Origin of the sequence: Cryobacterium suzukii (genome assembly GCF_004403185.1) — a bacterium.
GTDB lineage: Bacteria > Actinomycetota > Actinomycetes > Actinomycetales > Microbacteriaceae > Cryobacterium > Cryobacterium suzukii.
On the sequence record NZ_SOHJ01000014.1, the window covers coordinates 1 to 230,686 of the forward strand.

General features: G+C 64.9%; 208 protein-coding genes and 2 tRNA genes. 115 read left to right on the plus strand and 95 right to left on the minus strand.

Annotated elements, in window-relative coordinates; translation table 11 throughout:
• Positions 1-419: 419 nt before the first annotated feature.
• Both E3T39_RS13840 and E3T39_RS13845 read right to left on the minus strand, forming a co-directional pair.
• Positions 420-665 (minus strand): hypothetical protein, encoded by a 246-nt coding sequence (locus E3T39_RS13840; protein ID WP_134516314.1) that lies wholly within the window; start codon positions 663-665, stop codon positions 420-422.
• Between the two features lie 680 nt (positions 666-1,345).
• On the minus strand, positions 1,346-3,640 hold the full coding sequence (locus E3T39_RS13845; protein ID WP_134516316.1) for an FdhF/YdeP family oxidoreductase: 2,295 nt from the start codon (positions 3,638-3,640) through the stop codon (positions 1,346-1,348).
• Positions 3,641-4,338: 698 nt separating this feature from the next.
• On the opposite strand from E3T39_RS13845, the gene E3T39_RS13850 reads away from it, so the two are divergent.
• Positions 4,339-5,664 carry an L-lactate MFS transporter gene (locus E3T39_RS13850; protein WP_134516318.1) on the plus strand — a complete coding sequence of 442 codons (1,326 nt, stop codon included), beginning with the start codon at positions 4,339-4,341 and terminating at the stop codon, positions 5,662-5,664.
• A 163-nt stretch (positions 5,665-5,827) separates the two neighbouring features.
• On the opposite strand, the gene E3T39_RS13855 is transcribed toward E3T39_RS13850, so the two are convergent.
• Together E3T39_RS13855 and E3T39_RS13860 are read right to left on the minus strand one after the other, a co-directional pair.
• Entirely contained in the window at positions 5,828-6,829 is a 1,002-nt protein-coding gene (locus E3T39_RS13855; RefSeq protein WP_134516320.1) for an isopenicillin N synthase family dioxygenase, read from the minus strand.
• A 191-nt stretch (positions 6,830-7,020) separates the two neighbouring features.
• A complete protein-coding gene (locus tag E3T39_RS13860; RefSeq protein WP_134516322.1) occupies positions 7,021-7,872 on the minus strand; it encodes an RDD family protein in 852 nt (283 codons plus the stop codon).
• A gap of 17 nt (positions 7,873-7,889) precedes the next feature.
• On the opposite strand from E3T39_RS13860, the gene E3T39_RS13865 reads away from it, so the two are divergent.
• Positions 7,890-8,885, plus strand: coding sequence for a stage II sporulation protein M (locus tag E3T39_RS13865; protein WP_134516324.1), 996 nt, complete (start codon positions 7,890-7,892; stop codon positions 8,883-8,885).
• 102 nt (positions 8,886-8,987) lie between these two features.
• Here E3T39_RS13865 and E3T39_RS13870 read toward each other — a convergent pair whose 3' ends face one another.
• Genes E3T39_RS13870 through E3T39_RS13890 form a run of 5 tightly spaced genes read right to left on the minus strand, consistent with a single transcriptional unit; the run spans position 8,988 to position 14,521 of the window.
• Positions 8,988-10,295 (minus strand): DUF58 domain-containing protein, encoded by a 1,308-nt coding sequence (locus E3T39_RS13870; RefSeq protein ID WP_134516326.1) that lies wholly within the window; start codon positions 10,293-10,295, stop codon positions 8,988-8,990.
• A gap of 2 nt (positions 10,296-10,297) precedes the next feature.
• On the minus strand, positions 10,298-11,320 hold the full coding sequence (locus E3T39_RS13875; RefSeq protein ID WP_134516328.1) for an AAA family ATPase: 1,023 nt from the start codon (positions 11,318-11,320) through the stop codon (positions 10,298-10,300).
• A complete protein-coding gene (locus tag E3T39_RS13880) occupies positions 11,317-12,645 on the minus strand; it encodes a DUF4350 domain-containing protein (protein ID WP_134516330.1) in 1,329 nt (442 codons plus the stop codon). Before E3T39_RS13880 ends, E3T39_RS13875 begins: the two co-directional genes overlap by 4 nt.
• On the minus strand, positions 12,642-13,361 hold the full coding sequence (locus E3T39_RS13885; RefSeq protein WP_134516332.1) for a DUF4129 domain-containing protein: 720 nt from the start codon (positions 13,359-13,361) through the stop codon (positions 12,642-12,644). Before E3T39_RS13885 ends, E3T39_RS13880 begins: the two co-directional genes overlap by 4 nt.
• On the minus strand, positions 13,358-14,521 hold the full coding sequence (locus E3T39_RS13890; RefSeq protein ID WP_166784140.1) for a hypothetical protein: 1,164 nt from the start codon (positions 14,519-14,521) through the stop codon (positions 13,358-13,360). Before E3T39_RS13890 ends, E3T39_RS13885 begins: the two co-directional genes overlap by 4 nt.
• Positions 14,522-14,677: 156 nt before the next feature.
• On the opposite strand from E3T39_RS13890, the gene mtrA reads away from it, so the two are divergent.
• The 6 genes from mtrA to secA all read left to right on the plus strand — a co-directional run bounded on the left by mtrA (position 14,678) and on the right by secA (position 23,344).
• Positions 14,678-15,358 carry an MtrAB system response regulator MtrA gene (gene mtrA / locus E3T39_RS13895; protein WP_134516336.1) on the plus strand — a complete coding sequence of 227 codons (681 nt, stop codon included), beginning with the start codon at positions 14,678-14,680 and terminating at the stop codon, positions 15,356-15,358.
• 65 nt (positions 15,359-15,423) lie between these two features.
• Positions 15,424-17,055, plus strand: a complete 1,632-nt coding sequence (gene mtrB, locus E3T39_RS13900) for an MtrAB system histidine kinase MtrB (protein WP_420898166.1) — start codon at positions 15,424-15,426, stop codon at positions 17,053-17,055.
• The gene (locus E3T39_RS13905; RefSeq protein ID WP_166784141.1) at positions 17,048-18,754 is read left to right on the plus strand and encodes an LpqB family beta-propeller domain-containing protein; all 1,707 of its coding nucleotides are present in this window, start codon (positions 17,048-17,050) and stop codon (positions 18,752-18,754) included. The genes mtrB and E3T39_RS13905 overlap by 8 nt, the downstream gene beginning before the upstream one ends.
• A gap of 98 nt (positions 18,755-18,852) precedes the next feature.
• Positions 18,853-19,551 (plus strand): ComF family protein, encoded by a 699-nt coding sequence (locus E3T39_RS13910; protein ID WP_134516340.1) that lies wholly within the window; start codon positions 18,853-18,855, stop codon positions 19,549-19,551.
• A gap of 143 nt (positions 19,552-19,694) precedes the next feature.
• Complete coding sequence (gene hpf / locus E3T39_RS13915) at positions 19,695-20,399, plus strand: ribosome hibernation-promoting factor, HPF/YfiA family (RefSeq protein WP_134516342.1); 705 nt, start codon at positions 19,695-19,697, stop codon at positions 20,397-20,399.
• 137 nt (positions 20,400-20,536) lie between these two features.
• The gene (gene secA / locus E3T39_RS13920; protein WP_134516344.1) at positions 20,537-23,344 is read left to right on the plus strand and encodes a preprotein translocase subunit SecA; all 2,808 of its coding nucleotides are present in this window, start codon (positions 20,537-20,539) and stop codon (positions 23,342-23,344) included.
• 93 nt (positions 23,345-23,437) lie between these two features.
• Here secA and E3T39_RS13925 read toward each other — a convergent pair whose 3' ends face one another.
• Entirely contained in the window at positions 23,438-23,878 is a 441-nt protein-coding gene (locus E3T39_RS13925; protein ID WP_134516346.1) for an Rv3235 family protein, read from the minus strand.
• 132 nt (positions 23,879-24,010) lie between these two features.
• Here E3T39_RS13925 and E3T39_RS13930 point away from each other — a divergent pair, with 132 nt between their 5' ends.
• The 4 genes from E3T39_RS13930 (at position 24,011) to E3T39_RS13945 (ending at position 28,134) form a co-directional block, all read left to right on the plus strand.
• Positions 24,011-24,610, plus strand: a complete 600-nt coding sequence (locus tag E3T39_RS13930; protein WP_134516348.1) for a hypothetical protein — start codon at positions 24,011-24,013, stop codon at positions 24,608-24,610.
• Between the two features lie 88 nt (positions 24,611-24,698).
• Positions 24,699-25,334 carry a hypothetical protein gene (locus tag E3T39_RS13935; protein WP_134516350.1) on the plus strand — a complete coding sequence of 212 codons (636 nt, stop codon included), beginning with the start codon at positions 24,699-24,701 and terminating at the stop codon, positions 25,332-25,334.
• Complete coding sequence (locus E3T39_RS13940) at positions 25,334-26,596, plus strand: CpaE/TadZ family protein (protein ID WP_134516352.1); 1,263 nt, start codon at positions 25,334-25,336, stop codon at positions 26,594-26,596. Before E3T39_RS13935 ends, E3T39_RS13940 begins: the two co-directional genes overlap by 1 nt.
• Positions 26,597-26,640: 44 nt before the next feature.
• Entirely contained in the window at positions 26,641-28,134 is a 1,494-nt protein-coding gene (locus E3T39_RS13945) for a sensor histidine kinase (protein WP_134516354.1), read from the plus strand.
• 210 nt (positions 28,135-28,344) lie between these two features.
• Here E3T39_RS13945 and E3T39_RS13950 read toward each other — a convergent pair whose 3' ends face one another.
• Positions 28,345-28,593, minus strand: a complete 249-nt coding sequence (locus E3T39_RS13950; RefSeq protein WP_035837005.1) for a WhiB family transcriptional regulator — start codon at positions 28,591-28,593, stop codon at positions 28,345-28,347.
• Between the two features lie 192 nt (positions 28,594-28,785).
• Between E3T39_RS13950 and E3T39_RS13955 the strand changes: the two genes are divergently transcribed.
• On the plus strand, positions 28,786-29,235 hold the full coding sequence (locus E3T39_RS13955; protein WP_241979720.1) for a hypothetical protein: 450 nt from the start codon (positions 28,786-28,788) through the stop codon (positions 29,233-29,235).
• Positions 29,236-29,275: 40 nt separating this feature from the next.
• Here E3T39_RS13955 and bcp read toward each other — a convergent pair whose 3' ends face one another.
• The 3 genes from bcp to aroA are packed head-to-tail and all read right to left on the minus strand — an operon-like array spanning position 29,276 to position 32,314.
• On the minus strand, positions 29,276-29,755 hold the full coding sequence (bcp, locus tag E3T39_RS13960; protein ID WP_134516356.1) for a thioredoxin-dependent thiol peroxidase: 480 nt from the start codon (positions 29,753-29,755) through the stop codon (positions 29,276-29,278).
• 33 nt (positions 29,756-29,788) lie between these two features.
• On the minus strand, positions 29,789-30,946 hold the full coding sequence (gene rsgA, locus E3T39_RS13965) for a ribosome small subunit-dependent GTPase A (protein ID WP_134516358.1): 1,158 nt from the start codon (positions 30,944-30,946) through the stop codon (positions 29,789-29,791).
• 6 nt (positions 30,947-30,952) lie between these two features.
• Positions 30,953-32,314, minus strand: a complete 1,362-nt coding sequence (gene aroA / locus E3T39_RS13970) for a 3-phosphoshikimate 1-carboxyvinyltransferase (RefSeq protein WP_134516360.1) — start codon at positions 32,312-32,314, stop codon at positions 30,953-30,955.
• Between the two features lie 105 nt (positions 32,315-32,419).
• Here aroA and E3T39_RS13975 point away from each other — a divergent pair, with 105 nt between their 5' ends.
• On the plus strand, positions 32,420-33,100 hold the full coding sequence (locus tag E3T39_RS13975; RefSeq protein ID WP_134516736.1) for a sigma-70 family RNA polymerase sigma factor: 681 nt from the start codon (positions 32,420-32,422) through the stop codon (positions 33,098-33,100).
• A complete protein-coding gene (locus tag E3T39_RS13980; RefSeq protein WP_104193145.1) occupies positions 33,097-33,339 on the plus strand; it encodes a zf-HC2 domain-containing protein in 243 nt (80 codons plus the stop codon). The genes E3T39_RS13975 and E3T39_RS13980 overlap by 4 nt, the downstream gene beginning before the upstream one ends.
• Here E3T39_RS13980 and E3T39_RS13985 read toward each other — a convergent pair.
• Together E3T39_RS13985 and E3T39_RS13990 are read right to left on the minus strand one after the other, a co-directional pair.
• The gene (locus E3T39_RS13985) at positions 33,336-34,121 is read right to left on the minus strand and encodes a VOC family protein (RefSeq protein WP_134516362.1); all 786 of its coding nucleotides are present in this window, start codon (positions 34,119-34,121) and stop codon (positions 33,336-33,338) included. The two genes, E3T39_RS13980 and E3T39_RS13985, sit on opposite strands and share 4 nt — an antisense overlap.
• Positions 34,122-34,328: 207 nt before the next feature.
• Positions 34,329-38,069 (minus strand): multifunctional oxoglutarate decarboxylase/oxoglutarate dehydrogenase thiamine pyrophosphate-binding subunit/dihydrolipoyllysine-residue succinyltransferase subunit, encoded by a 3,741-nt coding sequence (locus E3T39_RS13990; RefSeq protein ID WP_134516737.1) that lies wholly within the window; start codon positions 38,067-38,069, stop codon positions 34,329-34,331.
• Positions 38,070-38,250: 181 nt separating this feature from the next.
• Between E3T39_RS13990 and guaB1 the strand changes: the two genes are divergently transcribed.
• The 9 genes from guaB1 to E3T39_RS14035 all read left to right on the plus strand — a co-directional run bounded on the left by guaB1 (position 38,251) and on the right by E3T39_RS14035 (position 49,926).
• Positions 38,251-39,690, plus strand: coding sequence for a GMP reductase (gene guaB1 / locus E3T39_RS13995; RefSeq protein ID WP_134516364.1), 1,440 nt, complete (start codon positions 38,251-38,253; stop codon positions 39,688-39,690).
• Between the two features lie 376 nt (positions 39,691-40,066).
• The gene (locus E3T39_RS14000) at positions 40,067-41,404 is read left to right on the plus strand and encodes a hemolysin family protein (RefSeq protein WP_134516738.1); all 1,338 of its coding nucleotides are present in this window, start codon (positions 40,067-40,069) and stop codon (positions 41,402-41,404) included.
• Positions 41,401-42,477, plus strand: coding sequence for a hemolysin family protein (locus tag E3T39_RS14005; RefSeq protein ID WP_134516366.1), 1,077 nt, complete (start codon positions 41,401-41,403; stop codon positions 42,475-42,477). The genes E3T39_RS14000 and E3T39_RS14005 overlap by 4 nt, the downstream gene beginning before the upstream one ends.
• A 201-nt stretch (positions 42,478-42,678) precedes the next feature.
• The gene (locus E3T39_RS14010; protein ID WP_134516368.1) at positions 42,679-43,116 is read left to right on the plus strand and encodes a VOC family protein; all 438 of its coding nucleotides are present in this window, start codon (positions 42,679-42,681) and stop codon (positions 43,114-43,116) included.
• 223 nt (positions 43,117-43,339) lie between these two features.
• Positions 43,340-44,215, plus strand: a complete 876-nt coding sequence (locus E3T39_RS14015; RefSeq protein ID WP_134516370.1) for an ADP-dependent NAD(P)H-hydrate dehydratase — start codon at positions 43,340-43,342, stop codon at positions 44,213-44,215.
• Positions 44,216-44,254: 39 nt separating this feature from the next.
• Positions 44,255-45,493, plus strand: a complete 1,239-nt coding sequence (locus E3T39_RS14020) for a glycosyltransferase 87 family protein (RefSeq protein ID WP_241979721.1) — start codon at positions 44,255-44,257, stop codon at positions 45,491-45,493.
• Positions 45,490-48,276 (plus strand): cation-translocating P-type ATPase, encoded by a 2,787-nt coding sequence (locus E3T39_RS14025; RefSeq protein ID WP_198416139.1) that lies wholly within the window; start codon positions 45,490-45,492, stop codon positions 48,274-48,276. The genes E3T39_RS14020 and E3T39_RS14025 overlap by 4 nt, the downstream gene beginning before the upstream one ends.
• A gap of 47 nt (positions 48,277-48,323) precedes the next feature.
• Positions 48,324-48,626: a thiamine-binding protein gene (locus E3T39_RS14030; RefSeq protein WP_134516372.1), complete on the plus strand. Its 303-nt coding sequence runs from the start codon at positions 48,324-48,326 to the stop codon at positions 48,624-48,626.
• Between the two features lie 25 nt (positions 48,627-48,651).
• Positions 48,652-49,926 carry an MFS transporter gene (locus tag E3T39_RS14035; protein ID WP_134516374.1) on the plus strand — a complete coding sequence of 425 codons (1,275 nt, stop codon included), beginning with the start codon at positions 48,652-48,654 and terminating at the stop codon, positions 49,924-49,926.
• A 54-nt stretch (positions 49,927-49,980) separates the two neighbouring features.
• Here the strand turns inward: E3T39_RS14035 and E3T39_RS14040 are convergent, their stop codons facing one another.
• From E3T39_RS14040 to E3T39_RS14065, 6 genes are all read right to left on the minus strand, one after another.
• Complete coding sequence (locus E3T39_RS14040) at positions 49,981-50,637, minus strand: response regulator transcription factor (protein WP_092111590.1); 657 nt, start codon at positions 50,635-50,637, stop codon at positions 49,981-49,983.
• Between the two features lie 45 nt (positions 50,638-50,682).
• Positions 50,683-52,020: a hypothetical protein gene (locus E3T39_RS14045; RefSeq protein ID WP_134516376.1), complete on the minus strand. Its 1,338-nt coding sequence runs from the start codon at positions 52,018-52,020 to the stop codon at positions 50,683-50,685.
• Complete coding sequence (locus E3T39_RS14050) at positions 52,017-53,186, minus strand: sensor histidine kinase (protein ID WP_134516378.1); 1,170 nt, start codon at positions 53,184-53,186, stop codon at positions 52,017-52,019. The genes E3T39_RS14045 and E3T39_RS14050 overlap by 4 nt, the downstream gene beginning before the upstream one ends.
• Positions 53,187-53,257: 71 nt before the next feature.
• Positions 53,258-54,460: a homoserine O-acetyltransferase MetX gene (gene metX / locus E3T39_RS14055; protein ID WP_134516380.1), complete on the minus strand. Its 1,203-nt coding sequence runs from the start codon at positions 54,458-54,460 to the stop codon at positions 53,258-53,260.
• Positions 54,461-54,533: 73 nt separating this feature from the next.
• Positions 54,534-55,865 (minus strand): bifunctional o-acetylhomoserine/o-acetylserine sulfhydrylase, encoded by a 1,332-nt coding sequence (locus tag E3T39_RS14060; RefSeq protein WP_241979722.1) that lies wholly within the window; start codon positions 55,863-55,865, stop codon positions 54,534-54,536.
• A gap of 112 nt (positions 55,866-55,977) precedes the next feature.
• Positions 55,978-57,075 carry an acyltransferase family protein gene (locus tag E3T39_RS14065; protein WP_198416140.1) on the minus strand — a complete coding sequence of 366 codons (1,098 nt, stop codon included), beginning with the start codon at positions 57,073-57,075 and terminating at the stop codon, positions 55,978-55,980.
• A 29-nt stretch (positions 57,076-57,104) separates the two neighbouring features.
• Between E3T39_RS14065 and E3T39_RS14070 the strand changes: the two genes are divergently transcribed.
• A complete protein-coding gene (locus tag E3T39_RS14070; RefSeq protein ID WP_174845140.1) occupies positions 57,105-57,887 on the plus strand; it encodes an SDR family NAD(P)-dependent oxidoreductase in 783 nt (260 codons plus the stop codon).
• Positions 57,888-58,603: 716 nt separating this feature from the next.
• On the opposite strand, the gene E3T39_RS14075 is transcribed toward E3T39_RS14070, so the two are convergent.
• The 3 genes from E3T39_RS14075 to E3T39_RS14085 form a co-directional block, all read right to left on the minus strand.
• Complete coding sequence (locus E3T39_RS14075; RefSeq protein WP_134516386.1) at positions 58,604-60,220, minus strand: solute symporter family protein; 1,617 nt, start codon at positions 60,218-60,220, stop codon at positions 58,604-58,606.
• The gene (locus E3T39_RS14080) at positions 60,217-60,564 is read right to left on the minus strand and encodes a DUF485 domain-containing protein (protein WP_134516388.1); all 348 of its coding nucleotides are present in this window, start codon (positions 60,562-60,564) and stop codon (positions 60,217-60,219) included. The genes E3T39_RS14075 and E3T39_RS14080 overlap by 4 nt, the downstream gene beginning before the upstream one ends.
• Positions 60,565-60,654: 90 nt before the next feature.
• Positions 60,655-62,586 (minus strand): AMP-binding protein, encoded by a 1,932-nt coding sequence (locus E3T39_RS14085; protein ID WP_134516390.1) that lies wholly within the window; start codon positions 62,584-62,586, stop codon positions 60,655-60,657.
• A gap of 106 nt (positions 62,587-62,692) precedes the next feature.
• Between E3T39_RS14085 and E3T39_RS14090 the strand changes: the two genes are divergently transcribed.
• The 8 genes from E3T39_RS14090 to E3T39_RS14125 all read left to right on the plus strand — a co-directional run bounded on the left by E3T39_RS14090 (position 62,693) and on the right by E3T39_RS14125 (position 69,673).
• Positions 62,693-63,364, plus strand: coding sequence for a GntR family transcriptional regulator (locus E3T39_RS14090; RefSeq protein ID WP_134516392.1), 672 nt, complete (start codon positions 62,693-62,695; stop codon positions 63,362-63,364).
• A 39-nt stretch (positions 63,365-63,403) separates the two neighbouring features.
• Entirely contained in the window at positions 63,404-64,939 is a 1,536-nt protein-coding gene (locus tag E3T39_RS14095; RefSeq protein ID WP_134516394.1) for an MmgE/PrpD family protein, read from the plus strand.
• Positions 64,939-65,886 (plus strand): methylisocitrate lyase, encoded by a 948-nt coding sequence (gene prpB / locus E3T39_RS14100; protein WP_134516396.1) that lies wholly within the window; start codon positions 64,939-64,941, stop codon positions 65,884-65,886. Before E3T39_RS14095 ends, prpB begins: the two co-directional genes overlap by 1 nt.
• Complete coding sequence (locus E3T39_RS14105; RefSeq protein WP_134516398.1) at positions 65,879-67,018, plus strand: bifunctional 2-methylcitrate synthase/citrate synthase; 1,140 nt, start codon at positions 65,879-65,881, stop codon at positions 67,016-67,018. Before prpB ends, E3T39_RS14105 begins: the two co-directional genes overlap by 8 nt.
• An 86-nt stretch (positions 67,019-67,104) precedes the next feature.
• Complete coding sequence (locus E3T39_RS14110; protein ID WP_134516400.1) at positions 67,105-67,668, plus strand: phosphoribosyltransferase; 564 nt, start codon at positions 67,105-67,107, stop codon at positions 67,666-67,668.
• Entirely contained in the window at positions 67,665-68,372 is a 708-nt protein-coding gene (locus E3T39_RS14115; RefSeq protein WP_134516402.1) for a Type 1 glutamine amidotransferase-like domain-containing protein, read from the plus strand. Before E3T39_RS14110 ends, E3T39_RS14115 begins: the two co-directional genes overlap by 4 nt.
• A 7-nt stretch (positions 68,373-68,379) precedes the next feature.
• Entirely contained in the window at positions 68,380-69,102 is a 723-nt protein-coding gene (locus tag E3T39_RS14120; RefSeq protein WP_134516404.1) for a uracil-DNA glycosylase, read from the plus strand.
• The gene (locus E3T39_RS14125) at positions 69,095-69,673 is read left to right on the plus strand and encodes a GNAT family N-acetyltransferase (protein WP_174845141.1); all 579 of its coding nucleotides are present in this window, start codon (positions 69,095-69,097) and stop codon (positions 69,671-69,673) included. Before E3T39_RS14120 ends, E3T39_RS14125 begins: the two co-directional genes overlap by 8 nt.
• A gap of 77 nt (positions 69,674-69,750) precedes the next feature.
• On the opposite strand, the gene E3T39_RS14130 is transcribed toward E3T39_RS14125, so the two are convergent.
• Together E3T39_RS14130 and E3T39_RS14135 are read right to left on the minus strand one after the other, a co-directional pair.
• Positions 69,751-70,404: an IMPACT family protein gene (locus E3T39_RS14130; protein ID WP_134516406.1), complete on the minus strand. Its 654-nt coding sequence runs from the start codon at positions 70,402-70,404 to the stop codon at positions 69,751-69,753.
• 69 nt (positions 70,405-70,473) lie between these two features.
• Complete coding sequence (locus E3T39_RS14135; protein WP_134516408.1) at positions 70,474-71,298, minus strand: SDR family NAD(P)-dependent oxidoreductase; 825 nt, start codon at positions 71,296-71,298, stop codon at positions 70,474-70,476.
• 77 nt (positions 71,299-71,375) lie between these two features.
• Between E3T39_RS14135 and E3T39_RS14140 the strand changes: the two genes are divergently transcribed.
• Positions 71,376-72,806 carry an amidase gene (locus E3T39_RS14140; RefSeq protein WP_134516410.1) on the plus strand — a complete coding sequence of 477 codons (1,431 nt, stop codon included), beginning with the start codon at positions 71,376-71,378 and terminating at the stop codon, positions 72,804-72,806.
• Between the two features lie 18 nt (positions 72,807-72,824).
• Here the strand turns inward: E3T39_RS14140 and E3T39_RS14145 are convergent, their stop codons facing one another.
• On the minus strand, positions 72,825-74,882 hold the full coding sequence (locus E3T39_RS14145) for an MMPL family transporter (protein WP_134516412.1): 2,058 nt from the start codon (positions 74,880-74,882) through the stop codon (positions 72,825-72,827).
• A gap of 95 nt (positions 74,883-74,977) precedes the next feature.
• Between E3T39_RS14145 and E3T39_RS14150 the strand changes: the two genes are divergently transcribed.
• Positions 74,978-75,457 carry a Fur family transcriptional regulator gene (locus E3T39_RS14150; RefSeq protein WP_134516414.1) on the plus strand — a complete coding sequence of 160 codons (480 nt, stop codon included), beginning with the start codon at positions 74,978-74,980 and terminating at the stop codon, positions 75,455-75,457.
• Between the two features lie 46 nt (positions 75,458-75,503).
• Entirely contained in the window at positions 75,504-76,994 is a 1,491-nt protein-coding gene (locus tag E3T39_RS14155) for a catalase (protein ID WP_134516416.1), read from the plus strand.
• A gap of 184 nt (positions 76,995-77,178) precedes the next feature.
• Here the strand turns inward: E3T39_RS14155 and E3T39_RS14160 are convergent, their stop codons facing one another.
• Positions 77,179-77,538 carry a Fe-S oxidoreductase gene (locus tag E3T39_RS14160; RefSeq protein ID WP_134516418.1) on the minus strand — a complete coding sequence of 120 codons (360 nt, stop codon included), beginning with the start codon at positions 77,536-77,538 and terminating at the stop codon, positions 77,179-77,181.
• Positions 77,539-77,541: 3 nt separating this feature from the next.
• Positions 77,542-79,005, minus strand: a complete 1,464-nt coding sequence (locus tag E3T39_RS14165; RefSeq protein WP_134516420.1) for a dihydrolipoyl dehydrogenase family protein — start codon at positions 79,003-79,005, stop codon at positions 77,542-77,544.
• A 206-nt stretch (positions 79,006-79,211) separates the two neighbouring features.
• On the opposite strand from E3T39_RS14165, the gene E3T39_RS14170 reads away from it, so the two are divergent.
• From E3T39_RS14170 to E3T39_RS14180, 3 genes are read left to right on the plus strand one after another with little or no spacing between them, the layout of a single operon-like run.
• Complete coding sequence (locus E3T39_RS14170) at positions 79,212-80,201, plus strand: diacylglycerol/lipid kinase family protein (protein WP_134516422.1); 990 nt, start codon at positions 79,212-79,214, stop codon at positions 80,199-80,201.
• Entirely contained in the window at positions 80,198-81,016 is an 819-nt protein-coding gene (locus tag E3T39_RS14175) for an alpha/beta fold hydrolase (RefSeq protein ID WP_134516424.1), read from the plus strand. The genes E3T39_RS14170 and E3T39_RS14175 overlap by 4 nt, the downstream gene beginning before the upstream one ends.
• Complete coding sequence (locus E3T39_RS14180) at positions 80,997-81,722, plus strand: esterase/lipase family protein (protein WP_241979723.1); 726 nt, start codon at positions 80,997-80,999, stop codon at positions 81,720-81,722. Before E3T39_RS14175 ends, E3T39_RS14180 begins: the two co-directional genes overlap by 20 nt.
• A gap of 93 nt (positions 81,723-81,815) precedes the next feature.
• Here E3T39_RS14180 and E3T39_RS14185 read toward each other — a convergent pair whose 3' ends face one another.
• The 3 genes from E3T39_RS14185 to E3T39_RS14195 form a co-directional block, all read right to left on the minus strand.
• Complete coding sequence (locus E3T39_RS14185; RefSeq protein WP_134516426.1) at positions 81,816-82,604, minus strand: crotonase/enoyl-CoA hydratase family protein; 789 nt, start codon at positions 82,602-82,604, stop codon at positions 81,816-81,818.
• A gap of 223 nt (positions 82,605-82,827) precedes the next feature.
• A complete protein-coding gene (locus E3T39_RS14190; RefSeq protein ID WP_134516428.1) occupies positions 82,828-83,661 on the minus strand; it encodes an arginase family protein in 834 nt (277 codons plus the stop codon).
• A 154-nt stretch (positions 83,662-83,815) separates the two neighbouring features.
• Positions 83,816-84,547 (minus strand): PspA/IM30 family protein, encoded by a 732-nt coding sequence (locus tag E3T39_RS14195; RefSeq protein WP_134516430.1) that lies wholly within the window; start codon positions 84,545-84,547, stop codon positions 83,816-83,818.
• A 235-nt stretch (positions 84,548-84,782) separates the two neighbouring features.
• On the opposite strand from E3T39_RS14195, the gene E3T39_RS14200 reads away from it, so the two are divergent.
• Complete coding sequence (locus E3T39_RS14200; RefSeq protein ID WP_134516432.1) at positions 84,783-85,538, plus strand: gamma-glutamyl-gamma-aminobutyrate hydrolase family protein; 756 nt, start codon at positions 84,783-84,785, stop codon at positions 85,536-85,538.
• A 36-nt stretch (positions 85,539-85,574) separates the two neighbouring features.
• Here the strand turns inward: E3T39_RS14200 and E3T39_RS14205 are convergent, their stop codons facing one another.
• The 3 genes from E3T39_RS14205 to E3T39_RS14215 all read right to left on the minus strand — a co-directional run bounded on the left by E3T39_RS14205 (position 85,575) and on the right by E3T39_RS14215 (position 89,509).
• Positions 85,575-86,825: a trans-sulfuration enzyme family protein gene (locus E3T39_RS14205; RefSeq protein WP_134516434.1), complete on the minus strand. Its 1,251-nt coding sequence runs from the start codon at positions 86,823-86,825 to the stop codon at positions 85,575-85,577.
• A gap of 442 nt (positions 86,826-87,267) precedes the next feature.
• Positions 87,268-87,468 (minus strand): hypothetical protein, encoded by a 201-nt coding sequence (locus E3T39_RS14210; protein ID WP_134516436.1) that lies wholly within the window; start codon positions 87,466-87,468, stop codon positions 87,268-87,270.
• Positions 87,469-87,637: 169 nt separating this feature from the next.
• Entirely contained in the window at positions 87,638-89,509 is a 1,872-nt protein-coding gene (locus tag E3T39_RS14215) for a gamma-glutamyltransferase family protein (protein ID WP_134516438.1), read from the minus strand.
• Between the two features lie 204 nt (positions 89,510-89,713).
• Between E3T39_RS14215 and E3T39_RS14220 the strand changes: the two genes are divergently transcribed.
• On the plus strand, positions 89,714-90,220 hold the full coding sequence (locus E3T39_RS14220) for a hypothetical protein (protein ID WP_134516440.1): 507 nt from the start codon (positions 89,714-89,716) through the stop codon (positions 90,218-90,220).
• Positions 90,221-90,261: 41 nt separating this feature from the next.
• Here E3T39_RS14220 and E3T39_RS14225 read toward each other — a convergent pair whose 3' ends face one another.
• The 7 genes from E3T39_RS14225 to E3T39_RS14255 all read right to left on the minus strand — a co-directional run bounded on the left by E3T39_RS14225 (position 90,262) and on the right by E3T39_RS14255 (position 97,637).
• Positions 90,262-91,224, minus strand: coding sequence for an FHA domain-containing protein (locus E3T39_RS14225; RefSeq protein ID WP_134516442.1), 963 nt, complete (start codon positions 91,222-91,224; stop codon positions 90,262-90,264).
• A gap of 40 nt (positions 91,225-91,264) precedes the next feature.
• On the minus strand, positions 91,265-91,537 hold the full coding sequence (locus E3T39_RS14230; protein WP_241979724.1) for a hypothetical protein: 273 nt from the start codon (positions 91,535-91,537) through the stop codon (positions 91,265-91,267).
• Between the two features lie 140 nt (positions 91,538-91,677).
• The gene (locus tag E3T39_RS14235) at positions 91,678-91,956 is read right to left on the minus strand and encodes an HPr family phosphocarrier protein (RefSeq protein WP_134516444.1); all 279 of its coding nucleotides are present in this window, start codon (positions 91,954-91,956) and stop codon (positions 91,678-91,680) included.
• Between the two features lie 58 nt (positions 91,957-92,014).
• A complete protein-coding gene (gene ptsP / locus E3T39_RS14240) occupies positions 92,015-93,781 on the minus strand; it encodes a phosphoenolpyruvate--protein phosphotransferase (protein ID WP_134516446.1) in 1,767 nt (588 codons plus the stop codon).
• A gap of 66 nt (positions 93,782-93,847) precedes the next feature.
• Positions 93,848-95,854, minus strand: a complete 2,007-nt coding sequence (locus E3T39_RS14245) for a PTS fructose transporter subunit IIABC (protein ID WP_134516448.1) — start codon at positions 95,852-95,854, stop codon at positions 93,848-93,850.
• Entirely contained in the window at positions 95,851-96,852 is a 1,002-nt protein-coding gene (locus tag E3T39_RS14250; protein WP_134516450.1) for a 1-phosphofructokinase family hexose kinase, read from the minus strand. The genes E3T39_RS14245 and E3T39_RS14250 overlap by 4 nt, the downstream gene beginning before the upstream one ends.
• The gene (locus E3T39_RS14255; protein ID WP_134516744.1) at positions 96,849-97,637 is read right to left on the minus strand and encodes a DeoR/GlpR family DNA-binding transcription regulator; all 789 of its coding nucleotides are present in this window, start codon (positions 97,635-97,637) and stop codon (positions 96,849-96,851) included. Before E3T39_RS14255 ends, E3T39_RS14250 begins: the two co-directional genes overlap by 4 nt.
• 151 nt (positions 97,638-97,788) lie before the next feature.
• Here E3T39_RS14255 and E3T39_RS14260 point away from each other — a divergent pair, with 151 nt between their 5' ends.
• The 5 genes from E3T39_RS14260 to E3T39_RS14280 all read left to right on the plus strand — a co-directional run bounded on the left by E3T39_RS14260 (position 97,789) and on the right by E3T39_RS14280 (position 103,655).
• Positions 97,789-98,970, plus strand: coding sequence for an exonuclease SbcCD subunit D (locus E3T39_RS14260; protein WP_134516452.1), 1,182 nt, complete (start codon positions 97,789-97,791; stop codon positions 98,968-98,970).
• Positions 98,967-101,996, plus strand: coding sequence for an AAA family ATPase (locus E3T39_RS14265; protein WP_134516454.1), 3,030 nt, complete (start codon positions 98,967-98,969; stop codon positions 101,994-101,996). The genes E3T39_RS14260 and E3T39_RS14265 overlap by 4 nt, the downstream gene beginning before the upstream one ends.
• 146 nt (positions 101,997-102,142) lie before the next feature.
• Entirely contained in the window at positions 102,143-102,685 is a 543-nt protein-coding gene (locus E3T39_RS14270) for a 5' nucleotidase, NT5C type (RefSeq protein ID WP_134516456.1), read from the plus strand.
• Between the two features lie 326 nt (positions 102,686-103,011).
• Complete coding sequence (locus tag E3T39_RS14275) at positions 103,012-103,362, plus strand: hypothetical protein (protein WP_241979725.1); 351 nt, start codon at positions 103,012-103,014, stop codon at positions 103,360-103,362.
• The gene (locus E3T39_RS14280) at positions 103,359-103,655 is read left to right on the plus strand and encodes a hypothetical protein (RefSeq protein WP_134516458.1); all 297 of its coding nucleotides are present in this window, start codon (positions 103,359-103,361) and stop codon (positions 103,653-103,655) included. Before E3T39_RS14275 ends, E3T39_RS14280 begins: the two co-directional genes overlap by 4 nt.
• A gap of 25 nt (positions 103,656-103,680) precedes the next feature.
• On the opposite strand, the gene E3T39_RS14285 is transcribed toward E3T39_RS14280, so the two are convergent.
• The 4 genes from E3T39_RS14285 to E3T39_RS14300 all read right to left on the minus strand — a co-directional run bounded on the left by E3T39_RS14285 (position 103,681) and on the right by E3T39_RS14300 (position 108,285).
• Positions 103,681-104,541 carry an amino acid ABC transporter ATP-binding protein gene (locus tag E3T39_RS14285; RefSeq protein ID WP_134516460.1) on the minus strand — a complete coding sequence of 287 codons (861 nt, stop codon included), beginning with the start codon at positions 104,539-104,541 and terminating at the stop codon, positions 103,681-103,683.
• Positions 104,528-105,196, minus strand: coding sequence for an amino acid ABC transporter permease (locus E3T39_RS14290; protein WP_134516462.1), 669 nt, complete (start codon positions 105,194-105,196; stop codon positions 104,528-104,530). The genes E3T39_RS14285 and E3T39_RS14290 overlap by 14 nt, the downstream gene beginning before the upstream one ends.
• Before the next feature lie 12 nt (positions 105,197-105,208).
• Positions 105,209-106,012, minus strand: a complete 804-nt coding sequence (locus E3T39_RS14295) for an amino acid ABC transporter substrate-binding protein (RefSeq protein WP_134516464.1) — start codon at positions 106,010-106,012, stop codon at positions 105,209-105,211.
• A 131-nt stretch (positions 106,013-106,143) separates the two neighbouring features.
• Complete coding sequence (locus E3T39_RS14300; RefSeq protein ID WP_134516466.1) at positions 106,144-108,285, minus strand: DEAD/DEAH box helicase; 2,142 nt, start codon at positions 108,283-108,285, stop codon at positions 106,144-106,146.
• Positions 108,286-108,474: 189 nt separating this feature from the next.
• Between E3T39_RS14300 and E3T39_RS14305 the strand changes: the two genes are divergently transcribed.
• From E3T39_RS14305 to E3T39_RS14325, 5 genes are all read left to right on the plus strand, one after another.
• Positions 108,475-109,224, plus strand: coding sequence for a hypothetical protein (locus E3T39_RS14305; protein ID WP_134516468.1), 750 nt, complete (start codon positions 108,475-108,477; stop codon positions 109,222-109,224).
• A 171-nt stretch (positions 109,225-109,395) separates the two neighbouring features.
• Positions 109,396-110,130 carry a hypothetical protein gene (locus E3T39_RS14310; protein WP_134516470.1) on the plus strand — a complete coding sequence of 245 codons (735 nt, stop codon included), beginning with the start codon at positions 109,396-109,398 and terminating at the stop codon, positions 110,128-110,130.
• Positions 110,131-110,181: 51 nt separating this feature from the next.
• Entirely contained in the window at positions 110,182-111,465 is a 1,284-nt protein-coding gene (locus tag E3T39_RS14315; protein WP_134516472.1) for a M18 family aminopeptidase, read from the plus strand.
• 47 nt (positions 111,466-111,512) lie between these two features.
• Positions 111,513-112,151: a MerR family transcriptional regulator gene (locus tag E3T39_RS14320; RefSeq protein WP_134516474.1), complete on the plus strand. Its 639-nt coding sequence runs from the start codon at positions 111,513-111,515 to the stop codon at positions 112,149-112,151.
• A gap of 78 nt (positions 112,152-112,229) precedes the next feature.
• Positions 112,230-113,279, plus strand: coding sequence for a hypothetical protein (locus E3T39_RS14325; RefSeq protein WP_174845142.1), 1,050 nt, complete (start codon positions 112,230-112,232; stop codon positions 113,277-113,279).
• Here the strand turns inward: E3T39_RS14325 and E3T39_RS14330 are convergent.
• Entirely contained in the window at positions 113,256-114,176 is a 921-nt protein-coding gene (locus E3T39_RS14330; protein ID WP_134516476.1) for an oxygenase MpaB family protein, read from the minus strand. The genes E3T39_RS14325 and E3T39_RS14330 overlap by 24 nt on opposite strands.
• A gap of 142 nt (positions 114,177-114,318) precedes the next feature.
• Here E3T39_RS14330 and E3T39_RS14335 point away from each other — a divergent pair, with 142 nt between their 5' ends.
• Positions 114,319-115,779: a sugar porter family MFS transporter gene (locus E3T39_RS14335; RefSeq protein WP_134516478.1), complete on the plus strand. Its 1,461-nt coding sequence runs from the start codon at positions 114,319-114,321 to the stop codon at positions 115,777-115,779.
• A gap of 117 nt (positions 115,780-115,896) precedes the next feature.
• A complete protein-coding gene (locus E3T39_RS14340) occupies positions 115,897-117,135 on the plus strand; it encodes an exonuclease domain-containing protein (RefSeq protein WP_134516480.1) in 1,239 nt (412 codons plus the stop codon).
• Between the two features lie 135 nt (positions 117,136-117,270).
• Here E3T39_RS14340 and E3T39_RS14345 read toward each other — a convergent pair whose 3' ends face one another.
• Both E3T39_RS14345 and E3T39_RS14350 read right to left on the minus strand, forming a co-directional pair.
• Positions 117,271-117,657, minus strand: a complete 387-nt coding sequence (locus E3T39_RS14345; RefSeq protein ID WP_134516482.1) for a TraR/DksA family transcriptional regulator — start codon at positions 117,655-117,657, stop codon at positions 117,271-117,273.
• A gap of 18 nt (positions 117,658-117,675) precedes the next feature.
• Positions 117,676-118,482 (minus strand): RNase H family protein, encoded by an 807-nt coding sequence (locus tag E3T39_RS14350; protein WP_134516746.1) that lies wholly within the window; start codon positions 118,480-118,482, stop codon positions 117,676-117,678.
• A gap of 499 nt (positions 118,483-118,981) precedes the next feature.
• On the opposite strand from E3T39_RS14350, the gene tatA reads away from it, so the two are divergent.
• The 3 genes from tatA to E3T39_RS14370 all read left to right on the plus strand — a co-directional run bounded on the left by tatA (position 118,982) and on the right by E3T39_RS14370 (position 121,237).
• Positions 118,982-119,263, plus strand: a complete 282-nt coding sequence (tatA, locus tag E3T39_RS14360; protein WP_134516484.1) for a twin-arginine translocase TatA/TatE family subunit — start codon at positions 118,982-118,984, stop codon at positions 119,261-119,263.
• A gap of 48 nt (positions 119,264-119,311) precedes the next feature.
• On the plus strand, positions 119,312-120,067 hold the full coding sequence (tatC, locus tag E3T39_RS14365; RefSeq protein ID WP_134516747.1) for a twin-arginine translocase subunit TatC: 756 nt from the start codon (positions 119,312-119,314) through the stop codon (positions 120,065-120,067).
• Positions 120,068-120,283: 216 nt separating this feature from the next.
• Positions 120,284-121,237 carry a ferritin-like domain-containing protein gene (locus E3T39_RS14370; protein ID WP_134516486.1) on the plus strand — a complete coding sequence of 318 codons (954 nt, stop codon included), beginning with the start codon at positions 120,284-120,286 and terminating at the stop codon, positions 121,235-121,237.
• Between the two features lie 470 nt (positions 121,238-121,707).
• On the opposite strand, the gene E3T39_RS14375 is transcribed toward E3T39_RS14370, so the two are convergent.
• Complete coding sequence (locus E3T39_RS14375) at positions 121,708-123,327, minus strand: molybdopterin-dependent oxidoreductase (protein WP_134516488.1); 1,620 nt, start codon at positions 123,325-123,327, stop codon at positions 121,708-121,710.
• Between the two features lie 226 nt (positions 123,328-123,553).
• On the opposite strand from E3T39_RS14375, the gene E3T39_RS14380 reads away from it, so the two are divergent.
• Positions 123,554-126,052, plus strand: coding sequence for a DEAD/DEAH box helicase (locus E3T39_RS14380; protein ID WP_134516490.1), 2,499 nt, complete (start codon positions 123,554-123,556; stop codon positions 126,050-126,052).
• Positions 126,053-126,078: 26 nt separating this feature from the next.
• Here E3T39_RS14380 and E3T39_RS14385 read toward each other — a convergent pair whose 3' ends face one another.
• The 9 genes from E3T39_RS14385 to E3T39_RS14425 form a co-directional block, all read right to left on the minus strand.
• Positions 126,079-126,975: a sulfurtransferase gene (locus E3T39_RS14385; RefSeq protein WP_134516492.1), complete on the minus strand. Its 897-nt coding sequence runs from the start codon at positions 126,973-126,975 to the stop codon at positions 126,079-126,081.
• 72 nt (positions 126,976-127,047) lie between these two features.
• Positions 127,048-127,410, minus strand: a complete 363-nt coding sequence (locus tag E3T39_RS16265; RefSeq protein ID WP_194085994.1) for a LysM peptidoglycan-binding domain-containing protein — start codon at positions 127,408-127,410, stop codon at positions 127,048-127,050.
• A gap of 237 nt (positions 127,411-127,647) precedes the next feature.
• On the minus strand, positions 127,648-129,033 hold the full coding sequence (locus E3T39_RS14395) for an L-serine ammonia-lyase (protein ID WP_134516496.1): 1,386 nt from the start codon (positions 129,031-129,033) through the stop codon (positions 127,648-127,650).
• A gap of 145 nt (positions 129,034-129,178) precedes the next feature.
• Positions 129,179-129,766 carry a WxL domain-containing protein gene (locus E3T39_RS14400; RefSeq protein ID WP_134516498.1) on the minus strand — a complete coding sequence of 196 codons (588 nt, stop codon included), beginning with the start codon at positions 129,764-129,766 and terminating at the stop codon, positions 129,179-129,181.
• Between the two features lie 248 nt (positions 129,767-130,014).
• Complete coding sequence (locus E3T39_RS14405) at positions 130,015-132,378, minus strand: ice-binding family protein (protein WP_166784142.1); 2,364 nt, start codon at positions 132,376-132,378, stop codon at positions 130,015-130,017.
• 65 nt (positions 132,379-132,443) lie between these two features.
• The gene (locus E3T39_RS14410; protein WP_134516502.1) at positions 132,444-133,580 is read right to left on the minus strand and encodes a WxL protein peptidoglycan domain-containing protein; all 1,137 of its coding nucleotides are present in this window, start codon (positions 133,578-133,580) and stop codon (positions 132,444-132,446) included.
• Positions 133,581-133,707: 127 nt separating this feature from the next.
• Positions 133,708-134,313 carry a hypothetical protein gene (locus E3T39_RS14415; protein ID WP_241979726.1) on the minus strand — a complete coding sequence of 202 codons (606 nt, stop codon included), beginning with the start codon at positions 134,311-134,313 and terminating at the stop codon, positions 133,708-133,710.
• 187 nt (positions 134,314-134,500) lie between these two features.
• A complete protein-coding gene (locus tag E3T39_RS14420) occupies positions 134,501-135,601 on the minus strand; it encodes a fatty acid desaturase family protein (RefSeq protein WP_134516504.1) in 1,101 nt (366 codons plus the stop codon).
• 171 nt (positions 135,602-135,772) lie between these two features.
• Positions 135,773-137,392 (minus strand): dolichyl-phosphate-mannose--protein mannosyltransferase, encoded by a 1,620-nt coding sequence (locus E3T39_RS14425; protein WP_241979727.1) that lies wholly within the window; start codon positions 137,390-137,392, stop codon positions 135,773-135,775.
• On the opposite strand from E3T39_RS14425, the gene rsmI reads away from it, so the two are divergent.
• The 11 genes from rsmI (at position 137,391) to E3T39_RS14475 (ending at position 149,027) form a co-directional block, all read left to right on the plus strand.
• Positions 137,391-138,254: a 16S rRNA (cytidine(1402)-2'-O)-methyltransferase gene (rsmI, locus tag E3T39_RS14430; RefSeq protein WP_134516508.1), complete on the plus strand. Its 864-nt coding sequence runs from the start codon at positions 137,391-137,393 to the stop codon at positions 138,252-138,254. The genes E3T39_RS14425 and rsmI overlap by 2 nt on opposite strands.
• Positions 138,255-138,315: 61 nt before the next feature.
• Positions 138,316-139,887, plus strand: a complete 1,572-nt coding sequence (gene metG, locus E3T39_RS14435) for a methionine--tRNA ligase (protein ID WP_134516510.1) — start codon at positions 138,316-138,318, stop codon at positions 139,885-139,887.
• Positions 139,880-140,845, plus strand: coding sequence for a TatD family hydrolase (locus tag E3T39_RS14440; RefSeq protein ID WP_134516512.1), 966 nt, complete (start codon positions 139,880-139,882; stop codon positions 140,843-140,845). Before metG ends, E3T39_RS14440 begins: the two co-directional genes overlap by 8 nt.
• 74 nt (positions 140,846-140,919) lie before the next feature.
• Complete coding sequence (gene rsmA, locus E3T39_RS14445; RefSeq protein WP_241979755.1) at positions 140,920-141,717, plus strand: 16S rRNA (adenine(1518)-N(6)/adenine(1519)-N(6))-dimethyltransferase RsmA; 798 nt, start codon at positions 140,920-140,922, stop codon at positions 141,715-141,717.
• 9 nt (positions 141,718-141,726) lie between these two features.
• Positions 141,727-141,885, plus strand: coding sequence for a hypothetical protein (locus tag E3T39_RS16205; protein ID WP_166784143.1), 159 nt, complete (start codon positions 141,727-141,729; stop codon positions 141,883-141,885).
• Positions 141,886-142,017: 132 nt separating this feature from the next.
• The gene (locus E3T39_RS14450) at positions 142,018-142,944 is read left to right on the plus strand and encodes a 4-(cytidine 5'-diphospho)-2-C-methyl-D-erythritol kinase (protein ID WP_134516749.1); all 927 of its coding nucleotides are present in this window, start codon (positions 142,018-142,020) and stop codon (positions 142,942-142,944) included.
• Between the two features lie 41 nt (positions 142,945-142,985).
• Positions 142,986-144,779 (plus strand): ABC-F family ATP-binding cassette domain-containing protein, encoded by a 1,794-nt coding sequence (locus E3T39_RS14455; RefSeq protein WP_134516516.1) that lies wholly within the window; start codon positions 142,986-142,988, stop codon positions 144,777-144,779.
• 243 nt (positions 144,780-145,022) lie between these two features.
• A complete protein-coding gene (locus tag E3T39_RS14460; protein WP_241979728.1) occupies positions 145,023-145,928 on the plus strand; it encodes a MetQ/NlpA family ABC transporter substrate-binding protein in 906 nt (301 codons plus the stop codon).
• 378 nt (positions 145,929-146,306) lie between these two features.
• Positions 146,307-147,197 (plus strand): MetQ/NlpA family ABC transporter substrate-binding protein, encoded by an 891-nt coding sequence (locus E3T39_RS14465; protein ID WP_134516518.1) that lies wholly within the window; start codon positions 146,307-146,309, stop codon positions 147,195-147,197.
• A 140-nt stretch (positions 147,198-147,337) separates the two neighbouring features.
• Positions 147,338-148,366, plus strand: coding sequence for a methionine ABC transporter ATP-binding protein (locus tag E3T39_RS14470; RefSeq protein ID WP_134516520.1), 1,029 nt, complete (start codon positions 147,338-147,340; stop codon positions 148,364-148,366).
• Position 148,367: 1 nt separating this feature from the next.
• On the plus strand, positions 148,368-149,027 hold the full coding sequence (locus tag E3T39_RS14475) for a methionine ABC transporter permease (protein ID WP_104199384.1): 660 nt from the start codon (positions 148,368-148,370) through the stop codon (positions 149,025-149,027).
• A gap of 9 nt (positions 149,028-149,036) precedes the next feature.
• Here E3T39_RS14475 and E3T39_RS14480 read toward each other — a convergent pair whose 3' ends face one another.
• The gene (locus E3T39_RS14480; RefSeq protein WP_134516522.1) at positions 149,037-149,528 is read right to left on the minus strand and encodes a MarR family winged helix-turn-helix transcriptional regulator; all 492 of its coding nucleotides are present in this window, start codon (positions 149,526-149,528) and stop codon (positions 149,037-149,039) included.
• A 121-nt stretch (positions 149,529-149,649) separates the two neighbouring features.
• Between E3T39_RS14480 and E3T39_RS14485 the strand changes: the two genes are divergently transcribed.
• From E3T39_RS14485 to E3T39_RS14495, 3 genes are all read left to right on the plus strand, one after another.
• Positions 149,650-149,721: transfer RNA gene (locus E3T39_RS14485), tRNA-Gln, on the plus strand.
• Between the two features lie 30 nt (positions 149,722-149,751).
• Entirely contained in the window at positions 149,752-151,185 is a 1,434-nt protein-coding gene (gene glmU, locus E3T39_RS14490; RefSeq protein ID WP_134516524.1) for a bifunctional UDP-N-acetylglucosamine diphosphorylase/glucosamine-1-phosphate N-acetyltransferase GlmU, read from the plus strand.
• Entirely contained in the window at positions 151,186-152,163 is a 978-nt protein-coding gene (locus E3T39_RS14495; RefSeq protein WP_104178544.1) for a ribose-phosphate diphosphokinase, read from the plus strand.
• A 387-nt stretch (positions 152,164-152,550) separates the two neighbouring features.
• Here the strand turns inward: E3T39_RS14495 and E3T39_RS14500 are convergent, their stop codons facing one another.
• From E3T39_RS14500 to E3T39_RS14510, 3 genes are all read right to left on the minus strand, one after another.
• Entirely contained in the window at positions 152,551-152,916 is a 366-nt protein-coding gene (locus E3T39_RS14500) for a hypothetical protein (protein WP_134516526.1), read from the minus strand.
• Between the two features lie 115 nt (positions 152,917-153,031).
• On the minus strand, positions 153,032-154,489 hold the full coding sequence (gene gndA / locus E3T39_RS14505) for an NADP-dependent phosphogluconate dehydrogenase (protein WP_134516528.1): 1,458 nt from the start codon (positions 154,487-154,489) through the stop codon (positions 153,032-153,034).
• 99 nt (positions 154,490-154,588) lie between these two features.
• Complete coding sequence (locus E3T39_RS14510; protein WP_134516530.1) at positions 154,589-155,371, minus strand: FadR/GntR family transcriptional regulator; 783 nt, start codon at positions 155,369-155,371, stop codon at positions 154,589-154,591.
• A 138-nt stretch (positions 155,372-155,509) separates the two neighbouring features.
• On the opposite strand from E3T39_RS14510, the gene E3T39_RS14515 reads away from it, so the two are divergent.
• From E3T39_RS14515 to mfd, 11 genes are all read left to right on the plus strand, one after another.
• Positions 155,510-156,802, plus strand: coding sequence for an ABC transporter substrate-binding protein (locus tag E3T39_RS14515; protein WP_241979729.1), 1,293 nt, complete (start codon positions 155,510-155,512; stop codon positions 156,800-156,802).
• 93 nt (positions 156,803-156,895) lie between these two features.
• Entirely contained in the window at positions 156,896-157,822 is a 927-nt protein-coding gene (locus E3T39_RS14520) for a carbohydrate ABC transporter permease (RefSeq protein ID WP_241979730.1), read from the plus strand.
• Positions 157,819-158,700, plus strand: a complete 882-nt coding sequence (locus tag E3T39_RS14525) for a carbohydrate ABC transporter permease (RefSeq protein ID WP_134516534.1) — start codon at positions 157,819-157,821, stop codon at positions 158,698-158,700. Before E3T39_RS14520 ends, E3T39_RS14525 begins: the two co-directional genes overlap by 4 nt.
• 2 nt (positions 158,701-158,702) lie before the next feature.
• Positions 158,703-159,245, plus strand: coding sequence for a gluconokinase (locus E3T39_RS14530; protein ID WP_241979731.1), 543 nt, complete (start codon positions 158,703-158,705; stop codon positions 159,243-159,245).
• The gene (dgoD, locus tag E3T39_RS14535; RefSeq protein WP_134516535.1) at positions 159,223-160,371 is read left to right on the plus strand and encodes a galactonate dehydratase; all 1,149 of its coding nucleotides are present in this window, start codon (positions 159,223-159,225) and stop codon (positions 160,369-160,371) included. The genes E3T39_RS14530 and dgoD overlap by 23 nt, the downstream gene beginning before the upstream one ends.
• Positions 160,372-160,376: 5 nt before the next feature.
• Positions 160,377-161,045, plus strand: coding sequence for a bifunctional 4-hydroxy-2-oxoglutarate aldolase/2-dehydro-3-deoxy-phosphogluconate aldolase (locus E3T39_RS14540; protein WP_134516537.1), 669 nt, complete (start codon positions 160,377-160,379; stop codon positions 161,043-161,045).
• On the plus strand, positions 161,042-162,001 hold the full coding sequence (locus E3T39_RS14545) for a sugar kinase (protein WP_134516539.1): 960 nt from the start codon (positions 161,042-161,044) through the stop codon (positions 161,999-162,001). The genes E3T39_RS14540 and E3T39_RS14545 overlap by 4 nt, the downstream gene beginning before the upstream one ends.
• Before the next feature lie 55 nt (positions 162,002-162,056).
• Entirely contained in the window at positions 162,057-163,286 is a 1,230-nt protein-coding gene (manD, locus tag E3T39_RS14550) for a D-mannonate dehydratase ManD (protein ID WP_134516541.1), read from the plus strand.
• A 244-nt stretch (positions 163,287-163,530) separates the two neighbouring features.
• Entirely contained in the window at positions 163,531-164,145 is a 615-nt protein-coding gene (locus tag E3T39_RS14555) for a 50S ribosomal protein L25/general stress protein Ctc (RefSeq protein ID WP_134516543.1), read from the plus strand.
• A 56-nt stretch (positions 164,146-164,201) separates the two neighbouring features.
• Positions 164,202-164,786 carry an aminoacyl-tRNA hydrolase gene (pth, locus tag E3T39_RS14560; protein ID WP_134516545.1) on the plus strand — a complete coding sequence of 195 codons (585 nt, stop codon included), beginning with the start codon at positions 164,202-164,204 and terminating at the stop codon, positions 164,784-164,786.
• 37 nt (positions 164,787-164,823) lie between these two features.
• Positions 164,824-168,447, plus strand: a complete 3,624-nt coding sequence (gene mfd / locus E3T39_RS14565) for a transcription-repair coupling factor (protein WP_134516547.1) — start codon at positions 164,824-164,826, stop codon at positions 168,445-168,447.
• 169 nt (positions 168,448-168,616) lie between these two features.
• On the opposite strand, the gene nhaA is transcribed toward mfd, so the two are convergent.
• On the minus strand, positions 168,617-169,987 hold the full coding sequence (gene nhaA, locus E3T39_RS14570; RefSeq protein WP_134516549.1) for a Na+/H+ antiporter NhaA: 1,371 nt from the start codon (positions 169,985-169,987) through the stop codon (positions 168,617-168,619).
• 138 nt (positions 169,988-170,125) lie between these two features.
• On the opposite strand from nhaA, the gene E3T39_RS14575 reads away from it, so the two are divergent.
• Positions 170,126-170,941, plus strand: coding sequence for a nucleoside triphosphate pyrophosphohydrolase (locus E3T39_RS14575; protein ID WP_134516551.1), 816 nt, complete (start codon positions 170,126-170,128; stop codon positions 170,939-170,941).
• A gap of 12 nt (positions 170,942-170,953) precedes the next feature.
• On the opposite strand, the gene E3T39_RS14580 is transcribed toward E3T39_RS14575, so the two are convergent.
• Entirely contained in the window at positions 170,954-172,045 is a 1,092-nt protein-coding gene (locus E3T39_RS14580) for an ABC transporter permease (RefSeq protein ID WP_134516553.1), read from the minus strand.
• On the minus strand, positions 172,042-173,049 hold the full coding sequence (locus tag E3T39_RS14585) for an ABC transporter ATP-binding protein (RefSeq protein ID WP_174845144.1): 1,008 nt from the start codon (positions 173,047-173,049) through the stop codon (positions 172,042-172,044). Before E3T39_RS14585 ends, E3T39_RS14580 begins: the two co-directional genes overlap by 4 nt.
• Before the next feature lie 94 nt (positions 173,050-173,143).
• On the opposite strand from E3T39_RS14585, the gene hisS reads away from it, so the two are divergent.
• From hisS to E3T39_RS14620, 7 genes are all read left to right on the plus strand, one after another.
• Complete coding sequence (hisS, locus tag E3T39_RS14590) at positions 173,144-174,397, plus strand: histidine--tRNA ligase (RefSeq protein ID WP_134516555.1); 1,254 nt, start codon at positions 173,144-173,146, stop codon at positions 174,395-174,397.
• Between the two features lie 136 nt (positions 174,398-174,533).
• Positions 174,534-175,814, plus strand: coding sequence for a phosphopyruvate hydratase (gene eno / locus E3T39_RS14595; protein ID WP_134516557.1), 1,281 nt, complete (start codon positions 174,534-174,536; stop codon positions 175,812-175,814).
• A gap of 117 nt (positions 175,815-175,931) precedes the next feature.
• A complete protein-coding gene (locus E3T39_RS14600; protein WP_134516559.1) occupies positions 175,932-176,456 on the plus strand; it encodes an FtsB family cell division protein in 525 nt (174 codons plus the stop codon).
• A complete protein-coding gene (locus tag E3T39_RS14605) occupies positions 176,453-176,995 on the plus strand; it encodes a DUF501 domain-containing protein (RefSeq protein WP_134516561.1) in 543 nt (180 codons plus the stop codon). The genes E3T39_RS14600 and E3T39_RS14605 overlap by 4 nt, the downstream gene beginning before the upstream one ends.
• The gene (locus E3T39_RS14610) at positions 176,992-178,320 is read left to right on the plus strand and encodes a S8 family serine peptidase (protein WP_134516563.1); all 1,329 of its coding nucleotides are present in this window, start codon (positions 176,992-176,994) and stop codon (positions 178,318-178,320) included. Before E3T39_RS14605 ends, E3T39_RS14610 begins: the two co-directional genes overlap by 4 nt.
• Positions 178,321-178,345: 25 nt before the next feature.
• Positions 178,346-179,821 carry an NAD(P)/FAD-dependent oxidoreductase gene (locus tag E3T39_RS14615; RefSeq protein ID WP_134516564.1) on the plus strand — a complete coding sequence of 492 codons (1,476 nt, stop codon included), beginning with the start codon at positions 178,346-178,348 and terminating at the stop codon, positions 179,819-179,821.
• 74 nt (positions 179,822-179,895) lie between these two features.
• A tRNA-Leu gene (locus tag E3T39_RS14620) sits at positions 179,896-179,972 on the plus strand.
• A 173-nt stretch (positions 179,973-180,145) separates the two neighbouring features.
• On the opposite strand, the gene E3T39_RS14625 is transcribed toward E3T39_RS14620, so the two are convergent.
• Positions 180,146-181,027, minus strand: coding sequence for a S41 family peptidase (locus E3T39_RS14625; RefSeq protein ID WP_166784144.1), 882 nt, complete (start codon positions 181,025-181,027; stop codon positions 180,146-180,148).
• Between the two features lie 302 nt (positions 181,028-181,329).
• On the opposite strand from E3T39_RS14625, the gene E3T39_RS14630 reads away from it, so the two are divergent.
• Complete coding sequence (locus E3T39_RS14630; protein ID WP_134516568.1) at positions 181,330-182,175, plus strand: alpha/beta hydrolase family protein; 846 nt, start codon at positions 181,330-181,332, stop codon at positions 182,173-182,175.
• A 109-nt stretch (positions 182,176-182,284) separates the two neighbouring features.
• Here the strand turns inward: E3T39_RS14630 and E3T39_RS14635 are convergent, their stop codons facing one another.
• Both E3T39_RS14635 and E3T39_RS14640 read right to left on the minus strand, forming a co-directional pair.
• Positions 182,285-182,752: a GNAT family N-acetyltransferase gene (locus E3T39_RS14635; protein ID WP_134516570.1), complete on the minus strand. Its 468-nt coding sequence runs from the start codon at positions 182,750-182,752 to the stop codon at positions 182,285-182,287.
• A gap of 35 nt (positions 182,753-182,787) precedes the next feature.
• Positions 182,788-183,288, minus strand: a complete 501-nt coding sequence (locus E3T39_RS14640; RefSeq protein WP_338145285.1) for an RES domain-containing protein — start codon at positions 183,286-183,288, stop codon at positions 182,788-182,790.
• Positions 183,289-183,519: 231 nt separating this feature from the next.
• Here E3T39_RS14640 and E3T39_RS14645 point away from each other — a divergent pair, with 231 nt between their 5' ends.
• The gene (locus tag E3T39_RS14645) at positions 183,520-184,245 is read left to right on the plus strand and encodes an alpha/beta fold hydrolase (RefSeq protein ID WP_241979732.1); all 726 of its coding nucleotides are present in this window, start codon (positions 183,520-183,522) and stop codon (positions 184,243-184,245) included.
• Complete coding sequence (locus tag E3T39_RS14650; RefSeq protein WP_134516574.1) at positions 184,242-184,706, plus strand: MarR family winged helix-turn-helix transcriptional regulator; 465 nt, start codon at positions 184,242-184,244, stop codon at positions 184,704-184,706. The genes E3T39_RS14645 and E3T39_RS14650 overlap by 4 nt, the downstream gene beginning before the upstream one ends.
• 725 nt (positions 184,707-185,431) lie before the next feature.
• Here the strand turns inward: E3T39_RS14650 and E3T39_RS14655 are convergent.
• Together E3T39_RS14655 and map are read right to left on the minus strand one after the other, a co-directional pair.
• Positions 185,432-185,653: an AAA family ATPase gene (locus E3T39_RS14655; RefSeq protein ID WP_338145286.1), complete on the minus strand. Its 222-nt coding sequence runs from the start codon at positions 185,651-185,653 to the stop codon at positions 185,432-185,434.
• 363 nt (positions 185,654-186,016) lie between these two features.
• Positions 186,017-186,787 (minus strand): type I methionyl aminopeptidase, encoded by a 771-nt coding sequence (gene map / locus E3T39_RS14660; RefSeq protein WP_134516578.1) that lies wholly within the window; start codon positions 186,785-186,787, stop codon positions 186,017-186,019.
• Positions 186,788-186,872: 85 nt separating this feature from the next.
• Here map and E3T39_RS14665 point away from each other — a divergent pair, with 85 nt between their 5' ends.
• Positions 186,873-187,187: a helix-turn-helix domain-containing protein gene (locus tag E3T39_RS14665; RefSeq protein ID WP_134516755.1), complete on the plus strand. Its 315-nt coding sequence runs from the start codon at positions 186,873-186,875 to the stop codon at positions 187,185-187,187.
• On the opposite strand, the gene E3T39_RS14670 is transcribed toward E3T39_RS14665, so the two are convergent.
• The 3 genes from E3T39_RS14670 to E3T39_RS14680 are packed head-to-tail and all read right to left on the minus strand — an operon-like array spanning position 187,128 to position 190,916.
• Positions 187,128-187,679, minus strand: a complete 552-nt coding sequence (locus E3T39_RS14670) for a dihydrofolate reductase family protein (protein ID WP_134516580.1) — start codon at positions 187,677-187,679, stop codon at positions 187,128-187,130. The genes E3T39_RS14665 and E3T39_RS14670 overlap by 60 nt on opposite strands.
• A 37-nt stretch (positions 187,680-187,716) precedes the next feature.
• Positions 187,717-188,643, minus strand: a complete 927-nt coding sequence (locus tag E3T39_RS14675) for a Ppx/GppA phosphatase family protein (protein ID WP_134516582.1) — start codon at positions 188,641-188,643, stop codon at positions 187,717-187,719.
• A gap of 26 nt (positions 188,644-188,669) precedes the next feature.
• A complete protein-coding gene (locus E3T39_RS14680) occupies positions 188,670-190,916 on the minus strand; it encodes a hypothetical protein (RefSeq protein WP_134516584.1) in 2,247 nt (748 codons plus the stop codon).
• Between the two features lie 173 nt (positions 190,917-191,089).
• Here E3T39_RS14680 and E3T39_RS14685 point away from each other — a divergent pair, with 173 nt between their 5' ends.
• Entirely contained in the window at positions 191,090-192,556 is a 1,467-nt protein-coding gene (locus tag E3T39_RS14685) for a glycoside hydrolase family 1 protein (RefSeq protein WP_134516586.1), read from the plus strand.
• A gap of 107 nt (positions 192,557-192,663) precedes the next feature.
• On the opposite strand, the gene E3T39_RS14690 is transcribed toward E3T39_RS14685, so the two are convergent.
• Both E3T39_RS14690 and E3T39_RS14695 read right to left on the minus strand, forming a co-directional pair.
• A complete protein-coding gene (locus E3T39_RS14690) occupies positions 192,664-193,398 on the minus strand; it encodes an ABC transporter permease (RefSeq protein WP_134516588.1) in 735 nt (244 codons plus the stop codon).
• The gene (locus E3T39_RS14695) at positions 193,395-194,147 is read right to left on the minus strand and encodes an ABC transporter ATP-binding protein (protein WP_134516590.1); all 753 of its coding nucleotides are present in this window, start codon (positions 194,145-194,147) and stop codon (positions 193,395-193,397) included. Before E3T39_RS14695 ends, E3T39_RS14690 begins: the two co-directional genes overlap by 4 nt.
• A gap of 99 nt (positions 194,148-194,246) precedes the next feature.
• Here E3T39_RS14695 and E3T39_RS14700 point away from each other — a divergent pair, with 99 nt between their 5' ends.
• Complete coding sequence (locus E3T39_RS14700) at positions 194,247-194,633, plus strand: tautomerase family protein (RefSeq protein ID WP_134516756.1); 387 nt, start codon at positions 194,247-194,249, stop codon at positions 194,631-194,633.
• Between the two features lie 261 nt (positions 194,634-194,894).
• On the opposite strand, the gene E3T39_RS14705 is transcribed toward E3T39_RS14700, so the two are convergent.
• On the minus strand, positions 194,895-196,448 hold the full coding sequence (locus E3T39_RS14705) for a DUF222 domain-containing protein (protein ID WP_134516592.1): 1,554 nt from the start codon (positions 196,446-196,448) through the stop codon (positions 194,895-194,897).
• A 282-nt stretch (positions 196,449-196,730) separates the two neighbouring features.
• On the opposite strand from E3T39_RS14705, the gene E3T39_RS14710 reads away from it, so the two are divergent.
• From E3T39_RS14710 to E3T39_RS14730, 4 genes are all read left to right on the plus strand, one after another.
• Positions 196,731-197,222, plus strand: a complete 492-nt coding sequence (locus E3T39_RS14710) for a GNAT family N-acetyltransferase (RefSeq protein WP_134516594.1) — start codon at positions 196,731-196,733, stop codon at positions 197,220-197,222.
• 40 nt (positions 197,223-197,262) lie between these two features.
• Positions 197,263-197,658 carry a bleomycin resistance protein gene (locus tag E3T39_RS14715; protein WP_198416141.1) on the plus strand — a complete coding sequence of 132 codons (396 nt, stop codon included), beginning with the start codon at positions 197,263-197,265 and terminating at the stop codon, positions 197,656-197,658.
• A 357-nt stretch (positions 197,659-198,015) separates the two neighbouring features.
• Positions 198,016-198,582 (plus strand): LemA family protein, encoded by a 567-nt coding sequence (locus tag E3T39_RS14725; RefSeq protein ID WP_092108227.1) that lies wholly within the window; start codon positions 198,016-198,018, stop codon positions 198,580-198,582.
• Between the two features lie 12 nt (positions 198,583-198,594).
• Entirely contained in the window at positions 198,595-199,479 is an 885-nt protein-coding gene (locus tag E3T39_RS14730) for a M48 family metalloprotease (RefSeq protein ID WP_104193038.1), read from the plus strand.
• A 55-nt stretch (positions 199,480-199,534) separates the two neighbouring features.
• On the opposite strand, the gene E3T39_RS14735 is transcribed toward E3T39_RS14730, so the two are convergent.
• The 4 genes from E3T39_RS14735 to E3T39_RS14750 all read right to left on the minus strand — a co-directional run bounded on the left by E3T39_RS14735 (position 199,535) and on the right by E3T39_RS14750 (position 202,465).
• Positions 199,535-199,792 (minus strand): DUF6510 family protein, encoded by a 258-nt coding sequence (locus tag E3T39_RS14735; RefSeq protein WP_134516599.1) that lies wholly within the window; start codon positions 199,790-199,792, stop codon positions 199,535-199,537.
• Positions 199,792-200,538, minus strand: a complete 747-nt coding sequence (locus E3T39_RS14740) for a ferredoxin reductase (protein ID WP_241979734.1) — start codon at positions 200,536-200,538, stop codon at positions 199,792-199,794. Before E3T39_RS14740 ends, E3T39_RS14735 begins: the two co-directional genes overlap by 1 nt.
• Positions 200,535-201,128 (minus strand): molybdopterin-dependent oxidoreductase, encoded by a 594-nt coding sequence (locus E3T39_RS14745; protein WP_166784145.1) that lies wholly within the window; start codon positions 201,126-201,128, stop codon positions 200,535-200,537. Before E3T39_RS14745 ends, E3T39_RS14740 begins: the two co-directional genes overlap by 4 nt.
• 131 nt (positions 201,129-201,259) lie before the next feature.
• A complete protein-coding gene (locus E3T39_RS14750; RefSeq protein ID WP_134516601.1) occupies positions 201,260-202,465 on the minus strand; it encodes a winged helix-turn-helix domain-containing protein in 1,206 nt (401 codons plus the stop codon).
• Positions 202,466-202,677: 212 nt separating this feature from the next.
• On the opposite strand from E3T39_RS14750, the gene E3T39_RS14755 reads away from it, so the two are divergent.
• Together E3T39_RS14755 and ilvA are read left to right on the plus strand one after the other, a co-directional pair.
• Complete coding sequence (locus E3T39_RS14755) at positions 202,678-204,105, plus strand: AI-2E family transporter (protein WP_241979735.1); 1,428 nt, start codon at positions 202,678-202,680, stop codon at positions 204,103-204,105.
• A 3-nt stretch (positions 204,106-204,108) separates the two neighbouring features.
• On the plus strand, positions 204,109-205,344 hold the full coding sequence (gene ilvA, locus E3T39_RS14760) for a threonine ammonia-lyase (protein WP_134516603.1): 1,236 nt from the start codon (positions 204,109-204,111) through the stop codon (positions 205,342-205,344).
• A 140-nt stretch (positions 205,345-205,484) separates the two neighbouring features.
• On the opposite strand, the gene greA is transcribed toward ilvA, so the two are convergent.
• Together greA and E3T39_RS14770 are read right to left on the minus strand one after the other, a co-directional pair.
• Entirely contained in the window at positions 205,485-205,976 is a 492-nt protein-coding gene (gene greA / locus E3T39_RS14765) for a transcription elongation factor GreA (RefSeq protein ID WP_134516605.1), read from the minus strand.
• Positions 205,977-206,072: 96 nt separating this feature from the next.
• Positions 206,073-206,561: a DUF4307 domain-containing protein gene (locus tag E3T39_RS14770; RefSeq protein ID WP_166784146.1), complete on the minus strand. Its 489-nt coding sequence runs from the start codon at positions 206,559-206,561 to the stop codon at positions 206,073-206,075.
• Positions 206,562-206,661: 100 nt separating this feature from the next.
• Between E3T39_RS14770 and mca the strand changes: the two genes are divergently transcribed.
• Entirely contained in the window at positions 206,662-207,510 is an 849-nt protein-coding gene (gene mca, locus E3T39_RS14775) for a mycothiol conjugate amidase Mca (RefSeq protein ID WP_134516609.1), read from the plus strand.
• Positions 207,507-207,785: a hypothetical protein gene (locus E3T39_RS14780; protein ID WP_241979736.1), complete on the plus strand. Its 279-nt coding sequence runs from the start codon at positions 207,507-207,509 to the stop codon at positions 207,783-207,785. The genes mca and E3T39_RS14780 overlap by 4 nt, the downstream gene beginning before the upstream one ends.
• Positions 207,786-207,792: 7 nt before the next feature.
• On the opposite strand, the gene trhA is transcribed toward E3T39_RS14780, so the two are convergent.
• Positions 207,793-208,494: a PAQR family membrane homeostasis protein TrhA gene (trhA, locus tag E3T39_RS14785; RefSeq protein ID WP_134516611.1), complete on the minus strand. Its 702-nt coding sequence runs from the start codon at positions 208,492-208,494 to the stop codon at positions 207,793-207,795.
• A 69-nt stretch (positions 208,495-208,563) separates the two neighbouring features.
• On the opposite strand from trhA, the gene E3T39_RS14790 reads away from it, so the two are divergent.
• From E3T39_RS14790 to E3T39_RS14800, 3 genes are all read left to right on the plus strand, one after another.
• Entirely contained in the window at positions 208,564-209,349 is a 786-nt protein-coding gene (locus E3T39_RS14790) for an isoprenyl transferase (protein ID WP_134516612.1), read from the plus strand.
• A 60-nt stretch (positions 209,350-209,409) separates the two neighbouring features.
• A complete protein-coding gene (locus E3T39_RS14795; protein WP_134516614.1) occupies positions 209,410-210,531 on the plus strand; it encodes an aminotransferase class V-fold PLP-dependent enzyme in 1,122 nt (373 codons plus the stop codon).
• 217 nt (positions 210,532-210,748) lie between these two features.
• The gene (locus tag E3T39_RS14800; RefSeq protein WP_420898163.1) at positions 210,749-212,098 is read left to right on the plus strand and encodes a PhoH family protein; all 1,350 of its coding nucleotides are present in this window, start codon (positions 210,749-210,751) and stop codon (positions 212,096-212,098) included.
• A 135-nt stretch (positions 212,099-212,233) separates the two neighbouring features.
• On the opposite strand, the gene E3T39_RS14805 is transcribed toward E3T39_RS14800, so the two are convergent.
• The gene (locus tag E3T39_RS14805) at positions 212,234-212,734 is read right to left on the minus strand and encodes a cupin domain-containing protein (protein ID WP_134516615.1); all 501 of its coding nucleotides are present in this window, start codon (positions 212,732-212,734) and stop codon (positions 212,234-212,236) included.
• A 104-nt stretch (positions 212,735-212,838) separates the two neighbouring features.
• Here E3T39_RS14805 and E3T39_RS14810 point away from each other — a divergent pair, with 104 nt between their 5' ends.
• Positions 212,839-213,972: a helix-turn-helix transcriptional regulator gene (locus E3T39_RS14810; RefSeq protein WP_134516617.1), complete on the plus strand. Its 1,134-nt coding sequence runs from the start codon at positions 212,839-212,841 to the stop codon at positions 213,970-213,972.
• A gap of 128 nt (positions 213,973-214,100) precedes the next feature.
• On the opposite strand, the gene E3T39_RS14815 is transcribed toward E3T39_RS14810, so the two are convergent.
• Genes E3T39_RS14815 through xseA form a run of 5 tightly spaced genes read right to left on the minus strand, consistent with a single transcriptional unit; the run spans position 214,101 to position 218,365 of the window.
• Positions 214,101-215,525, minus strand: a complete 1,425-nt coding sequence (locus tag E3T39_RS14815) for a class II fumarate hydratase (protein ID WP_134516619.1) — start codon at positions 215,523-215,525, stop codon at positions 214,101-214,103.
• A gap of 59 nt (positions 215,526-215,584) precedes the next feature.
• Entirely contained in the window at positions 215,585-216,235 is a 651-nt protein-coding gene (locus tag E3T39_RS14820; RefSeq protein WP_198416143.1) for a carbonic anhydrase, read from the minus strand.
• Positions 216,232-216,885 (minus strand): DUF4245 domain-containing protein, encoded by a 654-nt coding sequence (locus tag E3T39_RS14825; protein WP_166784147.1) that lies wholly within the window; start codon positions 216,883-216,885, stop codon positions 216,232-216,234. The genes E3T39_RS14820 and E3T39_RS14825 overlap by 4 nt, the downstream gene beginning before the upstream one ends.
• Positions 216,882-217,136, minus strand: coding sequence for an exodeoxyribonuclease VII small subunit (locus E3T39_RS14830; RefSeq protein WP_134516623.1), 255 nt, complete (start codon positions 217,134-217,136; stop codon positions 216,882-216,884). The genes E3T39_RS14825 and E3T39_RS14830 overlap by 4 nt, the downstream gene beginning before the upstream one ends.
• A 5-nt stretch (positions 217,137-217,141) precedes the next feature.
• Positions 217,142-218,365 carry an exodeoxyribonuclease VII large subunit gene (gene xseA, locus E3T39_RS14835; protein ID WP_134516625.1) on the minus strand — a complete coding sequence of 408 codons (1,224 nt, stop codon included), beginning with the start codon at positions 218,363-218,365 and terminating at the stop codon, positions 217,142-217,144.
• Between the two features lie 135 nt (positions 218,366-218,500).
• On the opposite strand from xseA, the gene E3T39_RS14840 reads away from it, so the two are divergent.
• Entirely contained in the window at positions 218,501-219,541 is a 1,041-nt protein-coding gene (locus E3T39_RS14840; protein ID WP_134516768.1) for a 4-hydroxy-3-methylbut-2-enyl diphosphate reductase, read from the plus strand.
• An 18-nt stretch (positions 219,542-219,559) separates the two neighbouring features.
• Here the strand turns inward: E3T39_RS14840 and E3T39_RS14845 are convergent, their stop codons facing one another.
• The gene (locus E3T39_RS14845; RefSeq protein ID WP_134516627.1) at positions 219,560-220,135 is read right to left on the minus strand and encodes a DUF6264 family protein; all 576 of its coding nucleotides are present in this window, start codon (positions 220,133-220,135) and stop codon (positions 219,560-219,562) included.
• 17 nt (positions 220,136-220,152) lie between these two features.
• Positions 220,153-221,178: a class II fructose-bisphosphate aldolase gene (fbaA, locus tag E3T39_RS14850; RefSeq protein WP_134516628.1), complete on the minus strand. Its 1,026-nt coding sequence runs from the start codon at positions 221,176-221,178 to the stop codon at positions 220,153-220,155.
• A gap of 172 nt (positions 221,179-221,350) precedes the next feature.
• On the opposite strand from fbaA, the gene E3T39_RS14855 reads away from it, so the two are divergent.
• The 5 genes from E3T39_RS14855 to glpX all read left to right on the plus strand — a co-directional run bounded on the left by E3T39_RS14855 (position 221,351) and on the right by glpX (position 227,274).
• Complete coding sequence (locus E3T39_RS14855) at positions 221,351-222,061, plus strand: FadR/GntR family transcriptional regulator (RefSeq protein ID WP_134516629.1); 711 nt, start codon at positions 221,351-221,353, stop codon at positions 222,059-222,061.
• Positions 222,062-222,156: 95 nt separating this feature from the next.
• Positions 222,157-223,638: a four-carbon acid sugar kinase family protein gene (locus tag E3T39_RS14860; RefSeq protein WP_134516630.1), complete on the plus strand. Its 1,482-nt coding sequence runs from the start codon at positions 222,157-222,159 to the stop codon at positions 223,636-223,638.
• A complete protein-coding gene (locus E3T39_RS14865) occupies positions 223,635-224,555 on the plus strand; it encodes an NAD(P)-dependent oxidoreductase (protein WP_134516631.1) in 921 nt (306 codons plus the stop codon). Before E3T39_RS14860 ends, E3T39_RS14865 begins: the two co-directional genes overlap by 4 nt.
• 121 nt (positions 224,556-224,676) lie before the next feature.
• Positions 224,677-226,146 (plus strand): GntP family transporter, encoded by a 1,470-nt coding sequence (locus tag E3T39_RS14870; protein ID WP_134516632.1) that lies wholly within the window; start codon positions 224,677-224,679, stop codon positions 226,144-226,146.
• Between the two features lie 195 nt (positions 226,147-226,341).
• On the plus strand, positions 226,342-227,274 hold the full coding sequence (gene glpX, locus E3T39_RS14875) for a class II fructose-bisphosphatase (protein ID WP_134516770.1): 933 nt from the start codon (positions 226,342-226,344) through the stop codon (positions 227,272-227,274).
• Positions 227,275-227,393: 119 nt separating this feature from the next.
• Here glpX and E3T39_RS14880 read toward each other — a convergent pair whose 3' ends face one another.
• A complete protein-coding gene (locus tag E3T39_RS14880) occupies positions 227,394-228,827 on the minus strand; it encodes a DNA recombination protein RmuC (RefSeq protein WP_134516633.1) in 1,434 nt (477 codons plus the stop codon).
• Positions 228,828-228,901: 74 nt separating this feature from the next.
• Positions 228,902-229,516, minus strand: coding sequence for an exonuclease domain-containing protein (locus tag E3T39_RS14885; RefSeq protein WP_134516634.1), 615 nt, complete (start codon positions 229,514-229,516; stop codon positions 228,902-228,904).
• A gap of 64 nt (positions 229,517-229,580) precedes the next feature.
• Between E3T39_RS14885 and ychF the strand changes: the two genes are divergently transcribed.
• Positions 229,581-230,654 (plus strand): redox-regulated ATPase YchF, encoded by a 1,074-nt coding sequence (gene ychF, locus E3T39_RS14890; protein ID WP_134516635.1) that lies wholly within the window; start codon positions 229,581-229,583, stop codon positions 230,652-230,654.
• Positions 230,655-230,686: the final 32 nt, after the last annotated feature.

Below are 230,686 nucleotides of genomic sequence, written 5' to 3' on the forward strand. Positions count from 1 at the left end.
GGGGGACCCTGTGGGAGAGTAGGACACCGCCGGACTTAACTTAGAAACAAACGGAAAGGCCACCCTCGGGTGGCCTTTCTGCGTTAACGGCCACCTGCGGGTGGCCGTTCCGCGTTAACTCGCGAGTCAGGATGGCTGAGATCGGGGCTGGACCAGAGACTGGACCCCGGCGGGGCGGCGGGACACTCGCTCCTCAGCTCAAACATTCGGGGTGTTCCGGCAGACTCCGCGAAGAGCGTGCGGAGCCCGCCGGAACACCCCGAAAACTCGACACCCCGCGAATATCCCACCACCCCACCCACCACACGAACAGCAAAGGCCACGCACTGCGCGTGCGTGGCCCTGTGTCGCTAAGACACTAGCGGCGGCGGAGGCCAAGGACAGCCTCACGGAACGTCACCACTTCTTTAGGTATACGTTTACTTTTTTGAAAAATCATTCGGTTTGAGGCCGGCGATGCGATGCGCATGAGCGTGGAGCGTGTCCTCGTTGATGTGTAGTCCGCTGTCCTCAAAGCGTTGACGTAGGGCGTTTAGAATTTGCGCCTCGTCATGACCGGCCAGATCAGCTTCTTGTTGCATCAGGATCCCTGCCGCTTTGGCGTCATCCGGTTGGGAATGTTGGTCTTGAATCGGTTCTTTGTGAGTGCCTCTGTCGTCGGTCATTCACTCATCCTCCTCTTTATCGGCTTCGAGCATCGGGTTTAGGCGCGTCACGGACCAGGCGGTCTCGCCACGGACGTTCGTCAGCGTGTAGAACAGCCACGGTAGTCCTCGAAGGTGCAACTGACCAGTGAGATGAGCTGGCGGGAGCTTTGTTGGTAATCTCATCGTGACAACGACGCACGTATTATTGCTGATAAGGCCAGCGTTTTCGCTGGCGTTATCTCATCCATAGGGGGCATCGTGGCAGATAGAGTTTTCTGGTGGGTCGCAGCAGTGCTCACGGCGGTCCTGGGGATTGTCCTTTTCGCGACTCCTTGGGCCATGTGGATCAACGGGGTCATCTTTGTCGCATATGGTCTGGCCATAGGTGTTTTGTTCAAATTCCTGCACTCCAGGGGGAGTGTTCGAAAGGACTAGGCGGAGCAGCTCGCGATAAAGAACCACGGTCTTTGGTCTTTGGCGAGTTGAGATGACGTCGCGGCCCATCGGGCAGGCAACTGCCCGCACGTGAGACAGCTATGGGCGCTGACTCGGGGCAGTTGTGAACTGGCGCGGAAGACCATGATGGGTGCAAGTCGGGTGCTGGCAACCGTGCCGGCGACCTCGTGCTGAAACGAACCCGGCCGCCCACCCTTGCGGTTGGAACGGCCGGGTTCAGTCGGTTAGCTCAGCGAGGTCGATTACTCGGCACGAGCCACAAACCGCACCGCCATGGCCTTGTAGCCGGGGGTGTTCGACTCCCGGGCCACGAGCTCGCGGTGCATCAACGCGTTGGCCTCGGGGAAGTACGCCGCTGCACAACCGCGCGGAGTCGGGTAGAACACTAGACGAAAGTCATCCGCGCGGCGTTCGGCACCTTGGAAGGTACTGATCACGTCGACCGGGGCACGATCGGAAAAACCCATTTCCGCTGCGTCCTCGGCGTTGATGAGAATCACCCGACGACCGTTGGAGATACCGCGGTAGCGGTCGTCGAGGCCGTAGAACGTCGTGTTGTACTGGTCGTGGCTGCGCATGGTCTGCAAGATGAGGTGGCCGACCGGCGGGGTGAGATATTCCAGCGGGCTCACCGTGAAGCGGGCAAGCCCAATGTCGGTCTTGAAGCTACGGGTATCGCGCGGTGGGTTCGGCAATACGAAGCCGTTTTTTGTCTTGAGTCGAGCGTTGAAGTCGACGAAACCTGGCAGCACCCGGGAGATGTGGTCACGAATGACGTCGTAGTCCTCGGCCATGGCTTTCCAGTCGATGACGTGGTCGGCGCCGAGGGTGGCGTTAGCCATGCGGGCGATGATCACAGGCTCGGCCAGCATGTGCTCGGAGATCGGCTTCAGGCGCCCCTGGGTAGTGCGCACAACGGACATGGAATCTTCGACGCTGAGCACCTGACGGCCACCGGGATGTTTGTCGTCCGTGTCTGTCCGACCAAGGGTGGGCAGAATCAACGAGGTCAGGCCGTGGCGGACGTGCGAGCGGTTGGGCTTGGTCGACACGCTCACTGTCAGGCCTACCCGCTGCATCGCTGCCTCGAGTAGATCGGTGTCCGAGCACGCCAACGCGAAGTTACCGCCCATGGAGATGAAGACGTCAACATTGTTCTTCTCAAACGCGTCCACGGTGTCGACCGAATCGAGGCCGTGTTCGCGTGGAGACTCAATCGAGAATTCTTTGTCCAGGGCCGCGAGCATTGGCTCCTGCGGCTTCTCCCAGACGCCCATAGTGCGGTCGCCCTGCACGTTGGAGTGTCCCCGCACCGGGCACGCGCCAGCGCCGGGCTTGCCGAAATTCCCCTGCAGCAGGAGCAGATTGATGATCTCCTTGAGCGTGTTCACCGAGTGCGGCTGCTGCGTGAGGCCGAGAGCCCAGCAGATGATGGTGGCTTTGGAGGCGACCATCATCTGGGCGACGGTCGCGATTTGCAGACGGGATAGGCCAGTGGCAGCTTCAGTCTGCTCCCAATCGATAGTCTTGCGGGCGGCCCGGTAGGCGTCGATCCCGTCGGTGTTCTCGGCGATGAAAGCGTGATCCACGACCGACCCCGGAACGCGCTCTTCCTCCTCAAGCAGGAGATGCCCGAGCGCCTGGAACAGGGCCAGGTCAGCCCCGACCTTGATCTGCAGAAATTCGTCGGCGAGGTTGGTTCCGCTTCCGATCAGCCCGGAGGGGGTCTGCGGGTCCTTGAAGTTGAACAACCCCGCCTCGGGCAGCGGGTTCACCGCGACGATCTTTCCACCGTTGTCTTTGCATGCTGCCAAGGCGGACAGCATTCGGGGGTGGTTTGTTCCGGGGTTCTGCCCGACGACGAAGATGAGCTCGGCCTGGTGGATGTCGTCGAGCGACACCGTTCCCTTGCCGATACCGATCGTGGGGTTCAGCGCCGACCCAGAGGATTCGTGGCACATGTTTGAACAGTCCGGCAGGTTGTTGGTGCCGATCGATCGGGCAAAGAGCTGGTACATGAACGCTGACTCGTTCGCCGTGCGACCCGAGGTGTAGAACACCGTGCGCTGCGGAGTACTCTCGCGAATTTTCTGCCCGACGAGCTCGAAGGCGTCGTCCCAGCTGATTTGGGAATAGTGCGTGTCACCGGGACGGATGACCACGGGGTGCGTGATGCGGCCCTGGTTACCCAGCCAGTACTCGGTCTTGGTCGCCAGTTCTTCGACGGAATGCTCCGCCCAGAAATCGGGACCCACCGTGCGCGTGGTGCTCTCCTCTGCCACGGCCTTGGCGCCGTTCTCGCAGAATTCCGCTGTCTTGCGGTGCCCCTGGGATTCCGGCCACGCACATCCAGGGCAGTCGGTGCCGTCACGTTGATTCAGTCGAAGCAAGGAGCGGGCTGTGCGGGACAGTCCGGCCTGAGCAATGCCGCGGTCCAGGGCCACGACGACGGCTTCAAGGCCCGCTGCGTGAGTTCTGGGCTTCTTAACGACGAGATTAGCTTCGTTGATGTCTTTTACCGGTGCTGCACGTTTCATACTTCAATCCTGCCCCTAAAAAATAGTCGTCGAGACAATGAAACCCCGTGAGAAAAGATTTTCGACAATATGGACGTACTTTGTTTTCGAGTTTTTTGTTTCAAAACAGCTGTCTGTATCACAGAGTCCGCACATTAGGGCGCGTACCCCGTGGGCCTGGGTTCTGGCTCGGAGCGGAGCGGATCGGGATCGACACCGGCGGCCGCGACTGGGAACCGATCGCGGCAGCCGGGATTCGGCGCGGTATCACATGTAGACGTAGTGAAAGTCGTTCTTGCGGGACCGAATATTTGCAAAGCTCTCACCTAGGTGATAGGACTAAAAAGGTGAGTAGGTAACGACTCGACGAAAAGTCGCCTACTTAGCGTAATGATTCGTTACTCGTGAAGGAAGCCGTTTGAGAGCGGCTGAATACGAATAACGTCCTGAAAGTCACGCTGGCCACTGGCGTCCCGCAGCAAAATCCGCGTTTGGAGTTCAACTCTCGCGTCACGAATTCCTGTGGTGCCTGCAGCCAGACCAGTGCCGGCCTCTTGGCTCGAGTTTCCCTCGCCGCCGAACTGGATAATCCAGAAGAAACGTTGGCGGGAAGTAGCTATAGCTTCGGCTGTGGTCGCGCAGAGCCGGACTAGCGATGGGCCGAGCGCCATAAGTGTTCTCGTGGGGGACTTATGCAAAATCATTAGAAGGGTAGAACTATGTATTCATCAGCCACTGTGATCGGTGGAACGACCAAAAAACCGACGGCCGGGCGATGGGGGATTGTGGTTGCAGCGCTGTTGCTGCAGTTCTCGATTGGCGCCGTCTACGCGTGGAGTGTGTTCAGTTCAGCGTTGAAGAGCCCGGATGCCATGGGGCTCACCAATCCGGAAGCATCTCTACCGTTCACCGTGACAATTGGCATGATTTTCATCGGCAGCTACATCGGTGGGAGGATCCAGGATAGGAAAGGGCCGCGGCCGGTGGCACTCACCGGAGGCATCATTTATGCCTTTGGATGCATCCTCGCCTCGTTCGCTCTCTCGCACGACAATAGCCAGCTGTGGCTCCTGATCCTCGGCTACGGAGTCATCAGCGGGTTCGGCCTCGGCTTGGCGTACATCGTACCGATTGCAATGTTGCAGAAGTGGTTCCCAGACAAGCGCGGTCTCATCACCGGACTCGCGGTAGCCGGCTTCGGATTTGGCGCGGTCCTGACCGCGCCCATCGCCCAGTGGCTGATCGCAATGACTCCGACGGAACCGAACCGGGCCTTTCTGCCCCTCGGGATCAGTTACCTCGTGCTCGCGCTGATAGGCGCGTCGTTTTTCCGTAACCCTCCCGCCGGATACGCGGTGCCGGGGTGGGCGCCGGCCTCAACAGGCAGGGCGCAAGACAGCTACAAACAGTTCACCGAGAAAGAGGCGCTACGGACACCGCAGTGGTACTTTCTGGCGGCAATTCTTACCCTTAACGTCACCGTCGGCATTGCGTTGGTCGCCCAGGCCAACTCGAGTGCGATCGACATCGCCGGTTACAGCGTCGGCGGTGCTGCAGCGCTCGTTGGAGTGCTGGCGCTGTTCAATGGAGGTGGCCGTATCTTTTGGGCGTGGGTTTCTGGGAAGACCGGTCGAATGACGACATTCGGTCTGATGCTCGGGCTGCAGGGTATTTGTTTGCTGGTCATCCCCCACGCCAGCAACGCTGTGCTGTTCTTCGTCCTCGCTGCCATCGTCTACCTCTGCTTCGGAGGCGGGTTCGGCACGATGCCTGCAACGGCGGGCGACTTCTTCGGAGTCAAACACGCTGGTGCGATCTACGGCCTCATGATCATCGGGTGGAGCCTTGGCGGAATCATCGGCTCGCCAATTATCGCCGCTCTTATCGGCGCGGACAAGGACTACACGCTGGGGTACACCGTCATGGGCATTATTGCCCTGATGTCGGTGATCGTCCCCATCATCACTAAAATCCCGCGACCGAAAGTTGACGCATCACCGGCGTCGACCAGAGCAGACGCCGTATCGGAGGTTGTGAACTCATAAGAATCGAAGAGAAGGGGCGGTGTCGGCCTAGCTCAGAGCCCCCAACACCACCTCTTCCCTTGCGCGCTCCAGTGCTATTCAGGCCCAGGAATAGTCTCGAGTAGGCGGTTCAGGGAAACCGTATGACGGATGCCTCGGCCTGGGCCTCATCCGTCCTATGGGGTTAGATCAGGTCGGCGTGGTGGGCGGCGGCGACGTTGGGGTGGGCGCGTAGGCGGTAGCGCAGTGCGTTGTCGCCGTAGGTGGTTTCGAGAATGGGACTGTCGGTCGGGTCGGCGGAGAGCCCGCGGGCCTCGCGAGACAGTCGCTCGTCGAGCTGCAGCCGCGGCATTACGGTGTCGAGGGCGGGGTTGAAGAAGAACGGCACGGAGATGCGGTCGGATCCGTCTTTAGGGGAGAAGACGCGGTGCAGGGTGGCTTTGAGGTAGCCATCCGTTGCCAGTTCGAGCATTTCGCCGATGTTCACGACGAAGGCGCCGTCGAGCGGGGGAGCATCGATCCACTCGCCGTCGTGCTCGACTTGCAGACCGTCCTTGTTCGGTTCGACGAGCAGCAGCGTGAGAACTCCACCGTCGCGATGCTCACCTACACCCTGGGCACGTTCAGGCTGGCCGGGATAGCGCACGATCTTGGTCAAGGGAAAAGGGTTCTCGGCGAAAGCGGCGTCGAAGACGTTCTCGGGGCTACCGAGGGCGAGTGCCCAGGCGCGCAGCAGGCGAAGCGCGATGCGGCTGAGCTCTTCATTCCAGCGCAGGGCGACGGCCTTGAGTTCGGGCAAGGACTCCGGCCAGAGGTTCGGGCCCTCGAGGCGCCAATAATCGGGAGTTCCGACGGCGCGGGGTACGGGCTTACGGTCCACCCCGATGTCGATCTGCTCGCGCCAATCGACGGCGTTGGCGGTCAGCTCCCCGCCGACGCGGGTATAACCGCGAAACTGTGGACTGTGGATGTTTTCCAACTTGAGTTTCTGCTCGACCGGCAGGTCAAAGAACTCGCGCGAAACGGCGAGGAGCTCCTGTGTGAGCTGCGGGTCGACGCCGTGGCCGGTCAGATAGAAGAACCCGACTTCGTGGGTGACACGCAGGAGTTCAGTGCGGAATGCCGCAGCTTCGGCCTCGCCAGCGTCGAGTTGAGAGAAATCGAGGATCGGGAGTGAAAGCACCATGGTTCAAGTTTGACACCGGGCAGACCACGCCGCGAATTGTGACCACTCCGACCCAATGCCACCGGCGAATTTTACGGCCGCCCCACGAGGCGAGGCGAGAGGTGGGGAGAATCTGTTTCATGTCGAATCGTCGTAAGAACTGCCGATGGTCCTGGCCGGACCATGCACTCCGTGCGGCCCGTACTCTCGAATCAGCGATTCGGGAAGCCGTGGGGGAGGCCGGTCAGGACCGGGGCGAGGCGAGCCAGGCGCTCGCGCTCGAGGAGGAGAGCGGTGTATTCGCGTTCTCGGCGCACGGAAGCGACTCCAATGAGGAAGGACTCGGCCGGAGCATCGGGCAATGGGGAGACGAACGGAGTAACCTCCGCAGCCAGGGTCTGGGCCAGGCGTTCGCGGGTCAGCGGGGTCAGGTGAGGTGACTGCCGCAGGAACTGGGCCACGCGCCGCGCCAGCTGGTCGGGCAGCCTGGCGATATCGACGGTCTGCGACCATGGCAGCAATGCTTCGGGCAGCGGGCGTGGGACCTCTTTGTTGCGCTGGACGCGCTCGTGCTGGCTGTACGTGCCGGCCAGCAGGTCGCCGAGGCGCTTCGATCGGCCGTTGAGTAGGGCCGTGATGGCGGCGAGCCCACCGAACGTCATGATGATTTCGAGCACGCCGGTCAAGGCTCGAATGAACGCGTGGCGCAGGGAGATCGCTCCGCCGTCGTCGCGCACGATGCGAGCGCCGATGGCGAGCTTGCCGAGCGATCGACCGTGCGTCAGGGTTTCGACCAGCACCGGCACGATCAGCACGGAGAAGACGAGGGCCGCAACCGAGATAGCCTGGGTGAGCGCCGAGTCGGTATAGACCGCGACGGTCGTAAAGAAGGCCAGGAGAATGAGCAGGTACAGGGCGAGGTAAGCGATCGTATCGATGATCGAGCCGGCGGCGCGCAGAATGACGCTGGCAGGGCGCACGTCGAGCGCGACTGCCTCGCCGGTAACGAGCTCGTCGTCGCGAGTCAGATCACTGTGACGGTCCGCACGATCGGTCTCGTTCATGTCTACTATTGAACCAGATGGATCTAGACGCTTACACGGCCGCGCATCGCGCCGACTGGGACCGCCTGACCGAGCTCGGGGCCCGGCGGGCACTGAACGGTGCCGAATCCGACGAACTCATCGAGCGCTATCAGGCCGGTGCCACCCAGCTCTCAGCGATCAAGTCGACTGCCGGGTCGACTCTCGAAGGTGACCGGCTGTCGGTCGGCCTCTCTCGCGCCAGGCTGCGTTTCACCGGGGTGAGTGCCAATGTGTTGGCGCAAATTCCGCGTTTTTTCGTTGCCCAGCTGCCGGCGGCTCTCTATCGGCTGCGCTGGCTCACCCTCGCGGTCGCCGTGGTCACTTTTGTGGTCGCGGGACTGTACGCGGTGTGGGCCTACAACGATAAAGAAGTGCTCGCGAATCTGGGAACGGAGGCCCAACTCGCTCAGCTGGCCAACGAGGACTTCGTCGGCTATTACTCGGCGAACCCTGCGGCGTCATTTACCGGATTTGTCTGGACGAACAATGCCTGGATCGCCGCACAGTGCATCGCCTTCGGCATCACCGGGGTCTATGTGCCGTTCATTATTCTTCAAAACGCCATGAGCATCGGCACCACAGCGGCCATTATGTTCGCCTACGACAAGGGCGACGTATTCTTTCTCTACATCGCTCCGCACGGGCTGCTCGAACTCACCGCCATCTTCGTGGCAGCGGCCGGTGGGCTGCTCATATTTTGGGCTTGGATCGCCCCCGGCGCCCGCACCCGCGGGCAGGCACTCGCTGAAGACGGTCGCGCGCTGTTCACGGTGGCAATCGGTCTTGTCTTCGTACTGCTGGTCTCGGGCATCATCGAGGGATTCGTCACCTCGCAGCCATGGCCATGGCCGATCAAGATCGGTATCGGAGCCATCGCGCTCGGCGCATTTTTGACGTACATGATCGTGCTCGGCGGCCGCGCCACTCGCGCCGGTGAAACGGGCGACCTGAGCGAGTTTGAGGCCGGAAGCACCCGAATCTACGCTGCCTGATGCCCCGACTGCCGTGACCTGACACGGTCGTTTCTGGCGGTCTCCACGGTCTCGACCAGTGCAGCGGTTCTCACGCAGGCGGTTCGAGCAGCAGTCGGAACGTTAGAGCCGGCCGGCAGCCTTCAGGGCGATGTAGCGGTCGGCCAGAGCCGGCGGGAGCTGCGCGGGCGAGGCGGTGACAACATCCGCTCCCAGCCGGCGGATAGCGGCCGATACGCGTGCCACGTCGAGCAGGGCCCGTTCCGCCGCCGCCGCCCGGTAAATCTCGTCGCGACCGCCGCGGGCGGCTGCGGCGAGCACGGTGGCAGGGTCGAGTACGGAAGCCACGACGACCGTGTGCCGTTTGGTGAGTTGGGGCAGCACCGACAGCAGCCCGGTCGACGCACCCGCGGCGTCGACCGAGGTGAGCACCACGACCAGGGCATGCTGGCTCGTGATGGACCGCACCTGCCCGGGAACGGCGGCCCAGTCCATCTCGATAAGTTCCGGCTCGATCAGGGCCATCGAATCGACCATCTGCGAGAGCAGAGCGGCTCCGCTTGCCCCCTGCACACGCCCGCGTACCCGGCGATCGAACGCGAGAAAGTCCACTCGGTCGCCGGCAACCGAGGTGAGCGCGGCGAGCAGCAGAGAAGCCTCGAAGGCGGTGTCGAGGCGTGGCTCGTTATCGACCCGCGCCGCCGAGGTGCGACCGGTATCGAGCAGAATGACGACGCGGCGATCGCGCTCCGGGCGCCAGGTGCGCACCATCACATCATTGCGCCTGGCAGTGGCGCGCCAGTCGATCGAGCGCACGTCGTCGCCGCGCACGTATTCGCGCAACGAATCGAACTCGGTGCCCGGCCCGCGCACCATCACGCTCGTGCGTCCGTCGAGCTCCTTGAGTCGCGTAATTCTCGAGGGCAGGTGTTTACGGGCGTGAAAGGGCGGCAGTACCCGGATGCGCCCCGGCGCGTTCAGCGTGGCCTGGCGGTTCCACAGGCCAAGCGGTCCGCGCGAGCGCACCGTCACCTGTTCAACCCGTCGTTCGCCGCGTCGAAACGGTGTGAGCGTGAGCGAGACGAGCCGCCGTTCGCCGGACGGGATCACAACCCGGCTGCGATTGCGTCCGGCTCCCGCCGACGGCTGCCAGGCATCCCTCACCACGCCGACCAGGCGGCGGCGTCCGGTGTTGGTGAGGTATAGCTCGCTTGTGACGGATTCTCCGAGTCGAACCCGGGCGGGCAGCATCCGTTCGACCGTCACTGCACGCGGAGACGCCGCCAACGCGAGGTCAAGGCCGCCAAGCACGAACACCAGCAGCAGCCAGAGAACGAGAACGCCGGTGGCGGTAACGGGATCGAGCCCGAACAGCACGATAGGCACCACCCCGAGGGCGAGGAGAAGAACGAACCGTCCGCTGAGCGTCATCGTTAGATCGGAACCTGAACCTGCTGCAGCACACCGCGCAGAATGGCATCCACCGAGACACCTTCGAGTTCTGCCTCCGGGCGCAGCTGCACGCGGTGTCGCCAGACCGGCAACGCCATCGCCTGCACGTGATCGGGCGTGATCGAGGCGTAGCCACTCAGCCAGGCCCAGGCTTTGGTGGCGGCGAGCAGCGCGGTCGTTCCGCGGGGACTGACACCGAGCTTGACCGAGGGACTCGTGCGCGTGGCGCGGGCCAGGTCGACGATGTAGGCGAGCACATCCGCACTCGAACCGACCCTCGACACGGCGGCCTGCGCCGCGGCGAGTTCGGCCGCGCCGAGCACCGCGCTCACACCGGCCCCGGCCAGGTCGCGCGGGTTGAAGCCGGCGGCGTGGCGGCGCAGCACCTCTATCTCATCGACCCGCTGGGGGACTTCGAGCACGAGCTTGAGCAGAAACCGGTCCAGCTGCGCCTCCGGCAGCGTGTAGGTGCCCTCGTACTCGATCGGGTTCATGGTCGCCGCCACGATGAACGGCTCCGGCAGCGTTAGCGATTCGCCGTCAACGCTGACCTGGCGTTCTTCCATGGCCTCCAGCAGTGCGGACTGCGTCTTCGGCGGCGTGCGGTTGATCTCGTCGGCAAGCATGATGTTGGTGAACACCGGGCCCTGCCGAAACTCAAACTCGCCCGCACGGGCATCGTAGATGAGCGACCCGGTCACGTCCCCTGGCATCAGGTCGGGCGTGAACTGGATGCGCTTAGTGTCGAGGCTCAGCGCGTGGCTGAGCGTGCGCACGAGCAGCGTTTTGGCCACTCCTGGCACACCCTCGAGCAGCACGTGGCCGCGCGCGAGCAGCGCGATGATCAGCCCGGTCACCGCGCCGTCCTGCCCGACGACCGCCTTACCGACCTCGGAGCGCACCCGGTTGAGTGCGGCCCGAAGCGCGGCGGCATCCTCTGCGGTCGAGGGCGCCGCGGCAGCGACTGAGTCGGCGGGCGTGAGTGGGGTGGCAGGAGTCGTCATGGGTCCATTCTTTCGGCTGGAGGGGGTGGTAATTCACCAGAAACGGATGTTGACGCCCGAGCAGCCGGCGCGGACCCGGGGCGCACAGCCTGACCGGTCGCGTGTTCGAGAGCCTGTAAAGCGTCGGAGAGTGCCATCAGCTGCGCGTCGGATTCGGGGATCGCGCCCACCAACACTCGCCGCACCTCGTCGGGAGCGCGACCGGTGAAATGGGCGACCGAGCCGATGACCTCCTCCAAGTGTGCGAGGCGGCCCAGACCGACAGCCAGGGCGAGTCGCTGCACAGCGCCGACCCGCAGGGCGTCCAGCGCCCTCAGCCTGGCATTGCTGCGCGCGTACAACCGGGCGCGACCCTCCATTGTCTCGCTCGCTTTCACCGTGACCGGCAGGTTCTCGGCCACGAGCGGTCCGAACCGCGCGGCCCGCCAGATCGCGGCGGCGACAGCGACGAGCATGAGCAGAACGAGCACGGGGGTGACCCAGCCGGGCGTCAACTCGGCCAGTGACGGGGGCCCGGTGCGGGGCAGATCGGCCAGAGTCGGCAGGTACCAGACCAGCGAGTCGCTCGGCCCCAGCAGCCCCAGTGCGAGCGCAGCATTACCGTAGTCAGCGATGTTCTCATTATTGAACAGGCGTGCGTCAGGAACGAGGGAGATGATCCCGCCGGTCGTGTCGTTCTGCACCTGAACCAGCGAGAAGGTCGTGGTGCCGCTGGCAAAACAGCCGGTGAGGAGCGGATGCGCGCTCCCGGACGGAATGGACAGGGTGTCCCCGCCCGGCGACAGCGCCTCGGCTCGATTCGCGGCCGGCACCGAGCAGTCAGCCGCGAGAATGTCGGATTCGGACACGCCGCCGAAGCCTACAGTCGGGGCCAGCGCCTGAAGGGTCAGAAAATCGGGTGCCACGACAACGGTGTGCGCGGCGAGGTCGCCCAGTTCGCTCAGCTGGGTCTGGTCGAGGTAGCTGTTCTCGTCATACAGGAACACGGTTGAATCCGTTCCGACCGCGGCCCGCACCTCGGCCAGGGAACTGGCGAGCGTCACGGTGACGCCCTGCTGGCGAAGCACCTCGACGAGCGCCATCGAGCCGGTCGGAGCAACGTTGTCCCCGGCGAGCGCCCGGCCAGCAGCCTGGCTGCCGCCGGACACGAGCACGGCGACAATCGCGACGGCCAGAATGCAGGCGGCGGCGATCACCCAGAACGAGGATCGGGCCAGCAAAGCGCGGAGGGTCGGGGTAGCCACGGTCGTGCCGCCCACAGCACCGGCGGCCGCACCGCCCACGTGAGCAGGAGCATCCGTTTGGGAACCGAGCGTTGCGCTCATGACCGACCCGCCTCGGTCAGGGGGGCGAGCGTGGCGGGCGCCGCAGCCCGCAATTCGGCCTCGAGGGCGGCGAGGCCACGGTAGTCGGGCTCGAGACCGGCCTGTTCGAGGTAGCGCACCCGGTCAAAGATGTCTGCAGCGAGGGCCAGGGCCGGGCCGTGGGTCGGAAAGGCGAGCTGAGCGCGGGCAGCGAAATCATGCGCGGTCGTGCCGGGCGTGACCGAGACCACCGTGCGTTCAGCCAGGCCGCGGGCCAGGGCGCGAAAAATCTCCTCGCAGGCCAGGCTCCAGTCGCCGCGACTGGCCGCCGCGTCGGCCGCCGTGCGCATCTCGGAGCTGCTGCGCTGGTCGATCGTGCCGAACAGGTCCAGGGCCGCCCGGCGGCGCCTGGCGAGTTTGGGCGCGCCAAAGAGCAACCAGCCCGCCACGAGCGCCGCGAGCACCAGCACGGCCGCGACGATCGGCACCCAGCCCGCCAGACTGTCATCGCCGCTGCCAACGAGTGAGGTGAGCCAGTCGAGAAAAGCCTGGGACGCCCGGTCGAACCAGGTCGGCCGGGCCGCTGCGTACGGGGCCTTCGCGAGTTCTTCGCGCAGCCATTGGCGGGCCTCTGGCGCGTCAGGAACCACCGGAACATCACGCGACACGCCGAACGTGAAGCGGTCACGCAGCGATCCGCCCGCGGATCCGAGCTGTGCCAGGCCCACTTCGGTCATGCTGCCGAGTATCCGCCGAAAGCGATCGGCGCCAGATACGGGTCGGGCACCTCGCCGCCCTGGGCGACCGATTCGACGTAGCGGGCCAGCTCAAGATCGAGGCCTTCCTTGCGCATGCGCAGGTCGAGGTAGACCAGCGCTACCGCCGCCGACTGCACGACGGCCGCCACGGCCGCGACGGGAATGGCGATAATCAGGCTGACGACGGTGATGATGATGGACGATTGCTCCATGAACGCCCCTGCCGGGTCGACGAGCGCAGTACCGATTCCCATGAGCAGCGACACGGGAATGCTGATGATCTGGCTGATCACCTGCACGATCACGGTGACCAGCAGCAGAACGCCCAGGGTACGCCAGAAATAGCCGCGCGTTAGCGACCACGACCGAATAACGGATGCCCGCAGGCCCAGCTTCTCCAGCACGATCAGGCTAGGGACAACACTGGTTTTGGTGTACAGGAATGCGCTCGTGGCAGCGAACAGCAGACCGCCGAAGACGCCGATGAGAACGCCGGCGACGAGGCCGGCGGCACCGCCGACACTGATCAGCAGCACGACGATCCCGGCGAGCACGGCCACTCCGACGAGCAGCGCACCGCTCAGCATCAGGGTCCACAGGGTCAGGGGCCAGAGACGAGTCGCCGCCCGGCGCCACAGAGCGCCGAGCCGTAGTTTCTCTCCGAGGGTGGCGCGGGCCACCTCGACCACGATGACGGCCTGCAACAGCGCAGAAGCGATGAGCGACAGGGCGATCGGAATGATGGCGGACAGCAAGCCGGCCAGCACCGAGCCGGCCGTGACGGCATCCTTTTGGTCGAGTGGTGCGCTGTCAATGCGGTCAAGAGCCCAGAATGTGACGAGCCCGACGATCATCACGGTGACGAACATAATCACCGCCTGCACGATCAGGCCGCTGCCGAAGGTCGCCTTCGGATTGCGGCGCAAGACTTGGAAAGACGCGCCGAGCAGCGTACCGAACCCGATCGGCCGCAATGGAATGAGTCCCGGCTTGGGCGGAGGCGCCCAGCCCTGCCCTGGATTGCCGCCCGCGAACGGTCCGTTCGGGTGCGACGCGCCCGGATAGGGCGAGGACGGCGCCGCGAAGTCCCCGTAGCGCGGTGGAACGGGGGCGTCGGGGGCTTGCCAGGGGTCTGTCACCATTCAATGCTGGCACAGGTCGATCGAGAAATGCGCTCGCAGGCACTCTGTCAGCACGCTCGGCTACTCTTATGCCAGACTTTGCCGTACTCATCGGGCAATCTGCTGAGCGAACGACATCAGAACACTCGTGACTTACGTTCTGGAAAGAGACCCATGACTGCACGCATTTTGGTTATCGACGACGATACCGCCCTGTCCGAGATGATCGGCATCGTTTTGCAAGGCGAGGGATTCACTCCGGGTTTTTGTGCCGATGGATCGCTCGCCCTCGAGACGTTTCGTATCGAGAAGCCCGACCTGGTCTTGCTTGACCTCATGCTGCCCGGCCTCGACGGCATCGAAGTGTGCCGGCTGATCCGCGCAGAATCGGGGGTGCCGATCATCATGCTCACCGCCCGGTCTGACACCACAGACGTGGTCAAGGGGCTCGAGTCCGGTGCCGACGACTACATGGTGAAGCCGTTCAACCCCAAGGAACTCGTCGCCCGCATTCGCACCCGCTTGCGCCCGCCGGCCGCCGACGGCGCACTTGCCCTGCACATCGGTGACCTCGTGGTGAACGCAGTGGGCCACGAAGTCACCAGAGGAACGGCCGCGATCAACCTCACGCCGCTCGAATTCGACCTGCTGCTGGCCCTCGCCTCCAAACCCCAGCAGGTCTTCACCCGCGAAATGTTGCTGGAGCAGGTCTGGGGTTACCACTACAAGGCGGACACCCGGCTCGTGAACGTGCACGTGCAGCGGCTGAGAGCCAAGGTCGAGCACGATCCCGACAATCCCAAGATCGTCATGACGGTGCGCGGCGTCGGCTATCGCGCCGGTGCGGTCAGCTAGAGACCCCCGACCCCGATGTCCAACCGGCGACACCCGCTGAAACGGTCTCCCAAACCGTGCCACAGCTGACCTATCGGAGCAGGCCACGCAACTGGCCGAGGCTCGTGCGCGCGTCGTGGCGTTCGTCCCTGCAATTTCGGACGGTGACGGTTTCGGTCGCGCTTTCCGGGCTGGCCATTCTGATCGTGGGGGTGTACATGTCGGTCAGCATCGGTAATGACCTGTTTCAGTCGCGGCTCAGCCAGGTCCTGCTCGAATCAGACCGTGCAACCAGTGCCGCGCAAAGCCTCTTCGATTCCTCCGATGCCACCGACCGGGTAGCGGTGCAGAATTTGCTCAGTTCGGCCCGCACCTCGATCTCCGCTGCCTCGTCGAGCCGACTGGTCGCCGTGCTGCGGGTACCTGGCCAGGATCCGTCGACCGTTGCACCGCTCGATTCGTCGACGTTTGGGCAATCGACCGGTGTGATCGGCGCCGACCTGCGCACCGAGGTGCAGGCGAACGACGGTGATCAGTTTTGGCAGTCCGTCACCCTGATCGGTGACGAGGCCACGACCATTCCCGGCATCGTAGTCGGGTCGCAGATCACGGTTCCCGTGGCCGGCCGTTACGAGCTGTACATTGCCTACAGTCTGCAGGATTCCGAAGCGACGCTGCTCTTCGTGCAGCAGACGCTCGGGGTGGCCGGCGTCGCCCTCGTGCTGCTGATCGGGGCCGTATCGTGGATCGTCGTGCGCTTCGTCGTCACTCCGTTGCGGGTGGCCGCCGAGACGAGCCAGAAACTTGCCTCCGGCGACCTGGAAGTGCGCATTCCCGAGAAAGGCGAAGACGTCATCGCCACGCTTGCCCGCTCGTTCAACGGCATGGCCGACAGCTTGCAGAGCCAGATTCGTGAGCTCGCCGACCTATCCGAGGTACAACAACGTTTTGTGTCGGATGTCTCGCACGAATTGCGAACGCCGCTCACGACCATCCGCTTGGCCGGCGATGTGCTGTACGACCAGCGGGCGACATTTCCGCCAGCCACCGGTCGCACCGCTGAGCTGCTGCACACCCAGGTGGAACGCTTTGAGTTGCTGTTGAGTGACCTGCTTGAAATCAGCCGGTACGACGCCGGCTCGGTGGACCTCGAGAGTGAACCGACGAACCTGGTCTATCTCGCCGAAGACGCCATCGACAGCCTGAGGTCACTGGCCGAGTCCAAGGGGAGTGACCTGCGGCTGGTAGCGCCGGGCGGGTACCTCAACGCCGACGTCGATCCGCGACGCATCCGGCGGGTTCTGCACAACCTCATAGGCAACGCCATCGAACACGGTGAAGGTAAACCCGTCGTGGTGTCAGTCGACAGCGACGCGAATGCGGTCGCACTCGCCGTGCGTGACTACGGGCTCGGCATGACCCAGGCCGAGGTCGCGCACGTGTTCGACCGGTTTTGGCGTGCTGATCCGTCTCGCCAACGCACCATCGGGGGCACTGGACTCGGACTGGCCATCTCGCGCGAAGACGCGAGCGTGCACAACGGCTGGCTACAGGTCTGGTCGAGTCCGGGCGAGGGATCGTGTTTTCGGCTGACCCTGCCACGCACAGCCGGAGCCACGCTGGAATCGTCCCCGATCCCATTGCCACCCGACGACGCCACGGCAGCGCTGGGCGAGGTCGGGCATGTGCCAGGAATGGGCGGAGGTCAGCATGACTGATCGCAGAGCGCGCCGTTCAGCCTGGCGGGTCGTTTCGGCGTTGTTCGTGGCAGCCAGTCTCGCCGTCGGACTCGGTGGCTGCACCGGCATCCCTCGCGACGGAGTGGTGCACGCCGGCAATGACATCGCGCCGGACGATAATCCAGCCCCGGTTTTTCTGCCGGCGCTACCGCAGAAGGACGCCTCGACGGAGTCTATTCTGCGCGGCTTCATCGACGCATCGTCAAGTCCGGAGAACAACTACGACATCGCCCGCCAGTTTCTGGCTCCGCCGTTTCAATCCAGTTGGGATCCGACCTCTGGCGTCACCGTCGATAACGGTTCAGGGCGTACCCTGACCGTCCTCGACGACGCCACCACCCTCGTGGCGGTCACACCGATCGCGGAAGTGGACCAGTCCGGGGAATACCGCGAGGTTGACGCAAGCCCGGTACCGTTGCGCTACGAATTTGCGCAGATCGGCGGCCAGTGGCGTATCAGTGCGGCCCCGGATGGCACGGTGATTGACGAAAACACCTTCAATGACGTTTTCAGTGCCCAGCCGGTCTACTTTTATGACCCCAGTTTTCGGTTTTTGGTGCCGGACCTGCGCTGGTTTCCGCGCGGCGCATCCGCTCCAACGAAACTGGTCAACGCGGTCTTGAACGGACCGAGCGCCTGGTTGGCCGGCGCCGTGGCCACGGCCTTTCCCGAAGGCTCCGAGCTCACCGCCGACGCCGTGCAGGTCGTCGGGCGTCAGGCCATGGTCGATCTGAACAGCGAAGCCCTCAATGCCGATCGGCAGACCCTCCAACGCATGAAAGCACAGCTGGCGGCAAGTCTGCCGACGGGGCTGACAGTTGAAATCACCATCGACCAGAACTCCCAGGCCATCACTGCTCTGGAATCGGGGGCTCCGCTCGTGGATCCGCGGGTGGATGCCCGGGCGCTCGTGCTGCGTGGTGATGAGTTCGGTTTTCTCGCCGCTACCGGGCAGAGCATCACTGCGCTGGATGGGCTCTCTGACACTATCGCCCAGCTTGCTCCGACGGCTGTGACGCTCGCATCGGGCCAGGGATCGGCGGCCGTACTCGCCAGCGACGGCGTCTACGTCGTCCGGGCCGGCGACGACCCCGAGCTGCTCGACGCGCGCGCGGGGCTGCTCGCGCCCTCAATCGACAATGACCGCTTCGTCTGGTCGGTGCCGGCAAACGATCCGAGTGCACTCGTCGTCTACAGCCCCACCGGGGACGCAACCTTGCTGCCGACTCCGTGGCCAGAGGCCACGTCGATCGCGGCACTGAAAGTGTCCCGAGACGGCTCTCGGCTGATCGCGCTCCTCGGCACCGGTTCCGAGACCCGATTCGTCATCGCCTCCATCATTCGCACCGGCGCGGCGCCGATCGGAATCGGTGCGCCCGTACTGCTGGCGTCTGGCGGCGGAATCGGCCGCGACGCGACCTGGATCAATGAATTGACCGTCGCCTCGCTCAGCACGTTGCCCAGCGGCGAAGCCCGCATCGTCGCACAACAGATTGGTGGTGTCAGCACCATTCTCGAATCCCCCCTGAGTAGCCGGTTCATTGTCGGCAGTAACTCGGTGCGCGATCTGCGAGCCCTCACCGACACGGGCAGCCTCGAGGTGCAACGCGGAGCGGGCTGGCAGGCCCGCATCGATGAAGTGACCCTGCTCGCCACCCAGCAAGGCCTCGGCGGCTAAGCAACCGGCCGCTCCTCCCCAGAAAGCGCCGAGACGCGCTTGTCCACCGCTGGCGAGTTCGGGCCGGCCCCGCCGGTATCCCGCGGCACACTGAGGCCATGAACCGACAACTGCGCGATCGCCTGGCCGCCGCGAGCCGGGATGCCTGGGCAACCGTGCTGCCGACCGAGTGCTGTGGCTGTGGTGTCGTCGACCGTGCTCTGTGCGCCGACTGCAGGCGGGCGCTGGCGCCTTCCGTGCACCCGGTCGTCCGCGACGACGCCCTCATCTGGGCGGCACTCACCTACGAGGGTGCTGCCCGCCACGCGATCGCCGCTTACAAAGACGGCGGCCGAACGGATGCCGCCGCCGCCCTCGCCGCGCCGCTGCGAGCGGCCATTGTGGCCGCGCTGGCCGCCGTGCCCGCTAACCGTGAGGATCGTGATGCTGGGCGCTCTGACGCCGGCCCCGGAATCCAGCTCGTGACCATCCCGTCGTCTCGTCTGGCCTGGCGTGTTCGGGGCTACCACCCGGTCGATGCCCTCCTGCACCGCGTCGGCCTGCACCCGTTTGCGGCGCTCGCGCAGCGCATCGAGGCTCTCGACCAAGTGGGCCTCGGTCGGGCGGCGCGGGCCGCGAACAAGAGCAACAGCCTCGTCGCCAGGCGTCCGCTCGACGGGGTGCTGGTGATCCTGGTCGACGACATCGTCACCACGGGAGCGACCCTGCTCGAGGCGCGGCGCGCCGTGTTCGCTGCCGGCGGTGCCGTCGTCGGTCTGGCCACACTTGCGGAAACTCGGCGTCTGCTGCCCCCGTAATGGCCCTCAGTGCAGCTCCAAGTGCCCCAACAGCAAACTCGTCGACAAATGCTGTGACTTATTGCACTCCCACGGCTACGGTGGAGACAAAGGCGCGAAATGACCGCCCGGTTTTGGGGCGGTCCGCCAAACTGGAGGTCGTCATGGAAACTAACATTGTCGGACGCAACCTTGGGATCACGGATCGTTTCCGGGATTACGCAACGGAGAAGGCTGAGAAAATCGCCCTCCTCGCCGAGAAGGCCCTCGCGCTCGAGATCAAGGTCAGCCGCCACCACGAGAAGAACGGCGCTGCCGTCGGCAACGACCGGGTCGAACTCACCCTGATCGGCAAGGGGCCGTTGGTTCGGGCCGAAGCAGATGGATCCGACAAGTACGCCGCTTTTGACGTGGCGCTGGGTCGTCTGCTTGAGCGGGTTCGCCGGGCCAAGGACCGCAAAAAAGTACACCGCGGCGGCGCCCACCGGCCCACTTCGCTGCACGAGGCGTCCGCGGTCGGCTTCAGCGTCATCGACATCACGCCGGCCAACCCCGAGACGCTCGAGCGGGTACGCACCGGCGCGATTCCCATCGTGCAGGCGGATGCCCCCGAGGCCTCCGCCGAAGAGGAGTACTGCCCCGTCGTCATCCGTCGCAAGGTGTTCGCCGCGGCCCCCATGTCCGTCGATGATGCCCTGTATTTCATGGAACTCGTCGGCCACGATTTCTACCTGTTCCAGGACATCGAAACCAAGCGCCCCAGTGTGGTCTACCGCCGCAAGGGCTGGGACTACGGAGTCATCGAACTCGACGGTTCGGTCGGTGAGCTGCAGGAGGCTGTGCCCGTTGCCAGCGGGCGTGCCAACTGACCAACTAACATTGCCTTAGCCGCCGACCAGGTCGGTGCTCTGGCATCTGCCAGACGAGAGGCGCAGGCGTGTGCTGCGGCAGTCCGATTGGGCTGCCGCAGAGCGTGCCTGCACCGTTTGACTAGTGGAGTACATTCGTGGCGTCAATTCTTGAAAAGGTTCTTCGTGTTGGTGAAGGCCGCGTTCTGCGCCGCCTGGAAAACTACGCGAAAGCCATCAACGCGCTGGAAGAAGACTTCCACGAGCTCACCGACGAGGAGCTCAAAAACGAGACCGTCACCCTGCGGGAACGGTACTCCAACGGGGAATCGCTCGATGATCTACTGCCAGAGGCCTTCGCCGCCGTGCGTGAGGCGAGCACCCGCACCCTGGGACTGCGCCACTTCGACGTGCAGCTGATGGGTGGCGCCGCCCTGCATCTCGGCAACATTGCCGAGATGAAAACCGGTGAGGGCAAGACCCTTGTCGCCACCACTGCTGCCTACCTCAACGCCATCAGCAGCCGCGGTGTGCACGTCATCACGGTCAACGACTACCTCGCGAGCTACCAGAGCGAGCTCATGGGCCGCGTCTTCCGTGCCCTCGGTATGACGACCGGATGCATCGTCTCCGGTCAGACTCCGGCGCAGCGGCGCGAGATGTATGCCGCCGACATCACCTACGGCACCAACAACGAGTTCGGTTTTGACTACCTGCGCGACAACATGGCGTGGCAGGCCAGCGATATGGTGCAGCGCGGGCACTACTTCGCCATCGTCGACGAAGTCGACTCGATCCTCATCGACGAGGCTCGTACCCCGCTGATCATCTCCGGGCCGGCATCGGGCGAAGCGAACCGCTGGTTCAACGAGTTCGCGAGTCTGGCCAAGCGTCTCATCGCCGACGAAGACTTCGAGGTCGACGAGAAGAAGCGCACCATCGGCGTACTCGAACCCGGCATCGAAAAGGTCGAAGACTATCTCGGCATCGACAACCTCTACGAATCGGCCAACACGCCGCTGATCTCTTTTTTGAACAACGCCATCAAGGCTAATTCTTTGTTCAAGAAGGACAAAGACTACGTCGTCATGAACGGAGAGGTGCTCATCGTCGACGAGCACACCGGCCGTATTCTCATGGGACGACGCTACAACGAGGGCATCCACCAGGCCATCGAGGCCAAAGAGGGCGTCGCCGTCAAAGCCGAGAACCAGACTTTGGCCACCGTCACCCTGCAGAACTACTTCCGCCTGTACTCGAAGATCTCCGGTATGACCGGCACGGCCGAGACCGAAGCCGCTGAGTTCATGAGCACCTACAAGCTCGGCGTCGTGGCCATTCCCACCAACAAGCCGATGCAGCGCATCGATCAGTCTGACCTGATCTATAAGAACGAAGAGTCCAAGTTTCGTCAGGTCGTTGAAGACATCGCCCAGCGCCACGAAGCCGGACAGCCGGTTCTGGTCGGCACGACCAGCGTCGAGAAGAGCGAGTACCTGTCCCGCCTGCTCGCCAAGATGGGCGTGCGCCACGAGGTCCTCAACGCCAAGAACCATGCCCGTGAAGCCGCGATCGTCGCGCAAGCCGGTCGACTCGGTTCGGTGACCGTCGCCACCAACATGGCTGGCCGTGGCACCGACGTGATGCTCGGCGGTAACGCTGAGTTCCTCGCCGTCGCCGAGATGAACGCGAAGGGCCTCAGCCCGATAGAAACCCCTGACGAGTATGAACTCGCCTGGGACGACGTGTTCAACGCCGTCAAGGCCGACGTCAGCGAAGAGGCCGAGAAGGTCATCGCCGCTGGCGGTCTGTATGTGCTCGGTACCGAACGGCATGAATCACGCCGCATCGACAATCAGCTGCGCGGACGTAGCGGACGTCAGGGGGACCCGGGTGAGAGCCGGTTCTACCTCTCGCTCACCGACGACCTCATGCGCCTGTTCAACGCTGGTGCAGCCGAAGCACTGATGGGCCGCCAGGGCGTGCCAGACGACATGGCGATCGAATCCAAGGTGGTCAGCCGCGCCATCCGCAGCGCGCAGTCACAGGTCGAGGGTCGTAACGCCGAGATTCGCAAGAACGTGCTCAAGTACGACGACGTTCTCAACCGTCAACGTGAGGCCATCTACGGCGACCGTCGCCACATCCTCGAAGGTGACGACCTGCACGAACGTACCCAGACTTTCCTCACCAACGTCATAGACGAGGTGCTCGACGTGCACGCGAGCGATGGCAACGGTGACGACTGGGACTTCGACGCGATGTGGACCGAACTGGGGACCCTCTACCCGGTGGGACTGACCATCGACGAGGTCGTTTCAGAGGCGGGAGACAAGGGCAAAATCAATCGCGATTTCATGCGCCGTGAGATTCTTTCCGACGCCAAGCTCGCCTACTCACGTCGTGAAGACTCCCTCGGTGCCCCGGCGATGCGTGAACTGGAACGCCGCGTGGTGCTCTCGGTGATCGACCGTCGCTGGCGCGACCACCTCTACGAAATGGACTACCTGAAAGACGGCATCGGGCTGCGTGCGATGGCACAGCGCGACCCGCTGGTCGAATACCAGCGCGAGGGTTTCGCCATGTTCCAGCAGATGATGGGCCAGATTCGCGAGGAGACCGTTGGATTCCTGTTCAACCTCGACGTCGAGGTGACGGCCGGTACCGGTGCCGTCGCCGGGCCGATCGTCGCGGCCAAGGGGCTCGCCCCGGCCGATGCCCCCGAGGAGAAGCTGAGCTACACCGCCCCGAGCGATTCCGGCGGAGTCGAGGTGCGCAATCAACGCGGCCAGATTCAGCAGGCCGCCACTGATCGCGCACGGCGCACGGCCACGGTTGCGGCGAGCGATGACGAGCCGGCAGAAGCGGCCGGCCCGCCCCAACGCGGAGCGTTTGGGCAGAAAACCGAGGGTGCCGCCCCGGTAAACCGGGCAGAGCGCCGCGCCCAGGGCAAGAAGACAATCTAGCCCCGACGTACGCCGACAACGCACGCCCATTCGTGGGCGTGCGTTGTCATGGGGCCGGTTGGGCATTCGGCTGCTGGCGGTGCCGCCCGCGCATTACATGACTACGAGCACCGTGGCACGCCAGCGCTGATCCAAGCCCTCCAACTGCACCGAGACGACGTGCGCTCGGCGTTTGTCGTACACCAGGATCACTGCGTTGAAACCGCCGGTGTCGGTCGGCCAGGTCTTCACATGGTCGATCCACAGCCTGGGTCGTTCAGTGACGACTCCCGTGATGGCTCTAGCCCGAGCAGCGATCGACACGCGCACGCGCAGATGGGCGTAGACGTCGTCGGTGACCCAGCGCGCGAGCTGCTCGAGGTCTCTGGCTCCGGCGATAACTTCGACAGCCCGCAAGGCTAGGGCGCGCAGCACCTGCTCCGCCTCGGGCCGGTGCGCCTGCCCAATCGGCTTTGGGCTGACTCCGCGCGCATCGATACGGGCCTCCAACGGGGGAACCTGCGCGCTGGAAGCTCCGGAACCAGATGACGTCATTGTTCCTCCTGATATCGAACGTGCAACTCATGTGGCGCAAAACCTAATCAGCTTGATCACCGCGCTGTCTAGCGCTTAAAGAGCCTGTGCATAACGCGAGCGAGATCGTCCGGCGTCGGCTACTTTCGACGTGTGCGCTGGGACGATTTGTTTGATGACCTCGAAGGGCAACTCGAACGTGAGCTGCACTCCGAAGCTACTGACCTGCGCCTGCAGGAAGAACGTGCACGGTTGGACAAGCTCTCCCTGCGCACCCGATTGAGTAACGTGGTGCGGTCGGTCGGCCTCGGTGGCGCGCTGCAGCTGCGCATCGTGCTGGTCTCTGGTGAAACCATCGCGGTTCGCCCGACGACACTCGGTCGCGACTGGCTCGCGGCCGACTTGCCGGGCTCCGGGAACGGTCGGGTTCAGTGCGTGATCCCGCTCTCGGCCATCGCCGGTGTGGTGCTCAGCGACGAGCAGAATCTCGCCTCGCTCGCGGTCGAGTCAGAATCCACCGGAAAGTTGATCGAACGCGTCGGTTTTCCCTTTGTGCTTCGAGACCTGTGCCGTCGACGCCGCAGCGTGGAGCTCGAGACCCGCGGTGGTGTCCTGGCTGGCACCATCGACCGGGTCGCGCGTGACCACCTCGATCTGGCGGTGCATCCGCTCGGAACGCTGCGCCGCGCGCCGGAAGTCCTGCACTACCGTCTCGTGCCGTTCTGGCAAATTCACGTCATCCGGCTCGGCTAGTTGTGGATAACTTTTCCACGATTTTCCGCAGTCGGGCACGATGGGCCCAACGCATCAGCAGAAGCGCTACACACCAGGGAGGTAACGGATGAAAACAACCGGTCCCACACGCACGCGTCGTCGGTTCTGGGTCGATCCCCGATTTGTCATCGGTGTGGTGCTGGTCGCTGCGTCGATCGCGGGAGTCGGCGCGATCGTCGCCGGCAATGATCGCACCATGGCGGTCTACACCGCACGGCACACCCTGACCATCGGCGACCAGCTCAGGTCGGCCGACCTCGTGGAAAGCCGGGTGCAGCTCGGCGGTACGGCCGACCTGTATCTTGTGCCGGCGGCCGACCTGAAGCGCGGTCTGCTCGTCACCCAGACCATTCTGGCCGGCGAACTCGTGGCACGGTCCGCGGTCGGGCAAGCGTCGGGGAGCGACGTGACCAGTGTCGTCGTCGATGTGCCCGGAAGACTGGCCGCGTCCATCGTGGCGGGCTCCGTCGTGGATACCTGGTCGGCGCGGGCGACCGGGCCCAGCGAATATGCTCCGCCAACGATTCTCGTGGGGCAGGCCGTCGTGGTACGAATCGTCGAACCGACCGGCATCATCGCGGCCGACAATGGTCAATCCGTCGAGATGCTCGTGCCCAAGGCCAACGTGGGCGCGGTGCTGGAAGCGATCATGAACGGTGATGCCCTCGCGATCGTGCCCGTGAACACCCCGGTGGTGCCCTGATGGCCAGGCTCGCGCTCGTGCTGGACCGAGCGACCGAGCAGCGGATGCTCGCCGAGATCGTGGATTGTGGGCACAGTGTCGTCACGCGCGTTGATACTGCCCGGGAATTTCTCGAGACGCTATCGCATGGGCAGCCGCACGTCGTCGTCGTCAGCGGTCGCCGGGAGTCTCTGACCGGCCAGCTGATCGCCGCGTGCGACGAGCGCGGCATCCGGGTCGTCGCCCTGACCGCGACCGAACAGGAGCGACGGCACGCGGGCACGCTCGGCCTCTACGAAACGGTCGCGATACCCTGCGACTGGTCGGAGATCGAAGACCTGCTCGTGTCGGGCGTTGTCGTTCCGTTGCGGGTGGGGGAACGACATTTCACCGGCGGCGCGCTCAACACGGGCTCGGTGATCGCGGTGTGGGGCCCGTGCGGCGCCCCGGGGCGCACCACGCTCGCCATCAACATCGCGGCGGAAATCGCAGCAGCTGGTCACACCGTCGTGTTGGCCGACGTTGATACATACAGCGCCTCGATCGCCCCGAGCCTTGGCATGCTCGACGAAGCACCTGGCTTCGCTGCCGCCTGCAGGCTGGCCGGCAGCGACAGTCTCAACCAATCGGAGCTTGAACGTATCGCGCAACGCTACAACTCGCCCAAGGGCGCTTTCTGGGTGCTTACCGGCCTCGGCAGGCCGTCGCGCTGGCCGGAGCTGTCGACCGAACGGGTCACCCGCACCATCGACGCGCTACGCCACTGGGTGGACTACGTGGTGGTCGATACCGGGTTCAGCCTGGAGAGCGACGAAGAACTGACCAGTGACGTGTTGGCGCCCCGGCGCAACGCCGCCACCGTCACTGCCCTGCGCGCGGCCGACCACGTCGTCGCCTGCGGGCTGGCGGACCCGGTTGGGATGGCCCGGTTTCTTCGCGCCTGGAGCGATCTCACCGAGGTGATCGGCGGCAGTACGGTCAGCGTCGTGATGAATCAGGTGCGGGCGAGTGCTGTCGGGCTGAATCCGCGAGCGCAGGTCACTGCAATGCTGTTGCGTTTCGGCGGCATCGAATCATCGATTCTGGTGCCGCACGACCAAGGCGCCCTGGACGCGGCGGTATTGACCGGTCGCACGCTGCGGGACGCGAGCCCGAAGTCTCCGGCGCGCGTGAGCATCCGTCGTTTTGTCCTGGAGGACCTGATCGTCCTTCCTGCCACGGAATCCAAGCGGATGCCGCGGCGCGTCAAGTGGCGCGCACGAAAGGCAGCCCCGGTTATGTGAGGTCACGGCGATGTGAACCCACAGATACACCTAGGCTATGGAGAGTGTCGACGCTCAGTGATCTCGTACTTGCCCAGGGCCGCAGCAGCGCGGAAGACGTGGACTGGCTGCATATGCTGGTCGCGGACGGCCAACTGCTCGCCGACCTCGCGTTCGCGGATATCGTCGTGTGGGTTCCGACGACCTCCGACAGTTTCGTCGCGGTAGCTCACGCGCGCCCATCAAGCGCGGCGACCCTGTTTTATCGGGACTTCGTCGGCCAGCACATCAAGGCGGAGTGGCGCAACCAGGTCACTGAAGCCTTCGAGACCGCGAAGATCGTCGACCGTAATGCCCCGGCCTGGTACGAGGAGACTCCCACCCGAGTGCGGGCCATTCCGGTGCTGCGCCGACTGAGCACGAGCGGATCCGAGGTGACGGATGCCCCGGTGGCGGTGCTCACCCGCCACACCAACCTGAGTGAGGCGCGCACGCCGAGCCGTCAGGAATTGACTTTCAATGACTGCGCGAACGACCTTTTCACCATGATCGCGTCCGGCGACTTTCCCGATCTCGGGGCCCCGACCGGACCGCGCCGCGGCGCACCGCGAGCTTCGGACGGCCTGCTGCGGCTTGACGTCGACGGCCTGACGACCTTTGCCAGCCCGAACGCGCTTTCCGCGTTCAACCGCATGGGTTTCGCCGAAGAGCTCGAGGGGGAGTCCCTCGCCGAGGTCACTACGAGCCTGCTCACCGGTACCGCCGTCGTCGACGAGTCCCTCCCCCTGGTCGTCACCGGGCGGGCACCGTGGCGCACCGATATCGAGGCGCGCGGGGTGACGGTGTCGCTCCGTGCGATTCCCATTCGCAATCGTGGAGAACGGGTTGGTGCGATCATCTTGTCCCGTGACGTCAGCGAGCTGCGCCACCAGGAACGTGAGCTGATCACCAAGGATGCGACCATCCGGGAGATCCACCATCGGGTCAAGAACAACCTGCAGACCGTGGCCTCCCTGCTGCGCATCCAGGCGAGGCGCACCCAGTCCGACCGGGCGCGTGAGGCACTGACCCAGGCGATGCGGCGGGTTGCCGCAATCGCCGTTGTGCACGACACCCTGTCGGAGGGGCTCAGCCAGATCGTCGACTTCGACGCCGTCTTCGAACGCGTGTTGCTATTGACGGTGGAGGTGGCATCCGCTCACAACACGACCGTGCACCCGAAGTCCTTCGGCAGCTTTGGCACCCTGCCAAGCGCCTATGCGACGCCGCTCGCACTCGTGCTGACGGAGCTCGTCACCAACGCGGTTGAGCACGGCCTCGCCGGGCGTGAGGGCGAAGTGTCGATCGAGGCGCAGCGCAGCGACGAGACACTCACCGTCATGGTGCGCGATACCGGTGCCGGCCTGCCGGAGGGCAAGGTGGGCTCCGGCCTCGGCACGCAGATTGTACGCACACTCATTCAGGGTGAACTCGGCGGCACCATCGACTGGCACACCATGATGGGCAGCGGTACCGAGGTAACGATCGAGATCCCCCTGCGCTTCATGCAGGAAGGCTAGTCCCCGTTCCATCCGGACGGGGCCCGGGCCCCGTCCGTGGGCCCAGTTTATAAACTGGGCCCACGTCCATAAGGTGGGCCCGGCGAGCGGATGCCCGCCGCGAGACCTGAGGGCTGTGAGTGCCGGACCGCGTGCGCACAAAAAAGCGAGCCCCCGGCCTCCGGGAGTACCGGACGGCCGTAGGCTCGCGTTCTAGGTTCTGCTGACTCGCTAGGAAGCGCGGCGGGCGCGTGCGGCGCGACGCTTGAGCGCGCGGCGCTCGTCTTCGCTCAGACCGCCCCAGACTCCCGAGTCCTGGCCGGTTTCGAGTGCGTACTGGAGGCACACCTCGGTGACGTTGCATCGAGCACACACCGACTTTGCCTTCTCGATCTGGTCCACTGCGGGTCCAGTGTTGCCGACCGGAAAGAAAAGTTCCGGGTCAGCGGTGAGGCAGGCAGCTTTATCGCGCCAGTCCATAGGGATGCTCCTTTTATTACATGGGTGCACGGCCGAGTGGCCAGAGTTGCAGGGTGATGGCCGGTTGCAGGAAAGTGGGATCTGCGCGATAACCGCGTTGAAACAGCTCACGTCCCTGTGAGCGTCAACCGGGCCTCAAATATCGTCCCATAATAGAGGTATCAAATCAATAGTTCTGTATGGCTTTTCGCTGTGAACAGCGACTCTGGTGCGCGGCGCCCAGCCTGGATTGACCTCCGGGCTCTTCGGCGTACCCCTCTTTTGGGGGTGTTGATCGCGCTCCTCGCCTTAGAAGCGCTCGCCCTGTGGGCTTTAAGCGCCTGGTGGGTGCTCGAACTGCTCATTGCCACCCCGAACTCGGTGGGAGCCTCGCTCGCCCTGTTAGCCCTCACCGCGGTCGCTGCCCTGTGGGTCAGTGCGATCACGGTCGGCGCTCTCCGCCGCCGTCCGTGGATTCGCGGCGCTGCCGTCACCTGGCAGCTCGTATTGATCATGATCGCGATCGGTTGCTTTCAAGGGATCTACGCTCGGCCAGACGTCGGCTGGGCGCTGCTGTTGCCGTCCATCATCGTGCTCGTACTGGTGTTCAACCCGCGCGTCGTCGCCGCGACCAGCCACGAACCCGAGCCCGAAGCCGACTGAGCGGCGCTGTGCGGGCCGTGAAGACCCGATCATGCCGAACCTAGCTGTCGATACCGAGCTTCTTGCGCAGACCCGCCACGTGGCCGGTGGCCTTGACGTTGTAGAGGGCGTGGGTGATGATTCCGGCCTCATCGAGCACGAGCGTCGACCGCAGCACACCGGTCACGATCTTGCCGTACAGGTTCTTCTCGCCGTAGGCGCCGTAGGCGCGGTGCACAGCGAGGTCGGTGTCGCTGAGCAGTGGAAAGTTCACCGCGTCGTGCTCCTGAAACTTCTTGAGCTTGGCCGGCGCGTCTTTCGAGAGTCCGAGAACCTGGTAGCCGGCTGATTTGAGAGAACCGAGGTTGTCGCGAAAGTCGCAGGCCTGGGTCGTGCAGCCGGGAGTCATCGCTGCCGGGTAAAAATACACGACGACCTTGCTGCCTGCGAAGTCGGCCAGCGAAACGGATGCCCCGTCCTGGTCGGTCAGGGTGAACTGGGGGGCCGTATCGCCGACTACAAGGCGCGCTGAATCCGTCATCCTTCCATCGTAACTGCGTCATGCGACACGGGCTCAGCGAGCGGGCGCGAAGGTGGCGAGAAGGCGCTGCAGGGAGTCCAGGCGCACCCGGCCGGTCTCACCGAGTTCATTAGCCTCTACGGCCTCGATGATGGCGCAGTCCGGCGAATCCGGCAGGTGCGTGCAGCCGCGCGGGCAGCGCTCGGCGATCGTTGCGAGATCCGTGAAGGCCTTGAGGATGTTGTCGGTGTTGATGTGTCCGAGGCCAAAGGACCGCACGCCGGGGGTGTCGATGACCCACCCGCGGCCGGCATCCGTTTGAAGGCGCAGCGACACGGTCGACGACGAGGTATGGCGGCCACGGCCGGTGACGGTGTTGACGACGCCGATAGCCCGGTTAGTGCCCGGCACGAGCGCGTTCACCAGCGTGGACTTGCCGACGCCGGAGTGCCCGACGAAGACGGTGTCGTGACCGACCAGTGCCGCCGAGATCGCTTCGATCGGCATGCCGCCCTCGCCGCTTTGAAACACGGGCAGGTCGAGGCCGGCGAAATTGGCCAGGAATACGGCAGGGTCGGCGAGGTCGGTCTTGGTGATGCACAGGATGGGCTTCACGCCGGCGTCGTAGGCCGCGACCAGATACCGATCCACCAAGCGGATGCGCGGTTCCGGGTTGGCCGCAGCGACCACGATCAGCATCTGGTCGGCATTGGCCACGATCACGCGCTCGACGGCGTCGGTGTCGTCGGCGCTGCGCCGCAGCAACGTGTCGCGCGGCACGATGCGCACGATGCGGGCCAGGCTGCCCTCGGCCCCGGTAGTGTCGCCGACGATGTCGACCCGGTCGCCGTTGACGACGGCTTTCTTGCGCAGTTCGCTCGCTCGGGCGGTCGTGATGCGCCGTTCGGTGGGCAGGTTCTCGTCGAGCATGACTGTGTAACGGCCGCGGTCGACCGAGAGAATGCGCCCCGTCAGGGCGTCCTCATGGCTCGGCCGGGTCTTGGAGCGGGGTTTGCTGCCCTTGCGGCCGGGACGCACGTGCACGCTCGACTCGTCAAACTCCGGCTCGTCGTCGTCGGCAGAGGCCCACCAAGTGTCGCCGGGATCTCCGGCGAGGTCGGCGTAGTCCGTGGACGCTGCGTCGGCAACCACCTGATCGCTGATCCGATCCCGATCGTCGCCATCGCCCAAGGAAGTCTGGTCGCCCGTCATGGGCACCTACAGCGCCGCTTCGGTGATCATCGCATGCCACAGCTGGGGAAACTGGGGGAGGGTTTTTGCGGTGGTGCCGATGTTCTCCACGTCGACGCCGGGTACGGCGAGGCCGATCAGCGCTCCGGCCGTGGCCATGCGGTGGTCGTCGTAACTGAGCCACTGACCGCCGTGCAGGGGAGCCGGCTCGATCTGCAGGCCGTCCGGTAGTTCGGTGACCTTCCCGCCGAGCCGATTGATCTCGGTGGCCAGCGCGGCGAGACGGTCGGTCTCGTGGTTGCGAATGTGCCCGATTCCGGTGATCGTGCTCGGCGTCTCGGCCAGGGCAGCGAGGGCGACGAGGGTGCAGGCAAGTTCGCCGCCGCTCGAAAGGTCCAGGTCGACGCCGAGAATGCGCTCGCCTCCGGTTACGGTGAGGCGGTCACCCACGCGGGTGACGGTCGCGCCGAACAGCGGCAGCAGTTGTTCGAGGTCGGCGCCTACCTGAGTGGTCGCCTGCGGCCAGCCGGTGATGCTGACGCTGCCGCCGGCCACGAGCGCGGCGCAGAGGAACGGTGCGGCGTTGGAAAGATCGGGTTCGATGTCGACCGTACGACCCGCGAGAAGACCGGGTTCGATGATCCATTCGCCGACGTTCGGCGTGGCCACGATGACTCCGCGAGCGCGCAATACTTCGATGGTCATCTCAATGTGCGGCAGGCTGGGCAGCCGTTCGCCGGAGTGGGTGAGGTGCAGCCCGTGTTCGAACCGTGCGCCGGCCAGCAGCAGGCCGGAGACGAACTGGCTGGACGTGCCCGCGTCGATGGTGGTGGCGCCACCAGTCACCGCTCCGCGGCCGTGAACGGTGAAAGGCAATGCGCGCTTGCCATCGTCGTTGATATCGCCGCCGAGGTCGCGCAGCGCGCCGATGATGGGCCCCATGGGGCGACGGCGGGCACCGATATCGCCGTCGAACGTCGTCGGGCCGAGGGCGAGGGCGGCCAGCGGCGGCAGAAAACGCATGACGGTCCCGGCCAGGCCGCAGTCGATCGTGGTGGAACCGAGCAGTTCCTCTGGCGGTGTCACCAACAGGTCGGAGCCGAACGCGCTCGCGCCAGCCACAGCCTCGATCGTGGCGCCCAGCTGGCGTAGCGCATCGACCATGAGGTCGCTGTCGCGAGAGTGCAGCGGCGACCGCAACAGGGATGGTTCGCTGGCTAAAGCGGATGCGACGAGCTCTCGGTTGGTCAACGATTTCGAGCCCGGCAGGGCCAGCACAGCCTGCAGGGGCACGTCCGTGCTCGGCGCCGGCCACCAGGCATTTTCCTCGTTCGGTGAATTGTCGCCGTACGGATCGAACTCCGGCTTGGAATATCTCGAGATCAGCATCGGTTATCAGAATAGTCGGTGATAACAATCTGAGGGAGATCTGTAACGGTGTCAATGCTTCTGGAGCGACCCCTGGCCGTGGGTAACGGCTTAGAATCATTGGTGATGACTTCAGACACGCCCGCGAACTCGGAAGACCTTTCGAGCCGCGACCCAGAACTCACGACGCTTTCCCCGACCAAGGCCGAACTGCGCGAGCAGAACCGCGGATTGTTTGAGGAACAGGCGTTGCCTTTTCTCGATCAGCTGTACGCGGCGGCCATGCGCATGACGCGCAACCCGTCGGATGCGCAGGACCTCGTGCAGGAAACCTTCGTGAAGGCCTTTGCTGCGTTCGCGCAGTACGAGCAGGGAACCAACCTCAAGGCGTGGCTGTACCGCATTCTTACCAACACCTTTATCAATGCGTACCGCAAGAAGCAACGTGAGCCTTACCAGGGCACGATTGATGAGCTGGAAGACTGGCAGCTCGGCGGGGCCGAATCGACCACCGCGACGTCGGGGCGTTCGGCCGAGGCCGAGGCCATCGACCATCTGCCAGACAGCGCCGTCAAAGACGCCCTGCAGTCCATTCCCGAAGACTTCAGACTCGCCGTCTACTTCGCCGACGTCGAAGGGTTCTCCTACCAGGAGATCGCCGAAATCATGAAAACCCCCATCGGTACCGTAATGAGTCGCCTGCACCGTGGCCGGCGACTGCTGCGCGAGCTGTTGGCCGGCTACGCGGCCGAACGCGGGCTGGGCATGGGCCAAGACCAGAAAACATCCAGGAGCACAGAAAAATGACCGATTGTGGTTGCGAGAAGGCCAAGGCCGAACTCGAGGAATACCTGCACAACGAACTTCGCAAGAATGATGCGGCCGATATTCGGGAGCACCTGGCTAGTTGCCCCGACTGCAGCAGCGAACACCTGGTTGGACGCACCATGACCGAGGTCATGCAGCGCGCCTGCAAGGAGACCGCGCCCGAAGACCTGCGCGATCAGGTTTTGTTGAAGCTGCGCTCCCTGCAAGCCTCGCACTAGTCGGAGGATCGCGGCGAGGGTTCGACCTGCCCGAGCAGGAAGGCGGCACCCGTCGCATCCGCTACCTGAGCGAAGGTTCCGAAGTCGGAATCCCACGGTTCCCGTAGCACTGTGCCACCGAGTTCACTTACTTTTTTCGCGGAAGCCCGCACGTCGGCGACGCCAAGATACACCTGCCAGTGTGACGGTACCCCGACTGGCAGGATGGCATCGGCGTCGTACACCCCTCCGGTCATCGATTCGTCGTGGCCGAACGTGCTGTACCGAAAATCGGTGGTGTCGCTTAGCGGAATCGGCGTCCAGCCGAATACCTCTCCGTAAAAGGCGATCGTTGCATTAAAGTCGCGGGTGATCAGCTCGTGCCAGACCGGCGTCCCGATCTCGTTGTCGGCTTCGAACCCTCGGTGGCCGGCGGCCTGCCACAGGCCGACGGCTGCTCCGGCCGGGTCGGTCAGCACGGCCAGCCGCCCCTGTTCGCCGATGGTCTGCGGGCGCGCGAGCACCGTGGCTCCCGCAGCCCTCGCGGCACGCACTGTCTCGTCGACGCTATCGATCGCGAGATAGGTGGTCCAGAAGTCACGGTTTCCGCGCTCCTGGGCCGTGAGACCGGCGACGGCGGCATCGCCGTGAAAGAACATTGTGTAGCGGCCGCTTCCCGCCCCGGTGTCGACGGCCTGCCAGCCGAACAGCTCGGCGTAGAACTCAATCGACCGGGCCGGGTCGCTCGTCATCAGATCGATCCAGCACGGCTCCCCGAGCTGGTTTTCAGTACGAACGGGCATAGTCTCTCCTCGGGTTGCCCTGAGCCTAAAGCCGTCAGCGCCCTCTGGCAACACGACGGTACCGGCGCGACGGCGAGGACGAACGGATGCCGCCGCGCCAGCTTCCCCAACCGCGCGGGTCCGCAAGTCCAGTCGTCGCGCATACAGCAATGGAGGGCGACTCTCGTCACCCTCCATTGCTACAGCGTTGCTGTGACCGTTACAGCGTTACAGAGTCAGAGCGTCGCGCTGCAGCTTGGCCTGCTCGATTGCGTGGCGCTTAGCCGATCCAGCGGCCGGTGACGCCGACGCCGGACGGGAGAACAAGCGCATGGCGCGCGGGCCAAGCTTGTTGGTCTCCAGGTAGAAGAACGGCCAGGCTCCCTGGTTCTCCGGTTCGTCCTGCACCCAGGCCAGTTCGGCGTTCGGGTACTGGGCGGCTACGTCCTTGAGTTCCACGGCGGGCAGCGGGTAGTACTGCTCAACGCGCACGAGGGCGATCTCCGGGTTCGGGTTCTTCTCGAGCTCATTCAGCAGGTCGTAGTAGATCTTGCCGGCCATGAACAAGACGCGCTTGACGGCGCTCTTGTCGCTCACGCGTGCATCGTCGATGACCGTCTCGAACTTGCCGCTGGTCAGCTCGGCCACGGCGCTCGTCGCGCCGCGCAGGCGCAGCATCGACTTGGGCGTGAACACGATCAACGGGCGACGCGGACGCATGTACGCCTGACGACGCAGCAGGTGGAAGTACGACGCAGGCGTCGACGGGCGCGCCACGGTCATGTTTTCTTCGGCACACAGCTGTAGGAACCGTTCGATGCGGGCCGACGAGTGGTCGGGGCCCTGGCCCTCGTAGCCGTGCGGCAGCAGCAGCACAACGGATGACCGCTGCCCCCACTTCTGCTCGGCGGACGAGACGAACTGGTCGATGATGGTCTGCGCCCCATTGGCGAAGTCACCGAACTGGGCTTCCCAGAGAACCAGGGCGTCGGCCCGTTCCACCGAATAGCCGTACTCGAAGCCCATGGCGGCGTATTCGCTCAGCAGGGAGTCGTAGATCCAGAACCGGGCCTGGTTGTCCTTGAGGTTGGCCAGTGGCAGCCATTCCTGGCCGTTCACCCGGTCGTGCAGCACGGCGTGACGCTGCACGAACGTGCCGCGGCGGGCATCCTGCCCGGCGAAACGCACCGGGGTGCCCTCGACCAGCAGCGAGCCGAGCGCGAGCAACTCGCCGAAGCTCCAGTCGATGTTGCCGTTACGGCTCATGTCGAGACGTTTCTGCAGCAGCTGCTGCAGTTTGTTGTGCACCGTGAAACCGACCGGCTTGTTGTTGAACGCGTCACCGATGAGCTGGATGACACTTTCCGGAACACCGGTCGTCTCTGGCTCGCCAGCGGCGTCCTCGCGGTCCTGTGCCTCAGCTTCAGCCTTCGCGGTAGCGGCCATCTCCGGGGTGATGATGGGAATCGACGCGGTCTGTGCGGCGTGCGTTTCCAGGAAAGCACGTTCGAGGCGGTCCTGGAAGTCGCGGTGGGCGGCTTCGTACTCTTCGACGGTGATGTCACCACGGCCGACGAGCGCCTCGGTGTAGAGCTTGCGTACGCTGCGCTTGGCCTCGACCAGGTTGTACATCAGCGGCTGGGTCATCGAGGGGTCGTCGCCCTCGTTGTGCCCGCGACGGCGATAGCAGATGAGGTCGACGACGACATCCTTCTTGAACTCCTGGCGGTAGGCGAACGCGAGTTCTCCCGCGCGGACCACAGCCTCTGGGTCATCCCCGTTGACGTGGAAGATCGGCGCCTGGATGGTCTTGGCGACGTCGGTGGCATAGACGCTGGTGCGGGCATCCTGCGGCAGGGTCGTGAAACCGAGCTGGTTGTTGACGACGATGTGCACGGTACCGCCGGTGCGGTAGCCGCGCAGCTGCGACATCTGCAGGGTTTCGAGTACGACGCCCTGGCCGGCCATCGCGGCGTCACCGTGAATGAGGATGGGCAGGGTGGAGAAGGTGCCGATCGGCTTGCGGTCCTGCTTGGCGCGCACGATGCCCTCGAGCACGCCGTCACCGGCCTCGAGGTGCGACGGGTTTGCGGCCAGTGAGACCGGAATTTCGGCGCCGTCTTCACCGCGGAACATGCCCGTGGTGCCGAGGTGGTACTTCACATCACCGGAACCGTGCACGGTGCGCGGGTCCTGCGTTCCCTCGAACTCGCGGAAGATTTCGCCGTAGGTCTTGCCGGCGATGTTGGTGAGCACGTTCAGACGGCCACGGTGGGCCATGCCGATGGCGACCTCGTCGAGGCCCTGCTCGGCAGCGCCCTGCAGAATGGTGTCGAGCAGCGGAATGGTGCACTCGCCGCCCTCAAGGCTAAAGCGTTTCTGGCCGACGTACTTGGTCTGCAGGAACGTTTCGAAGGCCTCTGCCTCGTTGAGCTTGGCGAGAATTCGCATCTGCTCGTGGTGCGTGGGCTTGACGTACGACTTCTCGATTTTTTCCTGCACCCACTTGCGCTGGGCCGGGTCTTGAATGTGCATGTACTCGATGCCCGTGGTGCGGCAGTACGAGTCGCGCAAGACTCCGAGAATGTCGCGCAGCAGCATCTGGCGCTGCGAACCGAAACCACCGGTTACGAAGGACCGGTCCAGGTCCCAGAAGGTAAGGCCGTGGGTTGCAATATCAAGGTCGGGATGACTGCGCTGCGAATACTCGAGCGGGTCGATGTCGGCCATCAGGTGGCCGCGCACGCGGAACGAGTTGATCAGTTCCTGCACGCGTGCGGTCTTATCGACGGCGCTCGTGAGATCGACACTGATGTCCGGTGCCCAGTGGATGGGGTCGTACGGAATGCGCAGGGCCGAGAAGATCTCCTCGTAGAAGTTGTGCTGGCCGATCAAAAGCTCGTGCACGATCTTGAGGAACTCGCCCGAACCGGCGCCCTGGATAACCCGGTGGTCGTAGGTGCTGGTGAGGGTGATGGTCTTGGAGATGGCCAGGCCGGTGAGGGTCTTGACGCTCGAACCCTGGAATTCGGCCGGGTAGTCCAGGGCGCCGGCGCCGATGATGCAGCCCTGGCCCTTCATGAGGCGGGGCACCGAATGCACGGTGCCGATGCCTCCCGGGTTGGTCAGCGACAGGGTCGCTCCGGCGAAGTCATCGGCGGTGAGCTTGTTCTTCCGTGCGCGGGTGACCAGGTCTTCGTAGGCGACGAGGTACTCGCCGAAGGTCATCGTGTCGGCACGTTTGATCGCCGGAACGAGGAGCGCGCGGGTGCCGTCGGGCTTGGGCATATCGATGGCCAGTCCCATGCCGACATGGGCGGGGGCAACGACCGAAGGCTTGCCGTCGACCTCGTCGTAGTAGACGTTCTGGCTGGGAAACATCTTGAGCGCGCGAATGAGCGCCCAACCGATCAGGTGGGTGAAGGACACCTTGCCACCACGAGCGCGCTTCATGTGGTTATTCATGACGATGCGGTTGTCGATGAGCAGCTTGGCCGGAATGGTGCGCACGCTGGTGGCCGTCGGCACGGTCAGGCTGGTGACCATGTTGGTCGCGAGAGACTTCGCCATGCCACGTAACGGCGAGACCGTGTCTTGTTTGACCGGCTCGGAGGCATCGACGACGACGGCCTGCGGGCTCGTCACTGGAGCGTCGGCGGGAACCGGGGCCGGCTTGGGCGCACTCGAAGTGGTGCGGGCCGTCGGCTGGTTCTCGGTCACCGGGGCCGGCGCTGCGGCTCCGGGAACGGTCTGCGCTACCGGTGCCGCGGCGGGCGCTGGCGCTGCCGGCGCGGCGGCTGGGGTGTTCGCGGTCTGGTGGTAGCTCTCGAGCACCGGCCACCACGATTCATCCACCGACTGCTTGTCGATCAAGTATCGTTCGTACAATTCGTCAACGAGCCACTCATTTGCTCCGAATTCGCCTGACGTTGTCTCGTCAGAAGCTCCACCGGTTACCTGGCTTGACACCGTGGGATCGCCCACTCTCTGCTTTGAATTTGGATGCCCTCGGCGGGTCAGCCGCCGGGTCAATCTGCGCTTTCATTGAGCCTGTCGCTGACGATGTCGACCGCCAGGTCAGTCTGCCCATCTAGCCTAATCCCATCCCGCGCCGCCATAAAACACCCGCTGAGCGGCTAGCGTTCTTGGTATGCAGTTCTATGGAACGACACCCAGCCACGATCTGACCTACTCCGACGTATTCCTGGTGCCCGGCCAATCGGCCGTCACCAGCCGTTTAGATGTCTCGCTGGCTCCGGGTGACGGCACCGGCGCGACGATACCCATCGTGTCGGCGAATATGAACTCGGTCACCGGGCCACGTCTGGCGGCCTCACTCGCCCGCCGTGGCGGGCTCGGGGTGCTGCCACAGGACATGCACCTGCAAGACCTGGATGCGGCCATCCGCTGGGTTAAAGACCAGTCGGTTCGTTTCGACACGCCGTTCGTGTTCGCCCCCGACGACACCGTCGAGCTCGCGCGCCGGCAGGTTCCGGCCGTTCCCGGGCAGGGAATAGTGATCCACTCCGGTGCTGGTGATTACCTCGGCTGCATCGTCGCCAGCCGGCTGGCGACAGCCTTGCCCGACGCTCGCCTGGGTGATCTGCTGCACGGGGAACTGACCGCGCTCGACGCTGATGACGTGGACGGGCCGCGCCGCGCTTTCGACCTGATGACCGCGGCCGATATTGACTTCGCTCCGGTACTGCACCACGGCGTCGTGGTCGGAACCCTCAGTCGCAAGAGCGCCCTGCGCTCCACGCTCTACCAGCCCACGCTCGACGTACACGGACGGCTCAAGGTCGCCGCGGCGATCGGCATCAACGGGGACGTCGCGGCGAAGGCTCGCGCGCTCGCCGCCGCTGGCGTCGATATTCTGGTGATCGATACCGCGCACGGCCACCAGGACGGCATGCTGCGCGCAATCGGAATCGTCGCCGACCTGAACCTCGGGCTGCCGATTGTGGCCGGCAACGTCGTGACCAAGGATGCGGTGCGTGACCTGGTCGGCGCAGGCGCGACCATCGTCAAGGTCGGAGTCGGCCCCGGGGCAATGTGCACCACCCGCATGATGACCGCCGTCGGCCGGCCCCAGTTTTCGGCAGTGCTCGAAACGGCCGGCGCCGCACGCGAGCTCGGCGCCCACGTCTGGGCAGACGGCGGGGTGCGCTATCCGCGCGACGTGGCCCTGGCGTTGGCCGCTGGCGCAGCATCCGTCATGATCGGCTCCTGGTTCGCCGGAACCACCGAAGCGCCAGGCACGCTGAATGTGGATGCCCGCGGCGCGGTCTACAAGGAAAGCTGGGGAATGGCGTCGACCAAGGCCGTTCAGGCGCGGTTCGAGCGCCTCGACGCCTACGACCTCGCCCGCAAGACCCTGTTCGCCGAGGGGATCTCGAGCTCGAAGATCTACCTCGATCCGCTGCGACCGTCGATCGAGGACCTGCTCGACATGATCACCTCGGGCGTGCGCTCCTCATTCACCTACGCCGGAGCCACCAATGTCGCCGACTTTCATGAGAAAGCGCTCGTGGGTATTCAGTCGGCCGCCGGCTATGAGGAGGGTAAGGCGCTGCCGGTGTCTTGGTAGGGCCGGTATAGCGCTGCCGGACGTGCTGCCGGACGTGCTCGTACCGCGCTGGTAGGGCCGGTATGGCGCTGGCGGACGCGCTGGTACGGCGCTGGCGGACGCGCTGGTACGGCGCTGGTACGGCGCTGGTACGGCGCTGGTACGGCGCTGGTACGGCGCTGGTAGGGCCGGTATGGCGCTGGTGGGCAGGCGCTGCCGGACGTGCTGGTGTCGCGGTGGCAGTGCTGGCGGTATTTCGCGGGGGCGGTATCCGCTTGGCTGCCGGGTGCGCCCGGTATACTCGGCTGAATAATGGATGACCCTCCCACCGCTGAACCCTCGTCCCACAAACCCTCGCCCGTAGTCGCTGTCGGTGAATTCCTTGTCTGAGCTGATCATGCTCGGGATCGGCCTCATCCTCACCGTCGGAACGGGCCTTTTCGTCGCCAGTGAGTTCGCCCTGGTGAATCTCGACCGCGCCGACCTCGAAGCGCGTCGCGACCGCGGGGAGACCCGCCTCGCCCTGACCATCTCCGCTCTGAAAATCACCTCGACGCACCTGTCGAGCGCACAGCTCGGTATCACCCTGACCACCCTGCTCACCGGTTACACGATCGAACCGGCCCTGTCGTCGCTGCTGCGCGGACCGCTCACCTCGGTGGGCCTGCCCGTCGACCTCGTGCCGCTGTTCGGCACCACGATCGCCATAGTGACGGCGACCCTCGTGTCGATGGTCGTCGGTGAGTTGGTTCCGAAGAACTTCGCGCTGGCCCTGCCCATTCAGACCGCACGCCTGGTGATTCCGTTTCAGACCGTGTTCACGGCCGTTTTCAAACCGGCGGTGCTGGTGCTCAATAACAGCGCCAACGCTCTGCTGCGCTTTGTCGGCATCGAACCGAAGGAGGAACTCTCCGGCGCCCGCACAGCCGAGGAACTCTCCTCACTCGTGCGCCGTTCGGCCAGCGCCGGACTGCTGGAAAAAGATACCGCCACGTTGCTGCACCGCACGCTGCTGTTCTCCGGGCATACGGCATCCGACGTGATGACGCCGCGTCCGCGCGTGGCGAGCATCCACCGCACCGATTCGGCGCAGGCGGTCATCGACCTCACGCGTTCCACCGGTTATTCGCGCTTTCCGGTCGTCGACGAGAGCGTCGACGACGTCGTGGGCATCGTGCACGTCAAGCAGGCGGTGGCTGTGCCGCGCAAGCGGCGAGCGGATGTTCCGGTTTCGGCCCTGCAGACCGACCCGGTGCGAGTACCCGAAACCATGAAGCTCGACGACCTGCTCGGTGAGCTGCGCGGCCGCGGCTACCAGATGGCCATTGTCGTCGACGAGTACGGCGGAACCGCCGGCGTCGTCACCCTCGAGGACCTGGTCGAGGAATTGGTCGGTGAGGTGGCCGACGAGCACGACAGGGCCCGCGCGGGCGTCGTGCGCTCGCCCGACTCACTGACCTTCCCCGGCATGCTGCGGCCCGATGAACTGCTGGAACGCACGAGCGTCGTCGTACCGGATCAAGGCCCCTATGAGACCGTGGCCGGTTTTGTCATGAGTGAGCTGGGCCGACTGCCGGTGATCGGCGATCGGGTACCGGTGCGCGGCGGCTTCCTGACCGTTGAGCGGTTGGAGGGGCGCCGGATCGACCGGCTGCGCTTCACTCCAGAGGCCGTGCCCGAAGCCGTAGCGGCTGTTGAAACCAAGTCCGATCGAAAGAAGGTGAGCGACAAATGAGCGACTGGGCCGGACTTGCCTGGTTGGTCGTGCTTCTCGCCGCCAACGCCTTCTTCGTCGGGGCGGAATTCGCCGTGATCTCGGCCCGCCGCTCGCAGATCGAACCGCTCGCCGAGGCCGGAAAGCGCAGCGCCAAAACTGCGCTGTGGGCGATGGAACACGCGACGCTGATGCTCGCGACCTCCCAGCTGGGGATCACAGTGTGCTCGCTGCTCATTCTGAACGTCTCGGAGCCGGCGATCCACCATCTGCTCGAAGTGCCGCTCGGTCTGACCGGCCTGCCGGACGCCTACATTGGCACGATCGCGTTCATCGTGGCGCTGCTGGTGGTCTCCTACCTGCACGTCGTGTTTGGCGAGATGGTGCCGAAGAACCTGTCGTTTTCGGTGCCGGACCGCGCTGTGCTGCTACTCGCGCCGCCGCTGGTGTTCGTCGCCCGCGTTTTCAAGCCGCTGATCGTCACCCTCAACGCCTGCGCCAACGGGGTATTGCGCCTGTTCGGCGTGCAACCGAAGAACGAGGCGACGAGCGCGTACACCCTGGACGAAGTGGCGACGATCGTTACCCAGTCCACCCGCGAGGGGGTGCTCAGCGACGGAACCGGTGCGCTCAGCGCGGCGTTCGAGTTCACCAACCTCAAGGTTCGCGACGTGGCCGTCGGTCTCGGCAAGCTGGTCAGCCTGCCGGAGTCGGCCACGCCGGCCGACGTGGAGAAAGCTGTCCGGCGCCACGGCTTCTCCCGTTACGTGCTCGCCGATGCCGAGGGCTACCTCACCGGCTACGTGCACCTGAAAGACGTGCTTGACCTCGATGTGCCGTCGGCCTCGGCCGGTGCCGCAACGCAGGCCGCGCCCGACAGTTACGCGGGGCGGATCCCGGCCAAGCGCATCCGTGCCTTAATTTCGATCTTCGAAGACACCGACCTCGAGGACGCCCTCGCCACCATGCGTCGCTCTGGTGCACACCTCGCGCGGTCGTTCACTGCCGAGGGCGAGACCACCGGGGTGCTCTTTCTCGAGGACATCATCGAGGAGCTCGTCGGCGAAGTGCAGGACGCCACCCGGCGCGACTAGCCCCTCTGCTACTGGACGGGGCCCGGGCCCCGTCCCCGGGCCCAGTTTATAAACTGGGCCCACGGACGGGGCCCGGGCCCCGTCCGCATGCACGCGCTCGCGCCGGCGACAAGCGGATGCCGCGCGCACCTCGCCAAGACGCCGACACGAGCGTAAAATTCTCCCTGAAAAATGCACATTCGGTGCAGAAAGGGAATACTCATGTTAAGTCAATTGGAAACCTACTCCGTGCTTCCCGCGCAGGATCTGGCGCGCGCCCGGCGCTTCTACAAGGACGTGCTCGGCATGGAACCCGTCGAGGAACGCATGGAGGGGCTGCTCTACCGCACCCCGAAGGGCGCCGCCATCATGGTCTACGAAACTGATAATGCCGGCAGCGCCGCGAACACGGCGATCGGTTTCGACACGGACGATATCGAGGCCGAGGTCGCCGTACTGCGCGGCCTGGGCGTCACGTTCGAGGAATACGATTTTCCGGGATTGAAGACCGAGAACGGCATCGCCACGACCAACGAGGATCGTGCGGCGTGGTTCAAGGACACCGAGGGCAACATCATTTGTGTATCGCAGACCGTTGCCTTTGGCCAGAGTGAGGCGCGAGAGCGCTCGCAGTCCACGAACTCGACGGTCAGCGACTGACTCGAGCCGCCGCCGCCGAACGGGTCGGCGCAGGCGGATGCGCGCGCGCCCGTTTTCGGTAGGCGCTACGCCGGTTGCCGTAGCGCCTACCCAAATCGGGCGCACTCGCGAAGGCCGCGCACTCGCGAAGGCGGCGCACTCGCGAGGGTCACCGCGGCCGCGGGCACGCACCGACGAGCAAGCCGCCGACGCGAGCAGATCGAAAACGACCTATCGTGGAGGCATGGTGAAACCGCGCGGCTGGCTGGAATGGGAGGCCGAACAGGCCCGCGACTGGATATCCCGGCCCCAGGCCGGCGACGACAAATATTCCCGCGGCGTGCTCGGGGTGCGTACCGGCTCCAAGGACTACCCGGGGGCCGCGGTGCTCGGCGTCGACGCGGCCGTGCGCACCGGCCTCGGAATGGTGCGCTACCTCGGCCCGCGCCGCGCCGCGAACCTCGTACTCCAGCGCCGTCCCGAAATAGTCACAGTACCCGGCCGGGTGCAGGCCTGGCTCCTCGGCTCCGGCATCAACTCCGACACGAGAACGGATGCCGTCAGCACGGCCCTGACGGAAGCCCTCGCCGAGGGCCTGCCCGCCGTTATCGACGCCGGCGCCCTCGACCTGGCAGCGCGGGCGATCGGCCCGACGGTGATCACCCCCCACGCCGGAGAACTGGCCACGATGCTCGCGAATGAGGCCAAGCCCGGCTCGGCCTCGCAGATTGCCGCCAACCCGGCGGAGTGGGCCATTCGTGCTGCCCGCCTGTTCGACGTGACGGTGCTGCTGAAGGGCGCCGTCACCCACATCGCGTCGCCGTCTGGCGCCCGCCTGACCGTGTCGATTGGGCCGGCCTGGCTGGCGACGGCCGGGTCTGGCGACGTGCTCGGCGGCATCCTCGGCGCGCTCCTGGCGACCCATGCCGACCAGCTCGAAACGGATTCCGCCTCCCTCGCCCCGCTGGCCGCCACCGCAGCCCTGCTGCACGCCGAAGCCGCGATTCTCGCTTCAGCCGGCGGTCCGATCGCGGCTCTCGACATAGCGGATGCCGTGCCGCGGGTGGTCGCCGCTCTGCTCGCCCACGGCAGTGATCAGGGGCCCCGCCCGATCCGCTAGAACAAGCACACGACACGGCCGGTTGTGCCAAGGTAAAGCGTGCGAATTCACGATGAGAGGGCGACCGTATCCCGGCCTGCGCGGCCGGTTCTGCGGCATCCGCTCGCCGCGCTGTGGTCGGCTTTCGCGCTCGTGCACCTGCTGCTGATCCTGCTGGCCCTGTTCAGTCCCGGGTATCCGCTCGGGGACGTCGAGATCGTCTACCGCCGCTGGGCCGCGAACGCGGCCACGGGCAGCATCGTGGGAATCACCGACAATTTCGTCTACCCGATTCTCGCCCTCGTGCCGATTCTGGGTGCGTTCGCCTTCGGCGGGCCGGCCTACCTCGCAACCTGGCTCGCGCTCGTGAGCGGGCTGAACGCCGGGGCGTTCTGGGTACTCGTGCGCTCGCACCGGACCGCGGCCTGGTGGTGGCTGGCCTTCCTGGCGATGCTCGGCCCCATCGCGCTTTTGCGAATCGACGCGGTCACGGTGCCGCTGTGCATCGTCGCCCTGCTCTGGCTGCGTCGCCGCCCATTCTGGGGCACGGCACTGCTCACGATCGCGACCTGGATCAAGATCTGGCCGGTCGCCGCGCTCGCCGCCCTGTTCGTGGCGTCGAAACGACGGTGGCGGATGCTCATGCTCGCCGCCGCGGTCACCGCGACAGTTATCGGGGTTGCCGGGGCGTTCAGCCTGAGCCGGGGCAGCGGCATTCACGTGCTGAGTTTCGTGGCCGAACAGGCGGCACGGGGGATCCAGATTGAATCGCCCGTCGCCGTGCCCTGGCTCTGGCAGACCGCACTGGGCGTGCCGGGCAGTTTCATCTACTACGACCACGAGATTCTCACGTTTCAGGTCTACGGCGCTGGCACTACCGCAATGAGCGCCCTGATGACCCCGCTGCTGGCCCTGGCCGCCGTCGCAGTGCTGCTGCTCGGCCTACGCGCCCAACGCCGGGGAGCGAGCACTTTCGCGGTACTTCCGCCGCTGACGCTCGCGTTGACGGTGACCCTGATCGCCTTCAACAAAGTGGGTTCGCCGCAATTCATCAGCTGGCTGGCCGCACCGATCATTCTCGGGCTCGTTCTGAACGGCCGCAACTGGCGCACCCCCGCGCTGCTCGGCCTCGCGCTCGCCGCGCTCACCCAACTGGTCTACCCGTACCTGTATGACTGGGTGCTGGCGGCCCATCCGCTCATGGTGCTCGTGCTGACCGTGCGCAACCTGCTCGAATTCGTGCTGCTCGGCTGGGCGCTCGCGGCACTGTACCGACCGACGGCAGGAGCGTTCTTGTGAGTGCCAGACTGCGCCCGACGCCAGCCTCCGGTGCCAGCTCCGAGCCAACGGCCGCACTCGAGGTATGGCACACCCTCCCCGCCACGCTCGTCGCCACCCGGCTGAACGTCGATCCCGCCACAGGTCTGACCAACGCGTTGGTCGAGGACCGGCAGCAGGAATATGGGCCGAATCTCCTCGCCGAGCCAAAAAGGGTACCGGCCTGGCGCAAGGTCATCCGTTTGCTGGCAGAGAAGATGACGCTGGTGCTGGTGATCGCCGCGGTGGTCAGCGCCGTCGTTTCGCGGGAATGGGAGACGCCCGTTGTTATCCTGGCCGTGATCATCCTGAACACGGTCTTAAATTACCTGCAGGAACGACGGGCCGAAAACAGCCTTCAGGCGCTGCGAACCATGTCGGTCGGGACGGCCGTGGTTCGACGAAACGGCACCGAGCTGGAAGTTCCCCGGAGCGCGCTGGTGCCAGGGGACATCGTTCTGCTCGATGCCGGGGACTCCATTCCGGCCGACGGTCGCATCGTGGAAGAATCGCGGTTGCAGGTGGCCGAGGCCACGCTGACCGGGGAATCAGAGCCCGTCGCCAAGTCGACCGCGCCACTTGCGGCCGCGAACCTGCCGCTTGGTGACCGCGACAATATGCTCTTCATGAATACCGACGTCACCCGTGGCCGGGCGACCATGATCGTCACCGCTACCGGTATGCGCACGGAAGTTGGTGCCATCGCGGCGTTGATCAGTGAGGTCAAGCGCGAACGCACCCCGCTCCAACGACGGATCGACCAGCTGGCCAAACTACTGACCCTGGTGGCGCTGATCGTGGTCTCGGTTGTCTTCGTACTGGGCCTGGTGCGCGGGCAGTCGTGGTCCGACCTGCTGATCACCTCGGTGTCCCTGGCGGTAGCAACCATTCCCGAGGGCCTGACGGCGGTCGTCGCCTTCACCCTGGCGATGGGTGCCGCGCGACTGGCCGGCCAGGGGGCCATTCTCAAGCAGCTCTCGGCGGTGGAAACCCTCGGCAGCGTAACCCATATCGCCACGGACAAGACCGGCACGCTGACCATGAACGAGATGACGGCACACCGCCTGCATATCCATGGACACGACTTTCAGGTCACCGGAACGGGCTACTCGACGTACGGGAAAATCCTGATCCCAAAGACCGTGCCGGTACCGGACCTGACCGAGGCGCTATTGGCGATGGCGTTGTGTAACGATGCCATCATCGATGACGGTCGCCTCGTGGGAGATCCGACGGAGGGCGCGCTGGCCGTGCTGGCCGCGAAGGGCGGTCTCGATGTTGGCGGAGCCCGGCGAGATCACCCGCGCCTGGCCGAGATACCGTTTGACTCGGAGTACAAATACATGGCCACTTTCCACCCGCTGGCGGCGGATTCGAACCTGTCAGCGCCGGTGACGGTCTACCGATGTCTGGCCAAGGGGGCACCGGTCGCGCTGATGCAACTGGCCGACTCGGTACTCACCGCTGACGGTATCCAGCCGCTAACCGAGGAACATCGCCGGCGTATCCACGATGCCATCCAGGATCTGGCCGGAGACGGCCTGCGCACGCTCATGATCGCTGGGCGTCGCCTGCATGCGGCGCTCCCGGACGACGAGAAATCCCTGCAGGCGCTGGTCACGGGTTTGACGATCTACGCAATCGTGGGAATTGTCGATCCGGCGCGTGCCGAAGCTGCCCAGGCCATCGCGGAGGCGCGCGGAGCCGGCATCAAGGTGCACATGATCACGGGGGACCACCTGGTCACCGCTTCGGCCATCGCAAAGGATTTAGGCATCCCGGGCGACGCCGCGTCCGGCCCCGACCTGGACGAACTGGACGACGGCGAGCTCAGCCGACGGGCTGCCGGGTATGGCGTGCTGGCCCGGGTCACTCCCGCGCACAAGATCCGAATGGTCAAGGCCCTGCAAAAAGGGGGCAATGTCGTGGCCATGACCGGGGACGGTGTCAACGATGCCCCAGCCCTGAAACAGGCCGACATCGGAATCGCCATGGGCATAACCGGTACAGATGTGTCCAAGGGCGCAGCGAATATGATCCTCACCGACGACAACTTCGCCACCATCGTGGCCGCGGTCAGGGAAGGCCGCGGCATCTATGCCAACATCCTGAAGTTCGTGAGATTCCAGCTCACCACGGCCTGGGGCTTCGTGCTCATCTTCCTGGTTGCCGGTGTCACCGGGCTGGCCGGCGGCGCGCCGTTCACCGCCCTGCAGATCCTCTGGGTCAACATCATCATGGACGGCCCGCCCGCCCTCGCCCTCGGCGTGGACCCGGCCGAACCCGGCACGATGAAGCAACAACCTCGCCCGGCCGATGAACGGCTACTGACCAGGGCCCGGCTCCTACGAATCCTCGGGCTGGGTATCGTCATGGCCGCCGGAACCCTCGCCGTCCTGACTCTGGCTCCGGTTTTGTTTCCGGACAGTGCCAGCGATGCAGCCTTTGCCAGCACCCTGGCATTCACCACGTTCGTTTTCTACCAGGTGTTCAATCTGCTCAACGTGCGGTCCGACACCCTCTCCGTCTTCTCGATCCATACCTTGACGAACCGGAGCATCTGGGTAGCACTGGTCGCTGTCATCCTCCTGCAGGTCTGCGTAGTGCAGGTCGAGGTTCTGCAGGGGCTCTTCGACACCACCGGGCTCACCGCGCCTCAGTGGGGGTTGGCCGTCCTCGTCGGGTCGTCCGCACTCTGGGTCGAGGAGAGCGGAAAGGCCATCGTGCGGTCGACCGACCTTCGCCGGCCGGCCCCGGCCGAGTAGAACCCGTCACCGTTTTCGATTCAAACCACCAACCAAGGGAACCCACCATGCTCGTAGCATTTTCTGTCGCACCGTCCGTCGCCGCCGACTCGCAGGGATCGGTGCACGACGCGGTCGCCGCTGCCGTCCGCATCGTGCGCGACTCCGGCCTGCCCAACCACACCGACTCCATGTTCACCACGATCGAGGGCGACTGGGACGAAGTCTTCGCCGTGATCAAAGCGGCGACCGAAGCGGTGGGCGCCTTCGGGCCGCGCGTATCCCTCGTACTGAAGGCCGACATCCGCCCGGGGCACACCGGCGAACTCACCGGCAAGCTTGAGCGCCTGGAGACCGCCCTCGACGCCTAGAGAGCTGGGGGCTTAGGCTTATTGCATGCCCCTCACTCCTGACGGGTCGACGCAGCTGTCGTCGACCCGTATTCGTCTTGCCCTGCTCGCCCTCGCCCTGGGCGGTTTCGGCATCGGCGCGACCGAATTCGTGGCCATGGGCCTGCTGCCGAACCTCGCCGCCGACCTGCTGCCGGAACTCTATGCGAGCGCACCGGATGCCGCCAACGCACAGGCCGGCTGGCTCATCTCGGCCTATGCCCTCGGCGTGGTGGTCGGTGCGCCGACGATCGCGGCCGCTGCGGCCCGCTGGCCGCGCAAACAATTGTTGCTCGGTCTGTTGACGGCGTTCACCCTGGGCACCATCGCGTCGGCCCTGCTGCCCACCTTTGAGACGGTGCTGGCCGCTCGTTTCGTGGCCGGACTGCCGCACGGCGCGTACTTCGGCATCGCGTCGCTGGTTGCCGCTCACCTGATGGGCCCGGGCAAGCGGGCCCGTGGCATCGCGATCGTGCTCAGCGGCCTGACCATCTCCAACGTCATCGGGGTGCCCACGATCACCTGGATCGGCCAGATGAGCGGATGGCGCGTCGCCTACCTCGTCGTCGCCGCTATTTTCGCACTTACCTTCGTGGCCGTCGCCGTTTTCGTGCCGTTCCAAGCCGGCAACCCGAAAGCCACCATGCGCGCCGAGCTGCGGGCGTTTGGCAAATTGCAGGTCTGGATCACCCTGTCGATCGGTGCGATCGGTTTCGGCGGGCTGTTCGCCGTCTACACCTACGTAGCCCCCCTCGTTATCGAGATCACCGGATTATCCGCCGCAGCGGTGCCGCTCATTCTGGTGGTCGTCGGCCTCGGCATGACGGCCGGCAACTTCGGCGGGGGAGCCATGGCCGACTGGAGCGTGCGCCGCACAATGTACATCTCGTTCGGCGTGCTCATCCTCGCGCTCGTCATCCTGGGCCTCTCGGCGCAGTTTTTGACCGGGCTGCTGGTGGGAATGTTTCTAATCGGCGCTGCGGCATCCGCTTTATCGCCGACCATTCAGGCCCGGCTGATGGATGTGGCGCACGAAAGCCAGTCGCTCGCGGCGGCGCTCAACCACTCCTCGCTCAACGTGGGCAACGCCCTCGGCGCGGCCCTCGGCGGCGTGGCCATCGCTGCGGGGCTGGGATACCTGGCCCCGGTGTGGATCGGTGTCGGGCTCAGCGCCGTCGGCGTGCTGCTGACCCTGCTCACCTTCAGCATCGACCGCCGGCGGCGCCACCGTGGCCACCACGTGCCTTACGGCACCCAGCTGATTCCGGTCGTGCGGCGTTAACGCACCTGACCGGCCAGCATCGAGATGCCGGCCGGTCAGGTGCCAGGCAGTGGGTTAGTCCGTCTGCAGCAGGATGCCGTCGTGGATGGCGCGCTTACGCAGCGCAACCTTCGTGCCCACGTCGTAACCGGCGAGGCGGTACTTCTCGCGAATGCGCTTGAGGTAGCTCTTGGCGGTCTCCTCGGAAATGCCGAGCTGGTAAGCGACGGCTTTCACCGGCTCGCCGGCACCGTAGAGCGCCATGACGCGGCGTTCCTGGGCACTGAGACGGGGACCTTCGACGTTCTCGGTTGAATTGAGCGCATAGTCGAGCTCGGCCGAGATGTAGGACTTTCCGTTGTAGGCCGCGCGAATGGCGTCGACGATCATGCTCGCTTCCTCGCTCTTGACGAGGTAGCCGAGAGCGCCAGCGGCCAGGGCTTCGCGCACGAGGGCCGGCTCGGAATAGGTGCTCATGAGCACCGTCTTCACCCCGGTCGTCTTGAGCGTGGAAATCTTAAGGGACACCGGAATGTTGTCCTTGAGGTCGAGGTCGAGCAGTACGACATCCACCGGAAACTCGGGGTGAGTCAGCAACTCGGGCCAGGTGGTTACCGCCGCCACCATCTCGATGTCGTCAGCTGCGCTTCGGATCCACTCGGTGAGTGCCCCCAAGAGCATCCTGTGGTCATCGACCAGGGCCAAACGGATGGGACGGTCTGTTGTCGTCATTTTCTGTCTCCTCCTACCTGCACCATAGCGGCAAACTGCCCCGTACTAGGCATCTGCCGGATTGTCTACGCTGCACTCGATGTCTACCCTCAGACTACCGGCGCGATTTGAATCCACATGAGGTCCAACGGCCCTAATTGCCTGCCAGGTTTCTGGATCGACACGCCGCCTGGACACCCCCGTTGTGGTCAGTTCGATCGCAAAATGCACCTTGCGGTGCACGCCCGCCCCATGTGTGGGGGCAATTGGTCCAAGGCGGAGCGAAATGGATGCCCCTGACCGCGCCGTATCCCCGATGAGGAGCCAAATCGTCAGCAACAGCCCATCGCGTTGCGGCGGGGAGAGCAGTCCGGCCAGGCCGGCCGGATCGCTGAGTGCGACAACCGGGCCGAGAAATTCACTCTCGGTGATGGCATGGTGCAGCCACGTTTCGGTGCGTCCCTCGATCAGGTGCAGTCGAAGCTGCGTGGCCAGGGAAGCGGCCGTCGTCGCCGCCGACGGTGCGAGTGGCAGCGCGGTGCGGCCCTGGGCTACATCGTCGAGCAGGGTCTCGGCGTCGAGGTCGAGCCTGGCCAACTGCTCGGAGGCGAGCATCCCGACCGCGAATCGCGGCTGGGAAACCGTACTCTGCACCAGCACGAGGTCGAGTTCGCGCTGCACCATGCGCCGAAAAGCCTGCACGATGCTGGCACCGACCAAAGGTGGCGCGACAGCGAGGGCGATGGAGAGAATATCGGGGCCGAGCGTGAGTAGATCGGTGCGCGTTTTGAACAGTGTGCCAGCGCTCATGGCCAGGCCGAGGGCGACGGTGGCCATGGTGATATCGCCGGTCTCTCGCAGCGTCACGATTGACAGCAGGAAGGCGCCGACGGCGGGTGATGCGGTCGGAAAGTCGCCGGCCCCTGCCATCCCCCACGACCCGGCCAAATCCAGGGCCACCACCACCGCGCAGGCACCGAGGGCGGCCAGGAACAACCAGAGCGGCAGGCGGGACGCCAGTTTGTGCACGGTGATGTTCACGGCCACGGCGGTCGCCAGCAGAATCACCCAGGCCAGAATGCTGAGCACCGGAAGGTGCGCCGGGTCAGACTGGATGATCAGCCGCACGAGCAGGAACACAGCGATGCACGCCCCGCTGACGCTCATGCCGATACCGAGGTGACGGGCGCCCAAACCGTTCTGGTCCGACCGAAAGACGGTGATGCGGCCGTCACCGCGCAGAATCGTGCGTGGAAATCGTAAGGGCAACAGGTCAGCTCGGGTGCGCCGGTCAGCGGATGCCGGTGGCCAGCTGCGTTCGGAGGACCCGCCGAGCAGACGTAAGCCAACACCGCGTGCCCGCGGGTGGGTTGGAATGGGCGCGGTGTCGTTGAACTGGCTCACTTCGGAACCTCCAGCACCACAGTGGTTCCAGCCCCGGGCGACGAGAACAGGCGGGCATTGCCTCCGATATCCCGAAGCCGGGCAATGACCGATTCGGCAACGCCGAGCCGCTCAGAACCGACCTGGCCGAGGTCGAAGCCGACCCCGGTATCGGTGACCATCGCGCGAACGGTGCTGTCGTCATCCGTTATCGTCACGTCTGCGTGGTCGACACCGGAGTGACGACGCACGTTTTCGAGGCATTCCGAGAGGGCGAGGAGAAAGGAATCCAAAACGCTACTGTGCAGCTGTACCTGACCGCTGCCGTGCCAGTTGACGGTGAGGCCCAGGCGTTCAAAGCGCTGACGCACAGCGTCCAGGGTGTCACCGAGAGTGAGCACCGACGCCGATTCCAGGCTGTAGGCCCCGGAACGAAGCGGCGTCGGCAGCCCGCCGAGGCGTAGCTGGCGCAGTAGCCTGGCATCATCTCCGGCCTGTTTTTGCAGTGCCATCGGGCTCACCCCGACACCCGAGTGGGCGAGTAGGGTCAGCGTGGCGAGCACAGTGTCGTGCAACAGGCGGGCATCCTGGCGACGCTGAGCCTCCAGCTCGCTCGCATGCCGCTCGGCCCGGTGGGCGCGGCCGATCGCGGCGATGCGATGCATCACCCGGGGCACGCTCTGTGCGATCCACCAGGAGGCGAGAGTAAAGGCCAGCCACATGCTCACGGTCAGGGCCAGCAGCACCGTGCGGTCGGGCGCATCGACCGTCACCGCGGCCACGGTGGAGACGGTCAACACGAAACATGCCACGAGCAACAGCAATCGGCGCGGGCTGGTGAGCAGCACCGAAGCGACAGCGCACATCGGCGCGGTGGACACCATGCCGATGACACTTTCCTCGATCAAATTCAGCGGAACGCCGGGATGGCTGGTGAAACCCACGATGAGAATGATCGCTTCCCCGCTGAGCACGGTCAGAACGGCCCAGCGCAGCGCCCCGGTACTTCCGAGCAGGTATTGGCCAGCGGCCATCAGCAGCACGAGCACGACAGACCAGAGGCGTGCGTCGGCCTCCAGACCGCCAGGTACCAGCACGCACGCCAGCGTTGTTGCCGAACCAACGAGCCCCCCTGCCTGCACCGCTCTGCGCAGGAGACGGTCGCGCTCCTTGACGATGCGTTGCATGGGTGCCTGTCCGGTTGGAAATGAACGTGTTCTATCAGCACCATACCGGGCGACGCACGCGTGGGCTCGACTTAGTGCAACACCCGCTGAATCTGGGCTCCGATTGCCTCATTCTCAATGAGGAAGCCATCGTGACCATAGCCGGATTGCAGAACCACCGCGGTGGGTCCATCAATATTGTTTGTCAGGTGCGCGGCGATCGTGCGCTGGCCATCGACTGGAAAGAGGCGGTCGCTGTCGATTCCGACGACGACCGAGCGGGCGCTGATCCGTCCGAGGGCGGCCGCGACGCCGCCGCGTCCGCGTCCGACATCGTGGGAGTTCATGGCTTCGACCAACACGATGTAGCTGTTGGCGTCGAAACGTCGAGTGAATTTATTGCCGTGAAAGTCGAGGTACGATTCCACGGCGAAGCGGCCGTTGGCGCCGAGCGGACTGATGCCGCTCTGCCAGCCCCGCGCGAAGCGGGCGTTCAGCTCGGCCGGGCTTCGGTAGTTGAGCAGGGCCATTCTGCGGGCGAGGGCCAGCCCGCGCGTCGGGCCATCGCCATCCGCTTCGTCGTAATAGTCGCCGGCACGAAACGCCGGGTCGGTGCGAATGGCCTCGATTTGCACCGAATTGAGCGCGATCTGGTCGGCGGTCGTGATTGGAGGCGCGGCCAAAATGATGAGGCGTTCAACCCGGTCGGGGGTCTCGATCGCCCATTCGAGGGCGTGCATGCCGCCCATCGAACCGCCGATGACGGCCGCCCAGCGGTCGATGCCGAGCTGATCGCTAAAGACTCGCTGTGCGCTCACCTGGTCGCGAATGGTCAGATAGGGAAAGCGGATGCCCCACTCCAGCCCGTCGGGCGCGAGCGAGGCCGGGCCGGTGCTGCCCTGGCAGCCGCCAAGCATATTCGGCGCCACCACGAACCACCGGTCGGTGTCGATGGCGAGGCCGGGGCCGACGATACCGTCCCACCAGCCGCCCGTTTCCTGGCCTGGACCGGGGGCGCCGGCCAGATGGCTGTCGCCGGTGAGGGCGTGCAGCACGAGCACAGCGTTGTCGCCGGTCGGGCTCAACGTGCCCCAGGTTTCATAGGCGAGGCGCACCGCGGGCAGGCTACCCCCGGCCTCGAAGTTGAGGGGGCCGAGGTTCAGGAATTGGCGGTGGCCGATCGGGTCGCCGTCGCGCCAGGCGCCGGTGGCCGGAGGCTTGCCAAGCACCGAGCGCGCCTGGGCTTCGGTGATGAAGCTCGACGGGACCGTGTCTGCTGACGATTGCCATTCCATAGACGTCCATTCTGTCGGTCGAATGAACAGCCCGGGCGTATGTTACGTCGTACGCCCGGGCGAAGAGAGCCCGTCAGGCGTCGGTGCGCTGGTGCTTCACGACGGCGCGGGCTGCCTCGAGGCCGACCTCAAGGTCGGCCTTGAGGTCGGCGACGTTCTCGATGCCCACGGAGAGCCGCACCAGCCCGGGAGTGACTCCGGCCGTCAGCTGCTGCTCAGGGGTGAGCTGGGCGTGCGTAGTGGATGCCGGGTGAATGACCAGGGAACGTACATCACCGATGTTGGCGAGATGGCTGAACAGGCTGAGGTTGTCGACGAGGGCGCGGCCGGCTGCGACACCGCCCTTGAGTTCGAACGAGAGCACGGCACCGACGCCGAGCGGGGCGTACTTGTTGGCGTTGGCATACCAGGGGCTCGACGGCAGTCCGGCGTAGTTCACCGAGGCAATATCGTCGTGGTTATCGAGCCACTCGGCGATGTCCTGGGCGTTCTGCACGTGGCGTTCGATGCGCAGACTGAGCGTCTCGATGCCCTGGATGAGCTGCCACGCGCTCGCCGGGGCGATGGCGCTGCCGAGGTCGCGCAACAGCTGTACGCGGGCCTTAATGATGTAGGCGATGCCGTCGCCGACCGCCGTGGTGTAGCTCGCGCCGTGGTACGACGGGTCGGGTTCGGTCAGGCCGGGGAATTTCTCCACGTTCTTCGACCACTCGAATTTGCCGCCGTCCACGAGCACTCCGCCAATGATGGTGCCATGGCCGCCGAGGAACTTCGTGGCCGAGTGCACGATAATGTCGGCGCCGTGCTCGAACGGGCGAATCAGGTACGGGGTGGCGATGGTGTTGTCGACGATCAGCGGAATGCCGGCCGCGTGGGCGACATCCGCTACCAGGGAAATGTCGAGCACGTTGATGCGCGGGTTGCCAATGGTCTCGGCGAAGAACAGCTTGGTATTCGGGCGCACCGCGCGCTGCCATTCGACCGCGTCGTCCTGGTCCTCGACGAAGGTGACCTCGATGCCGAGCTTGGCGAGGGTGTACTTGAACAGGTTGTAGGTGCCGCCGTAGATCGAGCTCGACGACACGATGTGGTCGCCGGCCTGCGCAATGTTCAACACCGCAAAAGTGGATGCCGACTGGCCGCTGGACAGCAGCAGCGCCGCGGTTCCGCCCTCGAGCGCGGCGACGCGCTCTTCGACGACGGCCTGCGTGGGGTTCTGGATGCGGGTGTAGATGTTGCCGAATTCGGCCAGCGCGAATAGATTCTGGGCGTGCTCGGCGCTGTTGAACACGTACGACGTGGTCTGGTAGATCGGGGTGGCGCGCGCGTTCGTAACCGGGTCGGGACGAGCGCCGGAATGAACCTGTTTGGTCTCAAACTTCCACGATGAAGAATTGTCGGTCACGATAGCCTCCGCGTCATTCAGCGCGGACTGTCCAGCGCTCTGGCCCGAGCATAAAGAGGCCCGAATGGCCGTGCAAGGGCTCGCGAAACACAACGTCATGTTGCGCGAGCGCCTACTTGCGCTCGCGATGCGGCAACACGATCGTGCCGGTCGGCGTCGTCGCCGTCGCCCGGAACAGCCACCGTGCTTTCGGTTGGACCAGGGGTCGAACCAGCCGTCGAACGACGGGCTGCGCCAGCAGGACGGAGGTGACCACGCTCAGCACGATCATGCCCGGCAACACCCACGCGGGCTGTGGGCCGTCGAGCACACCCGTCTCCCGCAACGGGTACAGCACGAAGGTGTGCAGCAGGTAGATGTACATGGTGGCCGCGCCCAGGTCGGTGAACCAGGTCGTGCGCCGCGGAATCAGCATGAGGAACGCCGCGATGAGCGCAAATGCGAGCAGCATGACGGCCAAACGGAGGCCGCCGGCCCACCACGCGGAATAGTCAAACGTGGCGTACGCCTCGTCATAGAGCAGGAATCGGCGCACCTGCAGGGTACGCATGGTCTCTATGTTGAGCCCGATCAGCAGGTAGAGCAGGGCGAACAGCCCGATCGCTCCGGCACGCCAACGCCAGATCAGGCTATCGCGCAGTTCGAGCCAGGTATCGGTCAGCTGCCACTGGCGCAGCTTCCAGCCGAAGACGAAAAACGGCAACAGCCCGAGGGTGCGGGACAGGGCGAACGTACCGTCGATATTCGGCAGGTAGCCGACCCCGATCGAGATAACAATGCTGATGATGAGGGGATAGCGCAGCACCACGAGGTACGGCAGGACAATCCGCCACATCACCAGGGCGAGTAGAAACCACAGCGTCCAGCTCGCTGTGGAATAGTCCAGCACGAACTTGCCGCCGAGGATCCAGCGCAGCACCGTCCAGATCGTCTCGAAGATGAGGTACGGAAAGACGATGTCGGTGAGCAGCCGGTGCATCTGCCGCGCGTCTGATGCTCCCGACTTGGCGAAGTAGCCGCTCACGGCCACGAAAACCGGCACGTGGAAGGCATAGATGAACAGATAAAGCGCATAGGCGACGTCCGCCTCGCCGATGAGTTTGAGAATCGCGTGGCCGATCACCACGAGGGTGACCGCGACCCAGCGCGCGTTATCCCAGAGGGGTACGCGACGCTTCTGCGGCGGGGTGGTGGTGTCCAGTGCGCTCATTGACACCATTCTCCCGCCACAATGGAGAAATGAGTACTCGACGAGTGGTTGTGACCGGAGCAAGTTCAGGAATTGGAGCAGCGACGGCACGCCTGTTCCGGCAGCATGGCTGGAACGTGGTGGGGGTCGCGCGGCGTGCCGACCGCCTCAAAACGCTGCAAGCCGAAACCGGAGCGGATGTCTTCACCGCCGACCTCACGCTGCAAGCGGATGTCGACGCCTTGCGTGACTACCTCGCCGCCAGCGGCCCGGTACACGCACTGGTCAACAATGCCGGCGGGGCCAAGGGTCTTGACTCGGTCGAGGCCGGCAGCATCGAAGACTGGGCCTGGATGTTTGAGATCAACGTTCTCGCCGTCAAGCGGGTCACCACGGCCATTCTTCCGCTGCTGCGCGCCGGCATCGACTCCGGGGCCGGATCGGCCGATATCGTGACGGTGACCTCGATTGCCGGGCACGTGGCCTACCTCGGCGGTGGCGGGTACAACGCCGCCAAGTTCGCCGCGCACGCGATGACCGAGGTGCTGCGCCTCGAACTCTCCGGCGAGCCGATTCGGGTGATCGAGATCGCGCCGGGCATGGTCAAAACGGATGAGTTCGGTCTCGTTCGCTTCGACGGTGACGCCGACAAGGCCTTCGCAGCCTACGACAACGTGCCAGACCCGCTCTCGGCAGAGGACATCGCCGAGACCATCGTCTCGAGCGTTGAGCGGCCGGCACATGTGAACCTCGACCTGATCGTGATCAAGCCGGTCGCCCAGGCGGCTCCGACCCGCATCGCCCGTGGCGAGCTGAAGGTGCGCGAGGAGTAATCGTGCGGGCTGCGGGCTGCGGGCTGCGGGCTTCGGCTGCGGGCTTCGCGGGGTGACCGGGGCTTGTCGGCGCGGCCCGCGGCGTCGACGGGTCATCCGCTCCTCGCTCAAAACTCGCCACCCCGCGGAAAACCCGCCGCCGCTCCCCTCAACCCGTCGCCGCCCTTCCTCTGCACCTGTGGCGCGCGGGACTTGTGCCAATTCGCGGGGGCTGCGCCGCTGCGCGGGAGCTGAGGAGTGGGCATCCGTTGGGCTGGATCACGCTACGCGGGACCTGCGCCAGTGCGCGGGACTTGTGGCCTGGCCAGAACTCCCGCGCCACGCGTCGCGCGGGAGCTACGCCAGTGCGCGGGAGTTGGGCCTCCCGCGCAGCGGCGCAACTCCCGCGCAGCGGCGCAACTCCCGCGCACCGTGAAGTGGTGGCATCCTGGCCGTCGCCGCCCTTGGAGCTGAGCCATCTCGTCGACTTATTGAGCCGCTTTTCACTCGAGCGGGCCACCCAACCTGCGTAACCGTGTCTGCGGATCGCCCCCATTCGCGGCTTCTCGGCCCGGGCGCGTGTACGTAAAACCGGTTGAATTGCGACACGCCGGACTCGGCATGCTTAGAACACGGCGTGTCGCGAAATTCACCGGTCTTACGTACCGAAATCCCGACAGAAAACGGGCCGGACAGGAGGGGAATCCTGGCCGGCCCGTTCGTCGTACCGCGGGGGGTTAGTGCTCGACGGCCTTTTCGGCGCCGTGCCCGGTGAGCGAGCGCACTGCCATCTCGGCGGCGAGCGACGGGCTCTCCTTCGTGGTGCTGGTGACCGACCCGAGCCAGCCGAGGAAGAATCCGAGCGGGATCGAGACGATGCCGGGGTTGCTGAGCGGGAAGATCGCAAAGTCCACGGCCTCGCCGAACATGGAGGTGGGCGTGCCCGAGAACACCGGCGAGAAGATGATCAGCAGAACGGCCGAGGACAATCCGCCGTACATGCTCCAGACCGCGCCGCGGGTCGTGAAACGACGCCAGAACAGGGAGTAGAGGATGGTCGGCAGGTTGGCGCTCGCCGCGACCGCAAAGGCCAGGGCAACCAGGAAGGCGATGTTCTGCCCCTGCACGCCGATACCGCCGGCGATGGCGAGAACACCAATCACAACAACCGTGCGACGGGCGACCTTGACCTCGTCGTCGGGGTTGCCCTTGCCCTTCTTGATGACGGAGCCATAGATATCGTGCGCGAAGCTCGTTGCCGCCGTGATCGTGATGCCGGCCACAACGGCCAGGATTGTCGCGAACGCGATGGCCGAGATGAAGCCGAGCAACAGCGGTCCGCCGAGGGCGAGCGCGAGCAGCGGGGCTGCCGAATTCACTCCGCCGGGAGCGGCCTCGATGGTTTCCGCACCGACGAGCGACGCGGCACCGAAGCCGAGCACCAGGGTGAAGATGTAGAACGCGCCGATGAGCCAAATGGCCCAGACGACCGAACGTCGAGCTTCCTTCGCGGTCGGAACCGTATAGAAGCGCATGAGTACGTGCGGCAGTCCGGCGGTTCCAAGAACCAGGGCGAGGGCGAGCGAGATGAAGTCGAGCGGGTTCGCGCCGTACTTCAGGCCGGGGGCCAGGATGTCTGCACCGGCGGCGGAAACGGCGACTGCGCTGTCAAGCAGGGTCGACAGGCTGAAACCATTGATCGCGAGTACCCAGACGGTCATCGCGAAAGCGCCGATGATGAGCAGGAATGCCTTGACGATCTGCACCCAGGTGGTGCCCTTCATGCCGCCGACCAGTACGTAGACGATCATGAGGCCACCGACGACGGTGACCACGATGGACTGGCCGAGCTTGTCATTGATGCCGAGAAGCAGTGAGACGAGTCCGCCGGCACCGGCCATCTGGGCGAGCAGGTAGAAGAAGCAGACGGCCAGGGTGGTCGTGGCTGCTGCCATGCGCACGGGGCCCTGCTTCAACCGGAAGGAGAGCACGTCGGCCATGGTGAACTTGGCCGTGTTGCGCATGAGCTCGGCAACGAGCAGGAGGGCGACGAGCCAGGCAACGAGGAACCCGATCGAGTACATGAAGCCGTCGTACCCGGTGACGGCGATCGCGCCGACGATGCCGAGGAACGATGCCGCCGACAGGTAGTCGCCGGCGATGGCGAAACCGTTCTGCGGTCCGGTGAAGGACCGGCCGCCCGCGTAGTAGTCCGCGGCCGTCTTATTGTTGCGGCCGGAACGGATCACGATGATCAGCGTCACGGCCACGAAGGCCAGGAAGATCGAGATGTTCAGGACCGGGTTGTTCTCAACCGGTTTGACCGTTGCGGCCAAAATCTGCAAAGCGTTCATCGCTGTTCCATCCGCTCAAGTTCGCCGCGAAGATCTTCGGTCAGGGGGTCGATCTTGCGGTTGGCGAAGGTCACGTAGCTCATCGTGATGGCGAACGTCGTGACGAATTGCGCGAGGCCGAGGAGCAGGCCGATGTTGATGCTGCCGAAGACCGGCGTCGCCATGAAATCGTGCGCGTAGGCGGCCGCGAGAACGTAGGCGATGTACCAGACCAGGAAGAAGATCGAGAGCGGAACCACGAAGCGGTTGCGGGTCTTCTTCATGTGGAGGAACTGGGGCGTTTTCTCATACGCCTCATAATCGATGCGGGACTTTGGTGGGGCGTCTTTCACTGATTCACTCATGGGGCTTCCTTGCCTAGAGAACGGAAAATACGGGGTTCGGGAAAAGTCAGGGGTGCGCGGTGTGGATGGGAAGTGGTCGTAACCGATCGTTTACGAAACGGATGCTGACAGCGCCCGTTTCAGATCGTCGAGAACGGTGGGGTCTTCGATGGTGGGAGGGACGGAATATTCTTCACCGTCGACGATCTGCCGAATGGTTTTACGAAGAATTTTCCCCGACCGCGTTTTGGGCAGTCGGTCGAGTATAGTCACGTCGCGAAACGCGGCGACCGGGCCGACATGCTCGCGCACCAGGGCGACGAGCTCTGCGGCGAGAACGGTGTGGTCGACACGACTGCCGGCCTTCAGCGTGACGAAACCAGCGGCACGTTGGCCCTTGAGTGGGTCGTGCACGCCGAGTACTGCGCACTCGGCGACGGCCGGGTGCAGCGTGAGGACCTCTTCGAGGGAACCGGTCGAGAGCCGGTGCCCGGCAACGTTGATTACGTCGTCGGTGCGACCCATCACGAATAGGTAGCCATCGGTATCGAAATGACCGGAGTCACCCGTGGCGTAGTAGCCGGGGAAAGCGGTCAGGTAAGAACTTTTGAAGCGTTCCTCGCTGCCCCAGACCCCGAGAAGGGTGCCCGGTGGCAGCGGAAGTCGGATGGCGATGTTGCCGTCCTTGCCGATCTTTTCGATCGGCCGGCCCTTGGAATCGAGAATGGCAATGTCGTACCCGGGCACCGGGACGGTGGCAGAGCCCGGCTTCGTCGGCAGCTCTTCGATGCCGAGCAGGTTGGCGCAGATCGCCCACCCGGTCTCGGTCTGCCACCAGTGGTCGACAACCGGGCAGTGCAACCCGTCGTTGGCCCAGTGAAAGGTTTCGGGGTCGAGGCGTTCCCCAGCCAGGAACAGGCTGGTCAGGCTGGATACGTCGTGGTTCTTCAGCTCGAGCAGGTCGGGGTCGACGCGACGGATGGCTCGAATGGCGGTGGGCGCAGTAAACAGCACCTTCACTTTGTAGTCGTCGACGACTCGCCAGAACGCCCCGGCGTCGGGGGTTCCGATGGGTTTGCCCTCATAGATCACAGTGGTAGCGCCGGCCAGGAGCGGCGCATAGACGATGTAGGAGTGGCCGACCACCCAGCCGACATCGGAAGCGGCCCAATACACGTCGCCGTGTCCCACGTTGTAAACATTGCGCATCGACCAGTTCAGGGCCACCGCGTGGCCGCCGTTGTCGCGAACTATGCCCTTGGGCTCTCCGGTCGTGCCGGATGTATAGAGAATGTACAGCGGATCCTCGGACCGCATGGCAACCGGGTCGGCCGGCGCGGCCTTGGCCTCCTCGTCGGCCCAGTCCAGCCACAGGGTATCCGTGGAGCCGTCGTGGTAATCCGTGGCTGAGCCAGGAATACTCTCTCGGTCGCGCACGATGACGGTGTGCACCGACCCCTGGCTCAAGGCAATGGCCTTCTCTACGAGCGGCAGGTACTCAATGATGCGACCGGGTTCGAGACCACCGGATGCCGTGACGATGACACTGGGACGAGCATCATCAATGCGCACGGCGAGTTCCGTCGCGGCGAAACCGCCGAATACAACGGAGTGCACCGCGCCGATGCGAGCGCAGGCGAGCATGGCGACGACGGCTTCGGGGATCATCGGCAGGTAGATGATGACCCGGTCGCCCGTACCGACGCCGTTGGCGCGAAGGGCGCCGGCGAATTTAGCGACCCGACCGAGCAGGTCAAGGTAGCTGATCTGCACGCGGGTGCCGGTCATCGCGGAGTCGTAGATCAATGCCGTGTGGGCGCCGCGGCCGGCCAAAACGTGCCGGTCGAGAGCGTTGTAGCTCGTGTTGAGTGTTCCCCCGGGAAACCAGCTTCCGGTTGCCGTGCCCTTGCCGTCAACGGCAAGGGCACTCGTGGGCTGCGTGATCCACTCGATGCCGGCGGCAGCCTCCAGCCAGAAGTCCTCCGGCGCCGACATGCTGCGTCGCCAAGCCTCCCGGTAGCCCCCGCCTGATTCGCCGTTCATGTAAACCTTCTCCATCGAAGTTGCTCTGTATACAAAGAGTGCTTGAAGTATTGCATATAACCCGGCAATGTGGAATAGGATCGCTCTTGTGTATACAGAAACCGCAATGGTGGGGTTAGGCGCACCGCTTCGAGCCAGCGAGCGGGCGTACCGTCAGTTGCGCGGGGAGATTCTCAACGGACTCCTCGCCCCCGGCGCAGCCCTGCTTGAAGTCGAACAGGCAGAGCGCATTGGCGTATCCCGCACTCCGCTGCGCGAAGCCGTGGCTCGATTAATCGCCGACGGCCTCGTCGTGGGACGCCGCGGTCGTGGCTTCGAGGTGACCGACATCTCCGTTGACAGTATCTCCGAACTGTACGAACTGCGCCAGGCGCTCGAGGTGCAGGCCATTCGTTTGGCTGCCACTCGGCGCGACCCCGCACCGTTTCTGGAACTCCGCGACGCCTTTGTGACGGCCCCTGAGCTTCTGGACCAGGGCGATATCGGTGTGCACCGCTACTACGTGCTCATCGACGAACTCGAAGACGCCGTCGATGCGGCCGTCGAAAATCCTTTTCTGGTCGGCGCCCTGCGCGCCGTTCGCACCCACCTGGCCCGCATTCGTCGGCTGGCCCGCAGAAATCCGCTGCGGCTTCGTGCCGCAGCCGCCGAGCACCTGCTGATTATCGACGCCATTATTGCCGGCGACCCGTCGCTGGCAGCCCATGCCACCCATATTCATCTTCACCAAAGCCTCTTGAGCGTCCTCGCGGCGATCGAAGAGGACTCGGAACAGTAGTCGACTAACGACTTCGGCCGACCAACGAAGGGATCCACCGTGCAGCAATACCATGTTCGAGTTCACAAGAGCGACGAGAATCTGGCCCGCGAGGACCAGCTGGCCTGGAAGATCGCCGAGGTCGCCGCCGACCCCGCTGCGGTCTCCGAGGAAGTGACCGAGATGGTCATCAACCGCGTGATCGACAACGCTTCCGTTGCCGCGGCCAGCCTGACCCGTCGCCCGGTGATCGCTGCTCGCTCGCAGGCACTCGCACACCCGCGTTCCAACGGTGGCGATGGCGCGAGCGTGTTCGGCCTCCCACCGGCACGCCGGGTTTCCCCGGAGTGGGCAGCCTGGGCCAACGGCGTCGCCGTTCGCGAACTCGACTACCACGACACCTTTCTGGCCGCCGAATATTCCCACCCGGGCGACAACATCCCACCGATCACGGCCGTCGCCCAGCACCTCGCGGCGTCGCGCGGCCTGACCGGCAGCGACCTGATTCGCGGCATCGCTACCGGCTACGAGATCCAGATTGACCTGGTGAAATCGATCAGCCTGCACGCGCACAAGATCGACCACGTTGCCCACCTCGGCCCGTCGGTCGCTGCCGGCATCGGAACCCTCCTCGGCCTCGACAAGGAAATCATCTTCCAAGCCGTCGGCCAGGCACTGCACACCACGACCGCCACTCGCCAGTCGAGAAAGGGCGAAATCTCCTCCTGGAAGGCGCACGCGCCGGCATTCGCAGGCAAGATGGCCGTCGAAGCCGTTGACCGTGCGCTCCGCGGTGAAACCAGCCCGACTCCGATCTACGAGGGCGAGGATGGCGTCATCGCCTGGCTGCTCGACGGACCAGACGGCTCCTACGACGTGTCGCTGCCAGCCGCCGGCAGCATCAAACGCGCCATTCTCGACAGTTACACCAAGGAGCACTCGGCCGAGTACCAGGCGCAGGCCTGGATCGACCTCGCCCGCAGGCTGCATAACGAGCACCCCGAGCTTCTCGTGGCCGGCGCGATTAAGAACATCGTCATCCATACCAGCCACCACACGCACTACGTGATCGGTTCCGGCGCCAACGACCCGCAGAAATATGACCCCACCGCGAGCCGCGAAACCCTCGACCACTCCATTCCCTATATCTTCACGGTGGCCCTGCAGGACGGAACCTGGAACCACGTCGACTCCTACAGCCCCGAGCGTGCCGGCCGCCCCGACACGATCGCGCTGTGGAACACCGTCACTACGACCGAAGACCAGGAATGGACGCGTCGTTACCACTCCCTGGACCCGGCCGAGAAGGCCTTCGGCGGTCGCGTCGAAATCGAACTCAGCAATGGAACCCGCCTGGTTGACGAGATCGCCGTCGCCGACGCGCATCCGCTCGGCGCTCGTCCCTTCGCTCGCGCGGAGTACATCAACAAATTCCGCACGCTGGCCGCGCCGGTGATGGAGGAATTCGAGATCGAACGGTTCCTCGCCCTGGCGCAGCGCCTACCGGAGCTTGGGGCCCCCGACCTTGGCGGGCTGACCATCGTGGCCAAGCCGGGACTGCTCTCCGCCCTCGCCACCCCGAAGGGGATCTTCTAATGCTGTACGCCGGCACGACCGCCGCTGATAAGCGCATTGCCCTGCGCGCGGGATTGGCGAGCGGAAAGATTCTGCGCTATCCCGGCGCGTTCAACCCGCTCTCCGCCAAGCTCATCCAAAAGAAGGGATTCGAGGGCGTCTACATCTCGGGCGCCGTGCTCTCGGCCGATCTGGGCCTGCCCGACATCGGCCTGACCACCCTCACCGAGGTGGCCGGCCGGTCGCAGCAGATCGCCCGCATGACCGACCTGCCGGCGATCGTCGACGCCGATACCGGATTTGGCGAGCCGATGAACGTGGCACGCACCATCCAGACCCTCGAAGACGCGGGACTTGCCGGCATGCACATCGAGGACCAGGTCAACCCGAAACGCTGCGGCCACCTCGATGGCAAGCAGGTCGTGGACGCCGACACCGCGATCAAGCGCATCCGCGCCGCGGTCGATGCGCGCCGGGACGCGAACTTCCTCGTGATGGCGCGCACCGATATCCGTGCCGTTGATGGCCTGGATGCCGCCGTCACCAGGGCCAAGCAGCTGCAGGATGCCGGGGCTGACGCGATCTTCCCCGAGGCGATGGGCAGCCTGGCCGAGTTCGAAACGATTCGGGCCGCCGTGTCGGTGCCGATCCTGGCGAACATGACCGAGTTCGGCAAGGGCGAGCTGTACACCGTGCAGCAGCTCGAAGACGTGGGCATGAACCTGGTGATCTTTCCGGTGTCGTTGCTACGCCTCGCGATGGGCTCCGCCGCACGCGGACTCGACGCGATCGAACAGACGGGCTCTCTCACCACGATGCTGCCCGAGATGCAGCACCGCGCCGACCTGTACGAATTGCTCGACTATGCGTCGTATAGCCAGTTCGATTCGGGTATCTTCGATTTCACTCTGAACCCACACATTTCGACGCTCAGTTCGGCGCGAGGTCTAAAGGAGCACCATGTCTGACACCGAAACACTGGCACCACACGTCTATAAGGGTCTCACCGGCGTCGTCGTCGACACGACAGCGGTCTCCAAGGTGAACCCGGAGACCAACTCGCTGCTGTACCGGGGCTATCCGGTGCAGGAGCTCGCGGCCAAGAAGAGCTTCGAAGAGGTCGCCTACCTGCTCTGGCACGGAGAGCTTCCCACCGACTCGCAGCTCGCCGACTTCGAGGCGCTCGAGCGGTCGCTGCGCCATCTGAGCCCGGTAGTGAAGCGAATCATCGACGAGCTGCCGCTGACCGCGCACCCGATGGACGTCGTGCGCACCGCGGTGAGCGTCATCGGCGCGAGCGACCCGGATGCCGAGGACCCCTCGCCGGAATCCGACCTCGCCAAATCGATTCGCCTGCTCGCGCAGCTGCCCGCGATCGTCTCCTACGACCAGCGGCGTCGGCACGGTCTCGATCTGGTCGAACCGCGCGACGATCTCGGTTACTCGGCGAACTTTCTGCACATGACCTTCGGTGAGGTGCCGGAACTCGTCGTCGTCAACGCCTTCGACGTGTCGATGATTCTCTATGCCGAGCACTCGTTCAACGCCTCCACATTCACCGCACGGGTCATCACCTCGACCCTGTCCGATTTGTATTCGGCCGTGACCGGTGCGGTCGGGGCGCTCAAGGGAGCCCTGCACGGCGGCGCCAACGAGGCCGTCATGCACACCTTCACCGAGATCGGTCTCGGTCAAGGTGCGGCAGAGCGGGCCGAACCGTGGCTGGCCCAGGCGCTCGCCGAAAAGCGCAAGATCATGGGCTTCGGGCACCGCGTCTACAAGAACGGCGACTCGCGGGTTCCGACGATGCGTGCCTCGCTCGTCACCCTGGTCGAGCACTACCAGAAGCCGGAGCTGCTCGAACTCTACGAAGCCCTCGAGACGGCGATGACCACCCGAAAGGCCATCTTGCCCAACCTCGACTACCCGTCGGGTCCCGCCTATCACCTGATGGGCTTCGACACCCTCACCTTCACGCCCATCTTCGTCGCGGCGCGGATCACCGGGTGGACGGCGCACATCATGGAGCAGAAGAAGAGCAACGCGCTCATCCGCCCGCTGTCGGCCTATAACGGCGTCGACCAGCGCCAGGTTCCGTAGCGCTTCTTTCGAAAGCGGGTGCTGCGCGGCCAGCTGGCCGCGCAGCACCCGCTTCGTGCGAGCTCAGACATAGCTAGCATTGACGGATGACACTTGATGCCCAGGATGCGCCCACTCCGCCCGTGATCGACCGCGAAATTCTGCAGTGGACCGACTTCGCGGCCGCGTCCCGCGAGTTGGCCGTGCGCGTGCGGGCGAGCGGTTTTCACCCGGATGTCGTGATCGCCATCGCCCGCGGCGGACTGCTGCTGGCCGGCGCCGTGTCGTATGCGCTCGGCACGAAGAACTGCGGCAGCATCAACGTGGAGTTCTACACCGGCATCGACGAACGACTGCCAGAGCCGGTGTTGTCGGCCCCGATGCTCGACGCCCCGGCCCTCGCCGGCAAGCGGGTTCTGCTCGTCGACGACGTCTCCGACTCTGGCCACACCCTCGCGCTCGTGCTGCGCCTGCTCGGCGAGACGGCTATGGAGGTGCGCACCGCGACGCTCTATACCAAGCCGCGCACGGTGCATGCGCCCGATTTCACCTGGCGCGAGACCGACAAGTGGATCGTGTTCCCCTGGTCGGCGCTGCCGCCGGTTGCGGGCGCCCCCGACAGCATCGTGTCTGAAGCGCTCACCGCAGCGACGGCCGAGGTCGCCGCGTGAGCGTGCATCTGGTCGGCGGCGGGGGAGATCCCGCGCACGACGCCGAAATCTTCGAAACGTTCCTGTCCGAGATCACGGCTCAGGCCTCCGGGGCCGGCCGCGACGAACCGATTGTCGCGATAATTACCGTGGGTCCCGGCAGCGCCCACGCCGAGGAACTGGCCGAGTCGCTCGGCGACAGCGTGCAGACCCGCCGCACCGTTCTCGCTCCCGGCGATACCGCCGCCCTCACGGCGATTTCCGCGGTCGACGGGATCATTATCGGCGGCGGGGTGACGCCCGACTATCTCGCCGCAGTGCTGCCGATTGCCGGCGAGATTCGTCGTCAGGTGTCCAGTGGCGTGCCCTACCTCGGCTTCTCGGCCGGCGCCATGATCGCGGCCGAACGTGCCCTCGTCGGCGGCTGGCGTATCGGCGGCGTCGAGGTCACGCCGGAACACGTCTCGGAGGGCCTCGATGAAATCACCCTGGCCCAGGGGATCGGCCTGCTCGACGTCACGGTCGACGTGCACGCTGCCCAGTCCGGCAGCCTGTCCCGACTGATCGCGGCGACCGAGGCCGGCCTGATCGACGGCGGCCTGGCCATCGACGAAAATACCGTGCTCGTGGTCGGCGAGGGCGCGCTCGGTGTGCTCGGCGCCGGCAGCGTCTGGCGGGTCAGTCAGGCCGACGGTGGCGTGCTCGTGAGCACCATCGGCGCCTGACCGACTCGTGAACCTCGATGCGCTCGCAGCGACCGGGCAGATCGACCCGGGCTGGGCGAGGGCGCTCGCTCCCGTGGCCGACGACCTGGCCCGGGTGGGCGATTTTCTGGCGAGCGAACGGGCGGCCGGCCATACGGTGTTGCCAGCGCCCGAGCACCTGCTGCGCGCTTTTCGGCAACCGTTCGATGCTGTGCGGGTGCTCATCGTCGGCCAGGACCCCTACCCCACGCCGGGGCATCCGATCGGTTTGGCCTTCGCCGTAAACGCCGACGTGCGGCCGGTGCCGCGCAGCCTTGGCAACATCTACACCGAGCTCGAGGCCGATTTGGGCTTGCCGCGGCCCGAGCACGGCAACCTCTCGGCGTGGTCCGATCAGGGGGTATTGCTGCTCAACCGCGTGCTCAGCGTCCGGGCCGGCGCAGCCGGATCGCATCGCCGCCGCGGCTGGGAAAGCGTGACCGACCAGGCGATCCGTGCACTGGTGCTGCGGCAGCATCCGCTCGTCGCCATTTTGTGGGGCAAGGATGCCGGCGCGCTTCGGCCGCTGCTCGGCGACACCCCCGTCATTGAATCGGCGCACCCGAGCCCCCTGTCCGCCCGTCGCGGCTTTTTCGGCTCCCGGCCGTTCAGCGGCGCCAACCGGCTGCTCACCGTGCAGGGGGCGGCACCGGTGCAGTGGGCTCTTCCGGTAATCTGGAATCAACCAGAAAGGGGAGTGCCCGGTGCTTGAGGAAGAATACGAGACTCGTCGTCGGCTGCCCCGCCACCTGCGGCCGGACGTGGCTCCCGAGACGCCATTCGAATACACGATGCGCGAGGTTCGAGCAACGGATCTGCCGCACATTCGCGAGATCTACAACTATTACGTCGCCAACAGCACCGTGACCTTTGACGAAGACGCGATGACGCTCGCCGAGTGGCGCGACAAGTTCTACTACCTGAACAAGCAGGGTATGCCGTTCATCGTTGCCGTCTCTCCGGCCGGTCAGATTCTCGGTTATGCCCTGGTCAGCCCGTGGAAGCAGAAGAAGGCCTTCCGATTCACGGTGGAGAATTCGATCTACCTCGGCGCGGCGTCGACGGGTAAAGGTCTCGGCCGCGAGCTGCTGGGCGAGCTGATCAAACGGTCTAAAGCGGCCGGTCTGAAGGAGATCATCGCCGTCATCGCCGACCAGGGAGCGGATGCCTCGATCAAGCTGCACCGCGATTTCGGCTTCGACGAGATCGGTCGCATGGGCAAGGTCGGGTTCAAGTTCGAGCGCTGGCTCGGCACGATTCTGCTGCAAAAAAGCCTGAAGTAGCTCTGCCGCGCCGGCTGCGAGTGCGGCCCCAGCGATCGTGCGCGCTAGCCGAGCGCTTCTGGACTTTTCGCCTTTGATTACCGTTCGACGTCGACCCATTCGTGGCCGAGGGCCTCCAGCTCCGCGGTTCCGGCCGTTACCTGGGCGACGATCGCGGTGAGCCGCGCCGCGTCGTCATCGGCAATCTTCAGCACCGCGTCGAGCCCATACTCCGTACCCAGGATGAGCACTCCGCGCTGGCGCAGCTCGGCCTCGATGCGACCGGCATCCGCGTGGGGCAGGGCGAGCGTGAACAATTCACGGCGTTCGCGCTCCACGACCAGTCCCAGGGACTGAGCCGCGTCGATCGCGGTCAGAACGGCCTCTGAGTACGCGCGCACCAGGCCGCCAGCACCGAGAAGGGTGCCACCGAAGTAGCGGGTGACGACGGCCACGCAGTCGACGAAACCTCGCCCGGACAGCGCCTCGAGCATGGGCCGCCCGGCGGTTCCCGACGGTTCGCCGTCGTCATTCGAACGACGCACCTGATCGGGAGCACCGGATGACCCGAGCACGAAGGCCGAGCAGTGGTGGCGAGCACCCCAGTGCGCCTTCCGTGCCTCATCGACCGCGGCGCGCGCGGCATCCTCTGTCTCCGTTCTGACCAGGCGACACAGAAATCTGGATCGCTTCACTTCGATCTCGGCGTCAACCCGGCTGCCGACGCCGCCGTGCAAAGTGAGATCGGCCATGCGTCCAGTCTCGCGCATCCGCGTGATCGGTGCCCGATCGGTCGGTATCTTCGCCAGGGGTCGAGTTTGTTACCGCGTGGCGCGTGGCGTGTTCATCCGCCCGACGGCGTTCAGCACGGCGCGCCTCGGATAAATGCTGGCCGCACGGGCGAGCAGCGCGTTGCGGGCGCCTACCAGCACGACCGACGGCGTCACCGAGCGGTCCAGGGCGGCGAAGGAGGCACGCATGACCTCGTCGACGGTCAATGGCCTGCCCTTCTTGCCGCCGCTGGTCTGGGCGATTTCGAAGAACTCGGTGTCGGCGGGGCCCGGGCAGATCGCGGTGACCTTGAGGCCGCTCGCGCGGGTCTCATAGCTGACCGCTTCGGTGTAGCTGAGCACGTAGGCCTTGGTCGCCCCGTAGACCGCCATGCGCGGCACCGGCTGGAACGCTGCCGTGCTCGCGAGATTTACGAGCGCCGCGGTGTGCGGATGCAGCGAGGCCGTCTCGACCAGATCGGGCAGGAAGGCATGGGTGAGCGCGGTCAGTGCGTGCACGTTGAGGGCGACCTGCTCCGCTTCCCGGGCCTGGTCGGAGTCGAGTACGGTTCCGAAGGTGCCGAAACCGGCGTTGTTGACGAGGGTGCCAATGGTGATCGCCCGCTCGCGGAGGTCGGAGACCAGCTCGGGGACGGCATCCGCTGTGGTGAGATCCAGCGGGATCACGGTGGAGACCGTGCCGTATTTCTCGGCCAGGTCGACCGCGAGCGCCTCCAGGCGGGCCTGCCTGCGGGCGACGAGCACGAGATCCGCGCCGCGCTGGGCAAGCTCGTGCGCGTATCCGACGCCGAGTCCGCTGGACGCTCCGGTGATGAGCGCGGTGGTGCCGATGGGATTGTACAAAGCGCTGGCCATGGCTTGAGGTTAGCCGTCCCGAACGTACATGACCAGAGATGGCCGGTCACCGGGCCGAGTCGAACTAGGCTCGGATCATGGCTGATCCACACGAATTAACCGCCCTGGAACAATGGCAGGCCCTGCAGCGGCGCGAGATCAGTCCGAGCGAGCTCACCGAGCACTACCTGGCCCGCATCGAAAAATTCAATCCAGCGCTCGGTGCCTTCGTGACCGTGACCGCGGATGCCGCCCGCGCCAGGGCCCGCCTGGTCGAGGAGCGGGTGCCCCGCACCGCGCCGCTCTGGGGCCTCCCCTTCGCCGACAAAGACCTACACCTGCGTGCGGGGGTTCACGCCGGGTTCGGGTCGCGCCTGTTCGCCGACTATCTGCCCGACCGGTCCGACGACCTGGTGCAGGCACTCGATGACGCCGGGGGAGTCAGCCTCGGCAAAACCAACACGCCCGAATTCGGGCTCGCCTCCTACACCGAAAGCCTGGCGTCACCGCCCGCCCGCACCCCGTGGAACCTCGCGCTCGGTGCCGGTGGATCCAGCGGCGGCGCCGCTGTCGCCGTCGCAGCGCGCTTGCTCCCGTTCGCGCCCGGCTCCGACGGCGGCGGGTCCATCCGCATTCCAGCGGCCGCCTGTGGCCTCGTCGGCCTCAAGCCCAGCCGCGGGCGTGTGCCGGCAGCCTCCGGCATCGACAAGCTCGGCGGCCTCCCTGTCGGTGGTCCACTCGCCCGCACTGTAGCGGATGCCGCTCTCCTGCTCGATGCCATGATCGCGCCCCGAGACGGTCACCCCGACCACTATTTCGCACTGCGGGCTCCCGGCGATGAGACGCCGCTGCTGGCCGCCGCCGTGCGCGGCGAAGGCCGGTTTCAGCTGGGCGTCATGACTACCTCGGCCTGGGACAACGACTACTCCATCGAAATCGCCCCCGAAGCGCGGGAGGCGCTCGACCTGGCCGTTGCCGGATTCGCCGCGCTGAACCACGGACTCGAAGAGACGGCGCTTGAGCCCGACTTGAGCTACGCGCCGGCTTTTCGCACCATCTGGCAGGCTGGCGCGGCGAGCATCCCGGCCGAGACCGAGGCCGAGATCGCCCTCCTGGAACCGTTGACCCAGTGGCTGCTTGCCCGGGGCCGAAGCCTCAGCGCCCGAGACCTCGCTGAGGCGCTCGCCGCGCTGACCGCATTCGAGCGTTCGTTTATTCACCAACTGTCGAAATTCGATGCCGTGCTGACCCCGGCCATGGCCCTGACCCCGCGGCCTGTCGGATGGTACGACGCGCACGATGCCGAGGAGAACTTCGCCCAGCAGGTGCAGTACACGCCGTTCACCTCGATGATCAACGTGAGCGGACTGCCGGCGATCGTGCTTCCGGTGCACCAGACCGAGAACGGCCTGCCGATGGGGGTGCAGCTCATTGGCCGGCCGGGCGGCGAGGCCACGCTGCTCGCGCTTGGCGCGCAGCTGGAGCGGCGCATCCGCTGGCAGGATCGGGTACCGCCAGAGCCGGCCTAGAGCGTCTGGCAGGGCCGGCTACTGACGCGTCGCCACCGGGTTGGACGGCCACCAGAACCGGTCATCGACCAGAAAAACCAGCGCCGGTACGAGCACGGTGCGCACGACCAGGGTGTCCAGCAACACACCGATGCAGACGATCACGCCGATCTGGGTGAGAGCAACGACGGGCAGCACCCCGAGCACGGCGAACACGGCCGCGATCAAAATTCCGGCGCTCGTGATCACGGCACCGGTCGAGGAGAGCGCCCGCACCATGCCCTCGCGGGTGCCGTAACGCCGCGCCTCTTCGCGGGCGCGCGTGGTCAGAAAGATATTGTAGTCCACACCGAGCGCCACCAGAAACAGGAACGCAAACAAAACGACGTTGGTGTCGAATGCGGCAAATCCGAGCAGATTCTGAAAGATCAGGTTGGAGGCGCCGAGGCTGGCGAAGAAGGTGGCGAGTACCGTCGCAATGAGCAGTATCGGTGCCACGAGCGAGCGTAGTAACAGCGCCAGAATCAGAAAGACGATGCCGAGGATCAACGGCAGTATTAGACCCTGATCGCGCTCGGCGCTGGTCCTCGTATCGAGGGCCGTGGCATCGCTGCCACCGACCAGCGATTGCGAAACGGCGCCGGGGGCATCCGCTAAATCGGTGCGCAGTGCGGCGATGGTCGCAAACGTTGTGTCGCTGCCCGGTTCACTGTCGAGCGTGACGTCGATGCGAGTCAGGCCGCCGGCGTTTTCGCCGGCCACCGCCGCAGAAACCCCCGGGGTGGTCAGAGCGACCGCCACTGTGTCAGCGGATGCCGCCTCCGGCGCCAACACAACGGTCTGGCTGGTCAGCCCCGCCGAAAACGACGCGTCCACGATGCGCTGTGCAACGACCGACTCCGGGTTGCCGAGCAGCTGGTCGGCCTGGGACAGCCCGACCGCGGCGCCGTTCAGCCCCAGTGCGAGAGCCCCGATCGCCAGAACGGAGACGACCGTGATGATCGCCGGGTGCTTGGACACGCCCCGGCCGAGCCGGGTCCAAAAACCGGCGCGCACCGGCGCGGCCTGAGCCTGCACGCGCGGAATGAACGGCCAGAACAGACCGCGCCCACACACCACGAGCGCCGCCGGCAGCACGAGCAGGGCGAACAGGATGGCGATGATCACGCCGATGGCGCACGCGATACCGAGGGCCCGGTTTCCGGCGAGTTCTGCGAACATCAAGGTGAGAAGGCTCAGCGCTACCGTGCCACCGCTGGCCGCGATGGCCGGGCCGGCGCTCGTCACCGCGGTGCGCATCGCGACGTTGCGATTCTCGGTGTGCAGCAGTTCTTCGCGGTAGCGCGCCACGAGCAGCAGGGCGTAGTTGGTACCGGCGCCGAACACGAGCACGGAGAGTATTCCCGAAATCGAGGCATCGAGGGCGAAACCGAGCGGTTCGGCCAGCGCGCCGGCGACCTTGCCGGCCAGGCCGTCGGCGAGGCCCACCACGACGAGCGGCACGATCCACAGCACCGGGCTGCGATAGGTAACGATGAGCAGCACCGCGACGACGATCACGGTCACCAGCAGCAGGCGAAAGTCGGCTCCGGCGAAGGCATTGGTGATGTCGGCCTGAAAACCCACCGGCCCGGTAACGTAGGCGGTCAGGCCGCCCGGTAGCGCGGTCGATGCCGTAGAGCGGATATCGGTGGCCGCCTTCTCAATATCGGCCGTCGCCGCGAGGGCCTCCAGCGGCATCACGCTCAGCGCCGCCTGGCCGTCGTCGCTGAACCGCGGCGTTGCGGCGCGCGGGGCGATCGATGCGGCACCGAGCTTCGCGGCCGCAGCGGTGATTGCCGTCTTGTCGGCCGCGGTCAGGTCGGCGCCGTCCCGGGACCAGACCACGATCGCGGCGGTCTGGTCGGCGGAGGGAAACGTGCTGAGCAGCTCGGTGACCCGGGCGGCTTGACTGCCTTCCGGCAACCCCGCGGCCGGAAAATCCGCGGAGTCATTGGCCGGAAGCACGGTGAACAGCAGTCCGACGGCCACGATTGTGCCGAGCAATACCGCCCAGGCGGTGCGTTTGCCGGAGATGAAGCGGGTGATCGCAAGCACTGTTCCTCCCAGAATGTCACTGATCGCTATCCTAGCTAGCTACACGATTACGGAATTGTTTTGAGTTACTCAAAACAAAATGCTAGGGTCAAAACATGACGACACCCAACCTGAGCGGCGGCGCGGGCCTGCACCCGGCCGCGGCCGACGCCGGGTTGCTTGCGGGCGGCATCCGCTCGGCTGGACTCAAGGTGACAGCGCCACGTCTGGCCGTGCTGAGGGCCCTCACCGACAGGCCGCATGCGACCGCCGATGCCCTGTTTGGCGCGGTGCGCGCAGACCTGCCGGGCACATCACTCCAAGCGGTCTATGGCGTGCTGGCCTCGTTCACCACCGCCGGGCTCGTACGCAAGATCGAACCCGCCGGCTCGCCCGCGCTGTTTGAACGCCGGGTTGGTGACAACCACCACCACATCGTCTGCACCGGCTGCGGCGTAGTCCACGACGTGGACTGCGCCGTCGGTCATGCTCCCTGCCTCACCCCAGCGGATGCGCTCGGCTTTGACGTGCGCGCCGCCGAGGTTATCTACTGGGGCCTCTGCGCACAGTGCCAAGCCGAAACCGCTCTACCCTAACTTTCTCCGTCAACGTCGCGTTGCTGATCCACACTCAAGGAGCACTATGACTATCAAGCCCACTACCGACCAGACGGGAACGCCCGTCGCCAGCGACGCGCACTCCCTCACCGTCGGCGCCGACGGCGTCACCGCACTGCACGACCGTTACCTGGTCGAGAAGCTCGCCCAGTTCAACCGCGAGCGCATCCCGGAGCGCATCGTGCACGCCAAGGGCGGCGGAGCGCACGGCGAATTCGTCGTCACCGGCGATGTCTCGAAGTACACGCGCGCGGCCGTTTTCCAGCCGGGCACCGTCACCCCGACCCTGCAGCGTTTTTCGAGCGTGGCCGGTGAACAGGGCAGTCCGGACACCTGGCGCGACGTGCGCGGCTTCTCGGTCAAGTTCTACACGACCGAGGGCAACTATGACATCGTCGGTAACAACACGCCGGTGTTCTTCATTCGCGACGGCATCAAGTTTCCCGACTTCATCCACTCGCAGAAGCGTCTGCCGGGCACGGGCCTGCGCGACGACACCATGCAGTGGGACTTCTGGACCCTCTCCCCGGAGTCAGCTCACCAGGTCACCTACGTCATGGGCGACCGTGGTCTGCCGACTTCGTGGCGCACAATGCCCGGCTTCGGCTCGCACACCTACCAGTGGATCAACGCTCTCGGCGAGCGCTTCTGGGTGAAGTACCACTTCGAATCCAACCAGGGCAACATCGAGATGGAAGGGTCAGAGGCCGAGCTCATTGCCGGAGCGGATGCCGACTACTACCGTCGCGACCTGTCCAACGCCATTGCCGCCGGCAACTTCCCGTCCTGGAACGTCTCCGTGCAGGTCATGCCGTACGAGCAGGCCAAGACGTACCGGTTCAACCCGTTCGACGTGACCAAGGTCTGGCCGCACGCTGATTTCCCGCTGATCCCGGTCGGCACCCACACCCTCAACCGCAACCCGGAGAATTTCTTCGCCGAGATCGAGCAGGCGGCGTTCTCGCCGGCCAACCTCGTTCCGGGTATCGCGGCGAGCCCCGACAAAATGCTCATGGCGCGCATCTTCTCTTATCCGGACGCCCAGCGCTACCGCGTCGGCACGAACTACGCGCAGCTGCCGATCAACGCTCCCAAGAGCCCGGTCAACAACTACTCGCAGGATGGCGCGCAGCGTCACTACTTCAACGCGCCGACCGAACCGAACTACGCGCCCAACTCCCTCGGCGGGCCGGTCGCCGACCCCGCCGCTGCTGGCGAGGGTTCCTGGGAGAACGACGGCGAGCTGCTGCGCTCCGCCGCGACCCTGCGCAGCGACGACAGCGATTTCGGCCAGGCCGGAACGCTCTACCGCGAGGTCTATGACGACGCCGCCAAGGCGCGGTTCCTCGACACCATCACCGGTGCCATCAGCGGAGTGACCCGTCCAGAGGTGACCGAGCGGGCCATTTGGTACTGGACCAGCGTTGACGCCGACCTCGGTGCCAAGCTGCGCGCGAACCTCGCCGTTTTCGCCGAGGCTGCAGCGGTCGACGCCGCGTACGTCGCCGGCCAGTAGTAGCACCCGCACGAACAGAAACCGCCCGGCCTGTTGCAGGCCGGGCGGTTTTGTGTGGTCTTCCGCTCGCGAGGGGTCACAAATCGACCGTTCGCGGGGTATTGCGGGTCGATCTGCGACCCCGTCACGCGGCGGATGGCTCTGGTCCCGAGACCTGGCCGCCGCGGCGCAGGCAGCCGCTGTCCTAATGCAGGTAGCCGCCCTTTTCCAGGCCGGCCTCGATTTCAAAACGATTCTTCAACGGATTGCGCCCGGCGACCGCGTACAGCAGCGGAAAGACCATGCCGAACCGTTGCCACTGGCGTTTGTGCACGGCTTCATGCTCCAGGACAGCGGCGGTGACGTTCTGGTTGGTGAGGTAGCAGCCGCCAACGCAGGAGCCGCCGCGACCGAAGGTCCACGGTGGCATGCCGCGAAACACGAACAAGCCTGCCCTCTTCTCGACCCGCCCAGTACTCCAAATCGATCCCCAGACCAGTCCGAACGCGGTGGCGTAAAGGTAGCCCGCCCGGCTGACCGATGAATCAAAGAGAATGCGACGCATGCCTTACCGTGCAGCCTCGGTGGTGAACCCCGGGCGTCCATAGGCTTCGAGCAGGCGCAGCCACACCTCGCTCAGCGTCGGGTAGCTCGGCACTGCGTGCCACAAACGGTTGATGGGAACTTCGCCGACAATCGCGACCGTGGCCGAGTGCAGCAGCTCAGCGACGTCCTGGCCAACAAAGGTGACGCCGAGGAGAACCTCCCGGTCGAGATCGACGATCGCCCGGGCCTTGCCGACGTAGCCGACCGCGAGTACCGAGGCTCCGCCCAGGTTGGCGAGGTCATAATCCAGTATGCGGATGCGATACCCCGCCTTCACGGCGGACGCGGCGGTCAGTCCCACCGAGGCAACCTCCGGGTCGGTAAAGGTCACCTGCGGAACGGCGGCGTGGTCGGCCGTCGCCACGTGCGCGCCCCACGGCGCATCATCGACAGGGGTGCCGGCCGCGCGGGTCACGATGGCGTCGCCGGCCGCGCGGGCCTGGTATTTGCCCTGGTGTGTGAGGAGTGCTCGGTGGTTGACGTCGCCGGTGGCATAGAGCCAGTCGCCGGTCAGCGCGGGGGAGTCGCCCTGTATGAGCAGCGTGTCGTCGACGACGAGCCAGTCGCCCGTGTCGAGGCCGACCGTGTCGAGGCCGAGGTCGTGGGTGCGCGCGGTGCGACCGATGGCCACGAGAACCTCGTCGGCTGCGACGGTGGTGCCGTCATCGAGCGTGAGCGTGACTGTACCGTTTTCATCGCGGTGCGCTTTCGTGGTGGACGGGCCGACGAGCACGGTCACCCCATTCTCCTTGAGTGCGGCGGTGATGAGTTCGCCGGCGAAGGGTTCCTGCCCGCCGAGCAGCGGGCTGCGGGCAATCACGGTCACCGTCGAGCCGAGCGAGGCGTAGGCGGCGGCCATCTCGGCGGCGACGACGCCGCCGCCGATCACGGCGAGGCGTTCCGGAATCTGCTGGGCGCTCGTCGCATCGCGGCTGGTCCACGGCTCGATCTCTTTGAGCCCGTCAATGTCGGGCAGCAACGCCGCCGACCCAGTGCTGACGACCACCGCGTGGGTGGCGGTCAAAACGGTCACCGCGCCATCCGCTGCGGTCACGGTGACCTCTTTAGCGCCCGTGAGGCGGGCATGGCCACGCACGAGGCCGATACCGGCCGACTCCAGCCATTTTGCCTGGCCGTCGTCCTTCCAGTTGCTGGCAATGGAGTCGCGTTGCTTCAGGGCCGCCCGCACGTCGATGCTTCCGGTGACGGCTTCGGCGGCGCCCGGAACCCGGCGGGCCGCGGCGAGGGCGGCGCCGCTGCGTAGCAGCGCTTTCGACGGCATGCAGGCCCAATACGAACACTCGCCGCCGACCAGATCGCTCTCGACGACGACCGTGCGAAGTCCGCCCTGGGCTGTTCGGTCGGCAACGTTCTCCCCGACGGCGCCGCCGCCGATGACGATGACGTCGTAGATCTGACTCGACATTGAATCTCCTTGATTCGGGGCATACCGGCCTGGCGACGAAGAACTGGTCTCGGCTGCTCGGGCTGGTGGTCGCTGGGCCGGGACGCGGAGAGCTTGGATCAGAGCAGCCTACCCTGACGTTCTTACTCGGTGTGGGAGTTTGTTTGGGACGACGATGCCTGCCGCAAACTCTTCAAATGCGATTCAAAGCCCGCTAATGTATCTGCATGTCAGCCCAACCGATATCTCCCGATGCGCAACGCCGGCGCGCTGCTGTCGTGTACAACCCAATCAAGGTCGATTTGGATGCGTTGAAGGCTATCGTCGCGCAGGCGGAAGCGGAAAACGACTGGGATCAGACCATCTGGCTTTCAACGAGCGAGGATGATCCAGGGCAGGGTCGCGCGGCGGAAGCGCTCGAGTCGGGCGCTGCGGTAGTGATCGTTGCCGGCGGCGATGGCACGGTTCGCGCCGTCGCCGAGGGGCTCAAGGACGGATCCATCCCCATGGCGCTGATTCCGTCTGGAACGGGAAACCTTCTGGCCCGAAATCTCGACCTCAGTCTGGATGACGCCGAACTCTCCGTGCGCACCGCCTTCACCGGCGTCGACCGTAAGATCGACCTGGGCCTGATCGAGATCACGCGTGCAGACCGGGCCAAGACGAGTCACGTATTCCTCGTCATGGCCGGGCTGGGACTGGACGCGAAAATGCTGGCGAACACCGATGACGACCTGAAGAAGAAGGCCGGTTGGCTGGCCTACGTAACGGCTCTCGCCACGACCCTGCGCGACAAACATGAGTTGAGGTTTCGGTACTCCCTCAATCGTGGCCCTTTTCGTGCCACCCGGGCGCACACCATTATCATCGCCAATTGCGGATCCCTCCCCTCGAACATCGTGCTGCTGCCCGACGCTGCAGTCGACGACGGGCAGTTCGACATCGCGCTGCTTCGCCCGGAGGGATTCGTGGGCTGGGTGCAAATTTTCGTCAAGGTCATTTGGGAAAACGGAGTCCTCCGCCGGACGAAGGTCGGTCGGGCCCTCATGACCAAAGAAATCAGCGCTCTGCGTTATGTGCGCGCTGAAGAACTCAGTGTTCGCCTCGAACGAGCGGAACAGATCGAACTAGACGGCGACGGTTTTGGGGAAGCGATGGGGTTCGACGTCGAGGTGCTGCCGGCCGGCCTAACCATTAAGTTCCCACCGACCGCATGACGACTCCGGTATCCCCGCAGCCGCTGGGCCTCGGGGCGGATCTCCCACGACTGGCCCCGAAGACCCGTCGGATACGAATTGACGGTTACGAATTCGGCGTTCAGTATTCACCGGGACCGTCAGCAGCGGTCACCGCGCCCGTGTTCGTGATCGTGCACGGCATTGGAACCTCACACCGGTATTCCGTTCCACTGCACCGCGCAATCGCCACCAGGCATGGCACCTATTCGTTGGATCTGCCCGGGTTTGGCGGGATGAGTACACCGCGACACCGATTACGGGTCGAAAACTATGCGGTCCTGCTCGGCACCCTCCTGGACACGCTCGGCGTGACGAGCTGCGTGATCATCGGCCATTCGATGGGGGCCCAATTCGTCACCGAACTGGCCGTGCAACGGCCCGAGCTGGTCTCGCAGGTCGTGCTGATCGGGCCGGTTACCGACGCCCATCGTCGAACTGCCGTTGCGCAGGCCGTCGACCTGTACCGCGACACGCTCAAAGAGCCCGTGCGCGCCAATCTGTTGGTCTTCGGCGACTACGCGCGCTGCGGCACGCGGTGGTACACCAAAACGCTCAGCGCCATGCTCGCCTATGCGACCGATGAGCACATTGCGCGCGTGGCCGCGCCCGTGCTCGTCATCCGGGGAAGCGACGACCCTATAGCGCGACGCGGCTGGTGCAATAGCCTCGTGCACAATTCTCTTGACGGGCGTCTCGTTGAAATACCGGGGCACCGTCACCTCGTTCACTACAGTGCTGCCGATCGGGTCGCGGACCACATCGTGGAGTTCGCGGGTGTCGGCGCGCGCCCGTGAAATGACCGTCGGCATCCGTGATGTGCAGTGGTGGGTTCGGGACTACGCCTACGCCGCCACGCGGCAGGTGCGCGCGCTCACATCGCGCGCTCGCCCCGACGGGTTTAAGACCGGCGACCAGTGTCCGGTCGTGATCATCCCTGGAATCTATGAAACGTGGAAGTTTCTCCAGCCGCTGATTACCCGGGTGCACGATGCCGGCCACCCCGTATACGTCGTCGACAAGCTGGCCTGGAATATCGCATCCGTGCCCGACGCCGCTCGGCACGTCGCTGACCTTATCGCCGAGCAGCGTTTGACGGGCGTTGTCCTGCTCGCGCACAGCAAGGGCGGCCTCATCGGAAAATTTGTGATGATCGGGCACGACGCCGACTCGCGCATTGCAGGAATGATCGCAGTAGCTGTCCCCTTCTCCGGTTCGAGCTATGCAAAATATATGCTTCCGCCGAGCCTCCGCTCCTTTGCGGCGAGCAACGAACACATCACCGGCCTGAATGAGAACACCGTAACCAACGCCAGAATTGCCTCCATCTTTGCTCGGTTCGACCCGCATATTCCGGAGGGAAGTACTTTAGCCGGTGCGAGAAACATCCAGATCGACACCGGTGGGCACTTTCGTCTCCTCGCGGATGTGCGGGTGGTCGATGTCGTTATGACGGTGTTGGCCGGTTTCGGTCACCCCCACGACCTCACCAGCGCCGAATGACGACCTCGCTAAGGCTCCGGGCCCACCTTATGACCGCGGCGCCAGTTTGTAAGCTGGGCCAGGGCCCGTTCCAGACGTAATGGGGCGTGGGCGCTAGCGGCCGAGGAACACGGCAGGGGTTCGGGTTAGGAACGACTGCATTCCGATGCGGGAGTCCTCGGTCGCCACCAGGCGCGCGAGAGCCGGCTGCAGCGTTGCTTCAGCGGATGCCGGACCGCTCCGCTGGGCCAGACGCGCGTTGGCCAGGGTGGCTTGGATGGCGAGCGGGGCCTGGGCGGCGATCTTCTCGGCGAGCTCGAGCGCGCGGTCGAACTGGGAGCCGTCCGGCACGATTTCCTGCACGAGTCCCAGGCGGCGCGCCTCGGCGGCATCAAACAGGTCGCCGGTGAGCAGCCAGCGCATGGCGTTGCCCCAGCCGGCCGCACGCGGAAATCGAATCGTCGCACCCCCGAACGGCAGAATTCCCCTGGCGACTTCGATCTGACCGAACCGGGTCGATTCGGCGGCGACCACGATATCGCTCGCGAGCATCAGCTCGATGCCGAGGGTGAGGCAGGTGCCCTGCACAGCGATGACGACCGGTTTGCTGAGGGATTGGCCATCCACTTGCCATGGGTTGATGCCGCCCTCCGGCACCATTTCGAGCCCGTTCGGGCCGAGCCGTGGGCCAATATCGGCGAGGTCGAGTCCGGCTGTGAAGTGCTCCCCGACCGCGTAGACCAGGCCGACGCGCAGCTCGGGGTCGCGGTCGAGCTCACCGTAGGCGAGCGCGAGCTGCTGCAGCAGCGAGAAATCGGCGGCATTGCGTTTCTCGGGCCGGTTAAACCCGATCAGCAGAATATGGCCGCGACGCTCGGTGAGAATGCGGGGCTGGTCGGTCATGGGGTCCTCCATTGGCTGGGGTGAATTCATGTATTTCTGGCCGGACTAGTTGCCCGTGTGATCCCGCGCACGTACATAACTCCTGCGATTCGCGTGGGAGTCCCGGGGAGTTGCCCGGAATGACGCGGGTGTGTTGCTGACCAGCCGGAAATTGCAGGAGTTATGCGGCATCTACGGCGTTCCCCGCTGACTCAGTCCGGTCACCTGGCCAGCCCACGCCGGATCAGCGCGTCAGCGCGCCGATGATGCGCAGAATGCTCGGCAGGTCGTCGGCCGCCGCCGCCGGGGAGGCGGGCGCGAACCCGGTGATGGTCGCGCCGGCGAGGGTGAAGTTGGCGCGCAGGGCGGTGATCGCGCCGCCGAGGTCGGCCACGCTCAGCCCGAACGGAATGAGATCGCTGAGGCCATCCAGCGCCGACGGATCGAGCACGTCGAGGTCGATGTGCACGAAAACGTGGGTGGCGCCGATTGCAGCAACCGCAGCGATGAGCGCAGCCGGGTCGGCCAGCTCGGAGCACGACACGCTCACCAGGCCGCGCTCGTTCAGCAGTACGTCTTCGGCGTCGTCGACGTCACGAATGCCGGCCAGAACGACGTTCTGCAGCTGCACGCTGCTCGCGGCGGCCAGGTCGAGCTCGGCCGGCCCCTCGCCGCTGATCGCGCGCAAGACCATGCCGCAAAACCCGCCAGACGGCGAGGATCCTGGCGTGTGCAGGTCGGGGTGGGCGTCAAACCAAACGACGGCCAAATCGCCCGGATGCGTGCGCGCCGCGTGTTCCACCGCGGCCAGCGCAATGCCGCAGTCACCACCGATCGAGAGTGCCCAGTCGGTGGTGTCCTTCAAGACCCTGGTGTGGCGCTCGCGCACCACCTGAATCGCCGAGAACCGGTGCACCCCGGTATCGAGCGCATCACCGGCCTCGACCGGCACATCGACCAGGCGCGTGGCCGAGAAGGGGAGGTCGCCCTGAATGGCCGCCGCCCCGTCGACCAAACGCATTGCGCGCGGAGAAATTGAACCCTGCCACTGCGGCACTACAACGAAGGTGGGAGCCATACCTCAGTATGGCGCAGTGACCGGGCAGGTCAGCATCCGCTTCGCCAGCAGCGAATTTCTTGCAGTCGGTGACGGAGCGGATGCTCGAAAGCTCACTGGACGAATTTGTCGGGTGTCACCGGGTCCTGACCAGTCAAAGTCGTCGACTCAGCCATTATCTTTCGATGGCGGCGGTGTTGCCGGCTTTCAGAGCGGCGAGGCGGGCATCCACTTCGGTGAGTTCGCCGAGGTCGTCGAGGCTTTCGAACTGGGCATCGAGGCTGGATGCGGCGAGTTCCTGAGCGCCGCGCACGCGGGCTTCCTCGCGACGGATCTTGTCTTCGAAGCGATTGACCTCGCTCGTGGGGTCCATCATATCGATGCTCTTGACGGCGTCCATCACCTGCGCCTGGGCCTTGGCGGTCTTGGAGCGCGCGATCAGTTCAGCGCGCTTATTGGTCAGCTGCACCAGCTTCTCTTTCATGGCGTTCAGGCCGGTCTTGAGCTGGTTGACGATGGCGGTCTGAGCCTGAATCTGCGGCTCGGCGGACTTCGCTTCTTTTTCGGAGGTGAGCTGCCGCCCCAGCGCGACCTTGGCGAGGTTGTCGAACTTGTCGGCGTCGGCAGCATTGCCGACCATCCGCAGCTCGTCGGCCTTACGGCTCGCAGCGAGGGCCTTGTCGCCCCACTCCACGGCGGCTTCCTGGTCTTCGCGGTGGTCGTCTTCGAGCAGCCGCAGGTTGCCGATGGTCTCGGCGATCGCGCTCTCAGCATCGGAGATGCTGCTCGAGAAATCACGCACCATCTGGTCGAGCATTTTGGCCGGGTCTTCCGCCGAGTCCAGGATGGCGTTGATGTTCGCCTTCGCGAGCTGGGAGATACGGCCGAAGATGGACTGCTTGGTCATTCGGAGGTCCTTTCACAGAGAGTGACCCTGGCCGAGGGATTCCGCCAGGAAAGTGCGTGTCTATTGCAAAGTTTAGGGTGACCGGCGGACCCGAGTCTGGGAACCTCCAAAATCGGACCTGAGCGATGTTGCCCCGTGTTACAGGACCGCTCGCACACTACGCGCGTGCCGCCCAAAATGGAACGAACGCGGCCGTGATACGGCACAGCGCAATCGACACCGACGGGAGCCCCGCATGAACGAAGAATTCACGAACCGCATGCTCGTCGTCGTCGAGGTCACGACCGCGCGTCCCGACCGGCCCGCGTACCACGCCAAGGTGCAGGTGCTCAACTCTCGCGTCGTCGCTGAGGCCAAAACAGCCGGCTGGTCTGTCACCCGCGTCGCAGCCGCCGACGTCACGCCCGCCGACCTGTCGCGCCTAACAGCGGATGCCGACGCCCTCGTGATCGTCGGCGGCGAAGATATCACCCCCAGCTATTACGGCGGCACAACCGGCTACGAGGGCGAGACGGCACACTTTGCCATCGCCGACGAGGGCCAGATAGCCCTCGTACAACGTGCCTTCGCCCTCGGGACCCCGCTGCTGGGCATTTGCCGCGGCCTGCAAATCATCAACGTCGCCCTCGGCGGCACCCTCGTGCAGCACATCGACGACGGTATCCACAAGAACGTCGACGTGTCGATCGACCAGATCCTCTCTACCCACGACGTCACACTGGCCACCGGCAGCACCCTCGCGTCGAGCCTTGGCCGGGTTGATATCTCGGTGCAGAGCGCCCACCACCAGATTGTCGACCGCCTGGGCGCTGGACTGGTGGCCGCCGCCCACGCCCCCGACGGTCTGATCGAAGCCCTCGAACACGACAGCGCGCCGATCGTTGGGGTGCAGTGGCACCCCGAAGCGCCCGATTCCCCGGCCGATCAGCTCGCCCTGCTCCTGGCCGGCCTGGCCGCTGCGCACGACTCCCGCACGCGGGTTGAGGCCTAAATCACGAGCGCCCTCGCCGCCTAGCCCCGAGTCCGGCTAGAGAACGGCGGCGTCAAAGGTGGCATCGAGGGCCGCCGCGAGATCTGCCACCAGGTCAATGGTGTCTTCGAGGCCCACCGAGAAGCGAAGGTGCCCGAACTCGCGGAACGTCGCAGGGTAGGCAGCAACGCGCGGCCCGGAGTTATCGACGTGCACGATGAGCGACTCATCGTGCCCGAGCGATACGGCCGAGGTGATCACGCGCAGGTTCGCGACAAACCGGTTCTGCGCCGCCTTGTCTCCATTGACGGCGAAGGCGAGCACCCCGCCGAAACCGTTCGGTAGCTGCCGCAGGGCCACACCGTGCTGCGGATGCGAGGCCAACCCCGGGTAGGCGACGTACGCGACCCGCGGGTCGGCCTCGAGAAAGCGGGCGATGGCTAGTGCGGACTCGCAGTGCTGCCGGATGCGCAGCGGGAGCGTAACCGAGCCGCGCATGATCAGCCAGGCGTTGAACGGGCTGATCACACCGCCCACGTCGACCATCGCGTCACTTTTGATCCGGCGAATCAGCGCCGCGCTGCCGATGACGGCGCCACCCATCGCGTCGCCGTGCCCGTTGATGTACTTCGTCAACGAGTGCACGACGAGGTCGGCTTCGTGCTCGAGGGGGCGAAACAGCGGCGGCGGCGTGAACGTGTTGTCGATAGACAGCAGGGCGCCAGCCTCGTGCGCGATACGGGCGACGCCCGCGACATCCGTCACCGCGGTCGTGGGGTTACCGACCGTCTCAATGTGAATCAGGCGCGTCGTAGAGCGGATGGCGGCCCGCACCGCAGCCAGATCCGTCGCGTCCACAAAGGTGGCCTCGATTCCGTATTTGTTCGGCAAAAGCTCGGTGAAGAGCCGATAGGAGGCCTCGTAGGTGACGTTGGCGACGACGACGTGGTCGCCGGTCTTGAGCAGTGTGAAGAACACGGCGTGCAGGGCGGCGACACCGCTGGCCAGGACCACGGCGTCTTCGCCGCGCTCGAGCACGGCGAGCTTGTGCTGCAGGCCCTGCTGATTTGTGCCGGTGTTGCGGGTGTAGAGGCCGGGTGTCGCGCCCGACCAGCTCATCGTTGACGGGTCGTCGGGCAGAGCGTAGGAGTTGGCCATCACGATCGGTGTGCGCAGCGCCCCTGACCCGACATCGATCGCGTTGCCCGCGTGGACCGACTGGGTCTGAAAGCCCAGCGTGGCCGGATCGTGCTTGTTCGGCCGCGGTGCAGGGTTCGAGGCGGGAGTCGGTTCGGTGAGAGAGGTCATTCCTCCACGCTAGACCCGCCGCAGCATCCAACATTGAACGTTACGCCGGGGGTGATCGCTGGGGTACGACAACGAAAAAGCCCCGGCACTTCTCGCCTGGGGGGAGGTGAGAAATATGCCGGGGCCAATCGTTGGAGTGGGGGAACTCCGTATGCAAGCGTACGGGGGATGGCCTGAGAAGAGGCTGATAAAAATGAAAACCGGAGTCTACCCCCTGTTGCGTAACGGGCACCTCCCGGTCGGTCGGTTTGTTATGCATCCGTTGTAACCGCGGTTCGACCGAGGCCTCGTACTCGGGCCGCGCGTTGGATGGTCGGGCCGCGTTAAACCAGACGGGGCGGTGCCGTCCCTGCAACTCGGGGGGCGCCGCCTCGTCTGGTGACCGATGGCGTCAGCTTCTGGGGTTAGCCGATGGCATCGATCGATGGGTCAAGAAGTCGGGTCAGGCGGCCTGGTGTTTGTCGGCGCCAACCTCGGTCGTGGAGTGCGTCCAGGCGAGCAGCTCCGCCTGCGCGCGGCGACGGCTCGCGGCAGTCTGTTTGGGGGGTACCGGAACGTTCATTCGGGAGCCGGGGCAGTCCTTCGCCGAGTCGGCCAGCGAGTGATAGGTCGCAAACCGCGTATCCGACGTGATCCACACCATTTGCTGGCATTCTGGGCACTCTGTCTGCAACATTTTCACGATTGTCCGTCCCATCGCCGACTCAGGTAATCGGTTCGATAGCTTCAATCTAGTGGGGATAGACAAGTCAATGTCCTCCCCATTCGTGGGGACAGAAAAATACCCGAAACGGTGGTATTTTGCTGCAGGGTTAGCGACCGGCCGCGTATCCCTGGGCCCCGCGTGCGTTCGCCGCCGCTTGCAGCAGCCCGCTCTGCGGGTCGCGGGTGACCGCTGAAATGCGACCGAGCGCCCAGTCGCCGGCCCGGGTGACCCGGTGGCCGCGCACTTCCAGCTCGGCGATGACTGTCTCGCCGAGGCGATCTTCGACTACGGCGCCGCCGGGTTCCCAGGTGCGAGGCCAGAACGACCCCGGAAACGAGGTGCTGTGAAAGGCGGGCGCATCGATCGCCTGCTGCGGCGTGTACCCGCCGACGATCGTGCGCAGCAGATACAGCAACTGCCATTGGTCCTGCTGGTCGCCGCCGGGGGACCCGAGCGCCGTCACCGCCTGCCCGTCCTTCAGTACGAGGGTTGGGGTGAGGGTCGTGCGCGGGCGCTTACCGCCGGTCAGCGCCGACGGCGCGCCGGGCTCGAGCCAGGTCATCTGCAGGCGTGAACCGAGACAGAACCCCAACTCGGGAATGGTCGGGGATGACTGCAGCCAGCCGCCAGACGGAGTCGCCGAGACCATGTTGCCCCAGCGATCGACGACGTCGATGTGGCAGGTGTCGCCGCGCATTTCACCGGTCGAGAGGGCTTCGGGCTCAGCTTCGGTGCGGGCCGGTGCGGCGACCGTCGGTTCGCCGACCGCAGCGGATGCCTCCGCACCCTGCTTCGTCAGTGCCTCGGTCGTGTACTCGGTGCGCAGCACCGGGTAGTACGGGGTGTGGCCGGGTACGACGCCAGGGCGAAACTCGTGCGAGGCGGCCTCTGTGATGAGCGCTCGACGGGTGGCCGCGTAGTCGGCCGACAGGAGGTAACCCAGCGGTACGGTGTCAAGCGGTACCCCTGCGTCGCCGTAGTAGGCCTCCCGGTCGGCGATCGCCAACTTCTGGGCCTCCAGGATGGTGTGCACGCCGAGTGCGGTCGACGGGTCGAGCTCGGCGTCGCTGAACCCCTCCAGGATCGTCAGGGTCTGGAGCAACGCCGGTCCTTGCCCCCAGGCGCCGGTTTTGGCGATCGTGTGGCCGCGAAAAACGACCGTTGTGGCGTCCTCGATGCTCGCTTCGAAACCGGACAGGTCGGCCAGGGTCATGACGCCGGCATGGTCTGTGCCGGAAGAATGCCGGTGCGGAGTCTGCCCGAAGTCGACGATGGCACGGGCCACGAACCCGTCCCGCCACTCCCGTCGGGCCGCGTCGATGTGCCCCTCCCTGGTCGCGACGGCCGCTGTGGCGCTGGCCGCGAGCAGGCGCTCGAGACTCCTCGCCCAGGCTTCATTGGTCACAAGGTCACCGGCTGCGGGCAGGTGGCCATTCGGCATCCACTGTGCTGCCGAGGTGGGCCAGTGCTCGGCGAACAGGGCTGCGACCGAGCTGATCGTGGCGACGACCCGCCCCAGAATAGGATGCCCGTCGCGGGCGTAGCCCAGGGCGAACGCGAGCACCTCTGGCAGCTCCCAGGTACCGAAGTCGCGCAGCAGTACGAGCCAGGCGTCGACCGCGCCGGGAACGGCCGCTGCGAGCGCCCCCGATCCGGGAACGAGGTCGAGGCCCTCTGACCGATAGTGGTCGATGGTGGCTGCCTGTGGGGCCGGGCCCTGCCCCATCAGCACGCGCGGAACATCCGGTTCACTGGCTGTCACGAAGACGCCGGTCATATCGCCGCCGGGTCCGTTCAGGTGGGGTTCCACGATGTGCAGAACGAAGGCGCCGGCCACGGCCGCATCGAAGGCGTTGCCGCCCCGTTCGAGCACGGCCTGGGAGCAGGCCGTCGCGAGCCAATGCGTGGAGGCGGTCATTCCGAATGTTCCCTGCAGTGTCGGACGGGTGGTGAAGACGTTCGGCGGGGTATAGGTCACCCGTCTACCTTTGCACGAGAGCTGCGCTGGCCGCTGACGAGCGGATGCCGACGGCCGGATACTTCGAATTATTTGCGTCGAAGCAGGTCGATTCGTGCAATGATCAGGCCACTAACTGCGCGCTCAGGTCGCAGATCTCCGGCGATTGTGGGCGAGCGTAACCGGCACGGCACGGAGCAAACTCGACACCGGGAGAGACGCACCATGAACTTTGACTGGGAATTCAACGGATTGCCGTTGCACGTGCTCATCGTGCACGCGGTCGTGATCGTGGTTCCGCTGGCAGCCCTGTGCGCGGTGCTCACCGCGTTCTGGCCGGCCGCTCGTCGGCGCCTCGGCATCGTGACGCCGCTCGCGGCCCTTGCCGCGCTGGTTTTGGTTCCGTTAGCGGTGCAGGCGGGCGAGTGGCTGCAATCACGCCTCGTCAACGTCACCCCGCTGCTCGGTGCCCACACGTCGCTCGGTCGCACCCTGCTGCCATGGGTGATCGCCCTGTTCCTCGTGGCCGTTTTGCAGTGGGTCTGGTATCGCTATCTTGTCGGTGAAGGCGGCCGCTTCGCATCCGCTTCGCCGACCCGCACCGGGCGTCTGGTGGGCATCATCATTCTCGACCTAGCCGTTGTGGTCAGCGCGATCGGCGCTGTGGTGACGGTGGCGCTCATCGGAGAATCGGGATCACGCGCGGTCTGGACCGGTCTCTTCACGTCGTAGGGTGCCGCACCGAAGTACGGCACCCCGCTCTCGCCTGCTGGTCAGGCGCGACGCCTGGGCGGCTGAGGCTTTTGCACGGCCAGTTCGCCGCCCACTCGTCCGCCGAACGGACGGCCGTGGTCGGCGAACTCCTCGCGAAAGTAGCCCATTCGCCACGGGCCCATTTCGAGTCGTGAACCGGTGCGCAAAATCTGCCCGTCGCCGATGCTCCGACCGTCGTCGGACGGTCGAGAGCTACCCGCGACGTCACCGGTGGCAAACAGACGATACTCGTCATTGTCATCGTGGCGAATCTCGGCGTGCAATGGTTTCAATCCCGGCAATTGCAGGTCAGCCTCGGCCGAGGAACCGATCGTTGTGGTGCCCGGCAGCAGATTGAATTCCCGGGGCATCTGCCCGTTCCAGTTCTCTGAACCGACGACGAAAATGAGGCGAGGACGCCCGCTTCCTGGCGTGTAGTGGGTCGTCGTGACACGGCGGCGACTGCGCCGGTCGAAGGTCGGAGCGAGCGGGAATACGGTTGACGGCGGAAGCGGAATTGCCACGGGCATTCGCGACTGTCCGCGCACCCGCGCTTGCACCAGCGGGCCCAAAGCGGTTCGAGAGCCAAGTGTGATGTGCGGCGACCGCGTCACGAGACGTTGCGTGACGGATGCCTGCACGTCGCCCAGACGCGCGATCAGTCCGACCGGCCCGGTGATGGAGACGGTCAGACCTCGACTGGCCAACTCGGACGCGAGCGCGCGCAGCGGTTCCAGATTAAGTGCTCGGCCCTGCACGAACATTTCGGGGTTGCTCGTAAAGACGGTGATCTCCGTACCATCGGCGGTCACCGTGCCGTGCATGGAATCCTCTGCCCCGAACGAATCACCGAATGCTGAACCGGTCGAATCCGTATCAGGGTCAGCTTTCGATGCGCCGACTGCGCCGGTGGGCTCTACCAGGGAGAAGTCGATATCGATGTTCAGCTTGACGCGGGAAGGTGTCGGTTTGACGTACGGCACTTTCGAGTTCCCGGTTGGGGAGCCCGCTTGGGCGTTCACGCTAGTTCCGAAGAGGGTCGGAGCCGACTGACTTCTCGTCGCTCGTCGTGACCCGCAGGGTCCCGTTGAATTTCCACACTGCGCGCGGGGCGTCGGGGCCGATGTCGCGGGGAACCTCGACGACCATATCAACGAAGCTGTAGTTGATAGCGGCGCCCTTGCCCGTGAGGTACGACCACATTTCCTGGCCAAGGTCGGTCCAGTCTTTGATGGTGTGCTCCGCGTTGTCAGGGGAGCTTTCGACATTACCCAGGTACGTCTGTCGTTCGGTCACGGTAGTTTCCTTTTCGCTCGCAGGGAGAATGTTGCCGGTTGCGGTAGGTGCGCCGGTCACGAGGACGAACCTCGAGATTTACCTAGCCTAGCTACCTAGTTGTGCAACGTAAAGGATTCCACGCAAATGGGGAACGGGTATTATTCGGCGTCGAGGTCGGTCTCGAGAATCTTGACGAGGGAGTCGAGAGCCTCGTCGGCGCCGTCGCCCTCGGCTCGCAGCACCACGGTGTCGCCGTTGGAGGCGCCGAGGCTCATGATCGAAAGAATGCTCGAGGCATCCATGGCGTCGTCGGCCGGTTCGCCGGCCATGGCGATGGTGACCTCGATGGGCAGCTCGCCTACGGCAGCGACAAAAATACCGGCCGGGCGTGCATGCAGGCCGACGCGACTGGCAATGACGGCGGTTCGTTCAGACATGGGGTCCTCCTGGGTAGGCGTGTGAAAAAGTTGGTGCGATGAAACGGGGTGCGACGGGTTAGAGACCCAGCGTATTAAGTATGGGTAGTTTCTCGCGAACCAAACGACGGGCATCCGTTGCCGAGTGCGCCGTCAGGGCCAGCTTGGCGAGCTGCTGCGCCTCCGGGAGTGTCACGCTGGCCAGTACCGCGGCGACGGCTGAAAGCGCCCGCGCTGTCATGGACAGTGTTGCCACGCCGAGTCCGACGAGCACGACCGCCAGAGCGGGATCGGCCGCGGCCTCGCCGCAGACACCGACCGGTTTGTCGTGGCCCTCGTCGTGCGACCCGTTCACGGTTAGACGAACCAGCTGCAGAACGGCCGGCTGCCACGGCGTGTTGAGCGCGGCGAGCGGGCCGAGCTGGCGGTCGGCGGCCATGGCGTACTGGGTGAGGTCGTTGGTGCCCAGACTCACGAAATCGACGTGCTCGAGAATACTCGCAGCGGTCAGCGCGGCCGAGGGAACTTCGACCATGACGCCGGGTGTAGCGAGGCCGGCAGCACTGCAGAGTGAGGCAAAGTGCTCGGCCTCCTCCGCTGTGGAGATCATGGGGGCCATCACCCACACGTGCGCTTCGGTGCCCTCAGCGGCCTGAGCGATAGCGGAGAGCTGACGCTCGAGCACGCCGGGCGAGGTGAAATCGGTGCGGTAGCCGCGCACGCCGAGGGCCGGGTTTGGCTCGGAGGCATCCGTCAGAAACGGCAGCGGCTTGTCGGCGCCGGCATCGAGGGTGCGCACGACGACCTTTTTGCCGGGAAAAGCATCGAACACCCCGCGGTAAGCCTCCACCTGTTCAGCGATGGACGGCTCGGTGTCGCGTTCCAGAAAACAAAACTCAGTACGCAGCAGTCCAACGCCCTCTGCACCGGCTGCCGCGGCCTTATCCGCATCCCTCGCGCCGCCGACATTGGAGAGCAGCGGAACCAGATGGCCGTCCTTTAGCCGCCCGGTGCCGTCGAACACGGCCAGGGCTGCGCTGCTCGTCTCCCAAGCCTTGGCGAGGGCGACCTCGTCGGCGCCGGGATCGACCAGAATGGTGCCGGCAGCCCCGTCGACGAAGATGCGGGTGCCATCGGCGAGGGCGCCGACCCCCACAGCGGCGACCACGGCGGGCAGCCCGAGCGCACGGGCGATGATAGCGGTGTGGGACTGCGGTCCGCCGCTCGAGGTGACGAGGGCGATCACCTTCGCTGGGTCGAGGGTAGCGGTGTCGGCCGGTGCGAGGTCCTCGGCGACCAGAATGAACGGGGTATCAGAATAGGGAATGCCGGGGGCAGGGACGCCGCGCAGTTCGGCGACGATGCGCCCGCGCACGTCGAGCACATCGGTCGCTCGCTCGGCCATGTAGCCCCCGAGATTGTGCAGCATCTCGGCCACCGACGCCGCCGCGTCCCAAATGGCCCGCTCCGGCGAGGCGCCGTTGGTGATGAGCTTGACGGCGGCCTTGACGAGCATGGGGTCGTTCGCCATCAGAGCCGTCGCCTCCAGCACCTCCCGGCCGGCACCCGAGGCAGAGATTGAACGGTCGGTGAGGTCGGTCTGCACGGCTTTCGCTGCGGTGCGTAGGGCAGCGGATGCCTCCTCCGACGACGTTCCCTCGGCCAGCCGCTCGCCCACGGCGGGTTCGCGCACGGCTGCCGGCATCAGGAGAACGGGGCCGATGATGCGGCCAGGACTGACTCCGATTCCGGCGAAGGTGCGGCCGATTTCGGTCGCGTCTGCAGGTGCCCGACTCGCATCGGCACTATTGGAAAGCGTCTGCACGATCGTCCTCGATTTCTTCATCCCCAGCATTCGGCTGGCGTTGCTGTACTGCGTGGCGTTATGTTCGGGCAGTTGCTGCTGGTCGGATCAGGCGTTGACCATGGCGACTGGAGTGGCCTCAACGGGACGCTTCCGCACGGCGTAGCGCTTGAGCCCGACAACTGCGAACGCCGATACAACAGTACCGATCACAACGGCGAGCAAAAACAACCAGAAGTTGTCGATGGCGAAGAACACGAATACTCCACCGTGCGGCGCCTTGCTCGTGACGTTCCAGGCCATCGAGAGACCGCCGGTGACCGCGGCACCGAGCATGCTGGCCGGAATCACCCGGAAAACGTCGGCGGCGGCGAACGGAATGGCGCCCTCGGAGATGAACGAGGCACCGAGCAGCCAGGCGGCCTTGCCGTTTTCGCGTTCGGCCAGGCTGAACAGCTTCTTGTCGACAGCGGTGGCGAGGGCCATCGCGAGCGGCGGCACCATGCCGGCGGCCATGACCGCGGCCATGATCTGCCATGGCGCCTGGTTGGTAAGGCTTGCAGCGCCGAGGCCGGCGACGGCGAAGGCGTAGGCGACCTTGTTCACCGGGCCACCGAGGTCGAACGCCATCATGAGGCCGAGAATGACGCCGAGAATCACAGCGGATGCTCCGGTCATGCCGTTCAGCCAGGTACCCAGCCCCACGGTCAGTAGCGCAATCGGCCCGCCGAGCACGATGAACATCAGGCCGGAAGCGACGATCGACGCGATCAATGGAATGATCACGACGGGCATGAGACTGCGGAGCCAGCGGGGGACGTTGATCTTCGCAATACTCACGGCCACGACGCCGGCGAGCAGGCCGCCGACGATGCCGCCGAGGAACCCGGCGCCCATGAAGCCGGCGACCGAACCGGCCACGAAGCCCGGGGCGATTCCTGGTCGGTCGGCGATGGCGAAGGAGATATAACCAGCCAGCGCTGGAATCAAAAATGCCATCGACAGGCCGCCGATTTTGGAGAAGACCGCGCCGAGGTAGATGGCCAGTCCACCCTCCGGCAGGTCAAACAGGCTGTTGTTCAGTACGACTGTGTCAGCGATCTTGCCGATTTCGAATCCACCGAGCAGAAAGCCGAGGGCAATGAGCAGGCCGCCGCCGGCAACGAACGGAATCATGTAGCTCACGCCGGTGAGCAGCGCGCGCTTGAGTTTCTGGCCCAGGTGCTCACTCTTCTCTTCGGATGACCCGCCGACGTCCACGGTGCCGCTGACCCGACGCGCGTTCGGATTGAGCGCGGCAGCGAGGGCCTCCTCGATCAAACGGCCGGGTTCGTCGATTCCGCGCTTGACCGGTGCGTTGATGACGGGCAGGCCGGCGAAACGTTCCCGGCCACGCACGTCGACGTCGACGGCGAAAATGACGGCGTCGGCGGCGGCAATGACGGCGGGGTCGAGCGGGGTGAGGCCGGCCGAACCCTGGGTTTCCACCTGCAGATCGACACCGACGGCCTTCGCAGCGGCGACGAGGGAATCGGCGGCCATGTAGGTGTGTGCGATGCCGGTGGGGCAGGCCGTGACCGCGACGATGCGCTTCATGCCGCTCGACGCGGTACCGGTACCGGCATTGGCGTTGTCACCGGACTGGGCACCAGCGGCTACCGGTACCGGGGCGACCACGTTGTTGACGAGGTCAACGATCTGCTGCGTGCTTGACGCATCGCGCAGTGCCGAGGTGAAATCCTTCTTCATGAGCGATCGGGCCAGCTTGGCCAGAATCTTCAGGTGTTCCTGGTCGGCGCCCTCCGGCGCCGCGATGAGAAAGACCAGGTCGGCCGGGCCGTCCTTGGAGCCGAAATCAACCGGGGACGACAGGCGGGCCAGCGCGAGCGTGGGCTCCAGCACGGCCGAGGAGCGGCAGTGTGGGATGGCGAGCCCACCGGGGATGCCGGTGGCCGTCTTCGCTTCGCGGGCGAGGGCATCCGCATAGAGAGCGTCGATCTCGGTGGCCCGGCCCGACGCGACGACGAGCTCGGCCAGGTGCCGAATGACGTCTTTCGGCTCGGTGCCGAGGTTGGTGTCCAGAGCAACGAGCTCCGCGGTAATCAGTGCACTCACTGGTCATCCTCCTTTGGATGTGTGGCCGAAACCGGTCGCAGGGCCGATACGGGGGGCAGCGGCGTCACGGTGACGGCGCCGGGGTTGGTTTGATGCAGGGCGGGAACGGTTGAACCAGGCAGGGATGCTGCTGCGGCGCCGTGGGCAGCTGCCTGGCGCAGGCAGTCGGGAGCACTCGCTCCCGAGTTGCTCTGCAGCAGATAGCCGGCCAGGGCCGAGTCGCCGGCGCCGACGGTGCTGACGGCACGGATCGGGGGAGTCGTGGCAAGCCAGCTTCCCTCTGCGGTGACCAGAACGGCGCCCTTGGCTCCGAGGGTGGCCAGCACGGCGCCGACACCACCGGCGATGAGAACGCGGGCCGCGTCGACGACGAGGTCGGTGTTCGCCTCGAGGGTGTCACCGTCAAACATCCCGCTCAGTTCGGCGAGTTCTTCACCGTTGGGCTTGAGCAGATCGGGGTGGGCCAATGCGGCGGCGGCGAGTGGTCCGCCGGACGAGTCCACGGCCACCTTCGGAGCGCGGCTGCCGAGTCTGGCGCGCAACTCGCGAATGATCCGGGCGTAGAAATCGTCGGGCACTCCGGGCGGTACCGACCCGGCCAGCACGAGCCAGCTGGCACCGACCGACTGCTCCAGCACGAGGTCGATGAGGGCACGCTGCTGTTGAAGGCTCAAAATTGGGCCGGGTTCATTGACTTTGGTCGTCGTGCCGTCGGGTTCGGTGATCGCAACGTTGCTGCGAAGCGGCGCGCCGATCGGCAGGCCGACGTGCGGTACCCCGTGGTTGGCGAGGGCCAGGAGCACCGGGTCGTCGGGGTCGCCCGGCAGAATGGCCAGGGTTGCGATGCCACTCGCTTCGAGGGCGCGGCAGATGTTGACGCCCTTACCGCCGGGCTCGCCGTGAGCGGCGACGGCTCGCTGCACCTCGCCGCGCTCCAGCGGGCCGGCCAACGCGATGGTCCGATCGAGGCTGGGGTTGGGGGTCAGCGTGACGATCATGCGATCACCACGTCGACGTCGGCCGCGGCGAGGGCGGCGGCAAGGTCAGCGGATGGCGCAGCATCCGTTACGAGGGTGTCGATCGCTGCGAGCGCGGCAAAGCAGACCAGCGTCTCCTGGTCGAGCTTGCTGGAGTCGGCGAGCACAATGACGCGACGGGCCGACCGCACGATGGCCGATTTGACGGCCGCTTCGACCGAGTCAGGGGTGCTGAGGCCGAAGGTGGCGCTGACGCCGTTGGCGCCGATGAAGGCGATGTCGGGGCGGAGCGCCCCGAGCTGCGCGACGGTGCCGGCACCGACGATGGCACTGGTCAGGCCGCGTACGCGCCCGCCCAGAATGTGCAGTTGAATTGCCTCGTTGCGGGAGAGCTTGCTGGCGATCGGCACCGCATTCGTGATCACGAGCAACTGGTCGCCGGCAACTGCGGGCGCGTAGCCGCCCAGACGGTCAGCGAGGCGCTCGGTGGTACTGCCGGCATCGAGCACGATCGAACCGGTGCGGCTGGTGGGGATCATGCGCATTGCGGCGTCAGCAATGCGCGACTTCTCGTCGAGACGCTGCGTCTGGCGTTCATCGAGGCTCGGCTCAGACAGGCTCAGGCGGTCGATGGCTACCGCGCCGCCGTGCACGCGACGCAGCTGGCGCGCGGCCTCGAGGGTGTCGAGGTCGCGGCGTACCGTCTCGGCGGTGATGGCGAAACGCGCGGCGAGGTCGGTCACGGTGACTCGACCCTCGGTTGCCACGAGCGCGGCGATCAAGAGTTGACGTTCTTCGGCGAACATGAATGCCTCCGGGCGGTGAGCGAGGTAAGTCACGAAGTTGGTTTCATCGACTTTAGCTGTGTTTGTTTTTGTTTGTCAAGAAAAAAGAAGATAAACAAAGAACTACCGCTGTCGGTCGGCGCTGTCGGTGGGCCCCGGTAGCGTAAATAACATGAAGATTCTGCACACCTCGGACTGGCACATCGGGCGCACCTTCCATACCCATTCCACGCTCGAGCACCTGGGACTCGTGCTGGATGCTCTCGTCGCGGTGGTGGCGGAACGCGCTGTCGACGTGGTGGCCGTGGCGGGCGATGTGTTCGATTCCGCGATGCCCTCAAGAGAGAGCTATGCGCTGCTGACCGACACGTTGCGGCGGTTGAAGGAGGCCGGGGCGTCCGTTGTGATGACGAGCGGCAATCACGACTCGGCGACCCGGCTCGGCTTTCAGTCGGAGTGGGCGGCACTGGCCGGCATCCACGTGGTGACCCGGCCCGAGCAATACACCTCGCCCGTCACCATCACCGACGAGCATGGTCCAGTGCATTTTTACGGCATCCCGTATCTCGAGCCCGCACTCATTCGCCACCTGCACCCGGGGGTATCGCTGAAAACGCACGAACAGGTTCTCGATTTCGCCATGACCCGTATTCGCGACGATCTGGCACTGCGCCGCCTCACGGAGAGCGGCGGCCGCAGCGTCGTACTCTCGCACTGCTTTGCGGCCGGCGTCGCCCCGGCCGCTGAGTCGAGCGATGTTGAGCGCGACATCACCGCCGGCGGACTCGACGTCGTACCGCTCGGGGTTTTCGACGGCTGCGACTACGTCGCCCTCGGCCACATTCACGGGCGGGCCACTCTGACCCAGCGGGTGCGCTACTCCGGAGCGCCGCTGCACTACTCCTTCGCCGAAGCCAGCAAGCCGCGCGGCGCCTGGCTGGTCGAACTCGAAGCCGATGGCCTCGGCCCGATCGAGTGGGTCGACCTGCCCGTTCCGCGCCGGCTCGCGGTTCTTACCGGTGAACTCGCCGATCTGCTCGCTGACGAGGCATACGCCGACAACGAGGGCGACTGGGTGAAAGCCATCATCACCGACCAGGTGCGGCCGCTCGACGCCATGCGCGCACTTCACTCCCGATTTGCGCACGCGGTTGCGCTCGAACACCGGCCTGCGATCACCGTCGAAGCGGATGGCTCGACCTACGCCGAGCGCATTCGCGCGGCCACCGGCGACCCCGAGATTGTGGCGGGTTTTCTGGCGTTCGTGCGAAACGGGGTCGGGCCCAGCGAGTTTGAACGAGCGTTGGTTGCGGAGCTGCTTGCTGAGCAAAATGCCACGGAGGTCAACGCATGAAGATCAAGCGGTTGCGTCTGGCCGGGTTCGGACCGTTCAAGAACGAACAGGTCGTCGATTTTGAACGCTTTGATGCCGACGGAATCTTCCTCATCACCGGCAAAACCGGCGCGGGCAAGTCCAGCATCCTCGATGCCATCAGTTTTGCCCTCTATGACCAGGTGCCGCGATTCTCCGACGTCGCGCCGCGTCTGCGCAGCGATTACTGCGAGCCCGATGATCCCACCTTCGTCGAACTCGACTTCAGCCTGCGCGGGCGCGATTACCGTATCCTGCGCCGCCCGGCCTATGAGCGAGCAAAGATGAACGGTACCGGGACGACCACCGCAGCGCCCACCGCTGTACTGCAGGTTCTACACGGCACCGAATGGCGGGGCCTTGCGGCCAAACCAAAGGCGGTCGGCCTTGAACTGAGCGCGATCCTGCCCTTGAAGGCTGACCAATTCCTCCAGGTGATCCTGCTCGCCCAAAACCGGTTCCAATACTTTCTGCTGGCCAAAACCGATGAACGGCGTGCCGTGCTACGCAGCCTGTTCGGGACCACGCGGTTCGAACAACTGGAAACCGCGCTCGTGCTGCGCCGCAAATCACTCGACGATCGGCTCGCCGACGTACAGCGTGGTGTCGCGCAACAGATCACCGCTGCCATGCATCAGCTTCGGCTTTTGGAAGCACCGGTCGCGCCCGACCTCGGCTGGTTTAGCGACGCGCTGGCCGGCCTGAATAGCGCAGTCGATGTCGCCTCGGCGGAGGCTGCCAGTGCGGCAGTTCGGCTGTCCGCTGCAACCGAGAATCATAGAGCGGCAGCGGAGACTCAGCGACGTCAGGTTCGACGCGTCCTGGCTGACACCGCGCTGGTCGTCCTCGACGGCCGCCACACCGAGATCGAGGCACACCGAGGCACGCTGCTGCGCGCGGCCCGGGCGGCACGGGTCTGGCCGCACATTCGGAGCAGCCGGGCCGCGACTGCCGAATGGCAGACAGCCCTGGCCGATGAAACCACGGCCAGGACCGCATGGTTGCCTTTCGGCGACGGCGACAGCGACGGCGACAGCGACAGCGGCGGCGACGGCGACGGCGGCGGCGACGGCGGCGCCAGTGACAGCGCTTGCGCTTCGCAGCGGGCGCTTCGTCCGATCATGGATGCCCTGGTGGGACGGCTCGGAGCGCTCGCGGAGGTGCTCGCGGAGGAAAAACAGCTCCCTGCCCTGAACCGAGAGATCACGGCCTTGTTCGACGCGCTTGCCGGTCACACCGATGGCCTGACGCGTGCCCAGCAGCGAATCGATGAGCTGCCCCAACAGATAGATTTCATCGGCGAGCAACTCGCTGCGGCGACCCTCGCCGCAGCCGGGGAGAACGAGGCCGCCGAGGCCGTGCGCCGGGCCGAAATCGGGTTAGCGGCCGCCGAAGACGTGGTGGCCTTGCTGAGGGAACTGGCCGGGGCCGGCACGCAGTTACTGGACCGCAGTCGTGACAACGCGGCGGCCGCCGTCGCCTACGAGGCGCTCGTGACCCGCCGGTTCGCTGGGCAGGCGTCTGAACTAGCCAGCCGCCTGGTCGAAGGTGATCCCTGCGCGGTCTGCGGGGCCATTGACCACCCTGCTCCGGCAGCAGCGCAGGGCGAGCTGGTCACCGCAGCCGACCTCAGCACGGCCCGACAGTACATGCAGGGCCGCCAACAGGAACTGGCCGATGCCCAGGAAACCGCGACCTCGCTGACGAATCGTCTCGGGCAGGCGCAGGCGCTGGCCGGGCAGCGAAGCGTCGGTGAGCTGCAAGCCGAGTGCTTTGCCGCCCGTGCCCGGTTGGCTACCGCGCAGACGGCCGCCGACCTTGTCGGCGGGCTTCGGCACGAACAAGCCGACCTTCGGGAGTCCCAGACCACTGCCCAGACCGCACTGTTAGGCCTCCGCGCGGCACGCGATACGGCGGCCGACATTCACAGTGAGCGTTCCGGGCAGCGCGACCTGCTCGTGGCCCGCGTGGGCGCGCAGCGTGGTGGAAGCGATACCGTGACCGATCAGGTACGCGCACTGCAGCAGGAACTGGACTGCGCGCGCAGACTCGACGACGCCCTCGTACTCAGCCAGCAACGCGCGGACGCCCGCGATGCGGCCACTCTCGACCTCGCGAACCAGCTGGCGGAGGAAGCCTTCGATGATGAGGAGACGGCTGCCGGGGCGCGGCTTGACGAGGGCCATGCCATCCAGCTGGCCAACGTCGTACGGTCCTATGACGACCAACGTGCAGCGGCCCTGGCGGCTGTGGCCGATCCTGAGCTGGTCGATCTTCCTTCAGCTCCGATCGATCTCGAGCCGTCCCTGCGAGCCTTCGATGCCGCGAGCACCGCGCGCGATGACGCTGTGAGCTCGCACAGCTCGCTCGCCGAACGTGCCGGCCAGTTGCACGTGATCGTGCGGGAAGTTGCGACGCGATTCGCGGCATCCGCTGACCTGATGGACGAGCACTCTCAGGTGCGTCAGCTGGCCGACGTAATGCAGGGCGACGAACCAAACACGAAACGGATGCGGCTGGAGACTTATGTCCTCGCCGCCCAGCTGGAAGAAATCGTCGTGGCGGCGAACGTGCGGCTGCGCACGATGACAAGCGGACGCTACACCCTCGAACACGATGACTCGCGTGTAAAGGGTGGCGCTCGGTCGGGTCTGGGGCTGGCGATCCGAGATGAGTTCACCGGTCGAGCTCGGCCAACGCATTCTCTGTCAGGTGGCGAGACATTCCTTGCTTCTCTCGCCCTCGCGCTCGGACTAGCCGAGGTGGTGACCGGGCAAGCGGGTGGTATCACCCTCGATACCCTGTTCGTCGATGAGGGCTTCGGCTCGCTCGACGGCGAGACGCTCGAGACGGCCATGAGCACCCTTGACACCCTGCGCGCCGGCGGACGCACGATCGGCCTGATCAGTCACGTTGACTCAATGAAAGAACAGATTCCGGCGACGCTGCGCATCTCGGTCACCGACCAGGGCTACAGCCGAATCGAGGCCGACACTCCCATTACGTGACTCTCCAACAGCCGCAATCGCTCCGCTTAAAGGCCGCGTAGGTCAGTCGATCTGACGAAATGGGGGCTTGGCCATTGCCGATCCGTGGTGAGCCTGTCACGATCGGAGCGTTGCCGCAACGAAGCGAGCCGCGCCAGGGAGCCCGAATGAAAAAGATTCTTTATATCGACCTCGACAACACCCTCGTCAACGTGCAATCGGGAATCGATCGACTCACCAACGCCGAGTACTCTCGCTACGAGAAAAGGCTCGACGAAGTGCCCGGAATTTTCGCCCGCATGGAACCTATCAGCGGTGCCATCGACGCCTTTCACACCCTCGCCCAATCGTTCGACACTTATATTCTCTCGATGGCACCGTGGGGCAACGCGAGTGCGTGGCAACACAAGCTCGAGTGGGTGCAGGAGCACCTCGGAGCGGATGCCGGTGGACCGGCCTACAAGCGTCTCATTCTGTCGCACCACAAACATCTCAATCGCGGCGACTTTCTCGTAGATGATGGATCAGCCGTTGGTGCTGACCGGTTCGAGGGCGAACTGATCAAGTTTCTAACCCCCCTGTTTCCCGACTGGAACACGGTGACGCGCTATCTGCTTGAGCGTGCCGGCTCGCCGTACCCGGGCGCGGCGCGCCGGACCGGGAAGCGACCGGCGCTACAGGGCGGAGCCACTTTTTCTCGAAAGCTGTGACTGTTTCGCTATTCTGATGTCGTTCGACCGGCCACAACCCGCTTGTGTTAATCCCGTAACGGGAAAGTTGGACTCAGCCCTTGAGCGCCCGCGTGTGGCGTTGTATATTAACGTTCGCTTGGACCAGTCCGATTGCCCTGCCGAACGGACTGGTCTTTTCTTGCCTGCTTCACTCGGTCCCGTTTCGTCGCACCATACTTGATCTGGATCTCTTCGCTAGGGGTTTACCCACATGTAAATATGGGGTAATCTCACTTTTAGATTGGCGCGGATCGGCCTCGGTGATTTACCCGGACTGGTGCGGGCCACCAAGTGATCGGGTGAAGATGATGGTGGAACTGAAGAAGATGACGGAACTCAAATCGGATTTCATTCCGATGGGCGAGGTGAGTGCCGATGAGCGCTCGAGAATGGCCTTCGGAAAAGCGGGTGTGCACCGCGACGACCGGTACGCCGTGGCCGTAAACGCCGAGGGTGAGATTCTGCTGACCCCGCTCGTGTCTATCCCGCGCCGTGAGCTTCTGGTCTGGGACGACGAGGGCATCCGCGCCGCCCTGGTACGCGGCCTCGAACACAGCAGCAAGGACGAGACCGCCGAGGGTGGCGACTTCACTCGGTTCGCCGATGAGGAGCACGCGGTCGATGAGTCGGCCGCTCCCGCCGAGCCCCAGTCATGAGTTTTACGCTCCTACTCACGAGGGAAGCGGCATCGGGACTGTCCATTCTCGAAACGAAACCTCAACTGGTCGGTCGACTGAAGCGGGTTCGCACCGCTCTCGGACGGCTTCAGCTCAACCCCGAAGATCCCGCACTGCGCTCGCACAAGTACGTGTCGCTAACCGGTAAAAAGGGCGAGGCTGTCTGGGACTCCTACATCGAGCATCGAACGCCGACCGCCGGCCGCATTTACTGGCACTACGGCCCTGGGCTCGACCGCATCACCGTTGTGATCATCACGCCGCACCCGTAGGTCTTCGCGTGCTGGCTGCTGTGCCCTAGAACGGGTGGAGCAGCCGGTGCAGAAACTGGCGGGTGCGTTCCTGTTGCGGGTGCCGCAGCAACTGTTTCGGCTCGCCATGCTCGACGATGACGCCGCCGTCCACGAAGGCGATCTCGTGTGCGACCTCGCGGGCGAACTCGAGTTCATGTGTGACGATGACCATGCTCCAGCCTTCGTCGGCCAGCTCCTTGATCAGGCGCAGTACATCGCCGACGAGCTCCGGATCGAGGGCCGAGGTCGGCTCGTCGAACAAGAGCAGCTGTGGGCGCAGCGCGAGGGCCCGCACAATGCCGACCCGCTGCTGCTGGCCGCCGGAGAGTTCGAACGGAAAGCTGCCCTGTTTGTCTGTCAGGCCGACCCGCGCTAGCAGGGCGAGCGCCTCGGCCGTGACCTCAGCGGCCGGGCGGCGTTGCACGATGACCGGTCCTTCGATCACGTTCTGCAGCACGGTCTTATGCGGAAACAGGTTGTAGTGCTGAAAAACCATGGCCGACCGGTCGCGCAGGGCGCCGAGCTGTTTCGGCGAGGTCTTCGCAGCGAAGTCAAAGGTCACCGACGCGGACGACGCGGCGCCGCGTCCGGCAGCGGTGCCGCCACCAACCCGGTCAGCAACCAATGCAGCCGCGACCTCGATGGTACCTCCGTCGGGCAACTCCAACCCATTCAGGCAACGCAAAATGGTGGTCTTACCGGAGCCGGACGGCCCGATCAAGGCCAGCACCCGGCCGCGGCCCACCGTGAGGTCCACCGACTCCAGCACCCGGTTGCTGCCGAAACTCTTCTGCAGGCCGCGCACGCGGAGCAGGGGGGCAGCATCCGTTTGGCCGGTTGTAGTGGAGGGATCAGCGGGCGACATAGCGGTCCAATCGCTTCTCAAGAAAACCCTGCCCGGTGGACAGCACCAGGCAGATAATCCAGTAGATGAGCGCTGCTTCGAGGTAGATCAGCATGAACTCGTTACTGAAGGATGCGATCTGCTGAGCCTCACGGAACAGGTCGGTGACCAGAATCAGCGAGGCGAGGGAGGTGTCCTTGACCAGGCTGATGAACGTGTTTGACAGCGGAGGCACCGAGACCCGAGCCGCCTGCGGCAGGATGATGCGGGTTAGGGCCCGACGGTGCGACATGCCGATCATGTAGGCGGCCTCCCACTGGCCCTTAGGCACGGAGAGAATCGCGGCCCGGATGACCTCGGCGGCGTATCCGCCGACGTTGATCGAGAACGCCACGATAGCGCTCGGCCACGGGTCGATGAGCACGCCGACCGAGGGCAATCCGTAGAAGATCACGAACAGCTGTACGAGCAAGGGGGTACCGCGCACGATCGAGATGTAGCCGCGAGCGATGCCCGACAACCAGCGCTTCGTCGATAACCGCATGAGCGCGAGAACGAGAGCGAGCACGAGGCCGATCGCGAACGACATCAGGGCAAGGGGAATCGTGCCCCGCACAGCGCCGTCCACCATCGGCCAGAACGAGCCGAAGAACAACTCCCAATCAGGCTGGATCATCGAATCGTCGGGTTACTGGCTGACGTCGGCGCCGAAGTACTCATCGGAGAGCTCGGCGAGCGTTCCATCGTTGCTGAGGCTTGCCAGAGCCTCGCTCACGGCGTCGGCCAGCGCGGTGCCGTCTTTTGCGAAAGCGAACGCACTCTCGGAGCGCTCCTCGGTCTCGGCCGCGATCTTCAGGTTGTCGGCGTCGTTGGTCTTCTGGTACTCCAGAAAGGTCAGCTTGTCGTTGACCGTGGCATCCACTCGGCCCTGTTCGACCAGGGCGACCGACTGGGCCCAGCCCTCGATGTGCTGCACGTTCGCGCCGCTCTCGGTCGCCAGGGTGTCCCAGTTGCTGGACAGCGACTGCGCCGTCGTCAGGCCGTCGAGGCTCGCGAACGACGTGATCGACGTGTTGTCGGCGAGAACCACGATGACACCGGGGGAGTAGGTATACGGCGTCGAGAACTCGTAAGCCTCCAGGCGCTCCGGGGTCATCGACACCTGGTTGGCGATGGTGTCCCAGCGGCCGGCGGTGAGGCCCGCAAAAATGCCGTCCCACTGGGTTTCTTCAAACACGGCGTCAACGCCGAGCTCGGCGGCAACGGCGCGGGCCACCTCGACGTCGTAGCCGGTGAGTTTGCCCGAACCGTCTTCATGGAACGAGAACGGCCGGTAGGTGCCCTCGGTGCCGATCGTGAGGGTGCCAGAGTCGAGCACACGGCTCAGCGAGTCGTCGGCGGCAGGTGTGCTGTCGCCATTAGAGGCGGAGCAGCCGGCGAGGGTGAGGGCGACGACACTGAGCAGGGCAGCCGGAATGAGTCTGAACTTCATGGAAAGAATCGCCTAACAAGCTAGGTGGGGGTCGTGTCGCCCCCGAATGGTGCGGAGGCCGCGGGTAGCGGCCTGCTTAGATTATCAAGGAGCCGCAAGCCCCAATTATTCCGGTTCAGCTCGATAATGGCCTACGAGCGCAGGGCCAGGGTGAACGGAAGTACCGCCGATACGCCGTGCCGGCGCAGCACGCGCGCAGCCACGGTCAGGGTCCACCGGCTGTCGGCGTGGTCGTCGATCAGCAAAATGGGGCGGCCGGTGAACGGGATGAGTGCCTCAGTCAGCTCGGGGCCGACATCGAAGCGGTCCCACACGCTGGACAGCCGGTAGGCGCTGTTGCCGCCCGGCTCCCCGCTGGGGCCGCCGTTCGCCCAGTCCAGGGTGCCGAGCAGTGGCAACCGACCGACGTCTGCCAACGATCGTGCCACCGAATCGATGATGAGTGGATGCCGCCGCGACGGCATCGAGACGATGGCTGCCGGACGCTCTGCCCACCCCCACTCGGCGAGCACGCGCACACAGGCGGCCAGCATGGCCGGCGAGGCTACGGCATCCGCTGCCTGGGCGTCGAACAGATCACGCAGCGGACCGCCCCAGCCGAGGTCGGTCAGGCGGGCCAGCGCGCGGCCGGGCTCGGCGCGTTCGCCGAGCGCAATTTTGCCGGTGGCCGCGACGCCGAGGCTGCTCATGCCGGTCGGCCACTGCGCACGCACATCGATGGCGACGCCGACGCGATCGAGCGATTGCGTGGCCGTCGCCACGGCTCCCTCTGCCACATCACTCGGATACCAGGCACCCCGGCAATTGTCACAGCGCCCGCACGCCACCGCAGTCTCATCGTCGAGGGCGCGCTGCAGAAACTCCATGCGGCATCCACTGGTGGTTTCAAATTCGAGCATGGCCTGCTGCTCACCGAGCCGGGCAGCCGCGATGCGTTCGTAACGCTCCCCGTCGTAGACCCAGGGCCGCCCGGTGGACTGCCAGCCGCCCTTGACCCGGTGCACCGCGCCGTCGACGTCGAGCACCTTGAGCAGCAGCTCAAGCGGAGTGCGCTTGAGGTCGACCCTGGCTTCGAGCGCCGGTGTGGACAGGGGGACGCCAGCGGCTTCGAGCTCGCCAATCACGGCGAGGGCCTTGGCCTGATTGGGCATTGAGGCGGTGGCGAAATAGTGCCAGATGGCCTCATCTTCGGCGCCGGGCAGCAGCAATACGTCGGCCGAGGCGGTGGCACGGCCGGCGCGACCGACCTGCTGGTAGTAGGCAACGGGGGAGGACGGCGCGCCCAGATGCAGCACAAACCCGAGGTCTGGTTTGTCGAATCCCATTCCGAGGGCGCTCGTGGCGATGAGCGCTTTGACCTGGTTGGTCTTGAGCAACTCCTCGGATTCTTCGCGTTCGGCGGTGTCGGTCTGGCCGGTGTAGGCGCGCACCGCGTGACCCGCCTCGCGCAGCAGCCGAGCGGTGTCTTCGGCGGCCGCCACGGTGAGGGTGTAGATGATGCCGCTGCCGGGCAGTTCGGCGAGGTGGCTGAGCAGCCAGGCCAGGCGGGCGCGCGAATCGGGCAGGCGCAGCACACCCAGCCGCAGCGATGAGCGGGCGAGCGGGCCACGAATGGTGACGACTTCAGCGGTTCCGGCGGTGGCGCCATCGAAGCCGGTGGCGACCATGCCCACCTGCTCCGCGACATCCTGCACGACGCGGCTATTGGCCGTGGCCGTGGTGGCGAGCACGGGCACGCCGGGCGGCATCTGGGCGATCAGGTCGCGCAGGCGGCGGTAGTCCGGGCGAAAATCGTGGCCCCAATCGGAGATGCAGTGCGCCTCATCGACCACGAGCAGGCCGACCCGAGAGATCAAGGCGGGCAGCTGCTCATCGCGGAAAGACGGGTTGTTCAATCGTTCGGGCGACACCAGCAGCACGTCGACCTCGTCGGCGTCGAGCTTCTGAAGCACGTCGCTCCACTCGTGCGCGTTCGACGAGTTGATCGACACCGCCCGCACCCCCGCCCGGGCCGCGGCGGCGACCTGATCACGCATGAGGGCGAGCAGCGGCGAGACCAGGATGGTCGGGCCCGCGCCTTGGCGTCGCAGCAGCAGGGTCGCCACAAAGTACACGGCCGATTTGCCCCACCCGGTGCGCTGCACGACGAGCGCGCGGCGGCGGTGGTCGACCAGGGTTTCGATGGCCTCGAACTGTCCGTCATGCCAGGAGGCGTCGGCTCGCCCCACGAGGGGGCGCAGAATGGCCAGAGCGGATGCGCGGGTGTCGGTCATCCTTCAAGGGTGCCAGATGCCACCGACATCCCTGTTCCGCACTCAGCTTGTCCCTGGCCGGCAAAAATCGACACGTGTGCCCGGAGGATCCATTTTGCTCAGCCGACTTTGCGCGTACTGTTCAGGGCAGCTTGACCGTGACCGGCTCGCCATTCCTGCCAGCGCGGAACTTGGCCGGAGGAGTGCACCATGAGGGCAAGCAGCGCGGCGCCGACGCAGACAGAGGTGGCCGGAACCATCGATCGGGGAGCGCTGCGTGCGGGGGGACTAGCCGCCCTGATCGCCGGGCTCGGCGGCATCGTGTGGTTCATTCTCGAGCTTCTGCCGCCGGCTTTCGGTTTCGACGATATCGACAACCCCGCTGTGAGCCTGGATTATCTGCGTCAATATCCGCAGTTTTATCCCCTGGCCGGGGTCGTGCTTTTCATCATGGCTATCGCGTTCGTCGTGGCGAGTTTCGCCGTCTCAGATGCGCTGGCACCACATGCCAGCAGTATCACTCGCCGGAGCCTGAGCGCGCTCGGCATCTTGTCGGCTGCATTCTTGGTCATGCACGGGGTTCTGCGGGAGTCCATGGGACCGTTGCTCTACGTCGACGGGCTGAACAGGGCATGGGGTGAGTCGGCCTACCTCGCCATTCTGATGTTGGGAACCCATGGTTTTGCGCAAGCAAGTCTCCTGACGCTCTGTGTCTGGGTTGTGGGGGTCAGTGTCGCCGGGGTACGCTCCCACGCCCTTCCGATCTGGTTGTGCGTACTGGGAATCATCACCGGCCTTCGGCTCGTGACACTGATCGCTGGTCCGTTGCTGACGGCGACAAGCGTCTCTCTGCCCGAGATTTTCTGGCTTGGCTCTGTGGCTCTGATCCCGCTGGGGATGCTGTGGTGGCTTGGGCTCGGCGCTGTGCTGCTGGTCAAATCCCGCGCCTACCACGACTAGCGACCGGCAATCCGGTTGCCAGCCACCTGCCCTGCGCAACCTACCGAAACAGCGTGGCTCCACTGCGTGTATTTGGCATTTATGGGGCGCATACCGGCGCGGGCTGGGCTTACGCTGCGTGTCGCAGCACTTTCGTCGCCTTCGAGCGGGATCGCTCAGTAGGCTCGGTGGGTGAACGTGATTCAGGAGATCGAAACGCGGCTGCCGGAACAGGCCGTTGTCGGTTTTCGCCGACTCATCGGGCAGGCACGGGTGAAAGATCCGATCCTGCTGCAGGAGCGCGCCATGGCCCGCATGGTGGCCCCGGCGCAGTGGATTCTGACCCGGGTCGGGGCCGACGGCATCCGTTTGACCAAGGCGGGACATCTGCCGCCGGCGGTCGTCCTTGAAGCATCGGCCGAGCTCGACTGGGGCTGGCCGATCAGCGTGAACCGCGAGGCGCACCTGCGTCCGTTGCAGGAACTGCGCGGCCACCTGCGCGACGTCGGGCTGCTGCGAGTCAGCAAGGGGATGCTCGTGCTCACCAAGAAGGGCAGCTCGCTCTCCGGCGCCCCCCGCGAACTCTGGTGGCATCTCGCCGGCACCATTCACCACAGCCGTACCCCGGCCGTGGGTGACGCCACCCGCCTGTTGCTGCTGTTTGTCGCGACCCGCAGCCTGGCCCGCCGCGAGGACTACCTCGCGACCCTGTCGCGCGCGCTCGGTTCTCTCGGCTGGGTGCAGTCCGACGGCCAGGAACCAACGACGCAGTCGGTCTGGCACGTCGTCGACATCAAGTGGCGCCTGCTCGACCGACTCGGGGTGTTCGAGCAGACCGAGGAATGGCACGGTGACCGCGGCACGGTGACCGTCGGCGGCGCCGCCTTCGCGCGGGCCGCGTTGCAGTCCGACGCGCCCGCCGAGTAGGAGCACGCCGGGCGGCATCCGCTGCCCCCGCGCGGGTGGTTGGATGGGTGAATGGACGCCACACTCGACTACATCGCCGATTTTTCCGCTTTTCTGCAAGCATCACCGTCGTCGTACCACGCCGCTGCAGAAGTGGCCCGGCGGCTGGATGCGGCCGGCTTCACCCGGCGGGACGAGTCGGAGAACTGGACGATCGACGAGGCCGCTGGCCACTACGTCGTGCGCGATGGCGCCGTCATCGCCTGGTCGCAGCCGACTGGCGCTGGGCCGACGACACCGTTTCGCATTCTCGGCGCCCACACCGACTCCCCGGGTTTCAAGCTCAAGCCGAAGCCCACGATCGGCTCGCACGGCTGGCTGCAGGCTGGAGTCGAGGTCTACGGCGGGCCGCTGCAGAACTCATGGCTGGACCGTGAGCTCGAACTTGCTGGCCGGCTGGTCACGCGTGACGGTACCGAACGCCTCGTGCGCACGGGGCCGTTTTTGCGGATTCCGCAGCTCGCCGTGCACCTCGACCGCGAGGTGAACAACGGCCTGACCCTCGACCGGCAGCGCCACCTCACGCCCGTCTTCGGTGTCGGCGATCCGTCCGAGGCCGACCTGGTCGCCCACCTGGCCGGCTTGGCCGGGATTCGGGCAGCGGATGTCGCCGGTTACGATATTCTCACCGCCGACACCAACCCGCCGGCGACCTTCGGTCTCGGCGACGAACTGTTCGCCGCCGGCCGCCTCGACAATCTCTCGTCGGTCTACGCGGGCCTGCACGCGCTCATCGCGACCAGTCATCCGGCAACGGGGGGTTCGATCAGCGTGCTCGCGGCCTTCGACCATGAAGAGCTCGGTTCGGAGTCCCGTTCTGGGGCGAGCGGCCCGTTCTTGGACGACATTCTCACCCGCATCGGTCACGGCCTCGGCGCGACCGGGTCGAATCGGTTGCGAGCCTACGCCGAGTCGTGGTGTCTCTCCGCTGACGCCGGCCATGCCGTGCACCCGAACTATCCCGAGCGCCACGATCCGGCCAATCAGCCCATTCTCGGCGGCGGCCCGCTACTGAAAATCAATGCCAACCAGCGTTACGCGACGGATGCCCATGGCGCCGCCCTGTGGGCGCGCACGTGCGCCCAGGCGAACGTGGACTACCAGGAGTTCGTCTCCAGTAACACGGTTCCCTGCGGTTCGACCATCGGACCGCTGACCGCGACGCGGCTGGGCATCCGCGTGGTCGACGTGGGTGTGCCGCTGCTGTCCATGCATTCCGCGCGGGAACTGTGCCACGTCAACGATCCGCAAGCGCTAGCGGCTGCGACCGCGGCCTTCTTCGCACCCGAGGTCTAATCCGCTCACTATAGACACCGTGACTATCGGATAGTTACACTATCCATATGAAGATGGCCGAGTTGAGTGCGGTGAGCGGGGTTCCCGTCGCCACCATCAAGTTCTACCTGCGCGAAAACCTGCTCGCGTCGGGGGAGCGCACTGCGCCCAACCAGGCGGATTACGGCCCTACGCACGTCGCCCGCCTGCGCCTGATCCGCAGCCTGATCGAGGTGGGCGGCCTGGCGGTCGCCGACGCCCGCGAGGTGCTCGCCGCCATTGACTCCGACCTGCCCCTGCAAGACACTTTCGCGATCGCACAGCGCACGGTGTCGGAACATATCGACCCAGACGGAATCGACCGCCGAGCGCTTGATCGAATTGACGCGGTTCTCAACGGATGGCTCGTTTCCGCCGAGAATCCCGGTCGCCTGGCCGCCGCGCGGGTTATCGAGTCCCTCGATGAGGTCGGTCAACTGGATGCCCGCGGCTGGATCGACCGCTACGCGCACGCTGCTCTCCTGGTCGCCGAAGCCGATATCGACGAGATCGCCGCCCTCTCCGACCGGGCCGCCCAGGCCCAGACCGTTGTCGTGGGAACAGTGCTCGGCGACACCCTGTTCGCGGCACTACGCCGCGCCGCCCAGGAGCACGTCTCCGCCCTGCGCTATTCCGCCGTTCCTCGCGCCACCACCCAGACCCCGTAGCACCGCCCACTCCCGAAACCGAGTCGCCCCAGAACCCGGACCGTCCGCCCCGAAACCCTTCTGACTGAAGGAGCTATCATGTTCCGCACCAGCACTTCTACCGCCGCCACCTCACAGTCCGGTGAACTCCCCGCCAGCGTCGCCTGGCATCGTCCGCTGCTCGCGGTCGCCGCCGCCATGGCGGTTCTTGCGATCGTGAGCAGCATCGGGCTGGTCGTCGATCACCGTGAGGTGACCGGCCTTCCACTCTGGACCAAACCGCTCAAATTCGCGCTGTCCATCGTGATCTACAGCGTCACCCTGGCCTGGCTGATCGGCCTCGTCCGGCGCGGACGACGCTTGGCCTGGTGGGCCGGCACGATCAGTGCCGTGCTCCTCCTGGTGGAAATGGTCGCGATCGTCGGGGCCGCCGCGGGCGACACGACGAGCCATTTCAATGTCTCCACATCGTTTCAGGCCGCGATCTGGGGCATCATGGCGGTGTCGATCGTCACCGTCTGGTTCGCGGCGATGGTCGTCGCCGCGCTGCTCGTGTTCGGCGGGCGACATGGCGGCGCCGCCCTCGGCGACCGCGCGCGCACCGTCGCCATCCGCTCGGGAATTGTGATCGCCGTCATCGGAATGGGCCTCGCCTTTCTCATGACCAGCCCAACCGCGGCCCAGCTCGACAATTTCCAGGGCATCGCCGGCGCCCATACCGTTGGCTTGGCCGACGGCGGCCCGGGTATCCCCGTTCTCGGCTGGAGCACGGTGGCCGGCGACCTGCGCATTCCCCACTTCGTCGGCATGCACGCCCTGCAGCTGATTCCGCTCGCGGCCGTGGTGCTCGAACTGCTCATGAAACGGATGCCAATACTCCGGCCCGAACGCACCCGCGTCGCGATCGTGATCACGTTTACCGCCCTCTACAGCGGCATTCTTCTCCTGCTCACCTGGCAGGCGCTGGCCGGTGAATCCATCGTGCGCCCGAGCGCGCTCACGATCATCGTCGCTACCATCCTGTATCTGAGCGCCGCGTTCGCCATCACGATGTTTTTGGCGCTGGGCGTGCGGGGTCGGGCCCAGCGTGGGCAGAAGGCGCTGTCGATCGCGGAACCCGCAAACTCACGGTCCGCTGGGGTGCTCTAGCTGTTCCGTTGCGGCGATGCGCGCGAGCCGCACCCGGGCGGCATCCTCCGAGGTCGACGAAGGGCCCAGTAGAGAGCGCACGATACCGAGGACCAGTCGGGTAGTCCAGATCGTTGGCAGGAGGGATCGTTTTAGGCCGAGCATGTCGCGATACTCGCGGGGGATCGACGCCACGGCGCCGGCGAACATGATGCGGTAGAACGGCAGCATTCCGCGGCTGAGCGGTGGGTAGCGGATGAACCGCACCGCTTCGGCCACGCGGGCGTCACTCTTGAGAGTTCCGGCACTGCGAAAAGCCTCAAGCTGTGCGGCCAGTTCGGCCGCCGAGTGTGGGGCGTCCTGCACGCCGATGAGCTCCCCGGCGATCGCCCATTCGTCGACGTAGCGGTCGGCGCCACCGGGAATGGCGTCGCCCCAGAGCAGGTGCGACTGCAGAAAAGCATCGGTGAAGACAACGTGCACCCACGATAGAAGGTCGGGATCGTCTGCGGAATAGGGACGTTCCTCGCCCCGCGCATCAAGATAGGTGCCGCTCACACGCTCGTGAAAGTACGCGACCCTTCCCGATTCCCGCTTGGCGACGACGGTGTCGGCGAAGGTCACCGTGATGAGCCACTGGATGGTGCCGGAGAGGCGTCCGAGCGGGTCTTCGTGGTAGCGCGACCAGTCGTGCACGCCGGCCATGGCACCCGGGTGCAGGGTTTGCATGAGCAGCGCGCGAATGCCGGCAACCATAGTCGCCATACCACCGTGCACGGTCCAGACCGCGCTTCCCGGGCCGAAGAAGCCAGCGTCATCTCCCGTGACAATCTGGCCGACCCATTTGGGTCGCCCCTCGCTGTTCCCCGAGAGGGTAACCAAGAGGTGCGAGCGCCAGCTGTCCGTGAATCTCCCCATCTTCGGATGGTAGCCCCGCCTCGCTGGACGCGCGCCGTACGCGGCTGCCAGTCTGACGCACACCCGATTATTTGCCTGCCCGGCGCGGCATCCGCTGACACCCGAAGTAGGCTAGTCAGGTGATCAATCGATACCCAGCACGATGAACGCGTCCACGAAGCCGACTGACCTCGCACCCGGATCGAACAGAAAAGTCATCGCGCTGGCCGTCGCCGGTGCTCTCGGCGGATTTCTATTCGGGTTCGACTCCTCGGTTATTAACGGGGCCGTCAACGCGGTTCAGGAGGAATTCGGGCTGAACGCTACCCTCACCGGTTTCGCGGTGGCCTGCGCGCTGCTCGGCGCGGCAGCCGGTGCGTTCTTCGGGGGCCGCTTCGCCGACCGCTACGGGCGCATTCCCATGATGGTGCTCGGCGGCGTGGTGTTTCTGGTCAGCTCGATCGGCTCAGGTTTCGCGTTCGGCGTCGTTGACCTGATCATCTGGCGAATCATCGGCGGGCTCGGTATCGGTCTCGCATCTGTCGTCGCACCGGCTTATATCGCTGAAATTTCACCGCGGCACATGCGCGGACGACTCGGCTCCCTCCAACAGCTTGCGATCACGCTCGGTATCTTCACCGCGCTACTCTCCGACGCCGTTTTCGCCGAGAGTGCGGGCGGAGCCGCCGGCGAGTTCTGGTTCGGACTGGAAGCCTGGCGCTGGATGTTCCTCGCCGGCGCCGTGCCGGCCGTCGTCTATGGCGGCATCGCATTCATCCTGCCGGAATCCCCGCGTTTCCTCATTCTCAAAGACAAAGAAGCGGATGCCCGCGCCGTGTTCACCCGCCTCTGGCCGAGCGGGGACGTCGACCGGGAGATTCGCGACATGCGTCGCTCGATCGAGGTCGATGCGCGGTCGCAGAAGTCTGGGTCTCTGCGAGGCAGTACCTTCGGGCTCAAGCCCATTGTCTGGGTCGGCATCATTTTGTCGGTGTTCCAGCAGTTCGTCGGTATCAACGTGATCTTCTACTACTCGACCACCCTGTGGAGCGCGGTGGGCTTCGAGGAATCGAACTCGCTGACCATCTCGGTGATCACCTCGGTGACCAACATTCTGGTCACCCTCGTCGCAATCGCCCTGGTCGACCGGATCGGCCGGCGGCCGATCCTATTGGCCGGCTCCATCGGCATGACGGTGTCGCTGGCAACGATGGCGGCGGCGTTCAGCCAGTCGGTCACGGTCGACGGCGCGCTCAGCCTGCCGGGCGCCTGGGCGCCGATCGCGCTCGTTGCCGCAAACCTGTTCGTGATCTCCTTCGGAGCCTCGTGGGGACCGGTGGTGTGGGTGCTCCTCGGGGAGATGTTCCCCAACTCGATTCGCGCCAAGGCCCTCGGGCTGGCCGCAGCCGCCCAATGGATCGCAAACTTCTTGATCACGGTCAGCTTTCCGCCGATGGCGGATGCTTCTCTGCCCATCACCTACGCACTGTACGCCCTGTTCGCCGGACTGTCCTTCTGGTTCGTGCTGCGTAAGGTACCCGAAACCAATGGGATGTCGCTGGAGGAAGCAGACACTCTGTTACCCCCGAAGAACTCGGCGCGGAAGGCCACCTCCGCCAGCTAGGCATTTAAGCACTCGTACTTAAACAGTGCGCGGCGATACCCACAAGCCCCCGAACGGGCTGTCGCGATGCGATCGGTTTGTGGATAACTTCACAGGACAAGATTGTGGAGTGTGACCATGCCCGAACGTGGATACGCCGTTATAAGTTTGAAAACTACTGGACTGTTCCCGTATCAACGGGATCGGGTCGTCGAGGTCGCAGTGGTGCACCTCGACGAGGGTGGTCACATTGCTGCGCGCTGGGAAACCGTTGTGAACCCCGGAAGCAACGCCGGGGACGTGGCGATTCACGGCGTCAGCACGGCCGAACTCCTGCGCGCGCCGACGTTCGAGCAGATTGCACCGCGCCTGGTCGACCTGCTTCGTGGCCGAGTATTGGTGACGCACAACGCCCAGTTCGTCACCGGATTTCTCATGCGCGAGTTCGAGCTGATTGGTTATGCTCCCGGCCGTGGACTTGAGGCCGTCTGCACCATGCACCTGGCCCGCACCTATCTGCCGGGGGCTGGTCGGCTGCTGGTCGATTGTTGTGCTGCCTACGACATCGAAATCGAGCCCGGACCGGGCGCCCTGGTGCAGGCCGTGGCCTGTGCGAGCCTTCTGGCCGCCTACGTGCACGGTTCGCCCAGCGTCGCACCGTGGATCAACGCTCTCGACCGCGCCGAGCGATCCGCCTGGCCGAGACTCGCCGCTGCCACCGACGCAGAGTGGGTGCAGCGCGACCCGTCAATACCTGAGGAGACGGAGGCGACGCCGAGCTTCCTGGCCCGGGCGGCCGTGAAACTCCCCGACTACACCGGCCCCGAGGAACACCTCGACTACCTGGCCCTGCTTGATTTGTGCCTGCTCGATCATGTTCTCTCGGCTCAGGAAACACGTGAACTTCGGGTCCTGTCCGAATTTTGCGGCATCAGTGCCACGGATTGCACGGCGCTGCATCGCCGGTACTTTGAGGACCTCGTGCGGGTTGCCTGGTCGGGCGAAGCTCTCAGCGTCGCGGATTCCGCTGATCTGATCGCGGTTGCCCGCATGCTCGATATCGCTCCAGACGTCGTTGCCGCAGCACTGGCGGCACCCGCTTCGGTGGTACAGCTACCGATCATTTCGATCGACACCGTGCTGCTGGAGCAGGGCGACATAGTCGTGCTCACCGGTGACATGGCGCGTGCCCGCTCCGACTGGGGCCGGGAACTGGTCGCACGGGGGTTGTCCCTGGGTACGGCGGTCACCCTGCGCACTCGGCTTCTCGTTGCCGCCGACCCCGCTTCGATCACCGGCAAGACCGGCAAGGCGCGGGACTACGGCATTCCGATCGTCTCCGAATTCGGCCTGCGCTCTCTCATCGGAGTGCGCTGACCGCGTCTATTCGTGGTGTGAGCCGAAGCCGGCCGATATTTTCTCACGCGGCCGAACTGCCAGGCGGCGAGGGCGATGATCCAGGCGAGGGCCAACGTGGCGACCACCGCAAAACCTACGTTCCCCGGGTCGGCACTAACGCCGGCGCGGGGCGACCTTCTCGGCGCACATCATGCAGAGGTCGGCGGCCGGTTTGATCTCCAGTCGGCCCTCGGGGATGCGCTCACCGCAGTGTACGCACAGGCCGAAGGTGCCGTCGACGATGCGCTGCAGAGCCCGATCGATGGCCGCGAGCTCTTCGACGGCCTCACCCTGGAACCTCGACATGCGTGACCATTCGGTGCGCAGCGAGGAGGCCTCAGCGTCGTGGGCGCCATCGGCCGAGCCGTCGCTGCGGGAACTCTGCACGCGGGCATTGGTGTCGGCGAGGCGCTGGGACTCGACGGTCAGTTCGCGGCGGCGTTCAGCGAGAGCGGTCTCGAAGGCGTGCAGTTGTGCGGGGTCAAAGGGAGAAACGGTCATGTTCCATGGTCCCACGGCTCAGATCTGGCCGCGCAGGTACTCCTCGATCGTCACTCCGCGGGCTGCAGCGCGCTGCACCAGACGCCGGTGTTCCTCGGCGCTGAGCGAGAGCGTCACCCGGTGCCGCTCGCTCGTGCCGCGCATCGCGTCGGGGCCGTGCGGGTCGGTGAGCTCGCGGTGGTCCTCGCCGATATCGTCACCAATATCGTCACCGAGGTCGTCGAACGAGAACAGCTCGTCGTGTGGGTAGGCTGTGGCCCGCTCGGTGACCCGGCCAGTGGGAAGTGTGGGCGAGCCAGAGGCACTCTGGCCGACGGATACCGCAACTCGCGCCCGCACCACTGGTTCGGCTACCGCAGAAGCCCCGGCAAAACCCGGCCCGGCCGGTGCCGATCGGCCACGCTGAAACGCCTCGGCCGCGCCGCGCGCACGCTCATCGGCAGCCTCGTTGAGCGGATGCCCGACGTGACCCTTGACCCACTCGAACCTGTATCGGCGCCCGGCGATGGCTTCATCGATCTCCTTCAGCAGGTCGAGGTTCATGACCGGTTTGCCATCGCCCTTGCGCCAGCCCTTGGCCTTCCAGCCCTTCATCCACTTGGTGACCGAGTTGATCACGTACTGGCTGTCGCACAGCACCAAAAGATCGTCGTCGATGTGCGCGGTGGCGCGAAATAGCTCGAGCACGGCCTTCAACTCGCCCTGATTGTTCGTGGCGTGCTTCCAGCCACCAGCGGCCCAGCAGGAATCGTCGACGTACCAGGCCCAGCCGGCTGGTCCGGGGTTTCCGAGGGCAGAACCGTCGGCGGCGGCGGTGATCGTCATATGCGGGCCTTTCAAACAGCGGATGCGCGGGCGCAGGTCGTCTAATTCTGCCACCCTCGACCTGCGCTGCCCGAATCACCGGACCCCAGAGCGGAATGTGTCCGTCAGGTAACGCCATGTCTGAACACAGCACATCTGAAACGCGAAGCCCCGAGCACATCGTGCTCGTCGGGTACGGCCCGGTGGGGGGCCCGCGGAGCGGATGCCGCCACCCTCGACACCAACGGCGCCCGCTCCCGCGCGGGGTCACCGTGCTGCGCGACCTCGATGACGCCCAGCGGCCACCCGAGCTGGCACCGGATGTGGCGGGTGCAAAATGCGCATCGGCGAGGTTCTCGAACGCTTCGCAACGTTCGGGTCTACGCCCTGACAGCGTGAATTCTATCGCCGGGACGAAGAAATATCTTACAGGCGAAAAAAATGATGAGATTTACCCGGTTTTATCTCCGGTGAGACCGTTACACTGCTGCACGACCGACTCACTAGAGGGAGAAATCGCATGCTGAGCAACCTGACCGGATGGCATTTCCTAATTATTCTCGTCGTGATCCTGCTGTTGTTCGGCGCACCGAAACTGCCGGGGCTCGCCCGCAGTCTCGGTCAGTCCATGAAGATTTTCAAAAGCGAGATCACCCCGGAACGCACCGACGACGGTACGCCCGTTAGTTCGGCCGACAGCGCTCGCGCCGACAGTGCTCGCGCCGACAGTGCTCGCGCCGACAGTGCTCGCGCCGACATTCCTCGCGCAGACTCGAGCGGCACGCCGAACCCGAAAGCCTAGGAAATCGTGGTGGTGGAGGGCGTGCGTACCGCGCCCGCCAAGAAAAAGATGTCGCTTGGGCAGCACCTGCTTGAGCTGCGCAAGCGACTCTTTCTCGCCGCTGCGGGCATCCTCGTCGGTGCCATTGCCGGCTGGTTGCTTTCCGGCTTCGTCTGGGATGGTCTGCGCGAGCCGATCTACGCCATCGTCCGCGCCCAGAACCGCAATGCGCAGATCAATTACCCAGATATCACGAGCGCGTTTGACCTCAAACTGCGCATCTCCTTCTACGTCGGACTGATCGTCTCGAGCCCGATGTGGCTGTATCAGGTCTTTGCTTTTCTGATGCCCGGTCTGACGCGCAAAGAGAAGCAATACACCTTCGGGTTCTTTTTTTCGGCCGTACCGCTGTTCCTGATCGGGTGCGCGTCCGGCTGGTTTGTGTTGCCGCACGTCGTTGAACTCATGACGAGTTTCGCGCCCCAGCAGGACGCCGCGCTGATTAATGCGGGAAATTACTTCGACTTCGTGCTCAAACTGATGATTGCCATCGGGATCGCGTTCGTCCTGCCGGTATTTATTGTGTTGTTGAACTTTGCCGGGGTGATCAGTGCCAGCTCGATTATCAAATCCTGGCGTCTGGCCATCCTGGTGATCGTCCTGTTCACGGCCATTGCAACCCCGGCGGCCGATGTCGTGTCCATGTTCCTGCTCGCCGTGCCGATGGTGGTGCTCTATTTCACCGCCTACGGAATTGCTCTGCTTCACGACCGCCGTGTCGCCCGCCGGGTGCCGCGAGTGGGTGCAGACGGCCTGCTGCTCTAATCTGCAACCGCTCCGACTCGAAGATTTCACCGGAACTGCACGCAAGTTCGGCGCGCTCAAATAGCGCAGACACGGGCTCATGCATAAAAGTGAGATTTATTCTTATCGTTTGCTTACAACCTTTGTCCACCCCTGCACGAAATTGATTTGCAAGGGTACGTTACCGATGTTACTGAGCCACCCCCGGCACGTTCACTTACCGTCAGGAGAACCAGGATGTTTGATCAGGGATTTATTACCAATGCCATCAATCGCAGTGCGGAGAATTCTTCGGATCGCCGAAACTTTCTTCGGGCGGCGGGCGTGGCTGGCTTCGGTGTAGGGGCAGCGGTGCTTGCTACCGGCGGTCCGGCAATGGCTGTCGATTCCACCGGACCGGCAGAGGCACCGAGCGATGCGGCCATTTTGAACTTCGCCCTCAACCTCGAATACCTCGAGGCCGAGTTCTACCTGCGGGCAACGACCGGCCAGGGCCTGCCCGACAGCATGACGACGGGAACCGGTACGCGCGGCGGTGTGACCGGCGGGCGCATGGTGCACTTCAAGACCTCAATCATCAAGAAGTACGCCGATGAAATCGCCGCCGACGAGAAGGCCCACGTGGCCTTCCTGCGGTCCGCACTGGGCAGCGCGAAGGTGTCTCGCCCGAAGATCAACCTCGACGCGAGCTTCACGGCTGCTGCCCAGGCGGCCGGTCTGGTCAAGCCCGGCCAGAAATTCGACGTGTACGCCAACGAGGCGAACTTCCTCTTCGGGGCGTTCATCTTCGAGGACGTCGGAGTCACCGCGTACAAGGGTGCCGCGCCGCTGATCACGAACAAGACATTCCTCGAAGCGGCCGCCGGGCTGCTTGCGGTCGAGGCATATCACGCCGGTGTCATCCGCAGCACGCTGTACGCACTCGGCATCGCGCTTCCCTCGGTATACACGACCGCGCAGGCGATCTCCAATTTGCGCGACGCCGTCGATGGCCCGACCGATCTTGATCAGGGCATTGGCAACGCGTCGAAGGCGAACCTGGTGCCGACAGACGCCAACGGCCTGGTCTACAGCCGCAGTGCCGCCCAGGTGCTCAACATCACCTACCTGAATGCGGCGCCGGTGAAGTCGGGCGGGTTCTTCCCGGCCGGTGTGAACGGTGTCATCAACACCAGTGGGGCCAACGGCTAGGAAACTCAGGCGTTACCTGGCGCAGGAGTAGCGTCGCTGCGCGGGAGGTAGAACTCCCGCGCAGCGGCGCTATTCCCGCACACCGCCTGGCGGGGGAGTTCTGGTCACACCAGAACTCCCCCGCCGTGGCGTAACCCCCGCGCATCGCGGTGTCGCCTGGCTCTCCTGCGCGGCAGGACCCGCGCCCGACGGGATCAGCGGGGCTGAGTAAGCGCCCCGCATCCGCTCAACGGGCATCGCCTGGCTCTCCTGCGCGGCAGGACCCGCGCCCGACGGGATCAGCGGGGCTGAGTAAGCGCCCCGCATCCGCTCAACGGGCATCGCGGCGGGGCGACGGCGCACGCTCATTCGGATGCCGGTGCTGCTATCCGATCACGGGCCAGGTCGTACCGTGTTCCGTGTGGTGCCCCAATTTACGGGGCGGGCACCGGTTTGGTGGCGGGCGCATGTTCTAGCCTGCGCCGCGCAGGTCACCCCGAGACGGACACCGAGATCTCGTGCAGTCCGGTGGCTCCGTTGGGGGCGACGTCGGCGGTGGCCGACGTCTGTACGAGGCCCGCGGCATCCGTTGCCCGCACCTTGACGGTGTGGTCGCCGGCGCTCGCGTTCTGCCAGGTGTAGGCCCACTGTCGCCAGGTGTCGACCGAGATTGCGTCGGCAAGGGTGGCGTCCTGCCAGGGGCCGTCGTCGATCTGCACGGCGACCGCGCTGATCCCCACGTGCTGCGACCATGCCACGCCGGCGATGACGATCGACCCGGCGGATACCGAGGCTCCCTGGCGGGGCACATCGATGCGGGAGGAGAGCTTGATCGGGCCTTGTGCCGACCAACCGCGCGGGGTCCAGTAGCCCTGCTCCTGGTCGAACCGGGTGAGTTTGAGTTCGACGACCCATTTCGTCGCCGAGACGTAGCCGTACAGGCCGGGCACGACCATGCGCACCGGATAGCCGTGTTCGAGGGGGAGCGGTTCGCCGTTCATACCGACGGCGAGAATGGCGTTGCGGCCGTCGGTGAGCGCCTCGATCGGGGTGCCGGCCGTGAAACCGTCCTGGCTGGTCGAAAGCACCATATCGGCATTGCCCGTGGGCTTCGCCCGCGCCAGCAGCTCGCGAATCGGGTAGCCGAGCCAGGTGGCATTGCCGATCAGGTCGCCCCCGACGTAGTTCGACACGCAGGCCAGGGTGGTCGTGCTCTCTTCAAGCGGCAGGGCGAGCAGCTCGGCGAAGTCGATCTCGACCTCGTTCTCGACCATGCCGGTGATCTTCAGTCGCCAGTCGCGCGGGTCGATGCGCGGCACGCTCAGGGCGGTGTCGATGCGATAGAAGTCAGCGTTCGGAGTGATCAGCGGGGTGATTCCTGCCACGTCGAGGCTCGCCCCGGCCGGAATGGCAGCCGCGCGAACGGATGGCGTGGGCAGGGTGAACAGCGCGCGTGCGGCATCCGCTGCCCGGGTGGCTGCGGCACTGAACTGTGTGCCGGCCAGGGCGAGCAGGCCGATGCCGGCGGTGATTCCGGTGTAGACGAGGAAACGGCGACGGTCAGGGCCGCCTTCTTCGAGGTGTATCGGTACCTGTTCCGGCGACGATGCCGTGGCGGAGTGCCCGGTGCGGCGATCGACGGGCAGCCTGGTCGTGAGAAAGGTCAGCGCGATCGCCGCTACGCCCATGGCCACGACGGCCGGGACCGCGTCGAGGGTGGAGGCGCTCGAGCGGGAGAGCGCCGCAAACAGGGCGATCGCGCCGATGAGCACGACCAGTAGGCGGCCGAAGGGCGGGCGCCGACTCTCGAGAATGCCGGCCAGGCCGGCGACCAGGAGCAGCACGAGCACGATTGTCACGATCAGTACAATCTTGTCGGCCGTGCCGAACAGGCCAATGACGAGGTCCTTGACGGCGGGTGGAACGATGTCGATGACGAGGGCGCCGACCGTCAGCACCGGGCTCGCGCCGGGGGCTATCCAAGCCGCGGTCAACTCGGCCACGCCGAGACCCGCGAGGGCGGCAGCTAGCCCGGCGGCCGCCGGGCGCCAGAGCGCCTGGGCAGGGTGTGGTGTAGCAACCGCAGCGGTGTCAGGAGTGACGTAGACCATGTCGTCAGACTAGAACGGGCGGCTGAGATTACCACCCGGCCAGGCGTTTCGGCGGGTTTCGTCAGACATCCGCAACATATTGAACGTTCGGCTGGGCGGCTGATTCACCAAATTCATGGAGTTATGCGCGATGGCCGGGCCGGCGTGCGCCGAAACGTGACAGATGAAGAGACTGAAAGGGGGAGATTCGAGGATACAGTGCGAAGTAGTGCAGTCTTGAGGGACTATGTCTCAGCTTGCGCGCCTTGAAAACGAAACCGACCCCGACGTTCTCTTCGAGGCGTTCGAAACCTGGGCAACCGAGCAGGGCCTTACTCTCTACCCCGCGCAGGAGGAAGCGGTCATCGAGATCGTCTCGGGGGCCAACCTCATCCTGAGCACACCGACCGGGACCGGTAAGTCGCTCGTGGCCGTCGGAGCCCATTTTGCGGCGCTCTCCGCCGGTAAACGCAGCTTCTACACCGCGCCGATCAAGGCCCTCGTGAGTGAGAAGTTCTTCTCGCTGGTCGAAACTTTCGGGGCTGAAAACGTCGGCATGATGACCGGCGACTCGAGCGTCAACGCCGACGCCCCAATCATCTGCTGCACCGCCGAGATCCTCGCCAACCTCGCGCTGCGAAACGGCGAAGACACCGAGGTCGACCTCGTCGTAATGGACGAGTTCCACTTCTACGGGGACCCGGAACGAGGCTGGGCCTGGCAGGTTCCCCTGCTGCTGTTGCCGCGCGTTCAGTTCATTCTCATGTCTGCCACTCTCGGTGACGTGAAATTCATCAGCGACGACCTGACCCGGCGTACCGGGCGGGCCACCGCGGTCGTCACCGGGGTGGAGCGCCCGGTTCCGCTCAGCTATTACTACGAGCAGACCCCGGTGCACGAAACCGTTGAAGAGCTGCTGCACACCGACAAAGCGCCGGTGTACATCGTGCACTTCTCCCAGGCCGCCGCCCTCGAGCGTGCCCAGGCCCTGGCGAGCGCGAAGGTCGCGTCACGGGAGCAGCGTGACGTTATTGCAGAGCTGATCGGCGAGTTTCGGTTCACCACGAGTTTCGGCAAGACCCTGTCGCGGCTCATCCGCATGGGAATCGGCGTGCACCATGCCGGCATGCTGCCGAAATACCGTCGTTTGGTGGAGCAGCTCGCCCAGCGCGGCTACCTGCGGGTGATCTGCGGCACAGACACCCTCGGCGTCGGCATCAATGTGCCCATTCGCACCGTCCTGTTCACCGCCCTCACCAAATATGACGGTGTGAAAATGCGTCAGGTGAATGTGCGAGAGTTTCACCAGATCGCGGGCCGGGCCGGGCGGGCCGGCTACGACACCGCGGGAACGGTGGTGATCCAAGCTCCCGAGCACGAGAGCGACAATCTCAAGGCCATCGAGAAAGCCGGTGATGACCCGAAAAAGAAGCGCAAAATCGTGCGCAAGAAGGCGCCGGACGGTTTCGTCTCCTGGGGCGAACCGAGCTTCCGCCGCCTGGTCGACGCCGAACCCGAGACCCTCTCCTCGAGCATGCAGATGACCGCGGCGATGCTCATCAACGTGATCGGACGCGGCGGCGATGCCTTCGCCCACGTGCACTCCCTCGTTTTCGACAACCACGAGCCGTGGAAGCGCCAGCTGGTGCTGGCCCGACGGGCCCTCGGTATCTACAAGACCCTGCGTGAAGCCGGAATTGTCGAGCAGAGCGCCAGCGGCAGCATCCGCTTGACCGTCGACCTGCAGGCGAACTTTGCGCTCAACCAGCCGCTATCGCCGTTTGCGCTGGCCGCGTTCGAACTTCTCGACCCCGAAGCGCCCACGTACTCGCTCGACATGATTTCGATTCTGGAGTCAACCCTCGACGACCCGCGGCCGGTGCTCATGGGGCAACAATTTGCCGCGCGCGGTGAGGCCGTGAACGCGATGAAGCGTGAGGGCATCGAATACGACGAGCGGATGGCGCTGCTCGAGGAGATCACCTACCCCAAGCCGCTGGAAGAGCTGCTGAACTACACCTTCGAGACCTACAAGGCATCTCAACCGTGGATCGCCGACTTCGAACTCAGGCCCAAAACCGTCGTGCGTGACATGTACGAGCGGGCCATGTCGTTTGGCGAGTTCATCGCGTTCTACAAGCTCGCCCGCAGCGAGGGCGTCGTGCTGCGCTACCTGTCCGACGCCTATCGGGCCGCCCGGCAGACCATTCCCGACGAAGCGAAGAACGAAGACCTGCTCGACCTGATCGAATGGCTCGGCGAGCTCGTGCGTCAGGTGGACTCGAGCCTGCTCGACGAGTGGGAGGAATTGCTACACCCCGACCTCGCCGCGCACGCCGCCGAATCGCACGCGATTCTGCCGCCACCGCCGCGCCGACTGACCACTAACGTGCGGGCTTTTCGCATTTTGGTGCGCAATGAACTGTTCCGCCGGGTGCAGTTGGCCGCACTTGAGCACTACGACGAGCTCGGCGAACTCGACCGCGAGCACGGCTACTCGAGTGACGTCTGGGCCGAAGCCATGGACGGCTATTTCGCTGAACACGATGAGTTGCTCACCGGCGGCAACGCGAGAAGTTCTGACCTGCTCATGATCGAGGAGGGCGCCGGGGAGTGGACTGTTCGCCAGATTCTCGACGACCCGGCCGGCGACCACGACTGGGGGATCAGCGCGAGCGTGAACCTCGCAGACTCCGATGACCTCGGCGCGGCGGTCGTGCGCGTGACCGGTGTCAACCGGTTGTAGCGCTGACCGCCTCAGAGATCGCGGCGCTACACGCCGGGCGCGCGGAGCGGAGCGGAGGCGTCGGCCGCCCACTCATTGAGGGAGCCGTCGTAAATGGAGACGTGCTCGTTGCCGGCGCGGATGAGAGCGAGGGCGCTCGCGGCCGCGGCGATTCCGCCACCGCAGTACGTCACCAGGTGGCCCGACGCTCCGGCTGCCGACGCCGCCACGGACGGGGCGACCGTCGCCTGGAGCTGATCGCCGCGCAGGAAAGCATTCGTGGCGGGGTCGACGAGTGTGCCGGCCGGCAGGTTGATGCTGCCAGGGATGTGTCCGGCACGCGGGCGAGACCCGGCCGTGCCGGCGAATTCCGCCGGGGGAACGGAGCAGACGAGGGCGGCATCCGCTGTGCCGGCGACGATCGATTCGACGAAGCTCTTGTCGACCCACAGCTCGGGACGCGGCGTTGCCGTGAAACCGCCGACGACCCGCGGTCGAGTTCCGCCAGTGGCGAACGGGCGGGTCTCGGCGTGCCACTTGGTCAGACCGCCGTCGAGCACGGCGACATCGTCGTAGCCGAAGGCGCGGAACAGCCACCAGATGCGGGCAGCCCACTGTCCCACCGCTGCGTCGTAAACGACGACGGTCGTGCTGTTGTCGATTCCGACGGATGCCGCGGCCGCCTCAAACAGGTCGGCGCTCGGCCGGGAGAAATCGAATTCGCCCGCCGGGTCGGAGAAGACATCGAACAGGTCGGCGAACACGGCTCCGGGAATGTGCCCCTTGGTGAGGTAGTCGTCACGCCCGCTGAGGTAGCGCGGCCCGGAAGCTGATGGCGCGAGCGCGAGCACGGTGGCGTCGAGAATGACGAGGTGGTCAGAGCCGAGATGATCGGCCAGCCACTGCGTGGAGACGACGGGCGACGAGGGAACGGGAGAACTCATGAATCAAGGCTAGTGGGGGCCGCCGACGCTGGGCGGAACCGTGGCCGGGGAGAGTCATCCGGCGACATACGGCTACCGGGTCGTGGTCCAGTCCAGGTTGATGATCTGCTCGATGTAGATGTTCTCGCCGAGCCCGGGAACCGAAGGATTCATGGTGAGCATAAGTTGAACCGGAATGTTGAATCGTTGGGCGACATCAAAGAAAGCGTCGCCCTCGACGACAATGTATGTGAGTAGGGCTCCCGCACCGTCAGCGGTTGTTGTGCCGCGGGCGCCCGGTGTGCTGCCCTGGTCAGCGGCGGGTCCCTGCGGCAGGGGCACGGGCTCCGCGTTGGGAACGAGGTCGGGCACCGTTGGGTTGGGAATGAGCGCCGGCTCCTCGGTGGGAACCGGCGTCGGCGTCGGCGTGGGGCTCGGGGTGGGCGCTGGGGTCACGGTCGGCCTGATCGTTACGGTGACGGCCGGAGCAGGTTCGCCGGCACAGCCAGAGACCGCCACGAGCAGGACAGCGGCAACGATGATGCCCCACGGGCGACGTACGAGTGAGCTGCGAATGGTTCAACCCTTCCTGGTGAGACGTGCTGTGACCTTGTCTATGCACGCATTCAGCCAGCTTAGGGTGAACGAGTGGCAGCAGGACCGAGTTGACTACCCCCGTTCGGGGTGGTGCGCTCAGCATTCGATGACATTGACCGCGAGCCCGCCTTCGCTGGTTTCCTTGTACTTCGTCATCATGTCGAGTCCGGTCTGCCGCATTGTTTCGATCACGGTGTCGAGCGAAACGAGGTGTGTTCCGTCTCCGTGCAGCGCCAACCTGGCCGCCGATACCGCCGTCGACGAGGCGATCGCATTGCGCTCGATGCAAGGAACCTGCACGAGACCGCCGACAGGGTCGCAGGTGAGCCCGAGGTGATGTTCCATGGCGATCTCGGCCGCATTCTCCACCTGACGCGGTGTTCCGCCGAGCACGGCGCAGAGTGCACCAGAAGCCATGGCGCACGCAGCACCGACCTCGGCTTGGCAGCCGCCCTCCGCCCCGGAGATCGACGCGTTGGCCTTTACCAGCGAACCGATGGCGACGGCCGTGAGCAGGTACCGACGGATTCCGGCAGCGTCCGCCCCCGGAACGAAACGCAGGTAGTAATGGCCGACGGCGGGAATGATGCCGGCCGCCCCGTTCGTCGGCGCGGTGACGACTCGGCCGCCGGCCGCGTTCTCCTCGTTCACGGCGAGCGCGAAGGCGTGCAGCCACTCGGTCGAGGTGTCACGGTCGCGCAGTGCCAGCCCGTCATATTCTTCCAAGCGGCTACGCACCGCGGATGCCCGGCGCTTGACTTTGAGGCCACCCGGCAGAACGCCGGTGGTGCGGAGTCCCGCCTCCACGCAGGTGTGCATTGCCTCCCAGATGGCGTCGAGCCCATCGTCGAGCGCTGCGGCGCCGTGAATCGCCTCTTCGTTGCGGCGGGCGACCTCGCAGATCGTCAGGTCATGGGAGTCGCACAGGGCGAGCAGCTGCGCGCTGGAATCGTAGGGGAGTGGCTGGGTGACGCGGGTCTGCGCGCTCGAGCGTTCGGTGCCCCGGCGGATGAACCCGCCACCGATCGAATAGAAGGTCTCCTCAAGGAGAGGGACGGCATCCGCCGTGCTGTCGGTCGCCCAGGCCGACAGCGTGAGCGCGTTCGGGTGCCCAGGCAGGCGCGTGCGGGGCTCGAATCGCACGTCGCTGCTTTGGATAGGGATGCTGCGCCCGCCGAGCAGGATCAGGTGAGCGCCGTCTTCGATACCGGCCCAGCAGCCGCGCACCTGGTTGGGATCGCAGGTTTCCGGGCGCAGCCCGGTCAGCCCGGCCAGTACGGCATCGGGCGTACCGTGGCCGAGACCGGTCGACCCCAGAGACCCAAAGAGTGAGCAGCGGATGCGCCCCACCTCATTGAGACGCCCGGTGGCCACGAGGTCTTCGGCGAATAGGCGGGCAGCACGCATCGGGCCCACCGTGTGGGAACTGGACGGACCGATTCCAATGGAAAACAGGTCCAGGGCTGAGACGTACGCTGTCACGGTCTTCATCGTACGGCACCCGGACGTGGTCGGCGGGGGATCGATACGGGATTTCAACACGGCGCTTAACCCCAAAACGCCCCGCACCGTAAAGTGCGAGGCGTTGCCCGAGAGGTCCAGCCGGGGGATCCGGCGAGAACGGGCGCTAGGCGATGGTGAACGTGATGGTCGACACGTAGGGGTTGACGGCGGTGGAACCGATCGCGGCCGAGTAGTTGGAGCGGTAGGTGTTGGCCGGGACGCTCAGGTCGAAGGTCGGGGCGAGGGTGAAGGTGCCCTTGCCGAGGGTCGTGGTGGAGACCAGCGACTGGGCGACATTGCTGATGGTGACGGCCGCGGCAGTCGGTGCTGCGTCGGAGCCGGTGCCGGCGGTGATGGTGCCCGGCGTGATGACGAGGTTGGAGGCCGGCAGGGTGCGGGCGGTCGTGTCGACGGTGCCGGCCGCGCTGACGAAGTCGGTGGCGCTGGCCGACAACGACCAGGCGCTGTTCGTGCCGCGGGCGTTGGTGATGGTCCAGGTGGGCGCGGTGCCGGTGGAGGTCTGCGCGTTGAGGCCGTCCAGAACGACGGCGGTCATCGCGTCGGGCGCGGTCGGGTTGGCGGTGAGGTTACCCCCGCTGATGGTCGCGTTGACCGTGTCGGTGCTGTCCACTGCCTGGGCGGGGGAGAGTGCCACACCGAACAGGATGCCGGTGGCGACGATGATTCCCGCGGTCTTGGTGAAAGTGCGCATGGTGTGTCCTCTGGGTCGCTACTGGTGGTGCGGGCACGCCAAATAGCGTGTCCACGAAAGTGTGGGAGAAACGGACGTCGCAGGCTGTGAACCGAACTCGTTATCCGTTGTGAACGAGTTCCGGTGGCGATGAATCAATCCTCACACGGGGGCCGCGCAAAATGGCGGTTCGTCGCGCAGGGTTGAATCAGTGTTAGCTCAAGGTTGGCGCAATGCCCAGAATGGGGATTAGTACAGGCCGCAACGAACTAGGAAATGGTGAAAGTGAGAACCGTGACGTAGGGGTTCACCGGCGAGTTGTCGATGGCGCCCGAGTAGTTCGACCGGTACGCGTTGGTAGGAATCATCAGGCTGTAGGTCGGCGTCAGCAGGTAGGTGCCCCGGTGTGGGCCGGTGGTAGAGATCAGGGTCTGCGGGCTGGCCGATAGCGCAAGCGTTGGAGCGGTGATACCGGTCGCGGGATCGGTATTGGGGCCGGTCGTGATGGTGCCGGGGGTGATGCTCAGGTTGTGCGCGGGAATCATTCGGTCTTCGGTTTCGACAGTGCCGGCGGCGCTGGTCGGTGTGGTGGCACTCACCGAGAGGGTCCAGGCCGCTCCGGTGCCGCGCGCATCGATGATCGACCACTGGCTCGAGATACCCGTGGCGAACTGGGGTTCGGTGCCCAGGATGGTCACCGCTGACAGCGTCGCGCCTGCGGTGGTCGCGGTGAGGTCACCGGCGGCCGGTGCCGGACTGGTGGAGCTCGCCGTGCTCATACTGACGGCGCCGTTGGCGGTTAGCGCCCGCCCGAGGTAGCTGACGCCGGCTCCGATCGAGATCGCCGCCATGCCGATGATCGTTCCGGTAAAAGCGGATGCCGCCCCCATCGACACAGCCCCGGCCACCTGCCAGTAGACCCGCGACGCCTGTGCCCCGTTGGTCAGGATGACGCTGCTGCCGGCGGCCGTGTTGAAGGCCGCATCTACTTGGATGATGAAGATGGCGTTCGGGTTGCCCTGTCCATCGAGGGTGAGCGTGGTGCTGATGGCGAGGGCGGCAGCAGCCTTATAGACCCCGGACGTGAGTGTGCGGCCGCCGAGGTCGCCGGCAATGGTGGCGCTCGCTGGCCTCGCCGCGGCATCCTTGTACGCTGCGGCGAGGTCGACCTGTGCAGCGGCCGCGGCAGCATCGCCGCCGTGGATGGTGCCGGTGAGTACGCCGGGCGGGAATCCGGTGACCGCGGTTCCCGGGCTTACCCCGATATCGCCGTCGAACGAGGAATTGCCCGTGTTGGCGACCGAGGTGGTCGCCAGGATGGCATAGCTGCTCGCGCTGCCGAGGTTGACCACGGGATCGGTCGTGAAGGTGCTGCTGCCGAGGGTTATGGTGCCGTTCCTCGTAAGGGCACGCCCGGTGAAACTCGAATTCGTGCCGACTGTGATCGCCGCCTGACCGAGGATGACGCCAGAGAACGATGATGACGCGCCCAGCCGCACAGCGCCATCGACCTGCCAGAACACGCGGGATGGCTGTGCCCCGTTGATCAGGCGCAGGCTGCTGGCTGCGCTGGTTGTGAGGGTACTGTCCAACTGAAAAATAAACACGGCGTTAGGGTTGCCCTGCCCATCGAGGGTCACTGAGGACCCGAGGGCCAGCGCCCCCGGGGCGGCATAGACGCCGGCGTTGTAGGTCTGGCCGGTCAGATTGCCGCTCAGAGTAGTAGTCGGTGTGCGCGCAGCCGCATCGTTGATTGCAGCCTGAAGGTCGATTTGAGCCTGCGCGCTCTCCGCGGTGCCGAGGTGCGTACTTCCGGTGACCAGCCCGGGTGGAAAGCCGGTCAGGCCATTGCCCGGGCTCACTCCGAGGCTGCCGCTGAGGGTTGTTCCGCCGGAATTCAGCACGGATGTCCCGGCCAACACCGAATAGATGCCGGCGGTTTTCAGCGTCACGGGTGGTTCAGTCATGAAGATATTGCTCGCCATGGCGATGGCGCCGTTTGAGGTCAACGCTCGGCCGATGAACGTCGTGCCAGCTCCGATGGAGATTGCGGCGAGGGCGAGTACGTTTCCGCTGAACGAGGAGGCGGCGCCGAGGGAGACCGCGCCGACGACCTGCCAAAACACATTTGACGCCTGGGCACCGTTGGCGAGCACAATGCTGCTGGCCGCCGCAGTGTCGAACGCCGCGTCGATTTGGAAGATGAACACCGCGGTGGGGTCATTCTGGGCGTCGAGGGTGAGGGTTGTACTCACGGCGAGGGCGGCGGTGGATTTGTAGACGCCTGCGGTGAGCGTGCGACCGGCGAGATCTCCGGCGAGGGTGCCGGTCGGCACGCGGCCCGCAGCATCAGCGTAGGCCTGGGTGAGGTCGGCCTGGGCTGCCGCGGCATGGCTGTCCCCGGCGTGGATACTGCCGGTGAGAATTCCGGGCGGGAAGCCGGTGATCGCTGTGCCAGGGCTGGTTCCGGCATTGCCGCTCAGTGCGCTGTTGCCCGTGCTCGCGATGGCGTCGGTGGCGAGCACGGAGTAGCTGCCGGCCGTCTTCAGGTCGACCGTCGCGGTGGCGGCCTGCGCGGGGGGCTGCGGCACGAGAAAGCTGGCCAGCAGCAGGAGAATCGTGAGTCCCGGCATGGCAAGGAGGTGTGTTCGACGTTCACCCGGCCTTCGTGCATGGCGTCGGGGTTGGTGCGTGCGCGTCATCGACCCGGTTGCCGCTCTGGAACGTTGGACTCAGAATTGTCGGAATCGCCACGCACCGGTGGGAGCGCCGACTCGGCATCCACCCGCGGCGCGACCTGGGCGACCTGGGCGAACGCCAGGCGGGCTCGCCGAACGAAAAGCGTGGCACGCCAGGCGCCGAAGGCGATCGCTAATACCAGCAGTACCACCAGGAGAATGACCCACCACGGCACGTAGCTAAACGCGGTGCTTACCTCTTCAGTTCCGGCTAGGGAGACGAGAGTAGCGTCGGCGCTGCCGAGCTGAATGAAGGCAGCCTGCGGCAGCGTCGCCTGCAGGTTGAGCGTCGCCCCGGGCAGGATGCTCTCCGGCGTCCCAAATTGCAGCTCTGTTGTGGCGCCGATCACGCTGTCCAGGCGCAGGCTGGCCGTCGGATACAGAATGGTATTTCCCGTGTTCTGGATCGGCAGGGTGAACGTGACCGCGTCACCGGAGCGTTCCCAGTTCAAGCCGCCGTGGCTCAACTGGGTCGTTGCGGTACCGGCGACCGTCAGATAGATGCGAACACCCTGACGCTGGATCACATCGAGGCGCAGCGCTGCGTCGCCGTTGGACGTGGTCGTTTCACCCTGAATGGGCGGACTCTGGATGATGATTCCGCCGGCATAGTCGCCCGGGGTGGCCGTGAGGGGAACGCTCAATCGAAACGGCACGGTGAGGTCGGAGTTGGCCGGAACGGTGATCGCCTCAGCACCGAGAGTCACCCAGCTGCCCACATGCGTTTGAACGTCGGCCTGCGCGGCAAGAGCGAAGGCGCCCTGCGCGGTGCTCTGCCCGTCGACGGCGTAATTGAGCAGCGTGACCGCGGCATCCGTGTGATTGCTGACGACGGCGTTGGCTTCGACGGCGGCACCGGGAGCGAGATTCAGGTGAAAAAAGTCTGATTCGAGTTCCGGGCGGATGCCGAGGGTTCCGTCATCGATGGCGGCCGCCGGCGCGCTTACGACGAGGGTGGCGAATACGGGGGCCAGCACGGCGACGGCCGCGAGCAGGGCGAGACGGCGAACCAACCGTGTGCCGACCGGTTCCCGAATCAAATCTGGCGTGGGGTGACGGGCGCCTATTCGGCGACGTGCGGTGGGACGGTGTGACATGGGGTGGACCTTAAACTTGTATCCGGTTTGATCCCCAATTGAGGCAATAACGCTATTCTCACACGCGAGCCGCATATTTCCGCCCGCCTAGCGGTCAGTATTGGCTCAAGGTTCGCGCAGAGTCGTGTCAGGCGATCGTGAACGTGAGAATCGAGACGAACGGGTGGACGGGGGATCCGTCGATCAGGCCCGAAAAATTCGATCGGTAGGCGTTGGGTGGAACGCTCAGGCTGAACTCGGGCGTCAGGGTAAATGTGCCTTTGCCGAGGGTGCTGGTCCAGACCAGAGCCTGCGGGCGGCCGGAGACGGCGACGGGTTCGGTCGTGGGAGCGGCATCGGCGCCCGCACTGGAGTGGGCCGTGACGGTTCCGGGCGTGATCGTCAGGTTCTCTACGGCAACGGTGCGTTCGATGGTATCGAGCGTGCCCGGTGCGCTGGTGAAGTCAGTGGCACTCACTGACAGGCACCACGCTGCGCTGGATCCGCGGGCGTTCGTGATGGTCCACGGAGCGGGGCTGCCGACGGACGTGTGGCTGGAGCGCCCGTCCAGAATGACGGGGGTCATCCGGGTCGGTGCGGAGACGACGGCCGAGAGTGCTCCGCCGAGAATCGCGGAGCTGATCGTGTCGGAGGAGGTGTCGGCGCTCGCCGACGGCGAGAAAACGACGACCAGCCCGACGGCCAGGGCGATACTCGTTAGTCCGATCAGACCGAGCTTGGTGCTATCTGCCACGAACATCCCCCATGAGTTGCCGATGGTTTCGGCGCTGACTGACACCTATCGGTATCGGCGACCCGAATCGAAGGAATTTCATACTAACAACTTCACTCCGCCACAGGTACCAATACCCGAATACCCCCAAAACGAAAAAACAGGCCGCCTCCCCGAAGGGAGACGGCCTGACGACTAGTGCGCGGGCCTAGTGCGTGCGGAAGCGCTGCACCATCGGGCAATCGAAGGGGTCTCGCGCGGCCAGACCGACCTTGTTGAGGTAGGCGATGACGATGCCATAGCTCTCAAAGACGCCGGTTTCGGTGTATTTCACGTCGTGGGAGAGACAGTATTCCTTGGCGATCTCCTGGGCCTTACGCAGGTGCGGACGGGCCATATTCGGAAACAGGTGGTGCTCGATCTGGTAGTTGAGACCGCCCATGTAGTGGTCGATGAAGGTGCCTCCGCGAATGTTGCGGCTGGTGAGCACCTGACGACGAAGAAAATCGACCCGGCTTTCGGCCGGAAGCTGCGGCATGCCCTTGTGATTGGGCGCGAAGGTTGCGCCCATGTAAACGCCGAAGACCGCCATTTGCACGCCGACAAATGCGAACGCCATGCCGAGCGGCAGGAAATAAAAGATCACGGCAAAGTAGAGAGCAAGGCGCGTGACGAGCATGGTGATCTCGACCCAGCGCTCGCTGACCTTGTTCTTACCAAAGACGGTCTTGAAGCCCTGGATGTGCAGGTTGATGCCTTCGAACATCAACAGCGGGAAGAAGAAATAGCCCTGTTTGCGGGTGATGATGGCACCGAGTCGGCTGACCTTTTTGGCGTCTTCCTCACGGAAGACGATGAAGTCTGGTTCGATGTCAGGGTCCTTGCCGACGACGTTCGGCTGGGCGTGGTGACGACTGTGCTTTGTCATCCACCAGGCGTAGCTGATGCCGACGAAGAGGTTGGCGAGAACGCGGCCAGCCCGGTCGTTGGCTTTGCCGGAGGTAAACACGGCACGATGCGAGGCTTCGTGGGCCAGAAAGGCGAACTGGGTAAAGATGAGGCCCAGCGCCGCGGCAATGATCAGTTGGTACCAGGTGTCGCCAAGCAGCACGAACCCAACGGCAGCGCCGAGAGTGGCAGCCACGAGAGTGGAGAAAACCAGCCAGTAGAAGCCTGTGCGTCGGCCAAGAAGACCGAGATTGCGCACGGTGTGCAGGAGGGCCGAATATTCTGTTGTGGGGTTTTTCGTGTCTCCACCCGGCCGGGTCCTGATAATGCGGACCGAGGGTGCGGTTAGTGCTTCCGACATGAGGCCTTCCTGAGTCTAAATTCTCAGCGTTCGGGACTTCTCAGCCGGGAAGTGAGCAATTACTCGTGGAGCAGATAGCCGTCAGTCTACGTTCGCGAACTCCCCGTTCGCTCGCAATTCACACGTTTTTCTCAGTGATTATATGCCAAAAATGGAATGTATTTGACCGATCTATCGCCAGCTTGGCATCCAAATGTGGAGTTGCCAAAACGCGAACGAAGTCTGCATTCCGGTCCATACCGGGAAGAAGAAAGCCGTGATCAGCAGCGCGACTCCAAGACCCACGGCCACCGCGGTGACGCTGCCCACCCTCGGTTGGGGGTCACATTTTGACACCTGCGAATCTGCTGAATGCCTGCGTCGGGGCTGCGCCTGGTCGGGAATTCGCTTGAGGAGCAACCCGATGACGAAGGTGAGACCGAGCAGCAGGTATGGCTCGAAGGCGATCGTGTAAAACTGGAATACCGTGCGGTTCAGATACATCAGCCACGGCAGATAGCCGGCGACTATACCCATCAGGATGAAGCCGACCCGCCACTCGCGATACCGGGCGAGTCGGTAGACGAGATAGAACAGGGCCGCCGTGGCGGCCCACCAGATCAGCGGGTTGCCAACGGAGGTGATGGCCTCGGAGCAGCTCTGATACTGGCAGCCGAATTCGCCCGCGTCGGAGCCGCGATAATACATGCTGGTTGGCCGAATCATGAAAAGCCAGGTCACGGGGTTCGCCTGGTAGGGATGCGGTGTGGCCAGTCCCACATGGTAGGTGTAGGCAGCAGCCTGATAGTGCCAAAAGCTTTGGAGCGTGTGCGGTACCCACGCCAGCGGCCCGGTCCAGGCCGCCCCCGCCCCGTCAGCCCAGTCGCGGTAGTAGCCACCGCGCGTGACAAACCACCCGGTCCAGGAGATTAAAAACGTGGCGCCGGCGACGGGAACGAGCGTCAGAAACGTGGCGGGGGCTTGTTTGAGAATGGCAGCACTAAGCCAGAATGAAACGCCATTTCGACGCCGGGCCAGGGCATCGACGACGACGAGGTAGATGCCGAACGCGGCGAGAAAATACAGGCCTGACCACTTCACCGAACTGGCCAGTCCAAAGGCGAGGCCCGCAGAGAGTAACCACGGCCGCCACCACAACGCAGGACCCCAGCCTGGGTCGGTTCGACCCGCGAGCCGGGTTGCCAGACGCGTCGAGTGCCAGTGGCGGTCCATCAACACGGCGCCGAAACCCAGCAGTGCGAAGAACATCACGAAATTATCGAGTAACGCCACACGGCTCATGACGATGGCATGCCCGTCGATGGCGAGCAGAAAACCGGCGATCAGGGCGAGCAGTCGTGACTGAAACAGTTTGTGCGCCACGAGCATGATGAGCACGACCGCGAGTATCCCCACCAGGACAGTCGCCAGTCGCCAGCCCCAGGGGTTGCCGGGGCCAAGCAGATTCATGCCGAGCGCGATCAGCCACTTGCCGAGCGGCGGATGCACCACGAACGACGGGTCAGTCGTGAAGATATCGGTGCGCCCGGCCTCAAACTGGGGATTGGCGTCGGTCGGCCAAGTGGATTCGTAGCCATTGTTGAACAGGCTCCACGCGTCCTTCACATAGAAGGTCTCGTCGAACACGAGCGCGTGCGGCAGGCCGAGGTTCCACAAACGCAACGCGGCGGCCAGCAGTACTACGGCGAGGTGGCTGCCCCAGCGAACCCATCTACTAGTTGCGAGCACGTGACCATCGTATAGAGCGCCGGTCGACCGCATGTTCGGCTGGTGCTGCGAGAATTGCAGCATGATCATCCTGGCCGCCACCCCGATCGGAAACCTCGGCGACGCTTCCCGACGCCTTATCGAAACCCTGAGTACGATCACCATCGTGGCGGCCGAGGACACCCGCGTCACCGTCCATCTGCTGAAAGCCCTCGGAATTGAGAACCGGCCCAAGCTCATTGCCCTGCACGACCACAACGAACGCGGCAAGGCAGCCGAACTCGTCGAACTGGCCCGCGACGTCGACATTCTGGTGTTGAGCGACGCCGGCATGCCCACCGTTTCTGATCCCGGCTTTCACTTAGTGGATGCCGCGGTCGCTGCGGGCGTTCAGGTCACGGCCCTGCCTGGACCCTCTGCCGTACTGACCGCTCTGGCCGTCTCGGGGCTTCCGACTGACCGATTCACCTTTGAGGGGTTTTTGCCGCGGAAGCACGGCGAGCGGGTCAAGCTGCTGCGTGACCTCGCTGCCGAGCGTCGCACCATGGTGTTCTTTGAATCGCCCAACCGCCTCGCCGATTCCCTGCTTGACCTCGCGTCAACACTCGGCCCCGATCGCCGGGTCGTGGTCTGCCGGGAATTGACTAAGTTTTTCGAGGAGGTCAAGCGCGGCACGGCGAGCGAGCTGGCCGAGTGGGCGGCTGCGGGGGTGCGCGGCGAAATCTGTATCGTCGTTGCGGGCGCCGAAGTGCGGGTACTGGATTTGGCCATGGGAGTCGCCGAAGTTCTCGATCTGGTGGCCGGCGGCGTCCGTTTGAAAGACGCTGCCGCCGACGTATCGGCCGCCAGCGGGCTCGGTAAGCGTGAACTTTACGAACACGCTCTGCAGGCCAAGGGCGGCGCGCCGCTGCCGAAACCCGACCGCTCGGCCTTTCCGCTCGGCTGATCCGACAACTCCGGGCGTAACCGGGCCAGACCCGCAAGCGCTCGCCGCATAAGATGAACGCATGTCCGCAGGCTCTTTTTACATCACCACGCCCATTTTCTACGTGAATGATGTGCCGCACATCGGGCACGCCTACACCGAGGTGGCCGCCGACGTGCTCGCGCGCTGGCACCGGCAGTCGGGTGACGACGCCTGGCTGCTCACCGGTACCGACGAACACGGCCAGAAGATTCTGCGCACCGCCACCGCCAACGGAGTCACGCCCAAGGAATGGGCCGACCGCCTGGTGGAGACCGCCTGGAAGCCGCTGCTGCAGACAGTCAACATTGCCAATGACGATTTCATTCGCACCACCGATGAACGCCACGAGGTGAATGCGCAGAAGTTTCTGCAGCACCTGCACGACGAAGGCCACATCTACACCGGCGAGTATGAGGGCTATTACTGCGTCGGCTGCGAGGAATACAAGCAGACCAGCGACCTGGTCGACGGCACCGGTGAGTACGCCGGCCAGCTCGTCTGCGCCATCCACTCCAAGCCGGTCGAGTTGCTGCACGAGAAGAACTACTTCTTCAAGATGAGCGCCTTTGCTGATCGTTTGCTTGCCCTGTATGAGGAGAACCCCAACTTCGTGCAGCCAGAGGCGGCGCGCAACGAGGTCATGTCCTTCGTTCAGCGCGGCCTTTCCGACCTGTCGATCTCACGCTCGAGCTTCGACTGGGGCATCAAGGTGCCGTGGGATGAATCGCACGTCGTCTACGTCTGGTTCGACGCCCTGCTCAACTACATCACCGCAGCCGGTTACGGCCAGAACGACGAGGAGTTCGCGAGCCGCTGGCCTGCAACGCACATCGTCGGCAAAGACATTCTGCGTTTTCACGCCGTCATCTGGCCCGCCATGCTCATGGCCGCCGGCATCGAGGTGCCCAAGCAGGTCTTCGGGCATGGCTGGCTGCTGGTGGGCGGCGAGAAGATGAGCAAGTCGAAGCTGACCGGCATCGCCCCGAGCCAAATCACCGACACCTTCGGCTCCGACGCCTTTCGCTACTACTTCATGCGTGCCATTAGCTTCGGCCAAGACGGCTCGTTCAGCTGGGAGGACCTCTCGGCCCGGTACCAGTCCGAACTGGCCAACGGCTTCGGCAACCTCGCCTCCCGCGTGATCGCCATGGTCGTGCGCTACTGCGACGGCGTCGTGCCCGCTGCCGGCGAGCTTTCGGCCGCCGACCTCGCGATCGCGGCTACCGAAAAGCGGGTGACGGATGCCGCTGGTGCCTTCATCGAGACCCTCGCCATCCACGACGCCCTAGCCAGCGTGTGGGAACTCGTCGACGAGCTCAACGGGTACATCACCCTTCAGGAACCGTGGGCCCTCGCCAAAAACCCGGAAACCCGGGCACGCCTGGAGAGCGTGCTGCACACCGCCGTGCGCGGCCTCGGTACTCTCACCGTGCTGCTCTCGCCGGTCATTCCCATCGCCACCGGCAAGCTGTGGACCGCTCTCGGCGGCGATGGCGCCCTCGCCGACCAGCGCCTTGACCGGGCCTGGGAATGGAGCGGCGGCGCTCAGGTCAGCGCGCTTGAACCCCTGTTCCCGCGCATCGAATCGATCGTGGAGCCGAGCGATGACTAGTGACTTGCCCGTCGACGGCTACGGCAGCGCCATTCGCCGCCGCGAGAACACCGCGCGCCGCGACCTGAGCTACCCGCCGCTGCCGGAGCCGCTCACCGTTCCCGTCTACGACAACCACACCCATCTCGAAATCGCCGATGGGGAGAATCCGCTCGGCTATCGGGAACAGCTCGACCGAGCCTCGAGCGTCGGCGTGCGCGGTGTCATTCAGGTCGGCGGCGACGTCGAAACCTCACGCTGGTCGGCCGCCGCCGCACTGATCGAGCCGCGCATGCTCGCCGCCGTCGCGATTCACCCCAACGAGGCGCCCGCTCTTGAAGAAGCCGGCACCCTCGACGACGCCATCGCCGTGATCGACGAACTCGCCGCGCAGCCGCGCGTGGCCGCAGTCGGCGAGACCGGACTCGACTTCTTTCGTACTCCCGAAGCGGGCCGCGCCGCCCAGTTTCGCTCCTTTGAGGCGCATATTCGCATCGCCAAGGAGCACAACCTGGCGCTGCAGATTCACGACCGTGACGCCCACGAGTCCGTGATTGAAACGCTGCTCAAGGTCGGCGCCCCCGAACGAACCGTCTTTCACTGCTTCTCTGGCGACGTCGACATGGCCCGAATCTGTGCCGCGCAGGGCTGGTACATGTCCTTTGCCGGTAATGTCACGTTTAAAAACGCCGACAACTTGCGGGCCGCCCTGTCGGCCGCCCCGCGCAACCTGCTGCTGGTTGAAACGGATGCTCCGTTCCTCACCCCGCTGCCCTACCGCGGCCGTCCCAATGCGCCGTACCTGCTGCCCAACACGCTGCGCGGCATGGCCGCTCATCTCGAAACGGATGTCTCCCTGCTCTCTGCACAAATCACCGCCAATACCGAGCTGGTCTACGGTCGCTGGGACGCGGAGCCCGTCACCGCCGCCCACGATGTTCAGCGCCCGGACCAGGCCCCGCGCGGAGGTCTCGCGTGACCGAGGGAAACGGTGACACGGCGAAACCCGTCAAGACCCTTCTTGGCCCCGCCGAGATTCGCGACCTCGCCGAGATGCTCGGCGTCAATCCGACCAAGAAACTCGGCCAGAACTTCGTCATCGACGGCAATACCGTGCGGCGCATCGTGAAGGTCGCCGCGGTCGCACCCGGTGACACCGTCGTGGAGGTCGGCCCCGGCCTCGGCTCGCTCACGCTGGGCATGCTCGAAGTCGGCGCGAGCGTCGTCGCCGTCGAAATCGACGACCGCCTGGCCGAGCAGTTGCCACTGACTGTCGAACTCATGCAGCCGGGCGCCCAGCTCACCGTCATTCGCGCCGACGCACTGAAGATCACCGACCTGCCCGGCGACCCCACCCGGCTCGTCGCCAACCTGCCCTACAACGTCTCGGTACCGGTGTTGCTCTACCTGCTCGAACACTTCGCGTCGATTCGCGCCGGTGTCGTCATGGTGCAGGCCGAGGTCGGCGAACGTCTCGCCGCCCCACCCGGCAACAAAATCTATGGAAGCCCGAGCGTTAAAGCCGCCTGGTACGGCGACTTCCGCACCGCCGGCAAGGTGAGCCGGCAGGTATTCTGGCCGGTTCCCAACGTCGATTCGATCTTGATCGCCTTCGAACGCCGCATGGAACCGCTGGAATCCGAAGAATTGCGACTCAAGACCTTTTCGCTCGTCGACGCGGCTTTTCAGCAGCGCCGCAAGATGCTGCGGCAATCCCTGTCGGTCGTCCTCGGGGACTCGGCGGCGGCATCCGCCGTGATGAGCGCGGCGGGTATCGACCCGACGACGCGGGGAGAGCAGCTCACCGTTTATGACTTCCTCGCCATCGCCCGGGTCTGGCCCGAGAATTAGAAATCCCGCATGAGCGGGGTGACTTGGTGGCGTTTCGATTTGTCAGACACACCGATCCAGAGTCGCGCGGATGGAATGGGCGACGTCGCACTCGAAACCGCGACCGGCCGGGGGTGGGCCGTACGCCAGTCGCTTTTGGGCACGGCCAACCCGACCAAGGCGGGGTGAACAGCCGTTTCGCTCACGCATCAGGGTCTGGCCCAGGCCAGCGACATTGCGCCGGCGAAGGCGGCCCTGCAGGCGTGGCTGGTACTCGCCGCGTCGATAGCAGCTAAGCGGCTGGGCTAAGTTAAAAGCATGATGACGACCGCCGGCACCTCCGTTGTGCACGCGCGGGCCCCCGGCAAAGTCAACGTTTTCCTCAAGGTCGGTGCCGTGATGGAAGACGGTTACCACGACCTCGCGACCGCCTACCAGGCCGTTTCGCTGTTTGAGGAGGTTAGGGCCAGCCCGGCCACCGACTTCTCCGTGGAGTTCAGCGGCAGCATCGATATCTCCGGCCTCGCCGTCGACGGCACCAATCTGGCCATCAAGGCAGCTCGTGCCCTCGCCCGCAAGGCCGGCTACCGCGGCGGCGTGCACCTCGACATCGAAAAGAACGTTCCCATCGCCGGCGGTATGGGCGGTGGCTCGGCCGACGCCGCAGCTACCCTGCTCGCCTGCGACGCCCTCTGGGGCACCAGCGCCACCAAAGACGAGCTCCTCGCCATTGCCGCCACTCTCGGGGCCGACGTGCCGTTCTCGTTCACCGGCGGCACCGCCATCGGTACCGGCCGCGGCGACCAGCTCAGCCCAGCTCTGGCCAAGGGCAAATTTCAATGGGTACTCGCCCTCGCCGACTTCGGAATGTCGACACCCGAGGTTTACCAGGAGCTCGACCGGCACCGCGACCGCCACGCCCAGGACATCTTTCCGGCCGAGCACCAGCCCAGCGTCGACGCAAACGTACTGCAGGCGTTGCGAGCCGGCGACCCGCACATGCTCGCTGACGTGCTGCACAACGACCTGCAGGCCCCCGCGCTGCACCTCGCCCCTGGCCTCGGCAAGGTATTGCAGCTCGGCGAAGAAAACGGCGCCCTCGCCGGCATCCTCTCTGGTTCTGGCCCGACCGTGGCTTTTTTGGTAGCGGATGCCGACAGCGCGCTCGAATTGCAGGTCGCGCTCTCCGCCTCGCGCCTGCGGGTAGTACGGGCCACCGGCCCCGTGCACGGCGCCCGCCTCATCTAGCCCGGAATCGTGTGCCCCGCCGTGCCGTAAACTTGGAGGCTATGGCACATCTTCTCGGGGCTGAGTCCCTGCACCTCGAATTTCCCACCCGCGTCATCTTCGACAGCGTCACCGCCGGCCTCAATGAAGGCGACCGCATCGGCGTCGTCGGCAAGAACGGCGACGGCAAGTCCACCCTCATGCGCTTGCTGGCCGGCCGGATGGAACCCGACGAGGGTCGGGTCACTCGTCGCCGCGGCGTCACCATCGGCATGCTCGACCAGTCCGATGACCTTGCCTCTGGCCAGACCGTCGGCCACACCATCGTCGGCGGCATCGAGGAACACGTCTGGGCGGGCGACGCCAAGGTGCGCGATGTCATCGGCGGCCTGGTACGCGACATCCCCTGGGACGCCCTCGTCGACGACCTCTCCGGTGGTCAGCGCCGCCGCGTGGCCCTCGCTGCCGTACTCATCGGCGACTACGACGTCATCTTTCTTGACGAGCCCACTAACCACCTCGACGTGGAGGGCATCTCCTGGCTCGCCGGTCACCTCAAGACCCGCTGGGCCGCCCAGAGCGGCGGACTGGTAGTCGTCACCCACGACCGGTGGTTCCTCGACGAGGTCTGCAACATCACCTGGGAGGTGCACGACCGCCTGATCGAACCCTTCGAGGGTGGCTACGCCGCTTACATCCTGCAGCGTGTGGAGCGCGACCGCATGAGTTCCGTGGTCGAATCCAAGCGCCAGAACCTCATGAAGAAGGAACTGGCCTGGCTGCGCCGAGGCGCCCCGGCCCGCACCGCGAAGCCCAAGTTCCGCATCGATGCTGCGAACGTGCTGATCGAGAACGAGCCGCCGCCCCGCGACACCGTCTCGATGCAGTCCATGGCCATGCAGCGCCTCGGCAAGGACGTCGTCGACCTCATCGACATCGGTGTGAAGTTCGGCGACAAGACCGTGCTCAACGACATCACCTGGCGCATCGCGCCGGGCGAGCGCACCGGCATCATGGGTGTCAACGGTGCCGGCAAGTCCACGCTGTTGAACCTGGTCGCCGGCACCCTGCAGCCTACGACCGGGCACGTGAAGCGTGGCAAGACCATCAAGGTCGCCGTGCTCACCCAGCAGCTGTTCGAACTCGATGAGATTCGCAATGACCGCGTCAGCGACGTCATCGGTCGGCAGAAGACCAGCTACATGGCCGGCGGCAAGGAGATCACGCCTGGCCAGATGCTCGAACGCATGGGCTTTCTCAGCGCCCAGCTGACCACCCAGGTCAAGGACCTCTCCGGTGGTCAAAAGCGTCGCTTGCAGCTGCTGTTGATCGTGCTCGACGAGCCCAACGTTCTCATCCTCGACGAGCCCACCAACGACCTCGACACCGACATGCTCGCCGCCATGGAGGACCTGCTGGACTCCTTCCCTGGCACCTTGCTGGTTGTCTCGCACGACCGGTATCTCATCGAGCGTGTCACCGACAACCAGTACGCGGTCATGGACGGTGGCTTTCGTCACCTGCCAGGCGGCGTCGACCAGTACCTTGAGGTGCGCCGCAAGGCCGTCGCCGGTCCGGCAGCTGGCTCGCCGACGGATGCTTCCGGCAAGACCAAGAAGATCCCCAGCCTCGGCGGGGCCGAACTGCGCAACGCCCAGAAGGAGCTCGGTTCGATCGACCGCAAGGTGGTCAAACTGCAGGAGCGCATCGCCCTCAAGCACGAGAAGCTCGCCGCGCACGACCAGTCCGACTTTGCCGGTCTCGGCGCGCTCGGCGTGAAGTTGAGCGAACTCGAAGAGACCATCGCCGCGCTCGAAACCCGCTGGGTCGAACTTACCGAGCTGATCGAGGGCTAACGTCGCAGAAGCTGTGGCGCGGTGTGTCGGCGGAGGCCACGCGTCGCAGCTTCGGCACGTATCGTTAAGGTGTACGTGCGCAGCCGCGGCACTCCGGCCCCGCGTGGGCAGGCCACCTCTCGTTTGACCGGTGGTGTCTGCCGGCCCAGAATCAGCCGACGCGTTGATTGATTCGTCGGCCGGGGCATCCGCTGCCGAGAGTACCCGAGTCATACGAAACCCAGATCGCCCGAAGGAATCATCGTGAAAAACCCCGTGAATAAGAAAAGCCTGCTCGCCGCCCTCGCCGTCATCCCGCTGGTCGCGCTGCTGGCCGGCTGTGCCGGAGCCTCAGACGGCCCCGCCACCGGCAGAGACGGTGATGCCATCAAGATCGGCGTCGTCGGAGCCAGCGACCCGTACTGGGCCGTGTACACCGAAGCAGCCGCGGCCGAGGGCATCGAGATCGAGATCGTCAACTTCGCACAGTACCCGCAGGGGAACCCGGCTCTCGCCGCCGGTGAGGTCGACCTCAACCAGTTCCAGCACATCGCTTACCTCGCCGAGTACAACGAGGCGAGCAGCGAAAACCTGGCCCCGATCGGCGCGACGGCGATCTATCCGATCGCCCTGTACTCCACCGAGTACAGCAACGTCGACGACATCGTCTCGGGCGATACCGTCGCCGTGCCCGACGACGACAGCAACCAGGCCCGCGCGCTTGTCCTTCTGCAGTCCAACGGGCTCATCGAACTGACCGACGGCGGCACCATCTACTCGGGCCTCGATGACATCGACGAGGAGGCCTCAAAGGTCAAGGTCACGGCCCTCGAGGCGTCGCTCACGTTGGCCTCGCTGCCCGATGTCGCTGCCGCGGTCATCAACAATGACTTCGCCGAGAAGGGCGGGCTCAAATTCGAGGACGCCATCGCCACCGACGACGCGACCGACCCGAAAGCCCTGCCTTACGCGAACATCTTCGTCTCTCGCGACGAAGACAAGAACAACGAGACCTTCCTGAAGCTCGTCGAGATCTTCCAGAACAGCCAGGATGTGCAAGACGGCGTGTTCGCAGTGTCCGGGGACACGGCTGTGATGTTGACCACCCCGGTGGCCGACCTTGAAGAATCCTTGGCCGGGATTCAGGCCGAGATCAAGGCCGCCCAGTAAACATCCGTTTCACGATGAGCACAGTCAGCGGGGAGCACCAGTCCTCGACTGCGCTCTTGTGTTAGCGGTACACCGGAGAAGTGCGCGAGGCAAAACGGATGGCTCGAATCAGCTCGAAGAGACCGTCAGCACGCTCGAAACCCGCTGGGTCGAACTTACTGAGCTGATCGAAGGCTAATGTCGCAGAAGCTGTGACGCAGTGTGTCGGGGGAGGCCGCGCGTCGCAGTTTCGGCGCGTATCGTTGTTGAGTGCCTCGCAGAGCTGCGGCACAGACCCCCACCCCCAACACCCGGGGTTGCTCTGTGCCCAAATAATCGCTGTGCCCATAATCGCCATCGGCGCTCTCGGGGAATTCACACAGCGAAAAGAGACCTTCGATGAAAAAGCACCGTTCCCTCAAGAAGTCCGTACTGGGCGCACTCGCGATTCTGCCGCTTGCGGCGCTGCTGGCCGGCTGCGCAGGTGCTGCTGGCGGTGACGATGTCGTGAAGATCGGTGTCGTCGACGAGAGCGAATCGTACTGGGACGTCTTCAAAGAAGCCGCAGCTGACGAAGGGATCACGGTCGACCTGGTGAACTTCGCCACCTACGAGCAGCCGAACCCCGCCCTGACCGCCGGCGAAATTGACCTCAATCAATTTCAGACCGTCGTCTACCTGGCCAACTACAACGTGGCGAGCAGCCAGGACCTCTCGGCAATCGGCGCCACCGCGATCTACCCCCTGGGTCTCTATTCCACGCAGTACACCAGCGTCGACGAGATTCAGAAGGGCGACACGGTCGCCGTGCCCAATGACCGGAGCAACATGGCCCGCGCCCTCGTCGTGCTTCAGTCAGTCGGTCTGATCGAGCTCACCGACGGCGGCACGATTTCGTCGTCACTCGACGACATCGACACCGCTGCGTCACTGGTGAATGTGACGGCTCTCGACGCGTCGCTCACTACGACGTCGCTGCCCGACGTCGCCGCCGCGATCGTCAACAACGAGTTTGTGGGAAAGGCCGGGCTGAGTTTCTCGGACGCCATCGCCCAGGACGATCCGGCCGACTCCAAGTCCGTGCCCTATGCGAACGTGTTTGCAGCGCGCGCCGAAGACAAGGACAACGCGACATACCAGAAGCTCGTCGAGATCTACCAGACGACGAAGGCCGTTCAGGATGGCGTTCGTGCAGCTTCCGGCGACACGGCCGTGCTGCTGACGACCCCCGTGTCCGAGCTGGAAGCGTCCCGCGTCTCGGTCGAGGCAGACACGACGGCTCGGCAGTAAACATCAGCTTCACCGCGTGAGTAGTCTCGGTTCTGTCTGAGGCACACCGACCCGATAGCGATAGCCGAGACTGCTCGCTCGCGTTTCCCGGCGCGAAACCACGATATATCAGCAACAAGAAGGTTTTTGAGGAACAACGGATGGCTCTAGTAAGCCTGAGAAATGTCAGCAAGGTGTACCCGCCCGCGAGCAAGGGCGCACCGAGCGTCACGGCGATCGACTCGGTCAGCCTCGACGTGGAGGCCGGGGACATCTATGGGATCATCGGATACTCCGGTGCCGGCAAGAGCACACTCGTGCGACTCGTGAATGCTCTCGAACATTCAACCAGCGGCGAGATCATCGTCGACGGGCAGAATATCGCCGTGTTGCCGGAGCGCGACCTGCGCAAGGTGCGCCTCGGAATTGGCATGATCTTTCAACAGTTCAACCTGCTCGGCTCCCGCACGGTGGCCCGGAACGTGGCCTACCCGCTCGAAGTGGCCGGGCGTCCCAAACATGAGCGCGCCGCCCGCGTGGCTGAACTACTCGACTTCGTCGGCCTCTCCGATAAGGCCGGGTCCTTTCCCGACCAGCTCTCCGGCGGACAGAAACAGCGGGTGGGTATCGCCCGCGCCCTCGCCACCCAGCCGAGCATTCTGCTCGCTGACGAGGCCACGAGCGCTCTCGACCCGGAAACCACGCACGAGGTGCTCGCTCTCCTCAAGCGTGTGAATGCCGAATTCGGGATCACGATCATAGTGATCACCCATGAAATGGACGTCATCCAGACCATCGCGACCAAGGTCGCCGTGATGGATCAGGGGCGAGTCATCGAACGCGGCCCCGTTTTCGACGTGTTCTCGAACCCGCAAGCCGCGGCATCCGCTCGTTTCGTCTCGACCGTGGTCAAGGGGATTCCGTCGCCCGCCGAACTCGCCGTGCTGCGTGAGCGGCACACTGGCCGCATCGTGACGCTGGCCTTCCGCGACAGTGCGGTCGACCAGAAGGCCGTCTTCGGCGAGTTCTCGAGGGCCGGAGTGGCGTTCGAGGTCGTCTACGGCGGCATCAACGAGATTCAGGGGCGCCCGTTCGGGCACCTCACCCTCGCGCTCACTGGCGCAGACCCGGTCATCGACCAGGTGCTCGCCCACATTCGAACGCTCACGACCGTCACGGAGGTGCGCTGACATGGATGCACTTATCGACCTGCTGCCCGAACTGTGGACGGCCACCTACGAGACCCTGTACATCGTCGCAATGACCCTATTTTTCGGCGGTCTGGGCGGCCTGCTGGTCGGTCTCGGGCTCTATCTGACCCGGGCCGGCAGCATCCTCGAGAACAAGCCGTTGTTTTTCGTACTGAATCTGCTGGTCAACTTCATTCGCCCGATTCCGTTCATCATTTTTCTGGCGGCGGCGCAACCGTTGGCCCGGGCCGTCACCGGCAGCGGCATCGGCAACAACGCGATCATCTTCACGATCGCTCTCGCAGCCTCCTTCGCCATGGCTCGCATCGTCGAGCAGAACCTGCTGACCGTGACGCCCGGCGTAATCGACGCTGCTCGCAGCGTCGGTGCCGGGCCGATTCGTATCATCTTCACGGTATTGCTGCCCGAAGCGCTCGGGCCGCTGATTCTCGGTTACACGTTCATCTTCGTCGCGCTCGTGGACATGTCGGCCGTTGCCGGATACGTCGGTGGCGGGGGCCTCGGTAATTTTGCGCTGCTCTACGGCTACCGTCAGTTCAACCCCATCGTGACCTGGGCGGCCGTGCTGCTGATCATCGTTCTGGTGCAGTTCGTGCAGTTCTTCGGCAACTACCTCGCGCGCAAGGCCCTGCGTCGGTAGTGTCAGGTGCTAGTCGAAGTCGAGGCTGAGCTTTCGCAGTAGGCCGGCCAGCCGCTCCTGATCGGTCACCGAGAGGGTGTCAAGCAGCTCGGCTTCGGCGTCGACCAGCCGGGTGATGGCGGCATCCACCCGGGTAAGTCCGGCCGGCGTCATGCCCACGAGGATGCCGCGGCCGTCGTTGGGTGCGGAGCGGCGCTTGACGAGATCGCGGTCGACGAGACGGTCGATGCGGTTCGTCATGGTGCCACTCGAAACGAGCGTCTGCTGCAGCAGGGCTTTCGGGCTGAGCTCGTAGGGGGTGCCAGCCCGGCGCAGGGCCGAGAGCACATCGAACTCCCACGACGCGAGCTCTGAGCGGGAGAAGGCTGTGCGGCGGGCCCGGTCGAGGTGCTTCGATAACCGAGCGACTCGGCTCAGTACCTGCAACGGTGCAAAATCAAGATCGGGCCGTTCACGCAGCCACGAATCGACGATTCGGTCGACTTCATCATGGCCAGGCATTGCTCCATTATCCCGCTTATTCGGGGGTTTCTTCGCGCAGAAGCGCCGAGAGGGTGCCAGCGGCGCCGCGGGCCGCCAGAATCTGGCAGACTTGACTGGTTGCTGGCCCCGGCCAGCATGGTCCGCCATAGTGTAACGGCAGCACGGCAACCTTTGGAGTTGTTCGGTCCAGGTTCGAATCCTGGTGGCGGAGCCCTCACTTTCTCTACGCGTTAGGAATCCTGTGACAGACGCCCGCCTCGCCATCATCGTGTTGGCCGCCGGCCAGGGTACGCGCATGAAGTCCAGCTTGCCGAAGCTGCTGCATCCGCTTGCCGGAGTGCCCATCGTCAGCCACGTGCTGGCCACCGCGCGCGCCCTCGACGCCGCGCATGTCGTGACCGTCGTGCGTCACGAACGTGACCTGCTCGCCGCTGTCGTGGCCGAGGACCTGCCCGAAAGCACCATCGTCGACCAGGACGAAATTCCCGGCACCGGCCGCGCCGTCGAACAGGCCGTCGCCGCACTTCCCGCTGATTTCGACGGTGACGTGCTCGTAATCAACGGCGACGTGCCGCTGCTGAACGCCGCAACCCTCGCCTCGTTCATCGCCTCCCACCGCAAGGGCGCAGCGGTGGGTACCGTGCTGTCCGCCTATCCGGACGATGCGACCGGTTATGGGCGCATCATCCGTTCGGTCGAGGGTGCGTTCGACCGAATCGTCGAGCAAAAAGATGCGACGGATACCGAACTGGCCGTCACCGAGATCAACGCGGGCGTATACCTGTTCGGCTTGGCCGCGCTGCGCGAGCAGCTGGCGCAGCTGACCACGGCGAACGCGCAGGGGGAGAAATACCTCACCGATGTGATCGAACTGCTGCGCCGGGCTGGCTCCGAGGTGAGCGCGGTTCCCGTCGCCGACGCCTGGATCGTGGCCGGCATCAACGACCGTGCCCAGCTAGGTGACACGGCCCAGAAACTCAACGCCCTGATCGTGCGCGGCTGGCAGCTCGCCGGCGTGACCGTGCAAGACCCGGCCACCACCTGGATCGACCTGAAGGCCGTGCTCGCGGCCGACGTCACCGTGCTGCCCGGCACCCAGATCGTCGGGGCCACAGTGGTGGCCACTGGCGCCATCATCGGACCGGACACCACCCTGCGCGACTGCGAGATCGGCGAAGGCGCCCGAGTGAATCGCACTGACGCGACTCTGGCGGTAATCGAGGCGCGCGCCTCCGTCGGGCCATTCTCGTACCTGCGCCCGAACACCGTACTCGGTGCTGACGGTAAAATCGGTGCCTTTGTCGAGACCAAGAACGCGCAGATCGGTGCCGGCAGCAAGGTGCCTCACCTGAGCTATGTTGGCGATGCCACGGTCGGCGTGGGGTCGAACATCGGCGCCGGAACAATCTTCGCCAACTATGACGGCGTGGCAAAGCACCACTCGGCGATCGGGTCGCACGTGCGCACCGGGTCGCACAACGTGTTCGTCGCGCCGATTACAATTGGTGACGGGGCGTATACGGGGGCTGGCACAGTCGTTCGCAAGAGCGTTCCGGCCGGCGCACTGGCCATCAACGTGGCCCCGCAACGCAACATGGACGGCTGGGTTCACGTCAACCGTCCGGGTACAGCCGCGGATACGGCGGCGGCAAGCAGCGAAAAGACTGGAGAATAGATGTCGGAAATCAAGACCAGCGGCGACAAACGATTAGTACTGGTTTCGGGGCGAGCGCACCCGCAACTCGCACTCGATATCGCCACGGAGCTTGGTTCTGAGCTGCTCCATACCGACGCACGCACCTTCGCCAATGGCGAGCTGTACGCCCGGTTCGATGAGAGCGTGCGCGGCTCCGATGCCTTCGTCATCCAGTCACACACCGCGCCGATCAACGAATGGCTGATGGAACAGCTCATCATGGTTGACGCGCTCAAGCGAGCATCGGCCAAGCGCATCACCGTGGTCGCGCCGTTCTATCCCTACGCTCGGCAGGACAAGAAGGGTCGCGGCCGCGAGCCGATCTCGGCCCGTCTCGTCGCCGACCTGTTCAAGGTAGCCGGCGCCGATCGCATCATGTCGATCGACCTGCACGCCGCGCAGATCCAGGGCTTCTTCGACGGTCCCGTGGACCACCTGTTTGCGATGCCGGTGCTGCTCGAGCACTTCCGCGAGAAGCTTGACCCCGCCACCCTCACCATCGTCTCGCCCGACATGGGCCGCGTACGCGTTGCCGACATCTGGAGTGACCGCCTCGGAGTGCCGCTCGCCATCATCCACAAGCGTCGTGACCCCCTCGTGCCCAACCGCGTGTCGGTGCACGAGATCGTCGGCCAGGTTGAGGGTCGCGTCTGCCTGCTTGTCGACGACATGATCGACACCGGTCGCACGATCGCCCTGGCTGCCGAGGCCCTGCGCGAGGCCGGCGCCATTGGCGTCGTCGTCGCTGCGACCCACGCCGTGTTCAGCGACCCGGCCGTTGACATGTTGCAGAACCCGGCCATCAGCGCCGTGGTCGTCACCGACACCCTGCCGATCCCGCCGGAGAAGCGTTTTCCGACCCTCACGGTGCTGCCGATCGCCCCATTGCTGGCTCGCGCCATCCACGAGGTCTTTGATGAGGGTTCGGTCACCTCGATGTTCGACGGTGCCGCGTAGCGATTAGCACGCTCAGCCGCGTAGAAGGCTGATTTCGGGAGGCGGTGGCTGCGGCCGCCTCCTCCCGATTGTTATCTGCGCACTACTCCAAGTGCGCCAGGAATGGATGCTGCCAGCTGCGTTTCGCAGACGATCTCGCGTTTCCTCCGCCTCACCTCGCGTTTCTGCCGGCCCACCTCGTGCATGGGGCTGTACTTGGGACCGAAGGTGGCTTCTCGTGGGGACTAGTTCGCCGAGCCGTGAGTCTTGATCGCCGAGCCGTGAGCGTTAGCCCGTTCCCGGCGATTTTCGGGCCGCAACTCACGGCTCGGCGGGGCGGACTCATCGAAACTCACGGCTCGGCGACGCCAGCGCGCGTGGAGGCTTCCGTAGTGCGCGCGTGGTGCGCTAAGTGGGAGTGCCCGGGGCGATCTGGCGTGGAGCGGAGGGAATGATGCCGAGCGGGGTGACGAAGGTGTCGCGTTCGTTCTGGTCGATCGCGTAGCACTGCCAACCGAACCCGCCAGGGCCGGCGAGGTCGAAGCGGGCGTCGTAGTCGACGGCGAACGGGTAATACTGGGCCACCGCGGTCGCGCAGGCGTTGGCTGCGGTGTCGGAGGCGACCCGCATTGTCGTGAGCACACCGGGCACCACCAGAGCGATGAGCCCGAGCACAACGACGATACGCAGAATGGTCGTGAAATGCTTGCCGCGCAGGGGGCGGTAGTTGTCGTTCGGCTCGTAGCCGGACAGCTCGGGGTGATTGTCAGTCATGGGGACCCCAGTCTCTCAGAGCTTGGTGTGAAGCGGCCGGTGAAAAAAACTGGCCGACAGCATCCGTTCAGACCCGAGGGTAGGAGCGGATGCTGCCGGCCGGCAACGAGGATGGTCAGTGCGTGGAAGCCTCAGTGACGATCTCCGTGCGGTCGCCAGACCACAGGGTGTGGAAGGTACCGGGCATGTCGATGCGGTGGTACGTGTGCGCGCCGAAGAAGTCGCGCTGGCCCTGCACCAGTGCGGCCGGCAGACGCTCACTTGCCAGTGAGTCGAAGTAGCTCAGGCTGGCACCAAAGCCGGGAACCGGGATGCCCGAAAGCGCCGCGGTTGAGACTACGCGGCGCCACGCTGCCTCGCCGGCGGCGACAGCCTCGGCGAAGTACGGGTCGACGAGCAGGCTCGGGATCGACGGGTCGTTGTTGTAGGCATCAACGATGCGATTGAGGAACTGGGCTCGGATGATGCAGCCGCCGCGCCAGATGGTAGCGATGGCACCCTTGTCGATGTTCCAGCCGTACTTGGTCGCACCGGCGATGATCGCATCGAATCCCTGCGCGTAGGCAACGATCTTCGAGGCGTAGAGCGCCTGACGCACGTCTTCCTGGAAGGTATTGCCGACGACGGCGATCTCGGGGCGAGCGGCGAGGGTGGCGCGCACCGGTCCACGCTGCTCCGGGTGGCTCGAGACGGCGCGGGCAAAGACGGCTTCGGCGATTCCACCGACGGGAACGCCGAGGTCGAGGGAGTTCTGCACGGTCCAGACGCCGGTTCCCTTGGAGCCGGCCTCATCGAGCACGACGTCGATGAATGGGGCACCGGTCTTCGCGTCGACCTGGCGCAGAATCTCGGCGGTGATTTCGATGAGGTAGCTGTTGAGCTCCCCGCTGTTCCAGTCCGTGAAGATATCGGCGATGGCCTCGGGGGAGTGCCCGCCGACCTTGCGGAGGAGGTCGTAGGCCTCGGCGATGAGCTGCATGTCGGCGTATTCGATGCCGTTGTGGATCATCTTGACGAAGTGGCCGGCGCCGTCGGTGCCGATGTGGGTGACGCAGGGCACACCGTCGACGACGGCGGCAATGGATTCGAGGATGGGGCCGAGGGTTTTGTAGGCCTCTACCGAACCGCCGGGCATGATGCTCGGGCCGTTGAGGGCGCCCTCTTCGCCACCGGAGATGCCGGCGCCGACGAAGTTTATGCCCTTGGCGCTCTGCTCCTTTTCGCGACGGATGGTGTCGGTGAAGTCGGCGTTGCCGCCGTCGACGATGATGTCACCGGGTTCAAACAGCTCAGAGAGCTGCGAGATGACGGCGTCGGTTCCGCGTCCGGCCTGCACCATGATGATCGCGGTGCGCGGTTTGGTCAGCGAGGCGACGAAATCGGCGATGTTTTCGGAGGCGACGAAGTTCGCCTCGGGGTGCTCGGTCGTGAGCAGGTGGGTGCGCTCGGGGGAGCGGTTGTAGACCGCGACAGTGTTTCCCTCGCGGCCAGCGAGGTTACGGGCGAGGTTGGAGCCCATCACCGCCAGACCGACGACACCAATATTGGCCTGTGCTGAACCGGACTCTGACACGTTTTCTCCTTTGGGTCTGAGATCAACAAACCACTCTCAAGGGTACTCCACGAGGCTGCGCGGTCGCACATTCAGGGATCAGTACGCGCTGGATCGGGCTCAGTGCGTCGAATTGCCGTCCCAGATGGAACTCATCTCGTTGAAGGCGCGTTCCATGATGCCGAGCATGGCTTCGTGGGCTGCCTCGGGATTGCCTCGCTGGATTGCGCTGGCGACGTCGACGTGAAGTTGCAGCGCTTCGTTGTGCGGATGCCGCGGCATCAGTCCGTAGTTCGTTCGACCGGTCAGCACCTCGGCAACGAGGGTGTTGAGTTTGGCGAACATCTCATTGCCCGAGCTGGCCAGCACCAGGCGGTGAAACTCGATGTCGAGCACGAGAAAGGCTTCGGGGTCGTCGGCCTGGCCGGCGGCCCACAGTTTGCCGGCCAGCCCCATCAGCTCGCTGGCATCCGCTAGTGGGGCGCGGATGGCGGCGAGCCGGGCGGCCTGCGGTTCAATCGCGGTGCGCAGCTCGGTTAGGGAACGCAATTGGGCGATTCGGGCCGGCGAGGCGAGTCTCCACCGGATGATCTGTGGGTCGTACAGGTTCCACTCTGACGCGGGAAGAATTTGTACGCCGACCCGGCGGCGGGAGGTGAGCATGCCCATGGAGGCGAGCACGCGGATGGCTTCGCGAACCACCGATCGGGAGACGCCGTATCGCTCCTCAAGCTCTTCGATGCGGAAGACCGACTTGCTCGCCAGTTCTCCGGCGCAGATGGCCAGGCCGAGCAGATCGACGACGCGCGCGTGCAGGCTGGTCGAGGGGGTACCGTCGTCAAGGCTTGGGGGCAAGTCGACGAGCGAGTCAGAGCCTGGCCCGGTCGTCACATTGTGCGTCATGCGATTGATCATATCGTTATGGCAACAAACTTGAATAAGTATGCTTTATTCGGTAACGTTTTCTTTCGAGACAGATGTAAAGATGCATTCTGTTGGGAACCGAGGCACAAAGCGGCGGTTCTGCGAATGGGAGACACAGTGAAGCGTCATTCAGTTGTTCGCGTTGCGGCCATCGTCGCCGCGACATTCCTCGCGGCGGGCACACTTACCGCGTGTAGTGCCGGTGCAAGTGACGACGGGGGCGCGAAGACTCTTCGGGTCACCCTCGCCAACCACGTCTGGACCGACACGATCAAGAGCAAACTGCCTGAGTTCGAGGCGGCCACGGGCCTGACGGTCGAGCTCAGCCAATACGGCGAAGACCAGCTCTCCGATCAGTACAACGTGAAGCTCAATGCGGGCACCGACGAGATCGACGTCATGATGTATCGCCCGCTTCAGGAAGGCAAGCTGTTCGCGAAGAACGGCTATCTCGCCGACCTGAGCGACGACGTGGAGGCGAACGCTGACTGGGACTGGAGTGACTTCCAGTCCGGACCGGTCGAGTCGACGACCTATGACGGCAATGTCGTTGGGGTACCGATCATTACCGAGCAGGAAGTGCTGTACTACCGCAAGGACCTCCTCGCCAAGGCCGGACTCGAGGTGCCGACCACGATGGAGGAACTCGAAGCTGCAGCCAAGGCGATCAAGGAACAGAACCCCGGCGTGGCCGGCTTCGTTGCCCGCACCGGCAAGTCCGCCGCCGTCACCCAGTTCTCCAGCTTTCTCTACAGCTTCGGCGGTGACTTCATCGACGAAGACGGTAACTCAGCCATCGCCAGCCCGGAAGCCAAGGAAGCCTATGCGTTCTACGGCGGACTGATCCGCGACTACGGTCCCGAGAATGTCAGCACCGACATGAGCTGGCCGGAAGCCATGGCCATCTTCACGCAGGGTCAGGCCGGCCTGTACACCGAGGCCGACAGCCTCTACAAGAACGCGACCGACCCGGAGACGTCCAAGGTGTCCGACACGGTCGGCTTCGCGCCGATGCCGGCCGGCCCCGGCGGCTCCGTCGCCTACAACGTGCCGTCCTGGGCACTCGGCATCAACGCGGAATCGGCCTACTCCGCCGAAGCCTGGTCGTTCATTGAATGGGCGACGAGTGCGAAACTGACCCTGGAGGTGCAGCAGGACGGCGTTCCCGGTGCGCGCCAGTCGGTCTGGGAAGACCCGGAGGGCACATCGACCTACCCGGCCGACCTCGCCGCTGCGATCGCCACGAGCACGAAGAACGGCGTCGGTCATGACCGCCCCCGCGTCATCAAGGTGCCCGAAGCTCGGGAGATCGTGGGAGATCCGATCGTTATCGCCATCACCGGCGGCGACTCCGACGCAGCAGCGGACGCCGCGAGCGATGCTTTCCAGGGCATCCTCGACGACGAATAGCCCGTACCACTGAGCCGGGGCGGATGATCAAGCGTGGTCATCCGCCCCGGCAGCCCCCGTCATTCTGTACGTGCAACAGCAAGTGTGAGGTGAATGATGACCACAATGGTCACCACCAAGCCCTCAATGTGGAAGAACTATTCCACCTGGGCAAACCGTCATCGCAAGTGGCTCTTCGCTTCTCCAGCAATGATCTTCGTCGGGCTGCTCATCGCGGTGCCGCTGGGCTGGACCCTGTACCTCAGCGTGACCGACTCCGAGGGGTCGGTTCGCGCTGCATCCAACCTGGTCGGATTCAGTAACTACCTCGAGGTTCTCACCGACACCGAACGGTTCTGGCCCGCCGTGATGCGCACGTTCGTCTTTACCGGCGGAGCGCTCGCCATCGAGCTTGTGCTCGGAATGTGTATTGCCCTGCTGCTCTGGCGTCCGTTCCGCGGCGAGAAATGGGTTCGGGTCGCGATCCTGCTGCCGCTGGTCGCCACCCCGGTCGCCGTCGGCATGATGTGGCGCCTCATCTTCGACCCGAACATCGGCTTTGCCAACCAGGTGCTCAGCTGGATCGGTATTCCCGCCCAGCCCTGGCTGTCTGGCCAGTACACGGCGCTGCCGACGCTCATGTTCGTCGACATCTGGCAGTGGACGCCGATGGTCGTACTGATGCTGCTGGCCGGCCTCACGTCACTCTCCGACGAACCCGATGAAGCGGCCCGCATCGACGGCGCCAACTCCTGGCAGCGCTTCTGGTTCGTCACCCTGCCCCTGATGCGCGCCACCGTCATTGTCACTATCGTGCTTCGGGGAATCGACGCCCTCAAAACCTTCGACATCCTTTATGCCACCAAGGGCAAGGGTGGCGGGTCATTCCACGAGGTAGAAACGCTCAACATCTACGCCTTCGGCCTGAGCTTCGACTACAACGACTACGGGATCGCCTCCACCGTGCTGATCCTGTTCTTCCTGCTCATCATCGCGATCATGTGGGTGCTCACGTACCGCAGAAAGGCGAACCGGTCATGACCACAACCCTGCCAGCGCGTCCCGTCATCGAGACACCGCGCCCGGTCCCTACTGCACCGCGGCGTCGCAAACCGCGGGCGTACAAGATCTTTCGTGTCGTCGCCCTGACCCTCACGGTGCTGCTATTCATCGCTCCGCTGGTCTGGATGTTCATTGCGTCGCTCAAAACCAATGTCGACATCTACGACGCCAGCAAGACCGTGTTCTTCACGCCGACCCTCGACAACTACGACAATGTGCTCAGCCGCAACAACTATTTTGGATTCATCTTCAATAGCTTCTGGGTGGCGCTGCTGTCCACGCTCTTCTCCCTGCTGATCGGAGTTCCGGCCGCCTATGCGATGAGTCGCTTCGCGATGCACCGGTCAGCGCTGGTCGTGCTCATGGCACGCATCATCCCCGGCGTTAGCCTGCTCGTGCCGTGGTACTTCATCTTCGCCAACATGCGCATGGTCGGCGGCTTCGGTGTGCTGATTCTGTCGCACATGTTCGTCGCCCTGCCGCTCATCGTCTACATCATGATCAGCTACTTCGACTCGACTCCCCTCGAGTTGGAGGAGCAGGCGCAGGTGGACGGCCTCACCCACATCGGCGCGTTCCTGCGGATCACCCTGCCGTTGTCGGTTCCCGGACTCGCAACCGCCGGCATCCTCTCCTTTATCTTTTCGTGGAACAACTTCATGTTCGCCCTCGTACTCTCTGGAGCCAATACCAAAACCCTTCCGGTGGCGATCTTCAACTTCGTCTCGTATGCGAGCATCGACTGGGGGAGCCTGATGGCGGCAGCCGTCGTCGTCACCGTTCCAATCATGGTGATCGCACTGTTCACCCAGAAATACATCGTGTCCGGCCTGACCGCCGGTGCGACCAAGGGCTGAGGGTGAGTCTCCCTCCGATCGTCGTCATGGGTGTGCAAGGTTCAGGCAAGTCGACCATCGGTGAACTTCTCGCCGAGCGCCTCGGTGCCCAGTTTCTCGACGGCGACACCCTGCATCCCGCCGTCAACAAGGCAGTTATGGCCGCCGGCAATGCGTTGCAGGACGAGCATCGGCTGCCCTGGCTGCACGAGGTGGGGCGGTGCCTCGCCGCAGATTATCCGAACGGAATCGTCATCGCCTGTTCGGCCCTTAAACGCAGCTATCGAGACCTGCTGCGCGGTCACGTCGGCGACCTGTTCGTCGTTGATCCGGAAGGGTCGATCGACCTGATCGCCGCCCGGCTCCGCGCCCGTACCCACGAATTTATGCCTCCAGCGCTGCTGCAATCGCAGTTCGACACGCTCGAGGTGCGAACGGATGATGAACGCGGCATGACCGTGGACATTGTTGAACCGCCCGGCACCATCGTCGAACGGATCGTCGCGGCTCTCGCCGCCGAAACAGAAGGTGGTGAGGTCGACCGTGTCGCAGATCACGCGCGTTGAAACCTTTCTTGTCGCGCCCCGTTGGTTGTTTGTGCGGATCGAGACCAGCGACGGCATCATCGGTTGGGGCGAGGCGAGTCTGGAGGGTCACGCGGATGCCGTGCGCACCGTTGTCGACCAGTTTGCGGAATATCTCATCGGGGCCGACCCTGACCGCATTGAAGACCACTGGCAGGTTCTGACCAAGAGCGGCTTCTACCGCGGCGGACCGGTGTTCGGCAGCGCCGTCTCCGGCATCGATCAGGCCCTGTGGGATCTCAAGGGCAAGTCTCTCGGGGTGCCGGTCTACCAGCTGCTCGGCGGGGCGGTTCGGGATCGCATCCGCATGTACGGCTGGGTTGGCGGCGACGATCCGAGCGGCATCACCGACGCGATCGCGGCGCAGCTGGCCGTGGGGTTGACCGCCGTCAAGATGAACGCTTCCGGCATCATGAGCAGGGTCGGCACGGTCGCCGAAATCGACGGCGTGCTCGAACGGGTCGCGGCCGCGCGGGCCGTACTTGGCCCCGACCGCGATGTGGCGGTGGACTTTCACGGCCGGTTCACGCTCGCCAATGCCCGCCGGATCGCCCCGCTGCTGGAGCCGTTGCGCCCATTCTTCATCGAAGAGCCGGTGGTTCCAGAGAACTCCCACCTGATCGGACAACTGGCCCAGGCCACCGCGATTCCCATCGCGACCGGGGAACGGCTCTACACGCGGCAGGATTTTCTCCCGGTACTCCAGGCCGGAATCGCTGTGGCGCAGCCCGACCTGTCCCACGCCGGCGGCATTTCCGAGGTGCGTCGCATTGCGGCGATGGCCGAGGTGTACGACGTACAGCTGGCTCCGCACTGTCCGCTCGGCCCGATCGCGCTGGCGGCCTGCCTGCAGGTGGGTTTCGCCACTCCCAACTACCTCATCCAGGAGCAGAGCATCGGCATCCACTACAACCAGGGCGCCGAAGTGCTGGATTATGTGCTCGATAAACAACCGTTGAAATTCGTCAACGGCAACATTGAGCTGTTGACCGGACCTGGCCTCGGCATCGAAATCGATGAGGTCGCGGTGCGGGCCGCCGACTCGCGGGGACATACCTGGCGTTCGCCGATCTGGCGGCACACCGACGGCGCCTTGGCCGAGTGGTGACGGCTATGACGGTTTCGTGCACCCCGAATGACTTTCTCGCCGGGCTGCAACGTGAACGCCTGCTGGCCATTATTCGTGCAACCGACCCGGACGCGGCGCTTGCCGCGTCGCTCGCACTCTTTGCCAGCGGCATCCGCTTTCTGGAAGTGTCTCTCGTAACGACCGATGCGCTCGGAATCATTGCGGAACTCGCGCGGCTTGCTCCGAGTGATTGTCTGGTCGGGGCGGGAACGGTGCTGACCATCGACGACGTGCACCGCAGCGCCGCAGCCGGCGCAACGTTCATGGTGACCCCGGCCGTGACCGACGCCATCGCCGAATCGGCCCAGCTGGGCCTTCCGGTCTGCGCCGGCGCGCTCACCCCCACCGAGGTCGTTGCGGCCCGCAGTGCGGGCGCCACCGTGGTCAAGCTGTTTCCCGGATCGTTCGGCGGCCCGGCCTATCTCAAGGCGCTGCGCGACCCGCTGCCCGACGTGCCGTTCGTGCCCGTCGGCGGCGTCGATGCCGCGCTGGCCGCGCAATACTTCGCGGTCGGAGCTCTCGCCGTCGGCATCGGCAGCCCCCTGCTCGGAGATGCAGCACGCGGCGGCGACCTCGACGCCCTCAGGGGTCGGGCGGCCGGCTTCCTCGCCGTGCGCGACGACGTCAATCAACTGGCGGCTGCGCGCGCATGACCGGGCCCGACGTCGTCACCCTCGGCGAAACCATGGTGAGCCTGCGCACGGGCACCCCGCTTCGCCTCGGCGGTGCCCTGCAGATGACCGTGGCCGGTGCTGAATCGAATGTGGCCATCGGCCTCGCCCGACTGGGCCACACCGTGCGCTGGGGCGGCCGCGTCGGCGACGACGAGGTCGGTGTCTTCCTGCTGCGAACTCTGCGGGCGGAGTCGGTGCTCGTCGACACCGTCGCGATCGACGCCGACCGGTCGACCGGGCTCATGCTTGCTGAACGTCGCATCAACGACCTGTCCCGGGTGAGCTATTACCGCAGCGATTCCGCCGGTTCCGCGCTCAGCGAAGCGGATGCCGCTGCCTGCCTGGCTGCACCACCTCGCCTTCTGCACGTGACCGGCATCACCCCCGCTCTCTCGCGTTCGGCCGCGGAGGCCGTGACCGAGGCTGTGCGGCTTGCGCGCGCAGCCGGCGCCCTGGTGAGCGTTGACGTGAACTATCGCGCCAAACTCTGGAGCACGACTGCGGCCCGCACGACCTTGTCGGCTCTGGCCCGCAGCGCGGACATCGTTATCGCCTCCGATGACGAACTCGGACTTATTGTGACCGGTGCTGGTACCCCCGAAGCAGAAGAACGGGCGGCCGCCGAGCTCGCGGCCTGCGGTGTCAGTGCGCTCGTCATCAAGCGTGGAGCCCTCGGCGCGAGCGTGTATAGCGATGGAGAAATCGTGCACGCATCCGCGATCCCGGTGTCGGTGCGCGACACGATCGGCGCTGGCGACGCTTTCACCGCCGGTTACCTCTCCGGAGTGCTGGACGCCCTCACCCCTGCGGACGCGCTGCACCGCGGCATCCTCACCGGTGCCTTCGCGGTCGCCGCCATTGGCGACTGGGAGGGCGCGCCGACCCGGGCCGAGCTCACCCTGCTCGCCGCACCGGCCGGGACCACCCTGCGCTGACCCGGCATCCGCTTGCCCCCGTATTCTCGTCACCCGCACGACCAAGGAGAACGCCATGAAAATCGACAGAGCAGAAGTCGTCGTCACCAGCCCGGATCGCAATTTCGTGACCCTGCGCCTCACCACCGATGACGGGCTCGTCGGGCTCGGCGACGCCACCCTGAACGGCCGCGAACTGGCCGTTGTGGCCTATCTGCAGGAGCACGTCGTTCCGCTGCTGCTGGGCTCCGACGCGCATCGCATCGAAGACACCTGGCAGTTTCTCTATCGCAGTGCGTATTGGCGTCGAGGCCCGGTCACCATGGCCGCAATTGCCGCCGTCGACGTGGCGCTGTGGGACCTCAAGGCGAAGGCCGCCGGCCTGCCGCTCTATCAGCTGCTCGGCGGAGCCAGCCGGGATAAAATTCTCGCCTACGGCCACGCCTCCGGACGCGACCTGCCCGAACTGTTCGACTCCATCCGCAAGCACCAGGCGCTCGGCTACCAGGCCATTCGCGTGCAGACCGCCATTCCCGGGCTCAAAGCCATCTACGGAGTCGCCGCGCAGACCCAGACCAGTGGCAAGCGCTACGACTACGAACCGGCCCAGCGCGCGGCCAGGCCGGCGGAAGAAGACTGGGACACCCGCGCCTACCTGCGGCACCTGCCGACCGTGTTTGAGGGTGTGCGCGCTGAATTCGGCCCCGAACTGCCCCTGTTGCACGACGGGCATCACCGGATGACACCGATCCAGGCGGCGAAACTCGGCAAGTCGCTCGAACCGTTCGACCTGTTCTGGCTTGAAGACTGCACACCGGCCGAAAACCAGGATGCCCTGCGCCTGGTGCGTTCGCACACCACCACACCGCTCGCGATTGGTGAGGTTTTCAACACGGTCTGGGACTACCAGACCCTGATCAAAGACCAACTCATCGATTATGTGCGATCGGCGGTGACCCACACCGGCGGCATTTCGCCCATGAAGAAGATTCTCGACTACGCCGCGCAATACCAGATCAAGTCCGGTATTCACGGCCCGACCGACATCTCCCCGGTAGGCATGGCGGCCGCCCTGCACCTCGACCTGGCCATCCATAACTTCGGAATCCAGGAGTACATGCAGCACGGCGACGCCACCAACAGTGTCTTCGAACAGTCGTTCAGCTTCTCCGACGGCTACCTGCACCCCGGCAACAAGCCCGGTCTGGGAGTCGACCTCAACGTCGACGAGGCCGGCAAATACCCATACCAGACGGCGTATTTACCCTTCAACCGGCTGGCCGACGGCACCGTGCACGACTGGTAGTCCGGCCCGCACGACACGCCCGGGCTGCAGGCTCGGCCCGAACTGTGTAAGCTTGACAACGAACTTCGGCGAGGGATAGTGCCGGGCCAGATCAGTGGGCCGGCGGCATCCGTTATCGACGCGGCGGACGAGGCCCTGGGCTTTTCCTCACGCTGACATGCGTTCGAGTTGAATCAGTACCCACTTTTCGGGCTTCGGCCCGCGAACCAGAACTCGGGCATTGCGCCCGGCAAGGAGAAATACCATGGCTAAAAAAGAAGTAAACGCCGTCGCCGCTGAACTGCGCGAAAGCTTTGGCAAGGGCGCGGCCCGCAAGCTGCGCGTACTCGGCAAGATCCCTGCCGTCATCTACGGCCACGGCACCGAGCCGGTGCACGTGTCGCTGCCCGCCCACCGCATCGCCCTGTTGCTGCGTCGCGCCAACATGATCCTCGAGCTCGACATCGCGGGCGCCAAGCAGCTCGTTCTGGTCAAGGACGTGCAGAAGGACCCGGTGAAGGCCATCATCGAGCACATCGACCTCGTCGTCGTGCGCAAGGGCGAAAAGGTCCAGGTTGAAGTTCAGGTGCACATGTCGGGCGAGTCCTTCGCCGGCACGATCGCCGACTTCGACACCAAGACCCTGCTGCTCGAGGTCGAAGCAACCGACATCCCCGAGAACGTCACCGTGTCGATCGAAGGCCTCGAAGACGGAGCCCAGGTTCACGCCAAGGACGTTCCGCTGCCCTCCGGCGCCACGCTCATCTCCGACGAAGACGTCCTCGTCGTCTACGTCCACACCCCGCGTGGCGAAGATGAGGAAGAGGCCGAGACCGAGGTCATCACGGCCGGCACCCCGGCCGCCACGCCCGCCGCGTAACTGTAATTTTCAACTGGTTCCGTCTGGGCTTTCGCCCTCGCACACGGAGGAATTCCCTGGACACGAACCTGTGGCTCGTAGTCGGGCTCGGTAACCCCGGGCCCGACTACGCCGGCAATCGGCACAATGTCGGACAGATGGTGGTCGCTGAGCTCGCCGACCGTCTCACGTCAAACTTCAAGCGTCACAAAACGGCCGCCCTCGTGGCCGAAGGGCGCCTCGCGCCCGGTGGACCCAAGCTGGTACTGGCCAGGCCCACCACGTTCATGAACGTCTCCGGCAGCCCGGTCGCAGCGCTGCTGCGCTTCTACTCGCTGCCCGTCAACCGGCTCATCGTCGTGCACGATGACCTGGACCTGCCCTTCGACACCCTCAAAATCAAGGTCGGCGGCGGTCACGGCGGCCACAACGGCCTGCGCGACATCATCGCCGCCACCGGAACCAACGATTTCATTCGCATTCGAATGGGCATCGGGCGCCCGCCCGGTCGCCAGAATCCGGCCGATTTCGTGCTGCACGACTTCGCTGCCGCCGAGCGCGCCGTTCTGCCCAATCTGATAGCGGATGCCGCCGACGCGGTCGAACTGATCGCCTCCGCCGGCGTCGTGGCCGCTCAGCAGAAGTTCCACTCTTCGTCCTGAGTTCGGCACTGTCGGTGCCAGTGCGTAGACTCGTTCAGTGATCCTTCAGGGCTTAATCGCAGCGCTCGCGCGCGCCTCCACGTTCGACAACGCCCTCGCCTACGCCAGCCGGGATGCTGATTTCTCGCTGACTGAGGGCCTGCGTGCCGCGCTGCTCGCCGCGCTCCTCGACCTGCGCCGCGATGATGCCCAGGCTCTGTTCGTGATCACCGCGACCGGCCGCGAGTCGGAGGCGATCCGCGAAAATCTCGGCTGCTTCGCCACGAGCGCCGAAATCATCGACTTTCCGGCCTGGGAGACCCTGCCGCACGAACGCCTGAGCCCGAGCGCCGAGATCGTCGGTAAGCGTCTGCACGCCCTGCGCCGCATGCGGGAATGGCAGGAGCAAGACCCAGCAGAGCGGCGTCCGCTCATCGTCGTCGCCTCGGTGCGGGCCGCCCTGCAACCCGTCGCCGACAACCTCACCGACTACGACCCGATCGGGCTCACCGTCGGCGCCCGCGGCCATGACCTCTCGGCGATCGTGCTGCAGTTGATCAACGTCGCATATGCGCGCGTCGACATGGTCACCCGGCGCGGCGAGTTCGCCGTACGCGGGGGAATTCTCGACGTGTTTCCGCCGGTCGCTTCGCACCCCTACCGGGTCGAATTCTTCGGCGACGAGGTCGAGCAGATTCGCCTGTTCAGCGTGGCCGACCAGCGCTCGCTGCCCGAACCGGTCGAATCCGTCAGCCTGCCGCCCAGCCGCGAACTGCTGCTCAGCCCCGCCGTGCGGCAACGGGCCCGCGAAATGCAGCATGAATTTCCGAGCCTGGCCGGCCTGCTCGCCAAGATCGCCGAGGGAATTCCGGTCGAGGGCATGGAAAGCCTCGCGCCGGCCCTGGTCGACCGGCTGGTGCCCGTCACCCACTACCTGCCGACCAACGCCGCCGTTGCCGTGATCTCACCGGAACGGGTCGCAAGCCGGGCGATCAGCCTCGCCGAGACCAACCGGGAGTTTCTCGGGGCAGCCTGGAGCGCAGCGACGGCTGGTGCGGACGCCCCGATCGACTTAGCATCCGGCGACTTTCTCACCCTGGGGCGCCTGCGCGACAGCGTGACCTACTCGGCTCCTGGCGCACCGGCCTCCGGTCACAACTGGTGGACCCTGAGCACGTTCCAGGCCGCACCGACCGATGCGCCGGTTCTGCCCGAACATCTCGAAATGGACGAACTGCTCACCATTCGCATCGAAGCGGATGCCGTGCCCACCTTTGCCGGCAGCGTCGACGGAGCCGTCGGTCACGTCGCCTCCCGCCTGCACGACGGCTGGGTCGTCGGCATTGTTGCCCAGGGTGCAGGCCTGGTCGAACGCGCCGCCCAGGTGCTCGCCGAACGCGAGCTGCCGGTGCGGGTGGTAGAGGTGTGGCCGCTGGAACCGGAACCGGGTATCGCCTACCTGCTGAAGGCATCCGTCGATCACGGTTTTGAACTGCCGCAGAGCAAGCTCGCGCTGATCAGCGAGTCGGAGTTCTACGGGCGCACCGTCGGGTACTCCGAGCGGCAGATCAAGAAGCTCGCCAGCCGTCGTAAAAACGTCGTCGACCCGCTGCAGCTCGTGGCCGGCGACCACGTCGTGCACCAGACGCACGGCATCGGCCGTTTTCTCGAACTGACCCAGCGTGAGGTGTCAAGCGGCGGCCGCAATCCGGTCAAGACCACCCGCGAATACCTCGTGCTGGAATACGCTCCGTCGAAGCGCGGGCACGCCGGCGACCGGCTGTACGTGCCGACCGACCAGCTCGACCTCGTCACCCGCTATGTCGGTGGCGAGGCTCCAGCCCTGAGCAAGATGGGCGGCAGCGACTGGTCGAGCGCCAAGACCAAGGCGCGCAGAGCGGTTCGCGACATTGCCGTTGAACTCGTCAAACTGTATTCGGCCCGGATGGCCAGCAAGGGGCACGCCTTCGGGCCGGACACCCCGTGGCAGCGTGAACTCGAAGAGGCGTTTCCCTTCGTGGAGACCCCCGATCAGCTGACCACCATCGACGAGGTCAAAGCCGATATGGAACGGCCCATCCCGATGGACCGGCTCCTCAGCGGTGACGTCGGTTTCGGCAAGACCGAGGTCGCCATTCGTGCCGCGTTCAAGGCCGTGCAGGACGGCAAGCAGGTCGCCATGCTCGTGCCGACCACCCTGCTGGTCAGCCAACACATGGAAACCTTCAAAGAACGGTTCGCCGGATTCCCGATTCACCTGCGTGCCCTGTCACGGTTCCAAACCGACAAGGAGTCGCGCGAAACCATTGCCGGCATGCTCGACGGCACCGTCGACGTCGTCATCGGCACGCACCGGCTGCTCTCGCCATCGATTATCTTCAAAGACCTCGGCCTCGTCATTATCGACGAGGAGCAACGTTTCGGCGTTGAGCACAAGGACGCCCTGAAGAAGCTCAAAACCAACGTCGATATTCTCGCGATGAGCGCGACGCCGATTCCGCGGTCCCTCGAGATGGCGGTCACCGGTATCCGTGAAATGTCGACCCTTGCCACCCCGCCCGAAGACCGGCACCCGATTCTGACCTTTGTGGGACCGTACTCGCAGCGGCAAGTGGCCGCGGCCATCCGCCGGGAACTGCTGCGCGAAGGCCAGATCTTCTTCGTGCACAACCGGGTCACGAGTATCAACCGCATCGCATCAGAGCTCGCCGAGCTCGTGCCGGAGGCGCGTATTGCGATCGCCCACGGGCAGCTGCCGGAGGCACAGCTGGAACAGGTGGTCGGTGACTTCTGGGAGCGCAAGTTTGACATTCTGGTCTGCACCACGATCATCGAGACCGGCCTCGACATCAACAACGCCAACACCATCATCATTGACCGCGCCGACAAGTTCGGCCTCAGTCAGCTGCACCAGCTGCGCGGCCGGGTCGGCCGTGGGCGCGAACGCGCGTACGCCTACTTTTTGTACGACGAGAACAAGCCGCTGTCGGAGACCGCCCACGACCGGCTTGCCACCATCGCCGCCAACAACGAACTCGGCGCCGGCATGCAGGTGGCGCTCAAGGACCTCGAGATTCGCGGCGCCGGCAACCTGCTCGGCGGCGAGCAGGCCGGGCACATCGCCGGTGTGGGCTTCGACCTGTACCTGCGCATGATCGGTGAGGCCGTGAGCACCTTCCGCGGCGACGTCGCCGAGGGACAGACCGAGCTGCGGCTCGAACTTCCTGTCGACGCGCACATTCCGCACGACTTCGTCGACAGTGAGCGCCTGCGCCTCGAGGCGTACCAGAAGCTCTCCAGTGCGAGCTCACCGACGGCGACCGATGACCAGATCGACCTCGTGCTCGACGAACTCACCGACCGCTACGGCGAACCGCCCGTACCGGTGCAGAACCTCGTCGCCGTGTCGCGGCTACGCTGGCAGGCGCAGCAGGCGAACCTCAGCGAGGTCGTGGCCATGGGCTCGAACCTGCGGGTGGCGCCCGCCGACCTGGCGGACTCGATTCAGGTGCGCCTGCAGCGGATGTACCCCGGCTCGCGGTACGTGTCGGCCACCGGCGCGCTGAGCGTACCGATGCCTCGCCCGAACGGCGAACCGCTCGATGACAACGCCCTGATCGAGTGGACCAAGTCTCTGCTGGCCGCGATCTTCCCGCCGGCCGTGCCGAGCGTCACCGCATAGGCCTCTTCGTGGTGCGCGGGTGTTGCGCCAGTGCGCGGGAGGCCGAACTCCCGCGCACTGGCGCAGGTCCAGCGCGTCGAGTGGCGCGGGAGTTCTGACCAGACGGGAACTCCCGCGTAGTGGCGTATCTCCCGCGCGTCCGACCCAAGTGGTGCCCGTGGTGCTCCGCTTAGCCCTTCGAGGGCTGTTCCGGCTGGTACACGTCTGGAATGCCGTCGTTGTCGCTGTCGATGGCCTCTTTCTCGGCGATGCGCCCATAGTGGCGGTTGCGCAGACGCAGGATCACCGTGGCCAGGAGTGCCGCGAGGAGGGAACCGACCAAAATGGCTACCTTGGCGTGGTCGTCGTGCGGGCTGCCCTGGCCGAAGGCGAGCTCGCTGATCAGCAGCGACACGGTGAAACCGACCCCGGCCAGCACGGCGACGCCGATGACGTCGATCCAGGCCAGATCGGGGTCAAGGGCCGCCTTGGTGGTCTTGGTCACGATGAAGGTGGCGAGCAATACTCCGATGGGCTTACCCACGACGAGTGCGACGACGATGCCGACCGCGACCGGGTCGGTGAGCGCGCGGTACAGGCCATCGGCGCCGCCGATGGTGACGCCGGCGGAGAAGAAGGCGAACACCGGTATCGCGATTCCGCTGGACAGCGGACGGATTCGATGTTCCAAGGTTTCGGCCAGGCCTGGGCCTGCATTGGGCCCGCCGCCGCGCTTGCTGCGTAGCACCGGCACGGCAAAGCCGAGAAGTACCCCGGCTACGGTCGCGTGCACGCCAGAACCGTGCACGAGCGCCCAGACAATGAAGCCGAGAGGCAACAGTATCAGCCACGCGGCCCAGGCTCTGGTGCCGAAGAAGTAGGAGAATTTGTGGGTCAACATCCAGAACAGCGCGATCAGGACCAGGGCCAGCACGAGTGGCAGAACGGCGATGGCGTCCGTGTAAAAGAAGGCGATGATCGCGATGGCGAGCAAATCGTCGACCACGGCGAGAGTCAGCAGAAAGATGCGCAGGGCCGGCGGAAGCTTCGACCCAATAACGGCGAGAACGGCAACGGCAAACGCAATGTCGGTCGCGGTGGGAATTGCCCAGCCGCGCAGTGTTTCGGCGCCCGACTCGAGGTTGATCAGTACATAGATGAGGGCCGGGACGATCACGCCACCGACTGCGGCGGCTACGGGAACGATGGCCCGGCTCACGCTGCGCAGATCGCCGGCGACGAATTCACGCTTCAGTTCGAGACCAGCGAGAAAGAAGAAGATCGCCAACAGGCCGTCAGCCGCCCACGCGCCGAGGCTCAGTTCCAGGTGCCACGGCTCGTAACCGATTCTGTAGTCGCGCAATGAGTAGTACGCGTCTGAGAGGCCAGAGTTGGCCATGATCAGGGCGGCCACGGTCGCAGCCAGCAAAATGGCACCACCGACGGTTTCTTTGCGCAAAATACTGGAGATGCGGACGACTTCGCTATGACTGCCGCGGCGCAGAATGGTGGCGGTGGACGGGGCCGATTTGGGCTTGGGCTGGCGGAATGGTTCGGTCATAATAAATCCTCTGGTTTTTCCGGCGCGCTCATGATGTGCCGACCAGACTTCCCGACTCACCTTTATCCAGAATACACGAGGCAGCTGACCGCCCCAAGGAGGCCGTTTACGATGGAACCGATCGAGGAGTGCACAACCATGACAGATCCGTTGTTTTCATCGGCCCGTGCCGGGGCGTCGCTGCCGGAAACGAACCCGGCACCGCCAGCGCCGCGGGCGGCAGACGGCCCGGATCCGGCATCCGCTGTTCATCCGTCCGCTACGCAACCGTATGTGACGCCCCTCGATACCCTCATCGCCACCGTCGCGCGGCTGCGCGCGCCGGGCGGATGCCCGTGGGACGCCGACCAAACCCACGCCTCGCTCGTTCGCCACCTGGTCGAGGAGACCCACGAACTGATCGAGGCGATCGAAGACGGCGGCCGGGACGACCTGCTCGAAGAGCTTGGTGATGTGCTCTACCAGGTGCTCTTTCACTCCGACCTGGCTGCCCACACGCCGGAGGAGGACTTCGATATTCAGGATGTCGCGGCGCGCCTGACCGAGAAAATGATCGGGCGGCACCCGCACGTGTTTGGTGATCTCACCCTCAAGACAGCCGAGGAGGTGTCGGCTGCCTGGGACGGTTTCAAGGCCGAGGAGAAGCCGGGGCGCACGAGCGTGCTCGATGGCATCCCGGCAGGAATGCCGGCCCTCGCCCTGGCCGACAAGGTGCTCGGTCGGGCCGAGAAGATTGGGCTGCTCGAACCGGATGCCGGTTTCCCGCTTCCGATTGCGTCCGAGGCTGATCTCGGACCGCTGCTATTGGCCATCGTGGCGTCCGCCCGGGCCCAGGGCCTCGACGCCGAACGAGCGCTGCGAGTCGCCGTGCGCGATTTGCAGTCTGAGATTCGCGGTGCCGAGCATCCCGCCGACGATGCCTTCGATGCCGGTATCATCGCACTCCCGTCCTAACCTCCCGCTGTACTACGCGATACGACTGCCGGAGGGGAGGTGCGTCGCGGGGGTGCGGGTGCGGCGCCACGCCCAAGTCAGGGCGCCTGCGCCGAGCAGCAGATGGATGAATAGGCCGATGAACCAGCTGGGCACCGCGCCGTCGTAGATCTCCTGCGGTGTTGGACCGCTGTCGAATTGCCGGTCGGCGTACCCATTGGCAGCCTCCTGGCATCCGTTGTACTCGGTGTACAGCTCTGGGGGGACCTGCGCGCTCCGCACGCCGACGGCGATCTGACCGAACAGGTCGGTGGGATGGCCGCCCGCGTCGAAGCTGCCGGGCGCGGCATCCGCTACCACCACGTACGGGTTCGCGCTAAGGATCCACCAGAAATAATCGAAGCGCGGCACGTTGTAGGTCGAGGTCTCGGGGGTGGAGCAGACGATGTCCGACTGCTTGCCGGTCTGCTCGTCATAGATCGACTCAACGACCTGGTAGCTCACGCTGGTCGCCTCCTGCTGCGTGGCGGTGCCGAGCAGGGCGAACGCAATGAGCGTGCCAAGGCTGAGCGCCGCGACCATGAGGTAGGTCAGCACGATCGAAAACAGCGGTCGGCTCAAAATGCCAGACAACCCCACTCCGACCGCCGCGATCACGCCCAACTCGGCCGCGAGCACCAGCACCGACACGCTGATCGTGCCGAGCGAAACTTTGCCGAGAACGACCGCGAAGATGAGAAACGGCAGCGCCGCCGCCAGAAAGGCGAGCGCGGTGATCCAGGCGGCCAGAAACTTGCCGAGCACGAGCTGCCCGGTACTGATGAGTGTGACCTGCGTCGTGGCGAGGGTGCCGGCATCCCGGTCGCCGTTAATGGCGTTGCCCGATAGCGCCGGCGACACCAGTGTTCCCAGCAGCAGCACAAAGAAAATGATGGTCGAGAACACCCCTCCGCCGCCGGATAGCCACGCCGAGGTGGCCAGCCAGAGCAGAAACGTGACGATGCCCACCAGCAGCATGAAGACACCCAGCAGGACATACCAGGAGACGCCGCGCACCCGCTGGCGCAGTTCCAGCGTGACGATCAACCAGAGTCCGGTCAGGAACAGGCGGTTGCGGTCGTTCATGGCGTTACCTCCGGGTTGACGACGACAGAACTATGTCGCGCCGGTCTGTCCCGCGTGAGGTCGAGAAAAGTGTGCTCGAGGTTGCCGACGGCCGGCCCGAAATCGCACACCGGCACCCCGCTCAGTACCAAATTGTGCAGTAGGGCGGCGGCGGAGGCCTCATTTTCGACCTGCACGAGGGTGCCGAGCTGGTCCACACCGAGAACCAGCACGAGGGCACCGACCACGCCGGGCGTAGCCAGCGCACGTTCCAAAGCTGACTCATCGAGTGAGCGGATGCGCCAGGATCTGGCACTCGCGCCCGCCGCGGCCACCTGTTCCGGGCTCGCCGTGCGTCCGTCGGCGAGGTACACGGCGGCATCGGCCATTTCGTCGAGTTCGGCGAGGACGTGACTGGAAACGAGGACGGCGGTGCCCTCGCCGGCCAGACGGCGTAGCAGTTGGCGCAGCGACGCACGGGCCGCGGGGTCGAGGCCAGAGGCCGGCTCGTCGAGCAGCAGCACTCCGGGGGAGTGCACGAGCGCCCTGGCCAGGCTCAGGCGTTGCTTCTGGCCGCGCGACAGCACCCGCGATGGCCGGTCGGCGAAGTCAACGAGGTCGGTTAGCGCGATCAGTTCGTTGGCGCGCACGGCGGCCTGCTCGCCGGTCATGCGGTACATGCGGCCGGTGATCTGCAGGGCCGCCCGGGCGCTCAGGCTCGGCCAGGAACCGAGTGTGTCCGGCATCCAGCCCATGACGGCGCGCACCCGTTCCGGGTCGGTAACCGGGTCGTGACCATTGATGCGAATGGTGCCGGTATCGGGGGTGAGCAACGTTGCGAGCATGAGTAGCAGCGTGGTCTTCCCCGAGCCGTTCGGGCCGATCAGGGCTGTGACCGACCCGGCCGGAACGGTCAGCGTGGCGCCCCGCAGCGCGAGCACACTGCCAAACGATCGGCTGACCCCGGTCACCGCGATCCCGCTGGGTACGATCCCACCAGACCCGAAAACTGTCGTCACCGACATCGACACACCCCCACTTGTTCCCCCGAGTCTAGGGTGCACTCCCGTTCGGGGGCGGGCGGTGAATCGCACCCACGGCAACTGAGAGAATTACCTCATGGCTATTGCAGTGACCCCGCCGCGCGGCATGCGCGATTTCCTCCCCGCCGACAAGGCCGTACGCGAACGCTCCCTCGGCATCATCCGCGAGAGTTTTCGGGCGCACGGCTTCGACGAGATCGAAACCCCGGTCATGGAAGATTCCGCCCGCCTGCACTCGGGGCTCGGCGGCGACAACGAGAAGCTTGCCTTCGCTGTTCTGAAGCGCGGCCTTAGCAAAGCGGATGTCGCGGCCGCAGCCGAGCAGGACGACCTGATGTCCCTGGCCGACCTCGGACTACGGTTCGATCTCACGGTGCCGCTCGCCCGTTTCTATGCCACCCACCGCGCCGCCCTGCCCGCTGTGTTCCGGTCGATTCAGATCGCCCCGGTCTGGCGAGCCGAACGCCCGCAGAAGGGCCGCTACCGCCAGTTCATGCAGTGCGACATCGACATCATCGGCGAGGCCGGCCCGCTCGCCGAGATCGAACTGATCACCGCAACGGCCGCAACCCTCGACCAGCTCGGCCTCACGGGCTGCTCCATTCGCATTAACGACCGCCGCATCCTCAGCGCCCTGCTCGCGCACTGGGGCGTCCGGTCAGACCTGACCGAGCGGGCGTTGATCGTAATCGACAAGCTCGACAAGATCGGTGTTGACGGTGTTGCCACCGAACTCGGCGCCCTCGGCATTGACGCCCCCGACCTGGCCGCCCTGCTCACCGAGCTCGGTACCGGGGGTTGGTCCCTCGGCGACAGCGCGCCTGAGTGGCTCAACCCGGAGGCGTTCGCCGACCTGACTGCTCTGCGCGCAGCCCTGCCCGGCGTCGACCTCGCGTTCGACCCGACCCTCGTGCGCGGCATGGGATATTACACCGGCACCATCTTCGAGATTTCCCATCCTGACCTGGCTTATTCCCTCGGCGGCGGCGGCCGTTACGACGGCATGATCGGCCGGTTCCTCGGCACCGACGTACCCGCCTGCGGATTCTCGATCGGCTTTGAACGCATCGTCGACCTGCTGCAGGCGGATGCCGCATCCGCTGAGCACGCGGTCGTACTGGTACACGAGAAAGACGCCGATCCGGCCCGTCTGGTCGCCCTCAAGCGCGACCTCGTCGCCGGGGGACTGCGGGTGCGCCTGGAACGCCGCACCAAGAACCTCAAGGCCTTGCTCGACCGGGCTGGTGAGGCCGGCTACGGCCGGTTCGCGTTCGTGACCGCTGACACGCAGGCGGCTATCGACCTCGATTTCAAGCCGCTCGGCGTCTGACGCCGGTTCAGCGGATCGGCCGACACGTTTGGTTAGACTGAAACCGCCTGGATCACCCGGCACACCCCTACTTTCATTCCGACCAGTATCCCGGCGTCTACCCAGACGCTCACCCCCGACAAATCAGGAGACAGTTGTGGCCCTAATTGAGGCAGTAGACGCACGCGAAATTCTCGACTCCCGTGGCAACCCGACCATCGAGGTCGAAGTCTTGCTCGGCGACGGAACCGTCAGCCGCGCCGCAGTGCCGTCCGGCGCATCCACCGGGGTGTTCGAGGCTTATGAGCTGCGCGATGGCGACACAGCCCGCTACCAGGGCAAGGGCGTGCTCAAGGCCGTCGCAGCAGTGATCGACGACCTCGGCCCCGCGGTCGAAGACATCGACGCGACCGATCAGCGCATCGTCGACCTCGTGCTCATCGAAGCCGACGGCACCGACAACAAGGAGCGCCTCGGCGCCAACGCCATCCTGGGCGTCAGCCTGGCCGTGGCCAAGGCTGCAGCCAGCTCGGCCGGCCTGCCGTTGTTCCGCTACCTTGGCGGCCCGAACGCGCACACTCTGCCGGTGCCCCTGATGAACATCATCAACGGCGGCTCGCACGCCGACAACGATGTCGACATCCAGGAATTCATGATCGTTCCGCTCGGCGCTGAGTCGTTCAGCGAGGCGCTGCGCTGGGGCGTTGAGATCTACCACTCGCTCAAGGCGCTGCTGCAGTCCAAGGGCCTGTCCACCGGCCTCGGCGACGAGGGCGGCTTCGCCCCCAACCTGCCGAGCAACCGGGCCGCGCTCGATCTCATCGTCGAAGCCATCACAATCGCCGGTTACGTTCCCGGCAAGGACATCGCACTCGCCCTCGACGTCGCCGCAAGCGAATTCTTCAAGGACGGCAGCTACAACTTCGAAGGCAAGAAGTTCTCGGCCGAAGAAATGAGCGCCTACTACGCTGAGCTCGTCGTCGACTACCCGTTGGTCTCCCTCGAAGACCCGCTCGAAGAAGACGACTGGGACGGCTACGTTCACCTCACCGCCTCACTCGGCGACAAGGTGCAGATCGTTGGAGACGACCTGTTCGTGACCAACCCGGTGCGTCTGGCCAAGGGCCTCTCGCTCACGGCCGCGAACTCCATCCTGGTCAAGGTCAACCAGATCGGTACCCTGACCGAGACGATGGATGCCGTCTCGCTCGCCCAGCGCGCCGGCTACACCGCGATCATCTCGCACCGCTCAGGAGAGACCGAGGACACCTTCATCGCCGATCTCGCCGTGGCAACGGATGCGGGACAGATCAAGACCGGCGCCCCCGCACGTAGCGAGCGCGTCGCCAAGTACAACCAGCTGCTGCGCATTGAAGAAGAACTCGGCGAGGCCGCTGTGTACGCGGGCCGCTCCGCGTTCCCCCGCTTCACCGCGTAACAACGCCCGACAGCACCTACGGGCTCTCGACCATCCTTTTTTCAGTTGGTCGAGGGCCCACAGCCGCACTCGCTACCATTTTCACCAGCACGTTCAGCGCCAGCGAAAGGAGTTGCCATGGGTCAGAAACGACCGGCCCCACAGCAACCCGCCGTTTCAGAGGCTGAAACGCCCGCGGGCGGGTGGCTGCGTAGCATCCGCTTCTCCGGATTTTCGCTCGTGATGATGGTCGTGCTGATCCTCGCCGTCGTGGTGCTGGCGCCGAGCCTGCGCACCTACGCCGAGCAGCGGCAGCAGATCAGCCAGCTCAGTGCCGCTGTCTCCGACCAGAAGGCCGAGGTTGACCAGCTCACCAGTCAGCGGGAACGCTGGAACGACCGCACCTACGTCACGACGCAGGCACGCGAGCGGTTGTCGTACGTGTTGCCAGGCGACATCAGTTTTCTCGTCATCAACGACCTGCCGGTCGTCGCTCCGCTCGAAGCGGAAACGAGCCCGGTCAGTACCGATATTCAAAGCACCACAATTGATTGGCTGGGTTCCTTGTTCGCCTCCACCATGACTGCCGGCCTCGCTCCGCAAGCCGCAGCACCAGCGACATCAATACCAGCGACGGATGCCCCCGCGCCGGTGGCTCCGTGACCCGGCCGCCGTTCGATCCGTTCACTCCGGCCGACATCGATCTCGTTTCGGCCCAGCTCGGGCGCCCGGCCCGCAACGTTGTCGGCATCGCCGCTCGCTGCGTCTGTGGCGCGCCGACCGTGGTCGCCACCGCTCCCCGGCTGGCCGACGGAACTCCGTTTCCCACCCTGTACTACCTCTGCCACCCGGCCGCGACGGCCGCGATCTCGTCGCTCGAAGCTACCCAGGTGATGAACGAATACAACGACCTGCTCGCCGACGATGACGAGGTGCGCGCCGCATACCAAGCCGCTCACGAGAGTTTTCTGTTCGACCGCGAGCAGCTCGGAACCGTGCCGGAGATCGCCGGGATTTCCTCAGGTGGCATGCCGAGTCGGGTCAAATGCCTGCACGCCCTCGCCGCGCACGCCCTGGCCGCCGGCCCCGGCGTAAACCCGATCGGTGACCTCGCGCTGGCGCGTGCGGACTGGTCGCCGACGGTCTGTGTCTGCCTGGACTACGCCGCCGCGGCCGCCACCGTCGGGACGGATCCGGAGTGACTTCGACCGCACAACGGGTCGCTGGGCGTCGGGTCAGCGCGGGACTCGCGGTCGCCCTCACGGCAGCGCTCTTCGGAGGCACTGTCGCGGGTTCCGTCGTGCTCGACGCACCCGCCGCCCATGCCGACCAGATTCGTGACCTGCAGTATTGGCTGAACGACTACGGGTTCACCGAAGCCTGGAATACCACGCGGGGCGCGGGCGTCACCGTCGCCGTCATCGACTCCGGGGTCAAAGGCAGCGTCCCCGAGTTGAACGGTGTTGTGACCGGGGGAACGGATGTCTCCGGCCTCGGCTCCGCAAACGGCCAAACTCCGGTCGCCGGTGACGACGATGACGGCGAACACGGCACCCTGGTGGCCTCGCTGCTGGCCGGTCGCGGCACCGGTGACGGCACTGGTCTCATCGGAGTGGCGCCGGAGGCATCCATTCTGGCGGTGTCGGTGGGGTTCGGCAGCACCCGTTCCGCAGTGAGCAACGATGACCAGATCGCGCAGGGCATCCGCTGGGCTGTTGACAACGGCGCCGACGTCATCAATATGTCGCTCACCCGCAACACGCTGTATTGGCCGGAGAGCTGGGATGAGGCCTTCCTTTACGCCTTTGACAACGATGTCGTTGTGGTGGCCGCGGCCGGAAACCGGGGGAGTGGCACCACCGAGGTCGGTGCTCCCGCGACGATCCCCGGCGTGCTGACGGTGGCGGGTGTCGACCGCAACAAGACGGCGAGCTTCGATGCGTCCTCGCAGGGCATCACCATCACCATCGCCGCTCCGAGCGAGAAGCTGGTCGGCGTCATGCCCGATTCCAGCTACGTTCAGTGGGACGGAACCAGCGCGGCCGCGCCGATCGTGTCCGGGCTGGTCGCCCTCGTACGGGCAGCCTATCCAGATCTCGATGCGGCGGGCGTCATGAACCGTGTCATCGCGACCGCGAACGCCAACGGGCAGTCCGTGCCGAGTCCGATCTACGGCAACGGCCTCATCGATGCTGCAGCTGCGGTGACCCGCTATGTCGCTCCGGCGACCGGGCCCACCCCGAGCGCACTCCTGACCGAGTGGATCACATTGCACCGTCGTGCGCAGATCGAGGTGGTTCCCACCGAAGTTCCGGTCGCTGAGGCCCCGGCCGCTGCCGACGACGACCCGGCTCTTCCCACCCAAAATGTGCTCACAGCCTGGCTGCCGAACCAACTGACATTGACCTATATCAGTCTGCCGCTCGCTGTACTCGTGGTGTTTGGTATCCTAGTAACGCTGTTGGGCATTGGGGCCACTCGGCATATCAAGCGAATTCGGCGCAACCCCAAAGATTTCGCACAATAATAATCCTGTAGGAGGCCTTCTCATCGTGCCCAAAATTCTCATTGTTGGTGGCGGCTACGCCGGTTTTTACACGGCGTGGAAGCTCGAGAAATGGCTACGATCCGGCGAAGCCGAGGTCACCATTGTTGATCCGCTGCCGTACATGACGTACCAGCCCTTCCTTCCGGAGGTCGCTGCCGGATCCATCGAGCCCCGTCACGCGGTCGTGTCTCACCGTCGTCACCTCAAGAAAACCAACGTCGTCTCTGCCAAGGTCACGTACGTCAACCACGCGGAGAAAACCGCCACGATCACGCCGCCGATCGGCGAGCCGTACGAGTTTGCGTACGACATCGTCGTGGTCACCGCCGGTGCGGTGTCGCGTACCTTCCCCATTCCTGGCGTCGCCGACCAGGCCATCGGCCTCAAGACCATCGAAGAGGCCGTCGCCATTCGAGACCGTGTGCTGACCAACTTCGACCGCGCTGCAGCCCTGCCGGCCGGCCCGGAGCGCGAACGTCTTCTGACTTTCGTCGTGGTCGGTGGCGGTTTCGCCGGCATCGAGGTATTTGCCGAGCTGCGTTCCTTCGCCACCTCGTTGCTCACGCTCTACCCGGAGATCAGCTTCCAAGAGACGAATTTTCACCTCATCGAAGCCATGGGTCGCATCATGCCCGAGGTCTCGCTTAAGACGAGCCTGTGGGTTATCGACAACCTGGCCGGCCGCGGTGCCCAGATTCACCTCGACACCCAGCTGACCAGCGCGGTCGACGGCAAGATTGAACTTTCCACCGGAGAGACTTTCGAGACTGACCTCATTGTCTGGACCGCCGGTGTCATGGCCAACCCCACGATCGTGCGTCACACCGACCTGCCCATCGAAGAGCGTGGTCGCCTGCAGGTTCGCGCCGACCTGCGCGTCGGAACCGAAGATGACGCCATCGCTGACGCCTGGGGCGCCGGTGACGTGAGCTGCGTTCCTGACCTGAGCGGTGGCGGTGTGGGCGGAAACTGCGTGCCCAACGCCCAGCACGCTGTGCGCCAGGGCAAGCTGCTGGCCAAGAACATCGTCGCCGTGTTGCGTGGCGAAACCCCGGTGCAGTATTTCCACAAAAACCTCGGCGCAGTAGCCGGCCTCGGCGTCGGAGTCGGTGTGTTCCAGTCTGGCAACCTCGCCATCACCGGCCTGCCAGCCTGGTTTGCCCACCGCGGCTACCACGGCCTGGCCATGCCGAGCTGGGAGCGCAAGCTGCGCGTTGTCTGGGGCTGGGTCAACAACGTAGTCCTCGGTCGCGATGTCGTCTCGCTGAGCGCCACCGAGAACCCGCGCGCGGTGTTCGAAGAGTTCGCTTCGCGTCCGAAGCCGCCGGCACCGGTCGAAGCCCCCGCCGGCAAGGCGCCGACGGCGCCGCGTGCGCCGCGCAAGCCGACGGTGAAGGCTGCTGCAGCGGATGCCGCCGCTGGCGCGAACCAGACGCCCGTCGCGCGGAAGGCGGCCGCTGAGGCATCCGCTTCGAAGTAGGTTTTTTGCTGGGTACTGCCGGGCGCGATCATCGCCCGGCAGCGCCTACGCTGTAACCGCCCGTAATCGGGCACGCCCCCATAGCCCAATTGGCAGAGGCAGACGACTTAAAATCGTCACAGTCTGGGTTCAAGTCCCAGTGGGGGCACCACGCATACATTTATGCTGATCAGGGCTTCGACTTCGTAACAGGTGCCTCAGGCGCACCGGTTGTCCTCCTCGCCGGGCATTTTCCAGACGGGTTTTACGTGCTTATTGCCCCAAGCGCCGCGCGGTGCCGCAGAATTCGGCTTTCCCGCACTGGCGTTCTGGTGGGCGTGCGCCTTACGGATGGGCGCAGTTCGCGTTCAGCCAGTCGATCGCGCCGGCCCAGGTCGGATCCTCGTCAACAGTTGCGGGGCCGGTTTGCTGGTCGGGTTCGATACCGTGTGGGTAGGTGAGCCCGGTGCGGTCCGCCATGCGGGATCCCGTCAGCACGATAACCGCGCCGTCGGACATCGTCTTTACCGTGTTCCCGGTCGCGAAACCCGCGGTCGTCGTTTCTCCGAAAGTGCGCACGCCCGGTTGGCCCCGGAACGCCAGGAGTGTCGACTCGCCTGCGCTGGAGGTTTTTCCCTGCAGGACGGCGATGTTCCGACCGGCTTGCGATGAGCCGGTCACGGGTGATGTGGCAAGCGTTTCGGTTGATCCGTCGGATTCGTATGTTACTGCGGAGCCAGCAATGCGCACGACTTCCGACGTGCCATCCCTGCGAATGAACGACAACACGGCGCCTTGGGAGAGCAAGGGTGTCACAGCCCCGAGCATGGGGAAGGAATTGCCGCCCCCATTGCCGCGAAGATCCACGATCCACCCGCATCGCGCCCGCGCTTCCGCGTCTGAAATCCCCCGCGCACCAGCGTCGATGTAGGCCTGGTCTTCTCTGGTGTCGCTGCTACTGAACTCGGGAACATTGATGGCAGCGATGCTGCCCGTGGCAACGCTGATGACCGGCCGATTCTTGCCCGTTGTCGGCAACTGGAACGAGGCCAACTGGCCTGCGGGCAGGACGAAGCGACTATGCACTTTTCCTCCGGCGGCCCACACTGCCCACATCAGTGAACTGTGGGTCTCCGCGATGGTCTCTGCGGAGGACGCGCTCGCCAGTGCGAGAGCTCGAGCTTCTTTCCACTTCTTGCCGGTGGCGTAGAGGCCGTTTTCATCCATGAAGTCGAGGGCAGACGCCACGTACGCGCGCACCGCGGGGTTTCCCGAGGGCGGAGGTTTGCCCAGCGCGACCGGCACGCAACCTGTCATAGAAACAGTCAGGCCTAAGACCAGTGCGACAAGAACGAGATCGCGGAGACCAGAGCGTCTACTGTCAGCCATGGCACGTCCCCCAATGCAAAGCCCGCCCCAGTGGAGCCACTCGCCCTGTTTTGCCGCAAGCCTAGTGGACGCCTACTCGCGCCGCGCCGTTTCCCCGTTGATGGTTCGGCGAATTCAAGCGGTCGCATTAAACTTCGGGCATGAACCCCGAGATTACGCAACTTCTAGACCGTTCGCGTTCAAGTTGGTCGGTACCTACCGAGCCCCGTTTGCTGCAAGCGCGCATTTGGCCGGCGCATGGATCAACGCCTGCTCCCGTCGTCGTGCTGTCGCACGGTACGGGGGGAGCGGGAGAGGACCTGGACTGGCTCGCGAAACCGCTCAACGACGCGGGATTCCTCGTAGCTTCGGTCGATCACCACGGTAACAGCTACAACGACGAGTACCTCGTCGAAGGATTCACGTTCGCGTGGGAGCGAGCGCGAGACATCACCCTCCTCATCGACCACCTCGTGGACGAGCATGACATAGATATTCGGCGCATCGGTGCTGCTGGATTCTCGTTCGGGGGCTACACCGTCACGGCGGTACTCGGCGGCAAGATTGACGTACACATCATGGATGCGATGTTCCAAGGACATATTCCCGCTCCTGATGTGCCGGAGTTTCCCGACCTAATCAAAACGCTGCGGAGCAAGTACTCCGATGCCGAGTTGACCTCGTTAGTAGAATCCGGTGCACGATCGATGACCGACACGCGTGTGCGGGCGGGGATCCTTTTGGCGCCCGCTATTGGGAGGCTCCTGATCCCCGAATCACTACAGCATATTTCTGCCCCGGTTTTGGTGCGCTGGGGGGATGCCGACGACAACACGCCGCCGGAAGACAACGCTCTCCTTTACCGGGACCTTATTCCTCACGCTTATGGAGAGAGTCTTGGCTCGAATGTCGGGCATTACGTCTTCCTCGGCGACCGAGAGGACCCCACGGGTGTGCGACCACGCGTTGCAGCCGAAGCGGTCAAATTCTTTATGTCCAACCTCTGAGAACTCCACCCAGGTGTAGGCACGCACGCAAGAGGCGCGCGGGGGCAGTGAACCATCGATTCGATGGGCGATGATCGCGGCGTGGGACCGCTCAGAGCGGCGCAACCCGTCAACGACCGGCGAAATCGGCGAACAAGACGCGCGGTGAGGCGGTGAACCCGGTGCGTTCGTAGAGGTGGATTGCCTCGGGGCTGGAGTGCACCGTGACGTGTTCCAGGCCCAGCTGTCGAGCTTTGTCCAGAACTGCCGCCATCATCGTGGCGCCGATGTCGGCGTTTCGTTCCTCGGGGACGACGTACACGCACTGCACATCTCCGGACGCACGATCCGTGGCGCGCGGGCTTGGCACGCGGGGGAGCACGGCCAGCCAGGCCATGCCGACGAGTACTCCGCTGCGCACCGCCACGACCCGGTGATGCGTCTGGTCATGCTCGGCTGCGAAAGCCACTATGGACGCCACGAAGTTCTCTCGGCTCACGACCGGAACTCCGCCCCGTTCCACCACCCACCGCCAGCGCAATCCCGCGATTGCCTCCGTCTCGAGCGCTTCAGCTTCACGCACCACGATCTCCGTCATCTCGCCAGTCTGCCCGATCGCTCAGCGAATGGAGGTCAGGCGAGAGCCACGCGTGGCGCATCGGCAGAGTTCCACCTGAATAGCGTGAGATGCCAAAGCCCAGGGCGCTTGCGAGAAGGATCGATGAGGCCAGTCGCTCCGAGACTCTCCAGTCGACGGCGAACGTTCCACGACGAGGGCTCGCCGCCTTTATTCGCAATGTCCTGCCAAGGCGCGACTGCGTCTGCAAGGTTGACGCCGGCCACAAGGAGTATGGCCGGGTCTCGGAGATCGACAATGTTATTTGCCTCTACGTGAAATTTGAGCAAGACGAGCTCGTCGACACGACCCTGAGTATGGGCGCTCATTGCTGCGTCGACTCCCTCGGGAGATGAGCTCAGATACAGAGTCCGTTGATTCGGTTCCGAGTACCTGCCGGCCAGACGCGAACCAAGAAGCGCCGCATCTTTATACGCAGGGTTTACGGCGCGATAGAACGATCCAGACACACTGGACCAGACATCACCGACCTGTTCCACCAAGGGTTCACCCGACACTATTTACTCCCCAGACCGTCTCGACCGGTCCCTTTCGACGCTACCGGATGTACCGATTGCCAGGGACCTTCCCGCAAAGGGTTGGCCATGCGGCGCATCTTTGAGCCCACGAGTTGGGACTCGAGCGGGCGTTGGCTGTCGAAAGTTGTCACCGTCCGCTATATTAATGACATGTCATTGAATAACGTGTCATCTAATATCGGTGTTTCAGCGCGACCGACAGTTGTGTGCGTGCCATGCTTTTCGGGTGCGTCGTGGGATCTCAAGGTCCTCACCGGTCTCGACGGTCTTGCAACACGCACCATGCGACTGCCCGATGACATTGCTAGTGTCGACACTTACGCCAACGTTCTGGCCGAACAGATTCAAGACCTCGACTCATTTATTCTGGTGGGCGATTCCTTCGGTGCCGTCATCAGCCTTGCACTTGCCGCCCGCCAGCCGAAAGGCCTCGTGGGACTCGTGCTTTCCGGAGGCTTCGCCGCAAACCCTCTGCCAAGGTGGAAAAGCGTCGCTGCGAGGCTGTCCCGGTTTGCCAACGGAGCCCTTTATCGGCACGGCACGCTCCGATTTCATGCCTTCCAGCTCGCTTCACCCTTTGACGCCGCGGCAGAAGTACCGCACGCTCAAAACGACTACCGCAACCTCTTTGTGCAGAACACTTCGCGATCGAGCTACACCGCACGAGTGACGTCCGTCACAGAATTCAATGTGCTCGACGACCTGGACCAGATTCGTGTGCCCACACTCGTGCTCACACCGGCAGATGACCGACTGGTCGGCGCAGAAGCTGCTCGCCAGCTGTTGGACGGAATCCGTCAGTCGTCGGAAATCGTGTTGCCCGAAACCGGCCACATGTTCCGTTTCACGCACCCCACCCTGTATTCGAACACCGTCCGCGCTTTCGTGGACAGCCTTCTGTCGGTCGACGCGTCGGCCAAAGCGGTCGCATCGTGAATTCAGCCGAAGAGCTGCGCTACCTTGTTCTCGCAGCCCAGCGCGAAGGCAACCGAATCCTTCTCGATCTGCTTCGGCCCCTCGGTGTGTCACCGTCCCAAGCTGAGGTAATTCGCGTGCTGGCCGACCACGGCCCACTCTCCCTCGTCGAACTCGGTGCGCTGCTCGTGTGTGAGACCGGCAGCCCCAGCCGTCTGGTGAACGGTTTAGTGGCCGCGACCCTGCTCGAGCGAATACCAGCGCTCGACGACCGGCGGCGGGTCATCCTCTCCCTGACGGATGCCGGTCGAGTCAAGGACGTTGGGATTCGAGGGGTCGAAGCGACACTTCACGGCTTCATCGAGCAGTCGCTGACCGTTGGCGAAATTGAGAGTGTCAACGCCATTCTGGGCAAGTTTGTTTCCGGACGCCCGGCCGGGATAGCAGTCGTGAAACGTTCGGCTGCTCCCCGTCCGCGCTGATGTGCATCCACATCAACTGGGATAGCGCGGAGAGACCGTGCCTGAGACAGGAAACTCAACGAGAAACTGTTCGTCGCAAGAATCGATGTGTGAAGTAAGCCAAAGCGCAGAGACTGAGGATCCCGAATACCCACGTCCCCTCGTATCCCAAGAGAGGTCCGCTGACACACGTGCTCACCGCACCCGATTCCGCGGTGTAATCCGTGCACTCGCCTACGGTAAATCCGATGAGGAAGACGTTGACCACGACCACAAGCAGGCTCGCGATGACCCATCGAGTCCTCGGCTCGGCTTTGCGCAACGTTGTCGGCATGCCGAAAGACTAATCCCAGCTTTGCGCATACACCGGCCGTTCTCAGCATCGAGACCGAAACGTGCGCCGGGGCTTTCCTTCCGGGTTGAGGGATTGCGCGGCGGGCGTTCCGCTCAGGGTTCGGCTTCCGGGCACCGAACGTCGGACTTGCGGGCTGGAATCAGACCACATCTCCCAAGGAAGTGTCTTGTCACCAACGAGCCTCAAAACTCATGGGATTTAGTCCAGATGCGCTACGAGACACCCTCTGTGATCAGCTCGCGGACGACCGTGACTAGGCTGGCGGTACTGAGCGAGTGGCAGGGAATCGGCGGCGTTGCTACAGTAAGCGACCGCACGACTTCGCCTGCCAAGAGCGGCGGCTTCGACTTGCTGACCCTCGGGTCCGCGCTTATGACTTTCGTGCTGACCTTTATGCTCGTCCGCCAGAGGTTTTCGGCAAGCTCAAGCGCGCAGCCGCCAGCCCCGCGTGCTCTTGCTCGTCATAAATCATTCGACGAAAATAGTCCTGTCTCAGGACGGCGGTTGGTCCGGGGAGCTCCGACTGTAGTCGGGCCGCGATGGTGCTCTTCCCGGAGCCGGAGTTTCCGCGAAGAACGATCAGCATAATTCGACAGTAATGGACTCGACTCATGGCACTTCAACACCCAAGCTCATGGATTCTTCGAGGCTGCAGGCTGCAGCCTTCACGCCAGTCAATATCGTTTTCGAGAAGCTGCTGATTTAGCGCTCGACCAAGGCAAATCGAATATCGCCGAATCGACTCTGCGGATGCCCCAGTTCCGCGCGTCAGGGATTCCTAATAGAGTCGGCACAAGGTGGATTGATCAGGTCGCCCCTCCCGAGAAGGGTGACCATCAGGCTCATGAACAGGGTCGCCAGGGCGGTATTCACGATCGCCATGGCTATGGTCCAACGCCCGACGATAAAGATGAATCGGCGAATTCAACAGCTGCTTTAAAGGTTGAACGTCACGCTGTGCGCGTTGTCCGGGCGCTTATCGGCGGGGTCGGGTGAGTACGATCGGGCCATTGTCCGTTATTGCGATGGTGTGTTCTGAATGCGCGGTGCGGCTTCCGTCGGCGCTGCGCAGTGTCCAGCCGTCGGGGTCCATCCGGAGTTTGTCGGTGCCGCGCATGAACCACGGCTCGATCGCGATGACGAGTCCTGGCTTGAGCGGGAAGCCGCGGCCGGCCCGTCCGTTGTTGGGAATGTGCGGGTCGCCGTGCATCGTGCGGCCAACGCCGTGCCCGCCGAACTCCACGTTGACGCTGAGGCCCGCCGCCTGCGCCACGCTTCCGACCGCGTAGGAGATGTCGCCGATCTTGTTGCCCACCACCGCAGCGGCGATCCCAGCGTCCAGGGCCGTCTCGGTGAGGGCAATGAGCTCGAGATCTTCTGGGCGGGCTGTGCCGACCACGACGCTGATCGCGGAGTCCGCAACCCACCCGTTCGTGTTGGCTGCGAAGTCGAGGCTGAGCAGGTCACCATCGTGCAGGCGATAGGGGGTGGGTTTGCCGTGCAGCACGGCGTCGTTGACCGAGGTGCACAGCACGTATCCGAAGGGCCCGGATCCAAACGATGGCGCGTAATCCAGGTAGCAGGATTCGGCACCTCGTCGCCGAATGAGGTCGTGAGCGAATGCATCCAGCTCCAGCAGACTCACGCCGACGGTGGCACGTTCTTTCAGCGCGGCGAGTGTTGAGGCAACGAATTCACCGGCTACCTGCATCTCGTCGATTTCGCCTGGTGTGCGCAATTCGATCATCTCGAAAACTCCGATCTTGGTGTGCCGGCACGGATGGCGTTCCAGCTGGTACTGGTATTATTATACCGGTACTATCATTGGCGTCATGGTTCGAGTTCCTCTCACGACCGCCCAGATCAAACGCGGGCAAGACCTTGGCGCTGCGCTACGGATAGCGCGCGGCCCACGAACAATGGTTGACGTCGCGTCACGTGCTGCGCTCTCCGTCGAGACACTACGCAAAATCGAAACAGGGCGCAGCCCTTCGCCAGAATTCTTCACGGTCCTGCAAATTTGTTCAGCCTTAGGTATCACAATGGATGGTTTACTACCGTGCTGTGTTGAGCCTGAACGCGCCGGATCAGTCTGTGCGGAGGCCGTAGGTGAGCAGGGCGTTGCCCTTGCTGGTCATCAAGGATGACTGCAGCGTCAGCCGAGTCACCGGGTCGGTCGGCTCGAACAAATGACGTCCCTCGCCCGCCACTACTGGGTGTGTCATGAGGGTGAGCGAGTCGAGCAGCCCGACAAACAAGAGCTGTCGCACCAGCGAGATGCCTCCGACCAGGCAAATCTCGCCGCCCTCTGTGTTCTTTAGCTCTGTCACGAATTCGTTGAGGTCGCCGGTGATGAGCGTTGAATTCTGCCACGCCAGGTCACCAGTCAGTGTGCGCGAGGCGACGAATTTCGGCACCGGATTGATGAATGCTCCGAACGGATCGTCGTTCTCAGCGCTGGGCCAGTAGCCGGCCCACTGCTCATAGCCGACTCGCCCGAGCAGCACCGTGTCGACGCGGTTCATCATGGCGGTCATCTCAAGACCCAGCTCCTCGTCAAAGCTGTCGAACTGCCAGAGGTTTGGCGACTCGACCACGCCATCGAGAGACATGAACAGGCCGGCGGTCAGTTTTCGCATCAGATTTCTCCCAAGGTCGGTGGAATGTTAGTACGGTTCAGCGCAGCCGGTCGAGGTAGCGCAGAATAACGCCCTCGCGCAGTGCCCACGGCGAGACCTCGAGTTCTGCAGCCCCGAAAGTGGCCATCGCTGCGCCGAGCACAATGCCGCCGGCCACGATCTGGAACGTGCGATCGGCGGTGATGCCGGGCAGCGCCGGGCGGGCTTCGGCTGGGATGCGGGCCAGGCGCGGCACCCAGTCGTCGAGTTCGGTACGGCCGAGGCGCAGTCGGTCGGTGGCTCCGACGCCGTCCGAGGTCGTGCCGGCCAGGCGAGCCAGCGAACGAATCGCTTTTGACGACCCGACGATGTGGTGCGGTGCTGGCAGCTGCGCGAACGCTCCGACGGCATCGCGCAGTACGGATGCCGCGTGCTTGCGCAGCGCAGATACCTCCTCCGGCAGCGGAGGATCGTGGTGTAGAAATCCGACGGTGCTGCGCCCGGCACCCAGCGGCAGGGACAGGGCGACCTCGGGAAACTCAGCTCCGCCGGCGGCGATCTCCAACGACCCGCCGCCGATGTCGAAGAGAAGAATATTGCCGGCCGACCAGCCGTACCAGCGTCGCACGGCCAGAAAGGTTAGCCGGGCCTCGTCCTCGCCCGACAACACCTGCAGGGACACACCGGTTTCTCGTTCTACCCGGTCGAGCAGCTCTGGACCGTTGGTCGCCTCACGCAGGGCCGAGGTGGCGAACGGCAGCAGTTCGTCGATGTTGTGTTGCTGGGCAACATCCGCCGCGTGCTGCACTGATTTCAGAACCGCAGCGACACCCTCATCGTTGATGGCACCCTCGGGGGTGATGTAGCGCATGAGGCGCAGTACGCTCTTGTCGGCGGCCATCGGCACGGGCGGGGCACCTTCGTGCGCGTCGACAACCAGCAGGTGGACGGTATTTGAACCGACATCGAGGACTCCAAGGCGCACATGTGTACGATACCGCTTGCCGCGAGCTAGCGTTGTGTCGGGGCGACGAAGCGCTGCCAGACCCACGCGCTCGCACACAGCGCCGCAAAGGTGGCGGCAGCGATCCAGAGCGCCATTCCGGTGCCGTCGTTCTCCAGCTGCTCGACCACGGGGGCGAGCGCCGAGAACAGAATGCCGTAGGTGACAACGGTCAGACCCGCCCAAAGCGGAGGCGACCAGGCCAGGATACGGCGACCGCTCGTGTGGCCGATAGGGACCAGAATCAGCACTGCCGAGCCGATGGCAGCGAGCACGATCGTGTTGATGGTCTCCGCGGCGAGCGACGTGACGAAATCACTGGCGCTGGGCAGCAGCGACCCGAGGACCCAGGCGAGAACGGCGAAGGCTCCGAGCGCACCCACGCGTACCGCGGCGAGCTGGCCGCGCTGCGCGGCCGTGGGCTGCGCGCCGGCCCGGCCCGAAGCATCCATTGTGGCCGAGAGGGTGATGCTGCCCAGTAGCCCGAACAGCAGGGCGGGATGCACGTCGAACACCCGAGAGGCGATCGCGGCGGCCGCGATGATCAGCAGATAGCGCGGCAAAAAAGTGACTTTTCCGTTCTGGCGCATTACTCGCGAACTCCACCACAGCGGAACCAGAATGGCCACCGCGTTGACCAGAACCAGGCCGATGATCACGGCGACGAGCAGGCGCAGGTAGGCGGGCTGGTCGACGACGGGACCCGACAGCATGACAAAGGTCGCGGCGGCCAACAAAGCCGCGCCGCCGCGCAGCCATCGGTTGAGGTTTATCGTCGGTGCGACCTCGAATTCTTCACGCGCTCGGTTTCGTCCCGCCAGTGACGGCAGCGCCCGAAGTGGTCGACCGTTGCGGGTACGGGAGATGGTTCCCGCGAGCATTCGTAGGGGCACCGCGATCAAAAGGAGCGCGCCAAGGGCGAGCAGTACGGCCTGCAACCACGGAAACGGAGAGTCGCTGCCGGTCGGACCGATGGGTGCGGCAAACCGGGTCGGGTCATTCCACTGGCCGGGGAAAGCGGATGCCGCCTCCCCAGAGTGCTCCGGCCCCGCAGCTTCCGGGATGGGCGCGTTGGTACCCGGTGCCGGGCTCGGCGAAGGCTCCGGGGGAGCGCCGGGCACGGCAATCGAACCGTCCGGGGGCGGCGAGGCCACCGCGCTCGGGGTCGGCGCGACCGGTGGCGTTGCCGAGGCGGACTCAGACGGCGTCGGGGCCGCTGTCGTTTCGGCGACGTAGCTGACCGACAGGGGAGTGCTGCCCGGACCGACGTTGCCAGCGTTATCTTTCTGCACGGCGATGACCGAGTACGACCCGGCGGCCACGCCGCCGGCCGAGCAGGTCCACGTTCCGCCGGTCACGGGGGCCGAACAGACCGAGTACGCGCCAGCGAACACCGTGACGGTGGCGCCGGTTTCTCCGGTTCCGGTGTACTGGGTACCGGCGACCGGAACCTGCGTGCCGGCGCCGGGAGCAGTCACGATCGGGGCATCCGGTGCGGTGACATCGAACACGATTGTCACCGGCGCGCTCGCGTTCGACGTTGACGGGCCGCTGAACGTCGAACTCTGGCTCGCCGTGACTTGCTGGCTGCCATTGCCGAGGCCAGAGAACAGGCAGGCCCAAGCGCCGGAATTGTCTGCGGTGCTGTTGCAGGTGTCTCCGTTTGGCAGGGTCGCCGTCACGATGGCCTGCGGGTGCCCGGTTCCGCGCACCCAGCCGTTGGATTCCGACCCGGTCAGGCCGCCGAGCACCGTCGGGGCACCGAGCACGGCGACGGCAATGTCGTCACTCAGGCTCGGGACACCGGTTACCACTACGCGCAGGGTGATGTTAGGGCCGTTCTGCAGGTAGACGTTGTCGCAGCGCCATGAGGTCGATGAGTCGTCGACGATGCACAGCGGGTCTCCGCCGCGCGGCGACAGCAACTGAATTTCCTGGTCGGCAGCTTTCGACCCTGAAACAGTGGTGCGGTTGCTGCTGATGAATTGCCCGTTGCCAGGGCTCTCTATCTGGGGGCTCGGCGCGGAGTCGGTCGTCGCGTTCGGTTCCGCGGTCGCCGAGGGGGTCGCATCGGGCGTCGACTGCTGCACCGTTGCCGGCGCCGCGGTCTCATCGGCCTGGGCCGTTACGAGAACGGGTGTCGTCAGAGCCATGGCGCAGCCGAGCAGGAGGGCGGCGACCGTCGTGACGCTGCGGGGGCGTCGCGGGCGCGCCGATGCGCTCTGGACTGCCAAACGAGCCGATTCGGACACCATTCACCCCCTGCCCCAATTTGAGGGGCAGTCAGCGAGAAAGTCAACCTCCCGCGCGCTGAATAAAGTAACAAACCAGAGGAATTCTTCGAGGTGTCTCTACCCGTCCCCAAACGTGACACCCTTTGATACGAAGCGGATGCCCCGCATCACCCGCCGAAAAGAGTCTCGCCCCTATGAATCCCACGCCGCGTACCCCGGCCGCATCATCGAATCGCGCTGTCGCCGCCCGCGACTGGGAACACCGCGCCGGCGAGCTCGGTGATCGCCTGCCGACCGGGTTCGAGGTGGCTGTGGCGACCTCAGCCTTTCAGATCGAGGGTGCCGCCCGTGATGGCGGTCGCGGTGACAATGTTTGGGATGCCTTCAGCCAGGTTTCCGGGCGCATCCGCGACGGTTCGAACGCCTCCGTCTCGGCCGACCACGTGAAGAACTACGCCGCCGACACCGACCTGCTGCGCGACCTCGGCGTCGACTGCTACTCGTTCTCCTTCGGCTGGACCCGGCTGCAGCCGGAGGGACGTGGCTCCCTCAACCGGAATGGACTCGCGTTCTACGATCGTTTGCTTGACGCGTTGTTGGCCGACGGCATCCGTTCGACCGCCACGCTCTCGCACTGGGACCTGCCAGCAGCACTGCGCGGCGGCTGGCTGAACCGCGACACCGCCGGCCGGTTCGCCGACTACGCCCACGCGGTGGGGGAGGCGTTCGGCGACCGCATCGACGCTTGGGTCACCCTCTTCGAGCCGGCCACTGTCACTACCAAGGGGTATGCGCTGGGAACGCACGCGCCCGGCCGCACCCTGCTTTTCGACGCGTTTCCGACCGCGCATCATCAGCTGCTCGGGCATGGACTCGCCGTGCAGGCCCTGCGCGCGGCCGACGTGCGCGGGCGCATCGGCCTCGTCAACTCTCACACTCCGGTACTGTCCGCGACAGACCGCGACCAGGATCTCTCTTACGCCGCGCTCTACGACCTGCTGGCGAACCGCCTGTTCGCCGACCCCGTGCTGCTCGGCCATTACCCTGACCCGCTTGAACCGTTTGCGCTCGAACTACGAACCCTGCTCGAGGCCGACCCCGACGACCTGCGCACGATCCACCAGCCGCTCGACTTCTACGGGGTGAGCTACACCGGACCCGCGCGCGTCGCCGCCGGCCCGACGGTACTGAAAGCCCCCGATGGCCAGCTGATCCCCACCACGTCGTGGCCGTTCCACCTCGAGCCCTTTCGGGAGCATCCCACCACCGCAGCCGGCACCGTCAACGCCCCCGAGTACGTGGCCGTGGCGCTCGCCGAACTGGTCGAGCGTTACCCTGACCTCCCGCCGGTCTACCTCTCGCTGGCCGGCGGCGCCTTCGCCGACCAAGCGGATGCCCGCCACGCCGTCAACGACCTCGCCCGCATCGACTACCTGGCCGAGCACCTCCTGACCGCCCTCGACGCGACGGCCCCTGGCCGCCCGGCCGCCGCCATCGACCTCGCCGGCATTACCTTCTGGTCCTTGCTCGACGCGTTCGAGTGGGACTCCGGCTACACCCAGCCCACCGGTCTCGTACACGTTGACTTCGCTAACGACCGCCGCACCCGCACGCCCAAGCTGAGCTACCGCTGGCTGCAGCATGCCCTGGCCAATCGGTAGCTCGAGCCGGCGGTACCTAATGCCGGTAAATTTCATGACATGCCGCACACCGGGGCTGAAGAGCTCGGCGTGTCGCAAATTTACCGGTTTTACGTACTGGTCCGCAGCTAGGGCGTGCGCCGCCGCAGCGTCACCGAGCCGAGCACCACGGCGCCCACGATCCAGGCGCCGATGATCAGCAACTCCTCGCCGACGTAGGCGGCGTCCTGGGAGTCGGTCGCGACCGCCTGCAGTGCATCGATCGCGTGCGACAGCGGCAGCCAGTCACTGATGTAGCGCAGCACATCGGGTAGCTGCTCTCGCGGCAGAAAGATGCCGCCGAGCAGAATCTGCGGAAACACGAGCGCCGGCATGAACTGCACGACCTGAAACTCCGTGCGGGCGAACGCGCTCGCGAGCAGGCCGAGCGTCGTGCCGAGTACCGCATCCGCTACGGCGACGGCGAGCAACAGCCAGATCGATCCGCTGATTTCGAGGCCGCACACCCACACCGCGAACCCCACAGCGACAGCCGATTGCGCCACCGCAAGCAGCCCGAACGCGAGCGTGTAACCCAGAATGAGATCGCCCTTGCCGAGCGGCATCGACAGCAGCCGCTCGAGTGTGCCGGTGCGACGTTCACGCAGAGTCGTGATGCTCGTCACGAGAAACATCACGATGAACGGGAACAGAGCGATCATGCCCGGCCCGATCGTGGCAAACACCGGGGTGTCCGAGAAGATCCAGGCCAGCAGCCCGATCAGCAGGCTCGGCACCACGAGCAGCAGCACGATCGTGCGCGGGTCGTGCCGCACCTGGCTGAGCACCCGGCCGGCGGTCGCGAGGGTGCGTTGCGGGTTCACGACGCGCTCCCCTCGGTTGTGTCTGCGACCGGATGCCGCGCGATCAGTGCCAGGAACGCCCCTTCGGTATCGCTGGCTCCGGTTGAAGCCAGCAACCCGGCGGGGGTGTCATCGGCCAGAATCTCACCGTCCCGCATGAGCAGGAGGCGGTCGCAACGGCTGGCTTCATCCATCACGTGGCTGGAGACGAGCAGGCTCGTTCCCGAGACGGCGAGCTGATGAAACAAGGTCCACAGCTCAACCCGCAGCAGCGGGTCGAGGCCCACGGTCGGTTCGTCGAGCACGAGCAGGTCGGGGGACCCGAGCAGAGCACCAGCCAGTGACACCCGGCTGCGCTGCCCGCCGGACAGCGATCCCACCAGTTGACCCGCCTGACTCGTGAGATCCGTCAGGGCCAGTACTCGGTCGACGTCGTTGCGCGGGGCACCCAGCACGGCACGAAAATACTGCAGGTTCTGCCGTACGGTGAGGTCGTCGTACACGCTGGCATCCTGCGTCACGTAACCCACCCGGTGGCGCAGCGATGCCGATCCGGCCTCCCGGCCGAGCACCGTCACGGTGCCGGACTGCACGACCTGCACGCCGACGATTGTTCGGAGGAGCGTGGTTTTACCGCATCCGCTCGGACCGAGCAGCCCCACGACGACGCCGCAGGGAATGCTCACCGACAATCCATGCAGCACCGGATGCTTGCCGCGCCGCACATGCAGATCGATCACGTCGACCGCGGGGGCGGACTTATTCACCATGACCGAACTCTCCGCCGCCGCACCCGCTCTGTCAAGTCCACAACGGGTGGTTTGGTTGGGCGCGAACGATGCGCATTGGGCGACCTGCGAAACTCAGACATGGCTCAAATTATTGTTTACGGTCACAAGGCCGCGCTCGTCCCACGCATCACTGCGCTATCCGACGCGATCCACGCAGCGGCAGTAACAGCGTTCCAGCTGCCAACGGAGAAGCGATTCCATCGGTTCATCACCCTGGATCCCGAGCAATTCATCACGCCGTCCGACCGGTCGATCGATTACACCATCGTGGAGGTCAGCATCTTCGAGGGCCGCTCGGCGGCTACGAAGAAGGACTTCATCCGCCAGCTCATCAGCAATATCGCGAATATCGGTGTCACGCCGGACGATCTTGAAATCACCATTACCGAGACGCCTCGTGCGAACTGGGGAATTCGCGGAGTGCCCGCCGACGAACTGCTGCTGAACTATGCAGTGGAAGTCTGAGCACGCGAAAGGTGTGAAAACCGAGCGACAGGGCACGGAAGCTCGCGGCGCGTACGTTATGACGAGCGCCCGATTTGCCGGGTAAGCCTGCACCTGGTGGTATTTGACGCGGTCAAGTCGTCTTCTGGAGCGGCGCTTCCTCACCGGCGATTGCGTCGGTCGTTCTGCTTCTGGTGAAGTCTGACCGTGCCTCAGTCCATTCGCACGCTACACGGTCGACGCGTCTCGTCGGAAGCACTGGTGCGCGACCCGACGGGTCAACTAGCTGCGCCAGGGTGGTTCTGGGCTGGGGGTGTTGGCCCGGTGGGTGTGGGCTGGGCGCCAGGTTTGGGTGGGGTCCCAGAGGACGGGCCCGCGTATTTGGGGTCTGTCGTTGATCATGCGGATGTTCCATCCGCTGGTGTCGATGGTGTGGTGGTGGAACCAGCACAACAGGGTGCCATTGGTGATGGTGGTCGGTCCGCCCTCGTGGTGGGGGTGAACGTGGTGGACTTCGCACCAGCGGGCGGGGATGGTGCAGCCGGGGATGATGCAGCCCTCGTCGCGGGCGGCGATGGCGGTGCGTTGCTTCGGGCTGAAGCAGCGCATTGTGTCGCCGAGGTAGAGGATGTCGCCGTTGGTGCCGACGATGATTTTTTGGGCGCCGCCGGCGCAGATGGCTTCTTTCACTCGGCGCACCGACACGGGCGCTTCAATGCCGTCGATCCAGCCGACACCGCGGCCCTGATCGAGGTCGGCGGCGTTGACGTGAATCATCACGGTGGGGGCGGCGCCGCCCATGGTCGGGGTTTTCGGATCGCGGGCGGCAGCTTCGAACACCGAGCGGAGGATATCGGCGCGTTTTTCGCCGGCGGTGCGGCGGTCGCCGTCGTAGCGGGTGTCCCCGGTGAACGGGTCGGCGCTGAAGCGCTCGGTGTCGGCGTTCGGGTCAGAAACGTCGACGCCGTCCAGCTCGGTGCCGGTACCGGTGTCGTCAACGGATTCGGTCGGTTCGAACCGAGGCGTGCGCGACCGGGCGGACAGGTGGGTGTCGAAGAGGGTGTCCATGATGCCGCGCAGCTCGGGAGTGACGTCGGCACGCAGCGGGTAGAGCCCGTTGCGCAGCAGACCGAACGTCAGTGTGCTTGTGGCCTCCGTCACGTCGTCGTTGGGGGCGGTGCCGTCGGGGTCGAGCCGGGCTTGCCATTCCAGGGCTTGCGCCCGCAGCAGATCCGGGGCGAAGCGGATGCCCGCCCCGGGCAATCCGGCCGTTTCCGGGGTGACGGCGCCGGTGGCGGTGGCGACCAGGGCACGTTCCACATGGTCGAGGTCGTCCTGCAGGACTTTCCCGTGCAGCGCGGTCAACGTCGTGGCGATGATCTCCGCCGATTCCACCCCGAGCTCCCCGCTGAGAAGGCCGTCGGCAATGACCGGATACCGGGCTGGCACCGGCAGGCCCATCGGCGTGCGTTCCACAGCGGTCTCGCCCAGCTTCAGACGGCGTTTGGCTTCACGGCCGGAGATACCAGCGAGCTGCGTGATGAATTCGACCCGGGTACGGCATCCGTTTCTATAAGCGAGCGACCCATTCCCCAGGTCGGTCTCGGCACGAACCCCGATGTCGGTGGTGGCTCGTAGTCTTGCACCATCAACCCTGCGACCCAGCTCTTCCAACGCCGCCAACACGGCGACAGCTTCGCTGTCATCGAGGTGACCAAACCGCGTTCCGTCTAAAACAGAGCCCAGCAGAGCACCAGCCTGACCTATGACCGCCACCCGAGAACCCTCGGGTTCCGGCATCGAGCCGGTTGCAGCGGGCGGGGCGGTGAGGGTCATGGCGTCGGTGCCTCCTTCACCCACAATTATAGCCCAAATCGCCCCTAAAGACGAGAGAATCTCAATGGAATAGCCAAAGGCTTTAGAATCTGTCTCTTAGGGCGGACTGGGGATTGGGCGGGCCGCGGGTACCGCGGAGAGGCCGGTCCAACAACTCGACGGCACACCCGAAAAGCACGCAGCGTGCGGGATTCGTCACCGCCGACTCCCGGTCGGTGCGCGGAAGAGGTTCGTGTCTCATACACCGGATGCCTCGCCGGCGTGACAACTAGGGTGGAACCCATGATTACCGCGCTGCCGATCCTTGTGTCCTTCGCGGCGCCGGCATCCGCTGAAGCCACAAGCGTGTCGCTTCGCTACTACGAGGACATCGTGAGTCGTTATCACGGGCGACCCGCGCTCCAACAGGAAATTATCGCCGCCCAGGCCGGTTATGCAAGCGACGACCTCGTCCCACCGACCGGCCTGCTGTTGCTCGCCCGCCAGGGGAGCGCAGTGCTCGGCTGTGCCGGAATGCGGATTCGCCTCGGCGATATCGGCGAGGTAACCAGGGTCTTTGTCGAACCAGCTGCTCGAGGCCAGGGCGTAGGCCGGCTCCTCATGCAGAACCTGGAAAGTGAATCCCGCGCCCTGGGGCTCACGGCACTGCGGTTAGACACGCGAACCGACCTCATCGAGGCGCGCAGCCTCTATGCCTCGCTCGGTTTCATCGAGGGCAAAGCGCACAACACCGACCCGTACGCGAATCACTGGTTCCGAAAAGAATTGCGCTGAATACATGACTACCTCGCCCAGCACGACGGAACCTGGCCTTGTGCCGGAGCTCCTGGTCACATCGCTCGAGAAGAGTTTGGATTTCTGGTGCGGCCTCGGCGGTTTCGAGGTGCAGTACGACCGCCCCGACGACGGGTTTGCCTACATAGCGCGAGGCGCGGCCCATGTGATGATTGAGCAGCGGGGTGGGGGCCGAAACTGGCTTCCGGGGGCGCTGGAACTTCCCTTCGGCCGTGGTATCAACTTCCAGATCTCCGTGGCATCGATTGATCCGCTGGTGAGCGCCTTTCGTGGGGCCAGCTGGCCGCTCTTCATGGAGCCAGAAACGAAATGGTACCGAACCGGCGATTTCGAGTCCGGCGTCGCTCAGTTTCTTGTGCAGGACCCGGATGGATACCTGATCCGTTTTCAGGCCTCCGTGGGCCAACGCCCCTGACGCTCGTCGGCAGTATGAGTAATCGTTCCCAGACCCGGAATAGTGGTCGCCAAGTCAAAAGTTCTCGTCGCGTCGAGTGCAACGGTGACGTCGTAGCCCAGATTTCCCGCCAAATATTTAGATAGATCAGTGGCCGAAGCGACAGCGAACGATGAAAAGGCGCCAAGAACACGAACTCCAAACGCGCGACAGCGTGGGATCCCTGCGCGCCCTGAGCTTGCTTGGAGTGTCATGGGAAGCGGGTGGGAGCCTCCGGGGTCGCGGATAGTATGAGGAAGTACGCACGGGGGGTCGTTTGGCCAGTTCATGTCTCCGTGCCAACGTACACATCGTGCCAATTTGCAAGGAGACGCTGCCATGGAATGGCTCATCCCGGTTTTGATCGTTGTCGCACTCGTTGCCATCGTAGGTATCTACCTGTGGTCGACCTACAACTCCCTCGTCACGCTCAACGTGCGCGTTGACGAAGCCTGGAGCGACATCACGGTGATGCTCAAGCGTCGTGCCGACCTGCTGCCCAACCTGATCGAAACGGTCAAGGGTTACGCGGCGCACGAGAAGAGCGTGTTTGAGAACGTGACCAAGGCCCGCGCCGAGACCCTGTCTGCCCAAGGCCCGGCCGACGCATCCGCTGCGGAGAACCACATGCAGACCGCGCTGAAGAGCATCTTCGCCGTCGCCGAGGCGTACCCACAGTTGCAGGCCAGCCAGAACTACCTGCAGTTGCAGGGCGCCATCGTCGACACCGAAGACAAGATCCAGGCCGCTCGCCGGTTCTACAACGGTGGTGTGCGCGAAATGAACACCAAGATCAAGGTGTTCCCCAACCACTTGTTCGCCGTCAACCTCGGCTTCACCGAGCGCGAATTCTTCGAGGTGGCCGATTCCGCAGCGATCGCGGAGCCGCCTCGCGTGCAGTTCTAAGGGAGCACGTCGATGTACAGCGCGATAGCTAAAAACAAACGCAACACCGTTTTTATCATGATCCTCTTCTTCGTGATCATCGCGGGGCTCGGCTGGCTGGCCAACGCTGTTTACGGCAGTGGCGGCTACGGCATTCTCATTGCCACGGTCGTCATCACCGCCCTGTACGTCATCATTCAGTACTACGCGGCGGGTCGCCAGGCCATCTCCATGAGCGGCGGTATCAGGGTCAACAGCCAGTCCGATCACCCCAGGCTGTGGCGTATCGTCGAGAATCTGTCGATCACGACCGGCACTCCGATGCCCGAGGTCTACATCATTAACGACCCGGCACCGAACGCGTTCGCCACCGGCCGCGACCCGAAACACGCGATCGTCGCCGCGACCACCGGCCTGCTCGACATCATGGACGATTCCGAACTGGAGGGCGTCATGGCCCACGAGATCGGCCACGTGCGCAACTACGACATTCGGGTTTCGATGGTGGTGTTCGGCCTCGTCGTGGCGATTGGGTTCATCTCTGATATGTTCCTGCGCATGGCGTTCTTCGGGCGCAGCAACAACAGCAACGGCAACCCCGTTGTCATGGTGTTCGGCCTCGTCGCCATGATCGTGGCCCCGCTCATCGCGACCGTGGTGCAGCTCGCCATCTCCCGCCAGCGCGAGTACCTGGCGGATGCTACCAGCGCGTTGACGACGCGGCACCCGGACGCCCTCGCCTCGGCTCTGGCCAAACTCGGCCAGTACGGTCGCCCGATGCAGAAGCAGAACAGCTCGATGGCGCACCTCTGGATCTCCGACCCGCTGAAGAAGGGTGCCATGGGCAAGCTGTTCGCGACGCACCCGCCGATCGAAGAGCGCATCGAGCGCCTCACAGCCATGGGCCGCAAGTTCTGAGCCAGTTCGCAGTTGCCAGCAACGCCGCGTGATCACGTGCGGCGAGCTCAAAACGCTAGCGCGGGATTTTCAGCCAGGTCATGCCGCGCAGTTCGATGCAGAACCGATCGGGTGCCTGAACGATGGTCATGAGCACGTCGTCGCAGTTGGCACAGCGAACGACGAAAGTGTCAGGTTCGCCGTAGACCATCGCACGCGCAAGAACTGAGACGTCACCGCATCCGGCACAGCGAGCGGATGCGGTGGTCGGGTCGAACGTGAACAGGTCAGACAGTGGGCCCGCGAGGGCATTCCCGTCGATGGGCTCGACCACTACGCGCCTCCGAACCGTTCGGTCTTGACGCGGCTCGGTTCGTGCCCGAGGGCGACGAGCGCGGTGGCTACGGTCTCGACGAATCCGGTTGGTCCGCACACGAACACCGTCGGTGATAGAGCGGCCGGAAAACCATGGGCCTCCAGATCTGCGGCAGTGATACGGCCGGCGGGGCGGGGACATCCGCTCGGCGCGCGACGCGTGAAGATCCAGGTCACCTCGAGGTTGGCAGAGGGGGACTCGAGTTCTGCCCGGAAGAATGCGTCCAGCGGCGTGCGCACCGAGTAGAGCAGCCGGAACGGCGAGTCACTGCCGGATGCCTCGTGCGAGCGGATCATCGCCATCAGGGGAACGATCCCCGACCCGCCGCCGATCAGCTGCACGCTCTCGGTCTGCTGCGGCGTCCACACGAACCAGCCGCCCAGGGGGCCGCGCAGCTCGAGCTCGTCGCCCTCACGGAGCGTGTCGACCAGATACGGGGACACTTCACCGGTGGGCAGGCGGTCGACCGCCAGCTCGATCCGGTCACCGACACCGGCGGACGCGACGGAATACGACCGCACCGCGGTGTAGCCATTTGCAGCGGTCAGCCGTACATCAGTGTGCTGACCCGCGATGTTGCCGCCCCACCCCGGAACGTCGATCGTGATGCTGCGGCCGGACGCGCTCTCCCGCCGGATCGAGGTCACGACGCCCACCTTCCAGTTGCCGATGCGGCCGTCCCTGGCCTCACTCGTGCCCGTCACCAATAGCGCTGTTCGAGCCAGGGATCGCCGTACATGTTATAGCCGTTCTGCTCCCAGAACCCGGGTTCATCCTGGCTCTGCATCTCGAGGCCGTGAATCCATTTGGCACTCTTCCAGAAATACAGGTGGGGGATGAGCAGTCTCGCCGGACCACCATGCTCCGGATCGAGCTTGTCACCGTCGAACTCAAGGGCAATCCAGGCCTGACCACCCAGCAGGTCGGCGAGCGGAACATTTGTTGTGTAGCCACCGTAGGAACGTGCCATCACGTATTTATCGGTCGTCTTCACGGTCGCGAACAGGGTATCGAGAGAGACGCCCCGCCAGCTCGTGCCGAGCTTCGACCAGCGAGTCACGCAGTGGATGTCGGTGTTGATGTCCTCGATGGGCAGCGCGTGTAACTCGTCCCAGCTCCAGGTGTGCAGGGTTTCTTCGTCCGTGCGAATACTGAACTGCCAGTCGACGGTTTCGATGTGGGGGGTAGGCCCGGCGGACAGCACCGGGAAGTCTGCGGTCAGGTACTGCCCGGCCGGAAGGTCTGGGTTTACTTCGCCACCGCGGCCGACGAAGCCACGAGAAATGACTGCCACAGGATGCTCCTTCGATTCCTGTCGAGAATAGCAGAATGCGCCCGAAATCGTCTTCCGCGAGCCGTCGCCAACCGCGCCGGTCGACCTAGAACATTGGCTTTTACGGGGCTTTGGCATAAGACGAAACGGACCTAGTCCAGCTCCGCAGCGAGCCCGGCCGCGAGGTTGCCGCGCGGCATCACGACGATCTCGTCGAGCCCCTGCCAAGTGGCGGCCTCCCGCAGCAGGAGTGCGAGCCGAGCGGCGGCATCCGCTGGCGCCGCCGGTTCAGCCCAGGCCGATTGCACCCGCAGCACGCCGGCCTGCCGGTCGTTTTTAAGGTCCACCCGGCCGATCACCATGTCGCCGAGCAGAATCGGCAGTGAGTAGTAGCCGAACACACGCTTTGGCTCCGGCGTGTAGATCTCGATGCGGTAGTGAAAGTTGAACAGGCGCAGGGCACGGGCCCGCTCCCAGACCACCGGGTCGAACGGTGACAGTACCGCCTGCGCGTCCATGCTGCGCGGAAGCCGGGCGCCCCGGTGTAGCCAGGCCGCTCCCGGAGCGCCCCTCGTTCCCCAGCCCGCGACCTCGACCGGGACAAGCTCGCCAGCCTCTTCGAGATCGCGGATCGCGACCAGGGTCGGTGCCGACTTCAGTCGAAAGTAATCGGCAAAGTCTTTCGCCGTGCCGATGCCGTGGGCTCGGGCCGAGCGGCCGACCAACTCGCGGTGGGCATCCGCACTCGAAATGCCCTGACCGAGCAGCTCGGGGGAGAAGACCTGCTCGGGCAGGGCGTAGACCCGCTCAAAGCGGATGCGGCCGGCGCTGACCACGTCGCCCCAGCGGAACAAAGTCTCCAGCCCGGTCTTCACGTCGGACCAGCCCCACCACGGGCCACTGCGTCTATTGGCGTCGTGTTCGATCGCACTCGCCGGCATCGGCCCGTTGGAGGCAAGCTCGGCCAGAAGCCAATCGAGCATTGGACGGTTGGCGTGCGACCAATCGTCGGTGTTTCGGGCCGAGCGGTCGCGAAAGTGCTGCATCCGCCAGTGGAACAACGGCCAGACGTCCACCGGCAGAAACGACGCCTCGTGCGCCCAATACTCGGTGAAGCGAGCCTCGCGCCCGGTGGTCAAACGGTCGAGTTGCGCCTTGTCGTAGCCGCCGAGCCGACTGAATGCCGGCATGTAGTGGCTGCGTTCGAAGACGTTGACCGAGTCGATCTGCAACAGTTCAAGCCGGTTGACGAGGCCGGTGAGCTGACGGATGCCGATTGGCGTGCCGCTACGCGAGCCGAACCCCTGCGCGGCCAACGCGATGCGGCGCGCTAAGGCGGGGGAGATGGTCTCTGGCATTGCCTAAATTCTAGCGGTCGCGGGTTCGAGCACCACGTTTCCGCAGCTGCCGGATCCGACACGGGGCGACTCGCGCCACACGCTTCGATGGCATGGCAGGAAATGGAATTCGTACGTACCGAACGAGGGTCATCCGTGCACCCCGAACTTCGACGATGAAGGATGCGTGGAAGCCCGCGACCGACGACGCCGGGCAGTCTTAGACTGAGCGAGTGAGCGAATCTACGGGCAATCCAGGTACGCGTGCGCAGCTGCGGCTGCGTCGCCGACGTGTCGCCGTTCGGGCGCACGAGCGCGCTGATCAGACCGGGTCCGAGCTCGGCGCTGCGCCGGTCGAGCTGGTGGCCGCAACGCCCGCCCTCAACGGCGTCGATGAGAACCTGCCGGCCGGTATCCGCTTGGCTGGAGCCTGGTCCTGGCGGCTGATTGTGGTCGCTGCGGCCATCGCGATTTTGATCTTTCTCATCATTCAGCTGCGCCTGATTGTCATTCCCCTGCTCGTCGCCGTACTCGTATCAGCTTTGCTGATTCCCTTCGTGGCCTTTCTGGTACGGCACCACTGGCCGAAGGGCCTCGCCGTCGCCGTCGCGATGCTGGGCACGCTGGTGCTTGTCGCCGGACTGGTCACGCTGGCATCCACGCAAATAGCCGAGGGTACTGTCGGTTTGAGCGATCGCCTCACCGCGAGTTTCGACAGGCTCAAATCGGTACTCGCGGCGTCGCCCTTGCAATTGTCGGATACCGAGATCACCAACTATCTTCAGCAGGGCTGGACCGCGATCCAGAATGACAGCGCCGTATTCATCAGCGGTGCCCTCTCGGTGGGAACCACCCTCGGTCATTTGCTCACCGGGCTGTTGCTCGCACTGTTCAGTTTGCTGTTTATCCTCATCGACGGCAAAGCGATCTGGGGCTGGATCGTGCGATTCTTCCCCCTGCGTGCCCGCGCTGCCGTCGACGGCGCCGGCATCGCCGGCTGGACCACGCTCGGCAACTTCGCCCGAGTGCAGATTCTGGTCGCCTCCATCGACGCGGTCGGCATTGGTGTCGGTGCCGCCCTGCTCGGAGTGCCGATGGCCATACCGATCGGCATTTTGGTGTTCCTCGGCTCGTTCATTCCCATTGTCGGCGCCGTGGCCACCGGTTCCGTGGCCATCATCATCGCCCTGATCTTCAACAATTGGGCCGTCGCCCTCGCCATGCTCGGCGTCGTACTGCTCGTGCAACAGGTCGAAGGACACGTTCTGCAGCCGCTGATCATGGGAACAGCCGTTAAGGTGCATCCGCTGGCCGTCGTGCTGGTGGTCGCATCTGGAGCCCTGCTCGCCGGAATCCCCGGCGCTCTGTTCGCCGTGCCCGTAGCCGCAGTGTTGAACGCGATGACCAGCTACGTCGCTGGCGGCACCTGGCGCTCGAGTCCGCCGGCGGAAGTGCCGACGAGAGGTTCGGTGCTGTGGCAGACCGTACCGCAAAGCCGACCGGGCTACCGCTTCGGCGCGGCGCCGGCCCGGACGGCCCGGGTGCGACCACGGAGCATCCGTACCACCCGTGACGGATCCGCCCGCAGCACACCCTCAGATTCCAGCACACCCTCAGATTCCAGCGCACCTGACGCCCAGCACGACAGTTCGGAGAACTAAAACATGCCAGAGACCACACTCGTCGCACCCACCCTCGCTGAATTCGAGGCCGCACGCGCGGTTGTCGCCCAGGTCGCCGAGGTGACCCCCATGGAGAGCTCGCGGTACCTCGCCGACGTGCTGGGAGCGCCGGTCTACCTCAAGTGTGAGAACCTGCAACGCACCGGCTCGTACAAAATTCGAGGCGCCTACAACCGGCTGTCCAAGCTCACGGACGAAGAGAAAGCCCGTGGCGTCGTCGCGGCCTCGGCCGGCAACCACGCCCAAGGCGTGGCCTTCGCCGCCAGGGAATTGGGCATCAAAGCCACCATCTTCATGCCTGTTGGGGTTGCACTGCCCAAGCTCTCGGCCACGCGTGACTACGGCGCGGAGGTGATCCTGCGCGGTACGACCGTCACCGAACCGCTCCTCGCCGCGGCCGAATATGCCCGCGAGACCGGCGCGATCCTTATTCCGCCTTTTGATCACGCGGACGTCGTCACCGGGCAGGGCACGCTAGGCCTGGAAATCCTCGATCAGGTACCCGATCTTGAAACCGTCATCGTTCCCATCGGCGGCGGCGGACTGATCTCTGGTGTGGCCAGTGCGCTCAAGCAGAGTGCCGCCCGGGACGGGCGCCACATCCGGGTCATTGGGGTGCAAGCCGAGAACGCGGCCGCCTACCCGCCGTCCCTCGAGGCCGGTAAGGCCGTGATGATCAGCATTCTGCCGACCATCGCTGACGGCATCGCCGTAGCCAAGCCCGGGCTGCTCAACTTTGAGATTGTGCGCGACGCCGTTGACGAGATCGTCACAGTCAGCGAAGACGACATCGCTCGGGCGCTGCTCGTCCTGCTTGAACGCGGCAAACTCGTCGTCGAACCGGCCGGAGCCGTGGCGGTCGCCGCGATTCTGGCCGGCAAGGTCACTCCGACTGGGCCAACCGTGGCCATCCTTTCGGGGGGCAATATCGACCCGCTGCTCATGCAGCGCGTGATCAGCCACGGTCTCGCGGCGTCGGGACGGTACCTTACGCTGCGCATCATGCTGCCGGACCGCCCGGGCCAGCTGGCCCGCATCTCAGAACTGCTCGCCGAGGCCACCGCAAACGTCATCGAGGTGCTACACACGCGCCACGGGGTCGGTCTCCAGCTGAGCGAGGTTGAACTCGACGTCAGCGTCGAGACCCGGGGGCCGGAGCACCGTCAACACGTCGTCGACACCCTGCGGGCCGCCGGCTACGAGCCGCAAATCGACTAGCGCTGGCGCGCGCCACCGGTCGGCGCATAACTCCTGCAATTTGTGATGCTTCCCGAACGGATGCCCGGAATTCCGGGGAACTTTTCTGCCGCGGCTGCAAATTGCAGGAGTTGCGGTGCGGGTATACGACCGGGTACGGGTCAGGCTCCGGTGAACGTCTCCACGTTGGAGATGTGGACGGAAATTTCCTTGCCGTTCGGCGTGGTGTAGCTCGTCTTCGCGCCCACCTTGAGTCCGATGATGGCCGCGCCGAGCGGGCTCTGCTCGCTGAACACATCAAGGTCGCTGTTGGCGCCGATCTCGCGGCTGCCGATCAGAAAACGGCTCTCGTCGCCGGCGATGGTGGCGGTGATGACGGTACCGGGAACGACGACGCCGTTGCTCTCGGGAGCGTGGCCGACCTCGGCGGTGCGCAGCAGCACGGTGAGAGTGCGGATGCGCGCCTCCATCTTGCCCTGCTCTTCTTTCGCCGCGTGATAGCCGGCGTTCTCCTTGAGGTCGCCTTCTTCCCGGGCGGACTCGATCTTCTTCGCGATATCGCCCCGGCCGAAGTTGCTCAGTGTCGCCAGTTCCGCCGCGAGACGGTCGTGGGCCTCCTGAGTTAGCCAGGTGACCGTTGTGTCGGTAGTCACGAGTGATCTCCTTTGTGACGCTCGAGCGCAGAATGGCCGGTGAGGCCGCGCGAATATAGCCGACACCCCGACGATTGCCGAGGCGAATACGTCAGTTTAGGTCAGCCAGCACTGGTAAATCAAACCCGTGTTGCTCAGGTCGGTGGTGCGCAGAATCTCGGTGAAGGACCGGTTGTACAACGTCGATGGCGGCAGGTCGATGATCTTCCAGCCGACCACAGAATAGCTTTCGTTGAGCGCCTGCACCGCGCAACTCGCTGCCCGGTTCACCGGCAGCGCGACCTCGAAGGTCACGCTGACACTGTGCTCGTCAATAATGGTGTGGCCGATATCGCGGGCTTCGATTTGAGTGGATGCCCCGTCCAGACCGGTCCACAGCACCCACGCCCCCAGCACCAGCACAAAAATGCCGCCCAGGCCCCAGAGGATTCGGCGATCCCGTCGCTTGCGGGTGGGCGTGCGACCGTAGCGTGATTGGATCACAGGGCTCTCGATCGGCGCTGGGGCCGCCGAGACATCCGATTCGTCGAGGCGATAGGGCTCACGGCTCGACTGGACTCCGGTGGGCGTGCTGTTATCGGGCACTGGTGATTTCACACTTTCCATGGAGCGATTAGGCTGGTATCTAGGATATCTGGCCTAAGGTTATCCGGCATTCCTGAGGAGTATGGTGACGCTGCGACTGATGGCTGTACATGCCCATCCCGACGACGAATCGAGCAAGGGCGCGGCTACGTACGCCTATTACCGCAGCCTCGGCGCTGAGGTGCTCATTGTGAGTTGCACCGGTGGCGAGCGCGGCAGCATTCTGAACCCCGCGATGGACGGTCACGCGATGGCCGAACGCGACATATCCGGACTGCGTCGCCTGGAGATGCAGGGCGCCCAGCAGGCGCTCGGCGTGCAGCACCGCTGGCTTGGCTTCGAAGATTCCGGCATGAACGAGGATAAGTCTGTGCCGCCGAACTCCTTCGCCGACATTCCACTGGAGTATTCGGCCGAACCCCTCGTCACTCTCGTGCGTGAGTTTCGCCCCCAGGTGCTGATCACCTATGACGAAAACGGCGGCTACCCGCACCCGGACCACATCCGCTGTCACGAGGTCTCTCTCGAAGCATTTCGCGCGGCCGCCGACCCCGATCGGTACCCGAGTTCGGGAGCGCCCTGGCAGATCGACAAGCTCTACTACGACCGCATCTTCAACCTCGAGCGCATCGACGCGATGTACCTCGCGCTCAGCGTGGCCGAGCCGGATTCTCCGCTTCTGGAACCGCTCCAGGCGGCGCGGGAGCGCATGGAGAATTATCCCAAGCTCGCCACCACCCACGTTCCGGCCGGCGATTTTCTCGACGTACGCGATGCGGCCCTGCGGTCGCACGCGAGCCAGGTTTCGCCAGACAGCAGCTTCTTTTTCTGGCCCAATGATCTGGTACGCGAGGCCTGGCCGTACGAAGACTTCCAACTCGTCGAATCGAAAGTAGACACCGAAATGCCCGAATCTGATCTCTTCGCCGGAATCCAGGACGACGAATGATCCCGATACTCAACGACGCGATGAACGCCTCGATCAACGTCGTGCTCGCCGTCACACCGACCCCCGACCCCGACTTTGATCCGACCACCGTCACACCGGGTGTCGTCGGGTTCGTGGTTTTCTTCCTCATCGCGGTGGCGACACTGTTGCTGTGTTTGGACGTGGTGCGTCGCATCCGTCGCACCACGTACCGTGCCGAGATCAAAGAACGGCTCGACGCTGAACTCGCGGAGCGCGACGCCGACCAGACCGCTCCGAGCGACAAACCCGATTAGGAACGCTCTACGGGTAGAGCGGATGCGTGGCGATCAGAAGTATCGCCGCAAAATGACACAGGAACGCCACGACCGTCAGGGTGTGGAAAATCTCGTGAAAGCCGAACACTCCCGGAACCGGGTTGGGCTTTTTCAGCCCGTAGATGACCGCGCCGACCGTATAGCAGAGTCCGCCGATCAGAATGAGCGTCATCATCGGGGCGTTGGCCTGAAAGAAATCCACGATGAACAACAGCGCACCGTAGCCGAGCACCAGGTAAAGCGGCACGTACAGCCAGCGCGGAGCGTGGATCCAGAACACCCGAAAGATAATGCCGAGCCCGGCGCCGCCCCAGACCAGCCAGAGCAAAAGCGTCGCCTTCTCCGGCGGCAGCGCAAGCACGGTGATCGGCGTGTACGATCCGGCGATCAGAAGAAATATGTTGGCGTGGTCAATGCGCTTGAGCATGATGCGGGTGCGCGGCTGCCAGTTGAAGCGGTGGTATAGCGCCGAATTACCAAACAGCAGCATCGAGCTGAGCACGAACACGGCAGAGCTGATCTTGGCCGCTGACCCCTCGGCGAGCACGAGCAGCACGATGCCGGCCACGATCGTCACGGGAAAAGTTCCGGCGTGAATCCAGCCGCGCCAGGTCGGTTTGACGTCCTCCGGATGGGCGTCAGCCGCCTCGATCAACGGCAGATTGGGGATATCGTGCTCGGTGGACATGATGCAAGGATACGACAGGGCGTGGCTGGTGTGCCGCGAACGCTCGTCGGAGTGGACTAGCGTAACTGTGTGCAGAAACCCCAAGTTCCCTCAGCGCGCGGCCTCCTCTACAGGCTGTATCAGCGCCGACTGAGGCGCGGACTCACGCCGGAGCACCTGCCCCGTCACGTCGCCATGATCATCGACGGCAACAGGCGCTGGGCCAGGCAACTGGGGTTTCAGACGGCTGCACACGGGCACCGAGCCGGTGCCGCAAAGATGCGCGAATTTTTGGAATGGTGTGACGACCTCAAAATTTCGGTGGTCACGCTGTACCTGCTCTCGTCCGACAACCTCACCCAGCGGCCAGCTGATGAACTCGCCGATCTGATCGAGATCATCGCTGACCTGGCCGAAGAGCTCTCGCACTATCGCGATTGGCGGGTGCAGCAGGTGGGGTCCAAGGCTGGCTTGCCTCTTCCGCTCGTTGCAGCGCTCGATGCAGCGGATGCGCGCACCAGCAGCTACAAGGGACTGCACGTGAATCTCGCGGTCGGCTATGGCGGGCGCACGGAGATCACCGACGCAATGCGCAGCATCGTCGCCACCCACCACGCGCACGGCGGTACGCTGGAGGACCTCGCGGAGACCCTCACGCCGGAGCTGATCGGCCAGCACCTCTACACCGGGGGGCAGCCCGACCCCGACCTCGTTATCCGCACCTCGGGCGAGCAACGGCTAAGCGATTTCATGCTCTGGCAAAGCGCGCACAGTGAGTTCTATTTCGTCGAAGCCCTCGGACCCGACCTGCGTCAGATTGATTTTCTGCGCGCCCTCCGCGATTTTTCCCGCCGCCAGCGGCGGTTCGGCGGGTAGCCCAGATTATGGGGTGAGATCAGCGGGGGGGAAATTTGTTTGACAACCGATTGGACCCGCATGACTTCGCTCCAGAACTTCACCGACGGCTTTCGTAACGAGCCCGGTTACCTCGACTTCGGTCGGGTCGGCCCGCTCTCCGAGGTTGTGATGGCGGAGACTCTCGGCCAGAACGAGGTCCTTTCCCGCGCCCGATTCGGCAGCCTCGACCACCTGACTGAGCAGGATTTGCGTGCCCGCACCGCGGTATCCGCTCTCACCGGTTTCACCCCCGACCAGGTCGTGCTGCAGCCCAACACCAGCTCGGGCCTGATGCAGGCCATGTTTGGTCTGACCGGTTCCGTGCTGCTGTCGGCTGGTGACTTTCCCAGCGTGCCGTTTGCGGCCGTGCGCGCTGCTGAGGCGCTGAACGTGGTCACCCCAGTTTGGTTGGAGACCGAACGAGGTCGGGTCACTCCCGGCCAGATCCGCGACCAGCTCACCCCTGCCGTTGCGGCTGTCGCGGTGTGTCTCGTCGATTCCCGCACGGGCTATCGCGCCGACCTCGACGGTATCCGCCAGGTCATCGGCGATCGCCTGCTCATTGTTGACGCGATCCAGGGCTTTGGTGTCGTTGATGCAGCCTTTGAGGCCGCGGATGTCGTCGCTTCCGGTGGGCAGAAATGGACGCGGGCCGGTTGGGGCACCGGTTTTCTGGCCCTGAGCGAGCGGGCCCTCGAACGCCTCGTACCGGTCTATTCCGGCTATGTCGGAACCGACATTGCCGAGCCGTGGGACGAGGTCACCCCGCCCAGCTACAGCGCCAGGGCCTTTCGGATCACCAACGGCGACGCCATCGCGCAGGCGCGGTTTGCGGCGGCTTTGGAACAGACCGCTGATGTCGGCGTCGACGTCGTCCAGGCCGCCATGAATGACAACGTCTCTCAAATAATCGAACTCGTCGACGAATTTGTCATCGACCTCGTCTCGCCCCGCGATGTTCGGGAGCGCGCGGGCATCGTCGTACTCGCACCGCCGGCGGAACTGCTCACCACACTCGTGGCGAGCCTGCACAACCACGGCATTACGGCCACTACGCGTGGCACAACCGTGCGCTTGAGCGTGCACGCGGCCCTCGACCCCGACACGGTCACCATGCTGAAGGGGGCACTCACCGCCTACGCCCTCACCGCCACGTACTAGCATTCCCGCGGTACAGACCGACCGTTTGCCTCAACGTAAGGTGAACGACAGATTTTCGTAGGCGTGTCGGGTTTCTTTTTGCACCGGTAAGTCGTAGCGTCGCTTTCATCAGGTACGGCACCTGATCGAGACGGCCATATAAGTACGGCTCGAGAATTGCTTGATGGCCAGCTCGCCAAAGTGATCCGCGTCCTCGTGACGCAGGGTGGGAGTGGCTGTGACCGCTAATCGAACCGACCTTAATGCGACTGATCGGGTGGAGTCATCCGCTTCGCAAACCGAGCGCACCTTTGTGTTGGACACCTCGGTGCTTTTGTCAGATCCGAAAGCGATTTTCCGCTTTGCCGAGCACGCCGTAGTACTGCCCGTGGTGGTGATCAGCGAACTCGAGTCCAAGCGCAATGACCCGGAGATCGGATATTTTGCGCGGCAGGCATTGCGCAATCTCGATGAACTGCGGCTCAAACATGAGCGCCTCGACTTTCCGATTCCGGTCGGCGAGGGCGGCAGTTTGCGGGTGGAGCTCAACCACTCCAATATGTCGGTGCTGCCGTCAGGCCTGCAATTGGGCGATAACGATTCGCGCATTCTCGCCGTGGCCCTCAACCTGGCCAACGAAGGAATGACCGTGACGGTCGTCTCCAAGGACCTGCCGCTACGGGTGAAGGCCGCTTCTCTCGGCCTCGCTGCCGATGAATACCGGCACGAACTCGCCGTCGATTCCGGATGGACCGGCATGGACGAGATCACCCTCAGTGCCGAGCAGATGAGCGTGCTCTACGACAAGGAGACGCTCGACTCCCGCACGGTGCAGGACATGCCGATCAACACGGGCCTGGTCATCCACTCCGATCGAGGTTCGGCCCTTGGCCGCGTGACCAGCCGGGGCACACTGAAGCTCGTGCGCGGCGACCGCGACGTCTTCGGCCTGCACGGTCGGTCGGCGGAGCAACGACTGGCGATTGACCTGCTGCTCGACCCGGAAATCGGCATCCTGTCTCTGGGTGGTCGAGCCGGAACGGGGAAGTCCGCGCTCGCTCTCTGCGCGGGTTTGGAGGCCGTGCTGGAACGCCAGCAGTATCGCAAGATCATGGTGTTTCGACCACTGTATGCGGTCGGTGGCCAGGACCTCGGTTTTCTGCCCGGTGACCAGGGCGAGAAAATGGGGCCGTGGGCGCAAGCGGTCTTTGACACGCTCGGTGCCATCGTCTCGGAGAATGTGGTCGAAGAGGTGATGGAGCGAGGAATTCTGGAGGTGCTCCCGCTGACTCATATTCGCGGCCGTTCACTGCACGACGCCTTCGTGATCGTCGACGAGGCGCAGTCGCTCGAGCGCAACGTGCTGCTGACCGTGCTGAGCCGCATCGGTCAGAACTCGCGCGTGGTGCTCACCCACGACGTCGCCCAGCGCGACAATCTGCGGGTCGGCCGCTTCGACGGCGTGGCCAGCGTGATCGAAACGCTGAAGGGGCATCCGCTGTTCGCGCACATGACCCTGACCCGGTCGGAGCGCAGCGCGATCGCGGCCCTCGTGACGGAGATGCTGGAGGGCAACGAGGTTATGTAGCTGAGCGGGGGAGCGGATGCGTGTGGTCGCGTCGTCGCCGCTGGTGACCATCGAGGCAACAGGGCATCCGTTCGCCCCCCCAGCAAGGAGCTCAAGTTCTTCCGAACTGGCCGCACTTCGCGTCACGGTCTCGCCTCAGAATTCGAGGGAATGTCGTTCAACGATCGGCATAGTGGCCTCGAAATCGATGTCGCAGCCGTACGCGGCCGCCATCGCCATCAATGTCTCGGGGTCGGGCTCAGGTATGTCCTTGAAGGAACGGAAGAGCTCCTCCAGACCTGCCGATGAGATGATCTCCAGAACAGAGGCGGTCTCGTTACCGGCATTCCAGAACGTGTGCCACTGGTTCCTCGGCTTAAAAATGAAATCACCCGCTTCGGCGAATACTTCTTGGCCGCCGAGTATGGCACCGATCCTGCCGCTGAGCACATAGGTGTACTCGTCTTCGTTGTGGTGCCTGTGAACCGGCGCGGCGAGTGCTCGCGGATCGAGCGTCTGCTGAACAAGCGCAAACCGTCCGCCGCTGTCAGCTCCGTCGATCATGAATCGGTCGGTGCATCCGCCAAGGGTGCTCTTCTCGCCGGCATCCGACCTGAGCACCCGGGCCGAGCCCAGAATATTGGTGAGTCGCGTCATGGGTCCTCCTGCTGTCAATCGCCAAGGCTACGTCGGGTGCCGCGGGCAGCCCATTCCAGAAAAGTGGTATCTCTCCCTGACCGTCCGGGGTCTAGATTGAGGGCATGGACCCATCCCGGTATACGCGGGCGGTCAACAAAATCGCCCGCCTCTCCGGCCAGTCGACCGATCTGGTCAGTTTTTGGCGCGAGTCGGCCGCGGTACTTTCCGGGGAGATTCCGCATTTCTGGACTCCGTGCTGGTTCACGCTGGATCCAGCATCCCTGCTGATCACGAGCCATTTTCATGAAGGGCTCGCTGAGTTTCCCGACGCTTGGCTCGCCGATGAGTACTACGGCGAGGATCTGCATCGTCTCGCTGACGTCGCATCGTCAAAGGCTGGGATTTCGACGCTGCACGAGGCGACCGGTGGTGATCCATCCGGTACGCGCAGGTGGCAACAAAACATGGAAATGGGTGGCGACCAGGAACTCATCGCAGGGTTGCGCACACGGTCGGGCGATGTCTGGGGCGCGCTCGGTCTCTACCGGGAGCCGGACCGACCGATGTTCAACGAGCCCGAAAAGCGATTCGTCAAAGCCATCACGCCCTACCTGGCCGAGGGTGCGCGCCGTGCCCTCATGGTCGGCGAGGCGACCGATCCGGAAGGGCCTCATGCCCCGGGCCTCATCGTGCTCAATGAGCGATGGGAGATCGAGTCGACCACGCCCGGCGTCGCAGAGTGGCTGGCTGACTTTCCCGGCGCCGACAAAAGTGCCGGCCAACTCCCAGCGGCAATCCAGGCCGTTGCCGGCCAGGCGATGCACTCATTCCAGGATCCCGATCATCCAGGCGAAATTGCCGTTTCGAGGGTGCTCTCCCGAAGGGGTACCTGGATGGTCCTGCACGGTGCTCCCCTTCTGACAGGCACCGAACGCCGAGTTGCCGTCATCGTAGAACCCGCACACTCTGCACTGATCTACCCGCTTCTGATGTCGGCGTACGGGCTCACCGAGCGGGAACGGGATGTCACGCGCCTGGTCCTCGAAGGTCAGTCAACTGAGCAAGTCGCGGATAGCCTCTTTGTGTCGGCGAACACGGTGCAGCAACATCTCAAGAGCATTTTCGACAAGACCGGAGTCCGCAGCCGGCGCGATCTCGTTGCCAAGATCTTCTACACGCATTACGAACCGCGGTTCCGGGACAACGAACAGCGCGTCGATGCGGGCAAGCCGGTACGTGGCGGTCCCCTCCTCTGATTCGCGGGCGAGCCGCGCGGCGCTTGCGGTGAGTTGGGCACAACCCCGTCAGGTCGACTGGTTAACGACAGCGAGTGTTGCCGATAGCGCCTGGGGCGCATCGGCAACACTCGCTGTGGGTGGAGCTGCTACTTCTTCTGCGGGGGACGCGTCATGCTCAGTACGTCGAGCGCGGTGTCGAGCTCGGCGAGCGTGAGGTCGCCGCGTTCGACGTGGCCGAGCGCGATAACGGACTCACGCACGGTGAGGCCCTCGGCGACGGCCTTCTTGGCCACCTTGGCGGCGGCTTCGTAACCGATGACGCGGTTGAGCGGGGTGACGATCGACGGCGACTTCTCAGCCAGCGCCCGAGCATGCTCAAGGTTGGCGACGAGGCCGTCGACGGTCTTGTCGGCGAGTACGCGGGTTGCGTTGGTCAGCAGACGGATCGACTCAAGCAGGGCGGTTCCCATAACCGGGATACCGACGTTGAGCTCGAACGAGCCCGAAGCACCCGACCAGGCGATGGTGGCATCGTTGCCGATGACGCGTGAGCAGACCATGAGCACGGCTTCCGGAATGACCGGGTTGACTTTGCCGGGCATGATCGACGAGCCAGGCTGCAGGTCGGGGATGCTGATCTCGCCAAACCCGGTGTTGGGGCCGGATCCCATCCAGCGCAGGTCGTTGCAGATCTTGGTCAGCGAGACGGCGATGGTGCGCAGGGCGCCGGAAGCGTCGACCAGCCCGTCGCGGTTGGCCTGGGCCTCGAAGTGGTCGCGCGCTTCGGTGATCGGCAGCTCGGTTTCCTGCACGAGCAATTCGATGACGAGCTGCGGAAAGCCGTACGGCGTATTAATGCCGGTGCCGACCGCGGTGCCGCCGAGGGGAACTTCGGCGATGCGGGGGAGTGCGGTGCGGATGCGCTCGATGCCGAGACGCATCTGGCGGGCATAGCCGCCGAACTCCTGACCGAGAGTGACGGGCGTTGCATCCATCAGGTGGGTGCGGCCGGCTTTGACCGCCTCTTTCCACAGTTCAGCTTTGGTCTCGAACGAGACGGCCAGGTGGTCGAGCGAGGGGATGAGCTCGTCGATCAGTGCGCTCGTTACAGCGATGTGCACCGAGGTCGGGAACACGTCGTTCGAGGACTGGCTCGCGTTGACGTGGTCGTTCGGGTGCACCGAGCGGCCGAGGGCGCGGGTCGCGAGGGTCGCGAGGACCTCGTTCATGTTCATGTTCGAGGAGGTGCCGCTGCCGGTCTGGTAGACATCGATCGGAAATTCGGTGTCGAACTGACCGGTGATGACCTCGTCAGCGGCCGAGGCGATCGCGTCGGCGATGTCGGCATCGAGCACACCGAGCTGGGCATTGGCGAGGGCTGCCGACTTCTTGATGCGGGCGAGTGCCGCGATCTGCGCGGACTCGAGTGTGGAGCCGGAGATCGGAAAGTTCTCGACGGCGCGCTGGGTTTGGGCACCGTAGAGAGCATCCGTTGGAACGCGGACCTCACCCATCGTGTCGTGTTCGATCCGGTAGCCGGTTTGTGCGGAGGTGTCCACCACTGTGTGCATTCCCTTTCGGTGCTGTATGAGAGTCGTGCTGTGCGCAACGGGTGCGCGGATGGTCGGGTCTAAATGACGCCCACCACGATGTTGGGGTCGGCGTGTCCTTCGCGGAGGACGTAGTTCGCACCGACGATAGCCAATGTACCTTCTGCGATGGCCGCGCTGATCACCTCGGACTGCTCGAGCAGCTCGGTGACAGTGTCTTTGAGATGTTCCCGGCCCACAGTTCCGGCATCGATCAGGGTGGGGTCTACGAAAGCGGATGCCGGCTGCCCGCTCACCCGCCGCACCGCCGGAACGATCCTTTCGATAACGTGCGCGATGTGAGCTGGCAGGGCCGGGGCATCCGCTGCTTGAGAGTCGATGGCGGCGCGCACCGCACCGCACTCGTCGTGGCCGAGCACGAGAATCAGCGGAACGTGCAGCACGGCCACGGCATATTCGAGGGAGCCGAGTACGGAGTCAGAGATGATCTGGCCGGCATTGCGCACAACGAAAAGGTCTCCGAGGCCCTGGTCGAAGATGATTTCGGCGGCGAGGCGAGAGTCGCTGCAGCCGAAGAGGGCGGCATGCGGTGTCTGCTGGCCGACCAGCTCGGCCCGCCGGTCGACGTCTTGGCGGTGCCGCGGGGAGCCCGCGACGAAGCGCACGTTGCCTTCGCGCATTTCGTTCCAAGCTTGCGCCGGGGACGGGGTAGCCGTCAATGCGGGGTTCATGGGGCTCCATTCTCTGCCACATTGGCAGCCAGTGCGGTGGCGAGGGTCTCGAAGTCGCCGGTGGGCGCCGTACCGATCAGTAGATAGGTGCTCGTGCCCGCGGTCGTCACAAGCGCGTAGTCGAAATTGCCCCGATCGGCGGCGGGGGCACTGTTGCGGTAGACGTCCCAGGTGACGCCCGCGATGCTGACGGTGTCAACGACGGGGGAGTCGGGCAGTTTCTGGGCCAGCCAAGTGGGGTTGGCGTCGAAGGCCTGGTTGAAGCCGATGAACTGGTTGTCGGGCGTGAGTAATCCGATGTACCACGACGGTACCTGACCGTTGGTGCCGGCCCGCCACTCAGCGTCGTTGGCGCTCCAGCCGTCCGGCAGCTCGGGGCTGGCGAGGGCGTGATCAACGACCGGCTGTATCTGGGCGGCGATGCTCGCGTAGTCGATGTCGCGAGTGATCGGGTTGTCGTTGCGCGGCACGAGAAGCACGAGTACGAGCACGGCGCCCACCGTCACGAGCAGCGAGAGCACGAGATTGTTCACGGTCTTGTGCGAGCGGTACTTGCGCGAATTCTCGGCGAGCCGGTCGGCGGTCTCCTGCGGAGTCTCCGGCCGACCGAGCTCGGCGACGACGCGCGGCGGTTTGGGAGCGCGGCTCATCTGGTGGGCGCGGTGTCTTCGGTCGTGGGCGCTGTGGCGGCGAGGCGGGCCGCGTCGAGTCGGGCTTTGGCACCGATCAGCCATTCTTCGCAGCGGCGGGCGAGGGCTTCGCCGCGTTCCCACAGCGCCAGCGACTGCTCCAGGGTGCTCGAGCCCTGCTCGAGCTCGTTCACCACGCGAATGAGCTCGTCGCGGGCCTGTTCGTAGCTGAGATCACTGATGGCGGGGGCAGGCGAGGTCATAGCATCCATTCTAATTATTTCGACGCGGCGCCGGGAACGGCCGCAATGGCGGCGACGGTTCCGCTGGCCAGGGTGAGCAGCAGCTCGGTACCGGCCGGGGAATCATCGGCGCGGCGCAGCACGCGGCCGTCTGGCAGCTGGGCGATCGCGTAACCACGGTCGAGGGTGCCCTGGGGCGATAGGGCGCGCAGCTGGGAGCGCAGTTCCACCACGGCGGCTCCGGCGCGCTCGAGAATGCGCCCGGTCAGTTCGGCGCCGCGCGCAACGTAGCGGGTGAGGTCTTCGCTGCGAGAATCGATGATCCAGCGCGGGTCGAGGAGCACCGGACGGCTACGCAACTGCGAAATTCGATCGATTTCCGACGAGAGGATGCCGGTGAGCCGGCTGCTGAGACGCGCCCGGGCCTGCTGTACCCGGTTTAGTTCGTCGCTGACGTCGGGAACGACGCGCTTAGCGGCATCCGTCGGGGTGGACGCTCGCAGGTCGGCCACCTCGTCGAGCAGCGGACGGTCGGCCTCGTGCCCGATCGCGCTGACCAGCGGTGTCACGCAAGCGGCCGCGGCGCGCACGAGGCTTTCATCGCTGAAGGTGAGCAGGTTCTGAAAGTCGCCGCCGCCGCGGGCGACGATGATCACGTCGACCTCGGGATCGGCGTCGAGACGCGCGATGGCACTCGTGACCTCGCCGACGGCGCGCTCGCCCTGCACAGCCGCATGAGCGACCCGAAAATTGACCGCCGGCCAGCGCAGCTGGGCGTTCCGAATGACGTCTTTCTCTGCGTCGGAATCTTTTCCGGTCACGAGGCCGATGCAGTGCGGCAGAAACGGCAGGCGCTTCTTGCGGGAGGCGTCGAACAGGCCTTCGCTGGCGAGTTGCTTGCGCAGCCGTTCGAGCCGTTCGAGCAGGTCACCGAGCCCGACGTGGCGCATTTCGAAAGCCTGCATGGTGAGCGTGCCGCCCTTGACCCAGAAATTGGGCTTGACCAGCGCGACGACGCGGTCACCCGCCTTGAAATCGGCGGTGAGTTTGGCGCGCACCGACGACCAGATCGTGAAACTCACGGTGGCATCTTCGGAGAGGTCCTTGAGCTTGCCGTAGACGTTGCCACCGCTCGCGCCCCACTGGGTGATCTCACCTTCGACCCAGACCATGCCGAGACGTTCGATGTAACCGCGAATCTTGCCCGAGAGCAGGGCGACCGGCCACGGCGCTTCGACGGTGGCGGGGGCATCCGTCATGCGGTGGTCCTGGGCGTTGTGGTGGCTGTGGGCACAGTCGGGTCCTCCCAGAGTTCTTCGGTCGTGCGTGCGTAGACTGAGGCGGTGAACACGAGCATGCATACCGAAAGTAAGCCGACCGCTATCGGCCTGGGCATGCCGCGCATTCCCAGCGCTCGCAACAGGCTCAAGGATACCCCGGTGGTCGGACATAAGCGGGTGCTGCTCGCCGCCCCGCGTGGCTACTGCGCCGGAGTCGACCGTGCGGTCATCGCCGTCGAGAAGGCGCTGGAGCACTACGGCGCCCCCGTGTACGTGCGCAAGCAGATCGTGCACAACATCCACGTGGTTTCCGAGCTCGAAAATTTGGGTGCAATCTTCGTCGACGAGGTCGACGAAGTGCCGCGCGGCGCGCACATCGTGTTCAGCGCTCACGGCGTTTCACCGGCCGTCGTCAACGCGGCCGCCGAGCGAGGTCTGCAAGCCATCGACGCCACGTGCCCGCTCGTGACCAAGGTGCACCGCGAAGCCGTGCGCTTCGCCCGCGACGATTTTCAGATTTTGCTGATCGGCCACGAAGGCCACGAAGAGGTCGAGGGCACCGCCGGAGAGGCCCCCGAGCACACCACGCTGGTCGGTAGTCCCGACGAAGCAGACACCGTCGTCGTGCGCGACCCGGACCGGGTGGTCTGGCTGTCGCAGACCACGCTGAGCGTCGACGAAACCATGGAAACCGTGCGCCGGTTGCGGGCGCGGTTTCCCAACCTGCAGGACCCGCCGAGCGACGACATCTGTTACGCCACCCAGAACCGTCAGGTCGCCATCAAGAAGGTCGCCCGTGATTCCGACCTGGTGATCGTGGTCGGTTCTGCCAACTCGTCCAACTCGGTGCGCCTGGTCGAGGTAGCCCTGGAACACGGCGCCAAGGCTGCGTACCGCGTTGACTTCGCGAGCGAGGTCAAGCAGGAGTGGCTCGACAACGCGGCGACTGTCGGGGTGACGAGTGGGGCATCCGTTCCCGAAGAATTGGTCGACGAACTGCTCGAAGCGCTCGCCGACGCCGGCTATAGCGACGTCGAACAGGTCAAGACCGCCGAGGAAGACCTCATCTTCTCGCTGCCCAAAGAACTGCGCAAGGACCTCTCCGGCGAAACGGATGCCCGTGCCTTCGGCGGGCGCGCCGCCCCGACCGAGTAGACGCCCCGGCCGCCTCAGCTACTGGCGGCTGAGAAACTCGATCAGGGTCGGGTCGATGAATAACGCGGCCATGGTGAAAGCGAACAGCACCACGAGCGACACGGCACCACCGATGATGGGCGCAAAGAACGCACGGCGATGCCGAAGGAGTAGTCGCACGGATACCGCTGTCGCGGCCAGCCAGATGAACACGAGCGTGATAGCCCCGAACGTCGTGATGGCCCCGATGGACGCCGCCGGAGTATAAGTACCCAGGCCCTGGTCGGTGTAAAAGGCCTGCATCGCGATCGGGAATCCGCCCAGCGAGAACACGCCGTAGACAGTGGCGAGGAGCCCGAAAGCCAACAGCCCGACGGTCCACGGGCGGTCCCAGCCGGGCACGGTGCGCGGTGCGGGCGCTGATTCAAGGATCGGGGTCGTCGCCTGCGGCGGCAGGGCTGCTCCCGCCCCGACAGGAGAGGCGGGAGCAGCATCAACCCGCTCTCTTTCCACCGGAGGCTGCCAGGTCCAACCCTCGGGGGCGAGTTCGCCGTACTGGGGCCGCGGGCGTGGGTCTTTCGCGGGGGGTGGAACGGAGTTCGGGTTCTCTGACATTGCTCTAACTGCGTGCTCTAACTGTTTGAGTGCCCGGCTGAGCCGAGCTGGCGGGTGGCGTCGACAACGCGAGCGGCCATGGCCGACTCGGCCACCTTGCCCCACGCGCGCGGGTCATAAACCTTCTTGTTGCCGACTTCGCCGTCGACCTTAATCACGCTGTCGTAGTTCTTGAGCATGTAATCGGCGATCGAGCGCGTGAAGGCGTACTGGGTGTCGGTGTCGATGTTCATCTTCACGACACCGTTGGCGACGGCTTCGGCGATTTCGGCATCGGTCGAGCCGGAGCCGCCGTGAAAGACGAGGTCGAGCGGCAGGGCGGCGAGCCCGAACTTGGTGGAGAGACCGGTCTGGATCTCCTTGAGCAGTTCCGGGCGCAGCTTCACATTGCCGGGCTTGTAGACGCCGTGCACGTTGCCGAAGGTGAGGGCGGCCATGTAGCGTCCCTGCTCGCCGAGGCCGAGGGCCTCGACCATTTTGATCGCATCGTCGAGAGTGGTGTACAGGTTCTCGTTCACGTCGGCCTGAACGCCGTCTTCTTCGCCGCCGACGGCGCCGATCTCAACTTCGAGAATGGCGTTGATCGCGCGGGTGCGCTTGAGGATATCGGTGGCGATGTCAAGGTTCTTGTCGAGAGCGATGGCTGAACCGTCCCACATGTGCGACTGAAAGATAGGGTGGCCGCCGTCGGCTACCGCAGACTCCGAAGCTTCGATGAGCGGGATGACGAAGTCACCCAGTGCACCCTCTGGGCAGTGATCGGTGTGAAGCGCCACGGTGATCGGATAGTTGTCGGCGACCGAGTGCGCGAAGCGTGCGAAAGCGAGCGCGCCCGAGGCCCGGTTCTTCACTGTGTGCCCGGCAAAATAGTCTGCACCACCGGTGGTGACCTGGATGATGCCGTCGGATCCGGCTTCGGTGAGGCCTTGGAGAACGGCGTTGATGCTCTGCGACGATGACACGTTGAATGCCGGGTAGGCGAACCCGCCTGTCTTCGCTTTGTCGAGCATGGCGGCGTACTGGTCGGGGGTTGCGATGGGCATTGCTTCTCCTCGAGAGTGTGCGGGGGTTTGAGCACGAGTCTAGCCACGCGCACCTCATACCGTCTCCATGTGTGGTGTGCCAGGAACCCCCAGTCGGCACATACCGCGAGTGGAACCGGGCAGAATGGAACTGCATCCGGATGTCGGACAGCAGCTATCTGATGGAGGTTCCGTGGCGCGCAAATCCCTCGTCAGTGTTGTGGCAGACGATCTTCTCGACCAAATCATTCGTGGTTCCCTTGCGATCGACGCGGGCCTGCCCAGCGAGGCGGAGATCGGTGACACCCACGAGGTGAGCCGCATGACCGTTCGGGAGGCTATGAAGACGCTCCAGGCCATGGGCGTAGTGCGGGTCGTCTCCGGCACCGGTAGTTTCGTCAACCCCGTCGCTCGCTGGACGTCCCTCGATGCTGTTTTGCGCGTGGCCGCGATGGGAACGAGCGACCTCGACGTGGCCGTGCAACTCGTCGAGGTGCGGCGTATGTTCGAAACCGGGGCAGCGGCGCTCGCCGCGAGCCGGTGCACAGAGCAGGACCTGCAATCGCTCGCCACCCAACTCGATCTCATGAGCGACGCGCACCTGCGCGGCGATGTCGACTCGTTCGTTCGGGCCGATCTCGCCTTCCACGATGTCATTCTGCACGCATCCGGCAACGTCATCCTGGGGGTGCTCTTCGAACCACTCACCCGGGTGATGGCCGAACGACGTGCCGAGACGTCGAGCGTCATCGAGATCCAGACACACGCCATAGTGCAACACCAGGGCGTGCTCGACGCGCTGCGCGCCGGCGACCCTGAATCAAGCCGCAAGGCAATGGACAGCCACATGGACCAGACCCTCGCTGATCTGCGCCACTACGTGTTGCACTCCCGCGCGAACTGACCGGTCGAAGTCAGCTCTGTTGACTTCTTCCGTGCAGCTTGTAAGCTGTCAGACAGCTGACATCTGGCAGTGTCTTACAAGGGAGTAATGAAAGCATGGACGAACGCGAAATCCTCGACGCTTATCCGGTCGGCGTCCGAGTGCCGGCCGCTGACGTTGCCCAGCGCGTTGCCGACACCGAACGCATCCTCGTCGTGCTTGATGACGATCCCACCGGTACGCAGTCGGTGTCCGACCTTCCGGTGCTCACCCACTGGGCGTCGAGTGACTTCGAGTGGGCGTTCGATCAGGGCGCTGCAGCTCTGTATGTGCTGACCAATACTCGCAGTCTCGATGCTGGGGCTGCGGCGGCGCGCAACCGCGAAATCGTTCAAAATGCCGTGTCCGCGGCCGCCAGCACCGGCCGGTCCATCGGATTTGTCAGCCGCAGCGATTCGACCCTGCGCGGCCATTTCCCGCTGGAAACCGACGTCATCGCCGAAGAATTACTCGCGACGACGGGTATCGCCATCGACGGCGTGGTCATGGTTCCGGCGTTCCCCGATGCCAACCGGGTCACAATCGGCGGCGTGCACTACATGCGCCTCGCGAGCGGACTCACTCCGGTCGCTGAAACGGAGTTTGCCCGCGACGCCACCTTCGGTTTCGTGCACTCCGATCTTCCCGGTTATGTCCAGGAAAAGACCGGTGGACGTATCAGTGCCGCCGACGTGATCGTGCTCGACCTTGGCATCATCCGTTCCGGAGCCGCGGCTATCGCTGCCGCGATCGCGCCCGCCACCGATGCGATACCGATTTGCGCCGACGCTGTGACCGAAGATGACCTCCGGCTCCTGGCACTTGGCCTGGACCTTGCCGAACGAGCCGGCAAGAACCTGCTGTACCGGGTCGGTCCGCCGTTTGTGCGTGCCCGCATCGGCCAGGAGAGTCGTGCACCCCTCACCGCTGACGAGATCTACGGCCGCACCGAACCTGCTCCGGGCGGCGGGCTGATCGTGGTGGGCTCCCACGTGGGCGTCACGACCCGGCAACTCGCGGCGCTCGTCGTGGCCCGACCGTCCGCTACCACGGTCGAACTCGATGTCGCCACGGTGATCGACTCTCCAGACCCGGCGGCTTATCTCGCCACCGTCGTTTCACGCGTCGCCGACCGGCTGCGTACCGGCGATGTGATCGTGCACACGAGCCGGCTGCTCGTGAAAACGGATGATCCGGCGGCGAGCCTCGAGATCGCTCGACGTGTGTCCGCTGCGGTCGTCGCCGTTGTGCAGGGCTCGCTGGTCGTACGTGCACCCCGGTTTGTGATCGCCAAGGGAGGAATCACGTCCAGTGACGTCGCCAGCGAGGGTCTCGGCATCCGCCATGCCATGGTGCGCGGGCCCATGTTGCCCGGCATCGTCTCGTTGTGGGAGCCCATGGACGGCCCAGCCGCCGGTATTCCCTACATCGTCTTCGCGGGCAACGTCGGTGACGACGACTCGCTCGCCCAGGTTGTCGCGACGTTGAGCGTCACCCCGCCCGCAGTACCCACCGTTACCGGCACGGACACCGCAGAATTGACTGGAGCTCACAAATGACTATTGCCACCCCCACCCCTCACGCCGCCAACTACAGCGTGGCCGTTCTCGGTCTCGGCGCCATGGGACTGCCGATGGCCACCCGCCTGGCCAGCGCCCTGACCGTGCACGGTTTCGATATCGCACCGGCTCGCCTTGCGCTGGCAGCGGATGCCGGCATCACTCCGTTCGATTCAGCCCGGAGCGCTGCCCACGGCGTTGACGCCGTGCTGCTCGCCGTGCGCAACGGGCAGCAGCTGCGCGACGTGCTTTTCGGTGAGGCCGGCATTGCCGGCGTGCTCACTCCGGGGGCCGTAGTCATCATGACGAGCACGGTCGGCATCGAGGATGTCGTCTCGGTCGCGGACCGGCTCGCTGACGCGGGCGTGCAGCTCGTCGACGCGCCGCTCAGTGGAGGCCCGGTTCGTGCCGGTCAGGGCGACCTGCTAATCGTGGTCGGTGCGGAGCCGAGCGCACGGGAGAAAGCCGCCCCGGTGCTCGATCTGCTGGCCTCCACGCTCAGTGTCATTGGCGACAAAGCCGGCGACGGCCAGGCGTTCAAGACCGTCAACCAGCTGCTCTGCGGGGTCCACATTGCTGTCGCCGCTGAGGCGCTCGCCCTCGCAGACTCGCTCGGGCTCAACGTGGAGAGCACCCTCGCCACGCTCTCGGCCGGTGCGGCTGGGTCGTTCATGCTGGCCAACCGAGGACCGCGCATGCTCGACGCCTACACGGAAGACGGAGCCGAGGTGCTCAGCCGGCTCGATATCTTTGTCAAGGACATGGGCATCGTCACCGCGGCCGCGCGCAGTTTCGGCCTCGCCACGCCGGTCGCAGCCGCGGCCGAGCAGGTGTACCTCCTCGGTCAGGCCAGCGGGCTGGCCGCACGCGATGACTCCGCCGTCATTCGCGTGATCGCTCCGCACCCCTCCGTCTAGGCTGCGCAAACCGGCGCCCGTCGCGACCAGCCGCATTCACTTCGCTGACCAGATTCAGCTCGTTCGTCCCAGTTTGTTCGACCCAGTAATTCGACCCAGTAATTCGTCAAAGGAGACACCGATGGAAACAGCCGTCCTGTTAGGCATCGCAGTGGCAGGCATCGCGCTGCTGCTCGTGCTCATCATCAAATTCAAGGTGCAAGCGTTTGTCGCGCTTCTGCTGGTCAGCGTTATTGTGGCCCTCGCCGCGGGCATCCCGCTCGCCACCATCCCGGCCACCGCTGATGCCCCCGAGCGCCTGGGCATTATCCCGGCCATCGTCGCGGGAATGGGCGGAACTCTCGGTACCGTGGCCATTTTGGTCGCTCTCGGGGCCATGCTCGGTCGGTTGATCGAGGTGTCGGGGGGAGCGGCGAGCCTCGCCGGCCGGTTCACGACCCTGCTCGGTCCGAAGCGCGTCGCCGCCGCGCTCACCGCCGCTGCACTGGTGCTCGCGATTCCGGTATTCTTCGACGTCGGATTCATCATTTTGGTGCCGATCATCTATGGGTTCTCCAAGATCGCCGGTCTCAACCCGGTGAAGTTCGGGCTGCCGGTCGCGGCCATCATGCTGACCGTGCACGTGGCCGTGCCGCCGCACCCCGGGATCGTCGGGGGCTCAGCGCTGCTCGGCACAGACCTCGGCTGGGTGACCATCCTCGGGCTGGTCATCGCATTGCCTCTCGGCCTCCTCGCGCACTATGTCGCCAAGTGGCTCAACCGTCGTGACTTCATCATGCTGCCCGCCACAGCGAAGGAGTTCGCACTGTTCGGCCCGTCCGAGCCGAGCGATTCCACCGGTTACACCCCGGCGGGCCCGGCCGGCCGTTCGGTGGGTGTTGGAACGCTCACAAAGACCGAGGCACCGCCGACGGCCGGAACAATCCTCACCCTCATTCTGGTTCCGCTCGTGCTGATCATGGCGGGAACGATCGCGTCCACCCTGCTGCCCGCCGATGGAGGCCTCCGCCCGTTGTTCGCGTTCATCGGCAACCCCGTGTTCGCGCTGCTGGTCGCGCTGGCCCTCGCGTTCTACCTGCTGACTGTGCGCCGTGGCTGGTCGCTTTCGCACACCGGGGAGGTGCTCGAAGCCGCACTTCCTCCGGCCGCGATCGTCATTCTGGTCACCGGGGCCGGCGGTGCGTTTGCTCGGGTACTGACCGAAAGCGGGGTCGGCACAGCCCTGTCCGACACCCTCGCCGCAACCGGCCTGCCCGTGCTCGTGCTCGCTTTTCTGATCTCCCTCGTGCTGCGCGTGTCTCAGGGCTCGGCGACCGTCGCGATCCTCACGACGGCCGGGCTGGTTGCCGAAACAGTTGCGTCCTCGGACTACTCCCCGATCCAGGTCGCGCTCATCACGCTCGCCATTGCCTTCGGCGCGCTCGGGCTGTCGCACGTCAACGATTCCGGTTTCTGGGTGGTCACTCGATATCTCGGATTGACCGTTGCCGACGGACTGCGCACCTGGACCGTGCTCACGACTGTGCTGGGCGTCGCCGGTTTCCTCATCGTCGGAATCCTGTGGATTCTGGTCGGCGGCTTAGGGGCCTGACTCTAATGATCGCAGTACCGGTGCGAGGAGGTCCTGCGCGACCCTCGCGTCGGTCGCGATAAGGTGACTCGGGCGGACAATCCGCGCGATCCGCCGCGCATCCGTCGTAATCGAAGTCGAACTTACGTCCGGGAGGACCTTTTGAACAGCACCGAGACCGCCACTCTGTTTCAACACCCCGACCGTAACCTCGCTATGGAGCTCGTGCGCGCCACCGAGGCCGCCGCCATTCGTGCCGTGCCCTTCATCGGCCGCGGCGACAAGAACGCCGCCGACAAGGCCGCCGTCGACGCTATGCGAGCCTTTCTAGGCACCGTCAACTTCGACGGACTCATTGTTATTGGTGAGGGCGAAAAAGACGAAGCCCCCATGCTCTTCAACGGGGAGCACGTCGGTAACGGACGTGGCCCCGCCTGCGATATCGCCGTGGACCCGATTGACGGCACGAGCCTCACGGCGGCCGGTCGCCAGAACGCGGTCTCCGTCATCGCCGTGTCGGACCGCGGCACCATGCTCGACGCTTCCTCGATCTTCTACATGGACAAGATCGTCACCGGTGCGGCCGGGCGCGGCGTCGTCAGCCTCGACCAGCCGATCGCCGACAACATCCGTGACCTGGCGCAGGCCATGAAGAAGCCGGTCGGGGAAATCACCATCGCCGTGCTCGACCGCCCCCGCCACGCTGGCTTGATCGACGCCATTCGCAGTGCCGGTGCCGGTACCCGTCTCATGCTCGATGGCGACGTCGCAGGCGGAATCAATGCCGCCCGCTACGAGACCCGCATCGACATGTGCGTCGGTATCGGTGGAAGCCCGGAAGGCATCACCACGGCCTGCGCACTCAAGGCGCTTGGCGGCTACATGCAGGGACGCCTGGCCCCGAAGGACGACGCCGAACGCGCCAGAGGCGTTGCGGCCGGGCTCGACATCGACAAGCTGCTCGAGATCGACGACATGGTCAGCGGTGACAACACGTTCTTCGTGGCGACTGGTGTGACCGATGGCGGACTCGTCGACGGTGTGCGTCGCAAAGGCCCGATGATCCGCACCGAAAGCATCGTGCTGCGCTCGCGCTCGGGCACGTCCCGTCGTGTCATCGCGGAGCACCTCGCCGAGAAGTGGCTGTAGCTACTTCGATTGACTTCTCGGGCGTAACCGAAACTGCACGCCTCGGCTCTGTTGGTTCAGATGCGAGGCGTGCAATTTTGATTGTCGTCGGCACGGCGTTTGGCACGACGAGCCCCGCTTTACAGGTGTACCTCGGAATCAGATTCGTCGACAGCAGCGAGACGTCGGTTGATCACGCTATGTTTCGCCTCATTCAATTCAGCGCCGTCCAATTCAAATGGAAGGTCCAGCCGGACTCGTTCGGATGCTGGCGCCTCCAACTCGGGCGCGGTCAGTTTGCGCGGGGAATCATGGATGACAGTGGGTTCGGTGAGCAGCCCGATCTTGGTCTGGTCGATCCCGGGAAATTGCCGGGCGGTCACGAGCACTCGGGATTCGAGCGAGTTGGCGAACTTGTTGTAGCTGTCCACCGTGCGCTCCAGCGCTTTGCGCAGCGACTCGGCATGGCCTGATAGCGCACCGAGCCGCTGGTACAGGGCGTTGCCGAGGTCGAAGAGTTTCTGTGCCTCGTCGGTCACCGCCTGCTGCTGCCAGGTGAAAGCCACCGTCTTCAGCACCGCCCATAGATTCACCGGCGACGCCAGGGCCACCCGTTTACTGAACGAGTAATCCAGAATTGACGGGTCAGCCTCGAGCGCCGCCGACAGCAGGGACTCGCTCGGTATGAAGGCGATCACGAACTCCGGGCTGGCATCGAAACCTTCCCAGTAGGTTTTCTTGGCGAGCGCGTCGATGTGCGCGCGCACCGCTTTCACGTGCTTGTCGATCAGCAGCTTGCGGCGGGCTCCTTCCTCGCCGGTGGCCGTGTAGGGAATGGTGCTCGCCTCGATATAGTGCTCGAGCGGAACCTTGGCATCGATCGCAATCGACTTGTTGCCGGGCAGGCGCACGACCATGTCGGGCCGACCGAGCCCGGCATCTGTGGTGATGTTGGTCTGTGTGTTGAAATCCACATACTGGGCGAGGCCGGCGGCTTCAACCACGCGCCGAAGTTGGGTCTCACCCCAGACACCGCGGGTGCTGTTGGAACGCAGCGCGCTCGCGAGCGATTCGGTGGTCACCCGCAGTTGTTGGTCAGAGATCTGGGCTTGTTTGAGTTGCTCTGAGAGTGATCCGTACTGTTCGCTGCGCTGGGTTTCGAGCTCGGTGACCTTCTCCTGCATGGTGCGCAGGGTCTCACGCACGGGGCTAAGGGCTTCGAGTACGAGGTGTTCGCGTTTCTCCCGCTCGGACTGCAGTTGCTGATCGGAGCGTTGCCGTTCGCCAATTTCCCGCGCCGCGGCCCGGTCGTGCTCAATCTGCGCGGAGAGGCCGTCGACGGTGGCGAGGGCGGCCGACAACTCACTCTGCAGTGCGGCGCGAACGTTGGCCTCACTCGCCCGAGCCTCGGCGAGGGCCACCTGATGGCGTGCCTCAAGCACAGCGGGATCATCGATGGCCGGGTTGTGGCCGCTAGTGCCCGCGCTGCGACGTTGTACAAGCACTAGCGCGAGCAGGGCGCCTAGCGCGGCACCGACGACGAGACCGACAATCAAACTCAGCATTGGCTCCATGCTTTAAGTTTGCCAGTGTCCACCGACATCGCCGAAATGACACTCGGATCAGGCGAATTGCTGGCTAGCTCCGATTAGCTAAGCGCCATCGGCCCGTGCGTCGACGCGTGCTCCCGAGTGGCCACCGGCCCGATTACGCCGACCTTAACCCGGGTCACGTGGGCGAGCTGCTCAAGCGTCTCAACCTCGTGGCGCTCGGCCGCGTGAATGATGATGGCCGCGCAGGCCTCGGCGTCGGCGAGCGCGTTGTGGTGCGAGAAGTCCTCAAAGCCCGCCGCCATCGCCGCGACCGGCAGTCGATACGACTCCAGATGATAGGTGCGGCGGGCCACCTGGAGGCTGCAGACATAGCGAAAGTCGGGCACCGGCTGGCCGGTCACCGTAGACGCCGTCTTGATCACGCCGAGGTCGAATCCGGCGTTGTGGGCCACGAGGTCGTCGCCGTCAACGAAGGCGACCAGCTGCGGAAGTTGCTCGGCCCAGTTGGCCGCGCCCACGACATCCGCTGCGGTGATGCCATGAATACGGGTGTTCCACTCGGAGAATTCATCGTGGCCGGGGGGCGGCGCGATGAGCCAGTAGGCCGAATCGACGACCACGCCGTGACGAACTTTCACCATCCCGACCGAGCACGCCGAGGCGCCAGAGGAGTTGGCGGTTTCGAAATCGATTGCGGTAAAATTCAGCACACCTTATGGTCTCACGGGCCACCGACAGAGCCCGCGTCCCGAGCTGCCGGTAGAATGATCTCTCGTGGCTCTTACTATTGCAATCGTCGGACTCCCCAATGTGGGCAAGTCCACCCTCTTCAACGCCCTGACCAAGAACAACGTGCTCGCAGCGAACTACCCGTTCGCGACCATCGAGCCCAACGTTGGAATCGTGAACCTGCCCGATTCGCGTCTGGCCGATCTGGCAACCATTTATGGCAGCAAGACCCTGCTGCCGGCACCGGTGTCGTTCGTCGACATCGCCGGCATCGTGCGTGGCGCGAGCGAGGGGGAGGGCCTCGGTAACAAATTCCTCGCCAACATTCGCGAAGCGGATGCCATCGCCCAGGTCATTCGCGGATTCGCTGACCCCGACGTGGTGCACGTCGACGGCAAGGTCAACCCGGCCGGCGATATGGAAACCATCAATACTGAGCTAATCCTCGCCGACCTGCAGACCCTCGAGAAGGCCGTGCTGCGCTTCGAGAAAGAGGTTAAGGGCCGCAAGATGGCGCCGCTCGTTCTGGAAACCGCGCTCAAGGCGCAGGGCATCCTCGACGGCGGACAGCCGCTGTCGTCGGCCACGCTCGACATTGAGCCGATCCGCGAGCTTGGCCTGCTGACCGCGAAGCCGTTCATCTATGTCTTCAACGTCGATGAGGCCGTGCTGCAGGACCAGGCCAGGCTCGACACCCTGGCCGCGCTCGTCGCTCCGGCGAACGCCGTGTTCCTCGACGCCAAGCTCGAGAGCGAGCTGAGCGAACTCGACGCCGAAGACGCCGCCGAGATGCTCGCCTCGACCGGTCAGGCCGAGAGCGGCCTCGACCAGCTCGCCCGCATCGGCTTCGACACCCTCGGCCTGCAGACCTACCTCACGGCTGGCCCCAAAGAGTGCCGCGCCTGGACCATTCACAAGGGCTGGACCGCGCCGCAGGCCGCCGGAGTTATCCACACCGACTTCCAGAAGGGCTTCATCAAGGCGGAAATTTTCTCCTTCGAGGACCTCATGGCCGCCGGATCGATCGCCGAGGCCCGCTCCAAGGGCAAGGCCCGCATCGAGGGCAAGGAATACGTCATGCAGGACGGCGACGTGGTGGAGTTCAGGTTCAATGTATAGGCTCTAGCTCCTCACGTTCGTCATCACAGCAG

Bases quoted from the DNA above. Each gene is read 5' to 3' on its own strand.
- E3T39_RS13840 (WP_134516314.1), bottom strand. From the start codon at position 665: ATGACCGACGACAGAGGCACTCACAAAGAACCGATTCAAGACCAACAT.
- E3T39_RS13845 (WP_134516316.1), bottom strand. From the start codon at position 3,640: ATGAAACGTGCAGCACCGGTAAAAGACATCAACGAAGCTAATCTCGTC.
- E3T39_RS13850 (WP_134516318.1), top strand. From the start codon at position 4,339: ATGTATTCATCAGCCACTGTGATCGGTGGAACGACCAAAAAACCGACG.
- E3T39_RS13855 (WP_134516320.1), bottom strand. From the start codon at position 6,829: ATGGTGCTTTCACTCCCGATCCTCGATTTCTCTCAACTCGACGCTGGC.
- E3T39_RS13860 (WP_134516322.1), bottom strand. From the start codon at position 7,872: ATGAACGAGACCGATCGTGCGGACCGTCACAGTGATCTGACTCGCGAC.
- E3T39_RS13865 (WP_134516324.1), top strand. From the start codon at position 7,890: ATGGATCTAGACGCTTACACGGCCGCGCATCGCGCCGACTGGGACCGC.
- E3T39_RS13870 (WP_134516326.1), bottom strand. From the start codon at position 10,295: ATGACGCTCAGCGGACGGTTCGTTCTTCTCCTCGCCCTCGGGGTGGTG.
- E3T39_RS13875 (WP_134516328.1), bottom strand. From the start codon at position 11,320: ATGACGACTCCTGCCACCCCACTCACGCCCGCCGACTCAGTCGCTGCC.
- E3T39_RS13880 (WP_134516330.1), bottom strand. From the start codon at position 12,645: ATGAGCGCAACGCTCGGTTCCCAAACGGATGCTCCTGCTCACGTGGGC.
- E3T39_RS13885 (WP_134516332.1), bottom strand. From the start codon at position 13,361: ATGACCGAAGTGGGCCTGGCACAGCTCGGATCCGCGGGCGGATCGCTG.
- mtrA (WP_134516336.1), top strand. From the start codon at position 14,678: ATGACTGCACGCATTTTGGTTATCGACGACGATACCGCCCTGTCCGAG.
- E3T39_RS13905 (WP_166784141.1), top strand. From the start codon at position 17,048: ATGACTGATCGCAGAGCGCGCCGTTCAGCCTGGCGGGTCGTTTCGGCG.
- E3T39_RS13910 (WP_134516340.1), top strand. From the start codon at position 18,853: ATGAACCGACAACTGCGCGATCGCCTGGCCGCCGCGAGCCGGGATGCC.
- hpf (WP_134516342.1), top strand. From the start codon at position 19,695: ATGGAAACTAACATTGTCGGACGCAACCTTGGGATCACGGATCGTTTC.
- E3T39_RS13925 (WP_134516346.1), bottom strand. From the start codon at position 23,878: ATGACGTCATCTGGTTCCGGAGCTTCCAGCGCGCAGGTTCCCCCGTTG.
- E3T39_RS13935 (WP_134516350.1), top strand. From the start codon at position 24,699: ATGAAAACAACCGGTCCCACACGCACGCGTCGTCGGTTCTGGGTCGAT.
- E3T39_RS13940 (WP_134516352.1), top strand. From the start codon at position 25,334: ATGGCCAGGCTCGCGCTCGTGCTGGACCGAGCGACCGAGCAGCGGATG.
- E3T39_RS13950 (WP_035837005.1), bottom strand. From the start codon at position 28,593: ATGGACTGGCGCGATAAAGCTGCCTGCCTCACCGCTGACCCGGAACTT.
- bcp (WP_134516356.1), bottom strand. From the start codon at position 29,755: ATGACGGATTCAGCGCGCCTTGTAGTCGGCGATACGGCCCCCCAGTTC.
- rsgA (WP_134516358.1), bottom strand. From the start codon at position 30,946: ATGACGGGCGACCAGACTTCCTTGGGCGATGGCGACGATCGGGATCGG.
- aroA (WP_134516360.1), bottom strand. From the start codon at position 32,314: ATGCTGATCTCGAGATATTCCAAGCCGGAGTTCGATCCGTACGGCGAC.
- E3T39_RS13975 (WP_134516736.1), top strand. From the start codon at position 32,420: ATGACTTCAGACACGCCCGCGAACTCGGAAGACCTTTCGAGCCGCGAC.
- E3T39_RS13980 (WP_104193145.1), top strand. From the start codon at position 33,097: ATGACCGATTGTGGTTGCGAGAAGGCCAAGGCCGAACTCGAGGAATAC.
- E3T39_RS13985 (WP_134516362.1), bottom strand. From the start codon at position 34,121: ATGCCCGTTCGTACTGAAAACCAGCTCGGGGAGCCGTGCTGGATCGAT.
- guaB1 (WP_134516364.1), top strand. From the start codon at position 38,251: ATGCAGTTCTATGGAACGACACCCAGCCACGATCTGACCTACTCCGAC.
- E3T39_RS14000 (WP_134516738.1), top strand. From the start codon at position 40,067: ATGCTCGGGATCGGCCTCATCCTCACCGTCGGAACGGGCCTTTTCGTC.
- E3T39_RS14005 (WP_134516366.1), top strand. From the start codon at position 41,401: ATGAGCGACTGGGCCGGACTTGCCTGGTTGGTCGTGCTTCTCGCCGCC.
- E3T39_RS14010 (WP_134516368.1), top strand. From the start codon at position 42,679: ATGTTAAGTCAATTGGAAACCTACTCCGTGCTTCCCGCGCAGGATCTG.
- E3T39_RS14015 (WP_134516370.1), top strand. From the start codon at position 43,340: ATGGTGAAACCGCGCGGCTGGCTGGAATGGGAGGCCGAACAGGCCCGC.
- E3T39_RS14030 (WP_134516372.1), top strand. From the start codon at position 48,324: ATGCTCGTAGCATTTTCTGTCGCACCGTCCGTCGCCGCCGACTCGCAG.
- E3T39_RS14035 (WP_134516374.1), top strand. From the start codon at position 48,652: ATGCCCCTCACTCCTGACGGGTCGACGCAGCTGTCGTCGACCCGTATT.
- E3T39_RS14040 (WP_092111590.1), bottom strand. From the start codon at position 50,637: ATGACGACAACAGACCGTCCCATCCGTTTGGCCCTGGTCGATGACCAC.
- E3T39_RS14050 (WP_134516378.1), bottom strand. From the start codon at position 53,186: ATGCAACGCATCGTCAAGGAGCGCGACCGTCTCCTGCGCAGAGCGGTG.
- metX (WP_134516380.1), bottom strand. From the start codon at position 54,460: ATGGAATGGCAATCGTCAGCAGACACGGTCCCGTCGAGCTTCATCACC.
- E3T39_RS14065 (WP_198416140.1), bottom strand. From the start codon at position 57,075: ATGAGCGCACTGGACACCACCACCCCGCCGCAGAAGCGTCGCGTACCC.
- E3T39_RS14070 (WP_174845140.1), top strand. From the start codon at position 57,105: ATGAGTACTCGACGAGTGGTTGTGACCGGAGCAAGTTCAGGAATTGGA.
- E3T39_RS14075 (WP_134516386.1), bottom strand. From the start codon at position 60,220: ATGAACGCTTTGCAGATTTTGGCCGCAACGGTCAAACCGGTTGAGAAC.
- E3T39_RS14080 (WP_134516388.1), bottom strand. From the start codon at position 60,564: ATGAGTGAATCAGTGAAAGACGCCCCACCAAAGTCCCGCATCGATTAT.
- E3T39_RS14085 (WP_134516390.1), bottom strand. From the start codon at position 62,586: ATGAACGGCGAATCAGGCGGGGGCTACCGGGAGGCTTGGCGACGCAGC.
- E3T39_RS14090 (WP_134516392.1), top strand. From the start codon at position 62,693: ATGGTGGGGTTAGGCGCACCGCTTCGAGCCAGCGAGCGGGCGTACCGT.
- prpB (WP_134516396.1), top strand. From the start codon at position 64,939: ATGCTGTACGCCGGCACGACCGCCGCTGATAAGCGCATTGCCCTGCGC.
- E3T39_RS14105 (WP_134516398.1), top strand. From the start codon at position 65,879: ATGTCTGACACCGAAACACTGGCACCACACGTCTATAAGGGTCTCACC.
- E3T39_RS14110 (WP_134516400.1), top strand. From the start codon at position 67,105: ATGACACTTGATGCCCAGGATGCGCCCACTCCGCCCGTGATCGACCGC.
- E3T39_RS14130 (WP_134516406.1), bottom strand. From the start codon at position 70,404: ATGGCCGATCTCACTTTGCACGGCGGCGTCGGCAGCCGGGTTGACGCC.
- E3T39_RS14135 (WP_134516408.1), bottom strand. From the start codon at position 71,298: ATGGCCAGCGCTTTGTACAATCCCATCGGCACCACCGCGCTCATCACC.
- E3T39_RS14140 (WP_134516410.1), top strand. From the start codon at position 71,376: ATGGCTGATCCACACGAATTAACCGCCCTGGAACAATGGCAGGCCCTG.
- E3T39_RS14150 (WP_134516414.1), top strand. From the start codon at position 74,978: ATGACGACACCCAACCTGAGCGGCGGCGCGGGCCTGCACCCGGCCGCG.
- E3T39_RS14155 (WP_134516416.1), top strand. From the start codon at position 75,504: ATGACTATCAAGCCCACTACCGACCAGACGGGAACGCCCGTCGCCAGC.
- E3T39_RS14160 (WP_134516418.1), bottom strand. From the start codon at position 77,538: ATGCGTCGCATTCTCTTTGATTCATCGGTCAGCCGGGCGGGCTACCTT.
- E3T39_RS14165 (WP_134516420.1), bottom strand. From the start codon at position 79,005: ATGTCGAGTCAGATCTACGACGTCATCGTCATCGGCGGCGGCGCCGTC.
- E3T39_RS14170 (WP_134516422.1), top strand. From the start codon at position 79,212: ATGTCAGCCCAACCGATATCTCCCGATGCGCAACGCCGGCGCGCTGCT.
- E3T39_RS14175 (WP_134516424.1), top strand. From the start codon at position 80,198: ATGACGACTCCGGTATCCCCGCAGCCGCTGGGCCTCGGGGCGGATCTC.
- E3T39_RS14185 (WP_134516426.1), bottom strand. From the start codon at position 82,604: ATGACCGACCAGCCCCGCATTCTCACCGAGCGTCGCGGCCATATTCTG.
- E3T39_RS14190 (WP_134516428.1), bottom strand. From the start codon at position 83,661: ATGGCTCCCACCTTCGTTGTAGTGCCGCAGTGGCAGGGTTCAATTTCT.
- E3T39_RS14195 (WP_134516430.1), bottom strand. From the start codon at position 84,547: ATGACCAAGCAGTCCATCTTCGGCCGTATCTCCCAGCTCGCGAAGGCG.
- E3T39_RS14200 (WP_134516432.1), top strand. From the start codon at position 84,783: ATGAACGAAGAATTCACGAACCGCATGCTCGTCGTCGTCGAGGTCACG.
- E3T39_RS14205 (WP_134516434.1), bottom strand. From the start codon at position 86,825: ATGACCTCTCTCACCGAACCGACTCCCGCCTCGAACCCTGCACCGCGG.
- E3T39_RS14210 (WP_134516436.1), bottom strand. From the start codon at position 87,468: ATGGTGTGGATCACGTCGGATACGCGGTTTGCGACCTATCACTCGCTG.
- E3T39_RS14220 (WP_134516440.1), top strand. From the start codon at position 89,714: ATGAACTTTGACTGGGAATTCAACGGATTGCCGTTGCACGTGCTCATC.
- E3T39_RS14235 (WP_134516444.1), bottom strand. From the start codon at position 91,956: ATGTCTGAACGAACCGCCGTCATTGCCAGTCGCGTCGGCCTGCATGCA.
- ptsP (WP_134516446.1), bottom strand. From the start codon at position 93,781: ATGAAGAAATCGAGGACGATCGTGCAGACGCTTTCCAATAGTGCCGAT.
- E3T39_RS14250 (WP_134516450.1), bottom strand. From the start codon at position 96,852: ATGATCGTCACGCTGACCCCCAACCCCAGCCTCGATCGGACCATCGCG.
- E3T39_RS14255 (WP_134516744.1), bottom strand. From the start codon at position 97,637: ATGTTCGCCGAAGAACGTCAACTCTTGATCGCCGCGCTCGTGGCAACC.
- E3T39_RS14260 (WP_134516452.1), top strand. From the start codon at position 97,789: ATGAAGATTCTGCACACCTCGGACTGGCACATCGGGCGCACCTTCCAT.
- E3T39_RS14265 (WP_134516454.1), top strand. From the start codon at position 98,967: ATGAAGATCAAGCGGTTGCGTCTGGCCGGGTTCGGACCGTTCAAGAAC.
- E3T39_RS14270 (WP_134516456.1), top strand. From the start codon at position 102,143: ATGAAAAAGATTCTTTATATCGACCTCGACAACACCCTCGTCAACGTG.
- E3T39_RS14275 (WP_241979725.1), top strand. From the start codon at position 103,012: ATGATGGTGGAACTGAAGAAGATGACGGAACTCAAATCGGATTTCATT.
- E3T39_RS14280 (WP_134516458.1), top strand. From the start codon at position 103,359: ATGAGTTTTACGCTCCTACTCACGAGGGAAGCGGCATCGGGACTGTCC.
- E3T39_RS14285 (WP_134516460.1), bottom strand. From the start codon at position 104,541: ATGTCGCCCGCTGATCCCTCCACTACAACCGGCCAAACGGATGCTGCC.
- E3T39_RS14290 (WP_134516462.1), bottom strand. From the start codon at position 105,196: ATGATCCAGCCTGATTGGGAGTTGTTCTTCGGCTCGTTCTGGCCGATG.
- E3T39_RS14295 (WP_134516464.1), bottom strand. From the start codon at position 106,012: ATGAAGTTCAGACTCATTCCGGCTGCCCTGCTCAGTGTCGTCGCCCTC.
- E3T39_RS14300 (WP_134516466.1), bottom strand. From the start codon at position 108,285: ATGACCGACACCCGCGCATCCGCTCTGGCCATTCTGCGCCCCCTCGTG.
- E3T39_RS14305 (WP_134516468.1), top strand. From the start codon at position 108,475: ATGAGGGCAAGCAGCGCGGCGCCGACGCAGACAGAGGTGGCCGGAACC.
- E3T39_RS14315 (WP_134516472.1), top strand. From the start codon at position 110,182: ATGGACGCCACACTCGACTACATCGCCGATTTTTCCGCTTTTCTGCAA.
- E3T39_RS14320 (WP_134516474.1), top strand. From the start codon at position 111,513: ATGAAGATGGCCGAGTTGAGTGCGGTGAGCGGGGTTCCCGTCGCCACC.
- E3T39_RS14325 (WP_174845142.1), top strand. From the start codon at position 112,230: ATGTTCCGCACCAGCACTTCTACCGCCGCCACCTCACAGTCCGGTGAA.
- E3T39_RS14330 (WP_134516476.1), bottom strand. From the start codon at position 114,176: ATGGGGAGATTCACGGACAGCTGGCGCTCGCACCTCTTGGTTACCCTC.
- E3T39_RS14335 (WP_134516478.1), top strand. From the start codon at position 114,319: ATGAACGCGTCCACGAAGCCGACTGACCTCGCACCCGGATCGAACAGA.
- E3T39_RS14340 (WP_134516480.1), top strand. From the start codon at position 115,897: ATGCCCGAACGTGGATACGCCGTTATAAGTTTGAAAACTACTGGACTG.
- E3T39_RS14345 (WP_134516482.1), bottom strand. From the start codon at position 117,657: ATGACCGTTTCTCCCTTTGACCCCGCACAACTGCACGCCTTCGAGACC.
- E3T39_RS14350 (WP_134516746.1), bottom strand. From the start codon at position 118,482: ATGACGATCACCGCCGCCGCCGACGGTTCTGCCCTCGGAAACCCCGGA.
- tatA (WP_134516484.1), top strand. From the start codon at position 118,982: ATGCTGAGCAACCTGACCGGATGGCATTTCCTAATTATTCTCGTCGTG.
- tatC (WP_134516747.1), top strand. From the start codon at position 119,312: ATGTCGCTTGGGCAGCACCTGCTTGAGCTGCGCAAGCGACTCTTTCTC.
- E3T39_RS14370 (WP_134516486.1), top strand. From the start codon at position 120,284: ATGTTTGATCAGGGATTTATTACCAATGCCATCAATCGCAGTGCGGAG.
- E3T39_RS14375 (WP_134516488.1), bottom strand. From the start codon at position 123,327: ATGGTCTACGTCACTCCTGACACCGCTGCGGTTGCTACACCACACCCT.
- E3T39_RS14380 (WP_134516490.1), top strand. From the start codon at position 123,554: ATGTCTCAGCTTGCGCGCCTTGAAAACGAAACCGACCCCGACGTTCTC.
- E3T39_RS14385 (WP_134516492.1), bottom strand. From the start codon at position 126,975: ATGAGTTCTCCCGTTCCCTCGTCGCCCGTCGTCTCCACGCAGTGGCTG.
- E3T39_RS14400 (WP_134516498.1), bottom strand. From the start codon at position 129,766: ATGCGCACTTTCACCAAGACCGCGGGAATCATCGTCGCCACCGGCATC.
- E3T39_RS14405 (WP_166784142.1), bottom strand. From the start codon at position 132,378: ATGCCGGGACTCACGATTCTCCTGCTGCTGGCCAGCTTTCTCGTGCCG.
- E3T39_RS14410 (WP_134516502.1), bottom strand. From the start codon at position 133,580: ATGTCACACCGTCCCACCGCACGTCGCCGAATAGGCGCCCGTCACCCC.
- E3T39_RS14420 (WP_134516504.1), bottom strand. From the start codon at position 135,601: ATGTCGGAAGCACTAACCGCACCCTCGGTCCGCATTATCAGGACCCGG.
- rsmI (WP_134516508.1), top strand. From the start codon at position 137,391: ATGATCATCCTGGCCGCCACCCCGATCGGAAACCTCGGCGACGCTTCC.
- E3T39_RS14425 (WP_241979727.1), bottom strand. From the start codon at position 137,392: ATGCTGCAATTCTCGCAGCACCAGCCGAACATGCGGTCGACCGGCGCT.
- metG (WP_134516510.1), top strand. From the start codon at position 138,316: ATGTCCGCAGGCTCTTTTTACATCACCACGCCCATTTTCTACGTGAAT.
- E3T39_RS14440 (WP_134516512.1), top strand. From the start codon at position 139,880: ATGACTAGTGACTTGCCCGTCGACGGCTACGGCAGCGCCATTCGCCGC.
- rsmA (WP_241979755.1), top strand. From the start codon at position 140,920: ATGCTCGGCGTCAATCCGACCAAGAAACTCGGCCAGAACTTCGTCATC.
- E3T39_RS16205 (WP_166784143.1), top strand. From the start codon at position 141,727: ATGAGCGGGGTGACTTGGTGGCGTTTCGATTTGTCAGACACACCGATC.
- E3T39_RS14450 (WP_134516749.1), top strand. From the start codon at position 142,018: ATGACGACCGCCGGCACCTCCGTTGTGCACGCGCGGGCCCCCGGCAAA.
- E3T39_RS14455 (WP_134516516.1), top strand. From the start codon at position 142,986: ATGGCACATCTTCTCGGGGCTGAGTCCCTGCACCTCGAATTTCCCACC.
- E3T39_RS14465 (WP_134516518.1), top strand. From the start codon at position 146,307: ATGAAAAAGCACCGTTCCCTCAAGAAGTCCGTACTGGGCGCACTCGCG.
- E3T39_RS14470 (WP_134516520.1), top strand. From the start codon at position 147,338: ATGGCTCTAGTAAGCCTGAGAAATGTCAGCAAGGTGTACCCGCCCGCG.
- E3T39_RS14475 (WP_104199384.1), top strand. From the start codon at position 148,368: ATGGATGCACTTATCGACCTGCTGCCCGAACTGTGGACGGCCACCTAC.
- E3T39_RS14480 (WP_134516522.1), bottom strand. From the start codon at position 149,528: ATGCCTGGCCATGATGAAGTCGACCGAATCGTCGATTCGTGGCTGCGT.
- E3T39_RS14495 (WP_104178544.1), top strand. From the start codon at position 151,186: ATGTCGGAAATCAAGACCAGCGGCGACAAACGATTAGTACTGGTTTCG.
- E3T39_RS14500 (WP_134516526.1), bottom strand. From the start codon at position 152,916: ATGACTGACAATCACCCCGAGCTGTCCGGCTACGAGCCGAACGACAAC.
- E3T39_RS14510 (WP_134516530.1), bottom strand. From the start codon at position 155,371: ATGACGCACAATGTGACGACCGGGCCAGGCTCTGACTCGCTCGTCGAC.
- E3T39_RS14520 (WP_241979730.1), top strand. From the start codon at position 156,896: ATGATGACCACAATGGTCACCACCAAGCCCTCAATGTGGAAGAACTAT.
- E3T39_RS14525 (WP_134516534.1), top strand. From the start codon at position 157,819: ATGACCACAACCCTGCCAGCGCGTCCCGTCATCGAGACACCGCGCCCG.
- E3T39_RS14540 (WP_134516537.1), top strand. From the start codon at position 160,377: ATGACGGTTTCGTGCACCCCGAATGACTTTCTCGCCGGGCTGCAACGT.
- E3T39_RS14545 (WP_134516539.1), top strand. From the start codon at position 161,042: ATGACCGGGCCCGACGTCGTCACCCTCGGCGAAACCATGGTGAGCCTG.
- manD (WP_134516541.1), top strand. From the start codon at position 162,057: ATGAAAATCGACAGAGCAGAAGTCGTCGTCACCAGCCCGGATCGCAAT.
- E3T39_RS14555 (WP_134516543.1), top strand. From the start codon at position 163,531: ATGGCTAAAAAAGAAGTAAACGCCGTCGCCGCTGAACTGCGCGAAAGC.
- nhaA (WP_134516549.1), bottom strand. From the start codon at position 169,987: ATGACCGAACCATTCCGCCAGCCCAAGCCCAAATCGGCCCCGTCCACC.
- E3T39_RS14575 (WP_134516551.1), top strand. From the start codon at position 170,126: ATGACAGATCCGTTGTTTTCATCGGCCCGTGCCGGGGCGTCGCTGCCG.
- E3T39_RS14580 (WP_134516553.1), bottom strand. From the start codon at position 172,045: ATGAACGACCGCAACCGCCTGTTCCTGACCGGACTCTGGTTGATCGTC.
- E3T39_RS14585 (WP_174845144.1), bottom strand. From the start codon at position 173,049: ATGTCGGTGACGACAGTTTTCGGGTCTGGTGGGATCGTACCCAGCGGG.
- hisS (WP_134516555.1), top strand. From the start codon at position 173,144: ATGGCTATTGCAGTGACCCCGCCGCGCGGCATGCGCGATTTCCTCCCC.
- E3T39_RS14600 (WP_134516559.1), top strand. From the start codon at position 175,932: ATGGGTCAGAAACGACCGGCCCCACAGCAACCCGCCGTTTCAGAGGCT.
- E3T39_RS14625 (WP_166784144.1), bottom strand. From the start codon at position 181,027: ATGGATGAAAACGGCCTCTACGCCACCGGCAAGAAGTGGAAAGAAGCT.
- E3T39_RS14630 (WP_134516568.1), top strand. From the start codon at position 181,330: ATGAACCCCGAGATTACGCAACTTCTAGACCGTTCGCGTTCAAGTTGG.
- E3T39_RS14635 (WP_134516570.1), bottom strand. From the start codon at position 182,752: ATGACGGAGATCGTGGTGCGTGAAGCTGAAGCGCTCGAGACGGAGGCA.
- E3T39_RS14655 (WP_338145286.1), bottom strand. From the start codon at position 185,653: ATGAGTCGAGTCCATTACTGTCGAATTATGCTGATCGTTCTTCGCGGA.
- map (WP_134516578.1), bottom strand. From the start codon at position 186,787: ATGATCGAATTGCGCACACCAGGCGAAATCGACGAGATGCAGGTAGCC.
- E3T39_RS14665 (WP_134516755.1), top strand. From the start codon at position 186,873: ATGGTTCGAGTTCCTCTCACGACCGCCCAGATCAAACGCGGGCAAGAC.
- E3T39_RS14670 (WP_134516580.1), bottom strand. From the start codon at position 187,679: ATGCGAAAACTGACCGCCGGCCTGTTCATGTCTCTCGATGGCGTGGTC.
- E3T39_RS14680 (WP_134516584.1), bottom strand. From the start codon at position 190,916: ATGGTGTCCGAATCGGCTCGTTTGGCAGTCCAGAGCGCATCGGCGCGC.
- E3T39_RS14685 (WP_134516586.1), top strand. From the start codon at position 191,090: ATGAATCCCACGCCGCGTACCCCGGCCGCATCATCGAATCGCGCTGTC.
- E3T39_RS14695 (WP_134516590.1), bottom strand. From the start codon at position 194,147: ATGGTGAATAAGTCCGCCCCCGCGGTCGACGTGATCGATCTGCATGTG.
- E3T39_RS14700 (WP_134516756.1), top strand. From the start codon at position 194,247: ATGGCTCAAATTATTGTTTACGGTCACAAGGCCGCGCTCGTCCCACGC.
- E3T39_RS14705 (WP_134516592.1), bottom strand. From the start codon at position 196,448: ATGACCCTCACCGCCCCGCCCGCTGCAACCGGCTCGATGCCGGAACCC.
- E3T39_RS14710 (WP_134516594.1), top strand. From the start codon at position 196,731: ATGATTACCGCGCTGCCGATCCTTGTGTCCTTCGCGGCGCCGGCATCC.
- E3T39_RS14725 (WP_092108227.1), top strand. From the start codon at position 198,016: ATGGAATGGCTCATCCCGGTTTTGATCGTTGTCGCACTCGTTGCCATC.
- E3T39_RS14730 (WP_104193038.1), top strand. From the start codon at position 198,595: ATGTACAGCGCGATAGCTAAAAACAAACGCAACACCGTTTTTATCATG.
- E3T39_RS14750 (WP_134516601.1), bottom strand. From the start codon at position 202,465: ATGCCAGAGACCATCTCCCCCGCCTTAGCGCGCCGCATCGCGTTGGCC.
- ilvA (WP_134516603.1), top strand. From the start codon at position 204,109: ATGCCAGAGACCACACTCGTCGCACCCACCCTCGCTGAATTCGAGGCC.
- mca (WP_134516609.1), top strand. From the start codon at position 206,662: ATGGCTGTACATGCCCATCCCGACGACGAATCGAGCAAGGGCGCGGCT.
- E3T39_RS14780 (WP_241979736.1), top strand. From the start codon at position 207,507: ATGATCCCGATACTCAACGACGCGATGAACGCCTCGATCAACGTCGTG.
- trhA (WP_134516611.1), bottom strand. From the start codon at position 208,494: ATGTCCACCGAGCACGATATCCCCAATCTGCCGTTGATCGAGGCGGCT.
- E3T39_RS14795 (WP_134516614.1), top strand. From the start codon at position 209,410: ATGACTTCGCTCCAGAACTTCACCGACGGCTTTCGTAACGAGCCCGGT.
- E3T39_RS14805 (WP_134516615.1), bottom strand. From the start codon at position 212,734: ATGACGCGACTCACCAATATTCTGGGCTCGGCCCGGGTGCTCAGGTCG.
- E3T39_RS14810 (WP_134516617.1), top strand. From the start codon at position 212,839: ATGGACCCATCCCGGTATACGCGGGCGGTCAACAAAATCGCCCGCCTC.
- E3T39_RS14815 (WP_134516619.1), bottom strand. From the start codon at position 215,525: ATGCACACAGTGGTGGACACCTCCGCACAAACCGGCTACCGGATCGAA.
- E3T39_RS14820 (WP_198416143.1), bottom strand. From the start codon at position 216,235: ATGAACCCCGCATTGACGGCTACCCCGTCCCCGGCGCAAGCTTGGAAC.
- E3T39_RS14825 (WP_166784147.1), bottom strand. From the start codon at position 216,885: ATGAGCCGCGCTCCCAAACCGCCGCGCGTCGTCGCCGAGCTCGGTCGG.
- E3T39_RS14830 (WP_134516623.1), bottom strand. From the start codon at position 217,136: ATGGATGCTATGACCTCGCCTGCCCCCGCCATCAGTGATCTCAGCTAC.
- xseA (WP_134516625.1), bottom strand. From the start codon at position 218,365: ATGACGGATGCCCCCGCCACCGTCGAAGCGCCGTGGCCGGTCGCCCTG.
- E3T39_RS14840 (WP_134516768.1), top strand. From the start codon at position 218,501: ATGCCGCGCATTCCCAGCGCTCGCAACAGGCTCAAGGATACCCCGGTG.
- E3T39_RS14845 (WP_134516627.1), bottom strand. From the start codon at position 220,135: ATGTCAGAGAACCCGAACTCCGTTCCACCCCCCGCGAAAGACCCACGC.
- fbaA (WP_134516628.1), bottom strand. From the start codon at position 221,178: ATGCCCATCGCAACCCCCGACCAGTACGCCGCCATGCTCGACAAAGCG.
- E3T39_RS14860 (WP_134516630.1), top strand. From the start codon at position 222,157: ATGGACGAACGCGAAATCCTCGACGCTTATCCGGTCGGCGTCCGAGTG.
- E3T39_RS14865 (WP_134516631.1), top strand. From the start codon at position 223,635: ATGACTATTGCCACCCCCACCCCTCACGCCGCCAACTACAGCGTGGCC.
- E3T39_RS14870 (WP_134516632.1), top strand. From the start codon at position 224,677: ATGGAAACAGCCGTCCTGTTAGGCATCGCAGTGGCAGGCATCGCGCTG.
- glpX (WP_134516770.1), top strand. From the start codon at position 226,342: ATGGAGCTCGTGCGCGCCACCGAGGCCGCCGCCATTCGTGCCGTGCCC.
- E3T39_RS14880 (WP_134516633.1), bottom strand. From the start codon at position 228,827: ATGGAGCCAATGCTGAGTTTGATTGTCGGTCTCGTCGTCGGTGCCGCG.